Source organism: Pseudomonas sp. ENNP23 (genome assembly GCF_001728945.1).
In the GTDB taxonomy this organism is placed as follows: domain Bacteria; phylum Pseudomonadota; class Gammaproteobacteria; order Pseudomonadales; family Pseudomonadaceae; genus Metapseudomonas; species Metapseudomonas otitidis.
This window is the reverse complement of sequence record NZ_LYSP01000003.1, coordinates 1-211,141: the sequence shown is the minus strand read 5'-3', so window position 1 is coordinate 211,141 and position 211,141 is coordinate 1. Positions and strand designations below refer to the sequence as shown.

At 67.5% G+C, this 211,141-nt stretch carries 206 protein-coding genes, 1 other RNA gene and 3 pseudogenes; 123 read left to right on the top strand and 87 right to left on the bottom strand.

Annotated elements, in window-relative coordinates; translation table 11 throughout:
- Positions 1 to 441 precede the first annotated feature (441 nt).
- Positions 442 to 1,059, top strand: a complete 618-nt coding sequence (locus A9G05_RS03245) for a hypothetical protein (protein WP_069559610.1) — start codon at positions 442 to 444, stop codon at positions 1,057 to 1,059.
- A 235-nt stretch (positions 1,060 to 1,294) separates the two neighbouring features.
- Here the strand turns inward: A9G05_RS03245 and A9G05_RS03235 are convergent, their stop codons facing one another.
- Positions 1,295 to 2,992: a Na/Pi cotransporter family protein gene (locus tag A9G05_RS03235; protein WP_069559603.1), complete on the bottom strand. Its 1,698-nt coding sequence runs from the start codon at positions 2,990 to 2,992 to the stop codon at positions 1,295 to 1,297.
- Between the two features lie 314 nt (positions 2,993 to 3,306).
- On the opposite strand from A9G05_RS03235, the gene recC reads away from it, so the two are divergent.
- The 4 genes from recC to recD all read left to right on the top strand — a co-directional run bounded on the left by recC (position 3,307) and on the right by recD (position 13,180).
- Positions 3,307 to 6,555 (top strand): exodeoxyribonuclease V subunit gamma, encoded by a 3,249-nt coding sequence (gene recC, locus A9G05_RS03230; protein ID WP_069559602.1) that lies wholly within the window; start codon positions 3,307 to 3,309, stop codon positions 6,553 to 6,555.
- A gap of 141 nt (positions 6,556 to 6,696) precedes the next feature.
- Positions 6,697 to 7,782 (top strand): Fic family protein, encoded by a 1,086-nt coding sequence (locus A9G05_RS03225; protein WP_069559601.1) that lies wholly within the window; start codon positions 6,697 to 6,699, stop codon positions 7,780 to 7,782.
- Positions 7,779 to 11,318, top strand: a complete 3,540-nt coding sequence (gene recB / locus A9G05_RS03220; RefSeq protein ID WP_069559600.1) for an exodeoxyribonuclease V subunit beta — start codon at positions 7,779 to 7,781, stop codon at positions 11,316 to 11,318. Before A9G05_RS03225 ends, recB begins: the two co-directional genes overlap by 4 nt.
- A complete protein-coding gene (gene recD / locus A9G05_RS03215; protein WP_139131064.1) occupies positions 11,315 to 13,180 on the top strand; it encodes an exodeoxyribonuclease V subunit alpha in 1,866 nt (621 codons plus the stop codon). Before recB ends, recD begins: the two co-directional genes overlap by 4 nt.
- A gap of 125 nt (positions 13,181 to 13,305) precedes the next feature.
- Here recD and A9G05_RS03210 read toward each other — a convergent pair whose 3' ends face one another.
- The 5 genes from A9G05_RS03210 to A9G05_RS03190 form a co-directional block, all read right to left on the bottom strand.
- On the bottom strand, positions 13,306 to 14,646 hold the full coding sequence (locus A9G05_RS03210; RefSeq protein WP_069559598.1) for a hemolysin family protein: 1,341 nt from the start codon (positions 14,644 to 14,646) through the stop codon (positions 13,306 to 13,308).
- Positions 14,647 to 14,758: 112 nt separating this feature from the next.
- Positions 14,759 to 16,063, bottom strand: a complete 1,305-nt coding sequence (gene phoR / locus A9G05_RS03205) for a phosphate regulon sensor histidine kinase PhoR (protein ID WP_069559597.1) — start codon at positions 16,061 to 16,063, stop codon at positions 14,759 to 14,761.
- A 24-nt stretch (positions 16,064 to 16,087) separates the two neighbouring features.
- The gene (gene phoB / locus A9G05_RS03200) at positions 16,088 to 16,777 is read right to left on the bottom strand and encodes a phosphate regulon transcriptional regulator PhoB (RefSeq protein WP_044401460.1); all 690 of its coding nucleotides are present in this window, start codon (positions 16,775 to 16,777) and stop codon (positions 16,088 to 16,090) included.
- Positions 16,778 to 16,887: 110 nt separating this feature from the next.
- Positions 16,888 to 17,778 carry a 4-hydroxybenzoate octaprenyltransferase gene (gene ubiA, locus A9G05_RS03195; protein WP_069559596.1) on the bottom strand — a complete coding sequence of 297 codons (891 nt, stop codon included), beginning with the start codon at positions 17,776 to 17,778 and terminating at the stop codon, positions 16,888 to 16,890.
- A 28-nt stretch (positions 17,779 to 17,806) separates the two neighbouring features.
- Positions 17,807 to 18,361 (bottom strand): chorismate lyase, encoded by a 555-nt coding sequence (locus A9G05_RS03190; protein WP_069559595.1) that lies wholly within the window; start codon positions 18,359 to 18,361, stop codon positions 17,807 to 17,809.
- A gap of 159 nt (positions 18,362 to 18,520) precedes the next feature.
- Between A9G05_RS03190 and A9G05_RS03185 the strand changes: the two genes are divergently transcribed.
- The 8 genes from A9G05_RS03185 (at position 18,521) to A9G05_RS03150 (ending at position 25,177) form a co-directional block, all read left to right on the top strand.
- A complete protein-coding gene (locus A9G05_RS03185) occupies positions 18,521 to 18,688 on the top strand; it encodes a rubredoxin (RefSeq protein WP_044401468.1) in 168 nt (55 codons plus the stop codon).
- A 171-nt stretch (positions 18,689 to 18,859) separates the two neighbouring features.
- On the top strand, positions 18,860 to 19,027 hold the full coding sequence (locus A9G05_RS03180) for a rubredoxin (RefSeq protein ID WP_044401471.1): 168 nt from the start codon (positions 18,860 to 18,862) through the stop codon (positions 19,025 to 19,027).
- Positions 19,028 to 19,093: 66 nt separating this feature from the next.
- Positions 19,094 to 20,242, top strand: coding sequence for an NAD(P)/FAD-dependent oxidoreductase (locus A9G05_RS03175; RefSeq protein WP_069559594.1), 1,149 nt, complete (start codon positions 19,094 to 19,096; stop codon positions 20,240 to 20,242).
- Between the two features lie 188 nt (positions 20,243 to 20,430).
- Positions 20,431 to 20,709: an HU family DNA-binding protein gene (locus A9G05_RS03170; protein ID WP_069559593.1), complete on the top strand. Its 279-nt coding sequence runs from the start codon at positions 20,431 to 20,433 to the stop codon at positions 20,707 to 20,709.
- A gap of 700 nt (positions 20,710 to 21,409) precedes the next feature.
- Positions 21,410 to 22,204, top strand: coding sequence for a transporter substrate-binding domain-containing protein (locus A9G05_RS03165; RefSeq protein ID WP_371850551.1), 795 nt, complete (start codon positions 21,410 to 21,412; stop codon positions 22,202 to 22,204).
- Between the two features lie 45 nt (positions 22,205 to 22,249).
- A complete protein-coding gene (locus A9G05_RS28280; RefSeq protein WP_069559591.1) occupies positions 22,250 to 23,794 on the top strand; it encodes an amino acid ABC transporter permease/ATP-binding protein in 1,545 nt (514 codons plus the stop codon).
- 164 nt (positions 23,795 to 23,958) lie between these two features.
- Entirely contained in the window at positions 23,959 to 24,351 is a 393-nt protein-coding gene (locus A9G05_RS03155) for a helicase (protein ID WP_069559590.1), read from the top strand.
- A gap of 94 nt (positions 24,352 to 24,445) precedes the next feature.
- Positions 24,446 to 25,177 (top strand): hypothetical protein, encoded by a 732-nt coding sequence (locus tag A9G05_RS03150; protein ID WP_069559589.1) that lies wholly within the window; start codon positions 24,446 to 24,448, stop codon positions 25,175 to 25,177.
- 61 nt (positions 25,178 to 25,238) lie between these two features.
- Here A9G05_RS03150 and A9G05_RS03145 read toward each other — a convergent pair whose 3' ends face one another.
- The 6 genes from A9G05_RS03145 to exbB all read right to left on the bottom strand — a co-directional run bounded on the left by A9G05_RS03145 (position 25,239) and on the right by exbB (position 32,162).
- Positions 25,239 to 26,639, bottom strand: coding sequence for an aminoacyl-tRNA deacylase and HDOD domain-containing protein (locus A9G05_RS03145; protein ID WP_069559588.1), 1,401 nt, complete (start codon positions 26,637 to 26,639; stop codon positions 25,239 to 25,241).
- A 91-nt stretch (positions 26,640 to 26,730) separates the two neighbouring features.
- Positions 26,731 to 28,806, bottom strand: a complete 2,076-nt coding sequence (gene recG / locus A9G05_RS03140) for an ATP-dependent DNA helicase RecG (protein ID WP_069559587.1) — start codon at positions 28,804 to 28,806, stop codon at positions 26,731 to 26,733.
- On the bottom strand, positions 28,803 to 29,741 hold the full coding sequence (locus A9G05_RS03135) for a hydrogen peroxide-inducible genes activator (protein WP_069559586.1): 939 nt from the start codon (positions 29,739 to 29,741) through the stop codon (positions 28,803 to 28,805). The genes recG and A9G05_RS03135 overlap by 4 nt, the downstream gene beginning before the upstream one ends.
- Before the next feature lie 87 nt (positions 29,742 to 29,828).
- Entirely contained in the window at positions 29,829 to 30,575 is a 747-nt protein-coding gene (locus A9G05_RS03130; protein ID WP_069559585.1) for an energy transducer TonB, read from the bottom strand.
- Positions 30,576 to 30,998 (bottom strand): TonB system transport protein ExbD, encoded by a 423-nt coding sequence (gene exbD, locus A9G05_RS03125; protein ID WP_044400642.1) that lies wholly within the window; start codon positions 30,996 to 30,998, stop codon positions 30,576 to 30,578.
- Positions 30,999 to 31,001: 3 nt separating this feature from the next.
- Complete coding sequence (exbB, locus tag A9G05_RS03120; RefSeq protein ID WP_069559584.1) at positions 31,002 to 32,162, bottom strand: tonB-system energizer ExbB; 1,161 nt, start codon at positions 32,160 to 32,162, stop codon at positions 31,002 to 31,004.
- A 195-nt stretch (positions 32,163 to 32,357) separates the two neighbouring features.
- Between exbB and A9G05_RS03115 the strand changes: the two genes are divergently transcribed.
- The 3 genes from A9G05_RS03115 (at position 32,358) to A9G05_RS03105 (ending at position 34,722) form a co-directional block, all read left to right on the top strand.
- A complete protein-coding gene (locus A9G05_RS03115) occupies positions 32,358 to 33,215 on the top strand; it encodes an NAD-dependent epimerase/dehydratase family protein (RefSeq protein WP_069559583.1) in 858 nt (285 codons plus the stop codon).
- 1 nt (position 33,216) lies between these two features.
- A complete protein-coding gene (locus A9G05_RS03110; RefSeq protein WP_069559582.1) occupies positions 33,217 to 34,017 on the top strand; it encodes an AraC family transcriptional regulator in 801 nt (266 codons plus the stop codon).
- An 84-nt stretch (positions 34,018 to 34,101) separates the two neighbouring features.
- Positions 34,102 to 34,722 (top strand): LysE family translocator, encoded by a 621-nt coding sequence (locus A9G05_RS03105; protein ID WP_069559581.1) that lies wholly within the window; start codon positions 34,102 to 34,104, stop codon positions 34,720 to 34,722.
- A gap of 13 nt (positions 34,723 to 34,735) precedes the next feature.
- Here A9G05_RS03105 and A9G05_RS03100 read toward each other — a convergent pair whose 3' ends face one another.
- From A9G05_RS03100 to A9G05_RS03075, 6 genes are all read right to left on the bottom strand, one after another.
- Positions 34,736 to 35,473, bottom strand: coding sequence for a hypothetical protein (locus A9G05_RS03100; protein WP_069559580.1), 738 nt, complete (start codon positions 35,471 to 35,473; stop codon positions 34,736 to 34,738).
- A 61-nt stretch (positions 35,474 to 35,534) separates the two neighbouring features.
- Complete coding sequence (locus A9G05_RS03095) at positions 35,535 to 35,915, bottom strand: RidA family protein (RefSeq protein WP_044400660.1); 381 nt, start codon at positions 35,913 to 35,915, stop codon at positions 35,535 to 35,537.
- Positions 35,916 to 36,034: 119 nt separating this feature from the next.
- Entirely contained in the window at positions 36,035 to 38,143 is a 2,109-nt protein-coding gene (gene spoT / locus A9G05_RS03090; protein WP_044400662.1) for a bifunctional GTP diphosphokinase/guanosine-3',5'-bis pyrophosphate 3'-pyrophosphohydrolase, read from the bottom strand.
- 61 nt (positions 38,144 to 38,204) lie between these two features.
- Positions 38,205 to 38,468, bottom strand: a complete 264-nt coding sequence (rpoZ, locus tag A9G05_RS03085) for a DNA-directed RNA polymerase subunit omega (RefSeq protein WP_069559579.1) — start codon at positions 38,466 to 38,468, stop codon at positions 38,205 to 38,207.
- 132 nt (positions 38,469 to 38,600) lie between these two features.
- Positions 38,601 to 39,221 (bottom strand): guanylate kinase, encoded by a 621-nt coding sequence (gmk, locus tag A9G05_RS03080; RefSeq protein ID WP_069559578.1) that lies wholly within the window; start codon positions 39,219 to 39,221, stop codon positions 38,601 to 38,603.
- Positions 39,222 to 39,232: 11 nt separating this feature from the next.
- Entirely contained in the window at positions 39,233 to 40,096 is an 864-nt protein-coding gene (locus A9G05_RS03075) for a YicC/YloC family endoribonuclease (RefSeq protein WP_069559577.1), read from the bottom strand.
- 131 nt (positions 40,097 to 40,227) lie between these two features.
- Between A9G05_RS03075 and rph the strand changes: the two genes are divergently transcribed.
- Complete coding sequence (gene rph, locus A9G05_RS03070) at positions 40,228 to 40,947, top strand: ribonuclease PH (protein ID WP_069559576.1); 720 nt, start codon at positions 40,228 to 40,230, stop codon at positions 40,945 to 40,947.
- Positions 40,948 to 40,975: 28 nt separating this feature from the next.
- Entirely contained in the window at positions 40,976 to 41,341 is a 366-nt protein-coding gene (locus tag A9G05_RS03065; RefSeq protein WP_069559575.1) for a DUF4870 domain-containing protein, read from the top strand.
- A gap of 52 nt (positions 41,342 to 41,393) precedes the next feature.
- Here the strand turns inward: A9G05_RS03065 and A9G05_RS03060 are convergent, their stop codons facing one another.
- Positions 41,394 to 42,173: an exodeoxyribonuclease III gene (locus tag A9G05_RS03060; RefSeq protein ID WP_044400676.1), complete on the bottom strand. Its 780-nt coding sequence runs from the start codon at positions 42,171 to 42,173 to the stop codon at positions 41,394 to 41,396.
- Between the two features lie 84 nt (positions 42,174 to 42,257).
- Here A9G05_RS03060 and pyrE point away from each other — a divergent pair, with 84 nt between their 5' ends.
- Positions 42,258 to 42,899, top strand: a complete 642-nt coding sequence (pyrE, locus tag A9G05_RS03055) for an orotate phosphoribosyltransferase (protein ID WP_069559574.1) — start codon at positions 42,258 to 42,260, stop codon at positions 42,897 to 42,899.
- Positions 42,900 to 42,925: 26 nt separating this feature from the next.
- Complete coding sequence (locus A9G05_RS03050) at positions 42,926 to 43,510, top strand: DUF4124 domain-containing protein (protein ID WP_069559573.1); 585 nt, start codon at positions 42,926 to 42,928, stop codon at positions 43,508 to 43,510.
- Position 43,511: 1 nt separating this feature from the next.
- Here the strand turns inward: A9G05_RS03050 and A9G05_RS03045 are convergent, their stop codons facing one another.
- The 5 genes from A9G05_RS03045 to coaBC all read right to left on the bottom strand — a co-directional run bounded on the left by A9G05_RS03045 (position 43,512) and on the right by coaBC (position 49,325).
- Entirely contained in the window at positions 43,512 to 43,958 is a 447-nt protein-coding gene (locus A9G05_RS03045; RefSeq protein ID WP_069559572.1) for a thioesterase family protein, read from the bottom strand.
- Positions 43,959 to 44,067: 109 nt separating this feature from the next.
- Positions 44,068 to 44,973 carry an acetylglutamate kinase gene (gene argB, locus A9G05_RS03040; protein ID WP_069559571.1) on the bottom strand — a complete coding sequence of 302 codons (906 nt, stop codon included), beginning with the start codon at positions 44,971 to 44,973 and terminating at the stop codon, positions 44,068 to 44,070.
- A 15-nt stretch (positions 44,974 to 44,988) separates the two neighbouring features.
- On the bottom strand, positions 44,989 to 46,383 hold the full coding sequence (gene algC, locus A9G05_RS27840; protein ID WP_205894767.1) for a phosphomannomutase/phosphoglucomutase: 1,395 nt from the start codon (positions 46,381 to 46,383) through the stop codon (positions 44,989 to 44,991).
- 1,271 nt (positions 46,384 to 47,654) lie between these two features.
- Positions 47,655 to 48,110, bottom strand: a complete 456-nt coding sequence (gene dut, locus A9G05_RS03030; RefSeq protein ID WP_044400693.1) for a dUTP diphosphatase — start codon at positions 48,108 to 48,110, stop codon at positions 47,655 to 47,657.
- Between the two features lie 6 nt (positions 48,111 to 48,116).
- A complete protein-coding gene (gene coaBC, locus A9G05_RS03025; protein ID WP_069559569.1) occupies positions 48,117 to 49,325 on the bottom strand; it encodes a bifunctional phosphopantothenoylcysteine decarboxylase/phosphopantothenate--cysteine ligase CoaBC in 1,209 nt (402 codons plus the stop codon).
- A 140-nt stretch (positions 49,326 to 49,465) separates the two neighbouring features.
- Between coaBC and radC the strand changes: the two genes are divergently transcribed.
- Positions 49,466 to 50,140 carry a DNA repair protein RadC gene (gene radC / locus A9G05_RS03020; RefSeq protein ID WP_069559568.1) on the top strand — a complete coding sequence of 225 codons (675 nt, stop codon included), beginning with the start codon at positions 49,466 to 49,468 and terminating at the stop codon, positions 50,138 to 50,140.
- 209 nt (positions 50,141 to 50,349) lie between these two features.
- On the opposite strand, the gene A9G05_RS03010 is transcribed toward radC, so the two are convergent.
- Together A9G05_RS03010 and A9G05_RS03005 are read right to left on the bottom strand one after the other, a co-directional pair.
- On the bottom strand, positions 50,350 to 50,610 hold the full coding sequence (locus tag A9G05_RS03010) for a hypothetical protein (RefSeq protein WP_069559566.1): 261 nt from the start codon (positions 50,608 to 50,610) through the stop codon (positions 50,350 to 50,352).
- Positions 50,607 to 52,184, bottom strand: a complete 1,578-nt coding sequence (locus A9G05_RS03005) for an ABC transporter substrate-binding protein (RefSeq protein ID WP_069559565.1) — start codon at positions 52,182 to 52,184, stop codon at positions 50,607 to 50,609. Before A9G05_RS03005 ends, A9G05_RS03010 begins: the two co-directional genes overlap by 4 nt.
- A 340-nt stretch (positions 52,185 to 52,524) precedes the next feature.
- Here A9G05_RS03005 and rpmB point away from each other — a divergent pair, with 340 nt between their 5' ends.
- Together rpmB and rpmG are read left to right on the top strand one after the other, a co-directional pair.
- Complete coding sequence (gene rpmB, locus A9G05_RS03000) at positions 52,525 to 52,761, top strand: 50S ribosomal protein L28 (protein WP_044400708.1); 237 nt, start codon at positions 52,525 to 52,527, stop codon at positions 52,759 to 52,761.
- Positions 52,762 to 52,771: 10 nt separating this feature from the next.
- On the top strand, positions 52,772 to 52,927 hold the full coding sequence (gene rpmG, locus A9G05_RS02995) for a 50S ribosomal protein L33 (protein WP_012703270.1): 156 nt from the start codon (positions 52,772 to 52,774) through the stop codon (positions 52,925 to 52,927).
- A gap of 132 nt (positions 52,928 to 53,059) precedes the next feature.
- Here rpmG and A9G05_RS02990 read toward each other — a convergent pair whose 3' ends face one another.
- Positions 53,060 to 53,422, bottom strand: a complete 363-nt coding sequence (locus A9G05_RS02990) for a cupin domain-containing protein (RefSeq protein ID WP_069559564.1) — start codon at positions 53,420 to 53,422, stop codon at positions 53,060 to 53,062.
- Between the two features lie 314 nt (positions 53,423 to 53,736).
- On the opposite strand from A9G05_RS02990, the gene A9G05_RS02985 reads away from it, so the two are divergent.
- Positions 53,737 to 55,230, top strand: a complete 1,494-nt coding sequence (locus A9G05_RS02985) for an aldehyde dehydrogenase (protein WP_069559563.1) — start codon at positions 53,737 to 53,739, stop codon at positions 55,228 to 55,230.
- 178 nt (positions 55,231 to 55,408) lie between these two features.
- Entirely contained in the window at positions 55,409 to 56,566 is a 1,158-nt protein-coding gene (locus tag A9G05_RS02980) for an MFS transporter (protein WP_069559562.1), read from the top strand.
- A gap of 3 nt (positions 56,567 to 56,569) precedes the next feature.
- On the opposite strand, the gene A9G05_RS02975 is transcribed toward A9G05_RS02980, so the two are convergent.
- Positions 56,570 to 57,901 (bottom strand): FAD-binding oxidoreductase, encoded by a 1,332-nt coding sequence (locus A9G05_RS02975; protein WP_069559561.1) that lies wholly within the window; start codon positions 57,899 to 57,901, stop codon positions 56,570 to 56,572.
- 114 nt (positions 57,902 to 58,015) lie between these two features.
- Positions 58,016 to 58,504, bottom strand: a complete 489-nt coding sequence (dadR, locus tag A9G05_RS02970; protein ID WP_044400730.1) for a transcriptional regulator DadR — start codon at positions 58,502 to 58,504, stop codon at positions 58,016 to 58,018.
- A gap of 156 nt (positions 58,505 to 58,660) precedes the next feature.
- Here dadR and dadA point away from each other — a divergent pair, with 156 nt between their 5' ends.
- The 5 genes from dadA (at position 58,661) to A9G05_RS02945 (ending at position 62,698) form a co-directional block, all read left to right on the top strand.
- On the top strand, positions 58,661 to 59,959 hold the full coding sequence (dadA, locus tag A9G05_RS02965; RefSeq protein WP_069559560.1) for a D-amino acid dehydrogenase: 1,299 nt from the start codon (positions 58,661 to 58,663) through the stop codon (positions 59,957 to 59,959).
- Complete coding sequence (locus tag A9G05_RS02960) at positions 59,934 to 60,287, top strand: RidA family protein (RefSeq protein ID WP_044400736.1); 354 nt, start codon at positions 59,934 to 59,936, stop codon at positions 60,285 to 60,287. Before dadA ends, A9G05_RS02960 begins: the two co-directional genes overlap by 26 nt.
- 60 nt (positions 60,288 to 60,347) lie before the next feature.
- Complete coding sequence (gene alr, locus A9G05_RS02955) at positions 60,348 to 61,415, top strand: alanine racemase (protein ID WP_069559559.1); 1,068 nt, start codon at positions 60,348 to 60,350, stop codon at positions 61,413 to 61,415.
- 184 nt (positions 61,416 to 61,599) lie between these two features.
- Positions 61,600 to 62,148 (top strand): cupin domain-containing protein, encoded by a 549-nt coding sequence (locus tag A9G05_RS02950; protein ID WP_044400741.1) that lies wholly within the window; start codon positions 61,600 to 61,602, stop codon positions 62,146 to 62,148.
- 127 nt (positions 62,149 to 62,275) lie between these two features.
- Entirely contained in the window at positions 62,276 to 62,698 is a 423-nt protein-coding gene (locus A9G05_RS02945; RefSeq protein WP_069559558.1) for a cytochrome c5 family protein, read from the top strand.
- 110 nt (positions 62,699 to 62,808) lie between these two features.
- Here A9G05_RS02945 and A9G05_RS02940 read toward each other — a convergent pair whose 3' ends face one another.
- Both A9G05_RS02940 and rep read right to left on the bottom strand, forming a co-directional pair.
- On the bottom strand, positions 62,809 to 63,381 hold the full coding sequence (locus A9G05_RS02940) for a xanthine phosphoribosyltransferase (RefSeq protein WP_069559557.1): 573 nt from the start codon (positions 63,379 to 63,381) through the stop codon (positions 62,809 to 62,811).
- Positions 63,382 to 63,496: 115 nt separating this feature from the next.
- Positions 63,497 to 65,509 carry a DNA helicase Rep gene (rep, locus tag A9G05_RS02935; protein ID WP_069559556.1) on the bottom strand — a complete coding sequence of 671 codons (2,013 nt, stop codon included), beginning with the start codon at positions 65,507 to 65,509 and terminating at the stop codon, positions 63,497 to 63,499.
- 280 nt (positions 65,510 to 65,789) lie between these two features.
- Between rep and A9G05_RS02930 the strand changes: the two genes are divergently transcribed.
- Positions 65,790 to 67,463: a bifunctional diguanylate cyclase/phosphodiesterase gene (locus tag A9G05_RS02930; RefSeq protein ID WP_069559555.1), complete on the top strand. Its 1,674-nt coding sequence runs from the start codon at positions 65,790 to 65,792 to the stop codon at positions 67,461 to 67,463.
- 3 nt (positions 67,464 to 67,466) lie between these two features.
- Here the strand turns inward: A9G05_RS02930 and A9G05_RS02925 are convergent, their stop codons facing one another.
- Complete coding sequence (locus A9G05_RS02925; RefSeq protein WP_069559554.1) at positions 67,467 to 68,858, bottom strand: NorM family multidrug efflux MATE transporter; 1,392 nt, start codon at positions 68,856 to 68,858, stop codon at positions 67,467 to 67,469.
- Positions 68,859 to 68,995: 137 nt separating this feature from the next.
- Between A9G05_RS02925 and A9G05_RS02920 the strand changes: the two genes are divergently transcribed.
- The 3 genes and pseudogenes from A9G05_RS02920 (at position 68,996) to A9G05_RS28335 (ending at position 72,034) form a co-directional block, all read left to right on the top strand.
- Entirely contained in the window at positions 68,996 to 69,913 is a 918-nt protein-coding gene (locus tag A9G05_RS02920) for a LysR substrate-binding domain-containing protein (protein ID WP_069559553.1), read from the top strand.
- 144 nt (positions 69,914 to 70,057) lie between these two features.
- Positions 70,058 to 71,179, top strand: a pseudogene (locus A9G05_RS28340) (Cache 3/Cache 2 fusion domain-containing protein); the annotation flags it as partial.
- Positions 71,174 to 72,034, top strand: a complete 861-nt coding sequence (locus A9G05_RS28335) for a methyl-accepting chemotaxis protein (protein WP_371850550.1) — start codon at positions 71,174 to 71,176, stop codon at positions 72,032 to 72,034. The pseudogene A9G05_RS28340 and the gene A9G05_RS28335, both read left to right, overlap by 6 nt.
- Before the next feature lie 41 nt (positions 72,035 to 72,075).
- Here the strand turns inward: A9G05_RS28335 and A9G05_RS02910 are convergent, their stop codons facing one another.
- The 3 genes from A9G05_RS02910 to A9G05_RS02900 all read right to left on the bottom strand — a co-directional run bounded on the left by A9G05_RS02910 (position 72,076) and on the right by A9G05_RS02900 (position 75,966).
- Entirely contained in the window at positions 72,076 to 74,055 is a 1,980-nt protein-coding gene (locus tag A9G05_RS02910) for a choline BCCT transporter BetT (RefSeq protein WP_069559551.1), read from the bottom strand.
- A 113-nt stretch (positions 74,056 to 74,168) separates the two neighbouring features.
- Positions 74,169 to 75,665 carry a YifB family Mg chelatase-like AAA ATPase gene (locus tag A9G05_RS02905; protein WP_069559550.1) on the bottom strand — a complete coding sequence of 499 codons (1,497 nt, stop codon included), beginning with the start codon at positions 75,663 to 75,665 and terminating at the stop codon, positions 74,169 to 74,171.
- 37 nt (positions 75,666 to 75,702) lie between these two features.
- A complete protein-coding gene (locus A9G05_RS02900; RefSeq protein WP_069559549.1) occupies positions 75,703 to 75,966 on the bottom strand; it encodes an accessory factor UbiK family protein in 264 nt (87 codons plus the stop codon).
- Between the two features lie 410 nt (positions 75,967 to 76,376).
- On the opposite strand from A9G05_RS02900, the gene glnK reads away from it, so the two are divergent.
- From glnK to sutA, 4 genes are all read left to right on the top strand, one after another.
- Positions 76,377 to 76,715 (top strand): P-II family nitrogen regulator, encoded by a 339-nt coding sequence (gene glnK / locus A9G05_RS02895; RefSeq protein WP_003457590.1) that lies wholly within the window; start codon positions 76,377 to 76,379, stop codon positions 76,713 to 76,715.
- Between the two features lie 34 nt (positions 76,716 to 76,749).
- Positions 76,750 to 78,069, top strand: a complete 1,320-nt coding sequence (locus tag A9G05_RS02890) for an ammonium transporter (protein WP_069559548.1) — start codon at positions 76,750 to 76,752, stop codon at positions 78,067 to 78,069.
- Positions 78,070 to 78,186: 117 nt separating this feature from the next.
- Positions 78,187 to 78,612 (top strand): secondary thiamine-phosphate synthase enzyme YjbQ, encoded by a 426-nt coding sequence (locus A9G05_RS02885; RefSeq protein ID WP_044400781.1) that lies wholly within the window; start codon positions 78,187 to 78,189, stop codon positions 78,610 to 78,612.
- A 75-nt stretch (positions 78,613 to 78,687) separates the two neighbouring features.
- Entirely contained in the window at positions 78,688 to 79,008 is a 321-nt protein-coding gene (sutA, locus tag A9G05_RS02880; protein WP_044400784.1) for a transcriptional regulator SutA, read from the top strand.
- A gap of 57 nt (positions 79,009 to 79,065) precedes the next feature.
- On the opposite strand, the gene A9G05_RS02875 is transcribed toward sutA, so the two are convergent.
- The 6 genes from A9G05_RS02875 to A9G05_RS26355 are packed head-to-tail and all read right to left on the bottom strand — an operon-like array spanning position 79,066 to position 83,624.
- On the bottom strand, positions 79,066 to 79,770 hold the full coding sequence (locus A9G05_RS02875) for an HAD family hydrolase (RefSeq protein WP_069559547.1): 705 nt from the start codon (positions 79,768 to 79,770) through the stop codon (positions 79,066 to 79,068).
- A complete protein-coding gene (gene xerC / locus A9G05_RS02870) occupies positions 79,767 to 80,669 on the bottom strand; it encodes a tyrosine recombinase XerC (RefSeq protein WP_069559546.1) in 903 nt (300 codons plus the stop codon). Before xerC ends, A9G05_RS02875 begins: the two co-directional genes overlap by 4 nt.
- 22 nt (positions 80,670 to 80,691) lie before the next feature.
- On the bottom strand, positions 80,692 to 81,393 hold the full coding sequence (locus A9G05_RS02865; protein WP_069559545.1) for a DUF484 family protein: 702 nt from the start codon (positions 81,391 to 81,393) through the stop codon (positions 80,692 to 80,694).
- A gap of 13 nt (positions 81,394 to 81,406) precedes the next feature.
- On the bottom strand, positions 81,407 to 82,237 hold the full coding sequence (gene dapF, locus A9G05_RS02860) for a diaminopimelate epimerase (protein WP_069559544.1): 831 nt from the start codon (positions 82,235 to 82,237) through the stop codon (positions 81,407 to 81,409).
- A gap of 4 nt (positions 82,238 to 82,241) precedes the next feature.
- Positions 82,242 to 83,489, bottom strand: a complete 1,248-nt coding sequence (gene lysA, locus A9G05_RS02855; RefSeq protein ID WP_069559543.1) for a diaminopimelate decarboxylase — start codon at positions 83,487 to 83,489, stop codon at positions 82,242 to 82,244.
- A 9-nt stretch (positions 83,490 to 83,498) separates the two neighbouring features.
- Entirely contained in the window at positions 83,499 to 83,624 is a 126-nt protein-coding gene (locus A9G05_RS26355) for a lipoprotein (RefSeq protein ID WP_074966982.1), read from the bottom strand.
- A 150-nt stretch (positions 83,625 to 83,774) separates the two neighbouring features.
- On the opposite strand from A9G05_RS26355, the gene A9G05_RS02850 reads away from it, so the two are divergent.
- From A9G05_RS02850 to rnk, 4 genes are all read left to right on the top strand, one after another.
- On the top strand, positions 83,775 to 84,812 hold the full coding sequence (locus A9G05_RS02850; RefSeq protein WP_069559542.1) for an AraC family transcriptional regulator: 1,038 nt from the start codon (positions 83,775 to 83,777) through the stop codon (positions 84,810 to 84,812).
- A 39-nt stretch (positions 84,813 to 84,851) separates the two neighbouring features.
- Positions 84,852 to 85,184, top strand: coding sequence for an iron donor protein CyaY (cyaY, locus tag A9G05_RS02845; protein ID WP_069559541.1), 333 nt, complete (start codon positions 84,852 to 84,854; stop codon positions 85,182 to 85,184).
- Positions 85,165 to 85,368, top strand: a complete 204-nt coding sequence (locus A9G05_RS26350) for a DUF1289 domain-containing protein (protein ID WP_083265498.1) — start codon at positions 85,165 to 85,167, stop codon at positions 85,366 to 85,368. The genes cyaY and A9G05_RS26350 overlap by 20 nt, the downstream gene beginning before the upstream one ends.
- Before the next feature lie 147 nt (positions 85,369 to 85,515).
- The gene (gene rnk / locus A9G05_RS02840) at positions 85,516 to 85,923 is read left to right on the top strand and encodes a nucleoside diphosphate kinase regulator (RefSeq protein ID WP_069559540.1); all 408 of its coding nucleotides are present in this window, start codon (positions 85,516 to 85,518) and stop codon (positions 85,921 to 85,923) included.
- 18 nt (positions 85,924 to 85,941) lie between these two features.
- On the opposite strand, the gene A9G05_RS02835 is transcribed toward rnk, so the two are convergent.
- From A9G05_RS02835 to A9G05_RS02820, 4 genes are all read right to left on the bottom strand, one after another.
- Positions 85,942 to 88,788, bottom strand: a complete 2,847-nt coding sequence (locus A9G05_RS02835; protein WP_069559539.1) for a class I adenylate cyclase — start codon at positions 88,786 to 88,788, stop codon at positions 85,942 to 85,944.
- An 85-nt stretch (positions 88,789 to 88,873) separates the two neighbouring features.
- Positions 88,874 to 89,128 carry a TIGR02647 family protein gene (locus A9G05_RS02830; protein WP_069559538.1) on the bottom strand — a complete coding sequence of 85 codons (255 nt, stop codon included), beginning with the start codon at positions 89,126 to 89,128 and terminating at the stop codon, positions 88,874 to 88,876.
- Positions 89,129 to 89,195: 67 nt separating this feature from the next.
- Entirely contained in the window at positions 89,196 to 89,966 is a 771-nt protein-coding gene (locus A9G05_RS02825) for an ABC transporter substrate-binding protein (RefSeq protein ID WP_083272485.1), read from the bottom strand.
- Between the two features lie 67 nt (positions 89,967 to 90,033).
- A complete protein-coding gene (locus A9G05_RS02820; RefSeq protein WP_069559537.1) occupies positions 90,034 to 90,309 on the bottom strand; it encodes a hypothetical protein in 276 nt (91 codons plus the stop codon).
- A 144-nt stretch (positions 90,310 to 90,453) separates the two neighbouring features.
- On the opposite strand from A9G05_RS02820, the gene A9G05_RS02815 reads away from it, so the two are divergent.
- Positions 90,454 to 91,119: a glutathione S-transferase family protein gene (locus A9G05_RS02815; protein WP_069559536.1), complete on the top strand. Its 666-nt coding sequence runs from the start codon at positions 90,454 to 90,456 to the stop codon at positions 91,117 to 91,119.
- Here A9G05_RS02815 and A9G05_RS02810 read toward each other — a convergent pair.
- Both A9G05_RS02810 and argH read right to left on the bottom strand, forming a co-directional pair.
- On the bottom strand, positions 91,097 to 91,693 hold the full coding sequence (locus A9G05_RS02810; RefSeq protein WP_069559535.1) for an adenylate kinase: 597 nt from the start codon (positions 91,691 to 91,693) through the stop codon (positions 91,097 to 91,099). The genes A9G05_RS02815 and A9G05_RS02810 overlap by 23 nt on opposite strands.
- A 28-nt stretch (positions 91,694 to 91,721) precedes the next feature.
- Complete coding sequence (gene argH / locus A9G05_RS02805) at positions 91,722 to 93,116, bottom strand: argininosuccinate lyase (RefSeq protein WP_069559534.1); 1,395 nt, start codon at positions 93,114 to 93,116, stop codon at positions 91,722 to 91,724.
- A gap of 225 nt (positions 93,117 to 93,341) precedes the next feature.
- Here argH and A9G05_RS02800 point away from each other — a divergent pair, with 225 nt between their 5' ends.
- The 6 genes from A9G05_RS02800 (at position 93,342) to A9G05_RS02775 (ending at position 99,367) form a co-directional block, all read left to right on the top strand.
- A complete protein-coding gene (locus tag A9G05_RS02800; RefSeq protein ID WP_069559533.1) occupies positions 93,342 to 94,421 on the top strand; it encodes a sensor histidine kinase in 1,080 nt (359 codons plus the stop codon).
- Positions 94,418 to 95,164 carry a LytTR family DNA-binding domain-containing protein gene (locus A9G05_RS02795; RefSeq protein WP_069559532.1) on the top strand — a complete coding sequence of 249 codons (747 nt, stop codon included), beginning with the start codon at positions 94,418 to 94,420 and terminating at the stop codon, positions 95,162 to 95,164. The genes A9G05_RS02800 and A9G05_RS02795 overlap by 4 nt, the downstream gene beginning before the upstream one ends.
- Before the next feature lie 91 nt (positions 95,165 to 95,255).
- On the top strand, positions 95,256 to 96,194 hold the full coding sequence (gene hemC, locus A9G05_RS02790; protein ID WP_069559531.1) for a hydroxymethylbilane synthase: 939 nt from the start codon (positions 95,256 to 95,258) through the stop codon (positions 96,192 to 96,194).
- Entirely contained in the window at positions 96,191 to 96,961 is a 771-nt protein-coding gene (locus tag A9G05_RS02785; protein ID WP_069559530.1) for a uroporphyrinogen-III synthase, read from the top strand. Before hemC ends, A9G05_RS02785 begins: the two co-directional genes overlap by 4 nt.
- A 16-nt stretch (positions 96,962 to 96,977) precedes the next feature.
- A complete protein-coding gene (locus tag A9G05_RS02780) occupies positions 96,978 to 98,138 on the top strand; it encodes a uroporphyrinogen-III C-methyltransferase (protein ID WP_069559529.1) in 1,161 nt (386 codons plus the stop codon).
- Positions 98,135 to 99,367, top strand: a complete 1,233-nt coding sequence (locus A9G05_RS02775) for a heme biosynthesis HemY N-terminal domain-containing protein (protein WP_069559528.1) — start codon at positions 98,135 to 98,137, stop codon at positions 99,365 to 99,367. The genes A9G05_RS02780 and A9G05_RS02775 overlap by 4 nt, the downstream gene beginning before the upstream one ends.
- Here the strand turns inward: A9G05_RS02775 and A9G05_RS02770 are convergent.
- Positions 99,355 to 100,440, bottom strand: coding sequence for a sorbosone dehydrogenase family protein (locus tag A9G05_RS02770; protein WP_069559527.1), 1,086 nt, complete (start codon positions 100,438 to 100,440; stop codon positions 99,355 to 99,357). The two genes, A9G05_RS02775 and A9G05_RS02770, sit on opposite strands and share 13 nt — an antisense overlap.
- 104 nt (positions 100,441 to 100,544) lie before the next feature.
- On the opposite strand from A9G05_RS02770, the gene A9G05_RS02765 reads away from it, so the two are divergent.
- Together A9G05_RS02765 and A9G05_RS02760 are read left to right on the top strand one after the other, a co-directional pair.
- Entirely contained in the window at positions 100,545 to 101,036 is a 492-nt protein-coding gene (locus tag A9G05_RS02765; protein WP_069559526.1) for a disulfide bond formation protein B, read from the top strand.
- Between the two features lie 242 nt (positions 101,037 to 101,278).
- Entirely contained in the window at positions 101,279 to 101,743 is a 465-nt protein-coding gene (locus A9G05_RS02760) for an Rsd/AlgQ family anti-sigma factor (RefSeq protein WP_069559525.1), read from the top strand.
- Here A9G05_RS02760 and A9G05_RS02755 read toward each other — a convergent pair whose 3' ends face one another.
- Positions 101,744 to 102,385 (bottom strand): FKBP-type peptidyl-prolyl cis-trans isomerase, encoded by a 642-nt coding sequence (locus A9G05_RS02755; protein WP_069559524.1) that lies wholly within the window; start codon positions 102,383 to 102,385, stop codon positions 101,744 to 101,746.
- Between the two features lie 128 nt (positions 102,386 to 102,513).
- On the opposite strand from A9G05_RS02755, the gene A9G05_RS27025 reads away from it, so the two are divergent.
- Positions 102,514 to 103,398, top strand: coding sequence for an AlgP family protein (locus A9G05_RS27025; protein WP_069559523.1), 885 nt, complete (start codon positions 102,514 to 102,516; stop codon positions 103,396 to 103,398).
- On the opposite strand, the gene A9G05_RS02745 is transcribed toward A9G05_RS27025, so the two are convergent.
- Positions 103,395 to 103,853, bottom strand: a complete 459-nt coding sequence (locus tag A9G05_RS02745; RefSeq protein WP_069559522.1) for a TIGR02444 family protein — start codon at positions 103,851 to 103,853, stop codon at positions 103,395 to 103,397. The genes A9G05_RS27025 and A9G05_RS02745 overlap by 4 nt on opposite strands.
- 50 nt (positions 103,854 to 103,903) lie before the next feature.
- On the opposite strand from A9G05_RS02745, the gene A9G05_RS02740 reads away from it, so the two are divergent.
- From A9G05_RS02740 to A9G05_RS02725, 4 genes are all read left to right on the top strand, one after another.
- Complete coding sequence (locus A9G05_RS02740) at positions 103,904 to 105,820, top strand: ATP-binding cassette domain-containing protein (RefSeq protein WP_069559521.1); 1,917 nt, start codon at positions 103,904 to 103,906, stop codon at positions 105,818 to 105,820.
- Positions 105,820 to 106,359: a mechanosensitive ion channel family protein gene (locus tag A9G05_RS02735; protein ID WP_069559520.1), complete on the top strand. Its 540-nt coding sequence runs from the start codon at positions 105,820 to 105,822 to the stop codon at positions 106,357 to 106,359. Before A9G05_RS02740 ends, A9G05_RS02735 begins: the two co-directional genes overlap by 1 nt.
- 80 nt (positions 106,360 to 106,439) lie before the next feature.
- A complete protein-coding gene (locus A9G05_RS02730; RefSeq protein WP_069559519.1) occupies positions 106,440 to 107,072 on the top strand; it encodes a LysE family transporter in 633 nt (210 codons plus the stop codon).
- Positions 107,073 to 107,160: 88 nt separating this feature from the next.
- Positions 107,161 to 107,499, top strand: coding sequence for a hypothetical protein (locus A9G05_RS02725; protein ID WP_069559518.1), 339 nt, complete (start codon positions 107,161 to 107,163; stop codon positions 107,497 to 107,499).
- A 43-nt stretch (positions 107,500 to 107,542) separates the two neighbouring features.
- On the opposite strand, the gene A9G05_RS02720 is transcribed toward A9G05_RS02725, so the two are convergent.
- From A9G05_RS02720 to A9G05_RS02705, 4 genes are read right to left on the bottom strand one after another with little or no spacing between them, the layout of a single operon-like run.
- On the bottom strand, positions 107,543 to 108,286 hold the full coding sequence (locus tag A9G05_RS02720) for a penicillin-binding protein activator LpoB (RefSeq protein ID WP_069559517.1): 744 nt from the start codon (positions 108,284 to 108,286) through the stop codon (positions 107,543 to 107,545).
- A gap of 3 nt (positions 108,287 to 108,289) precedes the next feature.
- Complete coding sequence (gene lpoB, locus A9G05_RS02715; RefSeq protein ID WP_069559516.1) at positions 108,290 to 108,883, bottom strand: penicillin-binding protein activator LpoB; 594 nt, start codon at positions 108,881 to 108,883, stop codon at positions 108,290 to 108,292.
- A 31-nt stretch (positions 108,884 to 108,914) separates the two neighbouring features.
- On the bottom strand, positions 108,915 to 109,271 hold the full coding sequence (locus A9G05_RS02710) for a YcfL family protein (protein WP_069559515.1): 357 nt from the start codon (positions 109,269 to 109,271) through the stop codon (positions 108,915 to 108,917).
- Positions 109,272 to 109,279: 8 nt separating this feature from the next.
- Positions 109,280 to 110,677, bottom strand: coding sequence for a COG3014 family protein (locus tag A9G05_RS02705; protein ID WP_069559514.1), 1,398 nt, complete (start codon positions 110,675 to 110,677; stop codon positions 109,280 to 109,282).
- 259 nt (positions 110,678 to 110,936) lie between these two features.
- Here A9G05_RS02705 and A9G05_RS02700 point away from each other — a divergent pair, with 259 nt between their 5' ends.
- Positions 110,937 to 111,389 carry a YaiI/YqxD family protein gene (locus A9G05_RS02700; RefSeq protein ID WP_069559513.1) on the top strand — a complete coding sequence of 151 codons (453 nt, stop codon included), beginning with the start codon at positions 110,937 to 110,939 and terminating at the stop codon, positions 111,387 to 111,389.
- Here the strand turns inward: A9G05_RS02700 and A9G05_RS02695 are convergent, their stop codons facing one another.
- The 3 genes from A9G05_RS02695 to A9G05_RS02685 form a co-directional block, all read right to left on the bottom strand.
- The gene (locus A9G05_RS02695) at positions 111,390 to 111,860 is read right to left on the bottom strand and encodes a thioesterase family protein (protein ID WP_069559512.1); all 471 of its coding nucleotides are present in this window, start codon (positions 111,858 to 111,860) and stop codon (positions 111,390 to 111,392) included.
- A 146-nt stretch (positions 111,861 to 112,006) separates the two neighbouring features.
- Positions 112,007 to 112,666: an isoprenoid biosynthesis glyoxalase ElbB gene (gene elbB, locus A9G05_RS02690; protein ID WP_069559511.1), complete on the bottom strand. Its 660-nt coding sequence runs from the start codon at positions 112,664 to 112,666 to the stop codon at positions 112,007 to 112,009.
- Between the two features lie 13 nt (positions 112,667 to 112,679).
- Positions 112,680 to 113,513, bottom strand: a complete 834-nt coding sequence (locus A9G05_RS02685; protein ID WP_069559510.1) for a dienelactone hydrolase family protein — start codon at positions 113,511 to 113,513, stop codon at positions 112,680 to 112,682.
- A gap of 116 nt (positions 113,514 to 113,629) precedes the next feature.
- Between A9G05_RS02685 and A9G05_RS02680 the strand changes: the two genes are divergently transcribed.
- Positions 113,630 to 114,862, top strand: a complete 1,233-nt coding sequence (locus A9G05_RS02680; protein ID WP_069559509.1) for a sterol desaturase family protein — start codon at positions 113,630 to 113,632, stop codon at positions 114,860 to 114,862.
- Between the two features lies 1 nt (position 114,863).
- On the opposite strand, the gene A9G05_RS02675 is transcribed toward A9G05_RS02680, so the two are convergent.
- Positions 114,864 to 115,460: a DedA family protein gene (locus A9G05_RS02675; protein WP_165668285.1), complete on the bottom strand. Its 597-nt coding sequence runs from the start codon at positions 115,458 to 115,460 to the stop codon at positions 114,864 to 114,866.
- Between the two features lie 237 nt (positions 115,461 to 115,697).
- On the opposite strand from A9G05_RS02675, the gene hemB reads away from it, so the two are divergent.
- The gene (gene hemB, locus A9G05_RS02670) at positions 115,698 to 116,711 is read left to right on the top strand and encodes a porphobilinogen synthase (RefSeq protein ID WP_069559508.1); all 1,014 of its coding nucleotides are present in this window, start codon (positions 115,698 to 115,700) and stop codon (positions 116,709 to 116,711) included.
- 19 nt (positions 116,712 to 116,730) lie between these two features.
- Positions 116,731 to 118,935 (top strand): polyphosphate kinase 1, encoded by a 2,205-nt coding sequence (ppk1, locus tag A9G05_RS02665; RefSeq protein ID WP_069559507.1) that lies wholly within the window; start codon positions 116,731 to 116,733, stop codon positions 118,933 to 118,935.
- A gap of 60 nt (positions 118,936 to 118,995) precedes the next feature.
- On the opposite strand, the gene ppx is transcribed toward ppk1, so the two are convergent.
- A complete protein-coding gene (gene ppx / locus A9G05_RS02660) occupies positions 118,996 to 120,501 on the bottom strand; it encodes an exopolyphosphatase (RefSeq protein ID WP_069559506.1) in 1,506 nt (501 codons plus the stop codon).
- 289 nt (positions 120,502 to 120,790) lie between these two features.
- On the opposite strand from ppx, the gene trxA reads away from it, so the two are divergent.
- The 4 genes from trxA to A9G05_RS02640 all read left to right on the top strand — a co-directional run bounded on the left by trxA (position 120,791) and on the right by A9G05_RS02640 (position 125,233).
- Positions 120,791 to 121,117 (top strand): thioredoxin TrxA, encoded by a 327-nt coding sequence (gene trxA, locus A9G05_RS02655; protein WP_044400919.1) that lies wholly within the window; start codon positions 120,791 to 120,793, stop codon positions 121,115 to 121,117.
- A 240-nt stretch (positions 121,118 to 121,357) separates the two neighbouring features.
- Positions 121,358 to 122,620, top strand: a complete 1,263-nt coding sequence (gene rho, locus A9G05_RS02650) for a transcription termination factor Rho (protein ID WP_044400922.1) — start codon at positions 121,358 to 121,360, stop codon at positions 122,618 to 122,620.
- 128 nt (positions 122,621 to 122,748) lie between these two features.
- On the top strand, positions 122,749 to 124,215 hold the full coding sequence (ubiD, locus tag A9G05_RS02645; protein WP_069559505.1) for a 4-hydroxy-3-polyprenylbenzoate decarboxylase: 1,467 nt from the start codon (positions 122,749 to 122,751) through the stop codon (positions 124,213 to 124,215).
- Between the two features lie 52 nt (positions 124,216 to 124,267).
- Positions 124,268 to 125,233 carry a CDP-6-deoxy-delta-3,4-glucoseen reductase gene (locus tag A9G05_RS02640; protein ID WP_069559504.1) on the top strand — a complete coding sequence of 322 codons (966 nt, stop codon included), beginning with the start codon at positions 124,268 to 124,270 and terminating at the stop codon, positions 125,231 to 125,233.
- A gap of 27 nt (positions 125,234 to 125,260) precedes the next feature.
- On the opposite strand, the gene A9G05_RS02635 is transcribed toward A9G05_RS02640, so the two are convergent.
- A complete protein-coding gene (locus A9G05_RS02635; RefSeq protein ID WP_069559503.1) occupies positions 125,261 to 126,157 on the bottom strand; it encodes a LysR substrate-binding domain-containing protein in 897 nt (298 codons plus the stop codon).
- 212 nt (positions 126,158 to 126,369) lie between these two features.
- Here A9G05_RS02635 and A9G05_RS02630 point away from each other — a divergent pair, with 212 nt between their 5' ends.
- The 5 genes from A9G05_RS02630 to A9G05_RS02610 all read left to right on the top strand — a co-directional run bounded on the left by A9G05_RS02630 (position 126,370) and on the right by A9G05_RS02610 (position 131,867).
- Positions 126,370 to 127,491, top strand: a complete 1,122-nt coding sequence (locus A9G05_RS02630) for an ABC transporter ATP-binding protein (protein WP_069559502.1) — start codon at positions 126,370 to 126,372, stop codon at positions 127,489 to 127,491.
- A 13-nt stretch (positions 127,492 to 127,504) separates the two neighbouring features.
- Positions 127,505 to 128,413, top strand: coding sequence for an ABC transporter permease (locus tag A9G05_RS02625; protein WP_069559501.1), 909 nt, complete (start codon positions 127,505 to 127,507; stop codon positions 128,411 to 128,413).
- Positions 128,413 to 129,219, top strand: a complete 807-nt coding sequence (locus tag A9G05_RS02620; protein WP_371850549.1) for an ABC transporter permease — start codon at positions 128,413 to 128,415, stop codon at positions 129,217 to 129,219. The genes A9G05_RS02625 and A9G05_RS02620 overlap by 1 nt, the downstream gene beginning before the upstream one ends.
- Positions 129,220 to 129,239: 20 nt before the next feature.
- Complete coding sequence (locus tag A9G05_RS02615; protein ID WP_069559499.1) at positions 129,240 to 130,274, top strand: extracellular solute-binding protein; 1,035 nt, start codon at positions 129,240 to 129,242, stop codon at positions 130,272 to 130,274.
- Between the two features lie 132 nt (positions 130,275 to 130,406).
- On the top strand, positions 130,407 to 131,867 hold the full coding sequence (locus A9G05_RS02610) for an amidase (protein WP_069559498.1): 1,461 nt from the start codon (positions 130,407 to 130,409) through the stop codon (positions 131,865 to 131,867).
- Positions 131,868 to 131,901: 34 nt separating this feature from the next.
- Here A9G05_RS02610 and A9G05_RS02605 read toward each other — a convergent pair whose 3' ends face one another.
- Positions 131,902 to 132,879 carry an NADPH:quinone oxidoreductase family protein gene (locus A9G05_RS02605; protein ID WP_069559497.1) on the bottom strand — a complete coding sequence of 326 codons (978 nt, stop codon included), beginning with the start codon at positions 132,877 to 132,879 and terminating at the stop codon, positions 131,902 to 131,904.
- A gap of 182 nt (positions 132,880 to 133,061) precedes the next feature.
- On the opposite strand from A9G05_RS02605, the gene A9G05_RS02600 reads away from it, so the two are divergent.
- Positions 133,062 to 133,478: a flagellar basal body-associated protein FliL gene (locus A9G05_RS02600; RefSeq protein ID WP_069559496.1), complete on the top strand. Its 417-nt coding sequence runs from the start codon at positions 133,062 to 133,064 to the stop codon at positions 133,476 to 133,478.
- Between the two features lie 12 nt (positions 133,479 to 133,490).
- On the opposite strand, the gene A9G05_RS02595 is transcribed toward A9G05_RS02600, so the two are convergent.
- Positions 133,491 to 133,940 (bottom strand): EVE domain-containing protein, encoded by a 450-nt coding sequence (locus A9G05_RS02595; protein ID WP_069559495.1) that lies wholly within the window; start codon positions 133,938 to 133,940, stop codon positions 133,491 to 133,493.
- 209 nt (positions 133,941 to 134,149) lie between these two features.
- On the opposite strand from A9G05_RS02595, the gene A9G05_RS27585 reads away from it, so the two are divergent.
- A complete protein-coding gene (locus A9G05_RS27585) occupies positions 134,150 to 134,293 on the top strand; it encodes a hypothetical protein (RefSeq protein WP_164707296.1) in 144 nt (47 codons plus the stop codon).
- A gap of 27 nt (positions 134,294 to 134,320) precedes the next feature.
- Here the strand turns inward: A9G05_RS27585 and A9G05_RS02590 are convergent, their stop codons facing one another.
- From A9G05_RS02590 to A9G05_RS02575, 4 genes are all read right to left on the bottom strand, one after another.
- A complete protein-coding gene (locus A9G05_RS02590; RefSeq protein ID WP_069559494.1) occupies positions 134,321 to 134,920 on the bottom strand; it encodes a 5-formyltetrahydrofolate cyclo-ligase in 600 nt (199 codons plus the stop codon).
- A 7-nt stretch (positions 134,921 to 134,927) separates the two neighbouring features.
- Positions 134,928 to 135,106: non-coding RNA, 6S RNA (ssrS, locus tag A9G05_RS02585), on the bottom strand.
- Between the two features lie 34 nt (positions 135,107 to 135,140).
- On the bottom strand, positions 135,141 to 135,455 hold the full coding sequence (locus A9G05_RS02580; RefSeq protein WP_069559493.1) for a cell division protein ZapA: 315 nt from the start codon (positions 135,453 to 135,455) through the stop codon (positions 135,141 to 135,143).
- Positions 135,452 to 135,661, bottom strand: coding sequence for a TIGR02449 family protein (locus A9G05_RS02575; protein ID WP_044402137.1), 210 nt, complete (start codon positions 135,659 to 135,661; stop codon positions 135,452 to 135,454). Before A9G05_RS02575 ends, A9G05_RS02580 begins: the two co-directional genes overlap by 4 nt.
- A gap of 158 nt (positions 135,662 to 135,819) precedes the next feature.
- Here A9G05_RS02575 and A9G05_RS02570 point away from each other — a divergent pair, with 158 nt between their 5' ends.
- The 9 genes from A9G05_RS02570 to gcvH all read left to right on the top strand — a co-directional run bounded on the left by A9G05_RS02570 (position 135,820) and on the right by gcvH (position 145,136).
- Positions 135,820 to 136,374, top strand: coding sequence for a YecA family protein (locus A9G05_RS02570; RefSeq protein ID WP_044402140.1), 555 nt, complete (start codon positions 135,820 to 135,822; stop codon positions 136,372 to 136,374).
- Positions 136,375 to 136,420: 46 nt separating this feature from the next.
- Complete coding sequence (pepP, locus tag A9G05_RS02565; protein ID WP_069559492.1) at positions 136,421 to 137,755, top strand: Xaa-Pro aminopeptidase; 1,335 nt, start codon at positions 136,421 to 136,423, stop codon at positions 137,753 to 137,755.
- Between the two features lies 1 nt (position 137,756).
- Entirely contained in the window at positions 137,757 to 138,941 is a 1,185-nt protein-coding gene (ubiH, locus tag A9G05_RS02560) for a 2-octaprenyl-6-methoxyphenyl hydroxylase (protein ID WP_069559491.1), read from the top strand.
- Between the two features lie 7 nt (positions 138,942 to 138,948).
- The gene (locus tag A9G05_RS02555; RefSeq protein WP_069559490.1) at positions 138,949 to 139,431 is read left to right on the top strand and encodes a DUF4442 domain-containing protein; all 483 of its coding nucleotides are present in this window, start codon (positions 138,949 to 138,951) and stop codon (positions 139,429 to 139,431) included.
- Between the two features lie 9 nt (positions 139,432 to 139,440).
- A complete protein-coding gene (locus tag A9G05_RS02550; RefSeq protein ID WP_069559489.1) occupies positions 139,441 to 140,658 on the top strand; it encodes a 2-octaprenyl-3-methyl-6-methoxy-1,4-benzoquinol hydroxylase in 1,218 nt (405 codons plus the stop codon).
- A 110-nt stretch (positions 140,659 to 140,768) separates the two neighbouring features.
- Positions 140,769 to 141,770, top strand: coding sequence for an extracellular solute-binding protein (locus A9G05_RS02545; RefSeq protein ID WP_069559488.1), 1,002 nt, complete (start codon positions 140,769 to 140,771; stop codon positions 141,768 to 141,770).
- A gap of 101 nt (positions 141,771 to 141,871) precedes the next feature.
- Complete coding sequence (locus tag A9G05_RS02540) at positions 141,872 to 143,440, top strand: iron ABC transporter permease (protein ID WP_165672385.1); 1,569 nt, start codon at positions 141,872 to 141,874, stop codon at positions 143,438 to 143,440.
- Positions 143,441 to 143,624: 184 nt separating this feature from the next.
- The gene (gene gcvT / locus A9G05_RS02535) at positions 143,625 to 144,707 is read left to right on the top strand and encodes a glycine cleavage system aminomethyltransferase GcvT (protein WP_069559487.1); all 1,083 of its coding nucleotides are present in this window, start codon (positions 143,625 to 143,627) and stop codon (positions 144,705 to 144,707) included.
- A gap of 45 nt (positions 144,708 to 144,752) precedes the next feature.
- Positions 144,753 to 145,136 carry a glycine cleavage system protein GcvH gene (gene gcvH / locus A9G05_RS02530; protein WP_069559486.1) on the top strand — a complete coding sequence of 128 codons (384 nt, stop codon included), beginning with the start codon at positions 144,753 to 144,755 and terminating at the stop codon, positions 145,134 to 145,136.
- A gap of 125 nt (positions 145,137 to 145,261) precedes the next feature.
- On the opposite strand, the gene A9G05_RS02525 is transcribed toward gcvH, so the two are convergent.
- The 4 genes from A9G05_RS02525 to A9G05_RS02510 all read right to left on the bottom strand — a co-directional run bounded on the left by A9G05_RS02525 (position 145,262) and on the right by A9G05_RS02510 (position 149,277).
- Positions 145,262 to 145,489 (bottom strand): hypothetical protein, encoded by a 228-nt coding sequence (locus A9G05_RS02525; RefSeq protein WP_069559485.1) that lies wholly within the window; start codon positions 145,487 to 145,489, stop codon positions 145,262 to 145,264.
- An 85-nt stretch (positions 145,490 to 145,574) separates the two neighbouring features.
- Positions 145,575 to 145,877 (bottom strand): DUF2388 domain-containing protein, encoded by a 303-nt coding sequence (locus A9G05_RS02520; protein WP_069559484.1) that lies wholly within the window; start codon positions 145,875 to 145,877, stop codon positions 145,575 to 145,577.
- A 91-nt stretch (positions 145,878 to 145,968) separates the two neighbouring features.
- The gene (locus A9G05_RS02515) at positions 145,969 to 148,278 is read right to left on the bottom strand and encodes a tetratricopeptide repeat protein (protein WP_069559483.1); all 2,310 of its coding nucleotides are present in this window, start codon (positions 148,276 to 148,278) and stop codon (positions 145,969 to 145,971) included.
- A 63-nt stretch (positions 148,279 to 148,341) separates the two neighbouring features.
- The gene (locus A9G05_RS02510) at positions 148,342 to 149,277 is read right to left on the bottom strand and encodes a LysR substrate-binding domain-containing protein (protein ID WP_069559482.1); all 936 of its coding nucleotides are present in this window, start codon (positions 149,275 to 149,277) and stop codon (positions 148,342 to 148,344) included.
- 154 nt (positions 149,278 to 149,431) lie between these two features.
- Here A9G05_RS02510 and A9G05_RS02505 point away from each other — a divergent pair, with 154 nt between their 5' ends.
- The 9 genes and pseudogenes from A9G05_RS02505 (at position 149,432) to A9G05_RS02465 (ending at position 159,600) form a co-directional block, all read left to right on the top strand.
- Positions 149,432 to 151,036: a 5-guanidino-2-oxopentanoate decarboxylase gene (locus A9G05_RS02505; protein ID WP_069559481.1), complete on the top strand. Its 1,605-nt coding sequence runs from the start codon at positions 149,432 to 149,434 to the stop codon at positions 151,034 to 151,036.
- 13 nt (positions 151,037 to 151,049) lie between these two features.
- Positions 151,050 to 152,627, top strand: a complete 1,578-nt coding sequence (locus A9G05_RS02500) for a peptidase M20 (RefSeq protein WP_069559480.1) — start codon at positions 151,050 to 151,052, stop codon at positions 152,625 to 152,627.
- Between the two features lie 83 nt (positions 152,628 to 152,710).
- Positions 152,711 to 153,433 (top strand): annotated as a pseudogene (locus A9G05_RS02495) (ABC transporter ATP-binding protein); the annotation flags it as partial.
- A gap of 38 nt (positions 153,434 to 153,471) precedes the next feature.
- Positions 153,472 to 154,236: a transporter substrate-binding domain-containing protein gene (locus tag A9G05_RS02490; protein ID WP_069559478.1), complete on the top strand. Its 765-nt coding sequence runs from the start codon at positions 153,472 to 153,474 to the stop codon at positions 154,234 to 154,236.
- The gene (locus A9G05_RS02485; RefSeq protein WP_069559477.1) at positions 154,236 to 154,946 is read left to right on the top strand and encodes an ABC transporter permease; all 711 of its coding nucleotides are present in this window, start codon (positions 154,236 to 154,238) and stop codon (positions 154,944 to 154,946) included. Before A9G05_RS02490 ends, A9G05_RS02485 begins: the two co-directional genes overlap by 1 nt.
- 8 nt (positions 154,947 to 154,954) lie before the next feature.
- The gene (locus A9G05_RS02480; protein WP_044402190.1) at positions 154,955 to 155,644 is read left to right on the top strand and encodes an ABC transporter permease subunit; all 690 of its coding nucleotides are present in this window, start codon (positions 154,955 to 154,957) and stop codon (positions 155,642 to 155,644) included.
- A 31-nt stretch (positions 155,645 to 155,675) separates the two neighbouring features.
- Positions 155,676 to 156,857, top strand: coding sequence for a pyridoxal phosphate-dependent aminotransferase (locus A9G05_RS02475; protein WP_069559476.1), 1,182 nt, complete (start codon positions 155,676 to 155,678; stop codon positions 156,855 to 156,857).
- An 84-nt stretch (positions 156,858 to 156,941) separates the two neighbouring features.
- Positions 156,942 to 158,699, top strand: coding sequence for an amidohydrolase (locus tag A9G05_RS02470; protein WP_069559475.1), 1,758 nt, complete (start codon positions 156,942 to 156,944; stop codon positions 158,697 to 158,699).
- Positions 158,692 to 159,600 carry a GTP-binding protein gene (locus A9G05_RS02465; protein ID WP_069559474.1) on the top strand — a complete coding sequence of 303 codons (909 nt, stop codon included), beginning with the start codon at positions 158,692 to 158,694 and terminating at the stop codon, positions 159,598 to 159,600. Before A9G05_RS02470 ends, A9G05_RS02465 begins: the two co-directional genes overlap by 8 nt.
- A 5-nt stretch (positions 159,601 to 159,605) precedes the next feature.
- Here A9G05_RS02465 and A9G05_RS02460 read toward each other — a convergent pair whose 3' ends face one another.
- Positions 159,606 to 160,664, bottom strand: coding sequence for a polyamine ABC transporter substrate-binding protein (locus A9G05_RS02460; RefSeq protein WP_069559473.1), 1,059 nt, complete (start codon positions 160,662 to 160,664; stop codon positions 159,606 to 159,608).
- A gap of 185 nt (positions 160,665 to 160,849) precedes the next feature.
- Entirely contained in the window at positions 160,850 to 162,229 is a 1,380-nt protein-coding gene (locus A9G05_RS02455; protein ID WP_069559472.1) for a glutamine synthetase family protein, read from the bottom strand.
- 276 nt (positions 162,230 to 162,505) lie between these two features.
- Here A9G05_RS02455 and A9G05_RS26335 point away from each other — a divergent pair, with 276 nt between their 5' ends.
- From A9G05_RS26335 to A9G05_RS02410, 9 genes are all read left to right on the top strand, one after another.
- Positions 162,506 to 163,258, top strand: a complete 753-nt coding sequence (locus A9G05_RS26335) for a gamma-glutamyl-gamma-aminobutyrate hydrolase family protein (RefSeq protein ID WP_083265493.1) — start codon at positions 162,506 to 162,508, stop codon at positions 163,256 to 163,258.
- 42 nt (positions 163,259 to 163,300) lie between these two features.
- The gene (locus tag A9G05_RS02445) at positions 163,301 to 164,659 is read left to right on the top strand and encodes a glutamine synthetase family protein (protein WP_069559470.1); all 1,359 of its coding nucleotides are present in this window, start codon (positions 163,301 to 163,303) and stop codon (positions 164,657 to 164,659) included.
- 64 nt (positions 164,660 to 164,723) lie between these two features.
- Entirely contained in the window at positions 164,724 to 166,094 is a 1,371-nt protein-coding gene (locus tag A9G05_RS02440) for an aspartate aminotransferase family protein (RefSeq protein WP_139131063.1), read from the top strand.
- Positions 166,095 to 166,251: 157 nt separating this feature from the next.
- Positions 166,252 to 167,352 carry a polyamine ABC transporter substrate-binding protein gene (locus A9G05_RS02435; RefSeq protein WP_069559469.1) on the top strand — a complete coding sequence of 367 codons (1,101 nt, stop codon included), beginning with the start codon at positions 166,252 to 166,254 and terminating at the stop codon, positions 167,350 to 167,352.
- Positions 167,353 to 167,411: 59 nt separating this feature from the next.
- Positions 167,412 to 168,506, top strand: a complete 1,095-nt coding sequence (locus tag A9G05_RS02430; protein WP_069559468.1) for a polyamine ABC transporter substrate-binding protein — start codon at positions 167,412 to 167,414, stop codon at positions 168,504 to 168,506.
- Positions 168,507 to 168,574: 68 nt separating this feature from the next.
- Positions 168,575 to 169,666 carry a polyamine ABC transporter substrate-binding protein gene (locus A9G05_RS02425; RefSeq protein ID WP_069559467.1) on the top strand — a complete coding sequence of 364 codons (1,092 nt, stop codon included), beginning with the start codon at positions 168,575 to 168,577 and terminating at the stop codon, positions 169,664 to 169,666.
- A 148-nt stretch (positions 169,667 to 169,814) separates the two neighbouring features.
- Entirely contained in the window at positions 169,815 to 170,957 is a 1,143-nt protein-coding gene (locus tag A9G05_RS02420; RefSeq protein WP_069559466.1) for an ABC transporter ATP-binding protein, read from the top strand.
- A 23-nt stretch (positions 170,958 to 170,980) separates the two neighbouring features.
- Entirely contained in the window at positions 170,981 to 171,862 is an 882-nt protein-coding gene (locus A9G05_RS02415) for an ABC transporter permease subunit (RefSeq protein WP_165666353.1), read from the top strand.
- A complete protein-coding gene (locus tag A9G05_RS02410; protein ID WP_069559464.1) occupies positions 171,859 to 172,743 on the top strand; it encodes an ABC transporter permease subunit in 885 nt (294 codons plus the stop codon). Before A9G05_RS02415 ends, A9G05_RS02410 begins: the two co-directional genes overlap by 4 nt.
- A gap of 182 nt (positions 172,744 to 172,925) precedes the next feature.
- Here the strand turns inward: A9G05_RS02410 and A9G05_RS02405 are convergent, their stop codons facing one another.
- Positions 172,926 to 175,310, bottom strand: coding sequence for a penicillin acylase family protein (locus tag A9G05_RS02405; protein WP_069559605.1), 2,385 nt, complete (start codon positions 175,308 to 175,310; stop codon positions 172,926 to 172,928).
- A gap of 107 nt (positions 175,311 to 175,417) precedes the next feature.
- On the opposite strand from A9G05_RS02405, the gene A9G05_RS02400 reads away from it, so the two are divergent.
- Positions 175,418 to 176,461: an AraC family transcriptional regulator gene (locus A9G05_RS02400; protein WP_069559463.1), complete on the top strand. Its 1,044-nt coding sequence runs from the start codon at positions 175,418 to 175,420 to the stop codon at positions 176,459 to 176,461.
- A gap of 107 nt (positions 176,462 to 176,568) precedes the next feature.
- A complete protein-coding gene (locus tag A9G05_RS02395; protein ID WP_205895002.1) occupies positions 176,569 to 177,363 on the top strand; it encodes an ABC transporter substrate-binding protein in 795 nt (264 codons plus the stop codon).
- Here the strand turns inward: A9G05_RS02395 and A9G05_RS02390 are convergent.
- Positions 177,333 to 177,911 carry a DUF6436 domain-containing protein gene (locus tag A9G05_RS02390; RefSeq protein ID WP_069559461.1) on the bottom strand — a complete coding sequence of 193 codons (579 nt, stop codon included), beginning with the start codon at positions 177,909 to 177,911 and terminating at the stop codon, positions 177,333 to 177,335. The genes A9G05_RS02395 and A9G05_RS02390 overlap by 31 nt on opposite strands.
- Before the next feature lie 119 nt (positions 177,912 to 178,030).
- Between A9G05_RS02390 and A9G05_RS02385 the strand changes: the two genes are divergently transcribed.
- Positions 178,031 to 178,972, top strand: coding sequence for an alpha/beta hydrolase (locus tag A9G05_RS02385; RefSeq protein ID WP_069559460.1), 942 nt, complete (start codon positions 178,031 to 178,033; stop codon positions 178,970 to 178,972).
- Positions 178,973 to 178,988: 16 nt separating this feature from the next.
- On the opposite strand, the gene A9G05_RS02380 is transcribed toward A9G05_RS02385, so the two are convergent.
- Positions 178,989 to 179,741 (bottom strand): DUF2059 domain-containing protein, encoded by a 753-nt coding sequence (locus A9G05_RS02380; RefSeq protein WP_069559459.1) that lies wholly within the window; start codon positions 179,739 to 179,741, stop codon positions 178,989 to 178,991.
- 302 nt (positions 179,742 to 180,043) lie between these two features.
- Here A9G05_RS02380 and A9G05_RS02375 point away from each other — a divergent pair, with 302 nt between their 5' ends.
- The gene (locus A9G05_RS02375; protein WP_069559458.1) at positions 180,044 to 180,670 is read left to right on the top strand and encodes a 2OG-Fe(II) oxygenase; all 627 of its coding nucleotides are present in this window, start codon (positions 180,044 to 180,046) and stop codon (positions 180,668 to 180,670) included.
- Positions 180,671 to 180,681: 11 nt separating this feature from the next.
- Here A9G05_RS02375 and A9G05_RS02370 read toward each other — a convergent pair whose 3' ends face one another.
- Complete coding sequence (locus tag A9G05_RS02370) at positions 180,682 to 181,239, bottom strand: DUF6160 family protein (RefSeq protein ID WP_069559457.1); 558 nt, start codon at positions 181,237 to 181,239, stop codon at positions 180,682 to 180,684.
- A 179-nt stretch (positions 181,240 to 181,418) separates the two neighbouring features.
- Here A9G05_RS02370 and A9G05_RS02365 point away from each other — a divergent pair, with 179 nt between their 5' ends.
- Entirely contained in the window at positions 181,419 to 181,919 is a 501-nt protein-coding gene (locus A9G05_RS02365; protein ID WP_069559456.1) for a DUF523 domain-containing protein, read from the top strand.
- Here the strand turns inward: A9G05_RS02365 and A9G05_RS02360 are convergent.
- Positions 181,911 to 182,531, bottom strand: coding sequence for a transporter substrate-binding domain-containing protein (locus A9G05_RS02360; protein ID WP_069559455.1), 621 nt, complete (start codon positions 182,529 to 182,531; stop codon positions 181,911 to 181,913). The two genes, A9G05_RS02365 and A9G05_RS02360, sit on opposite strands and share 9 nt — an antisense overlap.
- Positions 182,532 to 182,660: 129 nt before the next feature.
- Here A9G05_RS02360 and A9G05_RS02355 point away from each other — a divergent pair, with 129 nt between their 5' ends.
- Positions 182,661 to 183,095: a DUF4399 domain-containing protein gene (locus A9G05_RS02355; RefSeq protein ID WP_069559454.1), complete on the top strand. Its 435-nt coding sequence runs from the start codon at positions 182,661 to 182,663 to the stop codon at positions 183,093 to 183,095.
- A gap of 396 nt (positions 183,096 to 183,491) precedes the next feature.
- On the opposite strand, the gene serA is transcribed toward A9G05_RS02355, so the two are convergent.
- The gene (gene serA / locus A9G05_RS02350; RefSeq protein ID WP_069559453.1) at positions 183,492 to 184,721 is read right to left on the bottom strand and encodes a phosphoglycerate dehydrogenase; all 1,230 of its coding nucleotides are present in this window, start codon (positions 184,719 to 184,721) and stop codon (positions 183,492 to 183,494) included.
- 179 nt (positions 184,722 to 184,900) lie between these two features.
- Between serA and A9G05_RS02345 the strand changes: the two genes are divergently transcribed.
- The 8 genes from A9G05_RS02345 to A9G05_RS02310 all read left to right on the top strand — a co-directional run bounded on the left by A9G05_RS02345 (position 184,901) and on the right by A9G05_RS02310 (position 190,897).
- Positions 184,901 to 186,292 carry an FAD-binding oxidoreductase gene (locus A9G05_RS02345; protein WP_069559452.1) on the top strand — a complete coding sequence of 464 codons (1,392 nt, stop codon included), beginning with the start codon at positions 184,901 to 184,903 and terminating at the stop codon, positions 186,290 to 186,292.
- A gap of 60 nt (positions 186,293 to 186,352) precedes the next feature.
- The gene (locus A9G05_RS02340) at positions 186,353 to 187,018 is read left to right on the top strand and encodes a fumarylacetoacetate hydrolase family protein (RefSeq protein ID WP_069559451.1); all 666 of its coding nucleotides are present in this window, start codon (positions 186,353 to 186,355) and stop codon (positions 187,016 to 187,018) included.
- A 70-nt stretch (positions 187,019 to 187,088) separates the two neighbouring features.
- Complete coding sequence (locus A9G05_RS02335; RefSeq protein ID WP_069559450.1) at positions 187,089 to 188,003, top strand: SdiA-regulated domain-containing protein; 915 nt, start codon at positions 187,089 to 187,091, stop codon at positions 188,001 to 188,003.
- Positions 188,004 to 188,108: 105 nt separating this feature from the next.
- On the top strand, positions 188,109 to 188,456 hold the full coding sequence (locus A9G05_RS02330; protein ID WP_069559449.1) for a NirD/YgiW/YdeI family stress tolerance protein: 348 nt from the start codon (positions 188,109 to 188,111) through the stop codon (positions 188,454 to 188,456).
- Between the two features lie 213 nt (positions 188,457 to 188,669).
- Positions 188,670 to 189,554 (top strand): hypothetical protein, encoded by an 885-nt coding sequence (locus A9G05_RS02325; protein ID WP_139131062.1) that lies wholly within the window; start codon positions 188,670 to 188,672, stop codon positions 189,552 to 189,554.
- Entirely contained in the window at positions 189,551 to 190,108 is a 558-nt protein-coding gene (locus A9G05_RS02320; protein WP_069559447.1) for an ATP/GTP-binding protein, read from the top strand. Before A9G05_RS02325 ends, A9G05_RS02320 begins: the two co-directional genes overlap by 4 nt.
- Positions 190,109 to 190,113: 5 nt before the next feature.
- Positions 190,114 to 190,515, top strand: coding sequence for a roadblock/LC7 domain-containing protein (locus A9G05_RS02315; RefSeq protein ID WP_069559446.1), 402 nt, complete (start codon positions 190,114 to 190,116; stop codon positions 190,513 to 190,515).
- Positions 190,516 to 190,537: 22 nt separating this feature from the next.
- Positions 190,538 to 190,897, top strand: a complete 360-nt coding sequence (locus A9G05_RS02310; protein WP_044402260.1) for a hypothetical protein — start codon at positions 190,538 to 190,540, stop codon at positions 190,895 to 190,897.
- A gap of 91 nt (positions 190,898 to 190,988) precedes the next feature.
- On the opposite strand, the gene A9G05_RS02305 is transcribed toward A9G05_RS02310, so the two are convergent.
- The 4 genes and pseudogenes from A9G05_RS02305 to A9G05_RS02295 all read right to left on the bottom strand — a co-directional run bounded on the left by A9G05_RS02305 (position 190,989) and on the right by A9G05_RS02295 (position 195,098).
- Entirely contained in the window at positions 190,989 to 192,023 is a 1,035-nt protein-coding gene (locus A9G05_RS02305) for a histone deacetylase family protein (protein ID WP_069559445.1), read from the bottom strand.
- Between the two features lie 18 nt (positions 192,024 to 192,041).
- Positions 192,042 to 193,421: an APC family permease gene (locus A9G05_RS02300; protein WP_139131060.1), complete on the bottom strand. Its 1,380-nt coding sequence runs from the start codon at positions 193,419 to 193,421 to the stop codon at positions 192,042 to 192,044.
- Between the two features lie 263 nt (positions 193,422 to 193,684).
- Positions 193,685 to 193,801, bottom strand: a pseudogene (locus tag A9G05_RS27020) (spermidine/putrescine ABC transporter substrate-binding protein); the annotation flags it as partial.
- Between the two features lie 286 nt (positions 193,802 to 194,087).
- A complete protein-coding gene (locus tag A9G05_RS02295; protein ID WP_069559443.1) occupies positions 194,088 to 195,098 on the bottom strand; it encodes an AraC family transcriptional regulator in 1,011 nt (336 codons plus the stop codon).
- Between the two features lie 139 nt (positions 195,099 to 195,237).
- Between A9G05_RS02295 and A9G05_RS02290 the strand changes: the two genes are divergently transcribed.
- Entirely contained in the window at positions 195,238 to 196,161 is a 924-nt protein-coding gene (locus tag A9G05_RS02290; RefSeq protein ID WP_069559442.1) for an SdiA-regulated domain-containing protein, read from the top strand.
- A gap of 37 nt (positions 196,162 to 196,198) precedes the next feature.
- Here A9G05_RS02290 and A9G05_RS02285 read toward each other — a convergent pair whose 3' ends face one another.
- Positions 196,199 to 197,440 (bottom strand): tetratricopeptide repeat protein, encoded by a 1,242-nt coding sequence (locus A9G05_RS02285; protein WP_069559441.1) that lies wholly within the window; start codon positions 197,438 to 197,440, stop codon positions 196,199 to 196,201.
- A gap of 146 nt (positions 197,441 to 197,586) precedes the next feature.
- Positions 197,587 to 198,258, bottom strand: coding sequence for a ribose-5-phosphate isomerase RpiA (rpiA, locus tag A9G05_RS02280; RefSeq protein WP_044402277.1), 672 nt, complete (start codon positions 198,256 to 198,258; stop codon positions 197,587 to 197,589).
- Between the two features lie 141 nt (positions 198,259 to 198,399).
- Here rpiA and ilvA point away from each other — a divergent pair, with 141 nt between their 5' ends.
- From ilvA to A9G05_RS02260, 4 genes are read left to right on the top strand one after another with little or no spacing between them, the layout of a single operon-like run.
- Positions 198,400 to 199,914 (top strand): threonine ammonia-lyase, biosynthetic, encoded by a 1,515-nt coding sequence (gene ilvA / locus A9G05_RS02275; RefSeq protein ID WP_069559440.1) that lies wholly within the window; start codon positions 198,400 to 198,402, stop codon positions 199,912 to 199,914.
- Positions 199,915 to 199,967: 53 nt separating this feature from the next.
- Positions 199,968 to 200,408 (top strand): DUF2269 family protein, encoded by a 441-nt coding sequence (locus A9G05_RS02270; RefSeq protein WP_069559439.1) that lies wholly within the window; start codon positions 199,968 to 199,970, stop codon positions 200,406 to 200,408.
- 1 nt (position 200,409) lies between these two features.
- Positions 200,410 to 201,693: a DoxX-like family protein gene (locus A9G05_RS02265; protein ID WP_069559438.1), complete on the top strand. Its 1,284-nt coding sequence runs from the start codon at positions 200,410 to 200,412 to the stop codon at positions 201,691 to 201,693.
- Entirely contained in the window at positions 201,690 to 202,157 is a 468-nt protein-coding gene (locus A9G05_RS02260; RefSeq protein ID WP_069559437.1) for a DUF2269 domain-containing protein, read from the top strand. Before A9G05_RS02265 ends, A9G05_RS02260 begins: the two co-directional genes overlap by 4 nt.
- Before the next feature lie 27 nt (positions 202,158 to 202,184).
- Here the strand turns inward: A9G05_RS02260 and A9G05_RS02255 are convergent, their stop codons facing one another.
- On the bottom strand, positions 202,185 to 202,838 hold the full coding sequence (locus tag A9G05_RS02255) for an HAD family phosphatase (RefSeq protein WP_069559436.1): 654 nt from the start codon (positions 202,836 to 202,838) through the stop codon (positions 202,185 to 202,187).
- 144 nt (positions 202,839 to 202,982) lie between these two features.
- Here A9G05_RS02255 and A9G05_RS02250 point away from each other — a divergent pair, with 144 nt between their 5' ends.
- On the top strand, positions 202,983 to 203,462 hold the full coding sequence (locus tag A9G05_RS02250) for an RNA pyrophosphohydrolase (protein WP_044402295.1): 480 nt from the start codon (positions 202,983 to 202,985) through the stop codon (positions 203,460 to 203,462).
- Positions 203,463 to 203,484: 22 nt separating this feature from the next.
- A complete protein-coding gene (gene ptsP / locus A9G05_RS02245; protein ID WP_069559435.1) occupies positions 203,485 to 205,764 on the top strand; it encodes a phosphoenolpyruvate--protein phosphotransferase in 2,280 nt (759 codons plus the stop codon).
- 101 nt (positions 205,765 to 205,865) lie between these two features.
- On the opposite strand, the gene A9G05_RS02240 is transcribed toward ptsP, so the two are convergent.
- Positions 205,866 to 206,621, bottom strand: coding sequence for an NRDE family protein (locus A9G05_RS02240; RefSeq protein WP_069559434.1), 756 nt, complete (start codon positions 206,619 to 206,621; stop codon positions 205,866 to 205,868).
- Between the two features lie 162 nt (positions 206,622 to 206,783).
- Between A9G05_RS02240 and A9G05_RS02235 the strand changes: the two genes are divergently transcribed.
- The 4 genes from A9G05_RS02235 to A9G05_RS02220 are packed head-to-tail and all read left to right on the top strand — an operon-like array spanning position 206,784 to position 210,219.
- Positions 206,784 to 207,566 carry a sulfite exporter TauE/SafE family protein gene (locus tag A9G05_RS02235; protein ID WP_069559433.1) on the top strand — a complete coding sequence of 261 codons (783 nt, stop codon included), beginning with the start codon at positions 206,784 to 206,786 and terminating at the stop codon, positions 207,564 to 207,566.
- Between the two features lie 9 nt (positions 207,567 to 207,575).
- Positions 207,576 to 208,379, top strand: coding sequence for a prolipoprotein diacylglyceryl transferase (gene lgt / locus A9G05_RS02230; protein ID WP_069559432.1), 804 nt, complete (start codon positions 207,576 to 207,578; stop codon positions 208,377 to 208,379).
- Positions 208,376 to 209,170, top strand: a complete 795-nt coding sequence (locus A9G05_RS02225; protein WP_069559431.1) for a thymidylate synthase — start codon at positions 208,376 to 208,378, stop codon at positions 209,168 to 209,170. Before lgt ends, A9G05_RS02225 begins: the two co-directional genes overlap by 4 nt.
- A gap of 50 nt (positions 209,171 to 209,220) precedes the next feature.
- Complete coding sequence (locus A9G05_RS02220; RefSeq protein ID WP_069559430.1) at positions 209,221 to 210,219, top strand: ribonuclease T(2); 999 nt, start codon at positions 209,221 to 209,223, stop codon at positions 210,217 to 210,219.
- A gap of 18 nt (positions 210,220 to 210,237) precedes the next feature.
- Here the strand turns inward: A9G05_RS02220 and A9G05_RS02215 are convergent.
- Positions 210,238 to 211,141: DUF3482 domain-containing protein (locus A9G05_RS02215; protein ID WP_069559429.1), on the bottom strand; the 904-nt coding region annotated here is incomplete at its 5' end.

Genomic DNA, 211,141 nt, shown 5'->3' with positions numbered 1-211,141 from the left:
CCTCACCTACGCCATCGCCAAACGCCGCGCCCGTTCCCAATGGCCGGCCCTGGTCCGCGAGCGCCTGCGGGCTGATGGCCCCACCAGTCGGTTGGTGGACTTGGAGCAGCAGGCATAACGATGGAGGCTGCCCGCGCGTTTACTCGGCGCTTCGCCAAGGTGCCTGACACTCGCCTGCTCCAGGCTGACAAATCCACGGAGGCACCGCTTATGTGCATGCCCGAAGTGGAGGAGCAGACCGAGTATTACCTGAGCCTTGAGCACGGCGAGAATGCAGATCGGGGGATGTGGACCGGAGCGTTGGGGGGCGTGGGGGGGATTGCTTTGCTAGGGCTTGCGCTAGCCGTTTTCTTAGATGGTGACTTTGAGTCGGCCCTCAAAATTCTGCTGTTTGCACTGCCTTGTTTTCTGATCCCCTTCATCTGCGAAGTGCTCCAGCCCATGCCCCTGCCGATCCTGCTTAACCGTCGCACCCGCGAGCTGTACTTCGAGCAGGACGGCGAGCTGTACCACACCCCCTGGGATGGCATCGCCGCTGCGGCCTACCCCTTCGACACCGTCGGGCTGTACACCGGCGGCATGCGCCATGCCGCACTGGAAGTGCTGCTGCACCGCTACGGCCACCCCGAGGAGCAGGTGGTGATCAACCTGGGCTCGCCCATCGGCAAGAGCCTGGAGATGCAGTTGGGCTTCTGGGAGTACCTGCGGGCTTACATGGAGCATGGTCCCTGGTTCGATGAGCAGGGGCAGCGCAGTGATACGCCAGAGCGTGTCGACGAGCTGCGAGAGGTGCGCAGCAGCAAAGGCCAATCGGTTCGCTTGTACTGGGGCCTGATCAAGGCGGAGTACCACGCCAACAATGGACGCAATTTCCTCAGTTACGCCGACGCTGTCCTGCTGTTAGGTAGCATCCTGTTGCTGCCGATGCGCACCTTGCAAAACCTCACCTACGCTATCGCCAAACGCCGGGCCCGTGCCCTATGGCCGGCCATGGTCCGCGAGCGCCTGCGGGCCGATGGCCCCACCAGCCGGCTGGTGGATCTGGAGCAGCAGGCATGACGACGGAGGTGGCAGCAGGTGCAGGCAGCGACTGCCTTATTCAGCAAGGCGATGCGGCAGCGCGCGCTCACTGAGGTCGAGGGCGGTGCGGTCGGGTTCGTCATGGACCACGCCGGGTTTGGGGCGTGCAGCACGGCCTGGGTCGGGCTGGCGCTGACCGAGGCGTGTCCGACAGGGGGGCAGGCGGGCTCATGGGCAGGATTCTGCCCATGGCCGCGTCTATCGGAAGGTGCTGTCAGCTTTGCGAGGTGATCTCCGGCGGGTAGGCCACTTCGTCGTCGCGTAGCGCGCCGATGCCGTCCTCGTCCCGGGTGCTGAGCGGGGCCTCGGGGTTGTCCAGCACGGCGTAGGAGATGGCGCAGAACAGGGAGTTGAGGCGCTTCATGTCGCTGATCAGGCCCAGGTGCAGGGCGCTGGTTTCCATGCTTTCCACCACCTGCTGGTGCAGCCGCTCCAGGTGCGCATGGGACAGCCGCCGCACCAGCACGCGGAAGCGCTGTTTGGCGCGGCGCAGGCGCCTGGCGTTCTCCCGGTCGCCGTTGAGGAACACCGAGAGGCTCAGGCGCAGGTTGTCCACCAGTTGCGTGTACAGCGCGCCAATGTCGGCCAGGCCGGCGTCGGAGAAGGAGCGCTGCTGGGCGGTCTTCTTGTGCTGCACGTCGCCGAGCATGCGCTCGATCAGGTCGCCGGCCTGCTCCAGGTTGATGGTCAGCTCGATGATCTCGGCCCAGCGTCGGCTGTCGCGCTCGCTGAGGTCTTCGCGGGGCATGCGCGCCAGGTACAGCTTGATGGCGGTGTAGAGGGCGTCGATGTCGTCGTCCAGGCGTTGGATCTCGCGGCCCAGGCTGGGGTCGGCGCCGCGTATCAGCGCCAGCAGGTGGTTGAGCATCTGCTCGACGATGTCCCCCAGGCGCAGGGTCTCGCGCACGGCGTTGGCCAGGGCCAGGCTCGGCGTGTCCAGGGCGGTGGGGTCCAGGTGGCGCGGCCGCGCGATGTCGGTGGGTTGCTCGCGGTCGGGCAGCAGCCAGTCGCAGAAGCGCGCCATGTAGGGCGTCAGCGGCAGGAACAGCAGGCAACGCACGCTGTTGTAGAGCACGTGGAAGGCGATCACCAGCTCGGCGGTGGAGAACGGCCAGGTGTCCAGCCAGTTGGCCAGCGGGCCCACCAGCGGCAGCACCAGCAGGGTGCCGGCGAGCTTGAACAGCAGGCTGCCCAGGGCCACCCGGCGGCCGGCGGCGTTCTGCGAGGTGGCGCTGATCATCGCCAGGATGCCGCTGCCGACGTTGGCGCCGATCACCAGGCACAGCGCCACCTTGAGCGGGATCACCTTGGCCGCCGCCAGGGTGGCGCTGAGCAGCACCGCTGCCAGGCTGGAGTAGGTGATCATGGCGAACAGCGCGCCGGTGAGGGCGTCGAGCATCACGTCGCCGGTCAGCGAGGAGAACAGCACCTTCACCCCCTTGGCGGTGGTGATGGGCTCGGCAGCGGCGACGATCAACTGCAGCGCGAGGATGATCAGCCCCAGGCCGATGGCCACCCGGCCGAGCTGGCCGAGGCGGGTCTGCTTGCGCGAGAGGAACAGGATCACCCCGAAGAAGATCAGCAGCGGCGACAGCCACGACAGGTCGAAGGTCAGCACCCGCGCCATCAGCGCCGTGCCGACGTCGGCGCCGAGCATGATCGCCAGCCCCGAGGACAGCCCCATCAGCCCCTGGGCGACGAAGGACGTGACCAGCAGCGCGGTGGCGTTGCTGCTCTGCACCAGCGCGGTGACGCCGATGCCGGCGGCGAAGGCCAGCGGGGTGCGGCGCATGGCGTGGCCGAGCAGGCGCCGCAGGTCGCTGCCGTAGACCCGGAGGATGCCGGTCCGCACGATGTGGGTCCCCCAGACCAGCAGGGCCACGGCGGAAAGCAGGTTGAGCAAGGTGAGCATCGGACCCCTCCTTCAAGAAGCCGGTCGTGCGCTGCCCCGACTGCCGGGCGGCGTTCACGACACGTTCCCAGGGGCCTGGCCGCTGCCATTCCCTGGCAGAACCAGGCCCCCACAGACGAGGGCGCCGCATGGCGGCGCCGCGACATCAGACTGTCATGGGATTGTCATGTTCCGGGGCGCGTCGGGCCAGCCCCGCGCTGCGCGCATCCACCTCCCTGCAAGCCGGTTAAGTCGGCAAATCCTGTCCGTGCGCGGCGTCGCTCCCAATCGGGTCAACTGATACCCTGTGCGCTCCCGATCGACGCGGCCCGCCCATGCTCAACCTCTACCACGCCAACGACCTGGAAAGCCTCGGCGAGCTGGCCTGCGCCCTGCTCGCCCAGCCGCTGGCGGACCCGCTGGCCCCGGCCAAGGTGGTGGTGCCGAGCCAGGGCATGGGCCGCTGGCTGACCCTGCAACTGGCCCGCGCCCAGGGCATCGCCATGCAGCTCGATGTGCAGTTGCCGGCGCGCTTCGTCTGGGACCTCACCCGTCAGGTGCTGGGCAAGCTGCCGCCGCAGTCGGCCTTCAACCCCACCACCCTGACCTGGCGCCTCTACGACTGGCTCTGCGAGCCCGCGCACCTGGAGCAGACGCCGCGCCTGGCGCAGTACCTGGAGGGCGGTGACGAGCGCCGCCGCCTGACCCTGGCCGCGCGCATCGCCGACGTCTTCGACCAGTACCTGCTCTACCGCGACGACTGGCTGGCCGCCTGGGAGCGCGGCGAGCTGCTCGGGCTCGGCCCCGACGAAGCCTGGCAGGCGCTGCTCTGGCAGGCCCTCACCGTCGACGGCCACCCCCACCGCGCGCGCCTGCTGGGCGACCTGCTGGCGCGGCTGCACGACCCGGCGCCGCTGGCCGGGCTGCCCGAGCGCCTGGTGGTGTTCGGCATCAGCAGCCTGCCGCCGCACCACATGCGCGTGCTGGAAGGGCTGGCGCGGCACTGCGAGGTCATCCTGTTCGCCCTCAACCCCTGCCGCGAGGCCTGGGGCGACATCCGCGACATCCGCGAGCTGGCGGCCCTGCCGGAGCCGGGCATCGACGACTGGTACCTGGACGTCGGCCACCCGCTGCTGGCCAGCCTCGGCAAGCAGGGGCGCGACTTCTTCGACGCCCTGTTCACCCTCGGCGGGCAGGACTTCGGCATCTACGCCGAGGACGACGGCCTGGACGACAGCAGCCTGCTGCGCGCCATCCAGAACGACATCCTGCGGCTGCGCACCCGCCATGCCGACGAGCGCCTGGCGCTGCGCCCGGACGACCGCTCGCTGGAGGTGCACGTCTGCCACTCGCCGCTGCGGGAAGTGGAGGTGCTGCACGACCAGCTGCTGGCCCGCTTCGCCGCCGATCCCGGGCTGACCCCCGACCAGGTGGTGGTGCTGACCCCCGACATCGAGCGCTACGCCCCCTACATCGAAGCGGTGTTCGCCCCCCGCGAGGGCGTGCCGCGCATCCCCTACAGCCTGGCCGACCGCAGCCTGCGTGCCGAGTTGCCGCTGGTGGAGGCCTTCCTCGCCCTGCTGGAACTGCCCCAGAGCCGCTTCGCCGCCGAGGAGTTGCTGGCCTGGCTGGAACTGCCGGCCCTGGCGGCCCGCGCCGGCATCGACGCCGACGACCTGCCGCTGATCCGCGACTGGCTGCGCGAAGCCGGCGTGCGCTGGGGCCGTGACGCTCGCCACCGGGTGCGCCTGGGCCTGCCCGAGGACGACGCCTTCAGTTGGCGCCAGGGCCTGGAACGCCTGGTACTGGGCTTCGCCGCCCCGCCCCGGCTGGCCGGCGAGGCCCCGCCACTGCTGGGGGACAGTTGGCCGCTGGATGCCCTCGAAGGCGCCCGCGCGCAACTGCTCGGCCGCCTGGCCGGCTTCATCCAGCGCCTCGGCGTGCTCGCCGACGACCTGGCCCGGCCGCGCCCGCTGGCGGACTGGGCCGAGACCCTGCAGGGGCTGATCGACCAGTTGTTCGACGAACGCGAGGCCGGCGAGACCCTGCTGCTGCTGTCCCAGGCCTGCGGCGAACTGCGCAAGCAGGGCGAGGCCGCGCTGATCACCCGCCCGGTGGAGCTGGCCCTGGTGCGCCAGCAACTGGTGGCCGCGCTGGATGCCGGCGGCGGCGCCTCGGGCTTCCTCACCGGCGCCGTGACCTTCTGCACCATGGTGCCCATGCGCAGCCTGCCGTTCCGCCTGGTGTGCCTGCTCGGCCTGGACGACGGCGCCTTCCCCCGGCGCACCCCCGCCGCCGGCTTCGACCTGATCACCCGCCGCCCGCGCCGGGGCGACCGCGCCCGGCGCCTGGACGACCGCTACCTGCTGCTGGAGACCCTGCAGTCGGCCCGCGACGGCCTCTACATCAGCTACGTCGGCCGCGACCCCCGGGACAACGCCGCGCTGCCGCCCTCGGTGCTGGTGAGCGAACTCCTGGAGACCGTCGACCTCACCGCCCACGCCGACGGCGCCCCCGCCAGCCAGCGGGTGCTGGTCAACCACCCGCTGCAGCCCTTCGCCCCCGGCAACTTCGCCGGCGGCGTCCACCGTGGCTATGCCGCCCCCTGGTTCCGCGCTGCCCAGCGCCTGGCCGGCGAACCGCAGCCGGCCGCCGCGCCCTTCGCCGAGCCGCTGCCGGCGCCTGACGCCGACTGGCTGACCCTGGAACCCTCGATGCTGGTGCAGTGCTTCCGCCACCCGGCGCGCTTCCTGCTGGAGCAGCGCCTCGGCCTGCACCTGGCCGAGCCCGAGGAAGCCCTCGCCAGCGACGAGCCCTTCGCCCTCGAAGGCCCCGCCTGGCGTGGCCTGCGCCAGCTCGCCCTGGACGCCGTCGAGCGCGGCTGGTCCGAGGCCGACGAGCGCCGCATCGCCCGCGCCGCCGGCTGGCTGCCCAGCGGCGAGCTCGGCCACGCCCTGTGGGGCCAACTGCGCGGCCCGGTGCGCGCCTTCGCCCCCCGGTTGTTCGACGCCCGCCCGGAGAGCGCGCCGCAGCCGCTGCTGGTGGATCTGGAACTGGCCGGCGTGCGCATCCACGGCTGGCTCGACGGGGTGACCGAAGACGGCCTGTTCGGCTGGCGCCTGAACCGCCTCGGCGAATGGGAGCTGGCGCCCTTCTGGCTGCGCCACCTGCTGCTGAACATCGCCGCACCTCCCGGCATCGCCCGGCAGAGCCGCCTGCTGTCGCCGGCCGGGGACTGGCAGGCCGGCCCGCTGACCAACGCCCGGCAATTGCTGGAGCCCTGGCTGGTGGCCTACCGCGAGGCCCTTTGCGCCCCGCTGCCGCTGATCACCAAGGCCAGCCACGGCTTCGCCCACGGTCTGCGCAAGCCCGGCCGCAAGGAGCCCCTGGAAGCGGCCCGCAGCAAGGCCCGCCTGGCCTGGGAAGGCCTCGACTTCGGCCCCCGTGGCGAATCCCAGGACCCCTGGTACGCCCTCGCCTTCCGCGACCGCGACCCCCTGGACGCGCGCTTCGAAACCCTCGCCGAGACCCTGCTCGGCCCGGCCCTGGACGCCCTGGCCGATGACGGCGAGGAGGACGCATGAGCGGCCGCCATGCAGATACGTTTGCGCTCATCTCTATGCAGTTCAGACAGGACATGTATAGGAATTGGCCTTTTTCTATACGCATGCGTATGAAAAGGTCGGAAAATGCCGGTTTCCTGAACATGATGGGAGTCGGTTTCCATGCCTGACCTGCACAGCCTGCACGAACTGGATCCGGTCCGTTTCGAGACCCGGTCGATACTCCGCAAGCTAGCTACGGCCAGCCGGGCACTGGCTGAGCTCAAGGGCGTCGCCTCGTCCATCCCCCACCAGGGCATCCTCATCAACACCCTGGGCATGCAAGAGGCGAAGGACAGCTCGGCCATCGAGAACATCGTCACCACCCATGACGATCTGTTTCGCGACGATGCCTTTCCCGATGCCGCGAACAGCCCGGCCGCCAAGGAGGTACTGCGCTACCGCCAGGCCTTGTATGTAGGTCATGCCTCGGTATGTCGAACCGGGCTGCTGACCACCAACCAGATCATCGAGATCCAGGCCGCGCTCGAACGCAACAATGCCGGCCTGCGTCGGCTGCCCGGAACGACCCTGAAGGACGGCTATGGCCGCGTGGTCTATACCCCGCCCCAGGAGGCCGAGCGGATCGTCGAGCTGATGAGGGACCTCGAACGCTTCATCAACGACGATGCGCTCTTCGATGCCGATCCCCTGGTGAAGATGGCACTGATCCATCACCAGTTCGAGAGCATCCACCCCTTCTACGATGGCAACGGCCGCACAGGGCGCATCGTCAACGTGCTGTATCTACTCAAGTGTGGGCTGCTGGACATTCCCGTCCTCTACTTGAGCCGCTACATCGTCCGCCACAAGGTGGCGTACTACGACCTGCTCCAGGCCGTGCGGGACGACGGGCAATGGGAGGCCTGGGTGCTGTTCATGCTCTCGGCCATCGAAGAAACGGCACGCCAGACCATCCATACGATCGAGGGCATCAAGGCTGCGTTGCTCGACTACAAGCACCGGATACGTGCGCAGCACCGTTTCTACAGCCAGGACCTGATCAACAACCTGTTCACCCATCCCTACACCAAGATCGAATTCGTCATGCGCGACCTTTCGGTCTCGCGCCTGACCGCGACGCGCTACCTACAGGAGCTTTCCGACGCGGGTTTCCTGGAGAAGCGCAGGATCGGGCGGTCCAACTACTACAGCAACCTGGCGCTGAACGCGGTGCTGACTGGGGACGATCTGAGGGACGGCCCATGAGCCTCGACCTGCTCGACTCCCCCTTCGACGGCCGCAGCCTGATCGAGGCCAGTGCCGGCACCGGCAAGACCTGGACCCTGACCGCGCTCTACGCCCGCCTGCTGCTGGAGCGCCAGCTCGGCGTCGGGCAGATCCTCGTGGTCACCTACACCACCGCCGCCACCGCCGAGCTGCGCGAGCGCATCCGCGCGCGCCTGGCGGCGCTGCTGGCCATGTACGAGGGCGCCCCCGCGCCGGACCCGGTGCTGGCCGGGCTGCATGCCCGCTACCCGGGCGAGGATGCCCACCGCCGCCTGCTGCTGGCGGTGCACGGTTTCGACGAGGCAGCCATCTTCACCATCCACGGCTTCTGCCAGCGTGCGCTGCAGGACGCGGCCTTCGAGGCCGGCGGGGATTTCGACAGCGAACTGGCGGCCGACGACCGCGACGTACTGGACGCCCTGCTCGCCGACCTCTGGCGCGCCGAACTGGCCGCCGCCGAACCGGCCTGGGCGCGCTTCCTGGCGCAGAAGCGGCTGACCCCGGCCAGCCTGCGCCAGCGCCTGCGCGGGCACCTGGGCAAGCCCTACCTGCGCATCGAGCCCCGCGACGCCGCCCCGGGCGACCTGGCCCCGGCCTGCGACGCCTGGGAACACGCCCGCAGCCTGTGGCTACGCGACGCCGCCAGTTGCCTGGCCGAGCTGGCGGCCTTCGACGGGCTCAACAAGCGCAGCTACGACGCGGCCAGGTTCGCCCTCTGGCACAGCGAGCTGGACGCCTACTTCGCCGACCCGGCGGCGCTCTTCGCCCCGCCGGCAGGGCTGGAGAAGCTCGCCCGCGAGGCGCTGGCCAAGGGCTGCAAGAAGGGCTTCGACCTGCCGGATTACCCGCTCTGCTCGGCCCTGCAAGGCCTGGTGGACGCGCTGGAGGCGGCCAAACCGGCGGGCGAGGCACGGCTGATCGCCCTGCAGGTGCGCCTGCTCGACACCCTCAACCGCGAGCTGCCCCAGCGCAAGGCGGCCCAGCGCCTGCTGGCCTTCGACGACCTGCTCAACCGCCTCGACGAGGCGCTGCAGGGCGAGGCCGGCGACGCCCTGGCCGCCGCCCTGCGCGAGCGCTACCCGGTGGCGCTGATCGACGAATTCCAGGACACCGACCCGGTGCAGTACGCCATCTTCCGCCGCGTCTACCCGGGCGGCGAAGCCGGGGGCGACCTGTGCTTCGTCGGCGACCCCAAGCAGGCCATCTACGCCTTCCGTGGCGCGGACCTGGCCACCTACCTCAAGGCCCGTGACGAGGCCGCCCGGCAATACAGCCTGGCCACCAACCACCGCTCCGTGCCGCGCCTGATCGCCGCGCTGAACCGGGTCTTCGACCGCCCCCGCCCGTTCGCCGAGCCGGGGCTGGACTACCCGCCGGTGGGCGCCAGCGACAAGCCGCGCGCCCAACTGGTGCTGCCCGAGGGCGGTGCCCCGCTGGAACTGGTGTGGCTGGGGGACGAACCGCTCGGCAAGGGCGAGGCCGGCCGCGCGGTGGCCATCGACACCGCCCGCCGCATCGCCGCCCTGCTGGCCGCCAGCGCCGCCGGCCAGGCCTACTTCGAGGCCGACGGCGTGCGCACCCCGCTGCGCGGCGGCGACTTCGCCGTGCTGGTGGCCAGCCACCGCCAGGCCGGCGACGTGGCCGCCGAGCTGGCCACCCGTGGTGTGCCCAGCGTGCGCCGTGGCCGCGACAGCGTCTGGCACAGCGAAGAGGCCGCCGAACTGGCCGCCGTGCTCGCCGCCTACGCCGAGCCGGGGCGCGAGGGCGTGCTGCGCTATGCCCTCTCCACCCGCCTGCTGGGCCGCGACGCCCAGGCCCTGGCCCGCTGCCAGGACGACGAGCACGCCTGGGACGAGGAGCGCGAACGCGCCGAGCGCTACCACCAGCTCTGGCAGCAGCACGGCTTCATGCGCGCCTTCCGTGCCTGGCTCGACGAGCAGGCGGTGGCCGAGCGGCTGATCGCCCTGCCCGACGGCGAACGGCGCCTGACCAACCTGCTGCACCTGGCCGAACTGCTGCAGGCCGAGAGCCTGTTGCGCCCCGGCCTGGAGCCGCTGCTGGCCTGGTTCATCGCCCAGTGCCAGGCCGAGAGCCACGGCGACGACGCCCTGCTGCGCCTGGAAAGCGATGCCGAGCGGGTGCAGATCGTCACCGTGCACACCTCCAAGGGCCTGGAATACCCGCTGGTGTTCTGCCCCTACCTATGGGACGGCGCGCTGCTGCGCCGCGACGAAGACATCACCTGCCACGCCGAGGACGGCACCCCGCTGCTGGACCTGGGCGGCCCCGAGCTGGAGGCCAACCGCGAGCGCGCCCGCCGCGAACGCTTCGCCGAACGCCTGCGCCTGGCCTACGTGGCCCTCACCCGCCCCCGCGACCGCCTCTGGCTGCACTGGGGCCCGGTGGCGGTGCCCAAGCCGAAGAAGGACGGCGGCCTGCCCGATGACGGGCTGCACACCAGCGCCCTGGCCTGGCTGCTGCACGGCCGCGCCTTGCCCGGCGATGCCCCCCTGGACGAGCTGGCCGGCCACCTGGCCGCCCTGGAAGGCCCCGGCCTGCGCCAGGAACTGGAGGCCCTGGCCGCCGTCAGCGCGGGCGACATCGCCGTGGTGCCGCTGCGCGAGGCCGAGGCCAGCGCCCAGGGCGAGCACCGCGCCCCGCCGCCGACGGCCCTGGCGCAACTGCAACGCACCCTGCACAGCGCCTGGCGGGTCGGCAGTTTCTCCGGCCTGGCGGCCGGCATGCACATGGAGGCACCGGACCGCGACGCCTTCTTCGTGCCGCCGGCCACCGAGCCGGGCAGCGGCTTCCACGCCTTCCCGCGCGGCGCACGGGCAGGCACCTGCCTGCACGCCATCCTCGAGGACTGGGTGCGCGGTGAGGGCGAGCTGGCCGCGCTGGTGGACACCCACCTCAAGGGCCACGGCCTGCCGCTGGAATGGACCGAGACCGCGACCCTGCACCTGCGCCAGGTGCTGGACGCCGACCTCGACGGCGCCGGCCTGACCCTGGCCGGGCTTGACCCGGCGCGGCGCCTGCCGGAACTGGGCTTCACCTTCCCGGTGCGCCAGCTCGACCTGCACGGCCTGCGCGCGGTGCTGGCGGACCCGGCCCACGGCCTGCCGGCGCCCATGCGCGCGGCGGCCGAACGCCTGGAGTTCGACACCCTCAACGGCTTCATGAAGGGCTTCATCGACCTCACCTTCGAGCACCAGGGGCGCTGGTACATCGCCGACTACAAGTCCAACTGGCTAGGGCCCGACGCCAGCTACTACGGCGGCGAACGCCTGGAGCAGGCCATCGCCGCCGAGCACTACCACTTGCAGTACCTGATCTACCTGGTGGCGCTGCGGCGCTTCCTGCGCCAGCGCCTGGACGGCTTCGGCCCGGACGGGCTGGGCGGCGCCTACTACCTGTTCCTGCGCGGTATGCCCGACGCCGGGGTGTACTTCCACCGCCCGGAAGACGCGCTGCTGGACGCGCTGGACCGGCTGTTCGAGGAGGGCCACCCGTGATGCCTGCCGACCTGCCCCTGGGGCCGCTGGAGCGCTTCTTCGCCGACAGCCTGCTGCACCTGGAGCCCGATGCGCCGCTGCCGGTGCTGGTGGCCGGGGTACTCTGCTGCCAGGCCCTGGCAGCGGGCGATGTGTGCCTGCCCCTGGCGCGCCTGGCCGGTCAGCGGGTGTTCGACGAGGGCGTCGAGGGCTTCGACCTGCCACCCCTGGACACCTGGCGGGCGCAACTGGCGGCCTCGCCGCTGGTGGCCACGGCCGGTGGCTACGCGCCGCTGACCCTGGACGGCGACCGCCTCTACCTCAGCCGCTACCACGCCTATGAGGCGCGCCTGGCCGAGGCCCTGCTGGGGCTGGCCACGGCCCGCCCGCCGGTGGACGAGGCGCAACTGGGCGAGTCCCTGGCGCGGCTGTTCGCCCGCAACACCCAGTCGCCGGACTGGCAGCGGCTGGCCGCCGCTCAGGCGGTGCGGCGCAACCTGGCGGTGATCTCCGGCGGCCCCGGCACCGGCAAGACCACCACCGTGGTGCGCCTGCTGGCGTCCCTGCTGGAGCAGCCCGGCGGCGAGCGCCTGGCCATCGGCCTGGCGGCCCCCACCGGCAAGGCGGCGGCACGCATGGCCGAGGCGATCCGCAATGCCAAGGCTGACCTGCCGGTGAGCGATACGGTGAAGGCCCTGCTGCCGGAGGAGGCGCGCACCCTGCACCGCCTGCTCGGCAGCCACGGCGACAGCCCCCGGGTGCGCCACCACGCCGATAACCCGCTGCCGCTGGACGTGCTGGTGGTGGACGAGGCCTCGATGGTGGACCTGGCGCTGATGGCCAAGCTGGTGGACGCGCTGCCCCCGGGTGCGCGGCTGATCCTGCTGGGGGACAAGGACCAACTGGCGGCGGTGGAGGCCGGCGCGGTGTTCGCCGAACTCTGCGAGGGCCGGGGCCTGGACGCCACGGCGGCGGCCGAGCTGGAACGCATCACCGGCCAGCCGGTGCCGGCGGAGACGCCCACCTCGCGCCTGGGGGATTCGGTGGTGCTGCTGACCCACAGCCACCGCTTCGCCGGGGACAGCGGCATCGGTGAACTGGCGCGGCGGATCAACGCCGGCGATGCCCGCGGCACCCTGGCGTTGCTGCGCGAGGGCCGCGCCGACCTGGCCTGGAACGCCGGGCCGCTGCAGGCCGCGCTGCTGGAACGTCTGGATGCGGGCTACGCCCCTTTCATCAGTGCGGCACGACGGGGCGACCCGACGGCCGCCTTCGCGGCCTTCGCCGAATTCCGCGCCCTCACCGCCCAGCGCGAGGGGCCCTGGGGCGTGGCCGGGATCAACGAGGCGCTGGAGGCGCGCATCAAGCGCCGCCTGGGCATCGCCAGCCGCGAGCGCTGGTACCCGGGGCGGGCGGTGATGGTGCGGCAGAACGACTACGCGCTGGGGCTGTTCAACGGCGACGTCGGCATCTGCCTGCCGACGCCCCATGGGCTGCGGGTGTTCTTCGAGGGCGAGGACGGCCACCGGCCCTTCTCCCCGGCACGTTTGCCGAGCCACGACAGCGCCTTCGCCATGACGGTGCACAAGAGCCAGGGCTCGGAGTTCCGCGAGGTGCTGCTGGTGCTGCCGGAGCAGCCGAGCCCGCTGCTCAGCCGCTCGCTGTTCTACACCGGCATCACCCGCGCCCGGCAGCGGGTGGAGATCTGGGGTCTGCCCCAGCGCCTGGCCGAGGCGGTGAGCACCCGCGCCGAGCGGGCGGCGGGCCTGGCCGAGCGCCTGGCCCGTGACCCGCAGTCGTCGGTGCTCCCCGCAGCCGCGCCTGCTGCGGCGGCTCCGGTTGTACAGGTGCCGCCGGCTGGGGGGCAGTTGGATTTGTTCTAGGGTGTTGGAACGGTGGAGAGGTGGGGCGGTGGGCTGAAGCCCACCCTACGCCCTCTACGGCGCGCCCTGCTCCTGGGTGGGAACGAGAACGGGGCCCGTGGGCCCCGTTGTCATGACGCGGTGGATCAGTCGATCCGCAGGACCTTGGCGAGGAGGATCTTCGGGCCTTTCATCTTCTTGACGATGATGCGCAGGCCCTCGGTCTCCAGCACTTCTTCCTCTTCGGGAACCCGGTTGAGGCTGTCGTAGATCAGCCCGGCCAGGGTGTCGGCCTCGACATGGTCGAGGTCGATGCCGAGCAGGCGCTCGACCTTGAACAGCGGGGTGTCGCCGCGCACCAGCAGCTTGCCGGGCTGGTAGGCGAGCACGCCGCGCTCGGTCTTGCGGTGTTCGTCCTGGATGTCGCCGACCAGCACTTCGAGCACGTCTTCCATGGTCAGGAAGCCGACCACCTTGCCGTCGGCCTCTTCGACCAGGGCGAAGTGCGCGCCGCCCTGGCGGAACTGCTCCAGCAGGCGCGGCAGCGGCATGTGCTTGCTGACGCGCTCCACCGGGCGGGTGAGTTCGGCGAGGTCGAAGGACTCGGGCAGGCTGTCCAGGGCGGACAGGGCGAGGAGCAGGTCCTTGATGTGCAGGACGCCGATGAACTCGCCCTTGCGGTCGTCGTAGACCGGGTAGCGGCTGTACTTGTGGCGGCGGATGACGCCGAGGATGTCGGACAGCGGGGCGTCGTGCTCCAGGTAGATCAGGTCTTCCCGGGAGTTGGCCCAGTCCACCACGTCCAGTTCGCCCATTTCGACGGCGGAGGCGAGTACGCGCATGTCCTGGTCGCTGGGGTCGCGGGCGCGGCTGGAGTGCAGGATCAGCTTGAGCTCGTCACGGCTGTAGTGGTGCTCGTGGTGAGGGCCGGGCTCGCCCTGGCCGGCGATGCGCAGGATGGCGTTGGCGCTGGCGTTGAGCAGCCAGATGGCCGGGTACATGAGCCAGTAGAAGAGGTACAGCGGCACCGCCGTCCACAGCGACAGCAGTTCGGGCTTGCGGATGGCCCAGGACTTGGGCGCCAGCTCGCCGACCACGATGTGCAGGTAGGAAATGATGAAGAAGGCGGTGAAGAAGGAGATGCCGTGGAGCAGCTTCTCCGATTCCACGCCGACGGCGCTGAGCAGCGGGCCGAGCAGGTGGGCGAAGGCCGGCTCGCCGACCCAGCCGAGGCCGAGGGAGGCCAGGGTGATGCCCAACTGGCAGGCGGAGAGGTAGGCGTCGAGCTGGTTGTGCACGGTGCGCAGGATGCGCCCGCGCCAGCCGTGCTGGTCGGCGATGGATTCGACACGGGTGGCGCGCAGCTTGACCATGGCGAACTCGGCGGCGACGAAGAAGCCGTTGAGCAGCACGAGGAAGAGGGCGAACAGGACGAGGCCGAAATCGGCGAAATAGCTGGAGAAGGTGGAGCTTGTGGAAGGGTCCATTAGGGGTCGGGGCTGGCGAATGATCGGCTAAGGGTGAAGGCTGGGCCTTGAGTTTGCAAGCGGGCGGAAGGCCCCGGGAGCGTGGGGCCCGGGGCGCGCCGTGAGGTCTTTCTCAACGCTCGCCGGCCACCTGCGCCGGAGGGAAATGGCAGGTGAAGGTGCTGCCGTGGTTGAGCACGGAGCTGATGTCCAGGCGGGCGCGGTGGCGGAGCAGTACGTGCTTGACGATGGCCAGGCCCAGGCCGGTGCCGCCGGTGTTGCTGGCGCGGCTGGAGTCGACCCGGTAGAAGCGCTCGGTCAGGCGTGGCAGGTGCTTGGCTTCGATGCCGATGCCGGAGTCCTGCACGGCCAGGTGTGCGCCCAGTTCGTCGCCCCACCAGCGGATGCGGATGTCGCCGCCGTCGGGGGTGTACTTCACGGCGTTGAACACCAGGTTGGAGAAGGCGCTGCGCAGCTCGGCCTCGCTGCCGCGCAGGCGCACGCTGGCGTCGGCCTCCAGTTCGATGTGGTGCTGGCGGCTGCCGGACAGGGCGAGTGCGTCGTGGCGGATGCTTTGCAGCAGGGTCTCGACCTCCACCGGCTGGTTGTCGGAGGGGTAGTCGGTGGCTTCCAGCTTGGCCAGCAGCAGCAGGTCGTTGAGCAGGTTCTGCATGCGCCCGGCCTGCTGGTGCATCTGCTGCAGGGCACGGCCCCAGCGCGGGTTCACGTCGTCGACGTTGTCCAGCAGGGTCTCCAGGTAGCCGGCGATCACCGTCAGCGGAGTACGCAGCTCATGGGAGACGTTGGCGACGAAGTCCTTGCGCATCTGCTCCAACTGGTGAAGCCGGGTGATGTCGCGCACCAGCATCAGGTGCTCGCGGTTGCCGTACTGGGTGATGTGGAACTGCAGGCGCCGGCGGTCGTGGACCGGCGAGGGCAGTTCGAGGGCCTCGCGGTAGTTCTCCTGCTCGAAGTACTCCTTGAAGCGCGGGTGACGGATCAGGTTGGTGACCGGCTGGCCGCTGTCCTGGGGGGTCTTGAGGCCTAGCAGGTTCTCGGCGGCGCGGTTCCACCAGTCGAGGTTGCCCTCGCTGTCGAGCATCACCACGGCATCCTTGAGGGCGGCGGTGGACTCCTGCACGCGGTCGATCACCGCCTGCAGGCGCCCGCGCACGCGCTGGTCGCGGCGTTGCAGGTGGTAGATGCTGTCGAACACTTCGCCCCACAGGCCGTAGCCGTCCGGCGGCGGCTCGTCGGGTTTGTGTTCCTTGAGCCATTTGTGCAGGCGCAGCAGTTGGCTGAGGGTCCAGCCGAGGTAGGCGCCCAGGCCGATGGCCAGGGCCCAGCCGTATTCACCGGAGATGAAGCCGGCGAGGAGGCAGGCACCGAGCAGGAGAATCAAACGGCGGATTACGGCACGGCGCCAGTCCTGGTTCAACGGTCGCTTCCTTGTTCGGCGGGATCAGCCCTTGGTGGAGAAACGATAACCGGTGCCGCGCACCGTCTGCACCAGGTTCTCGTAGGCGTCGCCCAGGGCCTTGCGCAGGCGCCGGATGTGCACGTCAACGGTGCGTTCCTCGACGTAGACGTTGCCGCCCCAGACCTGGTCCAGCAGTTGGCCACGGGTGTAGGCGCGCTCCTGGTGGGTCATGAAGAACTGCAGCAGGCGGTATTCGGTGGGGCCCATCTCGGCCGGCTTGCCGTCGATGGTGACGCGGTGGCTGATGGGGTCCAGCAGCAGGCCGCCGATCTCGATGGGGGCTTCGCTGTCGGTGGGGCCGGCGCGGCGCAGCACGGCCTTGAGGCGGGCCACCAGCTCGCGGGGCGAGAAGGGCTTGGTGATGTAGTCGTCGGCGCCGACTTCCAGGCCCTGGATCTTGTTGTCTTCCTCACCCTTGGCGGTGAGCATGATGATCGGGATGTCGCTGGTCAGGTCGTCGCGCTTCAGGCGCCGGGCCAGTTCGATGCCGGAGGTGCCGGGGAGCATCCAGTCCAGCAGGATCAGGTCGGGCTTGCGGTCGATGATGCTGGCGTGGGCCTGCTGGGTGTTCTCCGCTTCCAGGCACTCGTAGCCGGCCATTTCCAGGGCCACCGCGATCATTTCGCGGATCGGTGCTTCGTCGTCGACGATCAGGATGTTCTTGCCAACCATGTGTTCGCCTCGGCTCGCTGGTTCTGATGGTTTGCGCGCATTAGATAACGGAATTATTGCAGTGATATGACACGACCGTGGCGGAGCCGACGGCCGTGTCGTGCCCGTGTTCAGCGCAGTGCGTAGTCGGCCACCACGCCGATGAGGATCGCCAGGCCCGCCCAGTGGTTGTGCAGGAAGGCCTTGAAGCAGGCCTGCGGGTCGCGGTCGCGGGTGCTGTGGAATTCCCAGGCGAAGCAGGCCAGGGCGCCGAGCAGGCCGAGGTGGAAGTACAGGCCCAGTTCGAAGCGGCTGCCGGCCAGCAGCAGGCACAGCAGGGCGAGGCCCTGGAGGGTGGCGATGATCACCCGGTCGGCGTCGCCGAAGAGGATGGCGGTGGACTTGATGCCGATCTTCAGGTCGTCCTCGCGGTCGGTCATGGCGTAGTAGGTGTCGTAGGCCACGGTCCACAGCAGGTTGGCGATGTAGATCAGCCAGGCGGCGGCCGGCAGTTCGCCGGTGGCGGCGGTGAAGGCCATGGGGATGCCCCAGGAGTAGGCGGCGCCCAGCACCACCTGGGGGTAGAAGGTGTAGCGCTTCATGAAGGGGTAGCAGGCGGCCAGGGCCACGGCGCCGAAGGACAGCCAGACGGTGGTGGCGTTGGTCAGCAGCACCAGGCCGAAGGCGATGGCCAGCAGCACGGCGAAGAACACCAGGGCTTCCTTCGGACGGATGGCGCCGGTGGCCAGGGGGCGGGCGTGGGTGCGGGCGACGTGGCCGTCGAAGTGGCGGTCGGCGTAGTCGTTGATGGCGCAGCCGGCGGCGCGCATGACGGCGACGCCGAGGACGAAGACCAGGACGTTCTTCAGGCTGGGGTGGCCGTCGGCGGCGATCCACACGGCCCAGAGGGTGGGCCAGAGCAGCAGGTAGACGCCGATGGGACGGTCGAGCCGGGCGAGCTGGACGAAGTCCCAGGCACGCGGGTGCAGGCGGTTGAGCGATCGCAGGAACTGGATGTACATCGGGGGCCTCCGCTGGACGTGCGGCGGATTATACGGCCTCGATTCCGGCCTGCCGCCACAGCGTGGGGAGGAATATCTCGGCCACCAGCACGCCCAGCTCGTCGCGGCGGAAGCAGGAGCGACGGCCCCAGAGGCGCTCTTCGCGCACCTCGGCCGGCAGCAGCGACGCCGGGTAGCGGGTGACTTCGATGGCGCCGCGGGCGAAGGCGCGGTCGCTGAACAGCAGCTCGCCAAGGGAACGACCGCCAAGGTCGGCCAGGGCCAGGCCGGAGCCTTCCAGGGCCTTGCGGGCGGCGACGCTGCGGGCGAAGACCCAGGGTTCGCCATGCCCGCGCAGGTACACCTCGCGCACCCAGCCCTGGCTGCCGTCGGGCACGTCAAGGGCCTGGCATTCGTCGCTGCGCAGCACCTGCCAGGCTTCGTTCAGCGGGGTGACGCTGAAGGCACCTTCGGCCAGGGCGGTGAGGCGGCGCGTCAGCGAGCCCTGGTCGAACAGCCAGTCGCGCACCTCGGCAGCGGGCGCGGGGTGCAGTTGCTGGGCGCTGAGCCAGCGGGGCGGGTGGACGAGGGCGGCGTTCGACACGGTGGACCTGCGGGGTTGAGGCGGCGCGGGAGTGTAGCACGCAGCCCGGCGCGCTCCGGACGGGCCCGGTTGCCGCAGGGCGGTGGTCGGCGGGCGTCTTGGCGCTGCCCTTTGATTGGGTTAGGTTGCGCGCGCAACCGTGAGTTTCCCGAGGCAGATATGAAGAAATGGCAATGCGTGGTCTGCGGACTGATCTATGACGAAGCCCAGGGCTGGCCGGACGACGGCATCGCCCCTGGCACCCGCTGGGAAGACGTGCCGGCCGACTGGCTGTGCCCGGATTGCGGCGTGGGCAAGCTGGACTTCGAGATGATCGAGATCGGCTGATCCTCCCGGGCCCCCGCGTTCTGCGTGGGGCCCTGTTTCTCCCTCTCCCCCGTTTCTGCTGCACCCCTGGTCACGCCCCAACCTCCGTCGGGGCGCGCGGCTGCCTGCTTGGCGAGCGCGGGCGGTTTGGAGTAGGTTCGGCCGATCGTTCCCGCTGGGGTGGAGGTGCGTGTGCGCAAGTGGCAATGCGTGGTGTGCGGCTTCATTTATGACGAGGCCCTGGGGCTGCCCGAGGAAGGCATTGCCCCCGGTACGCGCTGGGAGGATGTCCCGGCGGATTGGGTCTGCCCCGATTGCGGGGTGGGCAAGGTGGACTTCGAGATGATCGAGATCCGCTGAGTCCTGGTGGTTTTCTGAGCGACGGCCTGCGGGCCGTCGCGTCGTTTTTTATCCTGGGAGTGAGTGATGAGTGCACCTGTGGTGATCGTCGGGACCGGCCTGGCCGGCTACAACCTGGCCAAGGAGTTTCGCAAGCTGGACGGCGAGACGCCGCTGTTGCTGATCAGTGCCGATGACGGCCGCTCCTACTCCAAGCCGATGCTGTCCACCGGCTTCGGCAAGAACAAGGATGCCGACGGCCTGGCGATGGCGGAGGCCGGTGCCATGGCCGAGCAGTTGAAGGCGGAGATCCGCACCCACACCCGCATCACCGGCATCGACCCGGGGCACCGGCAGATCTGGATCGGCGAGGAAGCCGTGGCCTACCGCGACCTGGTGCTGGCCTGGGGCGCCGAGGTGATCCGCGTGCCGGTGGATGGCGATGCGGGGGACGCGGTGTTCCCCATCAATGACCTGGAAGACTATGCGCGCTTTCGCGCGGCAGCCGCCGGCAAGCGCCGGGTGCTGATCCTCGGTGCCGGGCTGATCGGCTGCGAGTTCGCCAACGACCTGACCCTGGGCGGCTACGAGGTGGAGGTCGTCGCCCCCTGTGAGCAGGTCATGCCCGGCCTGCTCCATCCGGCGGCGGCCGGCGCCGTGCAGGCGGGGCTGGAGGCCATCGGCGCGCGCTTCCACCTGGGGCCGGTGCTGGCCAGCCTGAACCATGCCGGCGATGGGCTGGTGGCGCACCTCTCCGACGGCACTCACCTCTCCTGCGACCTGGTGGTCTCCGCTGTGGGCCTGCGTCCGCGCACCGCCCTGGCGGCGGCGGCGGGCCTGGACGTGAACCGGGGCGTGGTGGTGGACCGCGAGCTGCGCACCTCCCACGCGAACATCTACGCGCTGGGGGATTGCGCGGAAGTGGACGGCATCAACCTGCTCTACGTGATGCCGCTGATGGCCAGCGCCCGGGCCCTGGCGCAGACCCTGGCCGGCACGCCGACGGCGGTCAGCTACGGGCCGATGCCGGTGACGGTGAAGACCCCGGCCTGCCCGCTGGTGGTCTCGCCGCCGCCCCGTGGTCTGGACGGCGAATGGACGGTGGAAGGGGCCGGCGCGGACATCAAGGTGCTCTGCCGCGATGCCTCCGGGCGCCTGCTGGGCTATGCGCTCACCGGTGCGGCGGTGCAGGAGAAGCTCGCGCTGAACCGTGAACTGCCGCCGGTCTTGGCATGAACGGCCGGCCTTCTGTCGGAACCGCCCTCAGCTTGTAGGTCAAAACTGTCGGACAACACTGGCGCGGGCCTTTGCGGCATGCCATCCTCCTCGTGGTCTGCCGCAGCGCAGAGCTGTTGCGGCGCCTTGGGCGCTGTTCTGGATGAACAGCACGGACACAAAAACAACAAACCGTCACAGAGGCATCTATGCGTAAACCGGAACTCGCCGCCGCCATCGCCGAGAAGGCCGATCTCACCAAGGATCAGGCCAATCGTGTTCTCAACGCCGTTCTCGAAGAAATCACCAACGCGCTGCACCGCAAGGACAGCGTGACCCTGGTCGGTTTCGGCACCTTCGTGCAGCGCCACCGTGGCGCCCGCACTGGCAAGAACCCGCAGACCGGCCAGCCGGTCAAGATCAAGGCCAGCAACACCGTGGCCTTCAAGCCGGGCAAATCCCTCAGGGATGAAGTTTCTAAAGGATGAGTCGCCCCATCGTTGACTGATCACGATCAGGAAGGCCCCGGTTCCCGGGGCCTTCCTCTTTCCCTGCTCGGCCTGTTTCTCCTCCCGTATCGTCTGCCTTCGGCCGTTTCTGTGCCACGCCCTGCCCACTGATGTACCGCCCTGGCTGTGTGTGCTCGCACCGTCGTGGGTGCAGCACGCCCCCGTTTCCCTGGGACACCGGGCAAGGGCATCTCAAAAGGGCAATTGGTGAATGAAACCAGGCATCAGCGTTCAATTAATTTCGATTGTTGCCGGATTTCATTCACCCATACTGGGGCCCGCAGGTGCAGGTAGAGGCGGTATTGCAGGTCCTCGTTGGACGCGACCGCTTCGATCAGGACGACACGCTTGAAGCAGCAGGGATTGCCCGGAGGGGTAACAGCCTGGGAGTCGTAACGGGGTACGCCCCGGGCTGAGCTGAATACCCTGATCCGCAAACCTGGGCGGTGATGGCGGGCCTTTCGAGCCCGCGTCCTGCCGATACCGAAGGTGCCGGGGTCATATGAACAAGAAAAATACCTCGCTTCACACCGAGCTTCGCTCTTTCAACGATCCGCGCCCCCCCGGATGAGGGAGGGGGACAGGAATGTCCGTTCAGGCGTTTCAATGCCCGGGCCAGGTCAATAACCCACACAGCCTGGCCCACGCGAAGTCAACGTTGTGGAGCGTGCCCATGATCATCAAGAGCCGTGCAATCCAGTGCATCACCCTCGCTGTGTCCGTTGCGATCACCGCCCCTGCCATGGCCGGTGTGACGAAATCGCCTGGCGTACTGAAAGTGGCCATGGAGGCGACCTACCCCCCTTTCGGGTCCTATGACGATCAGCAGCGCATCGTCGGGGCTGATCCGGAGCTTGCCGCTGCACTCGCCAGGCAGATGGGGGTGGAACTCACGATCATCGATGCCAAGTTCCCGTCGCTGATCATGGGGCTCAATGCCGGCCACTACGATGCGGTGATCTCGGGCATGTACATCACGCCGGAACGGCAGACCCAGACGCAAACCCTGGGTTATGCGCAGTCGGGCGCGTCCGTTCTGGTGCCGAAGGGCAGCAAGCTGAAGATCAGCCGCGCGGAGGACCTGTGCGGCACCACGCTCGGTCTCCTGCAGGCTTCTGCCTGGGTTGCCGAGTTCCGCTCGCTGTCTTCCTCCTACTGCGAGCCCCAGGGCAAGGGCGCAATCGTGGTCAATGAATACCCGTCCGGACCGGAGGTCACCCAGGCCACGCTGTCGCGCAACGTGCAGGCCCAGGTGGAGATGGGGGCCGCCGCCAGGATGATCCTGGAGCGCACGGGGGATCGCCTGGCGATTGCCTCCGACAAGCAGATCTACCTGCAAACGCTGGGCATCTTCGTCAAGAAGAACAACAGCGAAACCTATGAGGCACTTCGCTCCGCCTTTGAAAGGATCAAGGCCAATGGCGAGTACGCGGCCATCCTCGAGAAGTACAACCTGGAAGCCGCCCCGAACTGAGCACGCGCCTGTTCGCTTGTTATCCGTCTTCCGGGTGAGGTGGTTATGCAATTTGATTGGATGTACTTCATCTCGCTGTTTTCCATGCCGGCGTTCTGGAAAGCCTGCGTGGTGGTGATCGAACTGAGCGCCCTGACGTGGGGCATCGGCCTGGTGGCGGGGTTTCTGCTTGCGTTGGCGAAGATGGCTCGCAACCGGTTCGTCCGTTCGGCCGCTTCGACCTACATCTGGTTCTTCCGCAGTGTCCCCCTGCTGGTGCTGGTCGTGTTCGTCTACAACTTGCCGCAGGCCTTTCCCGCGACCGGGAGCGTGCTGATGAGCCCGTTCTATTCCGGGCTCATTGCGCTGGTGGTCACGGAGACGGCCTACATGGCCGAGATTCATCGCGGCGGCATCATCGCGGTGGCGAAGGGGCAGAAGGAGGCGGGGCGTGCTCTGGGCATCGGGATGTTCGGTATCGAGCGCCTGATCGTCGTGCCTCAGGCGTTCCGCATTGCGCTGCCGACGCTGATCAACGAGTACATCACGGTGGTGAAGCTGACCTCGCTGGTCTCGGTCATTTCGCTGACCGAGATATTGACGGTCGGCCAGCGCCTGTATGCGCAGAATTTCCTGGTCATGGAGACCCTGGCGGCCGTGGCGGTTTACTACGTGCTGATCGTCACGGTGTTCGGCAAGCTGCTGCAGGGCCTGGAGCGTCACCTGGAGCTGGGGCGTCGCAAGCCGCAGACGCTCAGTGACTCCCAGGTTGCCGACCTGCGCAGCCGGTTCCAGGACGCGCGCCCTGCCCCCCGGCCGTCGTGCTCACCCGACGGGGTGCCGGCCCTGCGCTTGCGCAACATCCACAAGCGCTATGGCCACCACGAGGTGCTCAAGGGGATTCACCTTGCGGTGGAGGCCGGGCAGGTCGTCTCCATCATTGGCCCTTCGGGGTCCGGCAAGACCTCGCTGATTCGCACGATCAACGGCCTGGAAGGGATCGACCAGGGCAGCATCGAGCTGTTCGGCGAGGTGATCATCGAGGCGGGCGACAGGCCGAACAGCGGGAGGTTGCGCAAGAAGATCACCCACATCGGGATGGTCTTCCAGAGCTTCAACCTGTTCCCCCACCGGACCCTTCTCGACAACGTCACCCTGGCACCGATCCACCACGGGGATAATCGTGCGCTGACGGTGCAGCGTGCCTATCAGTTGCTCGACAAGGTGGGTTTGCTGGCTCACGCCGACAAGTACCCGCACCAGTTGTCCGGCGGGCAGCAGCAGCGGGTGGCGATTGCCAGGGCGCTGGCCATGGAGCCGGACATCATGCTGTTCGACGAGCCGACCTCGGCGCTCGACCCCGAGCTGGTGGGGGATGTGCTGAACGTGATCCGCAGGCTGGCGAACGAGGGCATGACCATGGTCATCGTCACCCATGAGATCGACTTCGCCATGTCGATTTCCGATCGCGTCGTCTTCATGGAGAACGGTCTGGTGCAACTGGATGCCGCACCGGAGCAGATTCGCCATGACCGCGCGGCCGAGCGAGTGCGCAGGTTCATGGGCCTCGGCACCGAGCCTCAGGCTCCGGCGATGGCCATTCAGTGTTGAGCGAGCGTCCGATATGGGTGCGCGTCGGCGCCCGTATCGGACGCTGTCATGCAGGCGGCGCCCGTGCCTCGTTGGCATTCCACCCATCTCCCGGCTGGGCTGTAGTCCCGCTCGCAAATCGCTACAATGCGCGCCCGTTCCCCTTCCGACCGAGGCGCTCGCCGATGAAATTCCGACTCCTGCTCTGGGTTCTGGGCCGCATGATGGCCAAGGCCAGCCGTGACAATGCCGCCTTCCGCGAGCAACTGGCCGGCAAGGACCTGGTGTTCCAGTTGCACACCCTCGATGGCAAGGTGGCCCGTCATTTCGTGGTCAAGGATCAGCGCGTCACCAGCAAGCGTGGCGTGACGGCTTCGCCGGCCTTCGCCATCGGCTTCAAGGATGGCGCCTACGGCTTCGCCACCATGAACGCGAAGAACAAGCAACTGGCCTTCATGCAGGGCATCCAGAACAAGGACATCCAGATCCAGGGCAACCCGGCGCTGGTGCTGTGGTTCCAGGGCCTGACCAAGCACCTGGTGCCGAAGAAGAAGCCCGCCGACAAGCAGGCGGCCTGAGCCCCTTCGCTGGTGAGCCTCCAGGCGTTTCGCTAGGCTGAACAGGCGCGCCCCGCGAGGCGCACGCCCGAGTCGTCCTGATGGAGGCTTGCCCATGCGAGTCCTGATCGCCCTGCCCCTGCTGCTCGCCAGCGCTGTTGCCTTCGCCGCCCCCGCCTCTCCTTGGCCCGCCACGCTGGACCGTGCCTTTGAGCTGGTCGGCGTGCGCCTGCTCTGCGAGCAGAGCGGCACGCTGCTGCAGCGGGGTGCGCCCGAGTCCTATCAGCAGCAGCTAGCCAGCGCCTTTGCCGCCGAGGCGGTGTGCGCCGATCTGGCGGCGGCCGTGGCCCCTCGGCTGGAGGCGGCGCAACTGGCCGAGGTCGAGCAGGCGCTGGACAGCGAGCTGGCCCGGCGTTTCACCGCCGCCGAGCGCGAGGTGGACGATGGGCTGGTGGACTACCGCAAGCAACTGGCCGACAAGCCGCCCCGGGCCGACCGCGTGGAGCTGGTACACCGCCTGGACCGCGCGGCCCGCACCACCGACCTGGCGGCCCTGCTGCGCTACGAGGTGGGCAAGACCCTGGCGCTGCTCAGCCTGCACCAGCGCGGCGAGCGCATCAGCGAGGCAGCTCTGGCCCAGCAGACCGCCCAGCAGGCCGACGGTATCCGCGCCAGCAGCGCTCAGGCGGTGCAGTCCTTCATGCTCTACGCCTACCGGCAGATGCCCAGTGAGCAGGTCCGGGCCTACGCCGAACTCTACGAGCGGCCGGCCGTTAAGCGCCTGCTGGATGCAAGCCTGGAGGCGCTGCCCGGAGTTTTCGCGAAGCGCCGGGCGCTGCTCAAGTAGCGGGCGATTCCGCGCACGACAAAAAGGGCCCCGAGGGGCCCTTTTTCGTGATGCGCATGACTCAGTGGTTGAACTGGGAGGCCAGCTCGCGGAGCGCGGCTTCGGCTTCCAGCACCTTGCTTACGGCGTCCTCGGCCTTCTCCCGGGACAGGCCCAGGCGCTCGAACAGCCCGTCCGGCAGGGCGATCTGCGGGCCCATGCCGATACCCCGCTGGCGCAGCAGGCCAACGGCCAGGGTCACCAGGTTGGGGTAGGCGTGGTTGGCGCCGTCGTAGTTCGGGTCGTGCTGGAAGCGCAGGGCGGTGGAGAGTTCCTCGGGCATGTCCCAGAAGCGCATCAGCCAGCTGCCGATCTGCTCGCGGGTGATGCCCAGCAGGTGCTGCTCGATGTAGCTGTGGGGCAGGTGCGGGTTCACTTCCAGGTGCCGGCAGATCAGCGAGAAGTGCGGCGGGAAGACGTGGGCCAGGACCAGGTAGCCGAAGTTGTGCAGCAGGCCGCCGAGGTAGGTGAGGCCGGCCTCCGGGCGCTGGGCGCGGGGGATGGCGCGGGTCAGACCTTCGATCACGGCGGCGGTGTAGACCGCCTGCTGCCAGTAGGGCGTGGCCTGCTGGGGCTGGTCCTTGGGCAGGCTCAGGGTCTTGCCCAGGGCCAGGCCGAGGGCCAGGTTGATCACCAGGTCGAAGCCCAGCACGCGGACGATGGCGTCTTCCACCGAGCGGATCTTGCCCGGTGCGGCGTAGTACGGCGAGGCAGCCCAGCTCACCACCTGGGCGGCCAGGGCCGGGTCGGTCTCCACCACGCCGGTGATGTCGTCGACGGTGGCATTGGGGTCGACCCGCAGCTTGATGATCTTCTGTGCGGTTTCCGGCAGCGGCGGGATCTCGATGGTTTCCTCGAGGCGCTGCTGGATGCGCCGGGCGGTGAAGGCCTGGACGGCCTGGCTGATCTCGGCGCGGTCGTCGTCCGGGCGGTCGAGGTTCAGGCGGATGCCGTCCAGCGGCTCGCCGAAACGGGCGGCGCTGGCCTTGCTGAGCAGTTGCCGGTACTGCTCGGTGGGGATCTCCAGCACCAGGCCGGTGTGCCCGGAGTCGATCAGCAGCGAGGGCTCCTGCAGCAGGCGTTCGTCGTACAGGCACGGCGAGCTGGTCAGCGGCGGCAGGGCCGGCAGGGTGTTCAGGTCGTGCTTGCCGAGCATGCGCTCGAAGCGCTCGGGCTTGATGGTGACCAATTTGCGGCCGGTGAGCTCGGCGAGGCGGTTCAGGTCCAGCAGCTGGCTGCGCGGGTAGAGCACCAGCAGGGCGCCGACTGCATCCTCCAGCAGCACCGCCTGGACCCGGCGCTCGGCCGGCAGGTCGGGCGTGTCGGCGCGGACCTGGCTGGCAATGCCCAGCTTGTCCAGCAGCTGCAGGATCACGTCGGGTGCGTGGGGTTCCTGGTCCGGGGCGAATGCGACTTCGGTCATGGCGGTATCCGGCTTCAAAAGCGACTGCCCGGAGTATAACGAGCAGCCATCAGGACTGATGGGTCAGGCGACCGGCGCACTGTGCGCTGGATCACACTTGCCCGTATTGCTGGCCGTGTCTCAGCCAGCGCTCCAACAACGGACTCACATGCTGCGGCCAGCGTTCCATCAGAGCCTGGGCGGCGTCGCGCACGGCCGGCAGCAGGTCGGCATCACGCATCAGGTCGGCCACCTTGAACTGCAGCAGGCCGGTCTGGCGGGTGCCGAGCATCTCGCCGGGGCCGCGCAGTTCCAGGTCCTTCTCGGCGATGACGAAGCCGTCGCATGTCTCGCGCATGATGCCCAGGCGCTCACGCCCAAGCTGGGACAGCGGCGGGTGGTAGAGCAACACGCAGTGGCTGGCGGCGCTGCCCCGGCCGACGCGGCCGCGCAACTGGTGCAGTTGTGCCAGGCCGAGGCGCTCGGGGTTCTCGATGATCATCAGGCTGGCGTTGGGCACGTCGACGCCCACCTCGATCACGGTGGTGGCCACCAGCAGCTGCAGTTCTCCGCGCTTGAAGGTGTCCATCACGGCGGCCTTTTCGGGGGCCTTCATGCGCCCGTGGATCAGGCCGACGCGCAGGTCGCCGAGGGCCAGGGAGAGTTCCTCGTAGGTGGTCTCGGCGGCCTGGCAGGTCAGCTCCTCGGATTCCTCGATCAGGGTGCAGACCCAGTAGGCCTGGCGCCCTTCGTGGCAGGCGGCGCGCACGCGCTCGATCACTTCCTCGCGGCGGTTGTCGGCCACCAGCACGGTGTTCACCGGCGTCCGCCCGGGGGGGAGTTCGTCGAGGATGGAGGTGTCCAGGTCGGCGTAGGCGCTCATGGCCAGGGTCCGCGGGATGGGGGTGGCGGTCATGATCAGCTGGTGCGGGCTGAGGCGGCCGTCGATGCCCTTGCGGCGCAGGGCTAGACGTTGTTGCACGCCGAAGCGGTGCTGTTCGTCGATGATCACCAGGGCCAGGCGGCGGTAGGTCACTTCGTCCTGGAACAGGGCGTGGGTGCCGACCACCATCGGGGCGCCGGCGGCGATGCGTTCAAGGGCAGCGGCACGGGCTTTGCCCTTGAGCTTGCCGGCGAGCCAGGCGACTTCGATGCCCAGCGGCTCCAGCCACTTGCTGAAGTTGAGGTAGTGCTGCTCGGCGAGGATCTCGGTGGGGGCCATCAGCGCGACCTGGTAGCCGGCCTCCAGGGCCTGCAGGGCGGCCAGGGCGGCGACCACAGTCTTGCCAGCGCCGACGTCGCCCTGCACCAGGCGCAGCATGGGCTCGGGCTGGGCAAGGTCATAGGCGATCTCGGCGGCGACGCGCTGCTGGGCGCCGGTGGGCTGGAAGCCCAGGTTGGCCAGGTAGCGACGCGGCAGGTCCTTGGCCGGGGGCAACTCTGGCGCGGCCTGGGCCCGTTGCTGTTCGCGCAGGCGTTGCAGGGACAACTGGTGGGTGAGCAGTTCCTCGAAGGCGAGGCGGTGCTGGGCCCAGTGGCGGCCTTCGGCGAGCTCTTCGAGGTCGGCATCCGGCGGCGGCCGGTGCAGGTAGCGGATGGCTTCGTCCAGCGGGCCGAGGCGGTAGTCGCGGGCCAGTTCGTCCGGCAGCCAGTCGGGCAGGCTCTGGGGGCCGAGGCGTGCCAGGGCGAGCTGGCTGAGGTTGCGCAGGCGTTGCTGGGTCAGCCCTTCGGTGGTCGGGTAGATGGGCGTGAGGGTCTGTTCCACCGGTGGCGGCTCGTCGCCGTTCAGGGCGCGGTACTCGGGGTGGTAGATCTCCAGGCCGGAGGCACCGGGGCGTACCTCGCCATAGCAGCGCAGTTGGGTGCCGCGCTTGAGGCCGTCCCGCTGGGCATTGCTGAAGTGGTAGAAGCGCAGGCTCAGCGAGCCGCTGCCGTCATGCAGGCGTACCAGCAGGCTGCGGCGCTTGCCCATGACCACGTCGGCGCCGGTCACCTGGCCTTCGATCACCGCGTCCTGGCCGGGGCGCAGGGCGCCGATGGGGACGACGCGGGTGCGGTCCTGGTAGCGCAGCGGCAGGTGGAAGAGGATGTCCTGGAGGTTCTCCAGGCCGACCCGGGCGAGCTTTTCGGCCAGCGCCTCGCCCACCCCCTTGAGCGCGGTGACCGGGACCTGTGCCAGTTCGGTCATGTGGCGCTGGTTTCGCCTTCAGCCTGGGGGCGGGCGACCGAGCAGAGGCGGATGGAGTCGGCCAGCACTTCGATGGCGCGGGGGCGCGGGAAGCTGGCGCGCCAGGCGATGGCTACGGTGCGGAACGGCACCGGCGGGGTCAGCGGGCGGACCTCGATGACGCCGGGGGCGTAGTGGTGGCTGTCGACGGCGGAGAACGGCAGGATCGAGACGCCCAGGCCGGAGGCGACCATGTGGCGGATGGTCTCCAGGGAGCTGGATTCCACGGTGGTGTGGCGGGCAGCTTCCTCGCTGCCCTTGCGCAGGGTCGGGCAGGCTTCCAGCACCTGGTCGCGGAAGCAGTGGCCCTCGCCGAGCAGCAGCAGGCTCTTGTCGTTGAGCAGCTCGCTGTCGATGGTCTTCTTCGCCGTCCAGGGGTGGTCGGCGGGCAGCAGCACGTAGAAGGGCTCGTCGTAGAGCGGCTTGGTCAGCACGTCGGCTTCGGCGAACGGCAGGGCGATGATGATCGCGTCCAGTTCGCCGGTGCGCAGCTTGTCGCGCAGGACGTGGGTGAAGTTCTCTTCGATGTAAAGCGGCATCTGCGGGGCGACCCGGTGCAGCTGGGGAATCAGGTGCGGGAAGAGGTAGGGGCCGACGGTGTAGATGGCGCCGAGCTTGAGCGGGGCCGCCAACTGGTTCTTGCCGGCCTGTGCCAGCTCGCGGATGCCCTGGGCCTGTTCGAGGACCTTTTGGGCCTGGGTGACGATGCCCTCACCGACCGGCGTCAGGCGCACGGCGCTCTTGCTGCGCTCGAAGATCAGTACGCCCAGTTCGTCCTCGAGCTTCTTCACCCCGACGGAGAGGGTCGGCTGGCTCACGTGGCAACGTTCGGCGGCACGCCCGAAATGCTGTTCCTGGGCGAGGGTGACGATATAGCGCAGTTCGGTGAGGGTCATAGCGATTTTCCATTGAAGAGGCGCAAGCATAGCGGCTGCAGTCAATGGAACCAACCGCTGTGCCGCCCCTGGCGGGGCGGCGGTCGCTCAGCGACGATCCTTGCGCAGGGAGTAGACGAAGGGGGCCGTCACTTCCCGCGAGCCGTTGACCAGAATCTCCGGTGGCGGAGGGGGCAGCGGCTGGGCGCGGCGGATCATTTCCAAGGTGGCGCGGTCCAGCGAGGCGCTGCCGGACTTGCCGGTGAGGGCGTAGGCCAGGACCTTGCCTTCGGCGTCCACCGTGAAGCTCAGGCGGTTGACCCCTTCGATGTTGCGACGACGGGCGTCTTCCGGGTAGCGCTTGTATTTGGCCAGGTGGGCCAGCAGCTTGCTCTGCCAGGTCTCGCGGGCCTGGGTCATGGCGCTGGCCATGCTCTCCTGCTGGGCGGCGGGCTTGGCGTCGCTCGGCGGTGCCGGCGGCGTGGGCGCGGCCACCTGCTCCTTGGGCGACTCCTGCTCCTGGGGCTTCAGCTCGGGCTTGGGCTCCGGGGGCTTGGGCTTCGGCGGTTTCGGCTTGGGTTTGGGCTTCGGCGCGATGGCGATGGTCGGCTTGGGCGCTTCGGCCAGCTTCGGCAGCGGCTCGGGCTCCGGCTCAACCTGAGGGGGCGGTGGTGGGGCCGGTGGCGGAGTAGGTGCCGGCAGCGGTTCGAGTTGCACCATCATGGCCGGTGGTGGCAGCTCGATGGGCTCGGCGCTGACCTTCCAGAACAGGGCCCAGCAGAACAGGGCGACGTGCAGGCCGAGCACCACCAGCAGGCTGATGGCCCAGGACAGGTTTCGCTTTGCCTGGCTCATCTAGTTCCCGACCGTCTCGAGTCCCACCAGGCCGATCTTCAGGTAGCCGGCGCCGCGCAGGGCGTCCATCACTTCCATCAACCGACCGTAGTCCACCGCCTTGTCGCCACGGACGAAGATGGTCTTTTCCTTGTCGCCGCCGGTGCGCTGGTCGAGTACGGCGGCCAGTTGCGCCTGGTTCACCGGGTCGTTGTCGAGGAACAGGCTCTTGTCTTCCTTGATGCTCAGGTAGATGGGCTTGTCCGGGCGCGGCGCGGGCTTGGCGGTGGAGGCTGGCAGGTCGACCTTGATGTCCACCGTGGCCAGGGGCGCCGCGACCATGAAGATGATCAGCAGCACCAGCATGACGTCGATGAATGGGGTGACGTTGATCTCGTGGCTTTCCTGGAGATCGTCACCGCCTTCGTTCAGATGCAGTCCCATGGATCAGCCCACTTTGACCATGTGCGGGGCCGGTGCACGGTCGGCCGGCGTGTGGTCCAGGTCACGGCTGACCAGCAGCAGGACCTGGGCGGAGGCGTCCGCGACCTGGGCCTTGTAGCCGGTGATGGAGCGGGCGAAGACGTTGTAGATGACCACGGCGGGGATGGCCGCGACCAGGCCCATGGCGGTGGCCAGCAGGGCCTCGGCGATGCCGGGGGCGACCACGGCGAGGTTGGTGGTCTGGGATTTGGCGATGCCGATGAAGCTGTTCATGATGCCCCACACGGTGCCGAACAGGCCGACGAAGGGCGCGGTGGAGCCGATGGTGGCGAGCACGCCGGTGCCCATGCTCATCTTGCGGCCGCTGGCGGCGACGAGGCGCTCCAGGCGGAAGCTGACGCGCTCCTTGATGCCGTCCTTCTCGCGGGTGTTGGTCGAGAGCTTCAGCTCGTCGAGGGCGTCCTGCACCAGCACCTGGGACAGGTTGTTCGGGGCGGCGGTCTTGTCGGCGGCTTCCGGCAGGTTGCGCGCGGCCTTCAGGGCTACCAGCTCGCGGCGCAGGCGGCGCTTGGCACCGAGCAGCTCGATGCTCTTGGCCAGCCAGATGGTCCAGGTGAGGATCGAGGCGAGCACCAGGCCGATCATCACGCCTTTCACCACGATGTCGGCGTTCTGGTACATGCCCCAGGGCGACAGGTCGTGGGCCGGCAGGCTTTCTTCGACGGCTTCGGGCGCGGTGCCGGCCAGGGCGGCGGCGAGGTCGTTGCCCAGGCTCAGGCCCTGGTCGATGACGGCGAGGGTCTTGTCGATCTCTTCCGGGGCCACGCCTTGTGCCTGCAGGGTCTGGCGGGCGGTGTCGCGGATCTGCTCCGGGGTTGCCTGGGGGCCGAGGGCCTGGAGCGTGCTCAGCAGCTCGGCGTTGGTCGGAGCAGAAGGCGCGCCGGCGCCTGCCTGGACACTTTCGACTGGCGTCGCAGCCGGGGTGGCCACGGCCGGTGTTGCCGCAGGCTGGGTGCTGGCTGCGGCGTTGACCGGTGCTGCGGTGGGCTCTTCAGCGAAGGCCGCGCCTGCAGGCAGCAGGGCCAGGCCGAGCAGGAGCGCTGCCAGGGGACGGGCGCGACGGGAAAGCGAAGCGGGCTGGGCGTTGGGTGCAATAGGTTTCATGGCCGGACCTGAAGGTTAATTGCGGTTTCGCCCGCTGTTAGGTGCTGTCGCGGACAAAGGCGGAACATTATTGCAAGTAATTCTTGTTTGTAAAAGTGATAATGTAACCCCTCCGCGGCGATCCGGACGGACGCGCGCGATTTCGCATCACCCCGCCCGAGCCCTTATTCTCAGCACTTTTACGGAGACGCTCCCATGTCCGAATCCCCGCGTTTGCTCATTGCTGGCTGTGGTGATGTAGGCAGCCGACTGGCCCTGAGGATGTTGGCTGAGGGCTGGCGGGTCCACGGCCTGCGGCGAAATGTCTCGGCGCTGCCGGAGGGCGTGCTGCCCATCGCAGGTGATCTGGAGTGTCCCGAGCGGCCTGCCGAGTGGCCAATGGGCGCGCTCGATGCGGTGGTGTTCTGCGTGGCGGCGAGCCGCCATGACGAGGCGGGCTACCGCGCGGCCTATGTCGAGGGCATGCGCCACGTGCTGGCCTGGTTGCGCGAGAGCGGGCAGCAGCCCCGGCGCCTGCTGTTCGTCTCCAGCAGCGGCGTTTATGGGCAGCGCGATGGCGAGTGGATCGACGAGGATTCCCCTGCCGAGGCCGATGGCTACTCGGGGCGCGTTATGCGCGAGGCGGAGCAACTGGCGCTGGACAGTGGCCTGTCGACCACCCTGGTGCGCCTGACAGGGCTCTACGGGCCAGGCCGCGAATGGCTGCTGAGCCAGGTACGCATGGGTTACCGGGTGGCGAGCGAGCCGCCGCTCTACGGCAACCGCATTCACGTCGACGATGCTGCCGGCCTGCTGGCCCACTTGCTGCGTGTTGAGCGAGCCGGGACGCCGCTGGCGCCTTGCTACCTGGGGGTGGACGATGCACCGGCACCGCTTGATGAGGTGGTGGCCTGGCTGCGCGAGCGCCTGGGGGTGACGCACTGGTCGGAGTCCTCCACCGTGCGTCGGGCCGGCAGCAAGCGCTGCAGCAATGCCCGGGCTCGGGCACTGGGTTGGGAGCCGCAGTACCCGAGCTACCGCGAGGGCTACGCGGCGATCCTCAAGGACGCCTGAGGTGGATGCCAACCGGCTGCTGGCCAAGGCCTGGCTGCCTGGGGTCGAGCTGTTCCATGCCGACTTTTCCGGCCAGCCCTTTGGTCGTCACAGCCACGATGCCTTCGCTATTGGCGCCATCCTGCATGGCGTGGGCGGCTACCAGTGCCGAGGGGCGCGGCATGCCCTGCCTGCCGGCACGCTCTCGCTGATGAATCCTGAGGAGCCCCACACGGGACACGCCGAGTCGCCTCGGCTGGTGTACCGGATGCTCTACGTGGAAGAAGCGCGTCTGCCGGCCCTGCTCGGGCGCAAGGCTCTGCCACGAGGGTTTGGCGCGCTCAATCCGCGTGATGACGGTGCCGTGGCCCAGGCCTTGGCACGCCTGGCCGGGGAGTTCGAACGAGGCGATGCACTGGCACTGGAAAGCGAGCTGCTGGAGCTGCTGGAGCTGGTGTTCGTGCGCCATGGCGGTCTGCGTCCCACGGGCGTCAGTGCGCGCGACGGCGGAGTGACTGCTCAGTTGCGTGATTACCTGGAGTCGCACTACCGCGAGGCAGTCAGCCTGGAGCACCTGGCCCACCTGCTGCAACGCCATCCACGCCACCTGATCGAGGCGTTCCGCCGCGTCTATGGCGTGCCACCCCACACCTACCAGCTGCAGCGCCGAGTGCGCGAGGCCAAGCAGCGGCTGCTGGCGGGTGAGCCCTTGGCGAGCCTGGCGCTGGAGTTGGGGTTTTACGACCAGGCGCACTTCTCCAGCACCTTCCGCCGTTTCACCGGGGTGACGCCCGGTCGCTTCCGCCGCGAGGCGCTGCGCTGACGGGCGCCCTGCCCGATCCGACTTTCTTCCAATACGCGAGCACCGGGCCCTGGCGAGACTCCACTGCCTTGTCGTGGAGGTCATATGCTCGGTCTGTTCCTGCTGGTCGTCAGTACCCACTTCGCTGCCCTGCTGTCACCCGGTCCGGATTTCTTCCTGTTGTTGCGCGCGGGACTCACCCGTGGGCGCCTGCACGCCGCCGGCTGTGCCTGGGGCATCGCGTTGGCGAACCTGGCGAGCATGTTGCTGGTATTGCTGGCGCTGAGCCTGCTGCCTGCCGAGGGCGGCTGGGTGTGGCGCGCCCTGCAGTTGCTGGGTGGGGGGTACTTCCTGTGGCTGGGTGCTCAGGCCTTGATGGCGCGGCGCCGGCTCGACCTGCCCGAAGCCAGCGCGGATGCGGGCCTTGGCTCCTGGCGAAGGGGTGTGCTGGAAGGGTTGCTGGCCAGCAGCGTCAATCCGAAGCTGCCGATCTTCTATGCCGGGCTGTTCGGGGCGCTGCGTTCTGCGCAGATGCCCGACTGGGGTCTGGCCCTGTGCATGGCCTGGATGACCCTGGTGGTGCTGGGTTGGGACCTGGGGCTGGTGCACCTGGTGTCACACCGCCGCTGGCAGGCTTGGCTGCAGCAGCGGGTGGTGGTGCTGGATCGGCTGTGTGGCGGGCTGCTGGCGTTGTTGGGAGGCTGGCTGGTGGTCGGTGCCCTTTAGTGGCGGCCGGGCTTCACTGGCGCTCCAGTACCCAGGCGCGCTTGCCGGGGTAGTACTCGGGCATCTCGTCGATCTGGGCACGGTTGCCGGTCTCGAGGATTTCCAGGCGGTTGCCGTCGTGGACGAAGATCCAGGGTGCGCCCTGGTCACCCAGTTGCAGCCACATGCTGTCGTTTTCGCCGCTCATGGCGGCGCAATCGCCGGCCAGGCAGAGGGCGAAGCGGTCGGCGCCGGGCAGCCCTTCCAGTCGGCCGTCGGGGTGGAACAGCACCAGGCCGCCCTGCCCCGTGCCTTCGAGGATCTTCCAGGTGCCGCCGAGGTAGGTCTTGTAGAGGGCGTACTCGAAGCTGCTGCCTTCCGGTGCGCCGTCGGCGGCGGGTTCGGCCGGGCGTACGAAGTGCTGTTCGGGGAAGTTCTCGCTGGCTTCCTGGATCAGCTGGCGGCCCTTGAGGTTCAGGTGCTCGTGGTAGTCGTCGCCGTAGAAGTCCACCTGCCAGCGGCCCTTGCCCTGGGGTGCCAAGCGACCCTCGCCCAGTTCGAAGCCGTTGCTGTAGTTGGCGGTCCCGGCGCGGGTGTCGAGGCTCCACTCCAGGTTGGGGCCGTAGGCGAGCAGGGCCTCGCGCAACTTGCCTTCACGGGCGGCTTCGTCGATGGCGGTCTGGTTGATCCAGACGCCGCTGGGGTCACTGGGCGTGCTGGCGCAACCAGTCAGCAGGGCGGCGCAGATCAGGAAAATGAGGGCTTGGCGCATGGCGGGGTTCCTTCCTTTGGCCGGGTGCAGCGGGCAAGGCAGCCCGCTGCGGCCATCGGGTTTACTCGAGGACCAGGATGGCGTCCATCTCGACCTGTGAGCCACGGGGCAGCGCGGCCACGCCGATGGCGGCGCGGGCCGGATAGGGCTGCTCGAAGTAGCGGCCCATCACTTCGTTGACCTTGGCGAAGTGGGACAGGTCGGTGAGGAAGATGTTGAGTTTGACGATGTCCTTGAAGGAGCCGCCGGCGGCTTCGGCGACGGCCTTCAGGTTCTCGAACACCTGAACGGTCTGGGCTTCGAAGCCTTCCACCAGTTCCATGGTCTTGGGATCGAGGGGGATCTGCCCGGACATGTAGACGGTGTTGCCGGCCTTGATCGCCTGGGAGTAGGTGCCGATGGCGGCGGGAGCCTTGTCGCTGTTGATCACGGTCTTGCTCATGGAAACTCCTTGTACGCGTGAAAACGCCCCGGGCGATGCCCGGATGGGCGCGTTTGGAAGCGGGCCGGGCCGTGAGCTGATTGCCCAGACGGCCTCGCTCCCTTGGGTTCAGCGGGCTGTCAGGCGCGCACCCGGGTGATGCGGATCACGCCCTTGAGGGCGCGCAGTTTCTTGATGACCCGGGCCAGGTGTACGCGGTCGTGCACGCTGATCACCAGCTGGACGACGCTGATGCGGCCATCGCGTTCGTCCATGCCGATTTTCTCGATGTTGCCGTCGGCGGCGTTGACACTGCTGGCCAGCAGGGCGATCAGGCCGCGCTGGTGCTCCAGTTCGACGCGCAGCTCGACGTTGAATTCGCCGGTGACGTCCTTGGCCCAGGAAAGTTGCACGCACTTCTCCGGGTTGTGGCGGATATCGCCGATGTTCTTGCAGCTTTCCAGGTGCACCACCATGCCGCGGCCGGCGGACAGGTGGCCGACGATGGGGTCACCCGGGATCGGCGTGCAGCACTTGGCGTAGCTGAGCACCAGGCCTTCGGTGCCGCGGATCGCCAGCGGACCTTCGGGGCTGGGCAGCTGCTCGCCATCGCTGGCCAGCAGGCGGCGGGCCACGACGTAGGCCATGCGGTTGCCGAGGCCGATGTCTTCCAGCAGGTCTTCCAGCACTTCGAGGCGGTATTCGCCGAGGACGGCCTGGATGCGCTCGGGGGTGATCTTGTCGAGGCTGCTTTCGAAGCCGGCCAGCACCTTGTTCAGCAGGCGTTCGCCGAGGTTGATGGACTCGGAGCGGCGCTGCAGCTTGAGGGCGTGGCGGATGTGGGTGCGGGCCTTGCCGGTGACCACGAAGTTGAGCCAGGCCGGGTTGGGCCGTGCGCCGGGGGCGGTGACGATCTCCACCGTCTCGCCGCTCTGCAGCGGCTCCGACAGCGGCGCCAGGCGACGGTTGATACGGCAGGCGATGCAGGTGTTGCCGACGTCGGTGTGGACCGCGTAAGCGAAGTCGACTGCAGTGGAGCCCTTGGGTAGCTCCATGATGCGGCCCTTGGGCGTGAAGACGTAGACCTCGTCGGGGAACAGGTCGATCTTCACGCTCTCGATGAATTCGAGGGAGTTACCGGCACGTTGCTGCAGTTCCAGTACGCCTTTGACCCACTGGCGCGCGCGTGCGTGCGTGCCCTTGGGCTGGTCGTCCTCGGCGGACTTGTACAGCCAGTGGGCGGCGATGCCGTTGTTGGCCATTTCTTCCATCTCGCGGGTGCGGATCTGGATTTCGATGGGCACGCCGTGCATGCCGAACAGGGTGGTGTGCAGGGACTGGTAGCCATTGGCCTTGGGAATGGCGATGTAGTCCTTGAAGCGGCCGGGCAGCGGCTTGTACAGGTTGTGCACGGCGCCGAGCACGCGGTAGCAGGTGTCCACCTTGTCGACGATGATGCGGAAGGCATAGACGTCCATGATCTCGTTGAACGCCCGGCGCTTGCCGCGCATCTTCTTGTAGATGCTGTAGAGGTGCTTCTCGCGGCCGATCACCTCACCTTCCATGCCTTCGCGGGCGAGGCAGTGGGTGAGGGATTCCTCGATCTTGGCGACGATTTCCTTGCGGTTGCCCCGGGCACGGCGGACGGCGGCACGGATGCGCTCGGAGCGCATGGGGTGCATGGCCTTGAAGCCGAGGTCCTCGAATTCCACGCGCATGCTGTGCATGCCCAGCCGGTTGGCGATGGGGGCGTAGATTTCCAGGGTTTCCTTGGCGATGCGCCGACGCTTTTCACCGGAGAGCACTTCCAGGGTGCGCATGTTGTGCAGGCGGTCGGCCAGCTTGACCAGGATCACGCGGATATCGCGGGCCATGGCCATGGCCATCTTCTGGAAGTTCTCGGCCTGGGCCTCGGCCTTGGACTCGAAGTTCATCTGGGTCAGCTTGCTGACCCCGTCCACCAGCTCGGCCACGGTGTCGCCGAATTGGGCGGTGAGCGCCTCCTTGGCGATGCCGGTGTCTTCGATCACGTCGTGCAGCATGGCGGCCATCAGGCTCTGATGGTCCATGTGCATGTCGGCGAGGATGTTGGCGACGGCCAGGGGATGCGTGACGTAAGCCTCGCCACTGCGGCGACGCTGTCCGTCGTGGGCCTGTTCGGCGTAGTAGTACGCCCGGCGGACCAGGTTGACCTGGTCCGGGCCGAGATAGGTCGAAAGCCGTTCGGCGAAGGTTTCTATGCCAGGCAAGGCAGCTCTCCTTTCCTGCTATGGCCTCCCTGCGCCGTGCGACGTCGACCGGGCATGGGAATCAGAGCGCCTCGTTGGACTCGTCCTCGAAGGCGGCGAACAGCGGCTCTTCTTCCACAATGTCTTCCTGGGCGACGACTTCGTAGTCAACCAGGCCGGCGGCGATCTCACGCAGGGCGACGACGGTGGGCTTGTCGTTTTCCCAGGCTACCTTCGGCTCCTTGCCGCCGGTGGCCAGCTGACGGGAACGCTTGGTCGCGAGCATGACCAGCTCGAAGCGGTTATCGACGTTTTCCAGGCAGTCTTCAACGGTAACGCGGGCCATGGTGTTCCTCGTAGCACAGAGTGGGATGGCGATGGCTTTGCCCGGAGCGGGCGGAGCGGACTGAATAGTCTAAAAAATCACCAGCATTAAGGGAAGCGCTGAATGTGCAGCGCTTCCCGGTGGTCATGTCGATCAGGCCAGCAAGCTGGCCAGGAGTCCGCCGTGGGTGATCTGCTGGCTGGCCTGGACGAGGCGCTGGCTGCGGAAGATCGCGCGCAGATCCTCCAGGGCGACGGCGAAGTCGTCGTTGATCACCAGGTAGTCGTATTCGACGTAGTGGCTCATTTCGCTGACGGCTTCACGCATGCGGCGCTCGATGATCTCGGCACTGTCCTGGCCGCGGTTGTCCAGGCGCTGGCGCAGGGCTTCCTGGCTCGGCGGCAGGATGAAGATGGACTTGGCCTGGGGCATCAGGTGGCGAACCTGCTGGGCGCCTTGCCAGTCGATCTCGAGGATCAGGTCATGCCCTTCGGCCAGGGTCTGCAGCAGCCAGCGCTGGGAGGTTCCGTAGAGGTTGCCGAAGACTTCGGCGTGTTCGATGAAGTCGCCGTGCTCAAGCATGTGCACGAAGGCTTCGCGGCTGACGAAGTGGTAGTTCACGCCATCGACCTCGCCGGGGCGTATGCTGCGGGTGGTGTGGGAGACCGAGACGCGGATGCGCGGGTCGGTATCCACCAGTGCCTTGACCAGGCTGGTCTTGCCGGCGCCGGAGGGGGCCGAGACGATGTAAAGGGTGCCGGGGGTGACGGTCATGGATGGGTCTCTTACTCGATGTTCTGCACTTGTTCGCGCATCTGTTCGATCAACACCTTGAGGTTGACCGCTGCCTGGGTGGAGCGTGGGTCGAAGGCCTTGGAGCCGAGGGTGTTGGCTTCACGGTTGAGTTCCTGCATGAGGAAGTCGAGGCGGCGGCCGGCGGCGCCACCAGCCTTGAGCACGCGGCGTACTTCGGTGATGTGGGTGCCGAGGCGGTCCAGCTCCTCGGCCACATCGCTCTTCTGTGCTAGCAGCACCAGTTCCTGCTCCAGGCGCTGAGGGTCGAGTTCGGCCTTCATCTCGGCGAAGCGGTCGAGGATTTTCTGCCGCTGCAGGGCGAGCATCTGCGGCACTAGCTCACGCAGGGCGATGACTTCCTGCTGCATGGCGTCGAGGCGCTCGTTGAGCAGGCGGGCCAGGTCGGCGCCTTCGCGGGCACGGCCGGTCTTGAGCTCTTCCAGGGCCTTGCCGAAGGCGTCCAGGGCGGCGGCGTTCAGGGCCTGGGGATCGGCGGCGTCGGCCACCAGCACGCCGGGCCAGGCGAGAATCTCCAGCGGGTTGAGCGGTGCCGGCTGGCTGACCAGGGCGGCCACGGCTTCGGCTGCAGCCACCACCTGGGCGGCGCGCTCGCTGTCGACCTGCAGGGGCTTGCCGGCCTCGGCTTCGGCGAAGCGCAGGGTGCACTCGACTTTGCCCCGGGACAGGCCCTGGCGCAGGGCTTCGCGAACGGCACCCTCCAGGTCGCGGAAAGCTTCGGGCAGGCGGAGGTGGGGTTCGAGGTAGCGGTGGTTGACCGAGCGCAGTTCCCAGCTCAGGGTGCCGTGGGTGCCGGCCTGCTCGACGCGGGCGAAGGCGGTCATGCTGTGCACCATGGGAAGTCCTCTCGGTGTGGGTAAGGGCGGCGATTGTAGCTGACTCCGTGCCCCCTCCCAACGCGATGATGTCCCGGTGGCGGAGGCCCCTCTATAATGGCCGGGATTTTCCCTCCGACAGGTATTCCCAGATGAAACGTCCCAGTGGCCGCGCAGCTGATCAGCTGCGTTCGATCCGCATCACCCGCAACTACACCAAGCACGCCGAAGGCTCGGTACTGGTCGAATTCGGGGATACCAAGGTGATCTGCACCGCCAGCGTCGAGGCCGGCGTGCCGCGCTTCCTCAAGGGCCAGGGCCAGGGTTGGCTGACTGCCGAGTACGGCATGCTGCCCCGCTCCACCGGTGAGCGTAACCAGCGTGAGGCGAGCCGTGGCAAGCAGGGTGGCCGCACCCTGGAGATCCAGCGCCTGATCGGCCGTTCCCTGCGTGCAGCATTGGACATGAGCAAGCTGGGCGAGAACACCATCTACCTGGATTGCGATGTGATCCAGGCTGACGGCGGCACCCGCACGGCCTCCATCACCGGTGCCATGGTGGCCCTGGTGGATGCGCTGAAGGTTCTGAAGAAGCGCGGTGCCCTGAAGGGCGAGCCGCTCAAGCAGATGATCGCTGCCGTCTCCGTCGGCGTTTACCAGGGCGAGCCGGTGCTGGACCTCGATTACCTGGAAGATTCGGTGGCCGAGACCGATCTGAACGTGGTCATGACCGACGGCGGTGGCTTCATCGAAATCCAGGGCACCGCCGAGGGCGAGCCCTTCCAGCCCGAGCAGCTCAATGCCATGCTGGCCCTCGCCCGCCAGGGCATGGACGAACTGTTCCGAATCCAGAAGGCCGCGCTGGCCGACTGACCCGGCCCATCACGACGAGGACGCACCCATGAATGAACCCACCCCCGTGCAGCAACCGAACCAGGACGCCAGACAGTGGGCGATGTTCTGCCATTTCGCTGCGTTCCTCGGTGCGGTCTTTCCCTTCGGCAACCTGCTGGGGCCGCTGATCCTCTGGCAGATGAAGAAGGACGTGGACCCCTTCATCGATGCCCAGGGCAAGGAGGCGCTGAACTTCCAGATCACCGTGAGCCTGGCGGGGCTGCTGTGCATCCTGCTGATGTTCGTGGTGATCGGCATCTTCCTGCTGCCCCTGCTGGGCATTGCCGCGCTGGTGCTGACCATCATCGGCGGCATCAAGGCCAACGAGGGCAAGGACTACCGCTACCCCTTCGCCTGGCGGCCATTGAAGTAGCGCATGCACGAACGAAAAAGCCGGCGAATGCCGGCTTTTCTGTGCGCTGCTCTCAGATGCTCAGCAGCCAGTCATAGTCGACGATCAGCGGAGCGTGCTGGGAGAAGCGCGGCTGGCGAGGCAGGCGGGCACTGCGCACGGTGCGACGCATGCCGGGCGTGAGGATGTGATAGTCGAAGCGCCAGCCGAGGTTGAGCATCTCGGCCTGCTCGCTGTCCGGCCACCAGCTGTACTGGTCGCCTTCGCGGCTGACTTCGCGCAGGGCATCCACATAGCCCATGTTGCCGAACACTTCGTCCATCCATGCGCGCTCGGGCGCCAGGAAGCCGGGGAGCTGCTGGCAGTCGCGCCAGTTCTTCACGTCCAGCTTCTGGTGGGCGAGGTAGAGCGACGAGCAATAGATGTACTCGCGACGCTTGCGGCGCTGCTTGTTCAGGTAGTGCGCCAGGTCTTCCATGAACTTGAACTTGTGGTTCAGGTTCTCATCGCCACCCTGGCCCGAAGGCAACAGCAGGGAGGCGATGCTCACTTTGTCGAAATCCGCCTGCAGGTAGCGCCCATAACGATCGCAGGACTCGAAACCGAGTCCCCAGATCACTGCCTTGGGTTGCAAGCGCGAATAAAGCGCCACGCCACCTTGGCTTGGCACTTCAGCATCGCTGGCATAGAGGAAATAGCCATCCAGTTGGAAGGCCGGGTCGTCCAGGTCATAGGCAGAGGCACGGGTGTCTTGCAGGCAGATCACGTCGGCATTCTGTGCTTGCAGCCAGCTGAGGAGTCCTCGCTCGGCTGCAGCATGAATACCATTCACGTTCACACTGATGATCCGCATAAATGGCCCCCAAAAACTCGTGCGTGTATGATACCCGAGCTCTTTCTATTTAGCTAAATCCGTGCCGTCCGGGGCTTTTCCACCATGCAGGCGTACCAGCGCGACTTCATTCGCTTTGCCATCGAACGCGGTGTATTGCGTTTTGGCGAATTCACCCTCAAGTCCGGGCGCACCAGCCCCTATTTCTTCAATGCCGGCCTGTTCAACAGCGGCCTCGCGCTGTCTCGCCTGGGGCGGTATTACGCGTCGGCAATCGTCGACAGCGGGCTCTCCTTCGACGTCCTGTTCGGCCCCGCCTACAAGGGCATCCCGCTGGCGGCTTCCACCGCCGTGGCGCTGGCTGAACACCATGGCCGCGACCTGCCCTGGTGCTTCAACCGCAAGGAAGCCAAGGACCATGGCGAGGGTGGCACCCTGGTCGGTGCACCGCTGGCCGGCCGCGTGCTGATCATCGATGACGTGATCACCGCCGGTACAGCGATCCGCGAGGTGATGCAGATCATCCAGGGCCAGCAGGCCCAGGCTGCGGGCGTGCTGATCGCCCTCAACCGCCAGGAGCGAGGCAAGGGTGAGCTGTCGGCGATCCAGGAAGTGGAGCGCGACTTCGGCATGCCGGTGGTGAGCATCGTGTCTCTGGAGCAGGTGCTGGAATATCTGGCCGGGGATGCTGAACTGAAGTCGTACCTGCCTGCGGTGGAGCGTTACCGCGCAGACTACGGAATCTGACTCTCCAGCGACCACAGGGTGTGCCGATGCTGAAGCCGGGTGCTATCCGACTTGCCTTGATCCTGGGTGCGATGGCACCGCTGGCCGCCCAGGCCGAGCTGTACCGCTACACCAATGAAAAGGGTGTCACCGTACTGGATCGCCTCGGCGTTCCGCCGCAGTTCATCGACAAGGGCTACGAGGTCCTCAACGACCAGGGCCGTGTGGTGAAGACCGTGCCGCCGGCGCCCACCCTCGAGGAGCGCCAGCGCATGCAGGCCGACAAGGCCCGTGCCGGCTCCGATGCCCAACTGCTGCGGCTCTACACCAGCGTCGAGGACGTCGACCGCGCGCTCCAGCGCAAGCTCTCCGAGCTGGACGGGTTGATCACCGTGGCCAAGGGCAACCAGCAGTCCCTGCGTACCCAGCAGGCCAACCTGCAGGCCCAGGCGGCCGACAACGAACGCGCCGGGCGCCAGGTGCCCGAGGCGCTGGTGGCCCAGATCGACAACGTGCGCAGCGAATACAAACGCCTCGACGCCGACATCGCCCGCTACCAGGAAGAGCGCAAGAAGGCCCAGGTGACCTTCGCCGCCGACCGCGCCCGCCTCGCTGAACTGTTGAACCGCTGAGTCACTCCTCGGCGGCGCAGCGCTCGAAGTCCCTCACTTTTTCCCTCAGCCAGGCTGGCAAGGACCGGCTTGCCCGCGTCGTTGCATCGGCATGCACGTAGACGATCTCCCCACTGGTCAACGCCTCCTCGCCCCGCCAGATGCCCAGCGCAAACGTCAGGCTCGAACCGCCCAGCCGGCGTGTCCGGATGCCCAGGGTGAGATCGTCGTCGAAGCGGGCCGGCGACAGGTACTCCAGCAGGGTACGCACGGCGAAGAAGTCCCCGCCGTCGGCGATCAGGTCCTGTGGATAACGCACACCCAGCGCGCGGAAGTACTCGGTGATGGCGACGTCGGCGTAGGTCAGGTAGTGGCCGTTGAAGACGATCCCCTGGGGATCGACCTCGGCCCAGCGCACGCGCAGCGGGTAGAGGAAGGTGAAGGCGTTCCGGTCGGGTGGTGCGGGCATGGCACGGCTCCTGATGAGGATGTGCCGAGCATTCCTGCCGGGGTGGAGGGATGCAAGCCGGATCGGGGAAATGAATAAGCCGGATCGCTCCGGCTTATTCGGGAGGGGCTCAGGCGCGGCGGCGGTTGGTGATCAGGGTGCCGACGCCACTGTCGGTGAAGATCTCCAGCAGCACGGCGTTGGGCACACGCCCATCGATGATGTGCGCGCTGGTGACGCCACCCTGCACCGCGTCGAGGGCGCAGCGGATCTTCGGCAGCATGCCGCCGTAGATGGTGCCGTCGGCGATCAGCTCATTGACCTGCTCGGTGGTCAGGCCGGTGAGCACCTTGCCTTCCTTGTCCATCAGGCCGGCGATGTTGGTCAGCAGCATCAGCTTCTCGGCCTTGAGGGCCTCGGCCACCTTGCCCGCCACCAGGTCGGCGTTGATGTTGTAGGACTCGCCGTCCTGGCCGACGCCGATAGGGGCGATGACCGGGATGAAGTTGCCCTTCACCAGCATGTTCAGCAGCTCGGTGTTCACGCTGGTCACTTCGCCCACATGGCCGATGTCGATGATCTCCGGCTGGGTCATCTCCGGGGTCTTGCGGGAGACGGTGAGTTTCTTCGCGCGGATCAGCTCCGCGTCCTTGCCGGTCAGGCCGATGGCGCTGCCGCCGTGGCGGTTGATCAGGTTGACGATGTCCTTGTTCACCTGGCCGCCAAGGACCATCTCCACCACGTCCATGGTCTGCGCGTCGGTGACGCGCATCCCGTCGATGAAGTGGCTCTCGATGGACAGGCGCTTGAGCAGGTCGCCGATCTGCGGGCCGCCGCCGTGAACGACCACCGGGTTGATGCCCACGGCCTTCATCAGGACCATGTCGCGGGCGAACCCGGCTTTCAGCTCGTCGCTTTCCATGGCGTTGCCGCCGTACTTCACGACCAGGGTCTTGCCGACGAAGCGGCGGATGTAGGGCAGTGCTTCGGACAGGACCTGGGCGACTTGGGATGCGGCGTCACGGCTGAGGGTCATGCGGGGCTCCGTGGATCAGAACGGCAGGTTGATATCGGGGGCGACGGCGTAGAGCTGGGCGCGGAACACTTCCTTGATGCGCTCCAGTTCCGCCTCGGAGTCGGCCTCGAAGCGCAGCACCAGCACCGGCGTGGTGTTGGAGGCGCGGACCAGACCCCAGCCCTTGGGATAGTCGACGCGCACGCCGTCCAGGGTGGTCAGGTTGGCATCGCCCCAGGTGCCGTCGCGCTGCAGGCGCTCGATCAGGCGGAACTTGCTCTCGTCGGTGACGGTGATGTTGATCTCCGGGGTGGAGATGTCCTTGGGGAAGGCAGTGAACACGTGCTCGGCATGGCGCTTGTCCTGGCTGAGGATCTCCAGCAGGCGGGCGGCGCTGTAGATGCCGTCGTCGAAGCCGTACCAGCGCTCCTTGAAGAAGATGTGGCCGCTCATCTCGCCGGCCAGCAGCGCGCCGGTTTCCTTCATCTTCTTCTTGATCAGCGAGTGGCCGGTCTTCCACATCACCGGACGGCCGCCGTAGCCGCTGATGAGGGAGGTCAGGCGGCGGGTGCACTTGACGTCGAAGATGATGTCGGCGCCCGGGTTGCGGGACACCACGTCCTTGGCGAACAGCATCAGCAGGCGGTCGGGGTAGATGATGGTGCCTTCGTTGGTCACCACGCCCACGCGGTCGCCGTCGCCGTCGAAGGCCAGGCCGAGGTCGGCGTTCTCTTCCTTCACCTTGGCGATCAGGTCTTCCAGGTTCTCCGGCTTGCCCGGGTCCGGGTGGTGGTTCGGGAAGGTGCCGTCGACGTCGCAGTACAGCGGGATCACGCTGCAGCCCAGGGCTTCGATCAGCTTGGGTGCGATGACGCCGGCCACGCCGTTGCCGCAGTCCACCACCACGCGCATGGGCTTGGCCATGGCGATGTCGTCGCGGATCTGCTGGAAGTAGCGGTCGAGGATCTCGACCTGCTGGACGCTGCCGACGCCACTGGCCAGGTCGTTGTCCTTGATGCGGGTATGCAGGGCGGTGATCTGCTCGTTGGCCAGGGTCTCGCCGGCGACCACGATCTTGAAGCCGTTGTAGTCCGGCGGGTTGTGGCTGCCGGTGAGCATCACGCCGGACTTGCCGTCCAGCACATTGGCGGCGAAGTACAGCACCGGGGTCGGCACCATGCCGATGTCGGTGACATGGCAGCCGCAGTCCATCAGGCCCTGGATCAGCGCTTGCACCAGCTCGGGACCGGAGAGGCGACCGTCGCGGCCGACCGAGACGTTCGGCTCACCACGGGCGAGGCTTTCGGAGCCGATGGCACGGCCTACCCAGTAGGCGGTTTCGGCGGTCAGGGTATCGCCGACCACGCCACGGATGTCGTAGGCGCGGAAAATACTGGCGGGCAGATTGGGGGCGGCTTGCGGGGTGCTCATGGCAGGGGTTTGCTCCAATCCCAGGAGGTCCTGGTCTTCGTCGAGAATGTCGATATCGAGGATGTCGGTATCTTGGAAAAGCGGGTTGGCCAGCTCCAGGGGTTCGATCACTTTGGCCGGTGCTGCAGCCGGGGCTGTCGCAGGGCTGGCCTTGCGCTCGTCGCCGACGCTGGGCGCCACCGGTTCCGGTTTGCGCCGCAGCTGCCGGGCCAGCGACTGGGCCAGCGCATCCAGCGCCGGCAGCCGCAGGCTGTTGGGTTTGACGCTTTTGCCGCTGGAGAGTTCTTGCACCAGTTGGCCGAGCTGGGTGACGTCTTCCCTCAGCTTGCGCTGCAGGCCGCCATGCACCAGGTACAGGCCGGCCAGGGCGCCGGCCAGGGACAGCAGGGCGGCGAGGCCGAGCAAGGGCACCGGCATGCCCGAGCTGCCCAGCTGGCTGCTGGGCGTGAAGGTCAGTTTCCAGTTGGGGTTGCCACTGGCCACGGCGATGGGTGTGCCCTCGGCAGCACTGCCGCGCTGGGCCAGGGTCTGGGCGGGGGCGTTGCCGAACTGCTGAATGAACTGAAGCTGGCCTGTGCCATCCGGCAGCGGGGCCAGGGCGCTCAGCAGGCGTTCCAGGTCCACCACCAGCAACAGCGTGCCCTGGATTGGGGCATTGTCGGCCAGGCGGATCGGCGCGGCGCTGTAGACCAGCCAGCGCTGGCCGACCTTGTAGGCCTCGGGTGCAGGCTTCTGCCCACTTTCGGCGCGGCGCAGCATGTCCAGGGCGGCGAAGTTCATCGGTGCTGCGCGCTGGCTGTTCTGCTGGGCCTGGCCGGGCAGATTGAGGTGGGCATCGACCACGGCATTCCAGTAGCCCAGGCCGCGCTCGGCGACCTGCACGCGGGACGGGTCGCCGCTGTTGAGGGCATCCGCCAGCGCCGGATTGCGAGCGGCGGCGGTGGTGTCGGCCACCAGTTGGCCGAGGGCTTGGCGCAACGAAGCCCCCTGGCTGTCCGCCCAGGCCTGGGCCAGTTGGGCGCGCTGGGCTTTTTCGCCGCTGTCCACCAGGGTGAGCCAGAGCAGCGCACTGCCGGCGGCGACGCCGACGGCGGAGGCGATCAGCCCGGGCATCAGGTCGGTGAGCAGGCCGCTGCCGACCTTGGCGCCCTTGGCGGGCTCCCTGGCTTCGGTGGGACTGGCCAGCATGCCGGTGTCGGTGTCCTTGGCATTGCGCTTGAAGAGTTTCACTGAAGGTCTCCCCCGCGATTCATCCTGAGGTCAATGCGGAATCAGTGGCTGCCTGAGTGGCCGAAGCCGCCGGCGCCGCGCTCGCTTTGGCCGAACTCGTCGACGAGTTCGAAATGCGCTTGCACAACCGGCACCAAGACTAGCTGGGCCAGGCGCTCGCCGACGGCCAGGGTGAAGGCGCTCTGGCCACGGTTCCAGCAGGACACCATCAGCTCGCCCTGGTAGTCGGAGTCGATCAGGCCCACCAGGTTGCCGAGGACGATGCCGTGCTTATGGCCCAGCCCGGAGCGCGGCAGGATCAAGGCGGCCAGGCCCGGGTCGGCGATGTGAATGGACAGGCCGGTGGGAATCAGCACGGTCTGGCCGGGCTCCAGCGTCAGGTCTTCCTTGAGCATGGCGCGCAGGTCGAGGCCGGCGGAACCGGGGGTGGCGTACTGGGGCAGCGGGAATTCGCTGCCTAGGCGGGGGTCGAGGATCTTGGCTTGCAGTGCGTGCATGGAGTCTCAGGCCTGGTTGAGGCGGTCGGCGATGAAGGCAACCAGTTGGCGGGCGATCTTGCCCTTGCTGGTCTGGGAGAAGCTGATCTGGTGCAGCCCGCGATCGATGATGGTGATCGCGTTCTCTTCACTGTTGAAGCCGATGCTGGGGTTGGCCACGTCATTGGCGACGATCAGGTCGAGGTTCTTGTCGCGCAGCTTGCGCGAGGCGTACTCCAGCAGGTTCTCGGTCTCGGCGGCGAAGCCGACGCTGAAGGGGCGATCGGGCCGGCCGGCCAGGGTCGCGAGGATATCGGGGTTGCGCACCAGCTGCAGCAGCAGGCCTTCGCCGCTGGTGGGGTCCTTCTTCATTTTGTGCGGTGCGACCACTTCGGGACGGTAATCCGCCACCGCGGCGGCAGCGATCAGCAGGTCGCAGGGCATGGCCGCTTCGCAGGCCGCGAGCATGTCGCGGGCGCTGACCACGTCGACCCGGTTGACCCGGTCGGGGGTCGGCAGGTGGACGGGGCCGGTAATCAGGGTGACCTTGGCGCCCGCCTCCACCGCCGCTTCGGCCAGGGCGAAGCCCATCTTCCCGGAGCTGTGGTTGGTGATGTAGCGGACCGGGTCGATGTTCTCCTGGGTCGGGCCGGCAGTGATCAGCACGTGGCGGCCGGTCAGAGCCTGGTGTTCGAACAGGTTGGCGGCCTGCTGGGCCAGGTCGTCGGCCTCCAGCATGCGGCCCGGGCCGACATCGCCGCAGGCCTGGCTGCCGGCTGCCGGGCCGAACAGGTGCAGGCCCCGCTGGGTCAGGCACTGGGCATTGGCCTGGGTGGCCGGGTCGCGCCACATGGCCTGGTTCATCGCCGGGGCCAGAGCGACCTTGGCGTCGGTGGCCAGTACCAGGGTGGTCAGCAGGTCGTTGGCCAGGCCCTGGGCCAGGCGTGCCATCAAGTCGGCAGTGGCCGGGGCGATCAGCACCAGGTCGGCCCAGCGGGCGAGTTCGATGTGGCCCATGGCGGCTTCGGCGGCAGGGTCCAGCAGGTCGAGGTGAACGGGGTGGCCGGACAGGGCCTGGAGGGTCAGCGGGGTGATGAACTCGCGGCCGCCCTGGGTCATCACCACCCGGACTTCCGCGCCCTGGTCGCGCAGGCGGCGGATCAGCTCCGCACTCTTGTAGGCGGCAATGCCGCCCCCCACGCCCAGGACGATGCGTTTCCGATAGAGCCGCTGCATAGGCCTGCCTTAGTAATGAGGTGGAGTGGTGCGCTGCGGTGTCGGCGCCTCCCCAGGGCCGGATCACCGCGCAAAAAAGGTTGGCTAAGATAGCACAGCGTCCGCATGGGAACAGCGGCGCAGCTGACCAGGGAGGTGTCATGAGCATCCGTCATTGGCCCGCAGCGGAACGCCCGCGGGAGAAGCTACTCGAACAAGGCGCGGCGGCCCTTACCGACGCCGAACTCCTCGCCATTTTCCTGCGCACCGGGCTGCCGGGGCAGAGCGCCGTGGACCTCGCGCGCCAGCTCCTTGTCCAGTTCGGCGGGCTGCGCCCGCTGCTGGAGGCGGACCTGGCCACGTTCTGCCAGCGGCCGGGTCTCGGGCCGGCCAAGTTCGCGCAGTTGCAGGCTGTGCTGGAAATGGCCCGTCGGCACCTGGCCGAAGGGCTGCGGCGGGACTCGGCACTGGAGAACCCCCGGGCGGTGCGGGACTACCTCAAGGCCCAGTTGCGGCACGAGCCCCACGAAGTGTTCGGCTGCCTGTTCCTCGATACCCGCCACCGGGTGCTGGCCTTCGAGGTGCTGTTCCGCGGCACCATCGACGGTGCCAGTGTCTATCCGCGCCAGGTGGTCAAGCGTGCCCTGGCGCATAACGCCGCCGCGCTCATCCTTACCCACAACCATCCTTCCGGCATCGCCGAGCCCAGTCAGGCCGACCGCGACCTGACGCACCGTCTGAAGGACGCGCTGGCGCTGGTGGATGTGCGGGTGCTGGACCACTTCGTGGTGGGCGATGGCGAGCCGCTGTCCCTGGCCGAGTACGGCTGGCTCTAAGCCGCGTTCGCGAGCTGGCGGCGATCCGGGCAGCGGACGCGCGTCTCGGTGTGCTGGCGAACGCCCTCCGGGCGTGGTGAGCAGTGGAAGGTCATCACCAGCCTGGCGACGCCCGGTTCCTCATGCCTCATGAAGGCCTGTGCGTCAGGGACCGGCTCCAGACCGAAGTCCGTACGCCAGAAGCGCCCGATCAGGCCGTAGGCCATTGCCTAGTTGCCGTCGCGTTCCAGCAGGGTGAGTTCGTGCAGGTCGAAAGGCGGGCGGGATTCCAGTGTGTTGCGCCAGCCCAGCCGGTGGGCCAGGCGCGCGGGGGCTTCGCGCAGGCGGAGCAGTGCTTTGACCAGCGGGTCGTCTTGGGTGGAGAGCTGGCTGGCAGCGTCCAGTGCCTGCACAGCGGAGGTGTCCAGGTCGAGTTGATGACGCTCGACGAACTGGAGGCTCGGCAGGTCGCGCTCGGCCAGCGCGTTCAAGGCGCCAACTCCACCCTGGAGAAGTCCTGCCGGCCGAAGGGGTTGGCCTCATAGCCGCGCACGTTGGCACGCACCAGGGCGAATGCCGTGGGGTGGGCCAGGGGCAGCCACAGGGCCTGCTCATTAATGATCGCCTGGGCTCGGGCGTAGAAATCGCTGCGCGCCGTGGTGTCCGGCGTGGCCTTGGCCTGGCTGATCAACTGGTCGAGGTCCGGGTTGCAGTAGCGGGCGAAGTTCAGGCCCGACTGCACCGAGGCGCAGGCGAATTGAGGCGTGAGGAAGTTGTCCGGGTCGCCGTTGTCGCCCGCCCAGCCCATGAACAGCAGGTCGTGCTCGCCGGCCTTGGCGCGCCGGATCAGTTCGCCCCACTCGATGACGCGGATGTCAGCGCGGATGCCCACCTTGGCCAGGTCGGCCTGCAGCATCTGTGCACCCAGGTTCGGGTTGGGGTTGAGCACGCTGCCGGAGGGGCGTGTCCACAGGGTGGTGCTGAAACCGTCTGGCAACCCAGCTTCGGCCAGCAGCGCTTTGGCCTTGCCTGGGTCGTAGACGTAGCCGGGCAGGTCCTTGGCGTAGCCCCAGGTGGTGGGCGGGAACGGGCCGTCAGCCGGTGTGGCGGTGCCTTCGAACACGGCCTTTATATAGCTGGCCTTGTCGAAGGCGAGGTTGATCGCCTGGCGCACCTTGGCCTGGTCCAGTGGCGGATGCTGGCTGTTCAGCGCGATGAAGGCGGTCATGAAGGCCGGGGTTTCCACGACCCGCAGGTTGCTGTCCTGGCGCGCCTGCCCCACATCCAGGGGCTTGGGTGACAGGGCGATCTGGCATTCGCCCCGGCGCAGCTTCTGCAGGCGCACATTGGCATCCGGGGTGATGGCGAACACCAGGTTGTCCACCGCCGGCTTGCCGGCGAAATAGTCCGGGTTGGCGCTGTAGCGGATTGCCGCGTCCTTCTGGAACCGCTTGAACACGAAGGGGCCGGTACCGATGGGCTGGGCGTTGAGCTTTTCCGGCGTGCCGGCTTTCATCAACTGGTCGGCGTACTCGGCGGAATAGATAGAAGCGAAGCCCATGCTGAGCATCGCCAGGAAGGTGGCATCGGGGCGGGTCAGATTGAAGCGGACGGTGCGCGCGTCGACCTTCTCCACCGAGCGCACCAGGCCCGGCAGCTGCATGGACTGGGCGTGGGGGAAGCCGCTTTGCGCCACCTTGTGCCAGGGGTTGGCCGGGTCGAGCATGCGCTGGAAGCTGAACAGCACGTCGTCGGCATCCAGCTCGCGGCTCGGGGCGAAGTAGTCGGTGCGATGGAAGCGCACGTCCTTGCGCAGCTGGAAGCTGTAGCTGAGGCCGTCCTCGGATACTTGCCAGTGCTCGGCCAGGCCTGGCACCAGACGGGCAGCCCGGGCGTCGAACTCCAGCAGGCGGTTCATCAGCACGTCGGCCGAGGCGTTGGTGGTGGTCAGGGCGTTGTACTGCACCACGTCGAACCCGTCCGGGCTGGCTTCAGTGCACACACTCAGGTTGGCGGCCTGGGCCAGCAGCGGGGCGAACAGCAGGGGGAGCAGGGCAAGGCGCATGACGGATTCCTCGGGATGCGGTGGCCAGGAGGCGAACGCTAGCCCAGCCAGGTCGGTGGGGCAATCGCAGTTGCCGACGAATGGTCGGCAGGGCGAGGCGCCCCGCCTCGCGGCGGAACGCACGCCGTGGCCGGGCGGCAGGGTGTGGGTAAGTTGGTGGAGCCCTTGCTGCACTAGGGGTGTTCTGGTATAAAGCAGCGCTCTTTTCTGGGGCCCGGTCTTTCGCAATCACTGTGCGGCCGGTAAGACCCTGACGAGACGGGCGCTAAACACGCCCACAATTGAGAGTTCAAGCGGCCAACCCATGCCGGGTTGGGCATGAGGTTTAGAGGGCTGAGGCATGTCTAGAGTCTGTCAAGTAACCGGTAAGGGTCCGGCTACCGGGAACAACATTTCCCACGCAAACAACAAAACCCGTCGTCGTTTCCTGCCGAACCTGCAGCACCATCGCTTCTGGGTCGAGTCCGAGAAGCGCTTCGTGCGTCTGCGCGTTTCCGCCAAGGGCATGCGCATCATCGACAAGCGTGGCATTGACGTCGTTCTGTCCGAGCTGCGCGCTCGCGGCGAAAAGGTTTAAGGAGCAAATCATGCGTGAACTGATCCGTTTGGTGTCCAGCGCCGGTACCGGCCACTTCTACACCACCGACAAGAACAAGCGCACCACTCCCGACAAGATCGAGATCAAGAAGTACGATCCTGTCGTGCGTAAGCACGTGATCTACAAGGAAGCCAAGATCAAGTAATTGATCCGGCCCTTGCGAAAAGCCCGCCTCATGGCGGGCTTTTTCATGCCTGCGATTTGGCGTGGCGGGCGCGGGACATAAAAAAGCCCGCTTTCGCGGGCCAGGGGTGACAAGCATCGGGTGTCGGCAGGCTTATTTGGTCTGCTCGAAGATGACGTAGACCTTGCGGCAGGCTTCCAGCACTTCCCAGGTGCCGGAGAAGCCGGCCGGGATCACGAAGCGGTCGCCCGCGCGCACGGTCTTGGCGTTGCCGGCGGCGTTGCGGATAACGGAGACGCCCTGGAGAATCTCGCAGTACTCATGCTCGGTGTAGTTCACCGTCCACTGGCCGACCGCGCCCTCCCAGATGCCGACGTTGAACTGTCCGCAGGGGCTGCCGTAGTGGTTGCGCACACTCTGTTCGGGGTCGCCCTTGAGGATCTTCTCGGGTGCGGGGCGGTAGTGCTCGGCGGTGGCGGGGCTGGTGGCGAAGTCGACGATGGATTCGATGTTCATGGCGATTCCGTAGCGGCGTTGTGGAGGTCGCGCGGGGCGGCCTGTTTCTTATTCTGCCCGGTAGGTGTTCGGAATCCCGCCATGCACGGTGGCGGGAAATGCAGAACGCGGGCGTACCGGTCCTGAGTCTATGTTTAATAAAATGAACATTACAAGGCCCCTGCTCCCGGCAGTGTCAAAAATATTGAAAATCCAGGGGCCTCTGGTTTAGGGTGTCGCACAGCTTTGGCCGCGTTTAGGCCTTGCAGAATTCTTGACAGTGTCGGTCCCTCCCCTGCCGGCACTTCCACTAATAAAAGTAAGAGGAACGCCCCATGACCACCCTCACTCGTGCCGACTGGGAACAGCGCGCCAAGTCCCTGCAGATCGAGACCCGCGCCTTCGTCCATGGCGAATACACCCCGGCTGCATCCGGTGCCACCTTCGAGTGCATCAGCCCCGTGGATGGTCGTGTGCTGGGCCTGGTCGCCAGCTGTGACCTGGCCGACGCCGAGGTGGCGGTCAAGGATGCCCGCGCCACCTTCGAATCCGGTGTCTGGTCACGCCTCGCACCGGTGAAGCGCAAGGAAGTGATGATCCGCTTCGCCGACCTGCTGGACGCCCATGCCGAAGAGCTGGCCCTGCTGGAAACCCTGGACATGGGCAAACCGATCGGCGACTCGCTGAGCATCGACGTGCCGTCAGCGTCCCGCGCCATCCGCTGGAGCGGCGAGGCCATCGACAAGATCTACGACGAAGTCGCCGCCACCCCGCACAACGAGCTGGGCCTGGTGACCCGCGAGCCGGTGGGCGTGGTCGCCGCCATCGTGCCGTGGAACTTCCCCCTGCTGATGACTTGCTGGAAGCTCGGCCCGGCGCTGGCCACCGGCAACTCCATCATCCTCAAGCCGTCCGAGAAGTCGCCGCTGACCGGCATCCGCATCGCCCAACTGGCCATCGAAGCCGGCATTCCCGCGGGCGTGTTCAACGTGCTGCCGGGCTTCGGCCACACCGTCGGCAAGGCCCTGGCCCTGCACATGGACGTCGACACCCTGGTGTTCACCGGCTCCACCAAGATCGCCAAGCAACTGATGATCTATGCCGGCGAATCCAACATGAAGCGCGTCTGGCTGGAAGCGGGTGGCAAGAGCCCGAACATCGTCTTCGCCGATGCCCCGGACCTCAAGGCCGCCGCCGAGTCCGCCGCCGCCGCCATCGCCTTCAACCAGGGCGAGGTCTGCACCGCCGGCTCGCGCCTGCTGGTGGAGAACTCCATCAAGGAGAAGTTCGTGCCCATGGTGGTCGAGGCCATCAAGGGCTGGAAACCGGGCCACCCGCTGGACCCGGCTACCAACGTCGGTGCCCTGGTTGACACCACCCAGATGAACAACGTGCTGTCCTACATCCAGGCCGGCCATGACGACGGCGCCAAGCTGGTGGCCGGCGGCAAGCGCGTGATGGAGGAGACCGGTGGCACCTACGTCGAGCCGACCATCTTCGACGGCGTGACCAACGCCATGCGCATCGCCAAGGAAGAGATCTTCGGGCCGGTGCTGTCGGTGATCGGCTTCGACAACGAGGCCGAGGCCGTCGCCATCGCCAACGACACCATCTACGGCCTGGCGGCTGCGGTGTGGACCAGCAACCTGTCCCGCGCCCACCTGGTGGGCAAGGCCCTGCGGGCCGGCAGCGTGTGGATCAACCAGTACGACGGCGGCGACATGACTGCGCCGTTCGGTGGCTTCAAGCAGTCCGGCAACGGTCGCGACAAGTCCCTGCATGCGTTCGACAAGTACACCGAGCTGAAGGCCACCTGGATCAAGCTCTGAACAGCGGCGGTCTGACCGCCTGACACGGCGCGGCCTGGTCCGGTCGCGCCAAGGTCCGCCCTCCCTTCTTGGAGGGCCGGCTCCGCGAGAGCCACACCTGCGGCCGGGTTTCCCTTCGGGAGCCCGGCCGTTTTTGCTTTTCCGCCAGCCAGTAGCCGTAAACGGGAGGAACACCGTCATGCGTTGGGGCACCTATTTCGCCGTGTGTGGCGCCGTCATCAGCATCGGCCTGGCGCTGGGCGTGACCATGCCGCTGGTGTCGCTGCGTCTGGAGAGCTGGCATTACGGCTCGTTTGCCATCGGTGTCATGGCTGCAACCCCGGCGGTGGGCGTGCTCCTCGGCGCTTCCCTGGCCGGACGCCTGGCGGCACGTTTCGGCACCGTCCCGCTGATGCAACTGTGCCTGTTGCTGGGGGCTGTGTCGGTGGCGCTGCTGGCGTTGGTGCAGAGCTACCCGGTCTGGTTGCTGCTGCGGTTGTTCATCGGCGTGGCGCTGACCGTGGTGTTCATTCTCGGCGAGAGCTGGATCAACCAATTGGCGGTGGAGCAGTGGCGTGGTCGCTTGGTGGCGCTGTACGGCACTGGCTATGCACTGAGCCAGTTGTCCGGCCCTCTGCTGCTGACTCTGCTGGGCAGCGACACGGACCGCGGCTTCTGGACCGGTACCGGCCTGTTGATCGGCGGTTCGCTGATCTTGCTCGGGCGTGGCGGCGCGCCCCAGGTCGACGAGCACGGCGCCTCCGGGCGTGGTCTCTGGGTCTTCTGCCAGCGCATGCCGACCATCGCCTGGGCGGTGGTGCTGTTCGCGGCCTTCGAAGCGATGATGCTCACCCTGTTGCCGGTCTACGGCCTGCGCCAGGGCTTCACCCAGGAGGTGGCCCTGCTGATGGCCAGCGTGGTGGTGGTGGGGGATGCGGCCCTGCAATTGCCTATCGGCTGGATGGCGGACCGAGTACCCCGGCGCGCGCTGTTCCGGGCCTGCGGCCTGGCCCTGCTGCTGTCGAGCCTGAGCGTGCCGCTGCTGCTGCACACGCCGCTGATCTGGCCGGTGTGGGTGGTGTTCGGCGCCAGCGCCGGGGGGTTGTTCACCCTGGCGCTGATCCTGATCGGCGAGCGCTTCCGGGACGATGAACTGGTGCGGGCTAACGCTCATGTGGCCCAGCTCTGGGGGATCGGCTGCCTGATCGGGCCGCTGGTGACCGGTGCTGCCAGCCAGTGGATCAGCGGCCATGCGTTGCCGCTGATGATGGCTGTAGGGGCGGCCGGTTTCGTCTGGCTGGCCTGGACCCGGGAGCCGATGGGCGAAGATACCCCGGTCGGCTCCCCGGGCGCCTGAGGGTCAGCGCGCCAGGCTGTTGCCCACCGTCTCGCGCAGGCGGTACCAGAGCATCCCCAGTGCCAGCAGCGGCGAGCGCAGCAGGCGGCCGCCGGGGAAGGTGATGTGGGGCACCTTGGCGAACACTTCGAAACCGCTGCCCTGCTCGCCGCAGATGGCTTCCGCCAGCAGCTTGCCGGCCAGGTGAGTGGCGTTCACCCCGTGGCCCGAGTAGGCCTGGGCGAAGTAGACGTTCGGGTGCCCGGGCAGGCGACCGATCTGCGGCAGTCGGTTGGCACCGATGCCGATCATGCCGCCCCAGTGGTAGTCGATGCGTACGTCGGCCAACTGGGGGAAGGTCGCCAGCATCTTCGGCTGCATGTATGAGGCGATGTCCGCCGGATCACGCCCGGAGTAGTGGCAGGCGCCGCCGAACAGCAGACGGCGGTCGGCGGAAAGGCGGTAGTAGTCCAGGGCCACGCGCTGGTCACAGACCGCCATGTTCTGCGGCAGCAGCTCCCGCGCCAGGTCTTCGGGCAGCGGCTCGGTGGCGATGATGTAGCTGCCGGCCGGGAGCACCTTGCCGCCCAGGGTCGGGTCGAGGTCATTGATGTAGGCATTGCAGCCCAGCACCAGGGTGGCGGCCTTCACCTGACCGCTGGCGGTGTGCACCGTCACCTCGGGGCCATGGTCGATGTGCGTGGCAGCGGAGTGTTCGAATATCCGCACGCCCAGGGAGGTGGCTGCCGCCGCTTCGCCCAATGCGAGGTTGAGCGGGTGCAGGTGCCCCGAGCCCATGTCGATGAGTCCGCCGGCATAGCGGTCGGACCCCACCACGCTGCGCATGTCACCGGGTTGCACCAGCTTCATCTCGTGGCGATAGCCGAGCCCGCGCAGCTCCTCCATGTCCTCGGCGAAGCCGGCGAAGTCGCGGGCCGTGTTGGCCAGGTCGCAGTAACCCCAGGTCAGGTCGCAGTCGATGGCGAACTCGTCCACCCGCTGGCGCACCAGTTCCACGGCCTCCAGGCCCATCAGCTTGAGGGCACGCACGCCTTCGGCGCCGATCGCCGGCTCGAAGTGGTCGACGTCATGGCCGACGCCCCGGATCAACTGGCCGCCATTGCGCCCGCTGGCGCCCCAGCCCACCTGGCGGGCCTCCAGGAGGACCACCGAAATGCCGCGGCGGGCCAGTTCGATGGCGGTGTTGAGGCCGGAGAATCCCCCGCCGACGATGCACACGTCGGCCCGGACCTCGCCCTGCAGGGGGGGGTAGGCCAGTTGGCGGTTGGCGGTGGCGGCGTAATAGGAGGGGGCGTGGCGGTCGCTGTGGACCGGTTGGCGAACGCGGGCGTTCATGGGCGCAATCCTGATTCTTGTGTTTGAAAAAAGCGACGCAGGATAGGCAGGCCCGTTCCTGTGCGCCAAGGGGACTTCGGGAAAAATCCCTGTGCCCCCGGGGCAAGGATCGGCTCAGTCGGGAATGGGCAGGCTGAGGGTTTCCTTCACCTCTTCCATCACGATGTAGGACTTGGATTCGCGGACGTGGGGCAACTTGAGGAGGATGTCGCCCAGCAGCTTGCGGTAGGAGGCCATCTCGTTGATGCGGGCTTTCACCAGGTAGTCGAAGTCACCGGACACCAGGTGGCATTCGAGCACGTGGGGCAGCTTGAGCACGGCGCGGCGGAACTCCTCGAAGGTGTCGCCGGACTTGTAGTCCAGGCTGATCTCGACGAACACCAGCAGGCTGGCCTTGAGGTGCTGCGGGTTCAGGCGGGCGTTGTAGCCCATGATGATCCCCTCGCGCTCCAGGCGGCGGACGCGCTCGGTGCAGGGCGTTGTCGACAACCCCACCCGCTCGCCCAGCTCGGTGAAGGAGATGCGGCCGTCCTCCTGGAGGATGCGTAAAATATTCCGGTCTATCTTGTCCAGCTCACGACGCGATTGATGCTGGGTTCTCATGGTGGATGCCCCTCCGCAAAAGCCGATATTGCCAAGAATTATCGCCAAATATAGCTGGCTATATAGTGAATATCACTGGTCACGCCTTCTTATACTGCCGACATCTACGCTCAAAGTAACAAACGCGCCGGCAAGGCCGTCGCGGTGGAGGCAGACATGCGAGTAATGGTGCTGGGCAGCGGCGTGATTGGTACCGCGAGTGCCTACTATCTGGCCCGGGAAGGCTTCGAGGTGGTGGTGGTGGACCGTCAGCCGGCCGTCGCCATGGAAACCTCCTTCGCCAACGCAGGCCAGGTCTCGCCTGGCTACGCATCCCCCTGGGCCGCCCCCGGCGTGCCGCTCAAGGCCATCAAGTGGCTGATGCAGCGCCACGCGCCTCTGGCCATCAAGGCCACCGGCAGCCTGGACCAGTACCTGTGGATGGCGCAGATGCTGCGCAACTGTACCGCGTCCCGCTATGCGGTGAACAAGGAGCGCATGGTGCGCCTGTCCGAGTACAGCCGCGACTGCCTCGACGAGTTGCGCGCCGAAACCGGCATTGCCTATGAAGGCCGCCAGCTCGGCACCACCCAGTTGTTCCGCACTCAGGCCCAGGTCGACGCGGCCGCCAAGGACATCGCCGTCCTCGAGCGCTCCGGTGTGCCCTACGAGATCCTCGACCGCGACGGCATCGCCCGCGTCGAGCCGGCCCTGGCCAGGGTCAAGCACAAGCTCGCTGGTGCCCTGCGCCTGCCCAACGACCAGACCGGCGATTGCCAGATGTTCACCTCCCGCCTGGCCGAGATGGCCGTGCAGCTGGGGGTCGAGTTCCGCTTCGGCCAGGACATCCAGCGCCTGGACTTCGCCGGCGACCGCATCAACGGCGTATGGATCGACGGCAAGCTGGAAACCGCTGACCGTTACGTCCTCGCCCTCGGCAGCTACAGCCCGCAACTGCTCAAGCCGCTGGGCATCAAGGCCCCGGTGTACCCGCTCAAGGGCTACTCGCTGACCGTGCCGATCACCAACGGTGCCATGGCTCCGACCTCGACCATCCTGGACGAGACCTACAAGGTCGCCATCACCCGTTTCGACGACCGCATCCGCGTCGGCGGCATGGCGGAGATCGCCGGCTTCGACCTGTCGCTGAACCCGCGCCGTCGCGAGACCCTGGAAATGATCACCACCGACCTCTACCCGGAAGGTGGTGACGTGGCCAAGGCCGAGTTCTGGACCGGCCTGCGCCCGGCGACCCCGGACGGCACCCCCATCGTCGGGGCCACGCCGTACCGCAACCTGTTCCTCAACACCGGACACGGTACCCTTGGCTGGACCATGGCCTGCGGTTCCGGCCGCCTGCTGGCGGACCTGATGGCGCGCAAGCGCCCGCAGATCAGCGCCGAAGGCCTGGATATCTTCCGCTACGGCAATTCCAAGGAGACCTCGAGCAATGCCAATCCAGCGACTGCACACTGAAACCCGCTACAGCGAAATCGTCATCCACAACGGCACGGTCTACCTGGCCGGCCAGCTTGACGAGAAGCTCAGCGCCGGGATCGGCCAGCAGACCCGCGAGACCCTCGCCAGCATCGACAAGCTGCTGGCCGAGGCCGGTACCGACAAGAGCCATCTGCTCTCGGTGACCATCTACCTCAAGGACATGGCGGCCGACTACGCCGCCATGAACGCGATCTGGGACGCCTGGCTGCCGAAGGGCGCCGCCCCGGCCCGCGCCTGTGTCGAGGCCCGGATGTATTCCCCCGAGGTGCTGGTGGAGATGACCGTCGTCGCCGCCCTGCCCTGACCCCTTCCTCAGCCCGGCGCCCGAGCCGGGTTTTTTCCATAACCAGAAGAAGTGCCCGCCATGCGTCCCGCCCGTGCCCTCATCGACCTCGAAGCGCTGCGCCACAACTACCGCCTCGCCCGTGAAGCCTCCGGTGCCCGAGCACTGGCGGTGGTCAAGGCCGATGCCTACGGGCATGGCGCCGTTCGCTGCGCCCGTGCCCTGGAGGCCGAGGCCGACGGGTTCGCCGTGGCGTGCATCGAAGAGGCGCTGGCCCTGCGCGAGGCGGGTATCCGTGCACCGATCCTGCTGCTCGAAGGCTTCTTCGAGGCCGACGAGCTGGCGCTGATCGAACGGCATGACTTCTGGTGCGTCCTGCATGCTCCCTGGCAACTGGAAGCGGTGGAGCGAGCCACCCTCGCCCGGCCGTTGACCTTCTGGCTGAAGATGGATTCCGGGATGCACCGCGTGGGCTTCCACCCCGCCGAGTTCCGCGACGCCCACCAGCGCCTGCTGGCCAGTGGCAAGGCGGCCAAGGTGGTGCTGATGAGCCACTTCGCCCGTGCCGACGAACTGGACAGTGATAGCTGCGCCCAGCAAGTCGCCGTGTTCCAGCAGGCCCGCACCGGTATCGAGGCGGAAGTCAGCCTGCGCAACTCGCCGGCCCTGCTGGGCTGGCCCCAGGTTCCCAGTGACTGGGTGCGCCCCGGCATCATGCTTTACGGCGCCACCCCCTTCGAGCAGGCGCATCCCCTGGCCGACCGCCTCAAGCCGGTGATGACCCTGGAGTCCAAGGTCATCAGCGTGCGTGAGCTCCCGGCCGGGCAACCGGTGGGTTATGGCGCGCGCTTCGTCACCGAGCGGCCGACCCGGGTCGGCGTGGTGGCCATGGGGTATGCCGATGGCTACCCGCGTCACGCGCCCACCGGCACGCCGGTGGCCATTGATGGCCAGCCCTCGCGGCTGATCGGCCGGGTCTCCATGGACATGCTCACCGTCGACCTCACCGACCTGCCCCAGGCCGGCCTCGGCAGCCGCGTCGAACTGTGGGGCAGCCAGGTGTCCGCCGCCGAGGTGGCGATGCACGCCGGGACCATTCCCTACCAGATCTTCTGCAACCTGCGCCGGGTTCCCCTTATCGAGCGCTAGGCCTTGCCCGGCGGGGCTTACGGACCATTGGTTGCTTGCCAACTTGCTGATTTTCCTGGGATTTACCAGGGGGTACGTTTTTTTGCGCAGTATTGACGGCCGAAGTGTTGTAAATACTGAACGCTAGCCGCATGATTGCGCGCACCAAGCCCCCCTAACAAGAATCCAGAGGAGGATCCCAGCATTGGACGTCGGTGTTCGACTGCAAGCTATCCGCAAGCTCAAAGGCCTTTCCCAGCGTGAACTCGCCAAACGTGCAGGCGTTACCAACAGCACGATTTCCATGATCGAGAAGAACAGCGTCAGCCCCTCCATCAGTTCGCTGAAGAAGGTGCTCGGGGGCATCCCCATGTCGCTGGTGGAGTTCTTTTCCCTCGACCTGGAACAGGATAACCAGACCCAGGTGGTCTATCGGGCCTCCGAACTCACCGACATCTGCAGTGGCGCCATCACCATGAAACTGGTGGGCAAGGCCCACCCCAGCCGCGCCATTGCCTTCCTCGATGAAACCTACCCGCCGGGCACCGACACCGGTGACGAGATGTACGCCCATGAGGGCGAAGAGGCCGGCATGCTGGTCGAAGGGCGTCTCGAACTGACCGTCGGCAACGACGTGTACATCCTCGAACCGGGCGACAGCTACTACTTCGAAAGCAGCCGTCCGCACCGCTTCCGCAATCCGTTCGACCTGCCGGCTCGCCTGATCAGCGCGACCACTCCGGCAAACTTCTGAAAGACCGCTGCCGCCGATATCCCTGCGACGCGTTGGGTTGTTTCGGCCAGACGGCCATGACGTTATACTTGCGCCCGCTCGCGAAACCGTGGCCGCGGGCGTATCTAGCCACGATGAGGGTGAAAGGGTGAACCTGATAAATAAGATGCTGGCAGCGCATGTTGCCGTATTGGCCCTGTGGGCAGTTAGCGCCCAGGCCGCGACCGACGACGCCATCGCCGAGCGCATCAAGCCGGTGGGCGAGGTCTGCGTGCAGGGTCAGGAATGCAAGGGTGTCGGCGCCGTGGCAGCGGCCGCAGGCGGCGGCGCACGTACGCCGGACGACATCATCGCCAAGCACTGTGGCGCCTGCCACACCGCTGGCGTGCTGGGTGCACCGAAGATCGGTGACACTGCAGCCTGGAAAGAGCGTGCAGACCACCAGGGCGGCCTCGACGGCATCCTGGCCAAGGCCATCACCGGCATCAACGCCATGCCGCCGAAGGGCACCTGCGCCGACTGCACCGACGACGAACTGAAAGCTGCCATCCAGAAGATGTCCGGCCTGTAAGCGTCGCGAAGCATCGAAAAAGCCGCCCGAGGGCGGCTTTTTTGTGCCTGCGCGGTGCGACTCGTTGTCGCAGCACCGCCGGGCCCGAGGTGTTCGGGCCCGGCAACGGGTCAGTCGATGAAGCTGACCTTGCCATCCGCGAGGGAGGCCACACGAGCCAGCGCCTCGATGCGGTAGCCCTCTTCCTCCAGCAGGCGGCGTCCGTCCTGGAAGGACTTCTCGATGACGATGCCGAGGCCGGCGATGCTCGCGCCCGCCTGGCCGATCAGGTCGATCAGCGCCTTGGCCGCATGGCCGTTGGCGAGGAAGTCATCGATCACCAGCACATGGTCGGCGGCCGTCAGGTGCTTGGCGGAGATGGCGATGGTGCTCTCGGTCTGCTTGGTGAAGGAGAACACCTTGGAGATCAGCAGGTCGTTCTTCAGCGTCAGCGACTGGAACTTGCGGGCGAAGATCACCGGTATGCCCAGCTCGAGGCCGGCCATCACGGCCGGGGCGATGCCCGAGGCCTCGATGGTGACGATCTTGGTGATGCCCTGGCCGCGGAAGCGCTCGGCGAACTCATGGCCGATGAACTGCATGAGTTTGGGGTCGATCTGGTGGTTGAGGAAGGCGTCGACCTTGAGCACCTGGTCGGAAAGCACGATGCCTTCGGAAAGGATCTTTTCTTTGAGAATGTCCACGGGAGGGGCTTCCTGCGAAGCGGCTGTCGCTGATGAAGCGGCGCATTCTACCTTGGCCAGGGGGCATTGCGCGATGCCCTTCTGGTCGTTCGGTCAGACTTCTCCGCAGGCCCGGTCAGGGCTTCTTCAGCATGGCCCGGATGTCCGCCAGCGCCGTGTTGCCACGCACCGCCTTCACCTCGGTCGGCGTATCGTCCATGCCTTCCCACTCCAGGTCCTCCGGCGGCAGCTCGTCGAGGAAGCGGCTGGGTGAGCAGTCGATGATCTCGCCGTACTGCTTGCGCTTGGCGGCGAAGGTCATCGCCAGGTTCTGCCGGGCGCGGGTGATGCCCACGTAGGCCAGGCGGCGCTCCTCCTCGATGGTGTCGGCCTCGATGCTGGAGCGGTGCGGAAGGATGTCCTCCTCCACGCCCATGATGAACACGTAGGGAAACTCCAGGCCTTTGGAGGTGTGCAGGGTCATCATCTGCACCCCTTCGGCGCCCTCTTCCTCCTCCTGCTGGCGTTCGAGCATGTCGCGCAACACCAGCTTGGCGATGGCCTCCTCGATGGTCATGCCACCTTCCTCGTCGCGCTCGAGGGTGTTCTTCAGCGCATCCACGAGGAACCACACGTTGCCCATGCGGAAGTCGGCGACCTTGTCGCTGGAGGCGTTCTGGCGGATCCAGTTCTCGTAGTCGATGTCCATCACCATGCTGCGCAGGGCGGCGATCGGGTCGCTCTCCGCGCACTGCTGGCGGACCTTGTCCATGAAGCGCTTGAAGCGCTGCAGGCGCTCGGTGTAGCGGCTGTCCAGGTGCTCGGCCAGGCCGATCTCGTCGGCGGCGGCGTACATCGAGATCTTCCGCTCGGTGGCGTAGTTGCCGAGCTTCTCCAGGGTGGTGGAGCCGATCTCCCGGCGCGGCACGTTGATCACCCGCAGGAAGGCGTTGTCGTCGTCCGGGTTCACCAGCAGGCGGAAGTAGGACATCAGGTCCTTCACTTCCTGGCGTCCGAAGAAGCTGGTGCCGCCCGAGAGCCGGTAGGGAATCTGGTGGTGCTGCAGCTTCAGCTCCATCAGCTTGGCCTGGTGGTTGCCCCGGTAGAGGATGGCGAAGTCGCTGTAGGGCCGCTGGGTGCGCAGGTGCAGGGTGAGGATCTCCATGGCGATGCGCTCGGCCTCGGCGTCCTCGTTGCGGCAGCGGATCACCCGGATCGGGTCGCCCACGCCCATCTCGCTCCACAGCTGCTTCTCGAACACGTGGGGGTTGTTGGCGATCAGCACGTTGGCGCACTTGAGGATGCGGCTGGTGGAGCGATAGTTCTGCTCCAGCATCACCACCTTGAGCGAAGGGAAGTCCTCCTTCAGCTGCATCAGGTTCTCCGGCCTTGCGCCGCGCCAGGCGTAGATCGACTGGTCGTCGTCGCCCACCACGGTGAACTGCGCGCGGTGCTGCACCAGCAGCTTCACCAGCAGGTACTGGCTGGCGTTGGTGTCCTGGTACTCGTCCACCAGCATGTAGCGCACCCGGTACTGCCACTTTTCGAGGATGTCCGGGTTGTCCTGGAAGAGCTTCACCGGCAGCAGGATCAGGTCGTCGAAGTCCACCGCGTTGTAGGCCTTCAGCGTGCGCTGGTAGTGCAGGTAGACGATGGCGGCGGTCTGCTCCTTGGGGTTGCGCGCGTTGGCCAGGGCCTCCTCGGGCAGTATCAGGTCGTTCTTCCAGTTGCCGATGCAGTTCTTGATCTCGTCGACGCCGTCGTCGCCCGAGTACTCCTTCTGCATGATGTCCGACAGCAGCGCCTTGATGTCCGTCTCGTCGAAGATCGAGAACCCCGGCTTGTAGCCCAGCCGCGCATGCTCCTTGCGGATGATGTTCAGGCCCAGGTTGTGGAAGGTGGACACCGTCAGCCCACGGCCTTCGGCACCGCGCAGCAGGCTGCTGACACGCTCCTTCATCTCGCGGGCGGCCTTGTTGGTGAAGGTCACGGCGACGATGTGCTGGGCGCGGATACCGCACTGCTGGACGAGGTAGGCGATCTTGCGGGTGATCACGCTGGTCTTGCCGGAACCGGCACCGGCGAGCACCAGGAGCGGGCCGCCGACGTAGTTCACGGCTTCCTGCTGCCGGGGGTTGAGTCGGGACATGCGGGCTGTACGGGCAAGGGAATGGCCGCGCATTCTATCAAACCCCGCCGGGCATGCCGAAGTCCGTTCCACAGTGTGATCCAGCACCCCTTTGGGGCAGGTTGCGACTTGGCTATTTCCCCACTTCCAGTACGATTGTTCCGGCACCTGGGTTTGAGAGGCGATCTCATTCGAACCAGGCAGGCCAACAACGTGCCGATCGTGCATGAATAAAACGACGTCGACTACGACGCGAACAGGCGCCTGGCGCCACTGCTTCTTGTGACCTGGGGAGGTCCGATTGTCTGCGCTCGCGAAGCCCCTGCACCTGTTGCTGCTGGCGGACACGCCTGGCTGGGCGGAAGGGGCTCGCCCGCTGTTCGAGGCCCTCGGGCCCGATTACCTCCTGATCACCGCCCCCACCTGGGAAGCCGCCTCGAGCCTGTTCGACGACGGCACCGAAGGCATTCTCTTCTGCACCGCCGAGCTGTTGCCCATGCCCGGCCGCTGCCACCTGCCCACCGTGCTGCTGCTGGAACAGGACCCGGGCGAGCTGCCCGCCGGCGTCCATGACTGGCTGCCGCGCGAGCGCCTCGACCTGGATCTGCTGCGCCGCTGCCTGCGCTATCTCGGCGAGCGCCAGCGGATGCAGGGCACCCTGCAGGGCCTCGCCGAGCAGGACCCGCTCACCGGCATCGCCAACCGCCAGGGCTTCCAGACCCTCCTGGCCGCGCGGCTGGTGGAATACGGCGGCACCGGCCTGACCCTCGGCCACCTCGACCTGGACAACTTCCGCCACGCCAACGATGCCCTCGGCTACCAGGCCGGTGACCGGCTGATCCTGCAGGTGGTGGCGCGGCTCAAGGCCGAGCTGTCCCCCGGTGACCAGGTCGCCCGCCTGGGCAGCGACGAATTCGCCCTGCTGCTGGATACCCGCCGCGACCCGCAGCGCGCCGAGCGCCTGGCCTCGCGCCTGATGGAGGCCCTCGGCGAGCCCTTCTGGGTCGATGGCGAGAGCCTGCTGATCGGTTGCAGCCTGGGCCTGGCCCACGCCTGCCCGGACGAAGGCGCCGACCCGCTGATGTGGCACGCCCACATCGCCATGCAGCAGGCCAAGGGCGCCCAGGGCTGCACCTTCCACCTCTTCGACGCGCGCCTCAACCGCGGCGCCCGCAGCCTTGCCGACCTGGAAGGCGAGTTGCGCCGGGCGCTGCGCCGGGACGAACTGGAGCTGCACTACCAGCCGCGCCTGTGCCTGAAGACCGGCCGCATCGTTGGCCTCGAAGCCCTAGTGCGCTGGCGTCACGCCGAGCGCGGTCTGCTGGCGCCCAGCGAGTTCGTGCCCCTGGCCGAGCAGAGCGGGCTGATCGTGCCGCTGGGCTACTGGGTCATCGCCCGTGCCCTGCGCGACATGCAGTGGCTGCGCGGGCGCGGCCTGCCGGCGCTGCACATGGCGGTGAACCTGTCGTTCCGCCAGTTCCAGGACAGCCAGTTGCTGCCCACCCTCACCCGCCTCATCGACGAGCGCGGCGTGGATGCCCGCTGGCTGGAATTCGAACTGACCGAGACCGCCGTCATGCGCCGCAGCGAGCAGGTGCTCACCACCATGCAGGCACTGGGCAAGGTGGGCGTGCGCTTCTCCCTGGACGATTTCGGCACCGGCTTCTCCTCCTTCGTTCACCTCAACAGCCTGCCCATCACCCTGCTGAAGATCGACAAGAGCTTCGTCGGCGGCATGCAGGCACGCCCGGAGAATCAGCAACTGGTGCGGGCCATGATCAACCTGGCGCACAACCTCAAGCTCGAAGTGGTGGCCGAGGGCGTGGAGAACACCGACCAGCTCGCCCTGCTGCGCCAGTTCGGCTGCGACCAGGTGCAGGGCTACTGGATCAGCAAGCCCCTGCCGCTGGCGGAACTGGCGCGCTTCCTAGTGTTCGGCGTGCGCCAGCCGGCCCTCGGCCAGCCCGAGGGCTGAGCTTCAGGCCGCCACCGAAGCCCGGGCGGCAACCGCCGGCTCGACGCGCAACAGGCGGCGGGTCTTGAACTCGAAGCCCAGGGTCAGCCCCAGCGCCGCGCAGGCCAGGCCCGAGGCCAGCCCCCACCACACGCCCTGCGGGCCCCAGCCGAAGTGGAAGGCCAGCAGCCAGGCCGCCGGGGCGCCGACCAGCCAGTAGCAGCCGAGGCCGACCAGGAAGGTGGTCTTGGCATCCTTCAGCCCCCGGATGGCGCCCATGGCGATGGTCTGGATACCGTCGAACAGCTCGAACCAGGCCGCGATCGCCAGCAGGCCCACGGCCATCTGCACCACCGCTTCGAACTCGGCGTTGCCACGCTCCAGGAACAGCCCCACCACCCACTCCGGCGCCAGCCAGAACAGCGCGGCGAAGCTCAGCATGCAACCGGCGCCCAGGCCGATGCCCAGCCGCCCGGCGCGGCGTGCGTCTTCCAGGCGGCCGGCGCCGAAGTGCTGGCCGATACGGAAGGTCACCGCGTAGGAGATGCCCACCGGCACCATGAAGGCCACGTACACCGACATGATCGCCACCTGGTGCGCGGCCAGCGCCTGGCTGCCCAGGGCTCCCATGCACAGCGCAGCGAAGGCGAACAGGCCGGACTCCACCGCATAGGTGCCACCGATGGGCAGGCCCAGGCGCAGCAGCTCGCGCAGGTCGTCCAGGCGCGGCTGCAGCAGGCCGTGGCGCAGTGAGTAGGCGGCATAGGCCGGGTGGCGCGTCACGTGCCAGGCCAGCAGCAGCGCCATGGCGGTCATCACCAGCGCGGTGATCAGGCCGATGCCCGCCAGGCCCAGCCGGGGCAGGCCGAACCAGCCGTGGATCAGCACATAGTTCAGGGCGAAGTTGGCCAGCGCCCCGCCGATGCTGATGGCCATCACCGGGCCGGGCCGGCCGATGGCGCTGGTGAAGCCGCGCAGGGCCATGAAGGTCATGTAACCGGGCAACGCGAACACCAGGGTGGAGAGGAACTGCATGGCACCCTCGATGTTGTGCGCCTCCTGGCCGAACAGCCGCAGCAGCGGTGCCAGGTTCCACAGCAGCAGCCCAGCCGCCAGGGCCAGGCCCCAGCCGAGCCACAGCCCGGCCTGGGTCAGCCGGGCGGCGCCGGCCACGTCCCCGGCGCCGTGGCGGATAGCCACCAGGTTGCCCACGGCGGCGATCACCCCCACACAGAAGATCGAGACGAAGGAATAGCTCGCCGCACCCAGGCCGCCGGCGGCCAGCTCGGCCGGGCCCAGCAGGCCCATCATCACCGTGTCGGTGAACACCATCAGCACGTTGGCCAATTGCGCGGCGATCAGTGGGCCGGCAAGGCGGAGGATGGCCAGGAGTTCCGGCCGGAGGGATGCAGGCATGAGTAATGATCACCACTGAGGGAAGAGACGCCAGGCGGGCGGCCCTGATGCGGCTAATTCTCCCAAGCCTTGAAGCCCCGCCACAAAAGGAAAAAAATGATCCCTTTCATGACTCTGACTCATGCAAGAGTGCCGCCATGTCCCGCCGTCTGCCCCCGCTTTACGCCCTGCGTGCCTTCGAAGCAGCGGCGCGCAACGCCTCCTTCACCCGCGCGGCCGAAGAGCTGGCCATCACCCAGAGCGCGGTGAGCCGGCACATCCGCACCCTGGAAGAGCACTTCGCCTGCCGTCTGTTCGAGCGCCGGGGCCGCCACCTGCAACTGACCGAGGCGGCGCGGGTCATCCTCCCCGGCCTGCGCGAGGGCTTCGATGCCCTGGAGCGTGCCTGCTCCATCCTGCGGGTGGACGACGGCAACCTCTGTCTCAAGGCCCCCTCCACTCTCACTATGCGCTGGCTGCTGGCGCGGCTGTCGCGCTTCCGTCACCTCAACCCGGAGAACGAGGTTCAACTCACCAGCGCCTGGATGGACGTGGACAAGGTGGACTTCCAGCACGAGCCGTTCGACTGCGCGGTGCTGCTCTCCGATGGTCATTTCACCCAGGACTGGGAGGTCACGCTGCTGTTCCCGGAATGGCTGATCCCGGTCTGCGAGTCGTCCAAGGCCCGCCAGCCCTGGACCGTGCAGCAACTGCGCCAGGCCGAGCTGCTGCATCCCACGCCGGACCGCCGCGACTGGCGGCGCTGGCTGCAGCGCATGGGGCTGGAGGAGCAGGTCTCCCTCAAGGGTGGCCAGGTGTTCGACACCCTGGAGCTGGGAATCGTTGCTGCGGCCCGGGGCTACGGGGTGTCCATCGGCGACCTGGTGATGATCGCCGAGGATGCCACCAGCGGCCGCATCGGCCTGCCCTGGCCGGCGGCAGTGGCCAGCGGCGAGAGCTATTACCTGGTCTGGCCACGCGGTCGCCGGGACCAGGAGCGCCTGCAGCGGCTGCGTGACTTCCTCCTCGCCGAGGTAGCCGCCATGGACCTGCCGGCCGTGGAATTGCTGGACTGAGGTGACGGCGACACCAGGAAAAACAGGCCGTCGCGAAGCACGGCCGTCCTATACCGCAGTGGGGTACTCAAGTATTCTCGCCGCCCCGCGAAGGGGGCAGAGACCTCCTCGCGTATCGCCTTGCCCTATTTCCGGAGATTCCCCATGAACCAGCCCAGGTCACGCATTGCCTGGCAGCTCGCCGCCGCCCTCGCCCTGATCCTCGTGTTGCTGATCAGCGGCAGCACCCTCTTCGCCCTGCGCTCGCTGGACAAGGCCAACCTGGCCACCCGCGAGGAGCACCTGGCCAGCGAAGCCCGTCTGCTGGCCGACCAGCTCACCACCTTCCACGGCAGCCTGCGCGAGAGCACCCAGCGCCTGGCCAGCCTGTTCGAGCAGCGCTTCGCCCGGGGCCTCACCCTGCACAGCAGCGAGCGCCTACCGGTAGCGGCCCTGACCCCGCCGGCGCTGTACCTCAACGGCCAGGTGCTGAACAACGACTTCACCCTGGTGGACGAATTCCGCCAGCTCACCGCTGGCGTCGCCACGGTGTTCGTCCGCGATGGCGCCGACTTCGTGCGCATCACCACCTCGCTGAACAAGCAGGACGGCACCCGCGCCATCGGCACCGTGCTCGACCACGCCCACCCGGCCTACCAGCGCCTGCTGGCCGGGCAGAACTACGTGGGCCGGGCCCTGCTGTTCGAGCGCTACTACATGACCCAGTACACCCCGGTGCGCGACGACACCGGTGCGGTGATCGCCGTGCTCTTCGTCGGCTTCGACTACACCGACGCGCAGAACGCCCAGTTCAGGAACCTGGAGCGCTTCCGCATCGGCCGCACCGGCTCCCTGGCATTGCTGGACGAAACCGGCAAATGGCTGGTGGCCCCCGCCGGCGTGCGCCGCCCGGAAGCCATCGGCGATGCCCTCAAGAGCCTGCAGGCCAACCCCGGCAAGGGGCTGTTCTGGAGCGACGGCACCGAGGACTTCTTCAGCATCGCCGTGCCCTTCGCCGACGGGCCCTGGCAGGTGGTGGCGAGCATGCCCGAGGAGGAGATCGGCGAGGTCACCTGGCGGGTCGGCAGCCAGCTGGCCCTTGGCAGCCTGCTGGCGATGGTGCTGGCGGTGGCTGCGGTGATCGGCCTGCTGCGCCTGCGCCTCAAGCCCCTGGGCGACCTGGTGGACCAGGCCCGCGCCCTGGGCGCCGGCAACCTCGGGGTGCGCCTGGACGTGTCCAGCCGCGACGAGATCGGTGAGCTGGCCGGCAGCTTCAATCAGATGGGCGAAGCGCTGTCGACCATGGTGGCGCACATCCGCAGTTCCGCTCAGCAGGTGAGCAGCCGCTCCCAGGTGCTCTCGGGCCTGGCCAGCGGCGCCCACGAGGGCATGGAGCAGCAGTCCGGCGAGATCAGCAGCATGGCCGGCGCAGTGGAGGAGTTCAGCGCCACCTCGCTGAACATCGCCGACAACATGCGCGCCACCGAGCGCCTGGCCAGTGACAACGCCCAGCAGACGCGCATCGGTCAGGTGGCGATGGACGAGGCCTCGGCGGCGCTGGAGCAGATCGCCAACGCCCTCAACGGCACCGCCGAGGTGATCAACACCCTCGGCCAGCGCTCCCAGGAGATCGGCGGCATCGTCGGCGTCATCACCGCCATCGCCGACCAGACCAACCTGCTGGCGCTGAACGCCGCCATCGAGGCCGCCCGGGCCGGCGAACAGGGCCGTGGCTTCGCCGTGGTGGCCGACGAGGTGCGCAGCCTGGCCGGCCGCACCCGCGAGGCGACCACCGAGATCTCCAGCATGATCGGCAGCATCCAGCAGGAGACCGCCAGCGCCATCAGCACCATGGAGCACGGCAAGGTGCTGATGCAGGAGGGCCTGGCACGCAACGCCAAGGTGGCCGATGCGTTGGCACGGATCGCCCAGCAGAGTGCGGCCGCCGGTGAGCAGGTCACCGCCATCACCACCGCCACCCAGGAGCAGAGCCGCACCGCGACCCTGCTCAGCAGCAACCTGCAAAGCATCGCCCTGGCCAACAGTGAACAGCGTGAGGTGGTGGCGAACCTGGCGCAGACGGCCCGGGAGCTGGACCGTCTGGCCGAGGAACTGCACCAGGAAGTGAGTCGCTTCCGCTGACCCACCAGGGCCCGGTTGGACCGGGCCCCGCAACGGGGGGCTCAGCGCACCACGTGGAGGAAGTGCAGGTGCTTCTCGTACTGGTCGAGCAGGTCGCCGATCACTTCCTCCCGGCTCCAGCCCATCACGTCATAGTCCTGGCCGCCCTCGCGCAGGTACACCTCGGCGCGGAAGTACTTGCGGGCGTCGCCGTTCTCCTCACCCCCTTCGCGGGACACGAAGCGCGGCAGCAGCAGCGAGCGCGGGCGCACCTCGTAGCTGAAGTCCACCTCCTTGCCGTGGCCGACATTGAGCTTGCAGCGGCCGTCCTCGCCATTCAGCACCTCGATCGCGTAGCCCTGCTTGCGCAGCTCCTCGGCCACCTCCAGGCAGGCCGGGCGCACCACTTCGTCGATGAAGCGGGTGACATGGCTGCGTCGGGGGAACATGAGGATGTTGCGCAGCCGCCGCTGCCAGCCACCCAGTTGCTGCTGCGCCGGGCGCGAGAGGGCCAGCGCCTGGTAGCGGATGCCGCGCTTGGTGGCGTCCAGCCGAAGGGCCTTGAGCAGACCCCAGGTGGCGGCCAGCAACACCACCGAGAACGGTAGCGCGCTGGCAATGGTGGCGGTCTGCAGGGCCTTGAGGCCGTCGGCCAGCAGCAGCGCCATGGCCACCACGCCCATCAGGGTCGACCAGAACAGGCGCTGCCACAGCGGCGTCACCGGCTGCCCGCCCGAAGCCAGCATGTCCACCACCAGGGCACCGGAGTCCGCCGAGGTGACGAAGAACACCACCACCATCAGGATCGCCACCAGCGAAAGCACGGAGGAGAACGGGAACTGTTCGAGGAAGGCGAACAGCGCCAGGGAGCTGTCCTGCGCCACCGTTTCCACCAGGCTGTGCACGCCCTGCTGCAGCACCATGTGGATGGCGGTGTCGCCGAAAACGGTCATCCACAGCAGGGTGAAGCCGGCCGGTACGAACAGCACGCCGCAGACGAACTGGCGGATGGTGCGGCCCCGGGAGATGCGCGCGATGAACAGGCCGACGAAGGGCGACCAGGACAGCCACCAGCCCCAGTAGAGCAGGGTCCAGCCGCCGATCCAGTCGGTGGGTTCGTAGGCGTAGAGGTTGAAGGTCTTGCTGACGATCTCCGACAGGTAGCCACCGGTGTTCTGCACGAAGGCCTTGAGCAGGAACACGGTGGGGCCGAGCACCAGCACCAGGCCCAGCAGGATCACCGCGAGAATCAGGTTGAATTCGGAGAGGAGCTTGATGCCCCGGTCCAGCCCGCTGGCCACCGAGAGTGTGGCCAGGGCGCAGGTGGCGGCGATCAGGCCCAGTTGCACAGGGACCGTGACCGGCAGGCCGAACAGGTGGTTCAGGCCGCTGTTGATCTGCAGCACCCCGTAGCCCAGGGAGGTGGCGACGCCGAACACGGTGCCGAGAATGGCGAAGATGTCCACCGCGTGGCCGATGGGGCCGTAGATGCGATCACCGATCAGCGGGTAGAGCGCCGAGCGCAGGGTCAGCGGCAGGTCGTGGCGGAAGCAGAAGAAGGCCAGGATCAGCGCGACGATGGCGTAGATCGACCAGGCGTGCAGGCCCCAGTGGAAGAAGGTCAGCTTCATCGCCTCCTTCGCGGCGGCCACGGTGCTGGGGTCTCCCACCGGCGGATTGGCGTAGTGCATCAGCGGTTCGGCGACGCCGAAGAACATCAGCCCGATGCCCATGCCGGCGGAGAACAGCATGGCGAACCAGGTGCTGTTGCGGTAGGCGGGCTGGCTGTGGTCGGGCCCCAGTTTGATGTCGCCAAAGCGGCTGACGGCGAGGAAGACCACGGTGATGAGAATCAGCGCGACGGTCAGGACGTAGAACCAGCTGGCGTTGACGATGATCCAGTTCTGCAACTGACCGAACAGGTCCTGGGCCTGTTCACGGGCCAGGGTGCTGTAGAGCACCAGGGCGATGATGAGGGCGGCGGAGCCGAAGAATACGGGGGGATTGAGGGTGGATGGGGAAGAAGACGTACGTGCCTCCATTGAGCTAGCTCTCCTTTCGATCGGATGGCCGCCAAGGGCGGAAGGCGGCGAACACTAACACAATCGATAGTCGAGCTCTTTTGAAAGTTCCCCATCAATAGCTTTAAGCGGTGTCATGACTGGATCGCTGGCCGGTATTGCAGGGCCTCGGCCAGGTGCTGGCGCTGGATGTCGGGCGCGTCCGCCAGGTCGGCGAGGGTGCGAGCCACCTTGATCAGTCGGTGCGCGGCACGCAGGGACAACCCGAGGCGCTCGCAGGCCTGCTCCAGCCAGTGCTGGTCGTCGGGCGTCAGCGGACAGTGCTGGTGCAGCCGGGACAGGTCGAGGAAGGCATTGGCGCAACCCTGGCGAGCCAGTTGCCGACGGCGGGCCCGGCCTATTTCCTCGGCGGCGGTGGCGCTGTCCAGCCCGTCTCTGACAGGCGCGCCGAGGTGGGTGGCTTCGCGGGCGACCGTCAGGTGCAGGTCGATGCGGTCCAGCAGCGGGCCGGAGAGCCGGGCCCGGTAGCGCTGGATCTGCTCCGGCGTGCAGCGGCAGCGGTGGGTCTCGTCGCCCAGGTAGCCGCAGGGGCAGGGGTTCATCGCGGCCACCAACTGGAAGCGCGCCGGGAAACGTACCCGGTCGTTGGCCCGGGCGATGATGATCTCGCCGCTTTCCAGGGGCTCTCGGAGGACCTCCAGCACCTTGCGGTCGAACTCCGGTAGCTCGTCGAGGAACAGCACGCCCTGGTGCGCCAGGGTGATCTCGCCGGGTTTCGGACGACTGCCCCCACCCACCAGGGCCGGGCCGGACGCGCTGTGGTGAGGCTGCCTGAAGGGACGCTGGGGCCAGCACGCCAGCGGCGATTGGCTGGCCACCGAATGGATGGCGGCGACTTCCAGGGCCTCGTGCTCCTCCAGCGGTGGCAGCAGGCCGGGCAGGCGGCTGGCCAGCAGCGTCTTGCCGGTGCCGGGCGGGCCGGACAACAGCAGGTTGTGGGCTCCGGCGGCGGCCACCAGCAGCGCGCGTTTGGCCGCCAACTGGCCCTGGACGTCGGCGAGATCGGGGTAGGGCGCGGCCTGCAGCGGCAGGCCCTGGCTCTGGAAGGGGGCCAGCGGGGTCTGGCCGTTGAGGTGGGCGGCCAGCTCGAGCAGGTGGCCCACGGCGAACACGGTCAGGCCGCTGGCCAGGCTGGCCTCCTCGGCGTTCTCCCGGGGCACCACCAGCGCCCGTCCGGCAGCGCGAGCCGCCAGCGCGGCGGGCAACACGCCCTGCACCGGACGCAGGGCACCGGACAGGGCCAGTTCGCCGAGGCACTCCAGGTGTTCCAGGGCAGCAGCGGGCACCTGGCCGCTGGCCGCGAGAATGCCGAGGGCGACGGCCAGGTCGAAGCGTCCGCCTTCCTTGGGAAGATCGGCCGGTGCCAGGCTGAGGGTGATGCGCCGCAGGGGGAATTCGAAACCGCTGGTGAGCAGGGCACTGCGGACGCGGTCCTTGCTCTCCTTGACGGCGGTTTCCGGGAGGCCGACCAGGGCCAGGGACGGCAGGCCGTTGGCCAGGTGCGCCTCCACCGTGACGGCGGGGGCTTCCACGCCGACCTGGGCGCGGCTGTGGACGAGGGCCAGGGACATGGATCGCTCCTTGATCGGTCCGCCCGGCCGGAGTGGCTTACTCCGTGGGCGGCGGGTTCAGCTGGGCTTCCAGCTCCGCGACCTTCGCCTCCAGGGCTTCCAGGCGCGCGCGGGTACGGGCGAGCACCACCATCTGGCTGTCGAATTCCTCGCGGCTGACCAGGTCCAGCTTGCTGAAGGCGCTCTGCATCAGGGCCTTGAACTGGGCCTCGAATTCGGCGCGGGGCAGCGGGGTATCGCCGTTGAACAGGCGGGAGGTGTGGGAGCCGAGGGCATCGAGCAGGGCTTTGGGCGGCAGCATGGTGGGCATCCGTTGACAGGGCGGGCGGAGTTTACCACGGGGTCCCCGCCGAGTCGGGTGACAGGCCGACGCACGATTTCCGAGCAAGGGCTGAAGTGCGCGTGCACCTTTTCCGTGCATCGTTTTGGGGTAGTGCTGCCCGGTGCCACGGCCAAGGGCCACTATCTGCTTGAAAAACGGGGCTTTTGGGCGAACTGGCAAGCTTTCTGCTTTAGCGCTGGTGAAGGGTGCACCGATGCAGTACCGGTGCGTCAGGCGAGGCGGGGGAGTGTTTCGCCAGGAGCGGTTGGTTGGCGTCGAAGCGGGCCTGGCCAGGGCGGTTCGACGCGTTACAAAGCCAGGCACTGCGCTTAGACTTGAGCCGGGTTCGTTTTCCTGGGGCAAGTCCACCAAATACGGGAGAGAGTTTCATGAAGCTAGTCACTGCCATCATCAAGCCGTTCAAACTCGATGACGTGCGCGAGTCGCTGTCCGAGATCGGCGTGCAGGGCATCACCGTTACCGAGGTCAAGGGTTTCGGTCGCCAGAAAGGCCACACCGAGCTTTACCGTGGCGCCGAGTACGTCGTCGACTTCCTGCCCAAGGTGAAGATCGACGTCGCCATCGCCGATGACCAGCTCGACCGTGTCATCGAGGCCATCACCAAGGCGGCCAACACCGGGAAGATCGGTGACGGCAAGATCTTCGTCGTGAATCTGGAACAGGCCATCCGCATCCGTACCGGCGAAACCGGCACCGACGCGATCTAAGCCTCCGAACCCCAACGCCCCAGGAGAAAACCACATGACTCTGCGTAAAGCCGCAGGGCTAGGAGCCCTTTTGTCCCTCGTTACCCCCGGCCTGGCCATGGCCGCCGACGAGGTCGTGCTGAACAGTGGCGACACCGCATGGATGATCGTCGCCACGGCACTGGTGCTGTTCATGACCATTCCCGGCCTGGCGCTGTTCTACGGCGGCATGGTCCGCTCCAAGAACGTCCTCTCGGTGATGATGCAATGCTTCGCCATCACCGGCCTGATCAGCGTGCTCTGGGTCGTCTACGGCTACAGCCTGGCCTTCGACACCACCGGCATGGAGCAGGGCGTCGTCAACTTCAATTCCTTCATCGGCGGCCTGTCCAAGGCCTTCCTCAGCGGCCTGAACACCAGCAGCCTGGTGTACGCCGTGCCGGAAAGCGTGTTCATCACCTTCCAGATGACCTTCGCCATCATCACCCCGGCCCTGATCGTCGGTGCCTTCGCCGAGCGCATGAAGTTCTCCGCGATGCTGATCTTCATGGCCGTGTGGTTCACCCTGGTCTACGCGCCGATCGCCCACATGGTGTGGAGCGGCAACGGCGGCCTGATGTGGGACTGGGGCGTGCTGGACTTCGCCGGTGGCACCGTGGTGCACATCAACGCCGGAATCGCCGGCCTGGTGGCCTGCATCGTGCTGGGCAAGCGCAAGGGTTACCCGACCACCCCGATGGCCCCGCACAACCTGGGCTACACCCTGATCGGCGCGGCCATGCTGTGGGTGGGCTGGTTCGGTTTCAACGCCGGCTCCGCCGTGGCTGCCAACGGCACTGCGGGCATGGCCCTGCTGGTCACCCAGATCGCCACCGCGGCCGCTGCCCTGGGCTGGATGTTCGCCGAGTGGCTGACCCACGGTAAGCCGAGTGCCCTGGGCATCGCCTCCGGTGTGGTCGCCGGTCTGGTTGCCGTGACCCCGGCCGCTGGTACCGTCGGCCCCATGGGCGCCCTGGTGATCGGTCTGGCAGCCGGCGTGATCTGCTTCTTCAGCGCCACCAGCCTCAAGCGCAAGCTGGGCTACGACGACTCCCTGGACGCCTTCGGCGTGCATGGCATCGGCGGCATCGTCGGCGCCCTGCTGACCGGTGTGTTCGCAGCACCGGCCCTGGGTGGCTTCGGCACCGTCGAGAACATCGCGGCCCAGGTGTTCATCCAGTTCAAGGGCGTGGCCTTCACGGTCGTCTATACCGCTGTGGTCACCTTCGTGATCCTCAAGGTGCTGGACCTGGTGATGGGCCTGCGGGTCAACGAAGAGGAAGAGACCGTCGGCCTCGACCTGGCGCAGCACAACGAGCGCGGCTACAACCTCTAAGCCCGCCGGCCCCTCCGGGGCGTGCGAACCGCTGCCAAGGGCGCCGAAAGGCGCCCTTTGCTTTTTCAGAGGCCGCGCTAGAATGCGCGCCGAGCGAAATCCGAGGGAGTGGCGCCCATGTGGCACCAGACGCTGATCACCTTGAAGCCGCGTGCGCGAGGCTTCCACCTGGTCACCGACGAGCTGCTGGCCGGATTGCCGGAACTGGGTCGTTGCCGTATCGGTCTGTTGCACCTGCTGCTGCAACACACGTCGGCTTCACTGAGCGTCAATGAGAATGCCGACCCCTCCGTGAGGCGCGATTTCGAGCGGTTCTTCAACCGCCTCGTGCCCCAGGGCGAGGGTGGCTACGAACATGACTACGAAGGCCCGGACGACCTGCCGGCGCACTTCAAGTCGAGCCTGCTGGGCTGCCAGCTGACCTTGCCGGTGCGTGACGGGGCGCTCGCCCTGGGTACCTGGCAGGGGATCTACCTCGGCGAACACCGCGATCAGGGCGGTGCGCGCCGGGTGCTGGCGACCCTCTACGGCGAGGCATCGTGATTTTTTCCGGGCGCGTAGAAACCTGGCGCGACTGGGCTATAACTAACCTGCTCTTGCAAGACACGAGGTAGAAGAATGAGCGACGAAGAACTGGAACAAGACGAGCTCGAAGCGGGCGACGAGGACGAAGGCGAGGAGCTGGCTGCCGCCGAGGACAGTGGCGACGACAGCGATGACGGCGAATCCCCCGCCCCTGCCGGCAAGGGCAAGAAAGCCGCTGCCGTCGAGGTCGAGGAGCTGCCCAGCGTCGAAGCCAAGCAGAAGGAGCGCGATGCGCTGGCCCGTGCCATGGAGGAGTTCCTGGCCCGTGGCGGTAAGGTGCAGGAGGTGGAGCCCAACGTGGTCGCCGACCCGCCGAAGAAGCCGGACAGCAAGTACGGCAGCCGCCCCATCTGAGTGCGTCGCCTGGAAGAGCCCGCTTGATGCGGGCTTTTTCATGCCTGCGATTCGGGGTCAGGCACCCCGGTGCCAGCGCTCCAGCAGGGCGGGTAGCTGGTCCAGGGTACGGATCTGTGCATCGGGGTGGTCGTCGCCGTCCCAGGATTTGCCCTGGGGGTTGAACCACACCGCACGCATCCCGGCGTTGCGGGCGCCCTGGATGTCGTCGCTGGGGTGATCGCCGATGTGCACCGCCCGGGCGGCGGGGACGCCGGCTCGGCGCAGCGCTTCTTCGAAGGGGTGCGGGTCCGGCTTGCCGATGCCCAATTCCTCGGCGCAGAGGGCGAACTGGAAGTAGTCCGCCAGGCCCAGGCGGCGGACATCGGCGTTGCCATTGGTGATCACCGCCAGCCGGTAGTGGTTGGCCAGGCGCTCCAGGGTCGGGTGCACCTCGGGGAACAGGTCGATGCGGTGCCGCGCAGCCAGGAACACCTGGAAGCCGGCCTCCGCCAGCTCCGCGGCCTCGGCCTGTGGATAACCGGCCTCTTCCAGGGCATGGAAGAGGATGCGCCGGCGCAGCTCGCTCAGGCGGTGCCTGAGCCCAGGGGTGGCCTCCACCAGGCGGGCGCGGATCGCCCACAGGTGCTCGATCGGCACGGGCCCCAGGCGTGGTGCCTGGTTGCCCAGCCATTCGCGCAGGGCGGCTTCGGCGCCCTGCATCACCACCGAGACGTCCCACAGGGTGTCGTCCAGATCGAAGGTCACCAGTTGGATGCTCATTCCTCGTCCTTGGCTCCGTTGCGTCGTGCCCGGGGGTGGGCCTTGTCGTAGACCGCCGCCAGGTGCTGGAAGTCCAGGTGGGTGTAGATCTGCGTGGTGGAGATGTCGGCGTGGCCGAGCAGCTCCTGCACCGCCCGCAGGTCCTGGGAGGACTCCAGCATGTGGCTGGCGAAGGAATGCCGCAGCATGTGCGGATGGACGTGCTGGCCCAGCTCGCGCACCCCGGCCACCCGCACCCGTTCGCGCACGGCGCGGGGGCCGATGCGACGGCCTTGGCGAGTGACGAAGACGGCGCCGTCCACCGGGGACACGCTGGCGCGGTGGGGCAGCCAGCGCTCCAGTGCCTGGCGCGCCATGCGCCCGAGGGGCAGCTCGCGGATCTTGTTGCCCTTGCCGATCACCCGCACGCTGCCATCGGCCAGGTCCAGGCGGTCCAGGTCCAGGCCCACCAGTTCCGACAGGCGCAGGCCGGAGGAATAGAACAGCTCGAGGATGGCCTGGTCGCGGCGTGCCATGAATTCGTCTTCCACCGCGCCATCCAGCAACTGCTGGGTGCGGTCGGCATCCAGGGTGCGGGGCAGGCGTCGCTCGCCCTTGGGCGCACTGATGCCGCTGGCCGGGTCGTGACGGCAGCGGCCTTCGCGGATCAGGTAGCGGTACAGGCCGCGTACGGCGGAGAGCAGGCGGGCGAGGCTGCGGGCGGACTGCCCCTGCTGGTGCAGGCGCGCCACCATGCTGCGCAGCGGGCGGGGTTGCAGCGTGGTCCAGTCATCGAGGCCGAAGCCTTCGGCCAGGGCCACGACCTTTTCCAGGTCGCGCCGGTAGCCTTCCAGCGTGTGCGGAGAAACCTGACGCTCACTGCGCAGGTGGTCGAGGTAGCGCTCAAGATCGGCCTTCATCGGTCCTCCCGGCGCGCTGCGCTCAGCGCACCGAGCGCAGCGGGGGGGCGTGGCGCGGCAGCACCCGGGCCAGGACTTCGGCGATGTAGCTGAGGAACAGGGTGCCGAGGGAGCTCTTGTAGTGCTGTGGGTCCGGGCTGCCGATGGCCAGCAGGCCGTGCTGGCCCTGGTGGTTGAGGGAGACGACGGCGGCCGAGCCGACCTTGGCGCCCTCTTCCGCGCCGAACAGGAACTCCAGCTCATGGGCCCGCAGCACGCCGCAGATGGTCTTGCCCGCCACCAGCAGGCCGCCGATGGCCTGGTGTGCCTCGGCGCTGGAGACGCTGCGGCCTACCGGCAGGGTGCTGTCGCTGAACAGGATCAGGCTGACGAAGGGCACCTGGAACTCATGGCGCAGGCTGTCCTCGATGGCTCCGACCACTTCCTCCAGCGTATTGGCGTCCAGCAGGTCGAGCACCAGGCGGCGGGTCTTGTCGAACAGGCGGTCGTTGTCGCGGGCCACGTCCATCAGTTGGGACAGGCGGTGGCGCATCTCGATGTTGCGCTCGCGCAGCAGCTTCACCTGGCGCTCCACCAGCGAGACGGCCTCGCCAGGCTGGTGGGGGATGCGCAGTTCGGGGATCAGCTCCTCGTGGTCGACGAAGAACTCCGGGTGCTGGCGCAGGTAGGCCGCGACCGACTCGGAATCGAGGGCGCGGGGCGCGTCGGGGTGCTTCTCGCTCATGCTCTCGGCTCGTTCATAGGCGGACCTGGCCTTCGTACACGCGTACGGCCGGGCCGGTCATCATCACGGGCTGGCCGGGGCCGGCCCATTCGATGGTCAGCTTGCCGCCCGGCAGCTCCAGCTGCACGGGAGAGTCCATCCAGCCCTGGCGAATGGCCGCGACGGCCGCGGCACAAGCGCCGGTGCCGCAGGCACGGGTTTCCCCGGCGCCGCGCTCCCAGACCCGCAGGCGGGCCTGGTGGCGATCCTGGACCTGCAGGAAGCCGACGTTGACCCGCTGCGGGAAGCGCGGGTGGTGTTCGAGTTTCGGGCCCAGTTCGTGGACCGGAGCGCGGTACACATCCTCGACGCGCAGCACGGCATGGGGGTTGCCCATGGACACGGCGGCGAGCTGGACGGTCTGGCCGTCCACGTCGACCGGGTAGCTCAGGGCCTCGGCCTCGGCGACGAAGGGGATCTGCTGGGGCACGAGGCGCGGCGGCCCCATGTCGACCCGGACCTGGCCATCGGCGCGGACATCCAGCTCGATGATGCCGGCCTTGGTCTCGACGCGGATCTGCTTCTTCACGGTCAGGCGCTTGTCCAGCACGAAGCGGGCGAAGCAGCGGGCACCGTTGCCGCACTGCTCCACCTCGGAGCCGTCCGAGTTGAAGATGCGGTAGCGGAAATCCACGTCCGGGTTGGTGGGGGCCTCGACGATCAGCAACTGGTCGAAGCCGATGCCGGTGTGGCGGTCGCCCCACTGCTTGGCGTGCTTGGGCTGAATGTGCGCGTGCTGGCTGACCAGGTCGAGCACCATGAAGTCGTTGCCCAGGCCGTGCATCTTGGTGAAACGCAGCAGCATGGACTTACTCCGGAAGCAGGCTTTCGCCGGCGTAGAGTTCCTCGAGGGTTTCGCGGCGACGCACTTCGTAGGCCTGCTCCCCATCCACCATCACCTCGGCGGCACGGCCGCGGGTGTTGTAGTTGGAGCTCATGACGAAGCCGTAGGCACCGGCCGAGCGCACGGCCAGCAGGTCGCCCTCGGCCAGGGCCAGGTCGCGGTCCTTGGCGAGGAAGTCGCCGGTCTCGCAGATCGGGCCGACCAGGTCGTAACGCTGGGCCTCGCCGTCGCGCGGCTGCACCGGCACCACGTCCATCCAGGCCTGGTACAGGGCCGGACGGATCAGGTCGTTCATGGCCGCGTCGATCACGGCGAAGTTCTTGTGCTCGGTGTGCTTGAGGTATTCCACCTGGGTCAGCAGCACGCCGGCGTTGGCGACGATGTAGCGGCCCGGTTCGAACACCAGCGCCAGGTCACGCCCGGCAATACGCTCGCGCACGGCCTTGATGTAGTCGCCAGCAACGGGCGGCTGCTCGTCCTTGTAGCGCACGCCGAGGCCACCGCCGAGGTCCAGGTGGCGGATGTGCACGCCCTGGGTGGCGAGGCGGTCGACCAATGCCAGCAGGCGGTCGAGGGCGTCGAGGAAGGGCGGCAGGCTGGTCAGCTGGGAGCCGATGTGGCAGTCCACGCCGACCACGTCCAGGTTCGACAGCGAGGCGGCGCGCAGATAGACGGCCTCCGCCTGCTCGATGGCGATGCCGAACTTGTTTTCCTTCAGACCGGTGGAAATGTACGGGTGGGTGCCGGCGTCCACGTCGGGGTTCACCCGCAGGGAGATCGGCGCTTTCACGTCCATCTCGGCAGCGACCACCTGCAGGCGCTCCAGCTCGTCAACCGACTCGACGTTGAAGCAGTGCACGCCCACTTCCAGTGCGCGGCGCATGTCGTCGCGGCTCTTGCCGACGCCGGAGAAGACGATGCGGTCAGCCGAGCCACCAGCGGCCAGCACGCGCTCCAGTTCGCCGCTGGAGACGATGTCGAAGCCCGAGCCCAGGCGCGCCAGCAGGTTCAGCACCGCCAGGTTGGAGTTGGCCTTGACCGCGTAGCAGACCAGGTGCGGCACGCCCTGCAGGGCATCGGCATAGGAGCGGTACTGCGCCTCGATGTGCGCGCGGGAATAGACGTAGGTGGGGGTGCCGAAGCGCGATGCGATGGCGGACAAGGCCACGCCTTCCGCGAACAGCTCACCGTCGCGGTAAGTGAAAGCGTCCATCTAGACCCCTCAGTGCGCGTGTTCGGAGGAGGACTTGGTGTCGTCAGGCAGGTACAGCGGGCCTTTCTGGCCACAGCCGCCCAGCAGGCAGGCAACAGCGAGGAGCGCAACGATGGGGGTGAGCAGCCGCTTCATGGCGAGATCCTTGAACAATGCGTAATTGGGTCGGGAGTATACCGACCACCCATCGCCTTGCCTATGCGCCGAAACACCCGCCGGGCGGGCGCTGCGCCTAGCCAAACGGGCTTTCGCGCCACTAGGATGGGCGGCAAAAACGGAGGCCGAATGGACCCCTCTTCCCCCCTCGCCGGCTCGGTTTCGGTTGCCTACCTCCAGGGCCTCGTGGACCACGTGGCGCGCCACGGCATCGAGCCGGCGGCCTTCCTCGCCAGCATCCAGTTGGCTCCCTCCCTCCTCGCCCAGCGCGAGCAGCGCATCGCCGCCAGCGCCTATCTCGAACTCCTGGGCCAGGCCATGGCACGGCTGGACGATCCGCGCCTGGGGCTGCACCTGGGCGAGGCGGTGCGCCCCGGTTACTACGGCGTGCTCGGCTACCTGCTGATGAGCTGCCCGACTCTCTCCGACGCCCTCCACCGCCAGGCGCGCTATGCCGCCCTGGTGGGCAACCTCGGCCAGGTGGAACTGGATGACGAGCCTCCCCGTGCCGGCCAGGAGCCCCTGGTGCGGCTGGCCTGGGAGCCGGCGCTGCCGCAGTTGCGCGACCAGGTGGCGGAGGAGTCCCTGGCCGGTTGGGTCACCTTCGGGCGCTGGATCAGCGGGCTCGACATCCCGCCCACCGAAGTGCGCTTCCAGCACCCCGCACCTGCCGACGACGCCGAGCACCGGCGGGTGTTCCGCTGTCCGGTTCTGTTTGGCCAGCTCGACAACGCCCTGGTGTTTCCCCGCCGCCTGCTGGCCACGCCCCTGGGCCAGGCCGACTCACACGTCCGACAGATGCTCGACGCCTACGCCGACCGCCTGCTGGGCGAGTTGCGCCAGGGCCAGAGCGTGCTCGACCGGGCGCGCCTGGCGCTGGCCGGGCGCCTGGCCGAGGACGGCGCCGATCTGGAGCACCTGGCCGCCGATCTCGGCCTGAGCCCGCGCACCCTGCAGCGGCGCCTGCGTGACGCGGGCCTGACCTTCAGCCAATTGGTGGACGAGACGCGGCAGCAACTGGTGCTGCATTATCTGCGCGATCCGGCCCTGGAGCTGGCCGACATCGCCTTCCTGGTCGGCTTCAGCGAGGCCGGCTCCCTGGCGCGGGCCTTCCGCCGCTGGACCGGGCAGAGCCCAGGCGAGTACCGTCGCCACCTCGGGCGCTGAAAGGTCGCCCACGTTTCCATTTTTCCTGAGGTACATCCGATGAGTTTGAGCGAAGCGCGTTTCCACGATCTGGTCGACGAAGTCCAGGAGGCCGTCGAGGACCTCTTCGATGGCAGCGACCTGGACGTGGACCTGGAGAACAGCGCGGGCGTCCTCACCATCCGCTTCGAGAACGGCAGCCAGGTCATCCTCAGCCGCCAGGAGCCCCTGCGCCAGCTTTGGGTAGCAGCTCGTTCCGGCGGTTTCCACTTCGACTACGACGCGGAGTCGGAGCGCTGGATCTGCGACACCAGCGACGAGCCGCTGGGCGAGCTGCTCGCCCGCGTGACCCGTGAGCAGGCGGGCGAAGACCTTGAGTTCGACGAGCTCTGAACCGCCGCCCGAGCCCCGGCCCGCATCACCCTGCGTGCGCCGCTGCTGCCTGGACGACGCCGATATCTGCATCGGATGCGGGCGCAGCCTGAGTGAGATTCTGCAATGGGGTGAAGCCAGCGACGACCGTCGCCGGCAGATTCGCCGTGACGCCGCCCAGCGCCTCGCGGCGCGACGGCCATGACCGGATGGTCTTGCCAAGAGCCTCCGTGGTGACGTAGTGTCGGTCGGGCCGTCGCCATGGCGTACGGCCTGAACAGCATCTGGAAACCCCGCCTTCGGGCGGGGTTTTCGCTTTTTCGAGCCTAGGAACCGGAGTATCGGATTTGCCATGACCACTCAACCCTCGATCATCATCACCCGCCTCGACCTTCAGCGACTGGAGCGTCTGCTCGATGAACTGGAGGAGTTCGGCCCCGGCGCCGAGGCGCTGGAGCGGGAGCTCGCCCGCGCCCAGGTGGTGGGCCACGACGAGGTGCCGCCGGGCGTGGTGACCATGAATTCCCGCGTGCATTGCCGCGACGATGCCAGTGGCAAGGACTACCACCTGACCCTGGTTTACCCCCAGGACGCCGGTGGCGAAGGCAAGGTGTCGGTGTTGGCGCCGGTAGGTAGCGCACTGCTCGGCCTTTCCGTGGGTCAGGGCATCGACTGGCCGGTGCCCGGCGGCAAGACCCTCAAGCTGACGCTCCTGGCCGTGGAGTACCAGCCTGAGGCTGCGGGCGAATACGACCGTTGAGCCCTTGCGGGCCTGGAGTCAGGCCAGGCCCAGCGCCCGGTTCAATTCCCGCTCCAGCTCCGCCTTGTAGCGCAGGTAGTGCACCGTCTGCGCGTGCCCTTCGCCGAGGACCCGCGACAGGTCCAGGTCGGTGATGTAGCAGGGGTAGCGCTCGGCGGTGCTGCGCTGGGCGAGGATGTGGCGCGCCACGGCGGCGAACAGTTCGCCGCCGTATTCCAGCTCGGAAAACTCCCGGTGGTTGCAGTACAGCGTGACGAGCACGCGCTTCGTGTCCAGCGGCTCGACGATCGCCTGCACGTCGTAGAACGGGTGGCTCACTGGTGATTGCGGCGCGCCCCGGCGCTCTACCTGCTGCGCGCGCAAGGGCGGCGACGGCAGTACCTCGTAGTAAAGAACTTCCAGGCCGCTCTGTGGGGCCGGCCGATCCAGCGGCAGCAGCGCATTGCGCCGGTAGAGCACCGACTGCAGGAAGCGCTGCAGCGGTGTCAGCAGGCTTTGCGGATTGCGAAAAGGCAGGCGCTGGCGCCACACGGCATTGTGCTCGTCGAGCACAGTGAGTTCCGCCGTCTCGCCGTCCTGGCGGTAGAACACCTGGATGCAGCCTGGACGCCCCAACGGCAGGATCAGCGCCAGGTCCTCGTTCTCCAGGGCATAGCGATCCAGTTGCAGTGGGCTGTAGGCCGGCAGGTCCTCGCCCAGGTGTTCCAGCAGTGCCGGCAGGTCCGGCAGTGCGGTGTGGGCCACCTGGCCCGGCTGCAGTTCCAGCACGTGATACTGCTGCTGCACCTGCAGCAGGTAGCGGGTCACCTGGCCGTTGCCGAGCAGGGCGAGGGTGTCGAGGAACAGGTCCTCCACACGCTGGGCGATGGGTTGCGCGCGGTTGCGGCAGAAACAGCGCACCCGCAGGTCCGGCGGTGCGGCGGGGTCCACGCTGTTGAGGAATTCGCGCAGGCAGTCCAGCGGGGCGTAGGGCCCGTCGTAGCGGGTCACCAACAGCTCGTTCCAACTGTTCAGGGTCACCTGGTCGAGGGTCAGCACCAGGTTCTCCCGCGAGCCGGCGTAGCCAAGCGAGTCGGTGCGCTCGGTGGTCATGTGCAGGTTCATCTGGCTGTGCTGTTTCAGCGGGTCGATGCCCACGTTCACCAGCAGCAGCACCTGGCGCGGCACGCTCGGCCGCAGCAGCGCAGCTTCGTCCACCATCGGCAGCGGCAGCGGGAAGCCCTGCTGCAGGCTGCTGACCAGGTTGGACAGCTCGTACTCGGTGAGGTCGCTGTCGCCCGGGTGCAGGGACAGCCGCGTGGAGGCGTCGATCACCCCGTTGCGGTGACACCAGGCCAGCAGTTCCACCAGTTCACGGGCCCGCTTGATCGGGGCGAAGTCGCGCCATTCGAGGGCGTTGAGGCTGCCTGGGTAGAGCGCCCAGAGGGTCTCGCCTTCGCGCTCGGGGCTCGGGCTCTGGGCCAGGGTGAGGGTGTCCTCGGCCAGGTCCGGGGCGATGCCGGGGTTGATGAACTCCACCTTGCCCGCCTTGCGTTCGAAGGCGGCGTACAGGCGCCGACCGAGCACGCCCAGGTCGCGGCTGTTGAGCGAGCTGATGGCGTGCTGGGCGCGGGCGAATTCGGAGAGGAAGCGGTAGCTGTAGGTCAGCTCGTTGACCAGCGCCCGGCGCTCGGTGCCCACCTGGCGTACCTTCCATTGGCTGCGGCTGTCGAGCAGCACCAGTTGTCGGTCATCCCACTGCCACTCTCGGGTCAGGCGCTCGAACAGCAGGCGTTGCCAGCTCTTGGCACGGTTGCGTGGCGGGCGGCTGAGCTTCTTGTCGACCTTGAGGTAGAGGCAGCGGCGGATCAGCTCCAGGCGTTCGCGCTCGCCTCGGGCCAGCAGGTATTCCTCCAGCCGGCGGTAGACCACGATGTAGGGATCGAGCTCGTCCAGGTCCAGGTGGTTGGCGTACACCGCCTGCTTGAAGCGTAGCGACAGGCACTGCACCTTCGGGTGCTCGCTGGCGTAGACCTCGGTCAGCAGCAGCTTGAGCACCGACTTGTAGGGCGACTCGATGCCCTTGAACAGCTGCCACATGCCGGCGCCGACGAACTCGCCCACGGGGATGTGCGACAGGTGCCCCAGGTCCAGCACTTCCTCCGCACGGATGAAGCGGCGCGACAGCAGCTTGGCGGTGTAGTCGGCATAGCGACCCTCCTCGTACACCGGCACCAGCCACCATAGCGGCGTGCGCCCGCCGAGCCAGATGGCGGTGCGGTAGAACTCGTCCAGCAGCAGGTAATGCTGGGTGGTGCCGCAGTCGTCGGAGGTGAGGTGGGTCTCGCGGTCGCCCACCACGAAGCGGCGAGGGTCGATCAGGAAGAAATGCGCCTCGGCGCCCAAAGTCGCGGCCCAGGCTTCCAGCAGGTCGCACTTGCGGCGCAGCTCGGCGATGGCCGGAGCCGGTAGCTCCGGGTCGTGGCAGACCCACAGGTCCATGTCGCTTTGCTCGGCCTGGGCCACGGTGCCCAGGCTGCCCATCAGGAACAGGCCCTGGATCGGTGTCGGCGCCGAACCGCGCCGGGCCCTGTAGGCGAACGAGCGGGTCAGGCGCTGGGCTTCGGCGAGCACGTCGTCGTCCGGCTCATAGCCGCAGACCCCGGCGGGGGTCTGCCCCGAGACGTATCCCGGCAGCAGCGGGTGGTTGACGTGGAACAGCAAGGGCAGAAGACGCAGCACCATCTGCTGGCGACTGGAGAGGCCGAGCAGCGTGCGTTCGAGCCGGCCGGCATTGACTTTCAGGAAGCGCGCGCGCAGCTGGGTCAGGACCTTGCGGTCGATGCCGTCGTCGATGTCGGGGCGGATTTCCTGGGTGCGGGTCATCGAAGCGTCTGCCGGAAGAATGCGCACAGCCTACCAGCCGGCGATGCCGGCGGGCAGGGGCGTTGCGGGGCGAGACGTCGCGGGATCAGTTCGAAAGAGCGGGTGCGGTCGTGAGGATGGTCAACAGGCCTTGTGCGTGTTCGGCTGCGTCCAGGCCCAGGCTCGTGAGGTAGCCACCGTCGGGCTGGGTCAGCAGGCCCTTGTGGTGCAGGCGCAGGGAGGCTGCGATCAGGCTGGGGGCAGCATTGTTGTGGACCTTGAGGCCTTCCTGGGTGTTGTCCAGGTTGAACAGGGTCAGCAGTTCCAGTTCGGCGATCAATTCGGGTGTGTACGACGTCATGTGGGGCTCCTGGTCGTCCTGTGCCGGCCTTCGGACGGGCCGGCTCCCGCAGAGTGTAGTTGCGGATTCAGTCGCCTACTCCCCACTGCGACAGAATCGCGCGGTAGCGGCCGTTGCCCTGGATGATGGCCATGCCCTCGTCGAACCGCTGCAGCAGGGCCCGCGCGCCTGGATGCTGGCGCGAGAAGGACAGGTAGAGCTCAGGCTGGTGCAGGGTGGCGACGGCGGTGAAAAGCCCGCGCAGCTCGGGGTTATCGCTCATCAGGGCCTCAGTGGTGCTGCGGTAGGCGGCCACGTAGTCGACCCGATCGTGCTGCAGCATCAGGAAGCCGTTGATGTCCTTGCGTACCGCCACGCGCACCACATCGGCCAGGCTGTCGAAGGTTTCACCGTATTCGTAACCCACGGTCACGGCGACCCGCCGGCCGGCGAGCTGGCCGAGGTCGCTCACCGGCGTGGCACGGTAGGTGGGGGCCCAGAGCAGGATGTCGTCGCGGAACAGGGGATGCCGGGGCAGCAGGTAGTCACGTTCTATCTGGGGGTTGGGCGCAGTGTTGAAGCATCCCGCCAGGCGCCCGGACTGCGTCAGCTGCATGCATCGCGCGTAGGGATAGGGCACCAGTTCCACGTCCTCGCCCACGGCAGCGAATGCGGCTCGGACTATGTCGGCCGACATGCCTTGAATGCGCCCGTCCCGCCAGGCGGTGTAGGGATACCAGTCGTCCTCGGCGCCCACTTGCAGCGGCTCCGCTTTCGTCGTGTGGCTGCCAACCATCACCAACAGGAGCAGGCCCAGGCGGAGAAGGCCCCGGAGCGGGCGCGTCGAACGCTTGGCCATGCTGGGCTCCTGTCGGGAATGAGTGCGCGATGCTAGCGGCGGGAGCCCGCGCAAGCCGTGGCGCGGATCAATCCTGCGCGTCTTCCGGCAGCTCCGGCAGGGCGCGCAGTGCGTTTTCATACCAGTCCATGTCGAAGGGCTGGTCGGCCTCCAGGCGCTGGATGGCGCAGGCCAGCACCAGGGCCATCATCTGCAGGCACTCCTCGCGCTCGTAGCCCACCAGGGTCAGCTTGTTGAAGGTGGCCTTTGCCGCAGCGGGCTCGCCGTTCTCGATCTGGGTCTCGACGGCCTGGATCAGGGTTTCCTCGGCGAAGGCTTCTTCGCTGTCGTCGTATTCGCTCATGGCGGGTTCCTATTCGGTTCGGATGCGCAGTGTGCCACGGCGGCTGGCTGGTCGCCGCCGTCCATTCACCGGATCGATGCAACTGGCAGGCCACCGGTGCCGCGGCTATAACTGGCCGCTCCACGCACTGGCCCAGGAGGCCCCATGCTCAAGCTCCACGGATTCTGCGTCAGCAACTACTACAACATGGTCAAGCTGGCCCTGCTGGAGAAAGGCCTGCCCTTCGAGGAGGTGAAGGTCCATGCCAGCCAGGAGCCCGCCTTCCTCGCCTACAGCCCGCGCGGCAAGGTGCCGGTACTGGAGACGGAGTACGGCTTCATCAACGAGACCAGTGCCATCCTCGATTACCTCGAGGAACGCTTCCCCGAGCCTGCGCTGCTGCCCGCCGAGCTGCAGGCCCGCGCGGTGGTTCGTGCTCTGGCTCGGGAGATCGAACTGTACATTGAGCTGCCGGCGCGCACCTGCTACCCGCAGGCATTCTTCGGCATGGCGGTGCCCGAGGCGATCCGCGAGAAGGCTCGTGCCGAGCTGATCGCGGGTTTCGCCGCGTTGGGCCGGCACGGGCGCTTTGCGCCCTATGTGGCCGGCGAGATATTCACCGTTGCTGACCTGTACTTCCTCTATAGCGTCGACCTTGCCTGCGAAGTGGGTCGCAAGGTGCTGGAGATCGACTTCCTCGCCGAGCTGCCGGCCGCTTGCGCGCTGCTCCAGCAGTTGGGGCAGAACCCCCACGTCCGGCGTATTGCCGAGGACAAGGCGCAGGACATGCCGGCGTTCCTGGCGATGATCAAGGCGCGGACCCAGGGGTAACAAAGCCGGGCAGCCTGCCGAGGAGCGTGTGCAGGTCTGCCCTTGACCTGATGCGGATGTAATGAATACCGGCGTTGGCGGGATCCTGCTGCTCGGCAATGACCCGCTCCCGATAAAGGCCATGGCGTGTCCAGGACCACAGGATGATGGAGCGACTCGGGTCCAGGGAAATCACGTTGCGCAACCGTTCCCGGTTGCCGTTCCAAAGTGTCTTGCGTGTCAGCAAGCGGCCCAGGGTGCGGGTGACGATCTGATACATCACCAGCGTCCGCGGCAAGTCGAGCCAGATCACCGTCTCGGCACGCGCAAGTATCAACGGCCGGGTGGCCGAGTAGCTGCCTTCCACTACCCAGCGTGGCTCGGCTAACGCCTGTGTGACTCGCTCGCGGAACTCATCGCGTGGCAGTGGCTGCCAGCCAGGTTGGTGGAATATGGCGTCCTGCTCGATATGCGGCAGCCCCAGACGCTGGCTGAGCAGCTTTGCCAGGTAAGTTTTGCCTGCGCCTGAGCCGCCGACGATGGAGATGCGCTGGCCGAACGAGCCCGGCCAGTTGGAGGGTGTTGCGGATTGCATGAGGCGTCCTTGCCGTCTTGGTTGTATCTCAGCGGCTGGCCAGCAGCTGGCGGCCACGGGCAACGGCGGCGCGGACCTGGTTCGGGGCGGTGCCGCCGATGTGGTCGCGGGCGTTGACCGAGCCTTCCAGGGTCAGCACGGCGAACACGTCATCGCCGATCTGGTCGCTGAAGCGGCGCAGTTCGTCGAGGCTCATTTCGGCCAGGTCCTTGCCGGACTCGACGCCGTACTTCACGGCATGGCCGACGATCTCATGGCAGTCGCGGAAGGGCAGGCCCTTGCGCACCAGGTAGTCGGCCAGGTCGGTGGCGGTGGAGAAGCCGCGACGGGCCGCTTCGCGCATGATCTCCCGCTTGGGCTTGATGGCCGGGACCATGTCGGCGAAGGCGCGGAGTGAGTCGCGCAGGGTGTCGGCAGCGTCGAACAGCGGCTCCTTGTCCTCCTGGTTGTCCTTGTTGTAGGCCAGCGGTTGGCCCTTCATCAGGGTCAGCAGGCCGGTCAGGTGGCCGAACACGCGACCGGACTTGCCGCGCACCAGTTCGGGCACGTCGGGGTTCTTCTTCTGCGGCATGATCGAGGAGCCGGTGCAGAAGCGGTCAGGCAGGTCGATGAACTGGAACTGGGCGCTGGTCCAGAGCACCAGCTCTTCGGAGAAGCGCGACAGGTGCATCATCGCCAGGGAGGCGGCGGCGCAGAATTCGATGGCGAAGTCACGGTCGGAGACGCCGTCCAGGGAGTTGCCGGAGATGGCCTCGAAGCCCAGCAGGCGGCAGGTGACTTCGCGCTGGATCGGGTAGGTGGTGCCGGCCAGGGCAGCGCTGCCCAGGGGCATGCGGTTGACCCGCTTGCGGCAGTCCACCAGGCGCTCATGGTCGCGGCTGAGCATCTCGAACCAGGCCAGCAGGTGATGGCCGAAGGTGACCGGCTGGGCAGTCTGCAGGTGGGTGAAGCCGGGCATGATGGTGTCCGCCTCGGCTTCCGCCAGGCCCAGCAGGCCCTCTTGCAGGCGGGTCAGCTCGGCGAGGATCAGGTCGATCTCGTCACGCAGCCACAGGCGGATGTCGGTGGCCACCTGGTCGTTGCGCGAGCGGCCGGTGTGCAGCTTTTTGCCGGTGATGCCGATGCGGTCGGTCAGCCGGGCCTCGATGTTCATGTGCACGTCTTCCAGGTCGACGCGCCACTCGAAGGTGCCGGCTTCGATCTCGGCCTGGATGTCCTTCAGCCCCTGCTCGATGGCATCGCGCTCTTCGACGGTCAGCACGCCGGCCTCGGCCAGCATGGTGGCGTGGGCGATGGAGCCCATGATGTCGTGGCGGTAGAGGCGCTTGTCGAAGTCGACGGAGGCGGTGAAGCGGGCGACGAAGGCGTCGACGGGCTCGCTGAAGCGGCCGCCCCAGGACTGGTTGGTCTTGTCGGTGCTCATGACTGGGCTCGATAGCTGGCAGTGGAGGAAGGCCGAGGGCCGTGATGGGGGCCGATGATAGCAGCCTCGTCGGCAAAACCGGTGTGCCCTGTTGGCGCGGCTGACCGGCCGGGGAGTGTCGGGTGCTTCACAGATTTGCAGTCGTGTCGGCGTTTCGGTGATCGATTTCGCCCGGCGAGTGCGTGCCGGCTTGCTGGCCATGCGCCGCCCGGTAACACTGCCCGGATGCCACGATCCCCTGCCCAGGGCCGCACAGCCGCCCCCGATGACGACTTCTTCCTGCCGGAGCTCTGCCAGCCGGAGGCCCTGCTCGGCCTGGTGCTGCTGGCGGAGCTGCTGGTACTGGTGCTGGTGCTCGCCGAACCGCTGGTGCCGGACTTCAACTGGATCCGCCTGGCGCTGACCTCGTTGTTCGTGCAGTGGATCGTCCTGCTGTCAGCGGCCCTGCTGTGCCGCCTGCGGCCATTTCTCGCCCGGCTGAGCCCGGCCACCGCCGGAGTCGCCTGCTCGTTCCTCGTGGTGGGGCTGACCCTGGCCTGCACCGCCGTGGCGGACTACTACGAACTCGGCGGGCCGCTGCCAAGAGCCGGGGAAGTGAATCTCTACCTGCGCCACGGGCTCATCAGCCTGATCATGTCGACCCTGGTGCTGCGCTACTTCTACCTGCAGAGCCAGTGGCGGCGTCAGCAGCAGGCCGAGCTGAAGGCGCGCATCGAATCCCTGCAGGCGCGCATCCGCCCGCACTTCCTCTTCAACAGCCTCAACAGCATCGCCAGCCTGGTCGCCACCGACCCGGTGAAGGCGGAGCAGGCCGTGCTGGACCTCTCCGATCTGTTCCGAGCCAGCCTGGCCAAGCCCGGCACCCTGGTGCGCTGGAGCGATGAGCTGGAACTGGCCAGGCGCTATCTCTCGATCGAGCAATATCGTCTCGGAGAACGGCTACAGTTGGAGTGGCAGGTTGACGATGTGCCTGATGATTTGCCGATTCCGCAACTCACACTGCAGCCGCTGCTGGAAAATGCCCTGATCTATGGCATCCAGCCGCGGATCGAGGGTGGGCTGGTGCGGGTCGAAGCCGAGTACCAGGATGGGGTGTTCCTGCTCCGCGTGAGCAATCCCTTCGATGAAGGGGCGGAAACCCGGCCTTCGCGCGGAACCCATCAGGCACTGACCAACATTGATGCCCGACTCACGGCACTTTTCGGCCCCGGAGCCAGTCTCAGCGTGGAGCGCCGTGACGGTCGCCACTTCACCTGTCTACGCTATCCTTGTGCGAGACTCACGCAGGAAGCCCGAGCAATATGAATGTCCTGATCGTCGATGACGAACCACTTGCCCGAGAGCGCCTCAGCCGCCTGGTCGGAGAGCTCGATGGCTACCGAGTCCTGGAGCCCGCCGCCACCAATGGCGAGGAGGCTCTCACCCTGATCGACAGCCTGAAGCCGGATGTCGTGTTGCTCGACATCCGCATGCCCGGGCTGGATGGCCTGCAGGTCGCTGGCCGACTTTGCGAGAGGGAGGCACCCCCGGCCGTGATCTTCTGCACCGCCCATGACGAGTTCGCCCTGGATGCCTTCCAGGTCAGCGCCGTGGGCTACCTGGTCAAGCCCGTCCGGCCCGAGGCCCTGGCCGATGCACTGAAGAAGGCCGAGCGACCCAATCGGGTGCAGCTGGCTGCCCTCACCCGCCCGGCTGCGGAAAGCGGCGTGGGTCCGCGCTCCCACATCAGCGCGCGGACCCGCAAGGGCATCGAGCTGATTCCCCTGGACCAGGTGATCTACTTCATTGCCGACCACAAGTACGTGACCCTGCGCCACGAGCAGGGCGAGGTGCTGCTGGACGAGCCGCTCAAGGCCCTGGAGGACGAGTTCGGCGATCGCTTCGTGCGCATCCACCGCAACGCCCTGGTGGCCCGCGAGCGCATCGAGCGGCTTCAGCGCACCCCGCTCGGGCACTTCCAGCTCTACCTCAGGGGGCTCAATGGCGATGCGCTCACCGTCAGCCGCCGCCATGTGGCCGGCGTGCGCAAGCTGATGCACAACCTCTGACCGACCGCTGCCGGCGCGCGAGCCTTGCCTCGCGCGCCGGTCGTGCGTGGCCTGTTATCATGCCGGGCAGTCTCGCTTCCGGAATTCCTACATGCCCCGCGAAATCCGCATTGCCACCCGCAAGAGTGCCCTGGCCCTGTGGCAGGCCGAATACGTCAAGTCCGCCCTGGAACAGGCCCATCCCGGCCTGCGCGTCAGCCTGGTGCCCATGGTCAGCCGGGGCGACAAGCTGCTTGACGCGCCGCTGGCGAAGATCGGCGGCAAGGGCCTGTTCGTGAAGGAACTGGAAACCGCCCTGCTGGAGAACGAGGCCGACATTGCCGTGCACTCCATGAAGGACGTGCCGATGGACTTCCCCGAGGGCCTGGGCCTGTACTGCATCTGCGAGCGCGAAGACCCACGCGACGCCTTCGTCTCCAACCGTTTCGACAGCCTCGATGCCTTGCCTGCTGGCAGCATCGTCGGCACCTCCAGCCTGCGCCGCCAGGCCCAGTTGCTGGCCCGCCGCCCGGACCTGCGCATCCACTTCCTGCGTGGCAACGTCAACACCCGTCTGGCCAAGCTGGATGCCGGCGAGTACGACGCCATCATCCTTGCCGCCGCCGGCCTGATCCGTCTGGGCTTCGAGGACCGCATCCGTTCCTCCATCAGCGTTGAGGACAGCCTGCCTGCGGGTGGCCAGGGCGCCGTGGGCATCGAGTGCCGCACCGCCGATGCCGAAGTGCATGCCCTGCTCGCCCCGTTGCACCACCGTGACACCGCCGTGCGGGTGAACGCCGAGCGCGCCCTCAACAAGCGCCTCAATGGCGGTTGCCAGGTGCCCATCGCCTGCTACGCCGTGCTCGAGGGTGACCAGCTCTGGCTGCGCGGCCTGGTGGGCCAGCCGGATGGCGGTCAACTGCTGCGTGCCGAGTCCCGTGCGCCGGCAAACGAGGCCGAGCAACTGGGCGTGCGCGTGGCCGAAGACCTGCTCGGCCAGGGCGCGGAAACCATCCTCAAGGCGGTCTATGGCGAGGCAGGCCATCCGTGACAGGCTGGCGCCTGCTGATCACTCGTCCTCGTGACGACAGTGAGGCCCTGGCCGCCCTGCTGGCCGATCGGGGCGTGCACAGCGCCTGCCTCCCGCTGCTGGAGATCGAGCCGCTGGACGAAGCCCCCGGGCAAAGCCAGTCCCTCCTCGAGCTCGACCGTTACAACGCCATCGTCGTGGTCAGCAAGCCGGCCGCGCGCCTCGGACTGGCCCGTATGGACCGCCATTGGCCGCAGCCGCCCTCCGGTCCGGTGTGGTTCAGCGTCGGTGCTGGCACCGGCCAGGTGCTGGCCGAGCGTGGGCTCTACGTGCACTGGCCGACCGAAGGCGATGACAGCGAAGCCCTGTTGGCCTTGCCGCGTTTCACCGAAGTCTTCGCCGGCCCTGCGCCCCGTGTGTTGATCATGCGTGGCGAGGGTGGCCGAGAATTCCTGGGCGAGCGTTTGCGCGGCCAAGGCGCCTCGGTGGACTATCTGGAACTCTACCGCCGCCGTTTGCCGGCCTACCCGGAAGGCGCCCTGCCGCGCCTCATCCAGGCGGAACGCCTGAACGGCCTGGTGGTCAGCAGTGGACAGGGCCTCCAGCACTTGCTGGAGCTGGCGGCCGACGCCTGGCCGCGCCTGGCCCGTCTACCCTTGTTCGTTCCCAGCCCCCGAGTGGCCCAGTCGGCCCGGGACGCCGGGGCGCTTGATGTTGTGGATTGCCGCGGTGCCAGCGCCGCGGCTCTTTTGGCGGCACTGGAGAACCAACCAGCCCCGGCCCCCTGATGCAAAGGATGGATACGTGAGCGAAGCAGACCTGGTGAAACCCGAGCAGCAATCCCCGGCTTCCGAGGCCGTAGTGCCCCCCACCGGCAAGCCCGCCACGCGAGGCAACGGCCTTGCCCTTCTCGCCCTGCTCATCGGCGCCGCCGGTGCAGGTGTCGGCGGCTGGAGCCTCTGGCAACTGCACACCATCGAGGCCCGTGGCCAGCAGCAGCAAAGCCTGGTGCAGGACGCCCAGGGGCGCGCCCAGAGCCTGGAACAGAGCGACAAGCGCCTGGCCGAGCGCATCGACCGCCTGCCGACCCCCGAGGAACTGGATGAGCGTCGTCGCCTGCTGGCGAGCCTGCAGAATGACCAGCAACGCTTGAGTCAGCGCGTGGAAAGCGTCCTCGGCGCCAGCCGCAAGGACTGGCGCCTGGCCGAGGCCGAGCACCTGCTGCGCCTGGCCAGCCTGCGTCTCTCTGCCCTGCAGGACATCACCAGCGCCAAGGCCCTGGTGGAAGCCGCCGACGACATCCTCCGCGAGCAGGACGACCCGGCCGCCTTCGGCGCCCGCGAGCAGCTTTCCCGCAGCCTCGAAGCCCTGCGCACCACCCCGCAGCCGGACCGCACCGGCCTGTTCCTCCAGCTTGGCGCCCTGCGTGAGCAGGCGGCCAGCCTGCAGCCCTTGGCCCCGGCCTTCGAGGACAAGGGCGGCGTGCTGCGCAACATGGCCGCCGAAGGCGACGGCGGCAGCTGGTGGGGCGAATGGCTGGAGAAGCTCTCCCACTACTTCCGCATCCAGTTCGACGCCGACCAGAACATCAAGCCGCTGCTCAGCGGCCAGGGCCTGTCCCAGGTCCGCCTCGCCCTCTCCCTGGCCCTTGAGCAGACCCAGTGGGCCGCACTGCACGGTCAGACCCAGGTCTACCAGCAGTCGCTGAAACAGGCGCGGGATGTGCTGGACACCCAGTTCAACGACGAAAACCCCGAGAGCCGTGCCCTCATGGCGCGTCTTGGCGAGCTCGCCGAGCAGCCGGTCGAAGTGCACACGCCGGACCTGGCCCCGGCTCTGGAAGCCGTCCAGGCCTACCTTGCCCGTGGCCAGCGTATCGCCGAGCCCAAGGCCCCGGCACGGGCTGAGCCGGCCGCCAGCCAGGACCTTGAAGACACGCCGGCAGCGGAGGGCCAGGGCCAATGAGACGCATCGTCCTGATCCTCCTGCTGGTGGCCGCTGCGGTCGCCCTGGTGGGCGTCGCCGTGGTCCAGCACCCCGGCTACGTGCTGTTCGCCTACAAGGGCTTCCGCTACGAATCCAGCCTCTGGGCCTTCCTCGCCCTGGTGGCCGTGCTCGTCCTGCTGGTGTGGGGCGTGCGTCTGGTGCTGAGCCTGATCTTCGTCTCCGGCGGGGTGATCAACCCCTGGTCGCGACGCAATGCCCGGCGCCGTGTGCGCCTGGCCTCGGAGCAGGGCCTGCTCGACCTGGCCGAAGGCCGCTGGGCACGGGCGCTGCGCCACCTGCGCCGTGCCGCCGAGGCGGACCCGCAGCCGCTGATGTTCTACCTGGGCGCAGCCCGCGCGGCCAACCGCATCGGTCAGTACGAAGAGAGCGACCAACTGCTGGAGCGTGCTCTGGAGCGCCAGCCCCAGGCCGAGCTGGCCATCGCCCTGGCCCATGCCGAGCTGCAGCAGGAGCGTGGTGACCTGAACGGCGCGCTCGACACCCTCAAGGCCATGCACGAGCACCACCCCAAGCACCATCAGGTGCTGCGTCAGTTGGTCCAGTTGCAGCGCCAGCGTGGAGACATGGCGGCCCTGGTCGGTCTGGTTCCGGAGCTGCGCAAGAACAAGGCCTTGCCGGAATCGGAGATCGCCCAGCTGGAGCTGAGTGCCTGGAGCGAGCGCCTGGTGCATGCCGGGCAGGCCGGCTTGAACGAGGGCGAGAACGCCCTCAACCCCCTGATCCAGGCCTGGCAGCACCTGTCTGCCGCCCAGCGTGCCGAGCCGCGCCTGGTGCTGGCCTTTGCCGAGCAGTTGCGCCACCTGGGCGCCGAGCCCGAAGCTGAGGAAGCCGTGCGCATCGCCCTCAAGCGCGGCTACGACCGCGAGCTGGTGCGCTTCTACGGCCGCCTGCGCGGGGCTGACCCGGCGCGCCAGTTGCAGACTGCCGAAGGCTTACTCAAGGAGCAGCCGGGTGATCCGGTGCTGTTTCTCACCCTGGGCCGCCTGAGCCTGCAGAGCAGCCTGTGGGGCAAGGCCCGTGACTACTTCGAGACGGGCCTCAGCTTCGGCCGCGAGCCTGAGCTGTGTGGTGAGCTGGCACGGCTGCTGGCACACATGGGCGAGCTGGAGCGAAGCAACCAGTTGTTCCAGGAGGGGCTGGCGGAACGCCTGCCCCGCCTGCCGCAACCCGTCGATCAGCGCGCCTGATCGGCGCTGTAGCGAATGCGGTAGATCACCCCGGCCTGGTCGTCGCTCACCAGCAGCGACCCGTCCGGGGCCACCAGCACATCGGCAGGCCGGCCCCAGACCCGTTGTCCCTGCAGCCAGCCTTCGGCGAACACGCTCTGGCGTTTCAGGCTGCCATCCCCGTTCAGTTCCACGCGCTTGATGCGGTAGCCGATCTTCTGGCTGCGGTTCCATGAGCCGTGCTCGGCAATGAACAGGTTGTCGCGATACTCCGACGGGAACTGCGTGCCGGTGTAGAAACGCAGGCCCAGCGGGGCCACGTGGGGGCCGAGCTTGGCGACTGGCGGCACGAATTCGCTGCAGGCACGCCCGCCGAATTGCGGGTCGGCCACCGTACCGGCGTGGCAGTAGGGGAAGCCGAAATGCGGGTTGGTGGTGCTGATCCGGTTGAGTTCGCAGTCCGGCACGTCGTCACCCATCAGGTCGCGGCCGTTGTCGCTGAACCACAGTTCCCCGGTCCCAGGGTGCCAGTCGAAGCCGACGCTGTTGCGGATGCCCCGGGCCACCAGTTCCAGCCCGCTGCCGTCGGGGTTCATGCGGTGCAGGGCGGCGTACAGGGCCGGGTCGCGCTCGCAGACGTTGCAGGGTGCGCCCACCGGCACGTACAGCTTGCCGTCGGGGCCGAAGGCGATGAACTTCCAGCCGTGGTGAGTCTCCGTGGGGAAGTCGGGGCCGACCTGTTCGGGACGGGGTGGCGCGTCCAGCCGCGACTCGATGTCGCGCAGGCGGAGGATGCGGCTGACCGCCGACACATAAAGGTCACCCTGGTGGAAGGCGACACCCACGGGCATCTGTAGGCCCTTGGCGATGATGCGTGCGTGACCGTTTGCCGGGTCCACTGCATAGACGTTGCCGGCGGCGTTGCTGCCGACGAACAGAGTGCCGTCCGCGCCCCAGGTCATTTCCCGGGCGTTGGGCACCTGGTCGCTGAGCACCTCGATGCGAAAACCCGGCGGCAGACGGATCTGCTCCAGGGGCAGCCGGGCCTCGGCCAGCAGCGGGGCGAGTAGCAGGAGCGGGATCAACCGACGCATGGCGTGCTTCTCCGGATGGGTACCCGGTGCAGACTAGTCCGTCGTCTTGAAAGGCCAAGGCCCTTCCTCTACCGTAACGGCCTTTCATTTCCCTGGGAGCCGCCATGAGCCTGGCCAGCCCGCGTCCGCTTTTCTTCGCCGCCTTCCTCGCCTGCGTCGCCGTGATGGCTGGCGCTCTCTATCTGGAGCACTTCGAAGGGCTGGCGCCGTGCCCGTTGTGCGTCGTCCAGCGCATCTTCATCATCCTGTTCGGCATCGCCTGCCTGGCGGCGGCGTTGCACAACCCGCAGGTCAAGGGCCGTCGCGTCTATTCGGTGCTGGCGCTGCTGTTCGCCGCCGGTGGTGCCGCCACCGCCGGGCGCCAGGTTTGGCTGCAGGGCGTTCCGGCCGACCAGTTGCCGGCTTGTCTGCCGAGCCTGGAGTTCATGATGGAGGCGCTGCCGTTCCAGGAGATCGTCAAGCTGATGCTCCACGGCACCGCCGATTGCGCCGAAGTCACCTGGACGCTGTTCGGCATGAGCATCCCCGAGTGGAGTCTGCTGGCCTTCGCCGGTTGCATCCTCTTCTCGCTGTACCAGCTATTGCGCCGCGCTTGAGTCCATTCCCCCGCCCTGTCTGGCTGCAATGAGCCAGACAGGGCGCGGTCCGACGATCAAACATCTGTATGAAATTTTCACGCCGGGTGCCTTGAAGGCATTTCGGCAGCGGCATACTCTGGCCCGCACGTGACGTCGGAAAGCTGCCGCTTCCATGTCCCGTCTCCCTTCATATGCCCCGATCGACAAAAAACCGTCTCGGTGCAGACGACAGCATCAATGTTTAGGGACGCGAGGTCATCATGCTCGAGAGCTGCAAGAACGCCCAGGAACGCTGGGGTGGCGTGCACCAGTTGATCGACCGCTGGTTGCAGGAGCGCCAGGAACTCATCGGCGTCTTCACCCGCCTGGACAACAGCCCCGAGGTGCTATCGCCCGGGGCGCTGCAAGGCTTCTGCGAAGTGCTGGTGGACTACGTCTCGGCCGGCCATTTCGAGGTCTACGAGCAACTGATGAACGAGGCACGGGCCTTTGGTGATCAGCGTGGCCTGGAGCTGGCCAAGCAGATCTACCCGCGCATCGAGGCCATCACCGAGGCCGCACTTGGCTTCAACGACTGCTGCGACGGCAGCGAGAACCGCGAGGTGTGCTTCAAGACCGAACTGAAACGCCTGGGGCAACTGCTGCACGAGCGTTTCGACCTGGAGGACTGCCTCATCGAGGTGCTGCACACCGCCCACCGGGACCAGGCGACTCAGCTCGTCTGATCACTTGGCTTCGAGCAGCTCCAGCTCGAACACCAGGGGCGCATGGGGTGGAATCACATCCCCTGCGCCCTCCGCTCCATAGGCTTTCGCTGAAGGAATCACCAGCCGCCAGCGTGCGCCCACCGGCATCTGTTGCAAGGCTTCCCGCCACCCTGCGATGACGCTGTCCAGGCGGAACCACTGCGGCGTGATGCTCTCGTCGAACACGCTGCCGTCGGCCAACTGGCCGCGATAGGTCACGCGCACCTGGCCGTTGGCCACAGGCATCGGGCCGCCGCCGTGGCGCAGCTCGGTCACCAGGATGCCGCCCGGCAGCTCCCTCACGTCGTACTTGCCCCGCTCCAGGGCCAGGAAATACTTCTCTGCTGTCTGCGCCCGCTTCGTGCTTGAGCCGGCCTGCTCCAGGCTCGCTTCGTGGTGTTCCAGGAGCTTGTCCATGCGCGCCGGGTCCAGCTCGGGCTTCTCGCCCTTGTAGGTCCGTGAGAGCCCACGCAGCAGCTCGTTCAGCGGCAACCCCGGCGCCTCGGCGCGCAGGCGCTCGCCGATCTTCGCGCCCATGCTGTAGGCGAGGTCCTTCTGGTCGTCCGCCGCATGCGCGGCACCCAGCAGCAGGCACAGGGGCAACAGGGCGAGACGGCGCATGGAAGATACTCCAGAGGGCAGGGGCTGCGATTATGCCAGCGCCGTGAACCGGTGCGCGGCAGAGAGCTAGCGACGCATTGAATCGGGGACTAGTATGAGCCGCACCATCGATCGCCCGGAGGCGCGCCATGTCGGCCAAGAAGAAGCCCGTTAGCACCCCGCTGCACCTGCTCCAGCAACTGTCCCACAGCCTGATCGAACACCTCGAGAACGCCTGCAGCCAGGCGTTGGTCGATGCCGAGAAACTGCTGACCAAACTGGAGAAGCAGCGCGGCAAGGCTCAGGAGAAACTCCATGGCGCCCGCACCAAGCTGCAGGACGCCGCCAAGGCCGGCAAGGCCAAGGCGCAAGCCAAGGCGAAGGACGCCATCGCCGAGCTGGAGGATCTGCTCGAAGCCCTCAAGGCCCGCCAGGCCGAGACCCGCGCCTACATCGTCGAGCTCAAGCGTGATGCCCAGGAAAGCCTCAAGCTGGCCCAGGGCGTCGGCAAGGTGAAGGAGGCTGCCAACAAGGCCCTCGCCGCCCGTGAAGTCAAAGCCAAGCCAGCCGCCAAGGCCGCTGCCAAACCTGCCGCCGCCAAACCGGCTGCCAAGGCCGCGAGCAAGCCGGCTGCGGCCAAACCCACCGCCAGCAAGGCCGCCGCGAAACCCGCTGCCAAGCCTGCCGCGAAGGCGCCGGTCAAGGCTGCAAGCAAACCGGCCGCCAAGCCGGCCAGCAAGCCTGCCGCTGCCAAACCGGCTGCAGCTGCCAAGCCTGCCGCCAAACCAGCGGCTGCCAAAGCCGCGGCCGCCAAGGCTCCGGCCAAGGCAACCGCTGCCAAGCCCGCTGCCGCCAAGCCTGCTGCCGCCAAGCCTGCTGCTGCGAAACCCGCAGCCAAGCCGGCCGCGAAACCCGCTGCCAAGCCCAAGGCTGTAGCCAAGGCCCCTGCCGCCAAGCCGGTTGCACCCGCCGCGGCTCCGGCTGCTCCTGCTGCGGCCCCCGAGTCCGCCGCGCCGGCGACGCCGTCCGCCTAAGGCATCCGGCCTGCGGCGCGCAGCCGATCCAGCGCGTCGCAGGCCTTCCTGGCATCCCCAGCCAAGGCCTCCAGCCAACCGTACTGCTCGTTCTGGCCTGCCGGCCAATGCGCGGCAGCCTGTTCCAGGCGCGCCAGCAACGCGCGTTCCGCGTCCAACTCCAACTGCTTCAGCCGCTGCCGCAGGGCCGCCAGTTCCCCATCCTGTTGCGCACCGTCTCGCCAGTCCTGGCGCAGGCGACGCAGGGGCATCACCACGTCCCGCTGCCAGGGGGCCGCAAGATCGCGCAATGCGTCGCAGCGCTCGGGCGTGCAGGTGACGCCGCGCGTCTCCAGCCAACGGGCTGCCAGCAACAGGCAGACGTCCGCACCCTGCTCCTGAAGTGTCAGACAGGCCGCCTCGACGCTGGGCCGGGCATACAGTTGCAGGGCGAAATTCCATAGATCGGGGGGCATGGCGAGTACCGGGCGGTGGCGGAATGAAGCTGATAAACTCCGCCGCCATTATGATCCGACTCCAGAACCTCACTCTACAGCGCGGTCCCCAGCGCCTGCTCGAAGGCGCCGAACTGACCCTGCACACCGGCCAGAAGGTCGGCCTCATCGGCGCCAACGGTGCCGGTAAATCCAGCCTCTTCGCCCTGCTGCGTGGCGAGCTCGGCCCCGACGCCGGCGACTGTTTCGTGCCGGCCGACTGGCGCATCGCCCACATGCGCCAGGAGGTGGACACCCTCGACCGCCTGGCGGTGGACTACGTTCTCGACGGCGACGTGCACCTGCGCCGCGTGCAGGCCGAACTGGCTGCCGCCGAGGCCGGGCATGACGGCACCGCCATCGCCCGTCTGCACATCGAGCTGGACAGCGCCGACGGCTACACCGCCGATGCCCGCGCCCGCAAGCTGCTGGCCGGCCTGGGCTTCACCGCCGAGCAGATGGACCGCCGCGTCGGCGATTTCTCCGGTGGCTGGCGGATGCGCCTGAACCTGGCCCAGGCGCTGATGTGCCCGTCCGAGCTGCTGCTGCTCGACGAACCCACCAACCACCTGGACCTCGACGCCATCCTCTGGCTGGAGGAATGGCTCAAGGGCTACCCCGGCACCCTGCTGCTGATCTCCCACGACCGCGACTTCCTCGATGCCGTGGTGGATAACGTCGCCCATCTGGAACAGCAGAAGCTGACCCTCTACCGCGGCGGCTACTCGGCCTTCGAGCGCACCCGCGCCGAGCGCCTGGCCCAGCAGCAACAGGCCTACGAGAAGCAGCAGGCCCAGCGTGCCCACATGGAGAAGTACATCGCCCGCTTCAAGGCCCAAGCCACCAAGGCCCGCCAGGCGCAGAGCCGGATCAAGGCCCTGGAGCGCCTGGAGGAACTGGCGCCCGCCCACGTGGATTCGCCCTTCGACTTCGTCTTCCGCGAGGCGGACAAGATCTCCAGCCCGCTGCTGGACGTGTCCGAAGGCCAGCTCGGCTACGGCGACAAGGTGGTGTTGCAGCAGGTCAAGCTGCAGCTCGTCCCCGGTGCGCGCATCGGCCTGCTCGGCCCCAACGGCGCGGGCAAGTCCACCCTGATCAAGACCCTTTCCGGTGAGCTGGCGCCTGTCGCCGGGCGCCTGGCCCGTGGCGAGAATCTCGCCATCGGCTACTTCGCCCAGCACCAGTTGGACTCCCTCGACCCCAAGGCCAGCCCGCTGCTGCACCTGCAGCGTATTGCCCCGGCCGAGCGCGAGCAGACCCTGCGCGACTTCCTCGGCGGCTTCGACTTCCGCGGCGACCGCTGCGACGAGCCGGTGCTGAACTTCTCCGGCGGCGAGAAGGCGCGCCTGGCCCTGGCTCTGATCGCCTGGCAGAAGCCCAACCTGCTGCTGCTCGACGAACCCACCAACCACCTGGACCTGGAAATGCGCCTGGCGCTGACCATGGCCCTGCAGGAGTTCGCCGGCGCGGTGCTGGTGGTCTCCCACGATCGTCACCTGCTCAAGAGCACCACCGACGAGTTCCTGCTGGTGGCCGACGGGCGCATCCAGCCCTTCGATGGCGACCTCGACGACTACGCCCGCTGGCTCGTCGACTACCGTGCCCGCCAGGCCCCGGCCAGCAGTGCTCCGTCGGTCCCCAATGGCGCCGGCACCGACAAGCGCGCCCAGCGTCAGGCCGCTGCCGCCCTGCGTCAGCAACTGGCGCCGCACAAGCGCGAAGCGGAGAAGCTGGAGAAGGAACTGGGTGCCCTGCACGGAAAACTTGCCGCTGTGGAAACCCGTCTGGGCGACTCCGGTGTCTACGAGGCCTCGCGCAAGGACGAGCTGCGCGACCTGCTCGCCGAGCAGGCGAAGCTCAAGACCCGTGAGGCCGAGCTGGAGGAGAAATGGCTGGAGGCCCTGGAGCTTCTTGAAAACCTGCAGAGCCAACTGGAGGCCAGTGACTGATGGAAGACCTGGTCCTGTTGACGGCCTGGAGCGAGCCCCTGATCCGAGCGGCGCAGGTGCTGCTCATCCTGATTCTCGCCTGGCTCGTGCAGCGCATCGTCACCCGCGGCATCACCCGCCTCGGTGCGCGTTATCCACAGCTGCCCCAGGAGCTCCTGCTGCCCCTGCGCGGCCTGCTGCGCTGGCTGATCCTGGGCAGCGCCTTCATGTTGGTGCTGGAGCGTCTCGGGGTGTCCGCCGAGGTGTTGTGGACGGCGCTGACCGGCTTCACCGCCGTCGCCGCGGTGGCCTTCTTCGCCATCTGGAGCGTGCTCTCGAACATGTTCTGCGCGGTGCTGATCTTCTCCCTCGGGCCGTTCCGCCTGGGCGATGTGGTGGAGGTGGTGGAGAGCGCCGACAAGCCCGGCGTGAAGGGCCGAGTGGTGGCCATCAACCTGTTCTACACCACCCTGCAGGACGTCACCGAAGAAGCGGCAGGTGCCATGATCCAGGTACCCAACAGCCTGTTCTTCCAGAAAGCCGTGCGCCGCTGGCGCTGAGCGCCGGCCGGGGGCTGTGCAGCGCCCGGCGCGCGGAGTAGTCTGCCTGACCCCAACCCTGAAACTCCTGAGGTCCTGCCATGGCTCTACACACCTGGCTCGCTTTTCTGGTCGCCTGCTGGGTGATCAGCCTGTCCCCCGGCGCGGGCGCCATCGCGTCCATGTCGTCCGGCCTGCAATACGGCTTTCTGCGGGGCTACTGGAACGCCATTGGCTTGCAATTGGGCCTGGCCCTGCAGATCGCCATCGTCGCCGCCGGTGTGGGCGCCATCCTCGCCACCTCGGCCATGGCTTTCGGCCTGATCAAGTGGTTCGGCGTGGCCTACCTCGCCTACCTGGCCTACCGCCAGTGGCGCGCGCTGCCCAGTGACCTCGACGCCGGCTCCGGCGAACGTCCTCTGGGGCGGCCGCTGACGATGGTGCTGCGCGGCCTCCTGGTCAACGTGAGCAACCCCAAGGCGATCATCTTCATGCTCGCCGTGCTGCCGCAGTTCATCGACCCCCATGCGCCGCTGCTGCCGCAGTACCTGGTGATGGGCGCGACCATGATCACCGTGGACCTGATCGTCATGGCCGGCTACACCGGCCTGGCTGCCAAGGTGCTGCGCCTGCTGCGCTCCCCGGCCCAGCAGCGCACCATGAACCGTACCTTCGCTGCGCTCTTCGTCGGCGCTGCCGCCCTGCTGGCCACCGTGCGCCGCACCCCGGCGTGATCCAGTCGATGCGCCAAGCGTGACCCGGCGCCGCGACAGCGCGGCGCCCGGCCAATAGGCTGCCGGTCTTACCTTCCGGAGCACCGGCATGCCGCCATCCCACACCCGCGCCGGGGTCTACGGCGATTCGCCCGACCTCGCCATCGCCCCCGTCAGCCACCCGCCGCTGGAGCGTGCGCTGCAGGCCGCCTGCCGTGACATGGGATTGACCGAAGCCTACCTTGCAGCCCTGCGCGACCCCGCCATTGGCCCCGAGCCGCGCCTGTTGCTGGGCGTTGCCGGCTCCGACCTGGGCGGCCGCCAGCGCCTGGCGACGCTGGTGGCACAGATGCTGCCGGACGCGCTGGAGCTGGACCTGATCGAACTGGAGGATGACAGCCTCTCCAACGCCCTGCGTGAGTGCTGCGAGGCGTTCTACCGGGGTTGAGGAATTGGGCGAGCGGCCTGCGAGAACCGCCCGCCGTGCCGGGTCAGCGCAGGATGCGCGCCGGCTCGTCCGGCGGCAGCGCCGGCTGCATGGGCTGGACGTCGAAGGTGGTGGTGCCACCGCCCAACTGCTCTTCCATCTGCTGGGCGACGTCTTCGCCCAGCGAGCGCGACACCTCGCGCACCACACGGCCACGGTTGTGGCTGATGCGCGCATCACGGCCGTTCACCAGCTTCACGTCCTGGGCTTCGCCCATGGCGGTGAAGGCCGAAGACACCTGGAAGGTCTTGGTGTCGATCAGGCTGAAGTCCGCCACCAGGGTCAGGCCCAGCACGCTGGAGTAGCTGTCGGTGTTGTCGAGGGCGTTGGTGTCCTGGCGGAAGTCCGCGTCCGACACGGTGCCGAACAGCACGTAGTCAGCACCGGGGAACTGCCCGTCACGGATGCGCTGGATCACGTCGTAGATCGCCTGGCTCTCCGGGTCGCCGCTGAAGGGGCGGGCCTGGACGAGCTGGAAGCGCCCGCGCTTGATGATCTCGCCACGGATGTCCCCGGAGAACTTGCGCAGCTCGCCGCGCTCGACGTAGCTGTAGTTGCCCTCTTCCTCGTGGTAGCTGCTGGAGGAATGCCCGGTGTAGGGGCCGTACTGGGCGTTGTCCTTGGAGTCTACGGTGCGGAAGTACTGGCTCACCTGCTGCTCGTAGGCCAGGTCCGCCACCGCCACCTTGGGTGCGGCCTGGCTGGCGAAGGCCAGGGCAGTGGCCAGCAGGCCGATCAGTGCTCGCATGGGTCAGCGCTCCGTGGTCTTGCGGATTTCCTTCTCGTCCATCCACTCCGCCAGCCCGCTTTCCACGTCGATCAGTTGCAGGCTGAACTTGTAGAACACGTCCTTGTAGTCGCTGTTGCGCTTGACGATGGAGCTGATGGCGCCTTCGAGACGGTACTTGGCGGCGATCATGTTGCCGGTCTTGGCGACGGTGGAGTTCTTGTACAGGCCGCTCTGGTTCTGCAGCTTGAGCTGGTCCACCTGGCTTTGCATGTCGGTGTTGTCGCTGGCGAAGCGGGCGGTGCCGGACTTCAGCAGCTGGGTCTTGATGCTGGTGGTGATTTCGCGGGTGTCGATGTATTCGCTGGTCTTGTTCTTCACGTCGTAGACCTGGATCACCGGGCGGCCGCGCAGTACGCCGGACTGGGCCAGGGAACGGGTCATGGACTCGGCGATCATCTGCAGGTCGGTGGAGCCGAATTCGTTGGTGATCAGCTCGACGGCTTTGCTGTCGCCGTAGCTGATGTTGCCGCCGCCGAGTACCGGCGAAGGCTTGGAGGCGCAGCCGGAAGCAGCGATGACGAAGGCGGCAATGCAGGTGGTGCGGAAAAGGCGCATGGGGGCTCTCGCTTGACGGTCGGGTTCAGGGTCAGTCAGGGGTGTTCATTTCCAGGCGGAAGTCGGTGGCCTGGGGCACCGGCGCGATGGCGGGCAGGTAGGTGGTCTGCGAGCCGTAGAGGGGCAGGGCCTTCCAGGCTTCCTCGCCGGCGACCGGGAAGCCGTCCTTGTCCAGCCAGGCGAAGCGGTAGTAGAGGGTGCGGTTCTGCTTGTGGGTGTTGACCAGCTTCACCTTGACGGTGAGAAAACCGTTCTCGCGGGCGACGCGCATGGTGTCGACCTCGATGTCCTCCACTTCGCCCATGGGGGCCAGCTTGCTGGAGGCGGTTTCGTGGCTGCAGCCGGTGAGCAGGGCCAGGGTGAGCCCGGCGATCAGTAAGGTGCGCATGTGTGTCCTCAGGGCATGTGGGTGCTGGCCACGGCGGGCACGCCGGGCGTTGGGGTTCGGGTGGCGGCGCCGTGGGCGAAGACCTGCCCGGCCACCACGCGGACGGGGATGACCTGGTAGGGCCGCTCGACCTTCAGGTCCAGCTCGGCGAGCCCGTGGGCGGTGGGCAGGGTGAGGCGGTGCTCGCCCCGGCTCAGGCGCAGGCGGGCGACGCGGATGCTGTTGGGCAGGGTGCGCCAGGTGCGCTCGTCGGCACCTTCGGTAAGGGTCGACATGACGCCCACGGCGAGGCTCGCCCAGGGGTTGCCGTTGTCGTTCAGCTGCTTCTGTGCCACCCCACGGGAGACGGCGCGCACGGTGGTGCGCAGGATGATTCCGGGCATGTCGTCCAGCAGGGCGCGGTAGGACATGGCGCGGATGCTGCCCAGCTCGGTCAGTTCGGCGGCCTCGCCGTCGATCAGCAGGTCGGAAGGCGGGCGGGTGGTGTTGTCGTCCCGCAACACCGGGAAGGACACGGTGCTGACCACCAGGCCGGAATCCAGGGGCAGCGGCAAGGGGATGCGCACCGAGTCGCGGGCCGGTGCGAAGCCGCTCTGGATCACCACCAGTACATCGCTTTCGTCCGCCTCCGGCGGCGGTGAGTCGAGGTCCAGCAGGGCCTGCTCCAGCAGCGGCGTCTCAGGGCGCAGCTCGGCGGCCTTGCGGTAGCCGGGGGCGGCCAGGCCGCGCTCGCCGAGGGCTTCGTAGACGAAGCCGGCGAGGTAGTGGCTGAAGGCGCTCTGGTAGCTGTTCTTCAGCCCCAGCACCTCGGGGGAGTTGAGGGCACCCACCGGGTAGCCGTTGAGGTCCTTCAGCTCGGTGGTGATGCCCTGGCGCTCGGCTTCTTCCTCACGCTCTAGGTATTCCTTGTCGCGCAGTTCGGCGATCAGCGCCTCGCGCTCATGGGTCTTCTTGATCTCGGTGCGGGCGCTGTCGAAGTCGTTGAGCGCCAGGTCGTTGAGGGCCATCTGCGTGGTCAGCATGACCTTCTCGTAGTCGTAGCCCTCGTAGCGGCGCATCTTGTCGTTGATCAGGTAGGCGCTGAACTCGGCGAGGTAGCGACCGGGGTCGGCCTTGACTGCCTCCTCCCACTGGTACACCTGCTGGTCGGCCTGGCGCCAGGCGGCCTGGCTGCCGGCGAAGTCGCCCCGGGAGCGCAGCAGTTCGCCCTTCTCCAGGTAATACAGCAGGTCCTTGTGCTCGCCGCCGTTGTTGGCTTCGAGCAGGCCGATGGCACCGTCGACGTTGCCGCTGGCGAGGTACTGGCTGGTTTCGGTGAGTTCGCTCTGGTAGCTGCGAAAGACGGTACAACCGCTGAGCGCGAGGGGGATGCAGACCGCGAGTGCGGTGAGTGCACGGGGGAACATGGCGACCTCTTCCAATCCTTGATACTGCCAGCCGGTGAGGGCTGATCCAGGCGTGCACTGGCTGTACGGTGGCGTCCTGCCAATCCCCACGCGAGGGGGCTGCGTCTCGGTGTCGGGGCGCAGCCGGCGCAGTATATGCGAAAAGGTCGGGCGCTGATGGCGCCTTGGTGGCAGTGTGACGGCGTACGATTCGTCTCCCGTCGGCGTCGGAGCCCGTCCGCTGGCATACTGCGCACCCATTCTCTTGCAGGAGACGCCGATGCGCGTGTGGATCGATGCCGATGCCTGCCCCCGGGCAGCCAAGGACCAGGTCATCAAGTTCGCCCTCAAGCGCCGCTTCGAGGTGGTGCTGGTGGCCGGCCAGAGCCAGGTCAAACCGACCTTCGCCTGTGTGCGCCTGGTGGTGGTGCCCAGTGGGCCGGATGCGGCGGACGACCACCTGGTGGAGCAGGCCGAGCCAGGCGACCTGGTGATCTGCAGTGATGTGCCGCTGGCTGACCGGTTGATCAAGAAGGGCGTGGCGGCCCTCGACCCTCGAGGCCGTGAGTTCGACGAGCGCAACATGGGCGAGCGCCTGGCAGTGCGCAACCTGATGACCGACCTGCGCGACCAGGGCCAGATGGGCGGCGGCCAGGCTCCCTATGGCGAGCGCGAGCGCCAGGCCTTCGCCAATGCGCTGGACCGCCTGCTGACACGCCTCAGCCGGGGCTGATCAGCCGCAGAGGTAGGTACCCGTCCCCACCGCCACCAGCGTGCCGTCGTCGGCATGCAGTTCCGAGCGCACCACCGCCACCTTGTTGCCCGCACGCAGTGGCACTGCCGTGGCGGTGAACCGTGCGCCGCGCCCGGGGCGCAGGTAGTCGATGCGCAGGTCGATGGTGCCGAGCTTGGAAAGCCGCGCCATGCGCTCGCCGGTGGACAGGTGCTGGTGCCGCTGGAAGGCGCCGATCAGCGCCATGGCGCCGCCGGTGACGTCCAGCAGCGAGGCGATCACGCCGCCGTGGAGGATGCCGTGGACGAAGTTGCCGATCAGTTCGGCCTTCATCGGCAGGTGCATGATCACCCGCTCGGCGGACAGCTCGTCGAGCTGGATGCCGAGGGACTGGTTGAAGGGGATGCGCTCGAAGAACTGGCGCACCGCGTCCTGCAGCTCCGGGGTGAGGATGAAGGTGTTGTCGGGCATGGCGCACCTGGGCACGAAAGGCAGGGGTTCGACGCTGCCGCAGCCGAAGGTGCTCGGACAAGGGGGGTGGCCCGTGCAGCAGAGGGAATGGCCGGATCGGCCTGGAGGGGCTGCCGGGCGGCCGCCCCTCACGGGTAAGACGCGGGTCAGGCGTGGGTCAGTTCCAGCACCCGGTCCACCAGCTTGTAGATGCCGGAAGCGGCTTCGCTGATGGATTGCGCCAGCATGTAGGCCGGGGTGCTCACCAGCTTGCGGCCCTCGTCCTCGACGATGTCGCCGACGGCGCACTCGACGTGCTGGGCGCCCATGCTTTCCAGGGCCTGGGCGGTGTCGGCGTCGTTGCCGATGGTGCAGGCAACGCCCTCGCCGTAGATCTTCGCCGCCAGGTGCGGTGCGATGCAGATCAGGCCAACGGGCTTGCCGGCCTGGGCGAAGGCCTGGGCGGCGGCGAGCACATCCGGCTGGACCTGGCAGGCGGGGCCGTTGAAGGCGAAGTCGCTGAGGTTCTTCGCGGCGCCGAATCCACCGGGGATGATCAGCGCGTCGAAGTCCTCGGCCTTCAGCTCGCGCACGTCCTTCACGGCGCCACGGGCGATGCGCGCGGACTCGGTGAGCACGTTGCGGCTCTCGGGCATTTCTTCGCCGGTAAGGTGGTTGAGCACGTGGTGCTGGGCAACGTTGGGGGCGAAGCACTGCACCTTGGCCCCGCGCTGGTCCAGGCGCAGCAGGGTGATGACGCTCTCGTGGATCTCGGCGCCGTCGTAGACGCCGCAGCCGGACAGGATGACGGCAACGTGCTTGTTCATGGTTCTCTCCTTTTCACGGGGCTGCCCCCAGGGTCTCCTGGAGGAAGGCCTGGGCCTGCCGATGGGCATCCTCGGCCAGCCCGGGTTGGTAGGTATTCAGGTCACTGCGCTGGTCGAACACATGGCCGGCCCCGGCGTACTGCACCACCTGCAGCCGCTGCGGCGAAAGCCCCTCCATGGCCGATAGACACTGGCGCGGGTCGGTGATTCGATCCGCCGTGCCGAGGAACATCAACACCGGGGCGCTATGGGCCACGCCCTGGCGCAGGTGGGCGGGAAAACCGCAGTAGGGGTAGAAGGCGATGGCGCCGCGCACGCCGTCGAGCACGCCCTCCCCTGTCGCTGGGAAACCGTGGCCGGCGGCGCCGTCGTAGGCGAGCGCGTCGAGGACGGTCCAGCCGCCATGAGAGTAGCCCAGCAGGGCCAGGCGCTGGCGGTTCACCTTGGGCATCGCGCGGGCCAGGTCGAGGGCGGCGTAGACATCCAGGGCGCGTTCGTTGCCCCACAGGCGTTTGCCGTCGCAGACCGGGTGCCAGTCGTGGATGCCGCGGGCGCCGAAGCTGTCGACGAACAGCAGGGCATAGCCCTGGGGCAGCAGCCAGTCGCGGACGTTGTCGACGAAGCCGGGGCTCTGCCCGCTGCAACCGTGGAACACCAGCACCGTGGGGAACGGGCCGTCACCGGCGGGGGTGTACAGGCTCAGGTGGTCGGCCAGGCGCTGGCGCGCGGTGGGCAGGTCGTCCGCCACCGGCAGCATGGCCTGGCGGTAGGGGTAGAGGCCCAGCAGGGCGGCGCTGGCGGTGGCCAGCAGGAGAAGCGAGAGCAGTCGTCTGAGAGGTGTACGCATCTGTCGTCATATGCCAGTCGGGCTGTCATGCCGCGCCAGGGGCTGCGGGCCGCTCGGGCGTAGCATCGAGGCTGGCAATCCTAGCCCCTGCAACGTCCGAACGATACGGCCTTCCCATGAATTACGTCCTTTATGCGGTTCCCGTGTTCTTCCTGCTGATCGGTCTCGAACTGCTCGCCGATCGCTGGCGCGGCGTGCGCACCTACCGCACTGCCGATGCGATCAACAGCCTCAGCGCGGGGGTGTTGTCCACCACCTGCGGCCTGCTCACCAAGACGGTGGGTGTGCTCACCTACACCCTCGCCTGGCAGCACCTGGGGCTGCTGGCGCCGGACCCGACCAGCCCCTGGACCTGGGTGGCGGCCTTCGTCTTCTACGACTTCTGCTACTACTGGAACCACCGCCTGGGCCACGAGCGCAACGTGCTCTGGGCGGCGCATTCGGTGCACCACCAGAGCGAGGAGTACAACCTCTCGACGGCACTGCGCCAGACCAGCACCGGTTTCATCTTCGGCTGGATCTTCTACCTGCCGATGGCCTTGGCCGGCATCCCGCCGCTGGTGTTCCTGACGGTGGCGGCGATGAACCTGCTCTACCAGTTCTGGGTGCACACCCGCCATGTGCCGAAGCTGGGGCCGCTGGAGTGGGTGTTCATCACTCCGTCCAACCACCGGGTGCACCACGCGCAGAACCCGGTGTACATGGATCGCAACTACGGTGGCTTGTTCATCCTCTGGGATCGGCTGTTCGGCACCTTCCAGGAGGAGCTGGACGAGGAGCCGGTGGTGTTCGGCGTGACCACACCGTTGGCCAGTTGGAACCCGTTGTGGGCCAACCTGCAGGTCTACGCCCAACTGTGGCAGGACGCGGCGCGGGCGCGCTCCTGGTGGGACCGGCTGCGCATCTGGTTCATGCGCACCGGCTGGCGACCGGCGGACGTGGCCGAGCGCTATCCGCTGGCCAAGCCGGATCTGGCCCGCTTCCGCAAGTACGAGGTGCCGCTGCCGCCGGCTCGCACCGCCTATGCGGGGTTGCAGTTCACGCTGTACCTGCTGGGGGGCAGCTACCTGTTGGCAAAAGGGGACGGGATGGGGCTGCCGGCATTGCTGCTGGGCGGGGGGTGGCTGGCGTTCGGCCTGTTCGCCATCGGTGCCTGGCTGGAGAACCGGCCCTGGGCGATGGGGTTGGAGCTGGTGCGGCTGGCGTCCTGCGGGGTGCTTGCCGGCGTGGCTGGGCCGGTGGGGCTGGGGGCAGTGACGATGCCGGTCGGGGTGGGCCTGGGGCTGTACCTGGTGGTCAGCCTGGGGCTGCTGGCCGGGCTGCGCATGGCCCGGCCGATGACGGCCTGAGTCAGCCTTGCTCGCGGCTTTCCTTGCGACGTTCCTCACGGTTCGCGCGGCTGCTGCGGATGCGGCGGCGCAGCCAGAGCACCAGGCCGATCAGCACCAGGCCACCCAGTACCATCAGCTCGTAGCGCTTGAGGTTGCCGAGCATGCCTTCGAGCACGGCGCCGAAGTGGTAGGCGGCAAAGCCCAGGGCCAGGGCCCAGACAATGGCACCGATGCCGTTTAGGAGGAAATAGCGCAGCGGCGGGTAGCCGGAAAGGCCGATGGCCACCGGCATCACGGTGCGCAGGCCGTAGACGAAGCGGAAGCTCAGTACCCAGATGTCCGGGCGCCGGCGGATGTGGTCCAGCGCCTTGTCACCCATGGCCTGCCAGCGCGGCCGGCGGGCGAGGATCTGGCGGCCCTTGTGGCGACCCAGGTAGTACCACAGCTGGTCACCGGCATAGCTGCCACAGAAGGCGGTGGCCACTACTGCGTTGATGTCCATGTAGCCGCGGAATGCGAGGAATCCGGCCAGGACGAGAATGGTCTCGCCCTCGAAGAAGGTACCGAGGAAGAGGGCGAAGTACCCGAAATCCTGGAGGAATTGTTGCAGCATCATCAGGCAGCGCGGCAAAAATGAACGCGAAGCCTAACCGGGATGCGGTTGCGGGGAAAGCTCCCCGGGTTGGCCAATGGCCAGCCGATGGTCGGCTTGTGAACCCGTCGGGGCTTGCGCGGTCGGCTTTTGCGTCTGTCGACGCGACCAAGGGTCGCTGTTATGCATTGTTACCATTCGGTCATAATCGACTGCTTAAAATGTCGCACTGTGTCCGCCCCCCGGACCCTGGAGTATGCCGTGAGCTTTACCCCCGCCAACCGCCTGTTCCCTGCTACCCGCCTGCGCCGCAACCGCCGTGATGATTTCTCCCGCCGCCTGGTGCGTGAGAACACCCTGACCGTCGACGACCTGATCCTGCCGGTGTTCGTGCTCGATGGCGAAAACCGCCGCGAAGCTGTGCCCTCGATGCCGGGCGTGGAGCGCCTGTCCATCGACCTGCTGCTGGACGCGGCCGAGCATTGGGTGGCCCTGGGGATCCCTGCGCTGGCGCTGTTCCCGGTGACCCCGCTGGAGAAGAAGTCCCTCGACGGTGCAGAAGCCTGGAACCCGGACGGCATCGCCCAGCGCGCCATCCGCGCCCTGCGTGCCCGCTTCCCGGAGCTGGGAGTGATCAGCGACGTGGCCCTGGACCCGTTCACTACCCACGGCCAGGACGGCATCCTCGACGAGGACGGCTACGTCCAGAACGACATCACCGTGGACGCCCTGGTCAAGCAGGCCCTCTCCCATGCCGAGGCGGGCGCCCAGGTGGTGGCCCCCTCCGACATGATGGACGGCCGCATCCAGGCCATCCGCGAGGCCCTGGAACTGGCCGACTTCCCCAACGTGCGGATCATGGCCTACTCGGCCAAGTACGCCAGCGCGTACTACGGCCCCTTCCGCGATGCTGTCGGTTCGGCCGCCAACCTGGGCAAGGCCAACAAGGCCAGCTACCAGATGGACCCGGCCAACGGTGATGAAGCCCTGCACGAAGTGGCGGCGGATCTCGCCGAAGGCGCCGACATGGTCATGGTCAAGCCGGGCATGCCCTACCTGGACATCGTCTGGCGCGTGAAGGACGCCTTCCGCGTGCCGACCTTCGCCTACCAGGTCAGCGGCGAGTACGCCATGCACATGGCGGCCGTCCAGAATGGCTGGCTGAGCGAGTCGGTGATCCTCGAATCGCTGACCGCATTCAAACGCGCCGGCGCCGATGGCATTCTTACCTACTTCGCGGTGCGTGCCGCAGAAATGCTCAAGAAGGGAGCCTGACTCCCCAGCAGGAACTTGAATGAACACCGACGGATTGAATACAGCCGTAACTCCCGAAAACCAGACCACCCCGGAGCAGTCGGAGGTGGAGGCCCAGGTTCCCGCACCGGCTCCCGTGGAGGCACCGCCGCCACCCGCGCCGATCCCGGGGCTGGATGACAGCAGCCTGTACATTCACCGGGAGCTGTCGCAGCTGCAGTTCAACATTCGTGTCCTGGAGCAGGCACTCGACGAGACCTACCCGCTGCTCGAGCGTCTCAAGTTCCTGCTGATCTTCTCCAGCAACCTCGACGAGTTCTTCGAGATCCGCGTCGCCGGCCTGAAGAAGCAGATCAATTTCGCCCGTGAACAGGCCGGCGCCGACGGCCTGCTGCCGCATCAGGCGCTGGCCCGCATCAGCGAGCTGGTACACGAGCAGGTGGCCCGGCAGTACACCATCCTCAACGACGTGCTGTTGCCGGAGCTGGCCAAGCACCAGGTCAACTTCATCCGTCGTCGCTACTGGACCGCCAAGCTCAAGACCTGGGTGCGTCGCTACTTCCGCGACGAGATCGCGCCGATCATCAGCCCCATCGGCCTCGACCCGACCCACCCCTTCCCGCTGCTGGTGAACAAGAGCCTCAACTTCATCGTCGAGCTGGAGGGCGTCGACGCCTTCGGTCGCGATTCGGGCCTGGCCATCATCCCGGCGCCGCGCCTGCTGCCGCGGGTGATCCGCGTGCCGGAGGACATCAGCGGGCCGGGGGACAACTTCGTGTTCCTCTCCTCGATGATCCACGCCCACGCCGATGACCTGTTCCCTGGCATGAAGGTGAAGGGCTGCTACCAGTTCCGTCTGACCCGTAACGCCGACCTCTCGGTGGACACCGAGGATGTGGACGACCTGGCCCGCGCGCTGCGGGGCGAGCTGTTCTCCCGTCGCTACGGCGATGCGGTGCGCCTGGAGGTGGCGGACACCTGTCCGAAGCACCTGTCCGACTACCTGCTCAAGCAGTTCGGCCTCTCCGAGGGCGAGCTGTACCAGGTCAACGGGCCGGTGAACCTGACCCGCCTGTTCAGCATCACCGGACTGGACAGCCACCCGGAGCTGCAGCACCCGAGCTTCACGCCGGTGATCCCGAAGCTGCTGCAGAAGGCCGAGAACCTGTTCAACGTGGTGGGCAAGCAGGACATCCTGCTGCTGCACCCCTTCGAGTCCTTCACTCCGGTGGTCGACTTCCTGCGCCAGGCGGCCAAGGACCCCAACGTCCTTGCCATCAAGCAGACCCTGTACCGCGCCGGTGCCAACTCCGAGATCGTCGACTCCCTGGTGGAGGCGGCGCGCAATGGCAAGGAAGTGACGGCGGTTATCGAGCTGCGCGCGCGCTTCGACGAGGAATCCAACCTGCAACTGGCCAGCCGCCTGCAACAGGCCGGCGCTGTGGTCATCTACGGCGTGGTCGGCTTCAAGACCCACGCCAAGATGATGCTCATCCTGCGTCGCGAAGGCGGTGAGCTGCGTCGCTACGCCCACCTGGGTACTGGCAACTACCACGCCGGCAACGCGCGCCTGTACACCGACTACAGCCTGCTGACGGCGGACGAGCCCCTCTGTGAGGACCTGCACAAGCTGTTCAACCAGCTCATCGGCATGGGCAAGACCCAGCGCATGAAGAAGTTGCTGCACGCGCCCTTCACGCTGAAGAAGACCATCCTCGACATGATTGCCCGCGAAGCCCAGCACGCCAGCGAGGGCAGGCCGGCGCACATCATGGTGAAGGTCAACGCGCTGACCGACCCGAAGGTGATCCGCGCGCTGTACAAGGCCAGCCAGAGCGGCGTGAAGGTCGACCTGGTGGTGCGTGGCATGTGCTGCCTGCGCCCGGGTATACCGGGGGTGTCCCACAACATCCAGGTACGTTCGATCATCGGCCGCTTCCTCGAACACAGCCGGATCTACTACTTCCTCAACGACGGCGACGAGAAGCTCTACCTCTCCAGTGCCGACTGGATGGAGCGCAACCTCGACATGCGGGTGGAGACCTGCTTCCCGGTGGAAGGCAAGAAGCTCATCACCCGGGTGAAGAAGGAGCTGGAGACCTACCTGGCCGACAACACCCACAGTTGGGCGCTGCAGCCCGATGGCCGCTACCTGCGCAACAGCCCCAGCGGCAACCAGAACCCGCGCAACGCACAGGCCATCCTGCTGGACAAGCTGCTCAACCCGCCGATCAGCGCACGCTGAGCGCGCACATGGAAACGGGGCCTTCGGGCCCCGTTTTGCTTGCCTGGCGAATCGCCCTGGTCAGTGCACGCTGAAGGTGAAGTCGATGCGCTTGAGCCAGGTGGCTTCTTGTTCGAAGTCCGCCTGGGTCAGTGGGTTGGCCGCCAGCCAGTTTTCCGGGAACTGCACGTCCAGGCTCTGCGGGCCCACCTTCAGACGGACCTGTGGGGTCTCCTGGTTGGTGCGGATGTGGTGGAAGAGGATGGCGAAGCGCAGCAGCACGCAGAGGCGGATCAGCTTCTCGCCCTCGTCACCGAACTCGGCGAACTTGTCCTTGGGGATATTGCGTCGGTGGCCGCGCACCAGCAGGGCCAGCATCTGCTGGTCCTGGCGGGAGAAGCCCGGCAGGTCCGAGTGCTCGATCAGGTAGGCGCCGTGCTTGTGGTACTGGTAGTGGGCGATGTCCATGCCGATTTCGTGGACGCGCGCGCCCCACACCAGCAGGTCGCGGTGCCACTCGTCGTCCAGTTGCCAGTCGCCGGCCACCTGCTCCAGGGCTTCCAGTGCCTTGGCCTCGACCCGTGCCGCCTGCTCCAGGTCCACGTGGCAACGCTCCATCAGCGCGCTCAGGGTGCGCTCGCGCACATCCTCGTGGTGGTGGCGGCCCAGCAGGTCGTAGAGCACGCCCTCGCGCAGTGCGCCTTCGGAATGGGTCATGTGCTTGAGTTCGAGGGCCTCGAAGATGGCTTCGAGAATCGCCAGGCCGGCCGGGAAGATGGCGCGGCGGTCGGGCTTGATGCCGTCGAGGTCGATCTTCTCCACCTCGCCCAGCTTGAACAGCTTGCGCTTGAGCCAGGCGATGCCTTCCGGGTTGACCTCGCCGTTGCCCAGGCCGGCGGCCTGGATTGCCAGCCCCACCGCGCGAATGGTGCCGGAGGCACCCACTGCCTGCTGCCAGCCGAGGCGGCGCAGGCTGTACTCGATGCCCATCAGCTCCAGGCGGGCGGCGGTGTAGGCCTGGGCGTAGCGCGCCGGGGTGATCTTGCCGTCGCGGAAATAGCGCTGGGTGAAGCTGACGCAGCCCATCTGCAGGCTCTCGCGCAACTGCGATTCGAAGCGCTGGCCGATGATGAATTCGGTGCTGCCGCCGCCGATGTCCGCCACCAGGCGCTTGCCGGGGGTGTCGGCGATGCTGTGGGACACGCCCAGGTAGATGAGGCGAGCTTCCTCGCGGCCGGAGATCACCTCCACCGGGTGACCGAGGATGGCCTCGGCGCGGCGGATGAATTCGCTGCGGTTGCGCGCCTCGCGCAGGGCGTTGGTGCCCACCACGCGCACCGCGCCTTCCGGCAGGCTGTTGGTCATCTGGGCGAAGCGCCGCAGACAGTCGAGGCCGCGTTGCATGGCCTCTTCGCTGAGCACGCGTTCTTCGTCCAGGCCTGCGGCCAGTTGCACCTTGTCTCCCAGGCGCTCGAGGATGCGGATCTCACCGTGGTCGACCTTGGCCAGCACCATGTGGAAGCTGTTGGAGCCGAGGTCGATGGCGGCGATCAGGGAAAGGTTGGCGGGGCGTCGGGTCGAGGGCATGGTCCGGTGTCTCGTTTCTTAACCGCGCCATCCTGCCACGATCACGGTGACACGCCAACGCACGCCTTCCCCACAGACCGTCTCTGCCTACCGGCCGGTGCCCTGTCCCGCTACTCCAGTCGCACCTGTGGCGCACGCGACCGATTGCCGCGCAGCCTTCTCGATCAGCCATCGATCAGCTTTTGCCGGCACGGCCATAGGCACACTCAATCGGCCGCGGCTTTCGGTCACGCCCGAGGCCGGCTATGATGGCCGCCTATTTCCGCTTCCGAATCCACGGAGAACATCCATGAGCGAACTCATCTCCCACGTCACCGACGCCAGCTTCGAGCAGGACGTACTGAGCGCCGAGGGCGCGGTGCTGGTCGACTACTGGGCCGAATGGTGCGGTCCGTGCAAGATGATCGCCCCGGTCCTGGACGAGATCGCCAAGGACTACCAAGGCAAGCTGAAGGTCTGCAAGCTGAACATCGACGAGAACCAGGACACCCCGCCGAAATACGGCGTGCGCGGCATTCCGACCCTGATGCTGTTCAAGAACGGCAACGTCGAGGCCACCAAGGTCGGTGCCCTGTCCAAGTCCCAGTTGGCTGCCTTCCTGGACGCCAACATCTGATTTTCCCTCCGGGAATCTCCGTAGAAACCCCGCTCGAAGCGGGGTTTTTTGTCGGTACAGTACTGGACTCCCCCGAAACCCGGTGTTAAATTCGGGCCCGCAGCGTCATTCCGCTGCCCTCTGCAAGCCGCCGTCGACGCATTCCAACTCGAATCACGCGCAGCGACCTGTCGCCTCCCTCGGCGCGGCCTCTCAAGCTCACAAGCTTTCCTTCCCTCATTTCTCATCTACGTCATTCCTATGAATCTGACCGAACTCAAGCAAAAGCCGATTGCCGAACTGCTGGAAATGGCCGAACAGATGGGCCTCGAGAACATGGCCCGTTCGCGCAAGCAGGATGTGATCTTCGCCCTGCTGAAAAAGCACTCGAAGAGCGGCGAAGAAATTTCGGGCGACGGCGTGCTGGAGATTCTGCAGGACGGTTTCGGCTTCCTCCGCTCCGCCGACTCCTCCTACCTGGCCGGCCCTGACGACATCTACGTCTCGCCCAGCCAGATCCGCCGCTTCAACCTGCGTACCGGCGACACCATCATCGGCAAGATCCGCCCGCCGAAAGAGGGCGAGCGCTACTTCGCGCTGCTGAAGGTCGACTCGATCAACTTCGACCGCCCGGAAAACGCCAAGAACAAGATCCTGTTCGAGAACCTCACGCCCCTGTTCCCCAACGAGCGCCTGAAGATGGAAGCCGGCAACGGTTCCACCGAAGACCTCACCGGCCGCGTGATCGATCTCTGCGCCCCGATCGGCAAGGGCCAGCGCGGCCTGATCGTCGCCCCGCCGAAAGCGGGCAAAACGATCATGCTGCAGAACATCGCGGCCAACATCACCCGCAACAACCCCGAGTGCCACCTGATCGTCCTGCTGATCGACGAGCGCCCGGAAGAAGTGACCGAAATGCAGCGCACCGTGCGCGGCGAAGTGGTCGCCTCCACCTTCGACGAGCCGCCGACCCGCCACGTGCAGGTCGCCGAGATGGTGATCGAGAAGGCCAAGCGCCTGGTCGAGCACAAGAAGGACGTGGTCATCCTGCTGGACTCCATCACCCGCCTGGCGCGTGCCTACAACACCGTGATCCCCAGCTCCGGCAAGGTGCTCACCGGTGGTGTCGACGCCCATGCCCTGGAGAAGCCCAAGCGCTTCTTCGGTGCCGCCCGTAACATCGAGGAAGGCGGTTCGCTGACCATCATCGCCACCGCGCTGGTCGAGACCGGCTCGAAGATGGACGAGGTGATCTACGAAGAGTTCAAGGGCACCGGCAACATGGAACTGCCGCTGGACCGCCGCATCGCCGAGAAGCGCGTGTTCCCCGCCATCAACATCAACAAGTCCGGTACCCGCCGCGAAGAGCTGCTGACTGCCGAGGACGAACTGCAGCGCATGTGGATCCTGCGCAAGCTGCTGCACCCGATGGACGAGATCGCCGCCATCGAGTTCCTGCTCGACAAGCTCAAGGACACCAAGACCAACGACGAGTTCTTCATGTCCATGAAGCGCAGCAAGTAACAGGTCGTGGTACCACGAAGGCCGGGGAAACCCGGCCTTCGCGTTTCCGGGTGTTCTTCGTCCTTCTGGAAGGCCCCCATCGGCGCTAAACTCTGCGCCCCGACCTGCACGCCTCGAGAGGCTCACGCATGCAGTATCGCGACCTGCGCGAATTCATCAGCGGCCTGGAACAGCGTGGCGAGCTCAAGCGCGTCACCGCCCCGGTCTCGCCGATCCTGGAAATGACCGAAATCTGCGACCGCACCCTGCGCAAGCAAGGCCCGGCGCTGCTCTTCGAAAACCCCACCGGCTACGACATCCCCGTGCTCGGCAACCTGTTCGGCACGCCCGGGCGCGTGGCCCTCGGCATGGGTGCGGACGACGTTTCCGAACTGCGCGAGATCGGCAAGCTGCTGGCCTTCCTCAAGGAGCCCGAACCGCCCAAGGGGCTCAAGGATGCCTGGTCCAAGCTGCCGATCTTCAAGAAGGTCATCAGCATGGCGCCCAAGGTCCTCAAGGACGCCCCCTGCCATGAAGTGATCGAGGAAGGCGACGACGTCGACCTCGGCAAGCTGCCGATCCAGCACTGCTGGCCCGGCGACGTGGCACCGCTGATCACCTGGGGCCTGACCATCACCCGCGGCCCCAACAAGGAGCGGCAGAACCTCGGCATCTACCGCCAGCAGGTGATCGGCCGCAACAAGGTCATCATGCGCTGGCTCAGCCACCGTGGCGGCGCCCTGGATTTCCGCGAGTGGTGCCAGAAGCACCCGAACACGCCCTACCCCGTCTGCGTCGCCCTCGGCGCCGACCCCGCGACCATCCTCGGCGCGGTGACCCCGGTGCCGGACACCCTTTCCGAGTACGCCTTCGCCGGCCTGCTGCGCGGCCACCGAACCGAGCTGGTCAAAGCCATCGGCTCCGACCTGCAGGTCCCGGCCAGTGCCGAGATCGTGCTGGAAGGCGTGATCCATCCCGGCGAGACGGCCCCGGAAGGCCCCTACGGCGATCACACCGGCTACTACAACGAGGTCGACACCTTCCCGGTGTTCACCGTCGAGCGCATCACCCGCCGCCGCAAGCCCATCTACCACAGCACCTACACCGGCCGCCCGCCGGACGAGCCGGCCATCCTCGGCGTGGCGCTGAACGAAGTCTTCGTGCCGATCCTGCAGAAGCAGTTCCCCGAGATCACCGACTTCTACCTGCCGCCCGAAGGCTGCTCCTACCGCATGGCGGTGGTGACCATGAAGAAGCAGTACCCCGGCCACGCCAAGCGCGTGATGCTCGGCGTCTGGTCGTTCCTGCGACAGTTCATGTACACCAAGTTCGTTATCGTCACCGACGACGACATCAACGCCCGCGACTGGAACGACGTGATCTGGGCCATCACCACCCGCATGGACCCCAAGCGTGACACGGTGATGATCGACAACACCCCCATCGACTACCTGGACTTCGCCTCGCCCATCTCTGGCCTCGGCTCCAAGATGGGCCTGGATGCCACCCACAAGTGGCCGGGCGAGACCACCCGCGAGTGGGGCCGCGCCATCGTCAAGGACGATGCGGTAACCCGTCGCGTGGACGAAATGTGGTCCAGCCTGGGTATAGATTGAGCACAGGGGCCAGGGCGCCCCTGAACGCCCGCCATAACAAAGAGAACACCTCTTGAGAGTGACCTTGCAGCCCTCCGGAGCGGTCCTGCAGACCGCCCCCGGGGAAAACATCCTCGCCGCCGCCCGGCGCCTGGGCTACGACTGCCCGCAGAGCTGCCGCAACGGCAATTGCCACGTTTGCGCCGCCCTGCTGGTGGAAGGCCGGGTGCGCCAGGGCGGCCGCGAGCTGGACCATGGCGAGCTGTTCACCTGCCTCGCCGAACCGCTGGAAGACTGCGTCCTGCACTGGGACGGCGTGCTCGCCCCCGGCGAACTGCCGGTGCGCAGCCTGAGCTGCCAGCTCACCGCCTGCACCCCGGTCGGCGGGGATGTCTGGCGGGTCGGCCTGCGTGCACCCGCCGGCAAGCCGCCGCGCTACCACGCCGGGCAGTACCTGCTGATCGAGCGGGACGATGGCGAAGCGTCCGCCTTCTCCATCGCCTCCGCCCCCAGCGCCGGGCGTGAACTCGAACTGCACGTCCTCGGCCGTGAGCCCAGCGCTGCCGCCCTCCTGCAGCAACTGCAGCGCGACGGCCTGGCGCGGGTACGCCTGCCCTTCGGCGATACCCACCTGGCCGAGCTGCCCGACGGCCCCCTGGTGCTGATCGCCGCCGGCACCGGCATGGGCCAGATGCAGAGCCTGATCGAACATTGCCGCGCCGCCGGGTTCGCCCACCCCGTGCACCTGTACTGGGGCATGCGCCGGCCGGAGGACTTCTACGAGCTGGCGCACTGGGACGACTGGCAGGGCCTGCCGAACCTCACCCTGCACCGGGTGGTCAGCGACCCCTGCGACTGGCCCGGCCGCCACGGCCTGCTGCACGAGGCCGTGCGCGAGGACTTCCCCGACCTCAAGCCGTTGCAAGTCTACGCCAGCGGTTCGCCCGCGATGGTCTACGCCACCCTCGACGCGCTGCTGGAAGCCGGCATGGATGCCCACCAGATGCGCGCCGACGTCTTCGCCTACGCGCCCCGCTGAACCCCGCGACGCCGGGCGTGCCCGGCGTCAGGCCAGCTCCGGGAACTCCCGACGCAGCTCCGCCGACAGCCAGTCGATGAACCACTCCACGTCCGTGCTGTGCGGCCCGGGCGGCAGCAGTGCCTGGTAGCGCTCCAGCGGCGCCTGCAGCGGTAGCGCGCGCACCAGGCTGCCGGCGGCCAGCTCCTGGTGCACCAGCACCTCGTTGGCCAGGGCGATGCCGTGGCCCTTCTCCGCCATGCTCAGGGCGTGGTCGTTGCTGATGTAGAGCACCTCGGAGCTGACCCGCAGCGGGCAGCCCAGCGCCGCCAGCCAGGCGTTCCACCACTCGCCGTCGTCGACGTGGATCAGCTTGTGCGTCGCCAGCTCCACCGGGCCCGCCAACGGGCCATGGGCGGCCAGGTACGCGGGCGAGCAGACCGGGAACACGTTTGGGTGCAACAGGGTGACCGTGCGGCGGCCGTACTGCCCGGGCAGGCCGTAGGCGATGCCCAGGTCCGCCCGCTGGCCGTCCACCGCCTCGAAGGTGGGGTTGGGCTCGATGGCGATCTTCAGCCCCGGTCGCTGTTCCCGCAGGGCCTCCAGGCGCGGCATCAGCCAGCGCTTGGCGAAGGCCGGCACCACCATGATCTTCAGCCAGCGCGCCGTCCCGCCCGGGGTCAGCTCGTGGCCGGCATCGGCGATCTGTTGCAGGGCACTGGCGATCTTCTCGTAGTAGCGCTGCCCGGCCGGGGTCAGCGACACGCCGCGCGGCGTGCGGTCGAACAGGCGCACTCCCAGCCACTCCTCCAGCAGCTTCACGTGGCGGCCGACGGCCGGCTGGGTGACATGCAGGTCCCGCGAGGCGGCAACGTAGCTGCCCAGGCGGGCGGCGGCCTCGAAGGCACGCACGGCATTGAGCGGCGGTAGGCGCTGGATCGACATGGCTGAAGGGCTCGCGGTGAGGTATTAAATTTTTTAACAGCGACTGTAAGAAAATTGAGCTTTCTGCTCAACCGCGTTTCTCCGACCATCCGTCCCCAGCAGCCCCACAACAACCGGGCCCCGAGCCCGACGCTGCACCTGTCTCTAGTCCTGCCAGAACAACGACAAGACCCCTCGCCCACGCGGTGCAGGGGAAGGAACCGGAGGTATTCATGAGTGCCCTGCACAGCCCGTCGACCACCGCGGCGGTGTCCATCCGCGCCGTGCGCAAGGTCTACGGCGACCCCCAGAGCGGCCCGGTGGCGCTGAAGCGCGTCGACCTGGATATCCGCGACAACGAGTTCTTCACCCTGCTCGGCCCGTCCGGCTGCGGCAAGACCACCCTGCTGCGCATGATCGCCGGCTTCGAATTCCCCACCGAAGGCGAGATCCGCCTGTTCGGCGAAAACATCGCCGACCGGCCGCCCTACGCCCGCCCGGTGAACACCGTGTTCCAGCACTACGCGCTGTTCCCGCACATGACGATCGCCGAGAACCTCGCCTTCGGCCTGGAATCCCACCCCATGGGCCGGCGCCTGAGCAAGGCCGCCGTGGCCGAGCGGGTGCGCGAGATGCTGGCGCTGGTGCAGATGGAGGCCTTCGCCGAGCGCCGCCCGGCCCAGCTCTCCGGCGGGCAGCAGCAGCGCATCGCCCTCGCCCGTGCCCTGGCGCCGCAGCCCAAGGTGCTGCTGCTGGACGAGCCGCTCTCCGCCCTCGACCTGAAGCTGCGCCAGGCCATGCGCGAGGAGCTGAAGAGCATTCAGACCCGTACCGGCATCACCTTCATCTTCGTCACCCATGACCAGGAAGAGGCCCTGGCCATGTCCGACCGCATCGCCGTGCTCGCCCAGGGCGAGGTGCAGCAGGTGGGCGGCCCGGACGACATCTACGAGCGCCCGCGCAACCGCTTCGTCGCCGACTTCATCGGCGAGACCAACTTCCTCCCGGCCTGCCTCGAAGCCCTCGACGACCAGGGCGCGCGCTTCCGCCTGCCCGGTGGCGCGGTGCTCCAGGCGCCGGCCTGCGACGGCCTGGCCGTCGGGTCCGAGGCCAGCCTGTCGGTGCGCCCCGAGCGCCTGCACCTGCTGGCGGATGCCACGCCCGACAGCCTGCCGTGCCAGGTGCTGGCACGGGTCTACCTGGGTACCGACCTGCAGTACCGCGTCGCCCTGGACGACGGCACGCCGCTCACCGTGCGCCTGCCCAACAACGCCATCCAGGGACGTCAGCCCGAGGTGGGCGCCCGTGCCGGCCTGCGGGTCGAGCCGGGCAGCGCCTGCGTGCTGCTGGACTGAGGAGTACAGGACCATGCGCACCCTCACCCACAGCCTGGAACGCCGCCGCGCCCTGGCCAGCCTGCTCGGCGTTTCGCCGGCGCTGGTCGCCATCGGCCTGTTCCTGGTGGTGCCGATCCTAATCGTGGTCGGCTACTCCTTCATGCAGGCCAACCCCTACGGCGGAGTGAACCCGCAGTTCAGCGTCGAAGCCTACGTATCGCTGCTGTTCGAACGCCAACTGGACGACAGCCTGGCCTTCGCCGATGCCTACCTGGTGATCGCCCTGCGCTCCATCGGCATCGCCGCCGCCACAACCCTCATCACCCTGCTGGTGGGCATTCCGGTGGCCGTCTGGCTGGCGATGCAGCCGGCGCACCGGCGGGGCCTGCTGATCTTCCTCATCACCGTGCCGTTCTGGGCCAACCTGCTGATCCGCACCTACGCCTGGATCCTGCTGCTGCGCGGCACCGGTGTGGTCAACGGCACGCTGATGGGCCTCGGCCTGATCCACCAGCCGCTGAACCTGCTGTACACCGACGGCGCCGTGCTGCTGGGGCTGGTGTACACCTACGCGCCCTTCGTGGTGCTGCCGATCTACGCCACCCTGGAGCGCATGGACCTGCGCCTGCTGGAGGCTGCCCAGGACCTCTACGCCGGACGCTGGCGCACCCTGCGCAAGGTGGTGCTGCCCATCGCCCGGCCCGGTATCCTCGCCGGCGCCATCCTCACCTTCGTGCCCTGCCTGGGGGCGATGGTGGCTCCTGAGCTGCTTGGCGGCGGAACCCGGATGATGCTGGGCAACCTGATCTTCCGGCAGTTCAGCGACGCCCGTAACTGGCCGCTGGGCTCCGCCCTGTCGCTGGTGCTGATGGCGGCGGTGATGCTGGTGCTGATGGTCTACGCCTGGCGCGCCGGCCGTGCGGCGGGAGGTGCCCGATGATGCGTGCCCTGTTTCGCAACCGTCGCCTCGGCGTGCGGGACTTCCCCGGCTTCGGCGCCCTCAGCCTGCTGTTCTACCTGTACCTCTACGCGCCGATCCTGGTGCTGGTGGTGCTGTCGTTCAACGTCAACCAGTCGGCCACCGTGTGGACCGGCTTCAGCCTGGACTGGTACCGCGCCGCCTTCGCCAACCAGGCCCTGCGCCAGGCGGCCGGCAACAGCCTGCTGATCGCCGTGTGCGCCAGCCTGGCAGCCACCGCCATCGCCACCCTGGCGGCCCTGGGCACCTCACGCGGGGCGCGCTTCAAGGGGCTGCGGCTGTCCATGGGGACGATCATGCTGCCGCTGGTGCTGCCGGAGATCGTGGTCGGCGTCGCCACCCTGGCGCTGTTCTCCACCCTCGGGCTGTCGCTGGGCTACGGCAACCTGATCATCGCCCACACGGTGTTCTGCATCCCGTTCGCCTACCTGCCGATCCGCGCCCGGCTGAACGACATGGACCTGTCCCTGGAGCAGGCCGCCGCCGACCTCTACGCCGGCCCCTGGCGGACCTTCCGCAAGGTCACCCTGCCGCTGCTGGCGCCGGGCATGGTCTCGGGGCTGATGCTGGCCTTCATCGTCTCGCTGGATAACTTCGTGATCTCGATGATGGTGGCCCAGGCCGGCACCACCACCCTGCCGATCTTCATCTTCGGGCTGTTGCGCATGGGCGTGACGCCTGACGTCAACGCTGTTTCCACCTTGATCCTTGGGGTCTCCGTGCTGTTCGTGACCCTCTCTTATCTGCTCGGCAAGAAGAAGGCCTGAGCCCAAACCGGAGCAAGACGATGAACACACTGAGCGCTGTTGCAGGTATTTCGCTGGCCCTGGGCCTGGCGTCGGCCACCCAGGCGGCCGAGCAGTTGAACGTGGTGAGCTGGAGCGGCTATTTCTCGCCGCCGATCCTGGCCAGGTTCGAGCAGGAGACCGGCATCAAGGTCACCGTGGACTCCTACGACTCCAACGAGACGCTGCTGGCCAAGCTCAAGCAGGGCGGCGCCGGCTACGACGTGGCCATCCCCTCCCACCAGTTCGTGCCGATCCTGGTGCAGGAGAAGCTGCTGGAGCGTTTCGACCCGGCCGGCCAGCCCTACTACGCCAACATCCAGGACCAGTTGAAGAAGCCCGCCTGGGACCCGGAAGGCGCCTATGCCGTGCCCTTCATCTGGGGCACTACCAGCGTGGTGCTCGACCGCGCCCGCTACGACGGCCCGGCCGACAGCTACGCCGTGCTGTTCACCCCGCCCGCTGCGTTGCAGGGGCGTATCAACATGTTCGACTCGGCCAGCGAGGTGATCGACACCGCCAGCCTCTACCTGGGCATCCCGCTGTGCAGCGAGGACCCGAAGCAGATGCAGCAGGTGCTGACGCTGCTGAAGAACCAGAAGCCCTTCGTGAAGACCTACAGCTCCAAGGCTGGCTCGATCCGCGAGAACCTGGCCTCGGGCGAGGTGGACATGTCGATGTTCTGGGGCGGTTCGTCCATGCGGGCGCGGGAGATGAAGCCGAGCCTCGCCTACCTCTATCCGAAGGAGGGGGTGATGGCCTGGGTGGATAACCTGGTGATCCCCGCCGGGGCGAAGCACCCGGAGAACGCCAAGCGCTTCATCGCCTTCCTCAGCCAGCCGGAGAACGCGGCGCTGACCCAGAACTTCCTCAAGCACCAGAGCCCGATCAAGGGCGTGGAACCCTACCTGGACGCCAGCCTCAAGGATGCGCCGGAACTGCACATTCCCGAGGGCACCCGCGTGGTGTTCAGCCAGACCTGCGGCGAAGGGGCGATCCGCCTGGCCGACCGCATCTGGACCAGCCTGATGCGCTGACCCGACTCACCCGACGCCTGACGATGCGCGCCTGCCCCGGCAGGCGCAGCGGCATCGCTCGCCTCGGCAACGCGCCCGCACCGCGAGCGACAAGACCCGAACCCCGATGGAACTGGAAGAAGGCTGCACGCCATGAGCCCGAACACGCTTCACCCCGAACTCGTCCAACTGCAGGCCCATGAGCTGGCCGAGCGCATCCGCCTGCGTCAGGTGTCCTGCCGCGAGGTGATGCAGGCCTACCTGGCGCAGATCGAGCGCTTCAACCCCGAGGTCAATGCCCTGGTCAGCCTGCAGCCGGAGGCGCAACTGCTGGCCGAGGCCGACCGGCGCGACGCCGAGCTGGCCCGCGGCGAGTACCGCGGCTGGATGCACGGGCTGCCCCACGCCATCAAGGACCTGTCGCTGACCCGGGGCATCCGCACCACCTTCGGTTCGCCGCTGTTCCGCGACCACGTGCCCGAGCGCGACGGCATCATGGTGGAGCGCATCCGCGCGGCCGGCGCGATCCTCATCGGCAAGACCAACACCCCCGAATTCGGCCTCGGCTCCCACAGCTACAACCCGGTCTTCGGCGTCACCGGCTGTGCCTATGACCCTGTTCGCAGCGCTGGTGGCAGCAGCGGCGGCGCGGCGGCGGCACTGGCGTTGCAGATGGTGCCGGTGGCCGACGGCAGCGACATGATGGGGTCGCTGCGCAACCCGGCGGCGTTCAACAACATCGTCGGCTTCCGCCCGTCCCAGGGGCGGGTGCCCTTCGATGACAGCGCCGACCTGTTCGTCGACCAGCTTGGCTACGAGGGTCCCATGGGCCGCAGCGTGCGGGACGTGGCCTTGCTGCTCTCGGTGCAGGCCGGCTTCGATGCCCGCGCGCCGCTGTCCATCGTCGAATCCGGTGCGGCCTTCGCCGGGGCGCTGGAGCGGGACTTCACGGGCGCGCGCCTGGGCTGGCTCGGCGACCTGGGCGGCTACCTGCCCATGGAGCCCGGCGTGCTGGCGCTATGCGGCAGCGCCTTGGCGGACTTCGAGGCACTGGGCTGCCAGGTGGAGGAAGCCGCCCTGGGCTTCGCCCCGGAGCGTCTCTGGGCTTGCTGGCGAACCCTGCGCCATTGGCTGGTGGCCGGCTCGCTGGCAGCGGCCCATGCCGATCCGGCGCGGCGCGAGCGGCTCAAGCCCGAGGCGGTGTGGGAGGTGGAGAACGGCTTGCAGTTGTCGGCCATGGAGGTGTACCGCGCGTCCGTCACCCGCAGCGACTGGTACCGCGCCATCAGCCGGCTGTTCGAGCGTTATGACTTCCTGCTGCTGCCCAGCGCCCAGGTGTTCCCCTTCGACAAGCACTGGGATTGGCCGAAGGCCATCGTCGGCAGGTCCATGGACACCTACCACCGCTGGATGGAGGTGGTGATCCCCGGAACCCTGTCCGGCTGCCCGGTGGCCAGCGTGCCGGTGGGGTTCAACGCGATGGGGCTGCCGATGGGGATGCAGGTCATCGGCCGGCACCACGCGGACCTGGCGGTGCTGCAACTGGCCCATGCCTACGAGCAGGCGACGCAGTGGTACGCGCGTCGCCCGCCACCCCTGCTGGCGCAGGGGTGATGGGGCAGGCCCCGGGGCTGCTGGGGCCTGGGGTTCAGCGGACGGTGACCACCACCTTGCCCACGGCCTTGCGCTGGCCAAGGGCGTTGATGGCCTCGGCGGCCCGCTCCAGGGGGAAGGTCTGGGACACCAGCGGCTTGAGCTTGCCTTCGGCATGCCAGGCGAAGAGTTGCTGGAAGTTGGCCAGGTTGTCTTGCGGCTGGCGCTGGGCGAAGGAGCCCCAGAACACGCCGACCACCGCCGCGCCCTTGAGCAGGGCCAGGTTCACCGGCAGCTCGGGGATGCGGCCGCTGGCGAAGCCGACCACCAGCAGGCGGCCGTTCCAGGCGATGGAGCGGATGGCCTCGTCGAACAGGTCGCCCCCCACCGGGTCGTAGATCACGTCGGCGCCCTGGCCGCCGGTCAGTTCCTTGACCTTCTCCTTCAGGCTGTTGGTGCTGTAGTTGATCAGCAGGTCGGCGCCGGCGGCCTTGGCCACGTCCAGCTTCTCGTCACTGCTTGCAGCGGCGATGACCCGCGCGCCCATGGCCTTGCCGATCTCCACCGCCGCCAGGCCGACGCCGCCGGAGGCACCGAGTACCAGCAGGGTTTCCCCCGGTTGCAGGTTGGCGCGCTGCTTGAGCGCGTGCATGGAGGTGCCGTAGGTCATGCCGAAGGCGGCGGCGGAATTGAAGTCGATGCCCTTGGGGATCGGCATGACGTTGTAGCCGGGCACGGCCACCTGCTCGGCGAAGCTGCCCCAGCCGGTCAGCGCCATGACCCGGTCGCCGGGCTTGAGGTGGGTGATCTTCTCGCCGACGGCGGCGACGGTGCCGGCGGCTTCGCCACCCGGGGAGAAGGGGAACGGCGGCTTGAACTGGTACTTGCCTTCGATGATCAGGGTGTCGGGGAAGTTGACTCCAGCGGCGTGAACGTCGATCAGCACTTCGTTCTTCTTCGGCTCGGGGCTGGCAACCTCTTCGAGCACCAGGGTCTCGGCGGGGCCGAAGGCCTTGCACAGGACGGCTTTCATGGGGGGATTCGATCCTCGTTGGCGACCGGCCCGGCGCCGGCCCTGTGGTCAGGCAGTGTAGGCGGGGGGCAGGGTCGGTCAACGAGCATGGCCGGTCCTGATAGGGCTGCATAAGCATCGGGCTTGGGCTCGCCCCGGGCTGTGGCTATGCTAGCGGGCACGCCCCATCAGGAATCCCTCCCGTGAAGACCACTCTCGCTCTGCTGCTGGCCCTGCTGATCCCCTTCTCTGCCCTCGCTTCGGAATCCAAGGAGGAGCCCAAGGAAGGCGAGGCGCCCAAGGTACTTTATCTCGACCTGGTGCCCGCGCTGGTAGGCAACTACGGCGCCGGCCCGAAGCTGAAATACTTCAAGGCCGACATCTCCCTGCGGGTCACCGGGGACGATGCGAAGAAGTCGGTGGAGTACCACGAACCGCTGATCCGCAACCAACTGGTGATGCTGTTCGCTCAGCAGACCGATGAGTCGCTCAGCTCGGTGGAGGGCAAGGAAACACTGCGCCAGGAAGCGCTCAAGCAGGTGCAGCAGGCGCTCAATCAGGAAGAAGGCAAGCCGCTGGTCGAGGACCTGCTGTTCAACAACCTGATCGTGCAGCCCTGACGGGCTGCGCTTTCAGCGCAGGGCCAGCACGGCCTGCCATTCGGCATCAGTCACCGGCATCACCGACAGGCGCGAACCCTTCTGCACAAGCGGCATTGCCTGCAGGGCCTCTGCCCCACGCAGCCGTGCCAGGGGGATGACCCGCGCGAAGGCCTCGACGAACTCCACGTCCAGGGCGCTCCAGGGGTTCTTCTCGTGGCTGGCCTTGGCGTCGAAGTAGTGGCTCTGCGGGTCCAGCGCCGTCGGGTCGGGGTAGGTGGCGCCGACGATGCGGGCAATGCCGGCGATGCCTGGTTCCGGGCAACTGGAGTGGTAGAAGAAGAACAGGTCGCCCGGGCTCATCGCGCGCATGAAGTTGCGTGCCTGGTAGTTGCGCACCCCGTCCCAGCGCGCTTGGCCGAGGCGTTGCAGGTCGTGGATCGACAGTTCGTCGGGTTCCGATTTCATCAGCCAGTGGGGCATGAACTTTGCTCCTGAAAAGTGGTCCTTGCGCGAGCAGAAAGAAATGTAACGATTAGCCGACATTCGGTTGGCGCTATAATTGCGCGTTATCACGGCTTGCCTGAAAATGCCGCGCTTCGAGCCGGACTTTGCCGCGCGGTCCGCTCAAAAAACCAGAAAATCGCCGCAAGTCATCGCGGGCACCATGCCTTGAAGGGGGAGGCATTTCGATGAAGCGTAAACCCGATCTGCTCTGGGTACTGGTCATCATCTTCGGCCTGGGCGTGGTCACCACGGGCTACACCCAGAGCCTCTGGGAGCAGCGCCAGGGCAGCGCTCCCGCTGGCGTGATCACCCAGCAGCAACAGCCCTGACTACCGGCGCCTGTCCTCCCGGCGCCCTCAGCGGTACCAGCCGCCGTCCGTCACCGTGCCCTGGAGGCGGACGTCCCAGTTCGCCAGCAGCAGTCGATCCACCTTCTGGCACTCATGGGCCAGGCCCAGCAGCGTCGGTTTCTGCCCCTGCTTGCGGCGTGACCGGTAGGCCAGGCTGCGGTCGTAGAAGCCACCGCCCATGCCCAGGCGGCCGCCCTCCTCGTCGAATCCCACCAGCGGCATCAGCACCAGGTCCAGCGTCCACACCGGCCGCTGCCGCGCCGTATTGGTGCGCGGCTCCTCGATGCGGAAGCGATTGCGCACCAGGCGCTCGCCGGGCATCAGGCGCTGGAAGGCCATGCGCGTCCGCGGCCAGGCATTGAGCACCGGCAGGTAGGTGGCCTTGCCCCGTCGCTGGGCTTCGCGCAGCAGCGGTCGCGGGTCGATCTCGCCGTCGTTGGGCAGGTACAGCGCCACGTGGCGGGCACGGCGGAACAGCGGATGCTGCGCAAGCTGGCGATACAGCGCGCGGGCGGCTTTCTTCTGCTGGAGGGGGGAGAGCTGGCGGCGTTGTTGCCTGAGGAGGCGCCGCAGAGCCGGGCGGGAGAGGGTGCCGGCAGTGACCATGAAAATATGACTCCCCGGTTATGCCGCTGTCGGGTTAGCCCTTGAACCCGAAAGTTCAAGGTGGAGGTTGCAGGAGGCGTTAAGGCTTTCCGTCAGGCGGACATGCACACCGGCCCCACTTACAACCCCCGTGGTTGTGCGTATCGGCTCAGGGACATCACCGACTGGCAAACACACCAGGGAGCTGGCGGCGAGTATACCCCAAGAAAGGTTGGTGGCGTCAGGCCCCGGGTGCATCCTGATCGGTGGCCAGGGCGTGGTCGACCCGTTCCAGCAGGTCGCGCACCCGTTCGCGGGTGGACGTGGCCTCCTGGTCGAGGCGCTGCTGCTTGTGCAGGAGCTCGTGGGTGATGTTGAGCGCCGCCATCACGGCGACGCGATCTGCACCGATCACCTTGCCGCTGTTGCGGATCTCGCGCATCTTGCCGTCCAGATAGCGGGCGGCGCTTTCCAGGTTGGCGCGCTCGTCCGGGGGACAGGCGATGCAGTAATCCTTGTCGAGGATGTGGACGGTGACGGTATTGGACTGGGTCATGAATCCTGCTCCAGGGCTTTCAGGCGCGAAATCATCGCTTCGACCTTCTGCCGGGCCAGTTCGTTCTTTTCGATCAGATGAGCGCGTTCTTCTTTCCACATCCTCTCGTTCGCGAGCAGTTGCCGGTTGTGCGCCTTGAGCTGTTCCACGCGCTGGATCAGGTGTTCCAGGCGGGTGGCGAGTGCTTTCAGGTCGGCATCTTCCATGGGCTTTCTACTCGGCGATGAGTGGACGGGGACTATACAGGACCGGCCCGATCCAGGGACAAACCCCGCGGCGACGTCGCATGGTCTTGGCGCGCGTGCCGATGCTAGGATACGAGGCCGTCATTCTAGTGATTGCGCCCCCCGGCGCCTAGCCACCCATGCCCAGCCCGAACTCCCCGTATTCCGCATTCGCCGCGCTGCTCGCCAGCACCGGTCAGCCCGTTTCCCCTGCCGAACTCCACGGCCTGCTCCTGGGGCGCAGTTGCGCCGGAGCGGGCTTCGAGCCCGAGCCCTGGCTGGAGGACGCCGCCGAGCTGCTCGGCGCCTCGCCCGAGGACAACCTGCGCCAGGCCCTGATCGGCCTGCAGGAGATGGTCAAGGGTGAACTCACCGGCGGCGAGATGGCCGTCGTGCTGTTGCTGCCCGACGATGAAACGCCCCTGTCCGAACGCGCTGCGGCCCTGGGTCAGTGGTGCCAGGGCTTCCTCGGCGGCTTCGGCCTCACCGCGCGTGAAGGTGCGCTGTCAGGCGAAGCGGTCGAAGTCCTACAGGACCTTGCCTCCATCGCCCAGGTGCAGAGTGCTCTGGAAGATTCCGAGGACGGCGAGACCGACTACATGGAAGTGATGGAGTACCTGCGCGTCGCCCCCCTGTTGCTGTTCAGCGAATGCAACCGGGGCGCCGCACCGGCGCCGAAGACCTCCCTGCACTGACCCGCGTCACGGGTGCCATCCCGGCACCCTCGATCAAGGAGCGCGCATGACCCGTATCCCGAAGTCCGAATTCGCCCGTCGCCGCAAGGCGCTGATGGAGCAGATGGTGCCCAACAGCATCGCCATACTGCCCGCCGCGCCGGTTCACATCCGTAACCGCGATGTCGAGCACGTCTACCGCCAGGACAGTGACTTCCAGTACCTCAGCGGTTTCCCCGAGCCGGAAGCGGTGATGGTGCTGATCCCCGGACGCGAACACGGCGAATACGTGCTCTTCTGCCGCGAGCGTGATCCCGAGCGTGAACTGTGGGACGGCCTGCGTGCCGGCCAGGACGGCGCCACTCGCGATTACGGCGCTGACGACGCCTTCCCCATCGGCGACATCGACGACATCCTCCCCGGCCTGATCGAAGGCCGCTCGCGGGTCTACTACTCCATCGGCACCAACCCCGAGTTCGACCACCACCTCATGGAGTGGGTCAACGTGATCCGCTCCAAGGCCCGCCAGGGTGCCCAGCCGCCGAACGAGTTCGTCGCCCTGGACCACCTGCTGCACGACATGCGCCTGTACAAGTCCGCCGCCGAGATCAAGGTCATGCGCGAGGCCGGCGAAGTTTCCGCCCGTGCCCATGTCCGCGCCATGCAGGCCGCCCGTGCCGGCCTCTACGAATACAGCCTGGAAGCCGAGCTGGAATACGAGTTCCGCAAGGGCGGCGCGAAGATGCCCGCCTACGGCTCCATCGTCGCCGCCGGCAAGAACGCCTGCATCCTGCACTACCGCGAGAACGACGCCCCCCTCAAGGACGGCGACCTGGTGCTGATCGACGCCGCCTGCGAGCTGGACTGCTACGCCAGCGACATCACCCGCACCTTCCCCGTCAGCGGCCGCTTCAGCCCCGAGCAGAAGGCCATTTACGAGCTGGTACTGGCCGCCCAGGAGGCTGCCTTCCTCGAGATCGCCCCCGGCAAGCACTGGAACGAAGCTCACGAAGCCACGGTGCGGGTGATCACCGCCGGCCTGGTGGAGCTGGGGCTGCTGCAGGGCGAGGTGGACGAACTGATCGCCCGCGAAGCCTACAAGCCCTTCTACATGCACCGTGCCGGCCACTGGCTGGGCATGGACGTGCACGACGTCGGCGAATACAAGGTCGGCGGCGAATGGCGCGTCCTCGAACCCGGCATGGCGATGACCGTCGAGCCCGGCATCTACATCGGCGTCGACAATCAGGACGTGCCGAAGAAGTGGCGCGGCATCGGCGTGCGCATCGAAGACGATGTCGTGGTCACCCGGAAAGGCTGCGAGATCCTCACCGGCGGTGTACCCAAGACCGTTGCCGAGATCGAAGCCCTGATGGCCGCCGCCCGCAGCGAGGCCGCCTGACATGGCCCGCACCCAACTGGCGATCGTCGGCGGCGGCCTGGTGGGTGCCAGCCTGGCCCTGGCCCTGCAGCAAGGTGCCCGCGAGCGGGGCTGGAAGATCGTCCTCATCGAGCCCTTCGCACCCGGCAACAGCTACCAGCCCAGTTACGACGCCCGTTCCTCCGCCCTCTCCTTCGGTACCCGGCGCATCTACGAACGCCTCGGCCTGTGGCCGGCCATCGCCCAGCGCGCCGAACCCATCCTGCAGATCCACGTCTCCGACCGCGGCCGCTTCGGCGCGGCGCGGCTGGCTGCCATCGAAGAGGGTGTCCCCGCCCTCGGCTACGTGGTGGAGAACGCCTGGCTCGGGCAGTGCCTGTGGCAGGCCCTGGACCCGGACGTGGTCACCTGGCACTGCCCGGCGGAAGTGGTGCGCATGGAGCCGCTGGAAGGCGGCTACCGCCTCAGCCTCAACGATGAGACCCAGCTCGAATGCGACCTGGCGATCCTCGCCGACGGCGGCCGCTCCAGCCTGCGCGAGCAACTGGGCATCGGTGTGCGTCGCAACCCCTACGGGCAGACCGCGCTGATCGCCAACGTCAGCCCGCTGGAGTCCCACCGTGGTCAGGCCTTTGAGCGCTTCACCGACGAAGGCCCCATGGCCCTGCTGCCGTTGCCGGAAAACCGCTGTGCGCTGGTCTGGACCCGGCCGGGCAATGACGCCCAGCGCCTGGCCGGCCTCGACGACCGCGCCTTCCTCGCCGAACTGCAGGCCACTTTCGGCTACCGCCTGGGCGCCTTCGGCCAGGTGGGCGCGCGGCACCTCTACCCGCTCACCCTGATCGAGGCGGAAGAGCAGGTGCGCCCCAACCTGGTGGTGCTCGGCAACGCTGCCCACAGCCTGCACCCCATCGCCGGCCAGGGCTACAACCTGTCCCTGCGCGACACCGTGGCCCTGGCGGAAACCCTGCTGGCCAGCACCGCGCCCCTGGGCGACCTCGCCACCTTGCAGGGCTACCTCGCCAGCCAGCGCCTGGACCAGGACCTGACCGTCGGCTTCTCCGACCAGGTCACCCGGCTGTTCTCCAACAAGGAGCCGCTGCTGGCCACCGGACGCAACCTGGGCCTGCTCGGCCTCGACCTGTTGCCCCCGGCCAAGCGCTGGTTCGCCCGCCAGGCCATGGGCCTGGGCACCCGCCCGGTCTGACCGCGCCATGGCGGACCGCCGACTGGCGCGCAAGGCGCGCATCCTGCGCTGGGCCTTGAACCTCTACCCGCCCTACCTCGGGGCGGGCATCCGCGTGCGGCAGATCAGCGCAGACTTCCGTCTGGTGCGGGTCAAGATGGGCCTGGGCTGGTACAACCGCAACTACGTCCGCACCCAGTTCGGCGGCTCGCTCTACAGCATGACCGACCCCTTCTACATGCTCATGCTGATGCAGTTGCTGGGGCGCGACTACATCGTCTGGGACAAGGCCGCCCACATCGACTTCGTCTCCCCGGGACGGGGACCGGTGTATGCCGAGTTCCACATCGATGACGCGCTGATCGAGCGCATCCGCCAGCACACCGCCGGCGGCGACAAATACCTGCCCGACCTGCACGTCGATGTGCGCGACGGCCACGGCACCCTGGTGGCCCGGGTGCGAAAGACCCTCTACGTGCGGCTCAAGCCGCAGGCGCGACAAGGCGCATAAGGAACGGACATGCAAGCGGATCTGATCATCGTCGGTGCAGGCATGGTGGGCAGTGCCCTGGCCCTGGCACTCAAGGACAGCGGGCTGGACATCCTCCTGATCGACGGCAGCCCCCTCAGCGTCAAACCCTTCGATGCCGATGCGGCATTCGAGCCCCGTGTCAGCGCCTTGTCCGCCGCCAGCCAGCGCATCCTCGACCGCCTCGGCGCCTGGCCGGGCGTCGTCGCGCGGCGCGCCAGCCCCTACGGCGAGATGCAGGTCTGGGATGGCACCGGCACCGGCGCCATCCACTTCTCCGCCGCCAGCGTCCATGCCGACGTGCTCGGCCACATCGTCGAGAACCGCGTGGTCCAGGACGCGCTGCTGGAGCCCCTGCACGACAGCGGCATCGGCCTGATGCCCAATGCCCGCCTCGAACACCTGCGCCATTCCGGCGACGACTGGCTGCTGACCCTGGTGGACGGCCGCCAGCTGCGTGCCCCGCTGGTGATCGCTGCCGACGGCGCCAATTCCGCCGTGCGCCGCCTGGCCGGCTGTGCCACCCGCGAGTGGGATTACCTGCACCACGCCATCGTCACCAGCGTGCGCTGCGAGCAGCCGCACCGGCGCACCGCCTGGCAGCGCTTCACCGACGACGGCCCGCTGGCCTTCCTGCCGCTGGATCGCCAGGGCGACGAGCACTGGTGCTCCATCGTCTGGTCCGCTACCCCGGAAGAGGCCGAGCGGCTCATGGCGCTGGACGACCAAGCCTTCTGCAGCGCCCTTGGTGTGGCCTTCGAGCACCGCCTGGGGCGCGTCGAGCACAGCGACCCGCGCCTGTGCATCCCCCTGCGCCAGCGCCACGCCAAGCGTTATGTCGAGCCCGGCCTGGCGCTGATCGGCGATGCCGCCCACACCATCCACCCGCTGGCGGGCCAGGGGGTCAACCTCGGCTTCCTCGACGCCGCCGTGCTGGCCGAAGTGCTGCTGCACGCCCACGCCCGTGGCGAGCGCCTGGCGGACGAGAAGGTGCTCAGCCGCTTCGAGCGCCGCCGCATGCCCTACAACCTGGGGATGATGGCCGCCATGGAGGGCTTCGAACGCCTGTTCCAGGCCGATCCGTTGCCCCTGCGCTGGCTGCGCAATGCCGGCCTGCGCTGGGTCAACCAGCAGCCGGAGGCCAAGGCGCTGTTCGTGCGCCAGGCCCTCGGCCTCTCCGGGGACCTGCCGGACCTCGCCCGCGCCTGACCGTCCGGGGCCTTGCGCCCCGGAGAAACACCCGGTCATACATGGCTGGCCAGCACGTAACTGAGATTGATTACCATCGCAAGTCTTTCCGACCACGAGAGGCATGAGCAATGAAGGCGCGCAAGACCCTTCTCACCCTGATGGCCGTCGGCCTCGGCATCCCCAGCGTGCAAGCCGCCGACGAGGTGGTGGTGTACTCCTCGCGCATCGACGAGCTGATCAAGCCGGTGTTCGACGCCTACACCGCCCAGACCGGCGTCAAGGTCCGCTTCATCACCGACAAGGAAGCGCCGCTGATGCAGCGCATCAAGGCCGAGGGCGAGAACAGCGTGGCCGACCTGCTGCTCACCGTCGACGGTGGCAACCTCTGGCAGGCCGAGCAGATGGGCATCCTCCAGCCCCTGGGCTCCGACGCGGTCAAGGCCAACATCCCCGCCCAATACCGTTCCAGCAGCGACCAGTGGACCGGCCTGTCGCTGCGGGCCCGCACCCTCGTCTACTCCACCGAGCGGGTGAAGCCCGAAGACCTCTCCACCTACGAAGCCCTTGCCGGCCCGGAATGGGAAGGCCGCCTGTGCCTGCGTTCCTCGAAGAAGGTCTACAACCAGTCGCTGACCGCCGCGCTGATCGAAGCGCAGGGCGCCGAGCGTGCCGAACAGGTGCTCAAGGGCTGGGTCGCCAACCTGGCCACCGACCCCTTCGCCGACGACAACGCGGTGATTCAGGCCGTGGACGCCGGTCAGTGCGATGTCGGCATCGTCAACACCTACTACTACGGGCGCCTGCACAAGCAGAACCCGCAGCTGCGCGCCAAGCTCTACTGGCCCAACCAGGCGGACCGTGGCGTCCACGTCAACCTCTCCGGCATCGGCCTGACCCGTCACGCGCCGCACCCGGAGGCCGCCCGCGCCCTGGTGGAATGGATGACCGGCCCCGACGCCCAGGGCCTGTTCGCCAGCCTCAACCAGGAGTTCCCGGCCAACCCCAAGGTGAACCCGTCTGACGAAGTGGCCGCCTGGGGCTCCTTCAAGGCCGACGACATGCCGGTGGAAGTCACCGGTCAGCGCCAGGCCGAAGCCATCCGCATGATGGACCGGGCGGGGTGGCGCTGAGCCCCACCCAAGGGGTTCTGACGAACCCCGCCGGCGGCGAGGCGGCGCCCCCGCGTTCGCCGCCTCGCCACTGGCACTGGCCGGCGTTCGCCGCCGCCTGCCTGGTGGTCCTGCCGTTGCTGGTGCTGCTGCTGGCCTGGCAGGAAGTTGACCGGGAGATCTGGGCCCACCTCTGGGACACCCAGCTCCCCCGCCTGCTGGGCAACAGCCTGGTGCTGGTGCTTGGCGTCGGCACCGGCGTCACCCTGCTCGGGGTGAGCCTGGCCTGGCTGGTGGCGCTCTGCGAATTCCCCGGCCGGCGCTGGCTCGACTGGGCGCTGATGCTGCCCTTCGCCATTCCGGCCTATGTCCTGGCCTTCGTCTTCATCGGCCTGTTCGACTTCGCCGGCCCGGTGCAGAGCGCCCTGCGCGAATGGTTCGGCAACGACGTGCGGCTGCCCCCGGTGCGTTCCACCGGGGGCGTCATCCTGGTGCTGTCGCTGGTGTTCTATCCCTACGTCTACCTGTTGGCGCGGGCCGCCTTCCTGGCCCAGGGTCGCGGCCTCATGGAGGCTGCCCGCACCCTCGGGCAGTCCCCCTGGCAGGCGTTCTGGCGGGTCGCCCTGCCGGTGGCCTGGCCGGCCATCGGCGCCGGGCTGGCGCTGGCGGTAATGGAGACCCTGGCGGACTTCGGCGCCGTCTCGGTGTTCAACTTCGACACCTTCACCACCGCCATCTACAAGACCTGGTACGGCTTCTTCAGCCTTTCCAGTGCTGCCCAACTGGCCAGCCTGCTGCTGCTAGGCGTCGGCCTGGTGCTTTACGGTGAGCGCCGTGCCCGGGGCGTGCCGCGCCCGGCCAAGGAGCGCGGTCGCGGCGCACCGCTCTACCGGCTGCAGGGCTGGCGTGCCCTCGCCGCCAGCGGCTGGTGCGCCCTGGTGTTCGCCTGTGCCTTCGTCATTCCCCTGCTGCAGCTGCTGGCCTGGTTCTGGCAGCGCGGCCGCTTCGACCTGGACGAGCGCTACCAGGCGCTGGTGCTGCACAGCCTGGCCCTGGCCGGCCTGGCGGCGCTGATCACCGTGGGCGTCGCCCTGCTGCTGGTGTTCGCCCGGCGCCAGCAGCCAACGCGGCCGGTACGTGCCGCCGTGGGCCTGGCCAACCTCGGCTACGCCCTGCCCGGTTCGGTGCTGGCGGTGGCGCTGATGCTGGTGTTCAGCCATCTGGACCGCGCCGTCGTCGTCCCGCTGTCCACCGCCCTCGGCGGTGCCGGCAAACCGCTGCTGCTGGGTGGGCTCAGTGCCCTGCTGGTGGCCTACCTGGTGCGCTTCCTGGCGGTGGCCCACGGCCCGCTGGAGGGGGCGCTGGCGCGGGTCCGCCCGTCGCTGTCGGAGGCGTCCCGCAGCCTGGGCGTGGGTGGGTTCGGCCTGTTCCGCCGGGTCTACCTGCCGCTGCTCACACCGGGGCTGCTGAGTGCCGCGCTGCTGGTGTTCGTCGATGTGCTCAAGGAAATGCCCGCCACCCTGCTGATGCGCCCTTTCGGCTGGGACACCCTGGCCGTGCGGGTCTTCGAGATGACCAGCGAAGGGGAGTGGGCACGGGCCTCGCTGCCGGCCCTCAGCCTGGTGCTGGTGGGGCTGCTGCCGGTGATGCTGCTGATCCGCCGTTCGGCCCGTCCGATGGGTGGCGGATAGCTGCTCGACCAGCCGGTCACCCGTCGGGTGTCCAGTCTCCGACCTTGCAGCTACAATGCGCGCCATTCGTTGCGGCCCGCCCCTCGGACCCCGTGTCACGAAAGGCCCCCGGCAGCCCTGAACGCCAGGATTGGCGGGGGCTCGAGCGCGGATCGCAGTTCGCCAAGCCCGGAAGGAGAAACCCATGGGACAGCGCACACCGCTCCATGACCTGCACTTGGCCCTTGGCGCCAAGATGGTCGATTTCGGCGGTTGGGACATGCCGTTGCACTACGGTTCGCAAGTCGAGGAGCACCACCAGGTGCGCAGCGACTGCGGGGTCTTCGACGTGTCCCACATGACCGTCGTCGACGTTGCCGGCAGCCAGGCCATGGCCTACCTGCAGCGCCTGCTGGCCAACGACGTGAGCCGCCTGCAGAGTCCCGGCAAGGCGCTCTACAGCGTCATGCTCAACGAGCGGGGCGGCGTGGTGGACGACCTCATCGTCTACCTCACCGTCGAGGGCTACCGCGTGGTGGTCAACGCTGCCACCCGTGACAAGGACATCGCCTGGATGCAGCGCCACGCCGAAGCCTTCGACGTGCGCCTGGCCCTGCGCGACGACCTGGCCCTGCTGGCCATCCAGGGCCCCACCGCGCGCCAGCGCCTGGCCGATCTGGTGAGCAGCTCGCGTGCCGCGCTGATCCATGAACTCAAACCCTTCCAGGGGCTGCCCGAAGGCGACTGGTTCATCGCCCGCACCGGCTACACCGGTGAAGACGGGCTGGAAATCATGTTCCCCCGCGACCAGGCCGTGGACATGCTCAACGAGCTGGTCGGCGCCGGCATCTCCCCCATCGGCCTCGGCGCCCGCGACACCCTGCGCCTGGAGGCCGGCCTGAACCTCTACGGCCAGGACATGGACGAGGACACCTCGCCCCTGGCCTCCAACCTCGGCTGGACCATCGCCTGGAAGCCCGCCGAGCGAGACTTCATCGGCCGCAGCGCCCTGGAGGCCGAGCGTGCCGCCGGCCCCCACCCGAAGCTGGTGGGCCTGGTGCTGGAGGAGCGCGGCGTGCTGCGCGCCCACCAGGTGGTGCGGGTCGAGGGCATCGGCGATGGCGAGATCACCAGCGGCAGCTTCTCCCCCACCCTGGGCAAGTCCATCGCCCTGGCGCGGGTGCCGGCGGCCACCGGTGAGCGCGCCGAAGTGGAGATCCGTGGCAAGTGGTACCCGGTTCGCGTGGTCCAGCCGAACTTCGTTCGCAATGGCAGGGCCTTGATCTAAATTTCCCAGGCGGGCTGCCCGCCACTGTCCTTAGGAGCCAGAACAATGAGCAACATTCCCGCCGACCTGCGTTACGCCGCCAGCCACGAGTGGGCGCGCCTGGAAGCCGACGGCACCGTGACCGTCGGCATCTCCGACCATGCCCAGGAGGCCCTGGGCGATGTGGTCTTCGTCGAACTGCCGGAACTGGGCAAGGCCCTGGCCGCTGGCCAGGAAGCCGGTGTGGTGGAGTCGGTGAAGGCCGCGTCCGACATCTACGCGCCGGTCTCCGGCGAAGTCATCGCCATCAACGAGGAACTGGCCGACTCGCCCGAGCGGGTCAACAGCGACCCCTACGGTGCCTGGTTCTTCAAGCTCAAGCCGGCCAACACCGCCGAGCTGGACAAGCTGCTGGACGCTGCCGGCTACGCCGCCGTCGCCGAAGCCTGATCACGCCTGCGCCCCGCAACGGGGCGCGCCCGGTCGGTTGCACCACCGGCCGGGCCTGCGTTCTTCCTGATCGTTCGCCTGGAAATACCTGACCGCTGCCCATACCGGGCAACGGCGGTGTGCGCTCAGTTTTCGCTCTTCAGTTGCAGCCGCGAGAGCAGCCCGATCAGCAGCACGTTGAAGAGGATGACCAGAACACTGTTCGTCAGTGCGAAAAGGCTGATCAGCTCGTTGGACAACTGATCGTAGATGCTGAAGTCGAAGATCGACAGCAGGCGTTCGGCGACCCAGAACAGGTCGATGGCAATGATCAGGATCAGGATGACTTTGAGGGTGGGAATCGGATTGCCCATGGGGCGTGGTCCTTGTGCCGGTTGTGGGAGGCCAGTCTAACCCGGCCTCCCGTTGCGTTCCGTGCGGCGTATCGTCCGTTTCGCGTTATTCGCTGGCGAGGATGGCGCTGGCCAGCGCCTCGTCGCTGGCGGTGAGGTCGGGGTTGTCGGCACGCACCTGGCGCAGCGCGGCCTCCAGATAGGGGCCACGGATCTGCCCGTCGCTGGCGACGAAGCTGCTGGCGTCCTCACGGGCGGCGACGATCAGTTTGTGGTCCTTGAAGGTGACGTAGGTGGAGGCGGTGGTGGCGCCGGAGGAGATCACGTTGCGCCAGAAGGAATCGGCCATGGCCGAACCGGCAGGGAGGCTGATCAGGGCGAGAACGGCGGCAGCAAGACGGGTACGCATGGCGGGCTCCAGGGGGTGGGGGGTACCTGGCACCTTGGATTCCAGGCCCGTGTCCGGAGTTCCGCCGACGCCGATGGGCACCGCCGAAGCGTCACTCGCGATGCAGCGCAGGGTCGTCCGGGTTCAGTTGCTCCAGCTCGGCCAGCAGGGCCTGTACCCGCTGGATCTGCCCCGCCTCGCGCCAGTAGGCGATCAGCGCCAGGCGGGCCTCGCGGTGGGCCGGCTGGCTGTCCAGCACCAGCTCCAGGCGCCGGCAGGCCTCCTCCAGCCGGCCGGCATCGTGCAGCACGGTGGCCAGTACGTAGCCGTAGCCCGGGTTGCCCGGTTCCAGCCTGACGGCTTGTTCGAGTGCCTGCAGTGCGCCGCTGCGGTCGCCCCGACGCAGCAGGGCCAGGCCCCGAGCGTGGTGCAGGGCGCCCGCCTCGGGGTGCCGGGCCAGGGTCTGGTCCAGCAGGGCCAGGGCCTCGTCACCGCGCTGGTTGGTCTCCAGCCACTGGGCCAGGGCGACGCTGCCGGGCAGGTAGTCCGGGTGGCGTGCCAGCAGGGTGCGCAGGCGGCCTTCCACCTGGTCGGCGCGCCCATCGGCCTGCTGCAGCGCAGCCAGGGCGAGCTGCACCTCCGGGCGTTCGGCCTGGCGGCTGAGGGCTGCCTCGTATTCACCGATGGCCTGGCTCCAGGCGCGCTGGTAGTTGCCCAGCCCGGTGGTGCGCATGCCCAGCAGGTCGCGGGCGGCGGCGATGCGCACGCCGCGTACCCGGTCGCTCAGCAGCGGGCCCAGCAGGTCGCGGCGCTGCTCCGGTGGCAGCAGGGCGCTGACGGCACGGATAGCCGTCTCGCGCACCTGGGGCGCGGCGTGGTTGAGGTCGTTGGCGGCCACCTTCAGCGCCCGCTCGCTGGGGTAGGCCGGCAGCTCCGCCAGCAGGGTGGCGCGGCGGATGGCCGGCAGGTCGGCGCGCTCCAGTTGCTGGAACAACGCCCGCGAGGCGCCCGGCTTGCCCTGACGCACCAGGGCCAGGCTTTCGTCATAGCGTGGGGCAGCGGCCTGGGGGCGGCCGTACCAGCGCTCGAACTCGCCCACCAGGGTCTCGCTGGGCAGGTTGGCGTGGCAGGCCTGGCAAGCATCCGAGGTGCCCAGCTTCAGGGCGTGGGCCGGGTCCGGCAGGCTGAAGCGGTGGTCGTGGCGCAGGTCGTTGCCCAGCAACGTGCGTGACGGCATGTGGCAGTCGACGCAGCGCGAGCCGGCCTCGCCGGAGCGGTGGTGATGGTGCTCGGGGCTGCTGTAGTCCCGCGCCCGCAGGCCCCGGTCGTCGATGCCGGCAACGCGGCTGCGGCCCTCGGGGTTGTGGCACTGGGTGCAGAGGCCGTCGCCTTCCACCTTCAGGGTGCCGGCGTGGGGGTCGTGGCAAGTGGTGCAGCTCAGGCCGCGTGCGTACATGCGGCTCTGGGTGAAGGCGCCGTATTCGTAGACCTGCTCCTTGAAGTGGCCGTTCAGCTCGTACAGTTCGCGGGTCAGGGCGGCGGGCAGGTAGTCATCCATGAAGCGGTTCTGCACCTGGTAGCCCTCGCCCAGCGGCGTGCGGCGGGCGTGACAGCGCGCGCAGCTTTCCACCTGGAGGCGGCTGCTGGCACGGCTGAGGTCCAGGCTGAAGCCGGCCTGGGCGTGCAGGCCGCTGAAACGCGCCCATTCCAGGTGGCGCGAGGCCGGGCCATGGCAGGCCTGGCAGCCGACGCCGGGGGTCTGCCATTGGCTGGCATAGCGGTCGGTCGTGGCGTCGTAGTTCTTCCGGTAGCCGCTGGTGTGGCAGTCGATGCACTGCAGGTTGGCGTTCTGCCCGGGTTGGGCCCAATGGCTGCCGGCCCTGCTGTCGATGCCCTGGCCAGTCGGCAGGCGGAACCAGGCCTGGCGCTGCACGTCCCAGGCGATGTCCAGGGCCTGGTAGCGTCCGTCCGGGAAGGCCAGCAGGAGCTGCTGCAACGGTTCGACGCCGATCACCCAGGCCACCCGGTAGTCGCCGGGCTGGCCGTCCGCTCCCGCCGTGCTCACCCAGAAGCCGCCGTCGCGCTGGAAGAAGCGCGTGGCGCCGGCGCCATCCTCGAAGCGGGCGTCGTTGAAGTCGCCCTTCACCGTACCGGCGTTGGCCTCCTGCAGGGCGAGCTGGTGGTGGGAGCCCTTCCAGGCGCGGGCCTGGGGCGCGTGGCAGGTGGCGCACTGCTGCTCGTCCACCCACTGCGCGGGGCTGTCGTCGAGGCTGGCGCGGGGCTGGCTGGCCGGCGTGTAGGGACGCCCGCCAGCGATCCACAGCCAACTGCCCAGCCCCAGCAGCACCGCCAGCGACAGCAGCACCGGCAACACATAGCTGCGGCGTGGGCGGGTGGAGGGCGTGGGGCTCGGATCAGGCATGCAGACGTCCGCTGTGGCGCATGGGCACGGAAGGCGGCAGCTTCCGTGAAGGCATGGGGGCTGTCAAACCAGCGCCTGCGGCTCGCCCGGGTGGGGCCGCTCGCGGCGCAGGTCGCCCGTGTTGGCCTGCAACTGGTGCCGCACCCAGTTGCCGAAGGCACGCACCGCCGGGCGTTCCGCCTTCAGCGGATCGGCTACCAGGTAGTAGCCCCGGGGCGAGTCGATGCGGGTTTCGAAGGGGCGTACCAGCAGACCCCGCGCCAGGGCATCGCCGCTGAGCAGGTTGTCGCCGATGGCCACGCCCTGGGCGGCGATGCAGGCGGACTGGGCGCAATGGGCATCGGAGAAGACGATGCCGCTGGAGGCGTCCACCTGAGAGGCGCCGGCGGTGGCCAGCCAGACCCGCCAGTCGCTGTGGTCGTTCATGTGCAGCAGGGGGAAGTCCGCCAGCTCGGCCGGGTGCTTGAGCCCGCCGTGGGCATTGATCAGGCGCGGGCTGCACACCGGGAAGAAGCGCAAGGCGACGATCTGCTCCACCCACTGGTCCGGCCAGTCGCCCATGCCGTAGGCGATGAACAGGTCGGCCTCGGGATTGCGGGTGTCGTCGGGGGCCCGTGGCGAGACCACCCGCAACTGCACCTGCGGATACTGGCGCTGGAAGGAGCCGATGTGGTGGCACAGCCAGTAGGTGGCGAAGCCGGGGTTGCAGCTCACGCAGAGCCGCCCGGAGACCTCCTGCTGGTCCAGCCCCAGTGCGGCCTCGCGCAGGCTGGAGAGCGCTCGTTGCACGTCCCGTGCATAGCGTTCGCCCCGGTAGGTGAGGCCGATGCCACGGCCGATGCGTTCGGTGAGGGCGAAGCCGAGGGCCTCTTCCAGGCTGCTGATCTGGTGGCTGATGGCGCTGCGGGTCAGGCTCAGCTCGCGGGCGGCAGCGGAGACGCTGCCCAGCCGGGCGACGGCGTCGAAGGCGCGCAGGGCAGTCATCGAAGGAAAGCGCATGGGGGCTCCGGAGCGGTGATGGGGCAGTGAATGGTGAGCAGGATCGAACAATAAGGCAAAAACAATTCGATTGTAGTTGCGTGTTGTTCACCAATACTGGAGCCCTTCCTCCGGCGGAAGCCGGGAGCCCATAACCAGAACAAGAGGTGCTCGCATGGCCCGTTGTGCCCAGGCGCTCGTCCAGTTGCTCGAAGGCTACGGTGTCGACACCGTCTTCGGCATTCCCGGCGTGCATACCGTCGAGCTGTATCGCGGCCTGCACGGCAGCCGCCTGCGGCATGTCAGCCCGCGTCACGAGCAGGGGGCCGGCTTCATGGCCGACGGCTATGCCCGTGCCAGCGGCAAACCGGGGGTGTGCTTCATCATCACCGGCCCAGGCATGACCAACATCCTCACCGCCATGGGCCAGGCCTACGCCGACTCGGTGCCCATGCTGGTGATCTCCACCACCAGCCGCCGCGAGCACCAGGCCCTGGGCCACGGCTACCTCCACGAACTGCCGGATCAGCGCGCCATGGTCGCCGGCGTCTGCGCCTTCAGCCACACCTTGCAGCGTCCTGACGAGTTGCCCGAGGTGCTGGCCCGCGCCTTCGGCCTGTTCCGCTGCGCCCGCCCGCGCCCGGTGCACATCGAGATTCCGCTGGATGTACTGGAAATGCCCGCCGACGGCCTGGACCTGCGTCCGCGCCCGCTGCCCGAGGCCGCCGCGCCGGCACCGGCCGCCGTGGCCGAGGCGGCTGCTGTGCTGGCCCGCGCCCGGCGCCCGCTGATCCTCGCCGGCGGCGGGGTCCGGGGTGCCGGCCCTGCCCTGCGCCAGTTGGCCGAGCGCCTGCAGGCGCCGGTGGCCCTCACCACCAACGCCCGGGGCCTGCTGGAACCCGGGCATCCGCTGCTGCTCGACGGGGTGCAGTCCGCTGCCCACGGCCGGGCGCTGTTCGCCGAGGCCGACGCGGTCCTGGCCGTCGGGACCGAGCTGGGCGAGACCGACTACGACTTCTTCGGCCTCGGCCCCTTCCGTGTCGAGGCACCGCTGATCCGCCTCGACATCGACCCGCTGCAGGTGCTCGGTGCCGCCCGGGCCGACATCGGCCTGCTGGGCGATGCCGGCCTCGGCCTGGCGGCGTTGCTGGCAGCACTGCCCGCCGGGGCGGGCGACGGTGACTGGGCCCGGGCCGCCGTGGCGCGGGTCAACGCCTGCGAGCGCGACGGCTGGAGCCCCCGCCAGCGGGCGATGCAGGCCCTGCTGGATACCCTGCGCGACAGCCTGCCGGCACCGATCCTGGTGGGCGACTCCACCCAGCCGGTGTACCAGGGCGCCCTGGGCTACCGGGCCCCGGCGCCGGTCAGTTGGTTCAACGCCGGTACCGGCTACGGCACCCTCGGCTATGCCCTGCCGGCGGCCATCGGCGCCAAGCTGGCCTGCCCCCACCGCCCGGTGCTGGCGCTGGTGGGCGATGGCGGCCTGCAGTTCTCCAGCGCCGAGCTGATCGCCGCCCGCGAGGCCGGGGCCGGGGTGATCCTGGTGCTGTGGAACAACCACTGCTACGGCGAGATCCGCGACAGCATGCTGGCCCGCGAGGTGCCGCCGCTGGGGGTGGACATCCTCGCGCCGGACTTCGCCGCCCTGGCCCGCGCCTGCCATGTGCGCCACCACCGCGTGGCCGGCCTGGAGGCGCTGGGTGCGCTGCTCGGCGAGCTGGACGGGAGCGCCGAGCCGCACCTGGTCGAGCTCGACGCCGCCGACTTCCTGCCTGCCTGAGCCCGGAGCGCCCATGTCTGCCAAAGCCTTTGCCCTCGATTGGGTGGAACGTCATCGCCAGCCGCTGTCCGACTGGCACCAGGTGATCTGGCACTTCGCCGAGCCGGCCTTCCGCGAGTACAAGTCCTGCGCCTGGTACGTCGACCTGCTGCGCCGCGAGGGCTTCACCGTGGAGGAGGCCAGCGGCGGCATGCCCACGGCCTTCTGCGCCACCTTCAGCAGCGGCGACGGCCCGGTGCTGGCCAGCTACGCCGAGTACGACGCGGTGCCCGGCAACTGCCAGGCCGCCACCACCCGGCCGATGCCCCGCGAGGGCCTGTCGCGCTTCGCCCCGGGCCACACCGACCCGCACTCGGCCCTGGGCATCAGCGCCCTGGGCGGGGTGCTGGCCGCCAAGGCCGCCATGCAGGCGCATGGCCTCAAGGGCACCCTGCGCTTCTTCGGCGAGCCGGCTGAGAAGCTGCGCGCCTCCAAGCCGGTACACGCGGCCAAGGGGTATTACGACGGCCTCGACGCGGCCATCAGCTTCCACCCCACCTACCTGCTGCCGCTGAACAACACCACCACCTGGGACACCCACTGCGGCATCGCCTACGCCTACATCTACAGCTTCACCTGCGAGGCGCCCCAGGACTGGATCGCTGCCGACCCCTACAGCCCGATCCCGCAGAACCACCTGGCGGCTCGCGCGCCGGGCGCCAACGACGCGCTGGTGCACTTCTACACCCTCAACGAGAGCCTGCGCCGTTCCACCCTGCCGTTCAGCGGCCTGTGGAGCTTCAACGAGGCCATCCTCACCGCCGGCCAGGCCACTGCCGACAACCTGCCGCCGCACCTGGCGCAGATCCAGTACCTGCTGCGCTGCGATTCCATCGAGCAGGCCGAGACCATTTCCCGGGTGATGGACAACAACGCTGCAGCGGCGGCCCTGGCCACCGGCTGCCAGTGGAAGAAGACCTGGGTGTGCAAGTCCCGCGGCGGGCTGCCCAACCATGTGCTGGCCCAGGCCACCTACGACAACCTCGCCGCCGTCGGTGCGCCGCAGTGGGGCGAGGCGGCCATCGCCGTGGCCCGGGAGATCCAGGCCAACCTGGGGCTGGAGCCCATGGAGCGGCCCTTCCTCGCCGCCACCGAGGCCCTCATCGACCCCCGCGAGTGCGAGCGCCAGTTGCGCCTGCAGATGCCGGCGTGGCAGCGCCACCTCACCTCCGACGACTACCCGGAATACACCTGGCATTGCCCGACGGTGCGCCTGCTGGTGGCGCGGCCGATGCTCGCCGCCGCCGGCACGCCCTACCCGGACTGGGTGGCCAATGCCCTGGGCGGCATACGCGAAACCATCGACCCGATGATCCAGGTGGCGGCCAAGACCATCGCCGCGACCCTGGTGGACCTGCTCACCCGGCCCGAGTTGCTGTGGGCCGCGCGGGACGAGTTCGTCCGGCGCACCGGGGGCGGCATCGGCGGCGAGCATTGGCAGGCACCGCTGTTGCCGGCCGATTTCGAGGCGCCGCACCGGTTCCGCTGGCCGGAGTACATCCGCACCGTGCGGGGCGAAGAGTGGTGGATTCCGGCGCGGGACGACGAATGAACGGGAGCGAAGCGATGAACCAGGCATGTGACGGCGCCACCCCGGTGGTGGCCATCGAGGGGCTGCACAAGAGCTACGGCGACCATGCCGTGCTCAAGGGCATTTCCCTGGAGGCGCGGGAGGGCGACGTGGTGTCGCTGATCGGCGCCAGTGGCTCGGGCAAGAGCACCCTGCTGCGCTGCATCAACCTGCTGGAGATTCCCGACGCCGGCAGCCTGCGCATCAACGGCGAGGCCGTGCTGCTCAAGCGTGACCGCCACGGCCATGGGCGCATCGGCGACCCGCGCCAGGTGGAGCGCCTGCGGGCGCGGCTGGCGATGGTGTTCCAGAACTTCAATCTGTGGCCCCACCGCACGGTGCTGGAAAACATCATCGAGGCGCCCGTGCACGTGCTCGGCGAACCCCGTGCCGAGGCCATCGCCCACGCCGAGCAGTTGCTGGAGCGGGTCGGCCTGGCGGACAAGCGCCATGCCTACCCGGCCTTTCTCTCCGGTGGCCAGCAGCAGCGCGTGGCCATCGCCCGGGCGCTGGCCGTGCGGCCCCGGGTGATGCTGTTCGACGAGCCCACCTCGGCGCTGGACCCGGAGCTGGTGGGCGACGTGCTGCGGGTGATCCGCAGCATCGCCGAGGAGGGCCGCACCATGATCCTCGTCACCCACGAGATGGCCTTCGCCCGTGATGTCTCCAGCCAGGTGGTGTTCCTCCACCAGGGCCGCATCGAGGAACAGGGTCCGCCCGAGCAGGTGCTGCTGGACCCGCGCAGCGAGCGCTGCCGACAGTTCGTGATGGCCCAGGACAACCGCTGAATCCCCTGACAACAACGACCACAACCGAGGGAATGCACATGAAGAAAACCCTTCTCGCCCTGCTCCTGGCCACCGCCAGCCACGCAGCGACGGCCCAGGAAACCATCGTCTTCGGCATCGCCCTGGAGCCCTACCCGCCGTTCTCCTTCAAGAGCGGCAAAGGTGAATGGAGCGGCTTCGAGCCGGAACTGATCCGCGCAGTGTGCGAACGCCTGCAGGCCCAGTGCCCGCTCAACGAGATGGCCTGGGACGGGCTCATCCCGGCGCTCAAGGCGCAGCAGGTGGACGTGGTGCTGAACTCCCTGTCGATCACCCCCGAGCGGCGCCAGGTGGTGGACTTCAGCGAGCCCTATTTCTTCACCCCGGCGCTGTGGGTCGCCGACCGCAGCCTCGACGTGGCGCCCACGCCGGAAGGCCTCAAGGGCCTGATCATCGGCGTGCAGGGCTCCACCACCCACTCGGCGTACGTCAAGGCGTACTACGGCAAGACTTCCACCGTGCGCTACTACAACGACCAGGACGACCTGCTCGCCGACCTGCGCAGCGGCCGGGTCGACATCCTCCTCGCCGACCAGTTGGCGGTGGAGCCGCTGCTCGACCTGCCGGACAACGCCATGCTCGCCAGCAAGGGCGTGGCCCCCCAGGACCCGTTGCTGGGTGAAGGCGTCGGCGCGGCGGTGCGCAAGGGCAATGATGCCCTGCGCGAGCGCCTCAACCAGACCCTGCAGGCGCTGCGCGACGATGGCACCTACGACGCCATCCGCAGCCGCTACTTCAAGACCGACATCGCGGCACGACCATGATGGCGCCCGATTTCTCCCAACTGCTGTTCGCCGACGGCTGGCTGCAGGCCCTGGCCCAGGGTGCTATCCGCACCCTGGGCATCTCCCTGGGGGCGTTCGTGCTCGGGCTGGCGCTGGGGCTGAGCGTGGCCCTGCTGAAGCTGTGGGGGCCGCGCTGGCTGGTGATCTGGGCCAACTGCTACACCACGCTGTACCGCGCGGTGCCGGAGCTGCTGCTGATCCTGCTGCTGTACTACGCCGGCTCCGACCTGCTCAACCTGCTGATGGCCGCCGCCGGCCAGCCGCCGGTTGAGGTCAACGGCTTTCTCGCCGCCATCGTGGTGCTGGGCATCGTCCAGGGCGCCTATTCGGCGGAGATCATCCGTGGCGCCATCGAGGCCATCCCGGTGGGCCAGGTGGAGGCGGCGCGGGCCTATGGCATGAGGCCGCTGCTGGTGCTGCGGCGGGTGCTGCTGCCGAGCATGCTGCCCCACGTGGTCGCCGGGCTCTCCAACCTCTGGCTGGTGCTGGTCAAGGACAGCGCGCTGATCAGTGTGGTGGGCTACAGCGAGCTGCTGGGCGCGGGGCGCCAGGCGGCGGCTTCGACCAAGCACTACCTGATGTTCTACCTGGTGGTCGCGGCCTTCTACTACGTCATCACCCTGTGTTCCGGGCTGGTCTTCCGCCGTATCGAAGCGCGCTTCGAGCGGTGGATGCCCCGGCTCGCCTAGGAGGCCCCGTGGACTTTTCCTGGTTGGACGGTTTCATCGGCGAGCTTTCCCGTGGTGTGCTGCTGACGGTGCAGCTGCTGCTGGTGTCGGCGGTCTTCGGCTTCCTGCTCGCCGTTGCCGTAGCCCTGGCGCGGCTGGCCCGCAACCCGCTGCTGGCCGGCGCGGCGCGGTTCTACACCAGCGTGCTGCGAGGCACGCCGTTGCTGGTGCAGATCTACATCCTCTACTACGGCCTCGGCAGCGTGTTCGCCAGCTTCCCGCTGATCCGCCACAGCCTGCTCTGGCCCTACCTGCGCGAGGGCTTCTGGTACGTGGCGCTGGCCCTGACCCTGAGCGTGGGGGCCTATGTCGGCGAGGTGCTGCGCGGTGGCTTGCGGGCGGTGCCCCGGGGCGAGCTGGAGGCGGCGCGGGCCTACGGCATGCGACCCGGGCAGGTGCTGCGGCGGGTGTGGATGCCGCGGGCCCTGCAGATGCTGCGCCCGGCCCTGGCCGGGGAGAGCGTGATGCTGCTCAAGTCCACGGCGCTGGCCTCCACCGTGGCGGTGACCGACCTGCTGGGGGCGGCGAACCTGGTGCGCGCGCAGACGCTGAAGGTGTACGAGCCGTTGCTGGTGGTGGCGGTGGTGTACATCGTCCTCGCCTTCCTCATCGAACAGGGCTTCGCGCGCATCGGCCGTACGCCGCAGCGCCAGGCCTGAATCCATGGACCCGGACCCCAAGGAGCCATGCATGAAGTATTCATCCCTGGTCGGGCGCATCAGCGGCGAGACCGTCAGCGCCTGGGACATCCACTACGCGGCCTGTGCCGCCCAGGCGCGCGGCGAGGACGCCATCGTGCTGAGCATCGGCGACCCGGACTTCACCACCGCCGAGCCGATCCGCGCGGCGGCCGTCGAGGCCCTGGCCCAGGGCGACACCCACTACACCGAGGTGATCGGCCGTGCTGCCCTGCGCGAGGCCATCGCCGCCAAGCAGCGCCGGCTGCTGGGCATCCCGGTGGGTGCCGAGCAGGTGGCGGTGGTCGCCGGGGCGCAGAACGGCCTGTTCGCTACGGCGCTGTGCCTGTTCGAGGCCGGCGACGAGGTGCTGGTGCCGGAGCCGATGTACCTGACCTACGCCGCCAGCATCCAGGCCTCCGGCGCCCGCCTGGTGAGCATCCCGCAGCCGGCGGAGGGCGACTTCCGCCTCACAGCCGAGGCCCTGGAAGCGGTGCTCACGCCGCGCACCCGGGGCATCGCCCTGGCGACGCCGAACAACCCCACCGGCAACGTCTACACCGCCGAGGAGCTGCAGGCGGTGGCCGAGGTGGCCCGTCGTCATGACCTCTGGGTGATTTCCGACGAGGTGTACGGGCAGCTCACCTACGAGCGCAGCCACCGCAGCATCGCCAGCCTGGAGGGCATGGCGGCGCGCACGGTGGTGCTCAACAGCCTGTCCAAGACCCACGCCATGACCGGCTGGCGGGTGGGCTGGGTGGTGGCGCCGCCGGCACTGATCGGCCACCTGGAGAACCTGATGCTGTGCATGATCTACGGCCTGCCGGGCTTCATCCAGGCTGCCGCGCTGAAGGCCCTGGAGCTGGACGAGACAGTGGTTGGCGAAGCCCGCGAGACCTACCGGCGGCGCCGTGACCTGGTGGTGCGGGGGCTCGCCGATGTGCCGCTGCTGCGCTGCAAGGTGCCGGAGGCGGGCATGTTCATGCTGGTGGACGTGCGCGAGACGGGGCTCTCGGGCATGGACTTCGCCTGGCGGCTGTTCCGCGAGACCGGTGTCTCGGTGCTCGATGCCGAAGCCTTCGGCGCCAGTTGCCGGGGCTTCGTGCGGCTCTCGTTCACCGTCTCCGATACCGAGCTGGAGGAAGCCTGCCGTCGCATCGCCGGCTTTATCCAGCGCCTGCAACGCTCGCGCTGACCCACCGCAATTCCTGACCTAACCAGGCTCACGGTGCGTTCGCGCGCCGGGCCTGGCCACGCCCGAAAATCACAAGGTGCCGCCATGACTGACGCCGACAACTTCTCCTCGACCCATTCGGCCACGGGCCATTTCGCCGACCTGATCCTCGACAACGGCCGCTTCTACACCCAGGACCCGGCGCAGCCCTGGGCCGAGGCGGTGGCCATCGGCGGGGGGCGCCTGCTGGCCGTGGGCAGCCGTGCCGCCGTGCAGGTGCTGCGCGGCCCGCAGACCCGCGTGCATGACCTCGACGGCGCCTTCTGCATGCCCGGCCTGCACGACATGCACACCCACCCGGACCTGGCCCTGGCGCCGCGCTACAGCGACGACCTTGACGTTGGCCTGGAAGACCCGACGCCGGAGCAACTGGCGGCGGCGATCCGCGCCTATGCCGATGCCCACCCCGGCGCTGGCTGGATCCACGGCCAGTACTGGGTGCGCTACACCTTCCGCGAGGCGGGCCTGGTGCCCGGCCGCGCCTGGCTCGATGCAGTGATGCCGGACCGCCCGGTGGCGCTGCTGGACCGCATGTGGGGGACGATGATGGTGAACTCGAAGGCGTTGCAGCTCGCGGGCATCGACCGCCATACCCCCGACCCGCGCAACGGCTACCTGGAGCGCGACCCGCTGACCGGCGAGCCCACCGGGCTGATGATCGACGGCGCCTACGCGATGATCCACGCCGCCATGCCGCCCACCCCGGTGGCGGTGCTGCGCCGGGCCTACCGCGACGGCGTGCACTTCCAGAGTTCACGCGGGGTCACGGCGAGCAAGTACGTGCACGTCTGCGAGCACCGTCTGCAGGCGCTGAAGGCGCTGGATGATGCCGGCGAGCTGACGGTGCGCATCGAGGCGGCGATCAGTTGGCAGGACGACATCTTCCCGGTGCGTCGGCGCTGGGAGCTGCTGGCCGGCGAGCGCCACTACTACCGCAGCGCCCGGCTGAGCGCCAACGCGGTGAAATTCCACTTCGACGGCACGGTGGAGCCGCGCTCCTCCTTCCTGCTGACGCCCTGGCCGAACGAGTCGGACTGGCGCGGCAAGCTCAACCTCACCCCGGAACACATCACCGACATGCTGGTGGACATGGACCGCCGGGGCATCCGGGTGATCGCCCACTGCACCGGCGATGGCGCGTCCGACGTGTTCCTCGATGCGGTGGCGGAGGCACGGCGGCGCAACGGCTTCAGCGGGGTGCGCCACCAGTGTGCACACAGCACGTTGCTGCACCCGGGCAACCTGGCGCGCTTCCAGGCGTTGCAGGTGATCGCCGAGTTCTCCCCGGCGGCCTGGTACCCGACGCCCTTCGCCAGTGGCGCGCGTTCGGGCTACGGCCAGGAGCGGCTGAAGCGCATCTACGACTTCAAGGGCGTGCTGGAGGCCGGCGGCACGGCGGTGTTCGGCACCGACTGGCCGGTGGCGTCCATCGATCCCTGGCTGGCGCTGGAGACGATGGTGACCCGGCAAAACCCCTGGAACGACGACCCGGCCTGCTTCGGCGAGCCCATCAGCCTGCCCCAGGCTCTGCGGGTGGCCACCCTGAACGGGGCGCTCGCCATGGGGCTGGAGGCCAGCACTGGCAGCCTGGAAGTGGGCAAGGCGGCGGACCTGATCGTGCTCGACCGCGACCTGTTCGCCCAGCCGGCGCGCAACTACATTCACCGCACCCAGGTGCTGCTGACCTTCGTCGAGGGGCAACTGGTGTACGACCGGGGCGAGGCGCTGGTGGGCCTGGGGCTGCAGGCGGTGTGGCGTGGCGAGCCGCCGGTGATCGAGTCGGGGGCACGCCAGGATGGCTGAGCGCATCGCGGTCACGGTGGTGGCAGGCTTTCTGGGGGCAGGCAAGACCACGCTGCTCAACCGCATGGTGCGGCAGGCTGGGGACAGCCGGCTGGCGGTGATCGTCAACGATTTCGGCGCGCTGAACATCGATGCGGCGCTGGTGGCCGAGGTGACCGATGCGGTGTACAGCCTGCAGAACGGCTGCATCTGCTGCACGGTGCAGGAGGACCTGCTGGCGCAGTTGGCCAGCCTGGCGCAGCTCTCGCCGCGCCTGGAGCGCATCGTCATCGAGTGCAGCGGTGTTTCCGACCCGCAGCGCATCGTGCAGACCCTGGGTTATCCACAGTTGCGCGGTCTGCTGCGGCTGGACCTGGTGATCACCCTGGTGGACGCCACGCGGCACCTGGAGCTTGAGGGCGACTACGCACGCCTGGCCCGCGCCCAGTTGGCAGCGGCCGATGTGCTGCTGCTGAACAAGGCGGACCTGGTGGACGAGGCCGCCCTGGCCGCCGTGCGGCAGGCCCTGCCGGGGCGGGCGCTGGTGCATGTCGGGGTGCAGGCCGACCTGCCGGAGGCGCTGTGGCTGGAGCCGGCGCTACGGACGCCGGGGTTGGTGCCGGTGGTGGGCGTGGCCCATACCGATCTGTTCGAAAGCTGGTTGTGGAGCAGTGGCGAGCGCTTCGACGGGGCGCGCCTGCAGGCCTGGCTGGGGCAGGTGCCGGCGGAGGTCTTCCGCATCAAGGGCTGCATACGGTTGGCCGGACGGGAGGAGAGCCTCTGGCTGCAGCAGGTGGGCGGACGCAGCCAGTTCGAGGTGATGGTGGAGCGGGCCGAACGTTCGCAACTGGTGTTCATCGCCCGGCAGGGGTTTGCCGGGCGTGAAGCGTTGGAGTGTGGTCTGCGCGACTGCCTGGGCTGAGTGACTCAGCGGCCGTCGCGGAAGGCGGTCCAGATTTCGTCGCGGGTGGCGCCGAGCTTCTCGGGCAGCGGCTCCAGGGCGAACAGGCGGCGCTTGGTCTCCTTGTCCGGGTAGAGGCCGGGCTGGTCACGCAGGCTGGGGTCGAGGAACTGGCGCGAGTCGACGTTGCCGTTGGGGTAGAGGGTTTCGCTGGTGATCCGGGCGGCGACTTCGGGCTGCATCAGGAAGTCGATGAAGCGGTGGGCCAGGTCGGCGCGGTTGGCGCTCTTGGGGATGGCCAGGTTGTCGATGAACAGCACCGAGCCCTCATCCGGTACCACGAAGCGCACCGGCTGGCCGGCGGCTGCGGCGTTCAGGGCGTCGCCGACCCAGGCCATGGCGACGCACAGGTGGCCCTTGTTGAGGTCTTCGATGTAGCGCTCGCTGTCGATGTAGCGAAGGTTCGGGCGCAGGCCTGCCAGGACTTCGGCCGAGCGCTTGAGGCGGCTGGGCGCGGTGCGGGCGAGGCTGCGGCCCTGGTAGGTCATGAGCACGGAGAGGGCTTCGTCCGGGGCGTCCAGCACGCTCATCCCGCAGCTGGAGAGGCGTTTGCTCTGTTCGGGGTCGAAGAGTACGGCCCAGCTGTTGGGCAGCGGGCCGCCGAAGGCTTTCTCGGCCTGCGGGCCGTTCACGGCGAGGCCGACGGCGCCCCACAGGTAGGGCACGGCGTAGCGGTTGTCGGGGTCGACGCCAGCGAGCTTGCTCATCAGTTGCGGGTCGAGGTGCTTGCGGTTGGGCAGGCGGGCGAGGTCCAGCGGCTGCAGCTTGCCGGCGCGGATCAGCTCGGGAAGGTTGTTGTGGGAGGGCACCACCACGTCGACCGCTTCGCCGCTGTCGATGACCTTGAGCAGCTCTTCGGCGCTGGTGAAGGTGTGGTAGTCGACACGGATGCCGGTCTGCTGCTCGAAGTCCTTGAGGACCTGGGGCGCGATGTAGTCATTCCAGTTGTAGACGCGGATGCTCTCGTCGGCGGCGGCAAGGGTCGGCAGCAACGCGAGCAGCATTGGGGCGAGGAAGCGGGGCATGGAGTCCTCCCTGGTGGATGGCGCAGCATTGTGCGGCGGCATGAAGTTCAGCAGGTTGATTCACATCAGCGCCTGGGCCTCTCTAGCTCGGGCCTTTGCGCGTCTTCCACTGCCCATGCCAGGCGCCGGGCGGCAGATTGCAGGCAAAAAAACGCCGGCCCTGGGGCCGGCGTTTCTGGACTCGATTACACGGTATGCAGGTACCAGTTGTATTCGAGGTCGGAGATGGAGTGCTCGAACTCCTCCAGCTCGCTTTCCTTGCACGCGACGAAGATGTCGATGTAGTCCGGGCTGATGTACTTGGCCAGGATTTCACTGTCATCCAGCTCGCGCAGGGCGTCGCGCAGGTTGTTCGGCAGGCTCTGCTCCAGTTGCTCGTACGAGTTGCCTTCGATGGGCGCACCGGGCTCGATCTTGTTGGTCAGGCCGTGGTGGATGCCGGACAGGATGGCCGCCATCATCAGGTACGGGTTGGCGTCGGCACCGGCTACGCGGTGTTCGATGCGCACCGCATCGGAGCTGCCGGTGGGCACGCGAACGGCCACGGTGCGGTTATCCAGACCCCAGCTCGGCGCGTTCGGCACGTAGAACTGTGCGCCGAAGCGGCGGTAGGAGTTGACGTTGGGGCAGAGGAAGGCCATCGAGGCGGCCATGGTCTCGAGCACACCGCCGACCGCATGACGAAGGGCGGCGTTCTGCTCGGGATCATCGGCAGCGAAGATGTTCTTGCCGGTCTTCTTGTCGATCAGGGAAATGTGCACATGCAAGCCGTTGCCCGCCTGGCCCGGGTAGGGCTTGGCCATGAAGGTGCTGTCCATTTCATGGTCGTAGGCGATGTTCTTGATCAACCGCTTGAGCAGGACCGCGTAGTCGCACGCCTTGAGGGCGTCGGTCACGTGGTGCAGGTTGACTTCGAACTGGGCGGGGGCGCTTTCCTTGACGATGGCGTCGGCAGGGATGGCCTGGACCTTGGCGCCTTCGAGAATGTCCTGCAGGCAGTCGGCGTACTCGTCGAGGTCGTCGATCAGGTAGACCTGGGTGGACTGCGGGCGTTTGCCTGAGATCGGAGAGCGCGGCGGCTGTGGGCGACCGTTCACGTTCTCCTGGTCGATCAGGTAGAACTCCAGCTCGAACGCGGCACAGATGGCGAGCCCCATCTCGTCGAACTTCTCCACGACCTGGCGCAGGACTTCACGCGGGTCGGCGAAGAACGGCTCGCCTTCGATTTCGTGCATAGTCATCAGCAGTTGCGCGGTGGGGCGCTTCTGCCAGGGCTCATCGCACAGGGTGCCGGGGATCGGATAGCAGATGCGGTCCGCATCGCCGATGTCCAGGCCGAGGCCAGTGCTTTCGACGGTGGAGCCATTGATGTCGAGAGCAAATAAGGAGGCGGGGAGGTTGATGCCTTTTTCGTAGACCTTGTGGAGACTGGCGCGTTCGATTCGCTTGCCTCGAACCACTCCATTCATATCTGCGATCAGGAGATCGACGAACTGGACCTCAGGATGTTCCTTAAGGAACTCGTTCGCTTCTTGAAGCTGAACGGCACGCGGGGGTACCGACATGATGCAACACCTTTCTTGTTAAAAATATCAATCACGTATTGACTAGGGGTTGAGTCAATCGAAAAGCCCCTTGGATGTCAATAGCGCCGTATTTTGCCCTAAAGCAGGGCTCGATGGCCAATTTTGGGGCGTTTCAGGGCATCTTGGCCCTGCTCGGAGCCATGTCTGGCGCGGCGTCCAGTGGGGTGTGTTCAATTTTTTACAGCCCTATTGTGTAAAAAAATGAACAACGCTAAGCTCGGCCAAAACCCATAACAGCAATAAAACGGGTGCCCCATGTCTCGCCTGCCGTTGATCGGCGTAACCGCTTGCACCAAGCAGATCGGTCCACATCCCTACCATGTTGCAGGTGACAAATATCTTCGGGCAGTAGCTCTTGGGGCTGGCGGTATTCCTCTCATCATTCCGGCACTGGGCGATATTCTGGACATCGATGCCCTGCTGGAGAGTCTAGACGGACTCCTGTTCACCGGTTCGCCTTCCAACGTAGAACCTCATCTTTATTCCGGTCCGGCCAGTGCGCCCGGCACCCTCCATGACCCCGAACGCGATGCCATCACCCTGCCGTTGCTGCGTGCTGCAGTCGAGCGTGGCGTGCCGGTGCTGGGCATCTGCCGGGGCTTCCAGGAAATGAACGTGGCCTTCGGCGGCTCGTTGCACCAGAAGGTGCATGAGGTCGAGGGTTTCATGGACCACCGTGAGCCTGAAGACCAGCCGCTCGAAGTCCAGTACGCACCGCGCCACCCGGTCTCCGTGCAACCGGGTGGCGTGCTCACCGGCCTCGGTGTGCCGGGCGAGTTTCTCGTCAATTCCATCCACGGCCAGGGTGTTGAACGTCTGGCGCCCGGCCTTCGAGTTGAAGCGCTGGCGCCCGACGGATTGGTCGAATCCGTATCGGTCGAAGGCGCCAGGTCCTTCGCACTCGGCGTACAGTGGCACCCCGAGTGGCAGGTTCGCTCCAACTCCGTATATCTCGCCATCTTCCAGGCCTTTGGTGAGGCTTGCAGGGAGAGGGCGGGGCAACGCTGAGCCCGGCTATTCCAGTCGAGGCTCTCAAACCCTGAGGTCTTTATGACTACCAAGCTCGACCAGCTCACCAGCTGGCTGAAAGAACGCAAAATCACCGAAGTTGAATGCTTGATCAGCGATCTTACCGGCATTGCGCGCGGCAAGATCTCGCCGACCAACAAGTTCCTCGACGAGAAGGGCATGCGCCTCCCCGAGAGTGTGCTGCTGCAGACCGTCACCGGCGACTATGTCGAGGACGACATCTATTACGACCTGCTCGACCCGGCGGACATCGACATGTTCTGCCGCCCGGACGAGAAGGCCGTCTACCTGGTGCCCTGGGCCATCGAGCCCACCGCCATGGTCATCCACGACACCTTCGACAAGCAGGGCAACCCCATCGAGCTGTCGCCCCGCAATCTGCTGAAGAAGGTGCTCAAGCTTTACGCGGACAAGGGCTGGAAGCCGATCGTCGCGCCTGAGATGGAGTTCTACCTGACCAAGCGCTGCGACGACCCGGACTTCCCGCTGCAGGCCCCGCTGGGCCGCTCCGGCCGCCCTGAAACCGGCCGCCAGTCCTTCTCCATCGATGCGGCGAACGAGTTCGACCCGCTGTTCGAGGACATGTACGACTGGTGCGAGACGCAGGACCTGGACCTGGACACCCTCATCCATGAGGAAGGCCCGGCGCAGATGGAGATCAACTTCCGTCACGGCGATGCCCTGGACCTGGCCGACCAGATCCTGGTGTTCAAGCGCACCATGCGCGAGGCGGCCCTCAAGCACAACGTGGCCGCCACCTTCATGGCCAAGCCGATCACCGACGAGCCGGGCAGCGCCATGCACCTGCACCAGAGCGTGATCGACATCAAGACGGGCAAGAACGTCTTCTCCAACGATGACGGTTCGATGAGCGATCTGTTCCTCCAGCACATCGGGGGCCTGCAGAAGTACATCCCCGAACTGCTGCCGTTGTTCGCCCCGAACGTGAACTCCTTCCGTCGCTTCCTGCCGGACACCTCGGCGCCGGTGAACGTGGAATGGGGCGAGGAGAACCGCACCGTCGGTCTGCGCGTGCCGGATGCAGGCCCGCAGAATCGCCGCGTGGAGAACCGCCTGGCCGGCGCTGACGCCAACCCCTACCTGGCCATCGCGGCCAGCCTGCTGTGCGGGTACATGGGGATGGTGGAAGGCGTGAAGCCGAGCGCGCCGGTGAAGGGTCGTGGCTACGAGCGTCGCAACCTGCGCCTGCCGCTGACCATCGAGGCAGCACTGGAACGGATGGAATCCTGCCGGGAGATCGAGAAGTACCTGGGCAGCAAGTTCATCAAGGCCTATGTGGCCGTGAAACGTGCCGAGCACGAAAACTTCAAACGGGTGATCAGCTCCTGGGAACGTGAGTTCCTGCTGCTCTCCGTCTGATCAGGAACCGGCACGCCGGCCGTGAAGGCCGGCGTCGCCGAAGAGTGTTTAACGAGGTATGGAAATGAACAGCCAAGTGACCAATCCAAGGACCCTTGAGTGGCAGGCCCTCAGCCGTGACCACCACCTGCCGCCCTTCACCGACTACAAGGCGCTGAATGCCAAGGGTGCCCGCATCATCACCAAGGCCGAAGGCGTCTACGTCTGGGACAGTGAAGGCAACAAGATCCTGGACGGCATGGCCGGCCTGTGGTGCGTGAACGTCGGCTATGGTCGCGAGGAGTTGGTGCAGGCCGCGGCCAACCAGATGCGCGAGCTGCCCTTCTACAACCTGTTCTTCCAGACCGCCCACCCGCCGGCCATCGAGCTGGCCAAGGCCATTTCCGAACTGGCGCCCGAAGGCATGAACCACGTGTTCTTCACCGGCTCCGGCTCCGAGGCCAACGACACTGTGCTGCGCATGGTCCGTCACTACTGGGCGACCAAGGGCCAGCCTGAGAAAAAAGTGGTGATCGGCCGCTGGAATGGTTACCACGGCTCCACCGTCGCTGGCGTCAGCCTCGGCGGCATGAAGGCCCTGCATGGACAGGGCGACCTGCCGATCCCCGGCATCGTGCACATTCCCCAGCCCTACTGGTACGGCGAGGGCGGCGACATGGCCCCGGCCGAGTTTGGTGTCTGGGCGGCCGAGCAGTTGGAGAAGAAGATTCTCGAAGTCGGCGAGGAGAACGTCGCTGCCTTCATCGCCGAGCCCATCCAGGGCGCCGGTGGCGTCATCGTCCCGCCGGAAACCTACTGGCCGAAGATCCGCGAGATCCTTGCCAAGTACGACATTTTGTTCATCGCCGACGAAGTGATCTGCGGCTTCGGCCGTACCGGCGAATGGTTCGGCAGCCAGTACTACGGCAACGCCCCGGACCTGATGCCGATCGCCAAGGGCCTGACCTCCGGCTACATCCCCATGGGCGGGGTGATCGTCCGTGACGAGATCGTCGAGGTCCTCAACCAGGGCGGCGAGTTCTACCACGGCTTCACCTACTCCGGTCACCCGGTGGCCGCCGCCGTGGCCCTGGAGAACATCCGCATCCTGCGTGACGAGAAGATCGTCGAGAAGGTGAAGGCGGAAACGGCACCCTATTTGCAGCAACGCTGGCAGGAGCTGGCTGACCATCCCCTGGTCGGCGAAGCGCGTGGAGTGGGCATGGTTGGCGCACTCGAGCTGGTCAAGAACAGGAAGACCCGCGAGCGCTTCAACGACCTGGGCGTGGGCATGCAGTGCCGCGAGCACTGCTTCCGCAATGGCCTGATCATGCGGGCGGTGGGCGATACGATGATCATTTCGCCCCCCCTGGTGATCACCAAGGACGAGATCGACGAACTGGTGACCAAGGCTCGCAAGTGCCTTGACCTCACCGCGAGTGCAGTTCTGGGTTGAGCAAATGGGCGAGTTTGCAAACAATCGCTACCGCGAGCTGTTGTAAGCACCGCCCCCCACCCTAGACTGTGCCAGTGCGTTGGCCAGGCTCACCGGGCGGTGGCGTATTCGGTTACGACGCCGCTCGGACACTTAAACAACAAACGGAGCTACCCGCATGTTCAAAACCTTCGGCAAGACCCTGCTCGCCGTGACGCTGGCTGGCGCTGTGGCCGGCGTGGCCCAGGCAGAAGACAAGGTGCTGCACGTCTACAACTGGTCCGACTACATCGCCCCGGACACCGTGGAGAAATTCACCAAGGAAACCGGGATCAAGGTGGTCTACGACGTCTTCGACTCCAACGAGACCCTCGAAGCCAAGCTCCTGGCCGGCAAATCCGGTTATGACATCGTGGTGCCCTCGAACAACTTCCTGGCCAAGCAGATCAAGGCCAAGGTCTACCAGCCGCTGGACAAGTCCAAGCTGCCGAACTGGAAGAACCTGGACCCGAACCTGCTGAAGACCGTCGAAGTGTCCGACCCGGGCAACCAGTACGCCTTCCCCTACATGTGGGGCTCCATCGGCATCGGCTACAACCCGGAGAAGGTCAAGGCCGTCCTGGGTGACAACGCCCCGGTGGATTCCTGGGACCTGCTGTTCAAGCCCGAGAACATCGAGAAACTGAAGTCCTGCGGCGTCTCCTTCCTCGACTCGCCGACCGAGATCCTCCCCATCGCCCTGCACTACCTGGGCTACAAGCCCACCAGCCAGGACCCGAAGGAGCTGAAGGAAGCCGAGGCCCTGTTCCTCAAGATCCGTCCCCACATCACCTACTTCCACTCCTCCAAGTACATCTCCGACTTGGCCAACGGCAACCTGTGTGTGGCTGTCGGCTACTCGGGTGACGTGTACCAGGCCAAGTCCCGCGCCGAAGAGGCCAAGGGTGGCGTGAAGGTCGCCTACAACATTCCGAAGGAAGGCGCCGGCACCTTCTTCGACATGGTTGCCATCCCCGCCGATGCCGCCAACCCCGACGCCGCTTACGCCTTCATGAACTTCATCATGAAGCCAGAGATCATGGCCGAGATCACCAACGTCGTGCAGTTCCCGAACGGCAATGCCGCCGCGACCCCGCTGGTGGATGAGGCGATCCGTACCGACCCGGGCATCTACCCGAGCCCGGAAACCATGGCCAAGCTCTACGCCTTCCCGGACCTGCCGGCCAAGGTGCAGCGCGTGATGACCCGTACCTGGACCACCATCAAGTCGGGCAAGTAAGCCGTCGTACCCCGTCCCCCGGCTGAGCTGGGGGACGGTCATCCCCGAGAGGATCGCTCATGCGAAAACGTCCCTGGCTGTACGGGTTGCTGGCCAGCGCCCTCCTCATGTCCGCCGTCAGCGCGAAAGAGCGAGTGGTGCGCGTCTACAACTGGTCGGACTACATCGCCCCCGGCACCCTGGAGAACTTCCAGAAGGAGACCGGCATCCGGGTGATCTACGACGTCTTCGACTCCAACGAAACCCTCGACGGCAAGCTCGCCACCGGCCATTCCGGCTACGACGTGGTGGTGCCCACCAACCACTTCCTGGCCAAGCAGGTGCGCGCTGGCACCTACCAGAAGCTGGACAAGTCCAAGCTGCCCAACCTCGCCCACCTCGATCCTGCCGTGCTGGAGCGCCTGGCCAGTGGTGATCCGGGCAACGAATACTCCGTCCCCTACCTGTGGGGGACCAACGGCATCGGCCTCAACGTCGACAAGGTCCGCGCCATCCTCGGCAACGACGCGGCCCTGGATTCCTGGGCGCTGCTCTTTGATCCTGCCGTGGTGAAAAAGCTGCATGCCTGTGGCGTCGCGCTGCTGGATACCGGTGACGAAGTCATCCCGCAGATGATCAACTACCTGGGCATGTCACCCCACAGCCACAAGCGGCCCGACTTCGACAAAGCCACTGCTGCGCTGCTGCAGGTCCGTCCCTCGGTGACCTACTTCCACTCATCCAAGTCCATCGCTGACCTGGCCAATGGTGACATCTGCATCGCCTTCGGCTATTCCGGTGACATGCTCCAGGCTGCCACCCGTGTCCGGGAAGCCGGACGCCAGGACGAGGTCCGCTACGTGATCCCCAAGGAAGGCACCGCCATGTGGGCGGACATGCTCGCCATCCCCCGGGACGCCCAGCACGTCGAGGAGGCCCATGCTTTCATCAACTACCTGATGCGGCCCGATGTGATCGCCAGCATCAGCAACCATGTGTCCTATGCCAATGCCAACAAGGACGCGACGGCGCTGGTGGATGCCAGCGTGCGTGAAAACCCCGGCGTGTACCCTTCGTCGGATGTGATGGCCAAGCTTTACGTGGCCAGGGAACGCCCCCGCGAAATACAGCGTTGGCTGACCCGTGACTGGACCCGGATAAAGAGCGGGCGTTGAGCCCCCAACCCAAGAACCGCCGACCTGTGCCTGTGCGCGGGTGGCCCGGCAAACAAGAGGACTGAAGTGTGCGAGTTTCCTTCGGCAAAACCCTGATCACCGCTGCCGTCCTGACCCTGGCCAGCCAGGCCCAGGCAGAGCAGACGGTGCACATCTACAACTGGTCCGACTACATCGGCGAGACCACCCTGACCGATTTCCAGAAGGAAACCGGTATCCGCCCCGTCTACGACGTCTTCGACTCCAACGAGACCCTCGAGGGCAAATTGCTGGCCGGCCGCACCGGCTACGACGTCGTCGTCCCCTCGAACCACTTCCTCGGCAAGCAGATCAAGGCCGGCGCCTTCCAGAAACTGGACCGCAGCCAGCTGAAGAACTGGGACAACCTCGACGCCGTGCTGCTCAAGCGGCTGGAGGCCAACGACGCCGGCAACCAGTACGCCGTCCCCTACCTCTGGGGCACCAATGGCATCGGCTACAACGAAGAGAAGGTCAAGGCCGCGCTGGGCGTCGACAAGATCGACTCCTGGTCGGTGCTCTTCGAGCCGGAGAACATCAAGAAGCTCAGCAGCTGTGGCGTCGCCTTCCTCGACTCGGCCGACGAGATGCTGCCGGCCATGCTCAACTACCTGGGCCTGGACCCCAACAGCAAGAATCCCGCCGACTACAAGAAGGCAGAGGCCAAGCTGATGGCGGTGCGTCCCTACATCACCTACTTCCATTCCTCCAAGTACATCGGCGACCTGGCCAACGGCGACATTTGCGTGGCAGCCGGCTTCTCCGGCGATATCTTCCAGGCCGCCGCGCGCGCCGAGGAAGCCGGCAAGGGCGTGAAGATCGCCTACGCCATCCCGAAGGAAGGGGCCAACCTCTGGTTCGACATGATCGCCATCCCGGCCGACGCCTCCAACGTCAAGGAGGCCCACGCCTTCATCGACTACCTGCTGCGTCCCGAAGTGATCGCCCAGGTCAGTGACAGCGTCGGCTATGCCAACCCCAACACCAAGGCCGGCGAATTCATGAAGCAGGAAGTGCGGACTGATGAGTCCGTCTATCCGCCACAAGCGGTCCTGGACAAGCTCTACGTATCGGCAGAGCTGCCGCCCAAGGTCCAGCGGCTGATGACCCGCACCTGGACCAAGGTGAAATCGGGCAAGTGATAACAGGGGTGCCGCGCGGCAGGGAGCGTGCGGTGCCTACACAAGCGGGCGCAGGGCGAACCAGGATGAATGGCTCGCGCCTTTCAGGCAGTACTGAACGCGACCGGCCATAATGGCCGGCTAAGCAAGAATCTGGGAGTGTGTGGTAATGGCTATAGCCTCCGGCGCCTACAAGAAAGCCCTCGAGGGCGGCCAGCAACCCAAAGAGGTGCTGGTCAAGATCGACCGGGTAACCAAGCAGTTCGACGAGACCCTCGCGGTCGACGACGTCTCGCTGACCATCAACAAGGGCGAGATCTTCGCCCTCCTGGGGGGCTCGGGTTCGGGCAAGTCGACCCTGCTGCGGATGCTCGCAGGCTTCGAACGGCCGACCGAGGGGCGCATCTACCTGGACGGCGTCGACATCACCGACATGCCGCCCTATGAGCGTCCCATCAACATGATGTTCCAGTCCTATGCGCTCTTCCCGCATATGACTGTCGCGCAGAACATCGCCTTCGGACTCAAACAAGATCGCCTGCCCGCGGCCGAGATCGAAGAGCGGGTCAACGAGATGCTCAAGCTCGTGCAAATGACCCAGTACGCCAAGCGCAAGCCGCACCAGTTGTCCGGTGGCCAGCGCCAGCGCGTGGCCCTGGCCCGCTCCCTGGCCAAGCGACCCAAGCTGCTGCTGCTCGACGAGCCCATGGGCGCCCTGGACAAGAAGCTGCGTTCGCAGATGCAACTGGAGCTGGTGGAAATCATCGAGCGCGTGGGCGTGACCTGCGTGATGGTCACCCACGACCAGGAAGAGGCCATGACCATGGCCCAGCGCATCGCCATCATGCACCTGGGCTGCATCGAGCAGATCGGCAGCCCGGTGGACATCTACGAGACCCCCATCAGCCGCCTGGTGTGCGAGTTCATCGGCAACGTCAACCTGTTCGACGGCGAAGTGGTGGATGACGCCGAGGACCATGCCCTGATTGCCTGCGCCGAACTGGAGCGCCCGATCTACGTCGGCCACGGCGTGACCACCTCCGTGCAGGACAAGCGCATCACCTACGCTCTGCGCCCCGAGAAGCTGCTGGTCACCACCGAGCAGCCCACCTGCGAGTACAACTGGTCCCGCGGCAAGATCCACGACATCGCCTACCTCGGCGGCCACTCGGTGTTCTACGTGCAACTGCCGGGCGGCTCCATCGTCCAGTCGTTCGTTGCCAACGCCGAACGTCGCGGTGCCCGGCCGACCTGGGACGATGAAGTCTTCGTATGGTGGGAGGACGACAGCGGGGTGGTGCTGCGGTCATGAAAATATCCAGCATAAAGAAGCGCCTGCCCACGGGCCGGCATGTGGTTATCGGGGTCCCGTTCCTCTGGTTGTTCCTGTTCTTCCTGCTGCCCTTCGCCATCGTGCTGAAGATCAGCTTCGCGGAAGCGGACGTGGCCATCCCCCCGTACACCGAGATCTACACCTGGGTCGACAACCAGCTGCAGATCGCCCTCAACCTCGGCAACTACCTGATGCTGAACGAGGACGACCTCTACCTGGCGGCCTACCTGGGTTCGCTGAAAGTCGCCTTCGTCAGCACCCTGCTCTGCCTGCTGATCGGCTACCCGATGGCCTACGCCATCGCCCGCGCCAGCAAGGAATCGCAGACCGTGCTGCTGCTGCTGATCATGATGCCGACCTGGACCGCGATCCTGATCCGCGTCTACGCGTGGATGGGCATCCTCAGCAACAACGGCCTGCTCAACGGCTTCCTCATGACCATCGGGGTCATCAGCGAGCCGCTGCAGATCCTCAACACCAACCTCGCGGTGTACATCGGCGTGGTCTATTCGTACCTGCCGTTCATGGTGCTGCCGCTGTACGCCAACCTGGTCAAACACGACCTCAGCCTGCTGGAAGCCGCTGCCGACCTCGGTTCGAGCAACTTCAACAGCTTCTGGAAAATCACCGTACCGCTGTCCAAGAACGGCATCATCGCCGGCTCCATGCTGGTGTTCATCCCGGTGGTGGGCGAGTTCGTGATCCCCGAACTGCTCGGCGGACCGGAGACGCTGATGATCGGCAAGGTGTTGTGGCAGGAGTTCTTCAACAACCGCGACTGGCCGGTGGCATCCGCACTGGCGGTGGTGATGCTGGCGATCCTGATCGTCCCGATCATCCTGTTCAACCGTAACCAGGCCAAGGAACTGGAGGGCAAGGTATGAAGCGCTTCAGTTTCTCCAACCTGATGCTGTGGGTGGGTCTGCTGTTCATCTACCTGCCGATGGTCATCCTGGTCATCTACTCCTTCAACGCCTCCAAGCTGGTGACGGTTTGGGGCGGTTGGTCGATCAAGTGGTACGTCGGCCTGCTGGACAACACCCAGTTGATGACCTCGGTGATGCGCTCCCTGGAGATCGCCTTCTACACGGCCATCGCGGCGGTGGCGCTGGGCACCCTGGCGGCCTTCGTGCTGACCCGCATCCCGCGTTTCCGCGGCCGCACGCTGTTCGGCGGCATGGTCACCGCGCCGCTGGTCATGCCTGAGGTGATCACCGGTCTGTCCCTGCTGCTGCTGTTCGTGGCCATGGCGCAACTGATCGGCTGGCCCCAGGAGCGTGGCTTGGTGACCATCTGGATCGCCCACACCACCTTCTGCTCGGCCTACGTGGCCATCGTGGTGTCGGCGCGCCTGCGGGAGCTGGACCTGTCCATCGAGGAAGCGGCCATGGACCTGGGCGCGCGCCCGTGGAAGGTGTTCCTGCTGATCACCATCCCCATGATCGCGCCGTCCCTGGCGGCGGGCGCGATGATGTCCTTCGCCCTGTCCCTGGACGACCTGGTGCTGGCGAGCTTCGTCTCCGGTCCCGGCTCCACCACCCTGCCGATGGAGGTCTTCTCCGCCGTGCGCCTGGGTGTGAAGCCGGAGATCAACGCCGTCGCCAGCCTGATCCTGCTGAGTGTGTCGTTGTTCACCTTCCTGGCCTGGTACTTCAGCCGCAAGGCCGAAGAGCGCCGCAAGCGCGCCATCCAGGAGGCCATGGAAGCCATGGCCCTGGAAGCCGCCTCCAGCAACAAGCGCAGCGCCCAGCCGGCTTCGGCCTGATCGCCGCGTGAAACGAAAAAGGCCACCATCGGGTGGCCTTTTTCGTGGGCGTTGTTCTGGCGTGGAGCTATACGGGCGGACCGGACCTTCTGCGCAGCAGGAACCAATCGGGCCTGATGTGCCAGAAGCACGCCGCAAGAACGACAACGCCACCGGCCGCTTGGGCCGAGGGCGTGTTCGGATCACTGGGCGCGGGGCACCAGCTTCAGCGTGTCGCGGGTGTTGGCCTGCACGTCCTCGTCGCTCATGTGCATCGGCACGTAATGGCCCTCGATGTAGCGCTCGGCCTGGTCCGCGTAGTGACGGTCGAACGGCACGCCGCTCTGCCCAACCGGGTTGATGCCGAGCCCATGGGCCGGGTCGGCGAGGTCGATCAGGCGGCGGGTGGACGGCCCGTAGACCACCTCCCACGGCGCCGGGCCGACCCGGTTGGCCAGGTTGTTGGGCATCTCGTGGGCGCCCGGTGCCGCAAAGGGGCCGACGTTGAACAGGCGGTCCAGCGGCTTCTGCTGACCCAGCGGGTGGCCGTGGGTGAGGGTGTGGGCCCGGCCCCAGGTCCACGTCGAGCGGTCCGCGCCGAAGGTCTTCTCCAGGTGCGCCAGGCTGGCTTGCCAGGCGGCCTTGACCCCATCAGCCCGGCTTTCGCGGGCCTTGGTGCCGCGCACGTCCCACCAGGGGGACTGGGCGTCGGCGGCCAGGCGTGGCAGGGCCACGTCCAGCACGCGGGTCGACAGCAGGTTGTCGAAGAAGGCATCGCCCAGTTCGTCGTGGAAGGCGCCCTTGGCCAGTTCGTAGATCAACTGCTCGAACAGCGTGGCGGCGGTGGATTCCAGCGGGTGATCGCCCTTCCAGGCGGCCAGTTGCTCCACCAATGCACGCTCCTCGTCGTTGCCGGCGGCGGCACGCAGGTCGTCCAGCAGCGGCGCCAGCAGGCGCGGGCCGTAGCCGGTGGCGGTGTCCAGTTGCAGGGCCTGGCTGTTGTTCAGGTTCCACTTCACGCTGGCGTCGGCCAGGCGGCTGTCCAGGCGCTGGCCGCGGTCCGGCAGGTTGTAGTAGCCGGGGATGGCCACGCCGGTGGGCGATTGCGGCTGGTAGTTGGCCGAGACGATGTAGCCGCGCGCCGGGTTCTCCTCATGGGGGTTGGCGCTGAAGGGCAGAAAGCCCGGCTTGTCCGCCTCGCCCTTACTGCCGTCGAGGATGAAATACGGGTTCACCCCGGCCGGCCGGTTCGGCAGGCGCGCGGCGGCCCACCAGCCGATGTCACCGTCGGCATTGGCCCAGACCACGTTGAGCCCGGGTGCGTGGATCTTCTCCGCCGCCGCCCGGGCCTTGTCCAGGGTGTCGGCCCGGTTGAGCTGGTAGAAGGCGTCCAGCACCGGGTTCTCGGTCTCCAGGAAGGCCCACCACATGGCGATCGGGGTCTTGCCGGCGGTGGCGCCCAGAGCGTCGTTGACGATGGGGCCGTGGGGCGAGCGGCGCAGGGTGAGGGTAATGGGATCGGCGCCCTTCACCTTCAGCACTTCCTCGCGCTGGGTCATGTCTACCCACTGGCCCTGGTACCAGACCTGGTTGGGGTTGTCCGGGTTGACCTTCTCCGCCACCAGGTCCAGGTCATCGTTCTGGAACATGGTCAGGCTCCAGGCGAAGCGGGCGGTGTGCCCCAGCGACGCGGTGGGGTTGAGCGCCTGCAGGTGGCCGTAGAGGTCGAAGCCCGGGTAGCTCATCTGCGCCTCGTACCACACTGCCGGCACGGCGAAGCGGATGTGTGGGTCGCCGGCCAGCAGCGGCTTGCCACTGGCGGTGCGGCTGCCGGAAACCGCCCAGGCGTTGCTGCCCTCGAACTGCGGCAGGCCGGCTTCCACCAGCGCCTGGTGGCTGACCCTGGCGAGGCTGTTGAGGGCCTTCCAGTCGGCAGCGGCCAGCTTCTGGCCCACCACCCCTTCGGGGCGCCAGTCCAGGTCGAAGGCGCGCAGGTAGTCCGCCCCCAGCTCGTCGCGGATGTAGGTCAGCACCGGCTCGGTGCGGAAGGCTGCGGCAAAGCTGTAGGCCATGTAGCCGGCCACGGCGAAGGTGTCCTCGACGGTGAACGGCTGCTTCTGGATGCCCAGCAGGTCGAACTCGACCGGGGCCGGACGGCTGGCCTGGTACTGGTTGATGCCGTCCAGGTAGGCCTCCAGCGCCTTGGCCGACGGGCTGTTGCGGTCCATCCGCCGCACGTATTCCTGGGCGTGGTGGCGCAGTTCGAGGGTGCGGAACAGGCGGTCGGTCTCCACCAGGCGCGGGCCCAGCACCTCGGCCAGCTCGCCCTTGGCCAGGCGGCGCAGCATCTCCATCTGGAACAGGCGGTCCTGGGCGTGGACGAAGCCCAGCACGCGGTACATGTCGGCCTCGTTCTCGGCGCGGATGTGCGGCACGCCGCGTTCGTCGTAGCGGACGCTCACCGGGGCCTGGAGGTTGCTCAGGGCCAGTTCGCCATCGCGCACCGGCTTCTTGCTCTGGGTGTACCAGGTGGCGCCGGCAGCGGCGGCGGCCACCACCACGGCAAGGACGGTCAGGGTACGTTTCATGGGCGGGTTCTCCTTGTTGTAGTGGGCGCCATTCTGCGCAGCCGTCGCTGCGCTGGCATTGACCAGATGCTGCGAAGCGCAGAGCATTCGGTCACTCTGGAGGTGCCATGGATTTCTCGCCGTTTCCCCGCCCTGCCCTGACCCATTCTTCGACCCTGCGCCGCCTGCTCTACGAGGCATTGGCCGAACTTGGCCTGGACCCCACCGACACCTACCGCCGGGTGTTCGGCCTGGCGCCGTCCGTGCCCTGGCTGGACGGCCGCGAGGACCACGACAGCGCCCCGCGTTTCTGGCTGGCCATGGCAGGCATGACCGGTGACGACGACATCGGCCTGCACCTGGGTGAGGTCATGCGCCCCCGGCCGATGGACGTGATGGGCTACCTGCTGCAGGCCGCCCGCGATCTGCGCCAGGGCCTGGAGGCCTTCGTGCGCTACCAGCACGTCGCCTCCGGCGGCTTCGCTGCACGCCTGGAGGAGCACGGCGAGGTGGCCCGGCTGGTGATCGACCTGCACTACGCCGGGGTGGGGCACCTGCGCCAGCAGGTGGAGTGTGTCGCCCTGCTGCTGAGCCGCATGCTCGGCGCGGTGCTGGGGGGGCCGCTGCCGCTGCTGGGCGTGTGCTTCCGCCACCCCGCACCGCGACGCCTGGCTGAGCACCGTCGGCTGTTCGGGGTGGAGCCGTTGTTCGCCCAGCCCCATGATGCGTTGCTGTTGCCCCGGTCGCTGCTGGCCCGGCCTCTGGGCAGTGCCAGCCCGAGGGTGTTCGAGGTGCTGGAGCGGGAGGCCGAGCGGCAACTGGCGGAGCTGGTGGAGAACCAGTTGCAGGAGCGGGTGCGCTACTGGCTGGCTCTGCGTCTGGAGCACGGCGACTGCACCCTGGCCGCCTGCGCCCAGGCCCTCGGCATGACCCGCAGTGCGCTGCAGCGCAGCCTGGCCGATCAGGGTACGGGCTTTCGCGCCCTGCATGACGAGGTCCGGCGCATGCGAGCCCGGGAGCTGCTCGACGCCGGCCACGGCGTGCGCGAGGTGGCCCGTGCCTGCGGCTTCGCCGAGCTGTCGCCGTTCTACCGGGCTTTCCAGCGTTGGGAGGGGCACACGCCGGGGGCACGGCATCTGCCGGTGGCATCGGCTGGTCTATGCTCGGACTGACACCGCGTCCTCAAGGGCCATCGCGGTGGCGGCAGGGAAGGCGACCGTAGTGACAGGGGCGTCGGCCAGACCTGGAAGAGGGCGGTGCAATGCTCAGATGTGTGGCAATGCTGGGGCTGTTGGCCGGGGGGGCTGATGCCTGGGCTTCGGAACCGGTGAAGATCTGCCTCGGTGGTGGCAACGAGTGGCCACCTTTCACCTACTGGGAACGCCAGGACGGCAAGCCCGATCAATCGAGGCTCACCGGCTCGGCTGCGACCCTGGTGCTTACCGCGCTGAAACACCTCGGATACGACTACGACGTGAGCTACCTGCCCTGGGCGCGCGTGCAGCAGGAGCTGGCGGACTATGCCACCCGGCAGAACTGCGAGGTGACCTGGGACGCCAGCTACACCCCCGAGCGTGCCGCCTTCGCCCATTACAGCGAGCCGCTCTACCACACCCGCCTCGGGTTGTTCTATTCCGTTACCCGCTTTCCTACGCCGCCCGACATCAAGGCGCCCGGCGCCCTGGCCAACCTGCGGCTGTGTGGAGTGATCGGCTACAACTACGACCCCTACGACATCACCGAAGAGCCCCAGCGGGTAGCCAGCGTGCAGCAGGCACTGGACCTGCTGGCGCGCCAGCGCTGCGATCTCTTCCCCAGCGAGATCGAGCCGCTCTATGGCGGCATCGAGCTGGGCGCCTACCGGGCCGACAGCACCTTGCGCTACCGGGTACTGCCGTCACGCAAGGCTTTCTACCTGCTGGTGGCACGCAACTCGCCCCGGGGTGGTGCGCTGGTGAAGGAGCTGAACGGGGAACTGCGTGCGATGAACGTAAGCGGTGAAACGGAGGCGATTTTCCAGCGCTTCCGCCCGCTCGGGCTGGATCAGCCGCCGGCCGGTACCCACTCGCAATAGCAGCCCACCGCCAGGGTGTGGGTCGCTTCCACGGTGCGGCCGGCGATCAGCGCTTCGATGATGGGCTCGATGAAGCTATTGGCTGAGTTGCATACCGCCCCTTCGCTGTAGGGGCCGAAGTAGGCGAGCCTGCCCTCGCGGTCCCAGATGCCCACGGCCGGCGTGGCGGGAATGGCCTCGGCACCTGGCAGATTGGCCAGCAGTTGCATGCGTTGCAGATTCTGCGGCAGGTGCCCCTGGCTGCCGGGCTTCTGCACGGCATGGAAGGTTACGCCCTGGTCCGCGAAACGCTCGATCAGTTCCCCCAGGTGCTGCTGGTTGCCGACGTTGCACGGGCAGGCCGGGTCGAAGAAGTGCACCAGGCGGATGGGGCCTGGCCCGGCGAGGGATGCCGGCAGGCGCAACGCATCGCCGGAGAACAGCGCTGTGCGCTCGTCGAAGGGGCGGATGTAGCGCCCCTCGTACCAGCGGTAGGCCAGGCCCAGGGCAATGACGATGACCAGAGCCAGCAGGCCGAGGAACAGGGACTTGAAGGGGAATGAACGCATGAGGGCCGACCTTGAGCGGGGCGCATAGCTTGCCATGGCCGGCCGTGCAGCAGAATATCGGCAGCCACTGCCGCCCCGAGAAGCGGCGAGCCCGACTGCCCTGCCGCCTGGAACCCCCGATGTCCGACGCTCCGCAACCCGAACAACTGCGCCCGCTGTTGCGCCCGCTGGCCGCCGACGCCCCTGACCTGGAGCTGGCTGCTACCTACCGTCGCTACTACGGGCTGGACCTGACGTCGCGCAAGCCGGCGCCCCGCGTCCGCCTGGGTAGCCTGGACGTGGGCGGCTACCGCATCGCCACACAGGCCTGGTGGCCGGAGCAGCCCCGCGCCACCCTGGTGATGCTGCACGGTTATTACGACCACATGGGGTTGTATCGCCACTTGGTGGATTGGGCGCTGGAGATGGGCTTTGCAGTGATCGCCTGCGACCTGCCCGGGCACGGCCTGTCCAGTGGCGAGCGGGCCAGCATCGGCGATTTCGCCGAGTACCAGGCGGTGCTGGTGGCGCTGCTGGGTGAGGCCGAACGGCTGGGGTTGCCGCAGCCCTGGCACCTGGCCGGGCAGAGCACGGGCGGGGCCATTCTGCTGGACTTCCTGCTCACCGGCTCGCCCCCGTCCGGGCTGGGGCGCACCCTTTTGTTCGCTCCGCTGGTGCGCCCGCGTGCCTGGGGCTGGTCGCGTTTCAGCTACCTGATGCTGCGGCCGTTCGTGGAGTCCATCCCCCGGCGCTTCAGTGTCAACTCCAGCGACGCGGAGTTCATCGACTTCGTCCACAATCGCGACCCGCTGCAGCCGCGCAGCCTGCCTACCGCCTGGGTCGGTGCCCTGTCGCGCTGGGTGCCGCGAATCGAGGCCGCCCCGCGCAGCCCGCACCGGCCGCTGGTGATCCAGGGCGATGGCGACATGACGGTGGACTGGCGGCACAACCTGCAGGTGCTGCAGGCCAAATTCGATGCGCCCGAGGTGCTGATGCTGCCCGGTGCCGGGCACCACCTGGTGAACGAGTCGGCGGCCTACCGCGAGCGCTACTTCGAATTCCTCAGGCAGCGCCTGGGGTAAATGGGCGGGCCTCGCCTCAGGGGGCGAGGCTGGAGGCGTCCTGCCCCACCGCCAGGCTGGCGCGCACGGCGGCCAGGGCGGCCTGGTAATAGGCACGGCCTTCGCGGGATTCGGCGAAGGTGACGAATTCTTCCATTTCCGGGTCCGACAGCCCGCGATAGACGTACAGCAGGGTGTTGTCCAGGTCGTTGCCGATCTGCTCCATCAGGCGCTGGCGCTGGCCGTCGAGCATGCCCTGGGCCTGGCCGCCGCCCAGCAGGCCGGGGAGCATCTGGCTCAGGCTGTCGGCAGCGACACCGGCCAGGGCGAGGCTGACTTCCGCGCCCGCCTCCCGCGCCGGCAGGGCCTGGGCCAGGTGGCGCACTTGCAGTTGGCGGGTGGCACTGGCTTCGATGCGCGGCAGGCCATTGGCGTTCTTGGCGAGCTGGTCACGGCGGGTGGCCAGGACCTCGGCGGCGGTGATCTTGCGCCCCAGCGGCGACTGGAAGAACGCCAGGGCCGGGCGTGGGTCGTCCAGGTTGGCACGCAGTGCGGCCAGGGCACGCTGGTCCATGGCCTGGCCCTGGAAGCGGCGGTTGCTGTTGTCTACCAGCGCTTGGTAGACGGCGGGCGGCAGGCTCTTCTGGTAGCGCTGCTGCGCGGCCGCCAGGGCATCGGTGAAATGCGCCCGCTGCTCCGGCCAGCCCGCCGCCTGGTAGAGGCTGGCGTGGTCGTCGGCCAACGCCGGCAGACCGAGGAGCAGGAAGGTGACAGCGAGAAGCAGGCGCATGGAATCTCCTGGGGAAAACGGGAGCCGTTGTTGTTCTAGGACTCGAAGGGACGGACTCGGTTCGGCCGGGGTGCCGACGAATCATGGGGTGTGGCGCGGCGCGGGCTATTTTCCGGAGGCGTGGGGCGCTTGTCGAGGCATGCCGGGCCCTGGCGAGGAAATTCGTTCCTGCCGGTGAACGCCAGGCCTGGCGCGCCCTTGCCGAGTCTGTCGAGGTGGTTTGCCAGCGGCTTTCGTCGCCTGCGGAAGATTTTTCCATTCGCCCTGTAGGCGGCGTTCTAGAGCCCATCTAGAATGCCGCGATGACCCCTGTCCCCTCCCTCGAATTCACCCCGGATGCGCTTGCTGATGGCCTTGCCCGCCAAGGCTGGTGCCTGCTCGCCGGCGCGCTGGACAACGCATTCGTCGCCGCTCTTGCCGCGGAGTGCCGGGCGCGCGCTGCTGCAGGGGTACTGAGCCAGGCCGGTATCGGCCGAGGTGATGCGCTGCAGGTCCGCGAGGGCATCCGTGGCGACAGCATCGACTGGCTGGAGCCTGGGCAGGGTGGGGTTTCCGACCGTTACCTGGCGCTGATGGACGAGCTGCGGCGGGTGCTCAACCGCGAGCTGTTCCTGGGGCTGGAGGACTTCGAGGCGCACTTTGCGCTCTACCCACCTGGCGCCTTCTACCGGAAGCACGTGGACCGCTTCCGCGATGATGACCGCCGCACGGTCTCTGCGGTGCTCTACCTCAACCCGGACTGGCAGCCCGAGCAGGGTGGCCAGTTGCGGCTCTACTTCGCCGATGGTTCGATCCGCGACGTGGAGCCGGAGGCCGGCACCCTGGTGGTGTTCCTTTCCGGCGACCTACCCCACGAGGTGCTGCCGGCCAACCGCGAACGGCTGTCCCTCACCGGCTGGTTCCGTCGCCGGGGCGATACGCCGCTCTGATTGCCGGGGGCTCAGTGTCCCCAGACCTTGAGGGTGCCGCGCAGGTCGACGATATCGCGCACCTCGATGCTGCCCAGGCTGCTCTCGCCGACGTACATGTCGGCGGCCACCCGCATGCGGATGCGCTGGGCCGGCAACCCGGACTGGATCAGTTGGTCGTTGATGGTGGTCAGGTCCGGCAGGGTCAGGATCATCTGCTCAATCCCGCTGGCGTTCTTGACCACATCCACCATCAGGGTCGGCTGGTCGACATTGAACACCGGCAGGGTCAGACCCAGTTGCGCCGGGCCGAGGGCGAAGCTGCCGCCGGCGCCATTGGGGCAGTCAGTGGCGCTTAGGCAGCCGTTGTCGATGCGGATGTTGCGCAGGGAGGCGTTGCCGCCGTCATCGTTCCAGGTCAGCCGGTCGATGCGGGACATCACGTCCAGGCGGATGCTCAGGCCGGATTGGCCGGTCACCTGGCCGAGCTGGCCGTTGTCGAGGAGCTGAAGGTCCGCGTAACTGGAGCCGGCAGCCAGCAGGGCGATGCAGGCGAGGAGCGGGGGCAGGGCTTTTCTTGTTATGGGCATGGCGACTGTCCTTCGCGAAGGGGCGGTCGCAGTGTGGGCGGGGTCTACGGCGGATGCCAGGGCCGGAAGGCGTTTCCCGCCGAAGGATGGGCCAGCCAAAGGTGGGCGCGACGGGGTGTGTGGCCTCGGGCTGTTACCGGGTGTGGCCCGGGAGTACCCTGCGCGCCGAGGAGATCACCATGCAGAAGATTCTGATCAGTCGCTGCCTGCTCGGGCAGCGGGTGCGTTACGACGGCGGCGCCCATGGCCCCTATGAGCTGCTGCAACGCTGGCAGGACGAGGGGCGTGTGGTGCCGGTTTGCCCCGAGGTGGAGGGCGGGCTGCCGACGCCGCGTCCGCCGGCCGAGATTCCCGGTGGGCAGGGTCTCCAGGTGCTGGAGGGGCAGGCGCGGGTGATGACCGACGGAGGTGAGGACGTCACCACGGCTTTCGTCGCCGGCGCGCGCCTGGCCCTGGACCTGGTGCGGCGCCACGGCATCGCGGTGGCCGTGCTCAAGGCGCGGAGTCCGTCCTGCGGCAATGAAGAGGCCTACGACGGCACCTTCACCGGCACCCGTATCCCCGGGGAAGGGGTGACGGCAGCTTTGTTGCGTCAGGCTGGAGTGCGGGTGTTCAACGAGACGCAGTTGGAGGCCGCACAGGCCTGCCTCACAGCCCTGGAGGCGGGCGACTTACTCTGAGGCGGCCGGTTCGGGGGCAGAGTCGGTCGTCGACGCCGGCTCCGATTGCGGGGCGGTCGGTATGGGGGCCTTGCCGTCGTCGTGCCACTTCTGCGACAGATGCTCCAGGTGGCCGTTGCCGCGCAGTTTGCCGAGGGCGTTGTTCAGCGCGCTGCGAAAGGCCGGGTTGTCACGGCGGAAGGGGATGCCTGTCGCCGGTGTTGCCGGCTCTGCGTGGCTGGGGGCCAGGCTCTGGGCGGGCGTATTGGTGGAGGCCGAGGGTGCAGGCGAGGCTGTGTAGGGTTCGCTGAGCTCCAGTTGCGGGTCGTCTCCGGCTGCGTCCAGGGCGCTGCCGAGGGCAATGTCCACTTTTCCGCTGCGCAGGGTCTCCATCAGTGCGTCGGCGCTGACCGGGATGAAATCCGCCTTCACGTTCAACTCATCGGCCAGGGCGTTGCCCAGGTCGATCCCGTAGCCTTGCAGTTGCTCGCCATTGCGCAGGGCGAAGGGCACGTCGTTCTCTACCAAGGCTATCCGCAGGCTGCCTCGCTCCCACACGTCGTCGATGAGGTCCGCCCGGGCTGACGGCGAGGCCAGGGGTAGCAGAAACAACAGGCAGTACAACAGGCGCATGGGAAAGCCTCGGTTATGGTCTGATGGGTGCCTTCCCGCTTTCCAGCGAAGGCCCGGCGCGTAGTTGCGCCGGGTGAACCTACGCAGCGGCGGGAGGTCTGTGTTGCTCACGAAACAAGGAGATTCGTCATGAAGCTTGCGTACGCCCCCCTCGGCCTGGCGGCCCTGTTCTCGGTCTTTTCCGTGGCTGCCCTTGCGGATATGCCGCGCACGCCGGCACCTGAGGGTGCCAAGGTCTACTTCATCGAGCCCGCCAACGGCGCCACTGTGGACAAGACGTTTACCGTCAAGTTCGGTCTAAAGGGCATGGGCGTCGCACCGGCAGGCGTGGATGCACCGGCGACCGGCCACCACCACCTGCTCATCGACCTGGATCAGGAGCCGGCGATGAACATGCCGCTGCCGATGACCGACAACCTCAAGCACTTCGGCAAGGGCCAGACCGAAACCGAGGTGACCCTGCCGCCGGGCAAGCACACCCTGCAGTTACTGGTGGGCGACAAGAACCATGTGCCGCTTGACCCGCCGGTGATCTCCGAGAAGATCACGGTCACCGTGAAGTGAGCGTGAAAACGCACACATGAAAAAGGGAGGCCGAGGCCTCCCTTTTTACTGTCCAGCTCCGTCGTCAGGGCTCGCTGGCTAGGGCGAGACAAGGCGGGAGTGGTCGAGAAGCGCGGAGTTCACGACTGTAAATGAGCACTTCGAGGCCGTTCCCAACGCCGTATCGCCGACGCGCAAGGCACGAACCTCAGATCGAATCGTTCAGATGAACCTGAAATCCCACGCATGAAAAAGGGAGGCCGAGGCCTCCCTTTTTACTGTCCAGCTCCGTCGTCAGAGCTCGCGAGCTAGAGCGAGACAAGGCGGGAATGGTCGAGAAGCGCGGAGTTTACGACTGTAAATGAGCACTTCGAGGCCGTTCCCAACGCCGTATCGCCGACGCGCAGCAGCCCTGGGTTAGAAGAGGACGCGGCTGCGGATGGTGCCGTTGACGTGCTGCAGCTTCTCCAGCGCCAGGTCCGAGTACTCGGCGTCGACGTCGATCACTACGTAGCCGACCTTGTCGTTGGTCTGCAGGTACTGGCCGGAGATGTTGATGCCGTTGTCGGCGAACACCTTGTTGATCTCGCTCATCACACCCGGAATGTTCTGGTGAATGTGCAGCAGGCGGTGTTTGCCCGGGTGCGACGGCAGCGCCACTTCGGGGAAGTTCACGGAAGACACCGAGGTGCCGTTGTCGCTGTACTTCACCAGCTTCTCGGCCACTTCCAGGCCGATGTTGGCCTGGGCCTCGGCGGTGGAGCCGCCGATGTGCGGGGTGAGGATCACGCGGTCCAGGCCACGCAGGGGGCTGGCGAATTCCTCGTCGTTGGACCTGGGCTCCACCGGGAACACGTCGATGGCGGCGCCGATCAGGTGCTCGTCCTTGATGGCTTCGGCCAGGTGGTCCAGCTCGACCACGGTGCCGCGTGCGGCGTTGATCAGGATGCCGCCCTTCTTGATGGCACGGATTTCCTTCTCGCCGATCATCCACTGGGTGGACGGCAGTTCCGGAACGTGCAGGGAGACGATGTCGCTCATGCCCAGCAGCTCGTGCAGGTTGCCCACCTGCTGGGCGTTGCCCAGGGGCAGCTTGGTGACCACGTCGTAGAAGTAGACCTGCATGCCCAGGGCCTCGGCGAGGACGGACAACTGGGTGCCGATGGAGCCGTAGCCGACGATGCCGAGCTTCTTGCCGCGGATCTCGAAGGAGTTGGCTGCGGACTTGATCCAGCCGCCACGGTGGCAGGAGGCGTTTTTCTCCGGAATGCCGCGCAGCAGCAGGATGGCCTCGGCCAGGACCAGCTCGGCGACCGAGCGGGTATTGGAATAGGGGGCGTTGAACACCGCGATGCCACGGGCACGGGCGGCGTCGAGGTCGACCTGGTTGGTGCCGATGCAGAAGCAGCCCACGGCGATCAGTTTCTTCGCGCAGTCGAATACTTCTTCGGTCAGTTGGGTACGGGAGCGGATGCCGATGAAGTGGGCATCGGCGATCTTTTCCTTCAGCTCGTCACCCGAGAGCGCGCCCTTGAGGTACTCGATGTTGCTGTAGCCGGCGGCCTTCAGGGTGTCGACGGCGTTCTGGTGGACGCCTTCGAGGAGAAGGAACTTGATCTTGCTCTTTTCGAGAGAGGTCTTGCTCATCTGCGTACCTATTTGTCCCGGTAGTGAAGTCAGAAGCAGGCTGTGCGGCAGCTACCCCGTAAAACGCCTGTAAGGCATGATTCACGGGGTGCGTATGCTAGCATGCCTTCCTTTTTCCTTGCTCGGTTGCGACCTGAAACGTTCTCAGGGCGACCATGAATGATTCGAGAGTTCCTCTGATGACCAACGCCGCCCTGATCGAAGAACTGAAGACCCTGGTCGAACCCGGCAAGGTGCTGACCGACGCAGCCTCCCTGGAGGCCTACGGCAAGGATTGGACCAAGCATTTCGCCCCGGCCCCGACCGCCATCGTCTTCCCCAAGACCATCGAGCAGGTGCAGGCCGTCGTGCGCTGGGCCAACCGGCACAAGGTGGCGCTGGTGCCGTCCGGCGGGCGTACCGGTCTCTCGGCCGCTGCGGTGGCGGCCAACGGCGAGGTGGTGGTGGCGTTCGACTACATGAACCAGATCCTCGCCTTCAATGAATACGACCGCACGGCGGTGTGCCAGCCGGGCGTGGTGACCGAGCAGTTGCAGAACTTCGCGGAAGAGAAGGGCCTGTACTATCCGGTTGATTTCGCGTCTGCAGGTTCCAGCCAGATTGGCGGCAACATCGGCACCAATGCCGGTGGGATCAAGGTCATTCGCTACGGCATGACCCGTAACTGGGTGGCCGGCCTGAAGGTGGTCACCGGCACCGGCGAGCTGCTGGAGCTGAACCGCGACCTGATCAAGAACGCCACCGGCTATGACCTGCGCCAGTTGTTCATCGGCGCCGAGGGCACCCTGGGCTTCGTGGTCGAGGCCACCATGCGCCTGGATCGCGCGCCGAAGAACCTCACCGCCATGGTCCTCGGCACCCCGGACTTCGACTCGATCATGCCGGTGCTGCACGCCTTCCAGAACAAGCTGGACCTCACCGCCTTCGAATTCTTCTCCGACAAGGCCCTGGCCAAGGTGCTGGCCCGTGGTGACGTGCCGGCGGCCTTCGAGACGCCCTGCCCCTTCTATGCGCTGCTGGAGTTCGAGGCCACCACCGAGGAGGTGGCCAACGATGCACTGACCACCTTCGAGCACTGCGTCGAGCAGGGCTGGGTGCTGGACGGGGTGATGAGCCAGAGCGAGCAACAGCTGCAGAACCTGTGGAAGCTGCGCGAGTACATCTCCGAGACCATCTCCCACTGGACGCCGTACAAGAACGACATCTCGGTCACTGTCGGCCAGGTCCCGGCCTTCCTCCACGACATCGACCGCATCGTCGAGACCAACTATCCCGACTTCGAAGTGGTCTGGTTCGGCCATATCGGCGACGGCAACCTGCACCTGAACATCCTCAAACCGGACGCCCTGTCCAAGGACGAGTTCTTCGCCAAGTGCGCCACCGTGAACAAGTGGGTGTTCGAGACCGTGCAGAAGTACAACGGCTCGATCTCCGCCGAACACGGCGTGGGCATGACCAAGCGTGACTACCTGGGCTACAGCCGCTCCGAGCCGGAAATCGCGATCATGAAAGCGATCAAGGCGGTGTTCGATCCCAACGGGATCATGAACCCCGGAAAAATCTTCAACTGATCAGGCAGGCGGTGGAGCGATTCACCGCCTGTTTAGCATTCACCGTTCAGGAGTCGGTTCATGAGTTACCAGCACCAGTACGTCGACGGCACCCGCATCCACTTCCCCCTCGGCAAGGTCGTGTGCATCGGTCGCAACTACGCCGAGCACGCCAAGGAACTGAACAACCCGGTGCCCACCGAGCCGCTGCTGTTCATCAAACCGGCGTCCAGCGTGGTGGCCATCGAGGGCGGGTTCTCCATTCCCGAGGACCGGGGTGCTGTGCACTACGAGGCGGAGATCGCCGTGTTGATCGGCAAACCATTGTCGCGCCACCCCAGTGCCGAAGAGGCCCGGGATGCGATTTCCGGCTTCGCCTCGGCGCTGGACCTGACCCTGCGTGACGTGCAGGCCAAGCTGAAGGAAAAGGGCTGGCCCTGGGAAGTCGCCAAGGCCTTCGACGGCGCCTGCGTGCTGGCGCCCTTCATTCCGGGGGATGCCGTCGAGGCGCTGGACGACATCGGCATCCGCCTGACCATCAACGGCGAGGTGCGCCAGGACGGCAACAGCCGTGACATGCTCAACCCCATCCTTCCGCTGCTCCAGGCCATCAGCCAGCACTTCAGCCTGCAGCCGGGCGACGTGGTGTTGACCGGCACACCAGTTGGCGTTGGCCCGCTGCACAAGGGCGATGCGCTGGTGCTGGAACTGGTGGGTCACAGCGCCTTCGAGAGCGGTGTCATCTGAAATTCACTGGCGGGGAACTTTTCGGCTGCCGTAGTATCAAAGCGCCACTCGCCCGAAGCAGCCGTCGCCCATGAAGTTCCCTCGCACCCTCCGCTACTCTGCCTTGGGCGCCGCGCTGATGCTCGGCGCTGCCGCACTGCATTACCTGCACCTCGACGACCGTGCCCAGCTCTGGCTCAGCGAGCGTAGCCTGAGCAAGGGCGAGCAGGCAGCCAGCATCTGGCTGCCGGGCTACCGTGCGGTGATCCAGGGCAAGCCACTGGCGGGGCTGGAGAATGATGAAGCCTCCGACCTGGCCTACAACCCGGTGACCCGCACCCTGTTCACCGTGACCGGCAAGACGCCGATGCTGGTGGAAATCTCCCGCGAGGGGGAGGTGCTGCGACGTATCCCGCTCAACGGTTTCGCCAACCTCGAAGGCGTGGCGGTGCTGGAGAACGGCAACGTTGCCGTGACGGACGAGCGCCGTCGCACCCTGTCGATCTTCACCCTCGATTCGCTGACCCGCGAACTGGACGTTCGTGAGGCCGACGAGTTCGACCTGGGCTTTACCGACTCCGGCAACAAGGGCTTCGAAGGCATCGCCTGGGATCCGGCCCAGGGGCGTTTGCTGCTGGGCAAGGAGCGTGAGCCCACTGCGATGTTCAGCCTGACCTCCGACGGCAGCCGCAGCCTGGCGGGTGAACTCCAGCCACTGCCCAGCTATGGCCTGGGTATGCGCAACCTGTCGGCCCTCAGTGTCGATCCGCGTACCGGGCATGTCCTGGCGCTGTCCGCGCAATCCAACCTGCTGCTGGAACTGGACGAGGCCGGTGAGCCAGTGAGCTTCATCAGCCTGTTGGGTGGCTTCAACGGCCTGGAAAGCCGCATTCCCCGTGCCGAAGGCGTGGCCATGGATGAAGCCGGGGACATCTACATGGTCAGCGAGCCCAACCTGTTCTACGTCTTCCGCCGCGGCGCGCCCCAGGTGACGGAGCGCGGTTGAGTCGCCCGGCCCGCTTAAGGTTCGCTTAAGGGGCTTTTAAGCCTCGTTTCAGCGCCCGGCCCTAGCCTGATCCCGTCAACCACTCACCGATACGGGATCACAACCATGAACGCCAAATACCTTGCTCTGCTGATCGCCCCGCTGTTCTCCACCGCCGCCCTGGCGTCCACCTACACCGGCCCGGGCGCCAACCAGGCGATCACTACTGTCGCCGCCGCCATGGAGGCCAGCGACGACGCGACCGTCGTACTGCAGGGGCAGATCGTCAAGCGCATCAAGGGCGACATCTACGAGTTCAAGGACGCCACGGGCACCATCAAGGTGGAGATCGACGACGAGGATTGGCCGACCCAGTCCATCGACGACAAGGTCACCGTGAAGCTCACCGGTGAAGTGGACCGCGACCTGATGGGCCGCGAGATCGACGTGGAGTTCGTCGAGCGGGTCAACTGACCGTTCACGCGGAGCGATTGCTCTCAGGGCGCACGCGACGTGCGCCCTGCGTTGCCCCCAGTGGCAGCGCGGTCATTGACCTGGTTTATAGCGTGCCCCGCCGGGAACATTCCTCAAGCTGAAGTGGGGTTCGCCTACAGCGGCACCTTTCATCGAATCACTACCATCGCCTCTCGCTCGAAGACTGAGTCATTGACCGACGAGGTGAGTCAGATGAATGTCCTGATGCTCGGCCTGGGATTGCACGAGGATCGTTTCGTCCGTGAGCTGATCCATGAAGCGGGTACCCGCTCCGGGTCGGATATCCGTGTTGTCGAGGACCTTTCCCTGCCTTCGCTGGAGCGCTGCGATCTGGTGGTGCTCTCCCCTGATTCTCCCTTCTCCCGCTATGCGACCGAGCTGGGCCGTCGCAAGGGCCTGTCGTTGAAAGTCGTACCTTTCGTTGCCGATGGGGAGCCGCAGGCGCTGAACCTCAGCTTCGCCAGTACTGCTGATGATCTCCTCCGCTTGATCCGCCGTGCAGACCGATCCTTGGATGGAACGCTGGTCGAGCAACTCTGGGACATCGTCCGTCTGCAACTGGGCGGTACCTACGTACTGAGCGGCGGGCGCCATTCGTTCTATCTGGACTTCGACGCGGGGCGCTTCTGCGTGTGTTCGGACACGCTGCCTTCGGCCTCGGAGCTCCGTGCTCTGCTTCTGGAAGGCGGGACGCTGCTGGTGGCCCGGCACAAGCCCCAGGCAGAGCAGATCAACTGGCGTTCGCTGGGCGGTCTGCTCTGGCAGGCCGGCCTTGCACACCCGCGTTTGCTCAAGGGACTGGATAGCGAGGGTGCCTATTCCCTGAGCAGTTGGCCCCTTCAGCCGTTGCGATCAGGCACCCTGCAACTCGCCTCCCTGCTGAGACGCGGTTACCTGAGCGTTGACCAGATGGCCCGGCACGTGGGCCTTGCCCGTGCGGATATCTACGGGTTGCTGAACGCTTGCGCACTGAGTGGCAAGTTGCAACAGAGAAGCGCGGATGCCGCCAGCCAGATCTCGGGGCTCCGAAGAGGGTTCTTCCAGCGCCTGCGCAACACGTTGGGGCTGAGCCTGTGACCACGACGTCTTACAAGATTCTCTTCCTTGGTGCGAGCGGCGCCGGCAAGACAACGGCGATCGGCAGCATCAGCAACACACCGCCAGTCCGAACCGAAGTCGCGAACAACGACCCGACCTTGTCCAAGGCCTGGACCACGGTGGGTCTGGACTATGGCGAGGTCATCGCTCCGGGCCAGGCAGACCAGTTGATGCTCTATGGCTGCCCGGGTCAGCAGCGCTATGAGTTCATGTGGGAGATCCTCGCGCGCGGGTCACTGGGTGTGGTGATTCTCTGCGACAACCAGTCCGAGGATCCCCTGGGGCAATTGCGCCATTACCTCGATGTGCTGCAACGCTACCTGGAGGGCGACGTGGCGGTCGTCATCGGGGTGGTCAAGATGGACCTCTCCCCGACCCCTGAGCTGGAGCGCTACGCGGAAGTCCTGGAAGCCCAAGGTCTTGCCTTCCCGGTAATGGGGGTGGATGTACGCCTGCGTGACGAGGTGCTGCTCCTGCTCGAGGCGGTGGTCTGCCAGGTTGAGGCTCGGGCCATGTTGGAGGACGCCCATTGAAAGACATGACGGATATGACCAGGCGACTGCTGGAGCGCCTGATCAACCGGTTCCGTGAAGAAAACAGCGAGATAAGAAGCCTGCTGCTGACGACCGAGGACGGCTTCATGGTGACGGCCAGCCATCAGGAGGGTGACGAGTACTCCCGCCGCCTGGCGGCCATGAGCAGCTCTGCCCAGGCCATAGGCCAGGCCATGCTGCGTGAGCTCGGTGCCAGGGACTACAAACGCACCGTTCTGGAGAGCAGCGACCGAGTGGTGGTCCTGCTGTCCGTGCCTTTTGCCACCTCCATGCTGGTGCTGATGTCGGTGTCCACGAAAGACACTGCCTTGGGCCAGCAGCTCTGGAAACTGGAGCGGTTGGTTACGAGCCTGGCTCAGCTGACTGCAGACGTCTGTGAATCGTGAACCCAAGGAGTAAGGAAGATCCATGAGCAATCATCAGCAACTACTGGAAAGTCTGATCAGTGAAACCACTGGCTCCCTTTGCGCAGCACTGGTCGACAGCAACAGCGGCATGATCCTGGCGTCGGCGGGGAGCGGGCTGGACCTGGAGATTGCCGCGGCAGGCAATACGGAGGTTGTGCGAGCCAAGCTCAAGACCATGAAGCTGCTGGGCGTGAAGGACCAGATCGACGACATCCTCATCACGCTGGGCAAGCAGTACCACATCCTCTGCCCGATCTCCCGCTTCGAGGGCGTGTTCGTCTACTTCGTGCTGGACCGGTCCCAGGCCAACCTGGCGCTGGCGCGCCGAATGGTCCACGAAACCGGCGAGCGTCTTGACTGACATGCATTCGGCACGCTCTTGAGCGGGCCGATCAGTTGGAGATGCATTCACACAGCCCCCTGCCAGCGCGTGCTGACAGGGGGCTGTTGGTTCAGGGCCTGGCGCCCTCGAAACCCTGCAGCACGTTGACGGCGTTGATGCCGATTTCCTCCACCGCGTAACCCCCCTCCATCACGAACAGCGTCTGCAGGCCGAGTTGGCCAATGACCTCGCCCATGCGCAGGTAGTCCGGGCTGTCCAGCTTGAACTGCGAGATCGGGTCTTCCTTGAAGGTGTCCACCCCCAGCGACACCACCAGCGCGTCCGCGCCGTAGGCGGCGATACGGCGGCAGGCATCGCTCAGTGCCTGGCCCCAGACCGACCAATCGCTGCCCGAGGCCAGCGGGTAGTTGGCATTGAACCCCTCGCCCACGCCCACCCCGCGCTCATCGGCAAAGCCGAGGAAGTACGGATATTCGAAGCGTGGGTCACCGTGGATCGAGGTGAAGAGCACGTCGGCGCGGTCATAGAAGATGTCCTGGGTGCCGTTGCCGTGGTGGTAGTCCACGTCGAGGATGGCCACCCGCTTGGCGCCGGCATCCAGCAGAGCCTGGGCGGCGATGGCAGCGTTGTTCAGGTAGCAGTAGCCGCCCATGTAGTCGGCGGCTGCGTGGTGGCCCGGCGGGCGGCACAGGGAGAACACGCCTCGCGCGCCCTTGCGCAGTTCCGCCTGCCCGGTGAGGGCGACGTTGGCCGAGCTGGTGATGGCCTGCCAGGTACCTGCAGTGATCGGCGCGCCGGCGTCGAAGGAGTAGTAGCCCAGGCGGCCGTCGATGTCGGTGGGTTCGGTCTGGCGCAGGCGGCGGGTCGGCCAGGCGATCGGCAGCATGTCGTGGTCGCGACCCTTGGCCTGCCAGTCGGCCCAGGCCGTGCGCAGGAAGTTCACGAAGCCCTCGCGGTGTACCCGCAGGATCGGCTCCAGGCCGAAATCACTGGGTGCCTGCACCGGGCCCAGGTTCACCGCACGGGCGCGGTCCAGCACCATGTCGGCACGGCTGGGCTTCTCGAAGCAGGGGGTGAACTGGCCACCGATGAGTTCGTGCTTGCCGTGGTGCAGGTGGTGGTCGTCACTGTAGATGACGAGCATGTCGTGTCCTCCTTGGGGTCAGTGCTCGGAAAACTGCACCTGCGGTGCCGGACGGCGGAACCCGCGGGTGAAGACTGTGAGGTAGATGAATCCGATGGCGAACCAGGCCAGGCCGAAGACCAGGGTCTGGTGGCTGAGGCTGGTCCACAGCCAGACGATCAGACCGAAGCCGATCAGCGGCACCAGCCCGTAGCGGAGCAGGTCGGCCGTGTCGTGATGCTGGCCGTCCAGCAGGTGGGTGCGGATCACCGCCAGGTTCACCACCGAGAAGGCCACCAGGGCGCCGAAGCTGATCATCGAGGCCAGGGTGCCGAGGTCGATCACCACCGCCAGCAGGGAAATCAGCGATACCAGCAGGATCGCCAGGGTCGGTGTGTGGAAGCGCTGGGACAGATGGGCGAACACCCTGCGCGGCAGGATGCCGTCGCGGCCCATGCTGTAGAGGATGCGCGACACCGAGGCCTGGGAGGCCAGTGCCGAGCCGGCCGCCCCCGCCACGTAGGCAGCGGTGAAGAAGGCCTGGAGGAAGCCGCCCCCGGCCTTGAGCATCACCTCGGCGGCCGCAGCGTCGGCGTCCTGGAAGTGGCTACCGGGAAATACCAGCTGGCTGACCATGGCCAGGAGAATGAACAGCACACCCGCGCCCAGGGTGGTGATCAGGATCGCCCGGGGGATGTCCCGGCGCGGCTCGCGGGCCTCCTCGGCAAGGGTGGACACCGCGTCGAAACCGAGGAACGACAGGCAGAGGATCGCTGCGCCCGCCATCACCGGGGCGAAGCCCGTCTGGGAGCCATCGCCCTGCCAGGGCGCCATCCAGTCGATCGGCGCGCCCCCCAGCAGGCGCCAGGCCATGGCCAGGAACACCACCACGAACACCAGTTGGGCGATCACGATCAGGTTGCTCATGCCCGATACCGAGCCGATGCCCAGCAGGTTGAGCACGGTGACCAGGGCGATGGCGCCGCCCACGAAGACCCAGGCCGGCACCTCGGGGAAGGCGATGTTGAGGAACAGGCCGATCACCAGGTAATTGATCATCGGCAGGAACAGGTAGTCGAGCAGCAGCGACCAGCCGGCCAGGAAGCCGATACCGGGTCCGAAGCTGAGGCTGGCATAGGAGTAGGCCGAGCCGGCCACCGGGTAGCGGCGCACCATGAAGCCGTAGGACAGCGCGGTGAACAGCATCGCCGCCAGGGTCACCCCATAGGCCAGTGCGGTGCGTCCGCCGGTGGTTTCGGTGACCACGCCGTAGGTGGTGAACACCGTCAGCGGCACCATGTAGACCAGGCCGAAGAAGACCAGGGCCGGCAGCCCGAGGATGCGCCGCAGGCGGGTGCCCTGGGCGCTGTGGACGAAGGCTCCGCTGGCGGAGGCGGTGTCGAGGGTGGACGTGTTCATGGCAGTACCTCGCTGGGCAGCCTGCAGGGCAGGCCGCCAGTCTGGGGAATCAGCGGTTCGGGTCGGGTTCGGGCGATCCGGCGCGTCAGTCGGCAGGCAGTCCGCCGGTCAGCAGGAGGGTGGTGCGGGTCAGGCAAGGCATGGCGGTTTCTCTCTTTCTTTTATGGCCAGCGGGTACGTCGCGTCGGGCGGCACCCTCGGGTGTGGCATGCACCGGCCTGCGCATGCCGTGCGGCGCCCCGCCGAGGCGGGCCGCTGCGGGATCACTTCTTCAGCTTGGTCCACACCTTGCTGTGCAGGGACAGGGCCTTGGGCGAGCAGAGCCTGAGGGTCTTCAGGCGGTCCAGCTTGTCCTGAGGGAGGGTGATTCCCGGGTCGTCGGACTCCATGCACACTCGGTCGATGCTGATCGCGCTGGACATGCTGATCACACGCTCTAAGAGATTGTTGTTATTGGGGTTTACGGGCGCTGCTGGCCACCCCTGATGGCTTCGATTCTGTCAGCGGCGAGGGAGGGCCAGAACGATAGAAACGGTCAAAAGGGGATAATTTCGGACAACCTGTTGATGCCTTCTGCGCGTCCTACGTATCGCGCAGGCGAGCGCCTGGCACTGCGTAGGCAGGCGATGAAGGTGGTGGTGGGCGGGATTTTTGCGAAAGCGTCGGTCAGCGCCGGTACTGGCTCGGCGGTTGGCCGCTCCAGCGCTGGAAGGCGTGGCGGAAACTGGCGGTTTCGGCGTAGCCGAGCTGCTCGGCGATCAGGTAGATCGGCAGGTCCGTCTGCAGCAGCAGGTGGCGGGCCTTTTCGTAGCGCACCTGGTCGAGCAGGCGCTGGTAGCTGGTGTTCATGCGCTGCAGGTGCCGGCGCAGGGTGCGTTCGGAGCGGTGCAGGCGGCGGGCGATGCCGTCGAGGTTGATGTCCTCGGCGAGGTTGTCCTCCAGTTGCTCGCGGATCTGCTCCAGCACGTCGTGGCGCTGGGTGAGCTGGGCCGATAGCCGCTGGCACTGCTGCAGCCCGTGGTGGCAACTGACCGGGTCGGCCAGGGGCAGCGGGCGGTCCAGCAGGGAGGCGTTGAAGCACAGCGCGGTGTGGGCGGCGCCGAAGTCCACCGGGCAGCCGAGCCGCTCGGTGTAGGTCGCCGCGTGCAGCGGTGGGCGATAGGGCAGTGCCACCCGGCGTGGGCGGATGGCTTCGCCGAGCAGGTCGCGGATCACCGTGAGCAGCGAGGTCAGGCACAGCTCGCTGTTGAACACCATCAGCTCCGGTGCATAGCGGTAGCGGGTGGCCACCAGGCGCGCTTCGGCGCCGTCCTCTTCCAGGGTTAACTTGAAGTAGCTGCCGAGCAGCGCCGAGTGGGTCAGGGCCAGGTTCAGCGCATCACGCAGGGTGTGGCTGGCGAGCATGGTGTAGCCGAGAATGCCGTAGGCCGAGACGTGCATCCGCAGGCCCAGGGACAACCCCAGCGCCGGGTCGCGGGTGCAGGCCAGAGCGTTGGCGAAGACACGCAACTCCTGGGCGTGGTTGATCAGCTTGTCGGGGGTGTCGAGATCGCTGCAGGCGACGCCGCTGCCTTCAAGCATGCGTGTGCGTGGCACCTCGTCGGCCAGTGCCTGGACCGCGAGTGCAACGGTGTGGAGGGTGGTCAGGACCCGTTCGGGTAGCAATGACGCCGCCATGGTTCGTCCCCTTTGGTAACGGTGGGGGCAGGTTCATGCGTCGGGGCGGGCATTAAGGTTGGTTTCAGGCATCACCCTGGCGCACTGCGGTATTCTCGCCGCGCCTCCTGAGTCCCCTGAGTCCCCTGAGTCCGTCCTGATGCGCTCCTTCCTGCGTCCCCGTTGGCTGGTTTCCGGCCTGTTGTTCTGTGTGTTCGTGCTGCTGGGCATCGCTGCCCAGGAGTTTCGCCTGTTCGAGCGAGGCTGGTTCAGCTTGCAAGAATGGCGCCACGCTTCGGAATGGCGGGAGCGCTCCATCTGGCTGCCCGACTACCAGGTGACGGTCGAGGCGCGCCCCATCGAGGGGCTGGATGCCGATGTATCGGCGCTGACCTACGACCCGGAGCGCCACAGCCTGCTCACGGTGACCAACAAGCGTCCGCAGATCATCGAGCTTTCGCTGGACGGCCACATCGTCCGGCGCATCGATCTGGAAGGTTTCGGCGACCCCGAGGCCATCGAGTACGTCGCCCCCGGCACCTACGTCATCACCGACGAGCGCCAGCAGCGGCTGATCAAGGTGAAGCTGGACGAGCACACCACCCGTGTGGATGCCGCCGAGTCCCAGCAGCTCTCCCTGGGCATCGGCCTGAACGGCAACAAGGGCTTCGAGGGGCTGGCCTACGACACGGCGGGCCAGCGCCTGTTCGTGGCCAAGGAGCGCGACCCGGTGCGCATCTACGAGATCCACGGCTTCCCCCACACCAACCCGGATAAGCCCTTCGCCGTGCACGTGGTGGATGACCCCGAGCGAGATGCCGGGCTGTTCGTGCGCGACCTGTCGAGCCTGCAATACGACGAGCGCAGCGGTCATCTGCTGGCGCTGTCCGACGAGTCGCGGCTGGTGCTGGAAATCAACGCCGACGGCCGCCCCATCAGCACCCTGTCCCTGCTGCGCGGCATGCACGGGTTGAAGGCCAGCGTCCCCCAGGCCGAGGGTGTGGCGATGGATAACGAGGGGAACCTGTACCTGGTGAGCGAGCCGAACCTGTTCTACGTGTTCAGCCGGCCGGCTCGGGATTGAACCCGGGCACCTCGGGAGAGGTGCCCGGAAAGCCCCGTCAGTACCAGGGGCGTTCGACCAGGGGAAGGTCGAGGGATTTGTCGCGGTAGTTCGCCTGGGCAGTCTTGATGTCGCTGCGCAGGGTCTTGGCCTGCTGGACGAGGTCGTTCATTTCCGCCTCCGACGGGCTGTAGCCGGCACCCGCCAGCAGCACCAGGGCCGTTTTGCCGTCCTGGTTGCCATCGGCCAGGGCCACGCTTGCCCAGATGAACGTCTGCTTGAAGTCGCGCTTGAGCAGATTGAGGGCGGTGGCGTTGCTCTGGCCAAAGGCCGAGCCCGTGCGGGCGTCGGCATCGCACCAGGCCAGCACCTGTTCCGCCTGGGCGGGGTCGCCACGACCCATCTTGCGTTTCAGGGGTGGGGCGAACAGGCGGCAACCCAGTTCGGAAGCGAGTCGATCGCCTTTGGCGGATGTCTCGGCCAGCAGCGCGCGATAGTCGGCCTCGCTGATCAGGGCATCCTCGCCGTCGCCGATGGCGCCGGCCAGGTAGAGCAGCTTCACCCGGGCGTTGCTCTCGGCGTACTGCTCGAAGACGGCGCGGCGGCGGGCTTCATCGGCCAGTGCGGGGATGTGGCCGTCGAACAGACCCATGAGGATCGGCGGATAGCCGTAGGGGCCGTGCTGCGCCAGGTATTCGTAGGCCGTAACGACCTTCTCCGGGGCGAGCTTGCCCAGGGTGGGGTTGCCGTAGAGGTTGGCCAGCGCCAGGTTGGCGTGCAGGCGATGGCCTTCCACGGGGTCTTTCTCGGCCACATCGAGCAGGAGGCGTTCGCCCTGGTCGACGTCCTGGCGGAACGGCGGATTGCCGTTCAGCAGGGCCAGGCCCAGCAGCAGCTTGGCGGTGTATGAGCCTTGGCTTGCGCCCTTCTCCAGGAAGTTCTTCGCCTGCTGCAGGTCCACCTTCTGGCCGAACTGCGCGTCTTCGACGTAGCGGCTCAGCATGTAGGAGGCGTCGCCGTTGCCGTTGAGGGACGACTGGGTATAGAGCGCGAAGGCCTTGTTGTAGTCCTGGGCGACGCCGTCGCCACGCTCGTACATCTTGGCCAGCATGTACTGCGCGCGGGGCTCCTTGTCTTCGGCGGCGCTTTCCAGCAGCTCATGGGCTTCCTGCAACTGTTGCGCAGCGGTGGTGTCGGGGCGGTAGAGGCTGATGGCCTTGTCGGTCTTCTCGATGGGGGTTTCGAAGCAGCCGGTCAGCAGGGCGCACAGCACCAGGGGGATGAAGGTTTCCTTCTTCATGGCATTCCTTGAGGGGTGGGGGATGTATCGCGGCGCAGAGCCTAACAGAGCCTCAAGACTGGTGGCACTTTGATAGTCGATGGCGAGCGTCTGAAGACGCCGATGTTGCAGGGCGTGCCCGGCGCGTTGCACGCCGGGCGCTGTCATCAGGCCTTGAGCGTCTTCACGCCTTCGGCGGTGCCGAGCAGCAGCAGGTCGGCCGGGCGGGCGGCGAAGAGGCCGTTGGTGACCACGCCGACGATGGCGTTGATCTGCGCTTCCAGGCCCTTCGGGTCGACGATGGAGAGGTTATGCACGTCGAGGATGATGTTGCCGTTGTCGGTGACGACGCCTTCGCGGTAGACCGGGTCGCCGCCCAGTTTCACCAGTTGGCGGGCCACGTGGCTGCGGGCCATGGGGATGACTTCCACCGGCAGCGGGAAGGCGCCCAGCACCGGCACCAGCTTGCTGGCGTCGGCGATGCAGATGAAGGTACGCGCCACGGCGGCGACGATCTTCTCGCGGGTCAGTGCGGCACCGCCGCCCTTGATCAGGTTCAGGTGCTCGTCGCTCTCGTCGGCGCCGTCCACGTAGAACTCCAGGGCGTCCACGGTGTTCAGGTCGTAGACCGGGATGCCATGGCCCTTCAGGCGCTGCGCAGTGGCCTCGGAGCTGGCGACGGCGCCGTCGAAGGCCATCTTGTGGCGGGCCAGGGCGTCGATGAAGAAGTTGGCGGTGGAGCCGGTGCCGACGCCGATGACGCTTTTGCTGTCGATCAGCGGAAGGATGTGGTCGACGGCGGCCTGGGCGACGGCCTGCTTGAGCTGGTCCTGGTTCATGCGGGGGTCCACGTTGTGAGGGGTATCCGAGGGCGCGCAGTATAGCCGCTCGCCACGGCAAAACCCCGTATCCCGTGTGGTCGGTCGACGGACGCCTGCGGTAGACTCGCCGCTCCCGCCCCGCCCGCCAGTGAAGCCGTGATGCTCGAAGACTACGTCAAGAAGACCCTCACCTCGCGCGTTTATGACGTCGCGGTGGAAACCCCGCTGCAACGCGCGCCACGCCTGACCGAGCGCCTCGGCAACCAGGTGCTGCTCAAGCGCGAGGACCTGCAGCCGGTCTTCTCCTTCAAGATCCGCGGGGCCTACAACAAGCTGGCCCAGCTGTCCGCCGAGGAACTGGCCCGTGGCGTGGTCACTGCCTCGGCCGGCAATCACGCCCAGGGCCTGGCCCTGGCGGCCCGCGAGTTGGGCATCGAAGCCACCATCGTCATGCCGCGCACCACCCCCGAGCTGAAGGTCCAGGGCGTGCGCGCCCGGGGCGGCAAGGTGGTGCTGCACGGCGACGCCTTCCCCGAGGCGCTGGCCTATTCGCTGAAGCTGGTGGAGGAGAAGGGCTTCGTCTACATCCACCCCTACGACGACCCCCATGTGATCGCCGGGCAGGGCACGGTGGCGATGGAGATCCTCCGCCAGCACCCGGGGCGCCTGGATGCCATCTTCGTGCCGGTGGGCGGCGGCGGCCTGATCGCCGGCATCGCCGCCTACGTGAAGTACCTGCGCCCGGACGTGAAGGTGATCGGCGTCGAGCCGGACGATTCCAACTGCCTGCAGGCCGCCATGGCTGCCGGCGAGCGCGTGGTGCTGGGCCAGGTCGGGCTGTTCGCCGACGGTGTGGCGGTGGCGCAGATCGGCCAGCACACCTTCGACATCTGCCGTCATCACGTCGATGAAGTGGTGACCGTCAGCACCGACGAGATCTGCGCGGCGATCAAGGACATCTACGACGACACCCGCTCCATCACCGAGCCCGCCGGCGCCCTGGCCGTGGCAGGCATCAAGCGTTACGTCGAGCGCGAGGGCATCGAGGGCCAGACCCTGGTAGCCATCGACTCCGGCGCCAACATCAACTTCGACCGCCTGCGCCATGTGGCCGAGCGCGCGGAGCTGGGCGAGAAGCGCGAGGCAATTATCGCGGTGACCATCCCCGAGCGGCCGGGCAGCTTCAAGGCGTTCTGCGAGGCCATCGGCAAGCGCCAGATCACCGAGTTCAACTACCGCTACAACACCGACGACGAGGCACACATCTTCGTCGGCGTGCAGACCCACCCGCTCAACGACCCCCGCGAGGCGCTGGTCAACGGCCTGCGCGAGCAGGGCTTCCCGGTGCTGGACCTGACCGACAACGAGCTGGCCAAGCTGCACATCCGCCACATGGTGGGCGGTCGTGCGCCCCGGGTGGAGGGCGAGTCGATCTTCCGCTTCGAATTCCCCGAGCGCCCCGGTGCGCTGTTCAACTTCCTCGACAAGCTGGGCGGGCGCTGGAACATCACCCTGTTCCACTACCGCAACCACGGCGCCGCCGACGGCCGCGTGGTGGCGGGGCTGCAGGTGCCGGCGGAGGAGCGCCACCTGGTGCCCGAGGCCCTCGCCGCCATCGGCTACCCCTACTGGGACGAAACGGAAAACCCGGCCTACCGGCTGTTCCTCAGCTGAGGCCGCAGACCGGGCGACTACACTGAGCCCGTCGCCCGATTGGAGGAAGGATGATGGACGCTGACCTGCTGCTGGGCCTCAACGGCCTGGCGATCGCCCTGCTGATGGCGGTGGCCCTCCTGCTGTTCTGGTTCGTCCTGCGAGCCTGGCACGGCGCCCTGCGCGGCTGGGCACCGAGCCCGCGCCAGGCTGCGCTGTTCGGGGTGCCGGCGTTGCTGCTGCTGGGCCTCGCTGCGCCGGTGTCCGGCTGGCTGGTGCTGGACCAGCGCGGCATTCCCCTGGGCCTGACCTGGGTACTGGGCAGCAGCCTGCTCTACCTGCTGGCTGGCATCGCCTGGCTGCTGGCCAGTCGCCGCCTGCTGGTGCTGCACGCCGGCCCGGCCGAACTGGCCACCCCGCGTGGGCGCTTCCTCGGCTTCAGCCTCGGCTATGCCACCCTGGGTCTGATCCTGCTGCTGGTGATCCTCGGCCTCATCCTCGTGCGGCCGGCCTGACTTGTCGTTCACTCGCATCCTGCTGGTCGGTGCCAGCGGTTTCATCGGCCAGCGCCTGCTGGCCGCTCTCCTCGGCGCGGGCCATAGCCTGGTGGCTACCTCTTGCACCGGCAGCGGAGTTCCCTGCCCGGGCGTGGAGTGGCGCGCCCTCGACCTCGAACGCTTGGCGGGTGACCCCGACTGCTTCCCCTGGCCGGCGGGTGTGGACCTGGTGATCAACGCCGCCGGCGCGCTGCTGCCCGATTCCGCACGACTGGAAAGGCTGCAGGCGGATGGGGCCAAGGCCCTCTTCGACCTCGCGGCCCGCCATGGCGCTGCGGTGCTGCAACTCTCCGCGCTGGGGGCGGGCGATCACCCGGATGTGCCCTTCCTGGCCAGCAAGGCGCGGGCGGATGCGCACCTGCTCGGCCTCGGCATACCCGCCGTGGTGCTGCGCCCGTCCCTGGTGCTGGGTGAAGGCGGCGCCAGCAGCGGCTGGCTGGAAGCCCTGGCCTGCCTGCCCGTCGCACCCCTGCCGGATGTCGGCGCGCGCAGCCGTCCGGTGCATGTGGACGACCTGGCCGGCGCAGTGCTGGCGCTGGTCCGCCACTGGCCGGCACAGCCCTGTGCGGTGCCGCTGGTGGGCCCCGACGTTCTCACCCAGGGCGGCCTGCTGGACCTGCTCCGTCAGGTGCGGGGGCGCGGCCCCGGCCGCTGGCTGCACCTGCCCGGTGCGCTCGCAGCGCCGGGCGCGCGGGCTGCTCGTTGGTTCAGTTGGCGGGCCCTCGACCCTCAATTGATGACCCTGGCGCGGCGCGACAACCTCGCCGAGCCGGATGCCCTGGCAGCGCTCTGCGGCTATCGCGCGGTGCCCCTGGCCCTGCGCCTGGCCAGTGGCTGGCCGCAGCCGGAGCGGGTCATCGCCCGCCTGATGCGCCCCGCCATGCTGGCCGTGCTGGCGCTGATCTGGCTGGGGACGGCCTTCGTCTGCCTGGGGCCGGGGTACGACTGGGGGCTGCGCATCATGGCCGACATGGGCGTGAATGGTTGGCCGGCGAGCCTGGCGGTGGTCAGCGGTTCGCTGCTGGATGCCGCGCTGGGGCTCGGGCTGCTGGTCCGCCGATGGCGCGTGCGCGCCTTGCAGGCCCAACTGGGCCTGATGCTGCTCTACACCCTGCTGATCACCCTGCTGCTGCCCCACTACTGGGCCGACCCCTATGCGGCGGTCGGCAAGAACCTAGTGCTCATGGTCGCCACCCTCTGGGTGCTGTGGCTGGAGCCCCCATCACGGACGCCTGCCCGATGAGCCTGTACCTGCTGCTGAAGACCCTGCACATCCTCTCCTCCACCCTGCTGTTCGGCACCGGGCTGGGGTCGGCCTACTACGCCCTGCGGGCCTGGCGCAGCCAACGGCTGGAGGTGATCGCGGTGACCTTCCGCCACCTGGTCACCGCCGATTGGCTGTTCATCGCCACCACGGCGGTGTTCCAGCCCCTCAGCGGGCTGGCGCTGGCGAAGGTGGCGGGCTGGCCGCTGAACCAGTTCTGGATTCTCTGGAGCGTGGGGCTCTACGTGTTCGCCGGGCTGTGCTGGCTGCCGGTGGTGTGGTTGCAGATACGTGTGCGCGACATGGCCGCCCAGGCACTGGCCAGCGGCCAGGCCCTGCCGGAACGGGCCTTCCTCTATATGCGCATCTGGTTCGTTCTGGGCTGGCCGGCGTTCATCGCCTTCGTGGCGATCTTCTTCCTGATGGTGGCCAAGCCGCTCTGACGGGCCGCCGGGCGCGGCCCGCGTGGGTCAGCGCAGCGAGATCACCGCCCAGCCACGGGCCTGGGCCTCGGCACGCAGGCGGTCGTCCGGGTCGACGGCCACTGGGCGGCTGACCCGTTCCAGCAGAGGCATGTCGTTCACCGAGTCGCTGTAGAAGCTGGCGTCGTCCAGGCTCAGGCCGTTCTCCGTCAGCCAGCGCTCCAGGCGCACCACCTTGCCTTCGCGGAAGCACGGCACGTCGGTGCTGCGGCCGGTGTAGCGGCCGTCCAGCATCTCGCACTCGGTGGCCAGCAGGTCGTCCACGCCCAGGCGCTCGGCGATCGGGCCGGTGATGAAGCGGTTGGTGGCGGTGATGATCACCAGGCGGTCGCCGGCGGCGCGGTGCTCGTCCAGCAGCGCCTCGCCCTTGGCCAGCAGGATCGGCTCGATGCGGTCGCGCATGAATTCACGGTGCCAGGTGGCCAGTTGCTCCAGGTCGTGACGGCCGAGGATCTCCTGGCAGAAGTCCTGGTAGGCCTGCACGTCGAGGGTGCCGGCCAGGTAGTCCCGGTAGAAGGCGTCGTTGCGTGCCCGGTAGGTGGAGGCGTCCACCAGGCCGCGTTCGCAGAGGTACTCGCCCCAGGCATGGTCGCTGTCACCGCCGAGGAGGGTGTTGTCGAGGTCGAAAAGGGCCAGGCGCACGTCTATCACCTTGCTGGAAGCTGCCGAAGGCCGCGCAGGATAACCCCTTTTCCAGGGGCTGCCCATCGCGTGAAAAGCCCGCATTGCCGCGTTTACAGGCTTTGTGGAACAATGCCGCGACATGCGCAAGCGAGGTTGTCCGCTGTGATCGATCCTGATGGTTTCCGCCCCAATGTCGGCATCATTCTCGCCAATGATGTCGGGCAGGTGCTTTGGGCGCGACGCATCAATCAGGACGCCTGGCAGTTCCCCCAAGGGGGCATCAACCCACGAGAAACGCCCGAAGAGGCGCTGTTCCGCGAATTGAACGAAGAAGTCGGCCTCGAAGAGCAGGATGTGAAGATCCTGGCATGCACCCGTGGCTGGCTGCGCTATCGTCTGCCGCAGCGCCTGGTGCGCACGCACAGCCAGCCGCTGTGCATCGGCCAGAAGCAGAAGTGGTTCCTGTTGCGCCTGAAGTCCGATGAGACCCGGGTGCGCATGGACCTGACCGGCAAGCCCGAGTTCGATGGGTGGCGCTGGGTCAGCTACTGGTACCCGCTTGGACAGGTCGTGACCTTCAAGCGAGAAGTCTATCGTCGCGCCCTCAAGGAACTCGCCCCGCGCCTGCTGGCGCAAGACTGACCCGGAGAAAGGCTACACGGCCATGCTCAATACCCTGCGCAAGATCGTCCAGGAAGTGAACGCCGCCAAGGATCTCAAGGCGGCGCTGGCGATCATCGTGCAGCGGGTGAAGGAGGCCATGGGCAGCCAGGTCTGCTCGGTGTATCTGCTGGACCCCGAGGCCAACCGCTTCGTGCTGATGGCCACCGAGGGCCTCAACAAACGCTCCATCGGCAAGGTCAGCATGGCCCCCAACGAAGGCCTGGTGGGCCTGGTGGGCACCCGCGAAGAACCGCTGAACCTCGAGAACGCCGCCGACCACCCCCGTTACCGCTACTTCGCCGAGACCGGCGAGGAGCGCTACGCCTCCTTCCTCGGCGCGCCGATCATCCACCACCGTCGGGTGATGGGCGTGCTGGTGGTGCAGCAGAAGGAGCGCCGCCAGTTCGACGAGGGCGAGGAAGCCTTCCTCGTCACCATGAGCGCCCAGCTCGCGGGCGTCATCGCCCATGCCGAGGCCACCGGTTCCATCCGTGGCCTGGGTCGCCAGGGCAAGGGCATCCAGGAAGCCAAGTTTGTCGGCGTGCCCGGTGCGCCGGGCGCTGCCGTGGGCACCGCCGTGGTGGTGCTGCCGCCGGCCGACCTGGAGGTAGTGCCCGACCGCCCGGTGGATGACATCGAGGCCGAGGTCGAGCGCTTCAAGCAGGCCCTGGAGTCCGTGCGTGAAGACATGCGCCGCCTGTCGAGCAAGCTGGCCACCCAGCTGCGCCCCGAGGAGCGGGCGTTGTTCGACGTCTACCTGATGATGCTCGACGACGCCTCCATCGGCCTGGAGGTGAAGAAGGTCATCCGCTCCGGCCAGTGGGCCCAGGGTGCCCTGCGCCAGGTGGTGATGGAGCACGTCAAGCGTTTCGAGCTGATGGACGACGCCTACCTGCGCGAGCGCGCATCCGACGTCAAGGACCTCGGGCGCCGCCTGCTCGCCTACCTGCAGGAAGAGCGCAAGCAGAACCTGGTCTACCAGGACAACACCATCCTGGTCAGCGAGGAGCTGTCCCCCGCCATGCTCGGCGAAGTGCCGGAAGGCAAGCTGGTGGGCCTGATCTCCGTCCTCGGTTCCGGCAACTCCCACGTCGCCATCCTGGCCCGTGCCATGGGGATTCCCACGGTCATGGGCGTGGTCGACCTGCCCTATTCCAAGGTTGATGGCATCGAGCTGATCGTCGATGGCTATCACGGCGAAGTCTTCACCAACCCCTCCGAGGAACTGCGCAAGCAGTACGGCGAAGTGGTCGAGGAGGAGCGCCAGTTGGTCAAGGGCCTCGACGCCCTGCGCAGCCTGCCGTGCGAGACCCTCGACGGCCACCGCATGCCGCTGTGGGTCAACACCGGCCTGCTGGCCGACGTGACCCGCGCCCAGGAGCGCGGCGCCGAAGGCGTCGGCCTGTACCGCACCGAAGTGCCGTTCATGATCAACGAGCGCTTCCCCAGCGAGAAGGAGCAGCTCGCCATCTACCGCGAGCAGCTCGCCGCCTTCCATCCGCTGCCGGTGACCATGCGCACCCTGGACATCGGTGGCGACAAGGCGCTCTCCTACTTCCCCATCAAGGAAAGCAACCCCTTCCTCGGCTGGCGCGGCATCCGCGTCACCCTCGACCACCCGGAAATCTTCCTGGTGCAGGTGCGCGCCATGCTCAAGGCCAGCGAGGGCCTGAACAACCTGCGCATCCTCCTGCCGATGATCTCCGGCGTGCAGGAGCTTGAAGAGTCCCTGCACCTGATCCACCGCGCCTGGGGCGAGGTCCGCGACGAGGGCGTGGACATCCCCATGCCGCCGGTGGGCGTGATGATCGAGATCCCCGCCGCCGTGTACCAGACCCGCGAGCTGGCGCGTCAGGTGGACTTCCTCTCGGTCGGCTCCAACGACCTCACCCAGTACCTGCTCGCCGTAGACCGCAACAACCCGCGCGTGGCCGACCTCTATGACTACCTGCATCCCGCCGTGCTCCAGGCACTGCTCAAGGTGGTCAACGACGCCCATGCCGAGGGCAAGCCCGTCAGCATCTGCGGCGAGATGGCCGGTGACCCGGCGGCGGCCGTGCTGCTGCTGGCCATGGGCTTCGACAGCCTGTCGATGAACGCCACCAACCTGCCCAAGGTGAAATGGCTGCTGCGTCAGCTCAGCCTGAGCAAGGCCCGCGAGCTCCTTGACCAGTTGATGGGCATCGACAACCCCCAAGTCATCCACAGCGCGCTGCACCTCGCCCTGCGCAACCTGGGCCTGGGCCGCGTGATCAACCCGGCGGCGACCATCCAGGCCTGAGCCACCACCCCGGCAATTCCCTTGAGCCGGGATGGGGACCTACCACGACTTCAGCGCTCGCTCCGCCGGGAGCGGGTTTGCCTGTGCGCCGGCCTGCCGCCCTAGCGCGTGCGCAGGTTCAGGTGCACGTCGTCCAGCGGCTTGCCGAACGGGCCGAAGCCGCGCTCCACCACTTCGCGGCTGCCGTCCTCGCGCACGATCAGGGCCGTCGTGGCGCGGGTGCCATAGGTGCGGCTGGCGATGAACACGGGCGACAGCATGCGCTCGGTCTCCAGGCCCACGCCGGTGTCCGGCAGGGTCGCGTCCGAGGCCGGTTGCGGATCATGCATGAGGTTCAGCAGGTCGCCCGGCCGCGCGATATCCAGGCACTCGGCCAGGGCGGCCTTGGTCTTGCGCACCTTCGGCCAGGGGGTGTCGAGGTCGGCATTGGACAGCCCGTAGAGACCCGCCTCCAGGCGACGCGGCCCCGCGCCTCGGGAATGCAGGAACCACAGCTCACGGCCGTCCCCCACCAGCAGGTTGAAGCCCGCGTAATCCGCCGCGCGACGGTGCGCCTCGGCCATGAAGGCCTCCGGGGTTTGCGTGCCGCCGAGGAAGCCCACGCACAGCTCGCCCCGTGAGCGACCGGTGGCCGGATGGCGTGGGTCGCGGATGTTGGTCAGCGCCGCGAAGCGCCCGCCCTGCCCCAGGCCGAGCCAGGTGCCGCCGGCTTCCAGGTCACGCCCGGCGTGCAGGCCCGGCACGTCGTGCCAGGCGCCGAGAGCGCGGGTCGGACGCTCGTAGAACTCGTCGCGATTGGCGGCCAGTACCAGCGGTGTGGCGTGTCCCGGGCGCCAGGCGAAGGTGATCAGGCACATGGTGAGACTCCTTCTCCGTGATCCTCGGCCGAGTCTAGGGGCTGTAGGAAAAGGCGTCGAGCAGACCGACGATTCGCGCAGTGCGGCGGGAACGACCGTCGCCCTGATTGGAGCGGCAAGCGGCCTTCCGTTACCATGCCGCTTTGCTTCCGGGGGTGTCGCTTGGAATTCCTGCTCTACCTGGTGCTCGGCGCCTTCGCCGGGGTGCTGGCCGGCCTGTTCGGCGTCGGCGGCGGCATGATCATCGTGCCGGTGCTGGTGTTCAGCTTCACCGCCCAGGGGTTCGATCCGAGCGTCCTCACCCACCTGGCGGTGGGCACCTCCCTGGCGACCATCATCTTCACTTCGATCAACGCCGTGCGCGAACACCACCGCAAGGGCGCAGTGCGCTGGGCGATCTTCGCCTGGATGACCCTGGGCATCCTGCTCGGTGCCGCCATTGGCGCCTACACCGCCAAGCTGATCCAGGGCCCGATGCTGCAGAAGATCATCGGCTGCTTCGCCATCCTGGTGTCCCTGCAGATGGCCCTCGACTTCAAGCCCAAGGCCAGCCGTGACGTTCCCGGCAAGCCCGGCCTCACCTTTGCCGGTGTGTTCATCGGCTGGGCCTCGGCGATCTTCGGCATCGGCGGCGGCTCCCTCACCGTGCCCTTCCTCAGTTGGCGCAGCGTGCCGATGCAGCAGGCGGTGGCCACCTCCTCTGCTTGCGGCCTGCCGATCGCCATCGCCAGCGCTCTGTCGTTCATGGTGCTGGGCTGGAACCGCGAACATTTGCCGCCGCACAGTGTCGGATTCGTCTATCTCCCGGCGCTGGTAGGAATCGCCCTCACCAGCATGTTCTTCGCCCGTTTGGGCGCGCGTCTGGCCCACCGGTTGCCTCCGCGCCTGCTCAAGCGCCTGTTCGCCCTGCTGCTGTTCTCGGTCGGGCTGAGTTTTCTGATCTAAGGAGTCGTGATGCTGGCTTATCCCCAGATCGATCCGGTGGCGTTCAGCCTCGGTCCCCTGAAAATCCACTGGTACGGGATCATGTACCTGATCGGCATCGGCGGTGCCTGGTTGCTGGCCTCTCGCCGGCTGGAGCGCTTCGACCCGACCTGGACCAGGGAGAAACTCTCCGACCTGGTGTTCTGGGTCGCCCTCGGGGTGATCGCCGGCGGGCGCCTGGGCTACGTGCTGTTCTACGACCTGTCGGCCTACCTGGCCGAGCCGCTGCTGATCCTCAAGGTCTGGCAGGGCGGCATGTCCTTCCACGGTGGCCTGATCGGCGTGATGCTCGCCACCCTCTGGTTCGGCCAGCGCAACAACAAGAGCTTCTTCCAGCTCATGGACTTCATCGCCCCGCTGGTGCCCATCGGCCTGGGCGCCGGGCGCATTGGCAACTTCATCAACGCCGAGCTGTGGGGCAAGGCCAGCGACGTGCCCTGGGCGATGATCTTCCCCACCGACCCGGCGCACCTGCCGCGCCATCCGTCGCAGCTCTATCAGTTCGCCCTGGAAGGGGTCGCGCTGTTCGCCATCCTCTGGTTCTATTCGCGCAAGCCGCGTCCGACCATGGCGGTTTCCGGGATGTTCGCGCTGTTCTACGGCCTCTTCCGCTTCGCCGTGGAGTTCGTCCGCGTACCGGACGCCCAGCTCGGCTACCTGGCCTTCGGCTGGCTCACCATGGGCCAGATCCTCTGCCTGCCGATGATCATCGGCGGCCTCGCACTGATCGTCTGGGCGCACCGCCGTGAAGCCGCCCAAGGAGTCACCCCGTGAAGCAGTACCTCGACCTGATGCGCCTGGTGCGCGAAACCGGCACCTTCAAGAGCGACCGCACCGGCACCGGCACCTACAGCGTGTTCGGCCATCAGATGCGCTTCGACCTGGCCGAGGGCTTCCCCCTGGTGACCACCAAGAAGTGCCACCTGAAGTCCATCATCCATGAGCTGCTGTGGTTCCTGCAGGGCGACACCAACATCCGCTACCTCAAGGAAAATGGCGTCTCCATCTGGGACGAATGGGCCGACGAGAACGGCGACCTGGGCCCGGTCTATGGCTACCAGTGGCGCAACTGGCCGGCGCCCAACGGCGAATCCATCGACCAGATCACCAAGCTGATCGAGATGATCCGCAAGAACCCCGACTCGCGCCGCCTGATCGTCTCCGCCTGGAACCCGGCCCTGGTGGACCAGATGGCCCTGCCGCCCTGCCACGCGCTGTTCCAGTTCTACGTGGCCGACGGCAAGCTCAGCTGCCAGCTTTACCAGCGTTCGGCGGACATCTTCCTCGGCGTGCCCTTCAACATCGCCAGCTACGCCCTGCTGACCCTGATGGTGGCCCAGGTCTGCGACCTGGCCCCCGGCGAGTTCATCTGGACCGGCGGCGATTGCCACCTGTACGCCAACCACATCGAGCAGACCGACCTGCAGCTCACCCGCGAGCCGCTGCCGCTGCCCACCATGAAGCTCAACCCCGAGGTGAAGGACCTGCTGGCCTTCAAGTTCGAGGACTTCGAACTGGTGGGCTACCAGGCCCATCCGCACATCAAGGCCCCGGTCGCCGTCTGACCCCCGGCCGGGGCGCCCGCCCCGGCCCGCCTGCCCCAGGACAGCCCGCCATGAACGCCCCGCTCGCCGCCCTGCTCATCGGCCTCGTCGGCCTCTGGACCCTCGACGCCCATGCCGAGCCCGCCCAGGGCGGCTTCGTCGCCTCGCAGCACTGCGAGGCCTACCAGTCGATCCGCAAGCGCAGCAACCCCGATGGCGCCACCCTGCAACCGGGGCAGCGCTACCGGGTGGTGGAGGTCAACAAGCGGGACTACGACTGGCTGCGGGTGCGCCTGCCGGACAACGCCACGCCGCTGCGCTGGGTGCCGGTCGGCTGCGGCCAGGTGGAAGACCTCAGCCTTGGCGCCCGCCAGGGCACCGGGAATGCCGCCCAGGGCGAGGCCTGCAGCGTGCCGGGCCAGCATGACGGCTACGTCCTCGCCGCCACCTGGCAGCCCGGCTTCTGCGAGCACGTCGCCTACAAGGGGCGCAAGCCGGAGTGCGACGCCCTGGCCAGCGGTGACCTGCAACTGAACCACCTCACCCTCCACGGCCTCTGGCCCAACCGCCAGGCCTGCGGCACCCGCTACGGGCACTGCGCGGGACCGGCGCTGATGCTGGACGAAAGCACCCGCGCGACCCTGCGGCCATGGATGCCCAACGTCGGCTACAGCGACGACTTCAGCCGCTACCAGTGGGAGAAGCACGGCACCTGCCAGACCGACATGGATGCCAACGCCTACTTCCGCCGCGCCGCCGAGCTGGTGCGCCAGCTGGATGCCACTCGCGCCGGCCGGTACATCGCCAGCAACGTTGGCGGCGCCATCTCCCAGGCGGCGTTCTACCAGAAGGTCGGAGACGAGTTCGGCAGCCCCCGGGCCGGCAACAACTTTCTGCTGGTCTGCACCCAGGGTGGTTATTTGCAGGAAGTGCGGGTGAGCCTGCCCCGCGCGCTCAAGCCCGCCGACAGCCTGGTGGGGGTGATGGACGGCCAGTTCGCCGAGCGCCGCCCCGGTGACCGCAATGCCTGCCGGGACGATCGCATCCTCATCGAGGCCCCAGGCCTCTAGCCGCCCGCACCAACGCTTTCAAGCGGCCAGTTCGGCTGCCAGCCGCTCCAGCTCGGCCTGGCGTTCGGCCTGCTCCAGCTCCGCGCCGGGGTTCAGTGAGGACCACTCCGGGTGGGCCCGCGCCTTGCCCAGGGCGGCAGGCAACTTGCCCTGGCGCCACTGTTCGTCCGCCGGCGCGTCCACGCGGATCGCCTCGAACGCCGCATGACCGCGTAACTCCAGTGCCCGCAGCAGTTCCATCTGGCGCAGCGCCAAGAGCCGCAGGATGCCGTCGTCCACCGTCAGCTCGCGGTGCCCGCGCAGCTTGCCCAGCAGGCGCTGGCCGTAATGCCCGACCGTCTGCCAGGCGCCGCCCGCCAGCGCGCCGATGGCGGCCGCAGCGCCCAGGGTCAGCCCACCCACCAGCAGGTCCACCCCGGCACCCGCCGCCGCGCCGGCGGCCACGCCGCTGCCCAGGCGCACGCCGAGCTGGCGCAGGGTTTCCGGGTTGAACAGGTCATCGCCCCAGCGGCCGTCCAGCAGCGGCAGGTCGCTGGCGGCGGCATCCTCGCGGCTGAAGGCGTACAGCCGCAGCAGGGCTTCCACGCAACGCTGCTCGCGCTGGCGCACCTGCTGGCGCAAGGCTTCGGTTGCGGCCAGCAGGGCACTGGCTTCGGTGGCTACGCTGCGACGGCAGGCCGCCACGTCCAGCAGCAACTCGGCCACCAGGCGTTCGCCGGCCTGGCGGCGCAGCCGGCGCTGGGCCTGCTGGTCGTCCACCAGCCGCTGCAGTTGCGGGCGGCCGCGCTCCAGCAGCAGGGCCAGGCTGTCGTAGAGGCGCGGCTCGCCGTCCAGCGGCGGCGCCACGCTGTCGAAGCGCACCAGGGCGTGCAGGCCCAGCCGGGCCAGGGCCTCGCGCCACGGCTCGCCGCGCTGATCGTGG

What these genes read in the sequence shown, in the direction of transcription:
- A9G05_RS03245 (WP_069559610.1), top strand. Translation starts at nt 442, where the DNA reads ATGCCCCTGCCGATCCTGCTTAACCGTCGCACCCGCGAGCTGTACTTC.
- A9G05_RS03235 (WP_069559603.1), bottom strand. Translation starts at nt 2,992, where the DNA reads ATGCTCACCTTGCTCAACCTGCTTTCCGCCGTGGCCCTGCTGGTCTGG.
- recC (WP_069559602.1), top strand. Translation starts at nt 3,307, where the DNA reads ATGCTCAACCTCTACCACGCCAACGACCTGGAAAGCCTCGGCGAGCTG.
- A9G05_RS03225 (WP_069559601.1), top strand. Translation starts at nt 6,697, where the DNA reads ATGCCTGACCTGCACAGCCTGCACGAACTGGATCCGGTCCGTTTCGAG.
- recB (WP_069559600.1), top strand. Translation starts at nt 7,779, where the DNA reads ATGAGCCTCGACCTGCTCGACTCCCCCTTCGACGGCCGCAGCCTGATC.
- A9G05_RS03210 (WP_069559598.1), bottom strand. Translation starts at nt 14,646, where the DNA reads ATGGACCCTTCCACAAGCTCCACCTTCTCCAGCTATTTCGCCGATTTC.
- phoB (WP_044401460.1), bottom strand. Translation starts at nt 16,777, where the DNA reads ATGGTTGGCAAGAACATCCTGATCGTCGACGACGAAGCACCGATCCGC.
- ubiA (WP_069559596.1), bottom strand. Translation starts at nt 17,778, where the DNA reads ATGTACATCCAGTTCCTGCGATCGCTCAACCGCCTGCACCCGCGTGCC.
- A9G05_RS03185 (WP_044401468.1), top strand. Translation starts at nt 18,521, where the DNA reads ATGAAGAAATGGCAATGCGTGGTCTGCGGACTGATCTATGACGAAGCC.
- A9G05_RS03175 (WP_069559594.1), top strand. Translation starts at nt 19,094, where the DNA reads ATGAGTGCACCTGTGGTGATCGTCGGGACCGGCCTGGCCGGCTACAAC.
- A9G05_RS03170 (WP_069559593.1), top strand. Translation starts at nt 20,431, where the DNA reads ATGCGTAAACCGGAACTCGCCGCCGCCATCGCCGAGAAGGCCGATCTC.
- A9G05_RS28280 (WP_069559591.1), top strand. Translation starts at nt 22,250, where the DNA reads ATGCAATTTGATTGGATGTACTTCATCTCGCTGTTTTCCATGCCGGCG.
- A9G05_RS03155 (WP_069559590.1), top strand. Translation starts at nt 23,959, where the DNA reads ATGAAATTCCGACTCCTGCTCTGGGTTCTGGGCCGCATGATGGCCAAG.
- A9G05_RS03150 (WP_069559589.1), top strand. Translation starts at nt 24,446, where the DNA reads ATGCGAGTCCTGATCGCCCTGCCCCTGCTGCTCGCCAGCGCTGTTGCC.
- A9G05_RS03145 (WP_069559588.1), bottom strand. Translation starts at nt 26,639, where the DNA reads ATGACCGAAGTCGCATTCGCCCCGGACCAGGAACCCCACGCACCCGAC.
- recG (WP_069559587.1), bottom strand. Translation starts at nt 28,806, where the DNA reads ATGACCGAACTGGCACAGGTCCCGGTCACCGCGCTCAAGGGGGTGGGC.
- A9G05_RS03135 (WP_069559586.1), bottom strand. Translation starts at nt 29,741, where the DNA reads ATGACCCTCACCGAACTGCGCTATATCGTCACCCTCGCCCAGGAACAG.
- A9G05_RS03130 (WP_069559585.1), bottom strand. Translation starts at nt 30,575, where the DNA reads ATGAGCCAGGCAAAGCGAAACCTGTCCTGGGCCATCAGCCTGCTGGTG.
- exbD (WP_044400642.1), bottom strand. Translation starts at nt 30,998, where the DNA reads ATGGGACTGCATCTGAACGAAGGCGGTGACGATCTCCAGGAAAGCCAC.
- exbB (WP_069559584.1), bottom strand. Translation starts at nt 32,162, where the DNA reads ATGAAACCTATTGCACCCAACGCCCAGCCCGCTTCGCTTTCCCGTCGC.
- A9G05_RS03115 (WP_069559583.1), top strand. Translation starts at nt 32,358, where the DNA reads ATGTCCGAATCCCCGCGTTTGCTCATTGCTGGCTGTGGTGATGTAGGC.
- A9G05_RS03105 (WP_069559581.1), top strand. Translation starts at nt 34,102, where the DNA reads ATGCTCGGTCTGTTCCTGCTGGTCGTCAGTACCCACTTCGCTGCCCTG.
- A9G05_RS03100 (WP_069559580.1), bottom strand. Translation starts at nt 35,473, where the DNA reads ATGCGCCAAGCCCTCATTTTCCTGATCTGCGCCGCCCTGCTGACTGGT.
- A9G05_RS03095 (WP_044400660.1), bottom strand. Translation starts at nt 35,915, where the DNA reads ATGAGCAAGACCGTGATCAACAGCGACAAGGCTCCCGCCGCCATCGGC.
- rpoZ (WP_069559579.1), bottom strand. Translation starts at nt 38,468, where the DNA reads ATGGCCCGCGTTACCGTTGAAGACTGCCTGGAAAACGTCGATAACCGC.
- gmk (WP_069559578.1), bottom strand. Translation starts at nt 39,221, where the DNA reads ATGACCGTCACCCCCGGCACCCTTTACATCGTCTCGGCCCCCTCCGGC.
- A9G05_RS03075 (WP_069559577.1), bottom strand. Translation starts at nt 40,096, where the DNA reads ATGGTGCACAGCATGACCGCCTTCGCCCGCGTCGAGCAGGCCGGCACC.
- rph (WP_069559576.1), top strand. Translation starts at nt 40,228, where the DNA reads ATGAAACGTCCCAGTGGCCGCGCAGCTGATCAGCTGCGTTCGATCCGC.
- A9G05_RS03065 (WP_069559575.1), top strand. Translation starts at nt 40,976, where the DNA reads ATGAATGAACCCACCCCCGTGCAGCAACCGAACCAGGACGCCAGACAG.
- A9G05_RS03060 (WP_044400676.1), bottom strand. Translation starts at nt 42,173, where the DNA reads ATGCGGATCATCAGTGTGAACGTGAATGGTATTCATGCTGCAGCCGAG.
- pyrE (WP_069559574.1), top strand. Translation starts at nt 42,258, where the DNA reads ATGCAGGCGTACCAGCGCGACTTCATTCGCTTTGCCATCGAACGCGGT.
- A9G05_RS03050 (WP_069559573.1), top strand. Translation starts at nt 42,926, where the DNA reads ATGCTGAAGCCGGGTGCTATCCGACTTGCCTTGATCCTGGGTGCGATG.
- A9G05_RS03045 (WP_069559572.1), bottom strand. Translation starts at nt 43,958, where the DNA reads ATGCCCGCACCACCCGACCGGAACGCCTTCACCTTCCTCTACCCGCTG.
- argB (WP_069559571.1), bottom strand. Translation starts at nt 44,973, where the DNA reads ATGACCCTCAGCCGTGACGCCGCATCCCAAGTCGCCCAGGTCCTGTCC.
- algC (WP_205894767.1), bottom strand. Translation starts at nt 46,383, where the DNA reads ATGAGCACCCCGCAAGCCGCCCCCAATCTGCCCGCCAGTATTTTCCGC.
- dut (WP_044400693.1), bottom strand. Translation starts at nt 48,110, where the DNA reads ATGCACGCACTGCAAGCCAAGATCCTCGACCCCCGCCTAGGCAGCGAA.
- coaBC (WP_069559569.1), bottom strand. Translation starts at nt 49,325, where the DNA reads ATGCAGCGGCTCTATCGGAAACGCATCGTCCTGGGCGTGGGGGGCGGC.
- radC (WP_069559568.1), top strand. Translation starts at nt 49,466, where the DNA reads ATGAGCATCCGTCATTGGCCCGCAGCGGAACGCCCGCGGGAGAAGCTA.
- A9G05_RS03005 (WP_069559565.1), bottom strand. Translation starts at nt 52,184, where the DNA reads ATGCGCCTTGCCCTGCTCCCCCTGCTGTTCGCCCCGCTGCTGGCCCAG.
- rpmB (WP_044400708.1), top strand. Translation starts at nt 52,525, where the DNA reads ATGTCTAGAGTCTGTCAAGTAACCGGTAAGGGTCCGGCTACCGGGAAC.
- rpmG (WP_012703270.1), top strand. Translation starts at nt 52,772, where the DNA reads ATGCGTGAACTGATCCGTTTGGTGTCCAGCGCCGGTACCGGCCACTTC.
- A9G05_RS02990 (WP_069559564.1), bottom strand. Translation starts at nt 53,422, where the DNA reads ATGAACATCGAATCCATCGTCGACTTCGCCACCAGCCCCGCCACCGCC.
- A9G05_RS02985 (WP_069559563.1), top strand. Translation starts at nt 53,737, where the DNA reads ATGACCACCCTCACTCGTGCCGACTGGGAACAGCGCGCCAAGTCCCTG.
- A9G05_RS02980 (WP_069559562.1), top strand. Translation starts at nt 55,409, where the DNA reads ATGCGTTGGGGCACCTATTTCGCCGTGTGTGGCGCCGTCATCAGCATC.
- A9G05_RS02975 (WP_069559561.1), bottom strand. Translation starts at nt 57,901, where the DNA reads ATGAACGCCCGCGTTCGCCAACCGGTCCACAGCGACCGCCACGCCCCC.
- dadR (WP_044400730.1), bottom strand. Translation starts at nt 58,504, where the DNA reads ATGAGAACCCAGCATCAATCGCGTCGTGAGCTGGACAAGATAGACCGG.
- dadA (WP_069559560.1), top strand. Translation starts at nt 58,661, where the DNA reads ATGCGAGTAATGGTGCTGGGCAGCGGCGTGATTGGTACCGCGAGTGCC.
- A9G05_RS02960 (WP_044400736.1), top strand. Translation starts at nt 59,934, where the DNA reads ATGCCAATCCAGCGACTGCACACTGAAACCCGCTACAGCGAAATCGTC.
- alr (WP_069559559.1), top strand. Translation starts at nt 60,348, where the DNA reads ATGCGTCCCGCCCGTGCCCTCATCGACCTCGAAGCGCTGCGCCACAAC.
- rep (WP_069559556.1), bottom strand. Translation starts at nt 65,509, where the DNA reads ATGTCCCGACTCAACCCCCGGCAGCAGGAAGCCGTGAACTACGTCGGC.
- A9G05_RS02925 (WP_069559554.1), bottom strand. Translation starts at nt 68,858, where the DNA reads ATGCCTGCATCCCTCCGGCCGGAACTCCTGGCCATCCTCCGCCTTGCC.
- A9G05_RS02920 (WP_069559553.1), top strand. Translation starts at nt 68,996, where the DNA reads ATGTCCCGCCGTCTGCCCCCGCTTTACGCCCTGCGTGCCTTCGAAGCA.
- A9G05_RS28335 (WP_371850550.1), top strand. Translation starts at nt 71,174, where the DNA reads ATGGGCGAAGCGCTGTCGACCATGGTGGCGCACATCCGCAGTTCCGCT.
- A9G05_RS02910 (WP_069559551.1), bottom strand. Translation starts at nt 74,055, where the DNA reads ATGGAGGCACGTACGTCTTCTTCCCCATCCACCCTCAATCCCCCCGTA.
- A9G05_RS02905 (WP_069559550.1), bottom strand. Translation starts at nt 75,665, where the DNA reads ATGTCCCTGGCCCTCGTCCACAGCCGCGCCCAGGTCGGCGTGGAAGCC.
- A9G05_RS02900 (WP_069559549.1), bottom strand. Translation starts at nt 75,966, where the DNA reads ATGCTGCCGCCCAAAGCCCTGCTCGATGCCCTCGGCTCCCACACCTCC.
- glnK (WP_003457590.1), top strand. Translation starts at nt 76,377, where the DNA reads ATGAAGCTAGTCACTGCCATCATCAAGCCGTTCAAACTCGATGACGTG.
- A9G05_RS02890 (WP_069559548.1), top strand. Translation starts at nt 76,750, where the DNA reads ATGACTCTGCGTAAAGCCGCAGGGCTAGGAGCCCTTTTGTCCCTCGTT.
- A9G05_RS02885 (WP_044400781.1), top strand. Translation starts at nt 78,187, where the DNA reads ATGTGGCACCAGACGCTGATCACCTTGAAGCCGCGTGCGCGAGGCTTC.
- sutA (WP_044400784.1), top strand. Translation starts at nt 78,688, where the DNA reads ATGAGCGACGAAGAACTGGAACAAGACGAGCTCGAAGCGGGCGACGAG.
- A9G05_RS02875 (WP_069559547.1), bottom strand. Translation starts at nt 79,770, where the DNA reads ATGAGCATCCAACTGGTGACCTTCGATCTGGACGACACCCTGTGGGAC.
- xerC (WP_069559546.1), bottom strand. Translation starts at nt 80,669, where the DNA reads ATGAAGGCCGATCTTGAGCGCTACCTCGACCACCTGCGCAGTGAGCGT.
- A9G05_RS02865 (WP_069559545.1), bottom strand. Translation starts at nt 81,393, where the DNA reads ATGAGCGAGAAGCACCCCGACGCGCCCCGCGCCCTCGATTCCGAGTCG.
- dapF (WP_069559544.1), bottom strand. Translation starts at nt 82,237, where the DNA reads ATGCTGCTGCGTTTCACCAAGATGCACGGCCTGGGCAACGACTTCATG.
- lysA (WP_069559543.1), bottom strand. Translation starts at nt 83,489, where the DNA reads ATGGACGCTTTCACTTACCGCGACGGTGAGCTGTTCGCGGAAGGCGTG.
- A9G05_RS26355 (WP_074966982.1), bottom strand. Translation starts at nt 83,624, where the DNA reads ATGAAGCGGCTGCTCACCCCCATCGTTGCGCTCCTCGCTGTTGCCTGC.
- A9G05_RS02850 (WP_069559542.1), top strand. Translation starts at nt 83,775, where the DNA reads ATGGACCCCTCTTCCCCCCTCGCCGGCTCGGTTTCGGTTGCCTACCTC.
- cyaY (WP_069559541.1), top strand. Translation starts at nt 84,852, where the DNA reads ATGAGTTTGAGCGAAGCGCGTTTCCACGATCTGGTCGACGAAGTCCAG.
- rnk (WP_069559540.1), top strand. Translation starts at nt 85,516, where the DNA reads ATGACCACTCAACCCTCGATCATCATCACCCGCCTCGACCTTCAGCGA.
- A9G05_RS02835 (WP_069559539.1), bottom strand. Translation starts at nt 88,788, where the DNA reads ATGACCCGCACCCAGGAAATCCGCCCCGACATCGACGACGGCATCGAC.
- A9G05_RS02830 (WP_069559538.1), bottom strand. Translation starts at nt 89,128, where the DNA reads ATGACGTCGTACACACCCGAATTGATCGCCGAACTGGAACTGCTGACC.
- A9G05_RS02825 (WP_083272485.1), bottom strand. Translation starts at nt 89,966, where the DNA reads ATGGCCAAGCGTTCGACGCGCCCGCTCCGGGGCCTTCTCCGCCTGGGC.
- A9G05_RS02820 (WP_069559537.1), bottom strand. Translation starts at nt 90,309, where the DNA reads ATGAGCGAATACGACGACAGCGAAGAAGCCTTCGCCGAGGAAACCCTG.
- A9G05_RS02815 (WP_069559536.1), top strand. Translation starts at nt 90,454, where the DNA reads ATGCTCAAGCTCCACGGATTCTGCGTCAGCAACTACTACAACATGGTC.
- A9G05_RS02810 (WP_069559535.1), bottom strand. Translation starts at nt 91,693, where the DNA reads ATGCAATCCGCAACACCCTCCAACTGGCCGGGCTCGTTCGGCCAGCGC.
- argH (WP_069559534.1), bottom strand. Translation starts at nt 93,116, where the DNA reads ATGAGCACCGACAAGACCAACCAGTCCTGGGGCGGCCGCTTCAGCGAG.
- A9G05_RS02800 (WP_069559533.1), top strand. Translation starts at nt 93,342, where the DNA reads ATGCCACGATCCCCTGCCCAGGGCCGCACAGCCGCCCCCGATGACGAC.
- A9G05_RS02795 (WP_069559532.1), top strand. Translation starts at nt 94,418, where the DNA reads ATGAATGTCCTGATCGTCGATGACGAACCACTTGCCCGAGAGCGCCTC.
- hemC (WP_069559531.1), top strand. Translation starts at nt 95,256, where the DNA reads ATGCCCCGCGAAATCCGCATTGCCACCCGCAAGAGTGCCCTGGCCCTG.
- A9G05_RS02775 (WP_069559528.1), top strand. Translation starts at nt 98,135, where the DNA reads ATGAGACGCATCGTCCTGATCCTCCTGCTGGTGGCCGCTGCGGTCGCC.
- A9G05_RS02770 (WP_069559527.1), bottom strand. Translation starts at nt 100,440, where the DNA reads ATGCGTCGGTTGATCCCGCTCCTGCTACTCGCCCCGCTGCTGGCCGAG.
- A9G05_RS02765 (WP_069559526.1), top strand. Translation starts at nt 100,545, where the DNA reads ATGAGCCTGGCCAGCCCGCGTCCGCTTTTCTTCGCCGCCTTCCTCGCC.
- A9G05_RS02760 (WP_069559525.1), top strand. Translation starts at nt 101,279, where the DNA reads ATGCTCGAGAGCTGCAAGAACGCCCAGGAACGCTGGGGTGGCGTGCAC.
- A9G05_RS02755 (WP_069559524.1), bottom strand. Translation starts at nt 102,385, where the DNA reads ATGCGCCGTCTCGCCCTGTTGCCCCTGTGCCTGCTGCTGGGTGCCGCG.
- A9G05_RS27025 (WP_069559523.1), top strand. Translation starts at nt 102,514, where the DNA reads ATGTCGGCCAAGAAGAAGCCCGTTAGCACCCCGCTGCACCTGCTCCAG.
- A9G05_RS02745 (WP_069559522.1), bottom strand. Translation starts at nt 103,853, where the DNA reads ATGCCCCCCGATCTATGGAATTTCGCCCTGCAACTGTATGCCCGGCCC.
- A9G05_RS02740 (WP_069559521.1), top strand. Translation starts at nt 103,904, where the DNA reads ATGATCCGACTCCAGAACCTCACTCTACAGCGCGGTCCCCAGCGCCTG.
- A9G05_RS02735 (WP_069559520.1), top strand. Translation starts at nt 105,820, where the DNA reads ATGGAAGACCTGGTCCTGTTGACGGCCTGGAGCGAGCCCCTGATCCGA.
- A9G05_RS02730 (WP_069559519.1), top strand. Translation starts at nt 106,440, where the DNA reads ATGGCTCTACACACCTGGCTCGCTTTTCTGGTCGCCTGCTGGGTGATC.
- A9G05_RS02725 (WP_069559518.1), top strand. Translation starts at nt 107,161, where the DNA reads ATGCCGCCATCCCACACCCGCGCCGGGGTCTACGGCGATTCGCCCGAC.
- A9G05_RS02720 (WP_069559517.1), bottom strand. Translation starts at nt 108,286, where the DNA reads ATGCGAGCACTGATCGGCCTGCTGGCCACTGCCCTGGCCTTCGCCAGC.
- lpoB (WP_069559516.1), bottom strand. Translation starts at nt 108,883, where the DNA reads ATGCGCCTTTTCCGCACCACCTGCATTGCCGCCTTCGTCATCGCTGCT.
- A9G05_RS02710 (WP_069559515.1), bottom strand. Translation starts at nt 109,271, where the DNA reads ATGCGCACCTTACTGATCGCCGGGCTCACCCTGGCCCTGCTCACCGGC.
- A9G05_RS02705 (WP_069559514.1), bottom strand. Translation starts at nt 110,677, where the DNA reads ATGTTCCCCCGTGCACTCACCGCACTCGCGGTCTGCATCCCCCTCGCG.
- A9G05_RS02700 (WP_069559513.1), top strand. Translation starts at nt 110,937, where the DNA reads ATGCGCGTGTGGATCGATGCCGATGCCTGCCCCCGGGCAGCCAAGGAC.
- A9G05_RS02695 (WP_069559512.1), bottom strand. Translation starts at nt 111,860, where the DNA reads ATGCCCGACAACACCTTCATCCTCACCCCGGAGCTGCAGGACGCGGTG.
- elbB (WP_069559511.1), bottom strand. Translation starts at nt 112,666, where the DNA reads ATGAACAAGCACGTTGCCGTCATCCTGTCCGGCTGCGGCGTCTACGAC.
- A9G05_RS02685 (WP_069559510.1), bottom strand. Translation starts at nt 113,513, where the DNA reads ATGCGTACACCTCTCAGACGACTGCTCTCGCTTCTCCTGCTGGCCACC.
- A9G05_RS02680 (WP_069559509.1), top strand. Translation starts at nt 113,630, where the DNA reads ATGAATTACGTCCTTTATGCGGTTCCCGTGTTCTTCCTGCTGATCGGT.
- A9G05_RS02675 (WP_165668285.1), bottom strand. Translation starts at nt 115,460, where the DNA reads ATGATGCTGCAACAATTCCTCCAGGATTTCGGGTACTTCGCCCTCTTC.
- ppk1 (WP_069559507.1), top strand. Translation starts at nt 116,731, where the DNA reads ATGAACACCGACGGATTGAATACAGCCGTAACTCCCGAAAACCAGACC.
- ppx (WP_069559506.1), bottom strand. Translation starts at nt 120,501, where the DNA reads ATGCCCTCGACCCGACGCCCCGCCAACCTTTCCCTGATCGCCGCCATC.
- trxA (WP_044400919.1), top strand. Translation starts at nt 120,791, where the DNA reads ATGAGCGAACTCATCTCCCACGTCACCGACGCCAGCTTCGAGCAGGAC.
- rho (WP_044400922.1), top strand. Translation starts at nt 121,358, where the DNA reads ATGAATCTGACCGAACTCAAGCAAAAGCCGATTGCCGAACTGCTGGAA.
- ubiD (WP_069559505.1), top strand. Translation starts at nt 122,749, where the DNA reads ATGCAGTATCGCGACCTGCGCGAATTCATCAGCGGCCTGGAACAGCGT.
- A9G05_RS02635 (WP_069559503.1), bottom strand. Translation starts at nt 126,157, where the DNA reads ATGTCGATCCAGCGCCTACCGCCGCTCAATGCCGTGCGTGCCTTCGAG.
- A9G05_RS02630 (WP_069559502.1), top strand. Translation starts at nt 126,370, where the DNA reads ATGAGTGCCCTGCACAGCCCGTCGACCACCGCGGCGGTGTCCATCCGC.
- A9G05_RS02625 (WP_069559501.1), top strand. Translation starts at nt 127,505, where the DNA reads ATGCGCACCCTCACCCACAGCCTGGAACGCCGCCGCGCCCTGGCCAGC.
- A9G05_RS02620 (WP_371850549.1), top strand. Translation starts at nt 128,413, where the DNA reads ATGCGTGCCCTGTTTCGCAACCGTCGCCTCGGCGTGCGGGACTTCCCC.
- A9G05_RS02615 (WP_069559499.1), top strand. Translation starts at nt 129,240, where the DNA reads ATGAACACACTGAGCGCTGTTGCAGGTATTTCGCTGGCCCTGGGCCTG.
- A9G05_RS02610 (WP_069559498.1), top strand. Translation starts at nt 130,407, where the DNA reads ATGAGCCCGAACACGCTTCACCCCGAACTCGTCCAACTGCAGGCCCAT.
- A9G05_RS02605 (WP_069559497.1), bottom strand. Translation starts at nt 132,879, where the DNA reads ATGAAAGCCGTCCTGTGCAAGGCCTTCGGCCCCGCCGAGACCCTGGTG.
- A9G05_RS02595 (WP_069559495.1), bottom strand. Translation starts at nt 133,940, where the DNA reads ATGCCCCACTGGCTGATGAAATCGGAACCCGACGAACTGTCGATCCAC.
- A9G05_RS27585 (WP_164707296.1), top strand. Translation starts at nt 134,150, where the DNA reads ATGAAGCGTAAACCCGATCTGCTCTGGGTACTGGTCATCATCTTCGGC.
- A9G05_RS02590 (WP_069559494.1), bottom strand. Translation starts at nt 134,920, where the DNA reads ATGGTCACTGCCGGCACCCTCTCCCGCCCGGCTCTGCGGCGCCTCCTC.
- A9G05_RS02580 (WP_069559493.1), bottom strand. Translation starts at nt 135,455, where the DNA reads ATGACCCAGTCCAATACCGTCACCGTCCACATCCTCGACAAGGATTAC.
- A9G05_RS02575 (WP_044402137.1), bottom strand. Translation starts at nt 135,661, where the DNA reads ATGGAAGATGCCGACCTGAAAGCACTCGCCACCCGCCTGGAACACCTG.
- A9G05_RS02570 (WP_044402140.1), top strand. Translation starts at nt 135,820, where the DNA reads ATGCCCAGCCCGAACTCCCCGTATTCCGCATTCGCCGCGCTGCTCGCC.
- pepP (WP_069559492.1), top strand. Translation starts at nt 136,421, where the DNA reads ATGACCCGTATCCCGAAGTCCGAATTCGCCCGTCGCCGCAAGGCGCTG.
- ubiH (WP_069559491.1), top strand. Translation starts at nt 137,757, where the DNA reads ATGGCCCGCACCCAACTGGCGATCGTCGGCGGCGGCCTGGTGGGTGCC.
- A9G05_RS02555 (WP_069559490.1), top strand. Translation starts at nt 138,949, where the DNA reads ATGGCGGACCGCCGACTGGCGCGCAAGGCGCGCATCCTGCGCTGGGCC.
- A9G05_RS02550 (WP_069559489.1), top strand. Translation starts at nt 139,441, where the DNA reads ATGCAAGCGGATCTGATCATCGTCGGTGCAGGCATGGTGGGCAGTGCC.
- A9G05_RS02545 (WP_069559488.1), top strand. Translation starts at nt 140,769, where the DNA reads ATGAAGGCGCGCAAGACCCTTCTCACCCTGATGGCCGTCGGCCTCGGC.
- gcvT (WP_069559487.1), top strand. Translation starts at nt 143,625, where the DNA reads ATGGGACAGCGCACACCGCTCCATGACCTGCACTTGGCCCTTGGCGCC.
- gcvH (WP_069559486.1), top strand. Translation starts at nt 144,753, where the DNA reads ATGAGCAACATTCCCGCCGACCTGCGTTACGCCGCCAGCCACGAGTGG.
- A9G05_RS02525 (WP_069559485.1), bottom strand. Translation starts at nt 145,489, where the DNA reads ATGGGCAATCCGATTCCCACCCTCAAAGTCATCCTGATCCTGATCATT.
- A9G05_RS02520 (WP_069559484.1), bottom strand. Translation starts at nt 145,877, where the DNA reads ATGCGTACCCGTCTTGCTGCCGCCGTTCTCGCCCTGATCAGCCTCCCT.
- A9G05_RS02515 (WP_069559483.1), bottom strand. Translation starts at nt 148,278, where the DNA reads ATGCCTGATCCGAGCCCCACGCCCTCCACCCGCCCACGCCGCAGCTAT.
- A9G05_RS02510 (WP_069559482.1), bottom strand. Translation starts at nt 149,277, where the DNA reads ATGCGCTTTCCTTCGATGACTGCCCTGCGCGCCTTCGACGCCGTCGCC.
- A9G05_RS02505 (WP_069559481.1), top strand. Translation starts at nt 149,432, where the DNA reads ATGGCCCGTTGTGCCCAGGCGCTCGTCCAGTTGCTCGAAGGCTACGGT.
- A9G05_RS02500 (WP_069559480.1), top strand. Translation starts at nt 151,050, where the DNA reads ATGTCTGCCAAAGCCTTTGCCCTCGATTGGGTGGAACGTCATCGCCAG.
- A9G05_RS02490 (WP_069559478.1), top strand. Translation starts at nt 153,472, where the DNA reads ATGAAGAAAACCCTTCTCGCCCTGCTCCTGGCCACCGCCAGCCACGCA.
- A9G05_RS02485 (WP_069559477.1), top strand. Translation starts at nt 154,236, where the DNA reads ATGGCGCCCGATTTCTCCCAACTGCTGTTCGCCGACGGCTGGCTGCAG.
- A9G05_RS02475 (WP_069559476.1), top strand. Translation starts at nt 155,676, where the DNA reads ATGAAGTATTCATCCCTGGTCGGGCGCATCAGCGGCGAGACCGTCAGC.
- A9G05_RS02470 (WP_069559475.1), top strand. Translation starts at nt 156,942, where the DNA reads ATGACTGACGCCGACAACTTCTCCTCGACCCATTCGGCCACGGGCCAT.
- A9G05_RS02465 (WP_069559474.1), top strand. Translation starts at nt 158,692, where the DNA reads ATGGCTGAGCGCATCGCGGTCACGGTGGTGGCAGGCTTTCTGGGGGCA.
- A9G05_RS02460 (WP_069559473.1), bottom strand. Translation starts at nt 160,664, where the DNA reads ATGCCCCGCTTCCTCGCCCCAATGCTGCTCGCGTTGCTGCCGACCCTT.
- A9G05_RS02455 (WP_069559472.1), bottom strand. Translation starts at nt 162,229, where the DNA reads ATGTCGGTACCCCCGCGTGCCGTTCAGCTTCAAGAAGCGAACGAGTTC.
- A9G05_RS26335 (WP_083265493.1), top strand. Translation starts at nt 162,506, where the DNA reads ATGTCTCGCCTGCCGTTGATCGGCGTAACCGCTTGCACCAAGCAGATC.
- A9G05_RS02445 (WP_069559470.1), top strand. Translation starts at nt 163,301, where the DNA reads ATGACTACCAAGCTCGACCAGCTCACCAGCTGGCTGAAAGAACGCAAA.
- A9G05_RS02440 (WP_139131063.1), top strand. Translation starts at nt 164,724, where the DNA reads ATGAACAGCCAAGTGACCAATCCAAGGACCCTTGAGTGGCAGGCCCTC.
- A9G05_RS02435 (WP_069559469.1), top strand. Translation starts at nt 166,252, where the DNA reads ATGTTCAAAACCTTCGGCAAGACCCTGCTCGCCGTGACGCTGGCTGGC.
- A9G05_RS02430 (WP_069559468.1), top strand. Translation starts at nt 167,412, where the DNA reads ATGCGAAAACGTCCCTGGCTGTACGGGTTGCTGGCCAGCGCCCTCCTC.
- A9G05_RS02420 (WP_069559466.1), top strand. Translation starts at nt 169,815, where the DNA reads ATGGCTATAGCCTCCGGCGCCTACAAGAAAGCCCTCGAGGGCGGCCAG.
- A9G05_RS02410 (WP_069559464.1), top strand. Translation starts at nt 171,859, where the DNA reads ATGAAGCGCTTCAGTTTCTCCAACCTGATGCTGTGGGTGGGTCTGCTG.
- A9G05_RS02405 (WP_069559605.1), bottom strand. Translation starts at nt 175,310, where the DNA reads ATGAAACGTACCCTGACCGTCCTTGCCGTGGTGGTGGCCGCCGCCGCT.
- A9G05_RS02400 (WP_069559463.1), top strand. Translation starts at nt 175,418, where the DNA reads ATGGATTTCTCGCCGTTTCCCCGCCCTGCCCTGACCCATTCTTCGACC.
- A9G05_RS02395 (WP_205895002.1), top strand. Translation starts at nt 176,569, where the DNA reads ATGCTGGGGCTGTTGGCCGGGGGGGCTGATGCCTGGGCTTCGGAACCG.
- A9G05_RS02390 (WP_069559461.1), bottom strand. Translation starts at nt 177,911, where the DNA reads ATGCGTTCATTCCCCTTCAAGTCCCTGTTCCTCGGCCTGCTGGCTCTG.
- A9G05_RS02385 (WP_069559460.1), top strand. Translation starts at nt 178,031, where the DNA reads ATGTCCGACGCTCCGCAACCCGAACAACTGCGCCCGCTGTTGCGCCCG.
- A9G05_RS02380 (WP_069559459.1), bottom strand. Translation starts at nt 179,741, where the DNA reads ATGCGCCTGCTTCTCGCTGTCACCTTCCTGCTCCTCGGTCTGCCGGCG.
- A9G05_RS02375 (WP_069559458.1), top strand. Translation starts at nt 180,044, where the DNA reads ATGACCCCTGTCCCCTCCCTCGAATTCACCCCGGATGCGCTTGCTGAT.
- A9G05_RS02370 (WP_069559457.1), bottom strand. Translation starts at nt 181,239, where the DNA reads ATGCCCATAACAAGAAAAGCCCTGCCCCCGCTCCTCGCCTGCATCGCC.
- A9G05_RS02365 (WP_069559456.1), top strand. Translation starts at nt 181,419, where the DNA reads ATGCAGAAGATTCTGATCAGTCGCTGCCTGCTCGGGCAGCGGGTGCGT.
- A9G05_RS02360 (WP_069559455.1), bottom strand. Translation starts at nt 182,531, where the DNA reads ATGCGCCTGTTGTACTGCCTGTTGTTTCTGCTACCCCTGGCCTCGCCG.
- A9G05_RS02355 (WP_069559454.1), top strand. Translation starts at nt 182,661, where the DNA reads ATGAAGCTTGCGTACGCCCCCCTCGGCCTGGCGGCCCTGTTCTCGGTC.
- serA (WP_069559453.1), bottom strand. Translation starts at nt 184,721, where the DNA reads ATGAGCAAGACCTCTCTCGAAAAGAGCAAGATCAAGTTCCTTCTCCTC.
- A9G05_RS02345 (WP_069559452.1), top strand. Translation starts at nt 184,901, where the DNA reads ATGACCAACGCCGCCCTGATCGAAGAACTGAAGACCCTGGTCGAACCC.
- A9G05_RS02340 (WP_069559451.1), top strand. Translation starts at nt 186,353, where the DNA reads ATGAGTTACCAGCACCAGTACGTCGACGGCACCCGCATCCACTTCCCC.
- A9G05_RS02335 (WP_069559450.1), top strand. Translation starts at nt 187,089, where the DNA reads ATGAAGTTCCCTCGCACCCTCCGCTACTCTGCCTTGGGCGCCGCGCTG.
- A9G05_RS02330 (WP_069559449.1), top strand. Translation starts at nt 188,109, where the DNA reads ATGAACGCCAAATACCTTGCTCTGCTGATCGCCCCGCTGTTCTCCACC.
- A9G05_RS02325 (WP_139131062.1), top strand. Translation starts at nt 188,670, where the DNA reads ATGAATGTCCTGATGCTCGGCCTGGGATTGCACGAGGATCGTTTCGTC.
- A9G05_RS02315 (WP_069559446.1), top strand. Translation starts at nt 190,114, where the DNA reads ATGACGGATATGACCAGGCGACTGCTGGAGCGCCTGATCAACCGGTTC.
- A9G05_RS02310 (WP_044402260.1), top strand. Translation starts at nt 190,538, where the DNA reads ATGAGCAATCATCAGCAACTACTGGAAAGTCTGATCAGTGAAACCACT.
- A9G05_RS02305 (WP_069559445.1), bottom strand. Translation starts at nt 192,023, where the DNA reads ATGCTCGTCATCTACAGTGACGACCACCACCTGCACCACGGCAAGCAC.
- A9G05_RS02300 (WP_139131060.1), bottom strand. Translation starts at nt 193,421, where the DNA reads ATGAACACGTCCACCCTCGACACCGCCTCCGCCAGCGGAGCCTTCGTC.
- A9G05_RS02295 (WP_069559443.1), bottom strand. Translation starts at nt 195,098, where the DNA reads ATGGCGGCGTCATTGCTACCCGAACGGGTCCTGACCACCCTCCACACC.
- A9G05_RS02290 (WP_069559442.1), top strand. Translation starts at nt 195,238, where the DNA reads ATGCGCTCCTTCCTGCGTCCCCGTTGGCTGGTTTCCGGCCTGTTGTTC.
- A9G05_RS02285 (WP_069559441.1), bottom strand. Translation starts at nt 197,440, where the DNA reads ATGAAGAAGGAAACCTTCATCCCCCTGGTGCTGTGCGCCCTGCTGACC.
- rpiA (WP_044402277.1), bottom strand. Translation starts at nt 198,258, where the DNA reads ATGAACCAGGACCAGCTCAAGCAGGCCGTCGCCCAGGCCGCCGTCGAC.
- ilvA (WP_069559440.1), top strand. Translation starts at nt 198,400, where the DNA reads ATGCTCGAAGACTACGTCAAGAAGACCCTCACCTCGCGCGTTTATGAC.
- A9G05_RS02270 (WP_069559439.1), top strand. Translation starts at nt 199,968, where the DNA reads ATGGACGCTGACCTGCTGCTGGGCCTCAACGGCCTGGCGATCGCCCTG.
- A9G05_RS02260 (WP_069559437.1), top strand. Translation starts at nt 201,690, where the DNA reads ATGAGCCTGTACCTGCTGCTGAAGACCCTGCACATCCTCTCCTCCACC.
- ptsP (WP_069559435.1), top strand. Translation starts at nt 203,485, where the DNA reads ATGCTCAATACCCTGCGCAAGATCGTCCAGGAAGTGAACGCCGCCAAG.
- A9G05_RS02240 (WP_069559434.1), bottom strand. Translation starts at nt 206,621, where the DNA reads ATGTGCCTGATCACCTTCGCCTGGCGCCCGGGACACGCCACACCGCTG.
- lgt (WP_069559432.1), top strand. Translation starts at nt 207,576, where the DNA reads ATGCTGGCTTATCCCCAGATCGATCCGGTGGCGTTCAGCCTCGGTCCC.
- A9G05_RS02220 (WP_069559430.1), top strand. Translation starts at nt 209,221, where the DNA reads ATGAACGCCCCGCTCGCCGCCCTGCTCATCGGCCTCGTCGGCCTCTGG.